This window comes from Streptosporangium sp. NPDC049248 (assembly GCF_040678965.1).
Lineage (GTDB): Bacteria > Actinomycetota > Actinomycetes > Streptosporangiales > Streptosporangiaceae > Streptosporangium > Streptosporangium fukuiense.
Genome location: NZ_JBFAQY010000001.1, coordinates 1 through 225,610, shown reverse-complemented (window position 1 = coordinate 225,610; position 225,610 = coordinate 1). Strand labels below are relative to the sequence as shown.

At 70.0% G+C, this 225,610-nt stretch carries 214 protein-coding genes, 3 tRNA genes and 1 pseudogene (1 of these 218 cut by a window edge); 91 read left to right on the top strand and 127 right to left on the bottom strand.

Features of this window, described 5'->3' with window-relative positions; all coding sequences use genetic code 11:
• The 6 genes from AB0K21_RS01090 to AB0K21_RS01065 form a co-directional block, all read right to left on the bottom strand.
• Window positions 1-71 carry the start of an LppX_LprAFG lipoprotein gene (locus AB0K21_RS01090; protein WP_343968366.1) on the bottom strand. It extends 760 nt beyond the left edge of the window, so only the first 71 of its 831 coding nucleotides appear in the window; it begins with the start codon at window positions 69-71; its stop codon lies off the left edge, out of view.
• A 143-nt stretch (window positions 72-214) separates the two neighbouring features.
• The gene (rplA, locus tag AB0K21_RS01085) at window positions 215-928 is read right to left on the bottom strand and encodes a 50S ribosomal protein L1 (RefSeq protein ID WP_030923988.1); all 714 of its coding nucleotides are present in this window, start codon (window positions 926-928) and stop codon (window positions 215-217) included.
• Window positions 929-1,104: 176 nt separating this feature from the next.
• Complete coding sequence (gene rplK, locus AB0K21_RS01080; RefSeq protein WP_343968369.1) at window positions 1,105-1,536, bottom strand: 50S ribosomal protein L11; 432 nt, start codon at window positions 1,534-1,536, stop codon at window positions 1,105-1,107.
• Between the two features lie 162 nt (window positions 1,537-1,698).
• A complete protein-coding gene (nusG, locus tag AB0K21_RS01075) occupies window positions 1,699-2,487 on the bottom strand; it encodes a transcription termination/antitermination protein NusG (RefSeq protein WP_343968371.1) in 789 nt (262 codons plus the stop codon).
• Between the two features lie 72 nt (window positions 2,488-2,559).
• Entirely contained in the window at window positions 2,560-2,808 is a 249-nt protein-coding gene (secE, locus tag AB0K21_RS01070; RefSeq protein ID WP_329089906.1) for a preprotein translocase subunit SecE, read from the bottom strand.
• Window positions 2,809-2,883: 75 nt separating this feature from the next.
• Window positions 2,884-2,956: transfer RNA gene (locus AB0K21_RS01065), tRNA-Trp, on the bottom strand.
• 246 nt (window positions 2,957-3,202) lie between these two features.
• On the opposite strand from AB0K21_RS01065, the gene AB0K21_RS01060 reads away from it, so the two are divergent.
• Complete coding sequence (locus AB0K21_RS01060; RefSeq protein WP_364146903.1) at window positions 3,203-4,408, top strand: pyridoxal phosphate-dependent aminotransferase; 1,206 nt, start codon at window positions 3,203-3,205, stop codon at window positions 4,406-4,408.
• A 98-nt stretch (window positions 4,409-4,506) separates the two neighbouring features.
• Here the strand turns inward: AB0K21_RS01060 and AB0K21_RS01055 are convergent, their stop codons facing one another.
• Together AB0K21_RS01055 and AB0K21_RS01050 are read right to left on the bottom strand one after the other, a co-directional pair.
• Window positions 4,507-6,546, bottom strand: coding sequence for an NB-ARC domain-containing protein (locus AB0K21_RS01055; RefSeq protein WP_343968377.1), 2,040 nt, complete (start codon window positions 6,544-6,546; stop codon window positions 4,507-4,509).
• Window positions 6,546-8,651, bottom strand: coding sequence for an AAA family ATPase (locus tag AB0K21_RS01050; protein WP_343968379.1), 2,106 nt, complete (start codon window positions 8,649-8,651; stop codon window positions 6,546-6,548). The genes AB0K21_RS01055 and AB0K21_RS01050 overlap by 1 nt, the downstream gene beginning before the upstream one ends.
• A gap of 265 nt (window positions 8,652-8,916) precedes the next feature.
• Between AB0K21_RS01050 and AB0K21_RS01045 the strand changes: the two genes are divergently transcribed.
• Window positions 8,917-9,936 (top strand): adenosine deaminase, encoded by a 1,020-nt coding sequence (locus AB0K21_RS01045; protein ID WP_343968382.1) that lies wholly within the window; start codon window positions 8,917-8,919, stop codon window positions 9,934-9,936.
• Here AB0K21_RS01045 and AB0K21_RS01040 read toward each other — a convergent pair.
• From AB0K21_RS01040 to AB0K21_RS01030, 3 genes are read right to left on the bottom strand one after another with little or no spacing between them, the layout of a single operon-like run.
• A complete protein-coding gene (locus AB0K21_RS01040) occupies window positions 9,925-10,698 on the bottom strand; it encodes a hypothetical protein (RefSeq protein WP_343968384.1) in 774 nt (257 codons plus the stop codon). The two genes, AB0K21_RS01045 and AB0K21_RS01040, sit on opposite strands and share 12 nt — an antisense overlap.
• Complete coding sequence (locus AB0K21_RS01035) at window positions 10,685-11,257, bottom strand: sigma-70 family RNA polymerase sigma factor (RefSeq protein WP_343968386.1); 573 nt, start codon at window positions 11,255-11,257, stop codon at window positions 10,685-10,687. Before AB0K21_RS01035 ends, AB0K21_RS01040 begins: the two co-directional genes overlap by 14 nt.
• Window positions 11,258-11,299: 42 nt before the next feature.
• Window positions 11,300-13,336: an NB-ARC domain-containing protein gene (locus tag AB0K21_RS01030; RefSeq protein ID WP_364146900.1), complete on the bottom strand. Its 2,037-nt coding sequence runs from the start codon at window positions 13,334-13,336 to the stop codon at window positions 11,300-11,302.
• A 362-nt stretch (window positions 13,337-13,698) separates the two neighbouring features.
• On the opposite strand from AB0K21_RS01030, the gene AB0K21_RS01025 reads away from it, so the two are divergent.
• A complete protein-coding gene (locus AB0K21_RS01025) occupies window positions 13,699-14,430 on the top strand; it encodes a methyltransferase (protein ID WP_364146897.1) in 732 nt (243 codons plus the stop codon).
• A gap of 282 nt (window positions 14,431-14,712) precedes the next feature.
• Complete coding sequence (locus tag AB0K21_RS01020) at window positions 14,713-14,892, top strand: hypothetical protein (protein WP_343968392.1); 180 nt, start codon at window positions 14,713-14,715, stop codon at window positions 14,890-14,892.
• Between the two features lie 82 nt (window positions 14,893-14,974).
• Here the strand turns inward: AB0K21_RS01020 and AB0K21_RS01015 are convergent, their stop codons facing one another.
• The 3 genes from AB0K21_RS01015 to AB0K21_RS01005 form a co-directional block, all read right to left on the bottom strand.
• The gene (locus AB0K21_RS01015) at window positions 14,975-16,120 is read right to left on the bottom strand and encodes an acetyl-CoA C-acetyltransferase (RefSeq protein WP_343968395.1); all 1,146 of its coding nucleotides are present in this window, start codon (window positions 16,118-16,120) and stop codon (window positions 14,975-14,977) included.
• A 174-nt stretch (window positions 16,121-16,294) separates the two neighbouring features.
• Window positions 16,295-17,143, bottom strand: a complete 849-nt coding sequence (locus tag AB0K21_RS01010; RefSeq protein WP_343968398.1) for a class F sortase — start codon at window positions 17,141-17,143, stop codon at window positions 16,295-16,297.
• Window positions 17,144-17,156: 13 nt separating this feature from the next.
• Window positions 17,157-18,080: a hypothetical protein gene (locus AB0K21_RS01005; RefSeq protein WP_343968400.1), complete on the bottom strand. Its 924-nt coding sequence runs from the start codon at window positions 18,078-18,080 to the stop codon at window positions 17,157-17,159.
• A 365-nt stretch (window positions 18,081-18,445) separates the two neighbouring features.
• On the opposite strand from AB0K21_RS01005, the gene AB0K21_RS01000 reads away from it, so the two are divergent.
• The 7 genes from AB0K21_RS01000 (at window position 18,446) to AB0K21_RS00970 (ending at window position 26,914) form a co-directional block, all read left to right on the top strand.
• Window positions 18,446-19,114: a DUF2291 family protein gene (locus AB0K21_RS01000; protein WP_364146892.1), complete on the top strand. Its 669-nt coding sequence runs from the start codon at window positions 18,446-18,448 to the stop codon at window positions 19,112-19,114.
• Window positions 19,111-20,676 (top strand): sugar ABC transporter ATP-binding protein, encoded by a 1,566-nt coding sequence (locus tag AB0K21_RS00995; RefSeq protein WP_343968404.1) that lies wholly within the window; start codon window positions 19,111-19,113, stop codon window positions 20,674-20,676. The genes AB0K21_RS01000 and AB0K21_RS00995 overlap by 4 nt, the downstream gene beginning before the upstream one ends.
• Before the next feature lie 26 nt (window positions 20,677-20,702).
• Window positions 20,703-21,785, top strand: a complete 1,083-nt coding sequence (locus AB0K21_RS00990; protein WP_343968406.1) for an ABC transporter permease — start codon at window positions 20,703-20,705, stop codon at window positions 21,783-21,785.
• A gap of 142 nt (window positions 21,786-21,927) precedes the next feature.
• Window positions 21,928-22,488 carry a 2Fe-2S iron-sulfur cluster-binding protein gene (locus AB0K21_RS00985; protein WP_343968409.1) on the top strand — a complete coding sequence of 187 codons (561 nt, stop codon included), beginning with the start codon at window positions 21,928-21,930 and terminating at the stop codon, window positions 22,486-22,488.
• Window positions 22,485-23,495, top strand: coding sequence for a xanthine dehydrogenase family protein subunit M (locus tag AB0K21_RS00980; protein WP_343968412.1), 1,011 nt, complete (start codon window positions 22,485-22,487; stop codon window positions 23,493-23,495). Before AB0K21_RS00985 ends, AB0K21_RS00980 begins: the two co-directional genes overlap by 4 nt.
• Window positions 23,492-25,594, top strand: coding sequence for a xanthine dehydrogenase family protein molybdopterin-binding subunit (locus AB0K21_RS00975; protein WP_343968416.1), 2,103 nt, complete (start codon window positions 23,492-23,494; stop codon window positions 25,592-25,594). Before AB0K21_RS00980 ends, AB0K21_RS00975 begins: the two co-directional genes overlap by 4 nt.
• Window positions 25,595-25,747: 153 nt before the next feature.
• Window positions 25,748-26,914 carry a PQQ-dependent sugar dehydrogenase gene (locus AB0K21_RS00970; protein ID WP_364146886.1) on the top strand — a complete coding sequence of 389 codons (1,167 nt, stop codon included), beginning with the start codon at window positions 25,748-25,750 and terminating at the stop codon, window positions 26,912-26,914.
• 53 nt (window positions 26,915-26,967) lie between these two features.
• Here AB0K21_RS00970 and AB0K21_RS00965 read toward each other — a convergent pair whose 3' ends face one another.
• The 3 genes from AB0K21_RS00965 to AB0K21_RS00955 form a co-directional block, all read right to left on the bottom strand.
• Entirely contained in the window at window positions 26,968-28,191 is a 1,224-nt protein-coding gene (locus AB0K21_RS00965) for a glycerophosphodiester phosphodiesterase family protein (RefSeq protein WP_364146883.1), read from the bottom strand.
• A gap of 1,432 nt (window positions 28,192-29,623) precedes the next feature.
• Window positions 29,624-30,472, bottom strand: coding sequence for a class F sortase (locus tag AB0K21_RS00960; protein WP_364146880.1), 849 nt, complete (start codon window positions 30,470-30,472; stop codon window positions 29,624-29,626).
• A 12-nt stretch (window positions 30,473-30,484) separates the two neighbouring features.
• Complete coding sequence (locus tag AB0K21_RS00955; RefSeq protein WP_364146877.1) at window positions 30,485-31,795, bottom strand: hypothetical protein; 1,311 nt, start codon at window positions 31,793-31,795, stop codon at window positions 30,485-30,487.
• Window positions 31,796-32,153: 358 nt separating this feature from the next.
• Here AB0K21_RS00955 and AB0K21_RS00950 point away from each other — a divergent pair, with 358 nt between their 5' ends.
• Window positions 32,154-33,299, top strand: a complete 1,146-nt coding sequence (locus tag AB0K21_RS00950; RefSeq protein WP_343968427.1) for an acyl-CoA dehydrogenase family protein — start codon at window positions 32,154-32,156, stop codon at window positions 33,297-33,299.
• 83 nt (window positions 33,300-33,382) lie between these two features.
• Here AB0K21_RS00950 and AB0K21_RS00945 read toward each other — a convergent pair whose 3' ends face one another.
• Complete coding sequence (locus tag AB0K21_RS00945; protein WP_364146874.1) at window positions 33,383-33,907, bottom strand: hypothetical protein; 525 nt, start codon at window positions 33,905-33,907, stop codon at window positions 33,383-33,385.
• Window positions 33,908-34,008: 101 nt separating this feature from the next.
• Here AB0K21_RS00945 and AB0K21_RS00940 point away from each other — a divergent pair, with 101 nt between their 5' ends.
• Window positions 34,009-34,170, top strand: a complete 162-nt coding sequence (locus AB0K21_RS00940) for a hypothetical protein (protein WP_343968431.1) — start codon at window positions 34,009-34,011, stop codon at window positions 34,168-34,170.
• On the opposite strand, the gene AB0K21_RS00935 is transcribed toward AB0K21_RS00940, so the two are convergent.
• From AB0K21_RS00935 to pdxH, 5 genes are all read right to left on the bottom strand, one after another.
• Window positions 34,167-34,949: an alpha/beta fold hydrolase gene (locus tag AB0K21_RS00935; protein ID WP_343968433.1), complete on the bottom strand. Its 783-nt coding sequence runs from the start codon at window positions 34,947-34,949 to the stop codon at window positions 34,167-34,169. The two genes, AB0K21_RS00940 and AB0K21_RS00935, sit on opposite strands and share 4 nt — an antisense overlap.
• 52 nt (window positions 34,950-35,001) lie before the next feature.
• Window positions 35,002-37,227, bottom strand: a complete 2,226-nt coding sequence (locus AB0K21_RS00930) for a SpoIIE family protein phosphatase (protein ID WP_343968435.1) — start codon at window positions 37,225-37,227, stop codon at window positions 35,002-35,004.
• 117 nt (window positions 37,228-37,344) lie between these two features.
• The gene (locus AB0K21_RS00925) at window positions 37,345-38,049 is read right to left on the bottom strand and encodes a metal-dependent transcriptional regulator (RefSeq protein WP_343968437.1); all 705 of its coding nucleotides are present in this window, start codon (window positions 38,047-38,049) and stop codon (window positions 37,345-37,347) included.
• 159 nt (window positions 38,050-38,208) lie between these two features.
• On the bottom strand, window positions 38,209-39,456 hold the full coding sequence (locus AB0K21_RS00920; protein WP_343968440.1) for an MFS transporter: 1,248 nt from the start codon (window positions 39,454-39,456) through the stop codon (window positions 38,209-38,211).
• A gap of 55 nt (window positions 39,457-39,511) precedes the next feature.
• On the bottom strand, window positions 39,512-40,165 hold the full coding sequence (pdxH, locus tag AB0K21_RS00915; protein WP_343968443.1) for a pyridoxamine 5'-phosphate oxidase: 654 nt from the start codon (window positions 40,163-40,165) through the stop codon (window positions 39,512-39,514).
• Window positions 40,166-40,334: 169 nt separating this feature from the next.
• Here pdxH and AB0K21_RS00910 point away from each other — a divergent pair, with 169 nt between their 5' ends.
• Window positions 40,335-41,441 carry a citrate synthase 2 gene (locus AB0K21_RS00910; RefSeq protein ID WP_343968445.1) on the top strand — a complete coding sequence of 369 codons (1,107 nt, stop codon included), beginning with the start codon at window positions 40,335-40,337 and terminating at the stop codon, window positions 41,439-41,441.
• Between the two features lie 222 nt (window positions 41,442-41,663).
• Window positions 41,664-42,773, top strand: coding sequence for a phosphoserine transaminase (gene serC / locus AB0K21_RS00905; protein WP_343968447.1), 1,110 nt, complete (start codon window positions 41,664-41,666; stop codon window positions 42,771-42,773).
• Window positions 42,774-42,853: 80 nt separating this feature from the next.
• Here the strand turns inward: serC and AB0K21_RS00900 are convergent, their stop codons facing one another.
• The 11 genes from AB0K21_RS00900 to AB0K21_RS00850 form a co-directional block, all read right to left on the bottom strand.
• Entirely contained in the window at window positions 42,854-43,261 is a 408-nt protein-coding gene (locus AB0K21_RS00900) for a BlaI/MecI/CopY family transcriptional regulator (RefSeq protein ID WP_343968449.1), read from the bottom strand.
• Between the two features lie 396 nt (window positions 43,262-43,657).
• The gene (locus AB0K21_RS00895; protein ID WP_364146866.1) at window positions 43,658-44,314 is read right to left on the bottom strand and encodes a rhomboid family intramembrane serine protease; all 657 of its coding nucleotides are present in this window, start codon (window positions 44,312-44,314) and stop codon (window positions 43,658-43,660) included.
• Between the two features lie 155 nt (window positions 44,315-44,469).
• Window positions 44,470-45,234 (bottom strand): crotonase/enoyl-CoA hydratase family protein, encoded by a 765-nt coding sequence (locus AB0K21_RS00890; RefSeq protein WP_343968453.1) that lies wholly within the window; start codon window positions 45,232-45,234, stop codon window positions 44,470-44,472.
• Between the two features lie 9 nt (window positions 45,235-45,243).
• Window positions 45,244-46,017 (bottom strand): SDR family oxidoreductase, encoded by a 774-nt coding sequence (locus tag AB0K21_RS00885; RefSeq protein WP_343968456.1) that lies wholly within the window; start codon window positions 46,015-46,017, stop codon window positions 45,244-45,246.
• 124 nt (window positions 46,018-46,141) lie between these two features.
• Window positions 46,142-46,480, bottom strand: a complete 339-nt coding sequence (locus AB0K21_RS00880; RefSeq protein WP_343968458.1) for an STAS domain-containing protein — start codon at window positions 46,478-46,480, stop codon at window positions 46,142-46,144.
• Window positions 46,481-46,583: 103 nt separating this feature from the next.
• Window positions 46,584-47,321 (bottom strand): ABC transporter ATP-binding protein, encoded by a 738-nt coding sequence (locus tag AB0K21_RS00875; protein WP_343968460.1) that lies wholly within the window; start codon window positions 47,319-47,321, stop codon window positions 46,584-46,586.
• Window positions 47,318-48,034, bottom strand: a complete 717-nt coding sequence (cbiQ, locus tag AB0K21_RS00870; RefSeq protein ID WP_343968462.1) for a cobalt ECF transporter T component CbiQ — start codon at window positions 48,032-48,034, stop codon at window positions 47,318-47,320. The genes AB0K21_RS00875 and cbiQ overlap by 4 nt, the downstream gene beginning before the upstream one ends.
• A gap of 47 nt (window positions 48,035-48,081) precedes the next feature.
• On the bottom strand, window positions 48,082-49,131 hold the full coding sequence (locus tag AB0K21_RS00865; protein ID WP_343968465.1) for an energy-coupling factor ABC transporter permease: 1,050 nt from the start codon (window positions 49,129-49,131) through the stop codon (window positions 48,082-48,084).
• Window positions 49,132-49,264: 133 nt separating this feature from the next.
• The gene (locus AB0K21_RS00860) at window positions 49,265-51,172 is read right to left on the bottom strand and encodes a glycosyltransferase family 2 protein (protein WP_343968467.1); all 1,908 of its coding nucleotides are present in this window, start codon (window positions 51,170-51,172) and stop codon (window positions 49,265-49,267) included.
• Window positions 51,173-51,377: 205 nt separating this feature from the next.
• A complete protein-coding gene (locus AB0K21_RS00855; protein ID WP_343968469.1) occupies window positions 51,378-52,301 on the bottom strand; it encodes a hypothetical protein in 924 nt (307 codons plus the stop codon).
• Window positions 52,302-53,060: 759 nt separating this feature from the next.
• A complete protein-coding gene (locus AB0K21_RS00850; RefSeq protein ID WP_343968471.1) occupies window positions 53,061-53,561 on the bottom strand; it encodes a hypothetical protein in 501 nt (166 codons plus the stop codon).
• Between the two features lie 426 nt (window positions 53,562-53,987).
• Between AB0K21_RS00850 and AB0K21_RS00845 the strand changes: the two genes are divergently transcribed.
• Window positions 53,988-54,374, top strand: a complete 387-nt coding sequence (locus tag AB0K21_RS00845; RefSeq protein WP_343968473.1) for a hypothetical protein — start codon at window positions 53,988-53,990, stop codon at window positions 54,372-54,374.
• Window positions 54,375-54,544: 170 nt separating this feature from the next.
• Here AB0K21_RS00845 and AB0K21_RS00840 read toward each other — a convergent pair whose 3' ends face one another.
• From AB0K21_RS00840 to cysS, 4 genes are all read right to left on the bottom strand, one after another.
• Window positions 54,545-54,964, bottom strand: a complete 420-nt coding sequence (locus AB0K21_RS00840; RefSeq protein WP_364146857.1) for an NUDIX hydrolase — start codon at window positions 54,962-54,964, stop codon at window positions 54,545-54,547.
• A gap of 139 nt (window positions 54,965-55,103) precedes the next feature.
• Window positions 55,104-55,176, bottom strand: a tRNA-Thr gene (locus tag AB0K21_RS00835).
• A 72-nt stretch (window positions 55,177-55,248) separates the two neighbouring features.
• Complete coding sequence (gene rlmB / locus AB0K21_RS00830) at window positions 55,249-56,217, bottom strand: 23S rRNA (guanosine(2251)-2'-O)-methyltransferase RlmB (protein WP_343968475.1); 969 nt, start codon at window positions 56,215-56,217, stop codon at window positions 55,249-55,251.
• 23 nt (window positions 56,218-56,240) lie between these two features.
• A complete protein-coding gene (gene cysS / locus AB0K21_RS00825) occupies window positions 56,241-57,638 on the bottom strand; it encodes a cysteine--tRNA ligase (protein WP_343968477.1) in 1,398 nt (465 codons plus the stop codon).
• A gap of 193 nt (window positions 57,639-57,831) precedes the next feature.
• Between cysS and AB0K21_RS00820 the strand changes: the two genes are divergently transcribed.
• Together AB0K21_RS00820 and AB0K21_RS00815 are read left to right on the top strand one after the other, a co-directional pair.
• Complete coding sequence (locus tag AB0K21_RS00820; RefSeq protein WP_343968479.1) at window positions 57,832-59,133, top strand: DUF2637 domain-containing protein; 1,302 nt, start codon at window positions 57,832-57,834, stop codon at window positions 59,131-59,133.
• A 61-nt stretch (window positions 59,134-59,194) separates the two neighbouring features.
• On the top strand, window positions 59,195-60,406 hold the full coding sequence (locus tag AB0K21_RS00815; RefSeq protein ID WP_343968481.1) for a fumarylacetoacetate hydrolase family protein: 1,212 nt from the start codon (window positions 59,195-59,197) through the stop codon (window positions 60,404-60,406).
• A gap of 11 nt (window positions 60,407-60,417) precedes the next feature.
• Here AB0K21_RS00815 and AB0K21_RS00810 read toward each other — a convergent pair whose 3' ends face one another.
• The 4 genes from AB0K21_RS00810 to AB0K21_RS00795 form a co-directional block, all read right to left on the bottom strand.
• On the bottom strand, window positions 60,418-60,684 hold the full coding sequence (locus tag AB0K21_RS00810; RefSeq protein ID WP_364146852.1) for a GlsB/YeaQ/YmgE family stress response membrane protein: 267 nt from the start codon (window positions 60,682-60,684) through the stop codon (window positions 60,418-60,420).
• Between the two features lie 92 nt (window positions 60,685-60,776).
• A complete protein-coding gene (locus AB0K21_RS00805) occupies window positions 60,777-61,043 on the bottom strand; it encodes a GlsB/YeaQ/YmgE family stress response membrane protein (RefSeq protein ID WP_343968485.1) in 267 nt (88 codons plus the stop codon).
• A 187-nt stretch (window positions 61,044-61,230) separates the two neighbouring features.
• Entirely contained in the window at window positions 61,231-61,689 is a 459-nt protein-coding gene (gene ispF, locus AB0K21_RS00800) for a 2-C-methyl-D-erythritol 2,4-cyclodiphosphate synthase (protein WP_343968487.1), read from the bottom strand.
• A gap of 17 nt (window positions 61,690-61,706) precedes the next feature.
• Complete coding sequence (locus AB0K21_RS00795) at window positions 61,707-62,189, bottom strand: CarD family transcriptional regulator (RefSeq protein ID WP_030924410.1); 483 nt, start codon at window positions 62,187-62,189, stop codon at window positions 61,707-61,709.
• Window positions 62,190-62,450: 261 nt separating this feature from the next.
• Between AB0K21_RS00795 and AB0K21_RS00790 the strand changes: the two genes are divergently transcribed.
• Window positions 62,451-63,026 carry a copper chaperone PCu(A)C gene (locus AB0K21_RS00790; RefSeq protein WP_343968492.1) on the top strand — a complete coding sequence of 192 codons (576 nt, stop codon included), beginning with the start codon at window positions 62,451-62,453 and terminating at the stop codon, window positions 63,024-63,026.
• 168 nt (window positions 63,027-63,194) lie between these two features.
• On the opposite strand, the gene AB0K21_RS00785 is transcribed toward AB0K21_RS00790, so the two are convergent.
• Both AB0K21_RS00785 and AB0K21_RS00780 read right to left on the bottom strand, forming a co-directional pair.
• Entirely contained in the window at window positions 63,195-63,884 is a 690-nt protein-coding gene (locus AB0K21_RS00785) for a response regulator transcription factor (RefSeq protein ID WP_343968494.1), read from the bottom strand.
• Complete coding sequence (locus tag AB0K21_RS00780) at window positions 63,881-65,065, bottom strand: ATP-binding protein (RefSeq protein ID WP_343968565.1); 1,185 nt, start codon at window positions 65,063-65,065, stop codon at window positions 63,881-63,883. The genes AB0K21_RS00785 and AB0K21_RS00780 overlap by 4 nt, the downstream gene beginning before the upstream one ends.
• A 158-nt stretch (window positions 65,066-65,223) precedes the next feature.
• On the opposite strand from AB0K21_RS00780, the gene phoU reads away from it, so the two are divergent.
• Window positions 65,224-65,883, top strand: a complete 660-nt coding sequence (phoU, locus tag AB0K21_RS00775) for a phosphate signaling complex protein PhoU (RefSeq protein ID WP_343968496.1) — start codon at window positions 65,224-65,226, stop codon at window positions 65,881-65,883.
• A gap of 89 nt (window positions 65,884-65,972) precedes the next feature.
• Here phoU and AB0K21_RS00770 read toward each other — a convergent pair whose 3' ends face one another.
• The 3 genes from AB0K21_RS00770 to mshA are packed head-to-tail and all read right to left on the bottom strand — an operon-like array spanning window position 65,973 to window position 68,536.
• Window positions 65,973-66,716: a phosphoglyceromutase gene (locus AB0K21_RS00770; protein WP_343968498.1), complete on the bottom strand. Its 744-nt coding sequence runs from the start codon at window positions 66,714-66,716 to the stop codon at window positions 65,973-65,975.
• A 34-nt stretch (window positions 66,717-66,750) separates the two neighbouring features.
• Entirely contained in the window at window positions 66,751-67,230 is a 480-nt protein-coding gene (locus AB0K21_RS00765; protein ID WP_343968500.1) for a YbjN domain-containing protein, read from the bottom strand.
• Window positions 67,231-67,252: 22 nt separating this feature from the next.
• Entirely contained in the window at window positions 67,253-68,536 is a 1,284-nt protein-coding gene (gene mshA / locus AB0K21_RS00760; RefSeq protein ID WP_343968502.1) for a D-inositol-3-phosphate glycosyltransferase, read from the bottom strand.
• 98 nt (window positions 68,537-68,634) lie between these two features.
• Here mshA and AB0K21_RS00755 point away from each other — a divergent pair, with 98 nt between their 5' ends.
• From AB0K21_RS00755 to AB0K21_RS00680, 16 genes are all read left to right on the top strand, one after another.
• Entirely contained in the window at window positions 68,635-69,372 is a 738-nt protein-coding gene (locus tag AB0K21_RS00755) for an SDR family oxidoreductase (protein ID WP_343968504.1), read from the top strand.
• A 3-nt stretch (window positions 69,373-69,375) separates the two neighbouring features.
• Window positions 69,376-70,167, top strand: a complete 792-nt coding sequence (locus AB0K21_RS00750) for a class I SAM-dependent methyltransferase (protein ID WP_343968506.1) — start codon at window positions 69,376-69,378, stop codon at window positions 70,165-70,167.
• Between the two features lie 118 nt (window positions 70,168-70,285).
• Complete coding sequence (locus tag AB0K21_RS00745; RefSeq protein WP_084195977.1) at window positions 70,286-70,654, top strand: BlaI/MecI/CopY family transcriptional regulator; 369 nt, start codon at window positions 70,286-70,288, stop codon at window positions 70,652-70,654.
• A complete protein-coding gene (locus tag AB0K21_RS00740) occupies window positions 70,655-71,590 on the top strand; it encodes a M56 family metallopeptidase (RefSeq protein ID WP_343968510.1) in 936 nt (311 codons plus the stop codon).
• Window positions 71,591-71,697: 107 nt separating this feature from the next.
• Window positions 71,698-72,225, top strand: a complete 528-nt coding sequence (locus AB0K21_RS00735; RefSeq protein WP_343968512.1) for a helix-turn-helix transcriptional regulator — start codon at window positions 71,698-71,700, stop codon at window positions 72,223-72,225.
• Between the two features lie 3 nt (window positions 72,226-72,228).
• The gene (locus AB0K21_RS00730; protein WP_343968514.1) at window positions 72,229-72,648 is read left to right on the top strand and encodes a hypothetical protein; all 420 of its coding nucleotides are present in this window, start codon (window positions 72,229-72,231) and stop codon (window positions 72,646-72,648) included.
• Window positions 72,649-72,877: 229 nt separating this feature from the next.
• Entirely contained in the window at window positions 72,878-73,204 is a 327-nt protein-coding gene (locus AB0K21_RS00725) for a DUF2516 family protein (protein ID WP_030924443.1), read from the top strand.
• Between the two features lie 79 nt (window positions 73,205-73,283).
• Entirely contained in the window at window positions 73,284-73,838 is a 555-nt protein-coding gene (locus AB0K21_RS00720) for a GNAT family protein (RefSeq protein WP_343968515.1), read from the top strand.
• 48 nt (window positions 73,839-73,886) lie between these two features.
• Window positions 73,887-74,948 (top strand): LacI family DNA-binding transcriptional regulator, encoded by a 1,062-nt coding sequence (locus tag AB0K21_RS00715; protein WP_364146839.1) that lies wholly within the window; start codon window positions 73,887-73,889, stop codon window positions 74,946-74,948.
• The gene (locus tag AB0K21_RS00710) at window positions 74,935-76,320 is read left to right on the top strand and encodes a serine/threonine-protein kinase (protein WP_343968519.1); all 1,386 of its coding nucleotides are present in this window, start codon (window positions 74,935-74,937) and stop codon (window positions 76,318-76,320) included. The genes AB0K21_RS00715 and AB0K21_RS00710 overlap by 14 nt, the downstream gene beginning before the upstream one ends.
• A gap of 346 nt (window positions 76,321-76,666) precedes the next feature.
• Window positions 76,667-76,846, top strand: coding sequence for a hypothetical protein (locus AB0K21_RS00705; RefSeq protein ID WP_364146835.1), 180 nt, complete (start codon window positions 76,667-76,669; stop codon window positions 76,844-76,846).
• Between the two features lie 289 nt (window positions 76,847-77,135).
• The gene (locus AB0K21_RS00700; protein WP_364146832.1) at window positions 77,136-78,698 is read left to right on the top strand and encodes a cellulase family glycosylhydrolase; all 1,563 of its coding nucleotides are present in this window, start codon (window positions 77,136-77,138) and stop codon (window positions 78,696-78,698) included.
• A 404-nt stretch (window positions 78,699-79,102) separates the two neighbouring features.
• On the top strand, window positions 79,103-82,042 hold the full coding sequence (locus AB0K21_RS00695; protein WP_364146829.1) for a glycoside hydrolase family 48 protein: 2,940 nt from the start codon (window positions 79,103-79,105) through the stop codon (window positions 82,040-82,042).
• A 168-nt stretch (window positions 82,043-82,210) separates the two neighbouring features.
• The gene (locus tag AB0K21_RS00690; protein WP_364146827.1) at window positions 82,211-84,727 is read left to right on the top strand and encodes a glycoside hydrolase family 9 protein; all 2,517 of its coding nucleotides are present in this window, start codon (window positions 82,211-82,213) and stop codon (window positions 84,725-84,727) included.
• A gap of 116 nt (window positions 84,728-84,843) precedes the next feature.
• The gene (locus AB0K21_RS00685) at window positions 84,844-86,406 is read left to right on the top strand and encodes a cellulase family glycosylhydrolase (protein WP_343968529.1); all 1,563 of its coding nucleotides are present in this window, start codon (window positions 84,844-84,846) and stop codon (window positions 86,404-86,406) included.
• Between the two features lie 262 nt (window positions 86,407-86,668).
• Window positions 86,669-88,309, top strand: a complete 1,641-nt coding sequence (locus AB0K21_RS00680) for an endo-1,4-beta-xylanase (RefSeq protein WP_364146825.1) — start codon at window positions 86,669-86,671, stop codon at window positions 88,307-88,309.
• A gap of 216 nt (window positions 88,310-88,525) precedes the next feature.
• Here the strand turns inward: AB0K21_RS00680 and AB0K21_RS00675 are convergent, their stop codons facing one another.
• The 4 genes from AB0K21_RS00675 to AB0K21_RS00660 all read right to left on the bottom strand — a co-directional run bounded on the left by AB0K21_RS00675 (window position 88,526) and on the right by AB0K21_RS00660 (window position 93,068).
• Window positions 88,526-89,938: a pentapeptide repeat-containing protein gene (locus AB0K21_RS00675; RefSeq protein ID WP_364146822.1), complete on the bottom strand. Its 1,413-nt coding sequence runs from the start codon at window positions 89,936-89,938 to the stop codon at window positions 88,526-88,528.
• A gap of 555 nt (window positions 89,939-90,493) precedes the next feature.
• Window positions 90,494-90,820: a hypothetical protein gene (locus AB0K21_RS00670; RefSeq protein WP_343968535.1), complete on the bottom strand. Its 327-nt coding sequence runs from the start codon at window positions 90,818-90,820 to the stop codon at window positions 90,494-90,496.
• A 341-nt stretch (window positions 90,821-91,161) separates the two neighbouring features.
• The gene (locus AB0K21_RS00665; protein ID WP_343968537.1) at window positions 91,162-91,800 is read right to left on the bottom strand and encodes an SGNH/GDSL hydrolase family protein; all 639 of its coding nucleotides are present in this window, start codon (window positions 91,798-91,800) and stop codon (window positions 91,162-91,164) included.
• Between the two features lie 239 nt (window positions 91,801-92,039).
• Complete coding sequence (locus tag AB0K21_RS00660; protein WP_343968539.1) at window positions 92,040-93,068, bottom strand: neutral zinc metallopeptidase; 1,029 nt, start codon at window positions 93,066-93,068, stop codon at window positions 92,040-92,042.
• A gap of 134 nt (window positions 93,069-93,202) precedes the next feature.
• Between AB0K21_RS00660 and AB0K21_RS00655 the strand changes: the two genes are divergently transcribed.
• Window positions 93,203-94,870, top strand: a complete 1,668-nt coding sequence (locus AB0K21_RS00655) for a DUF2207 domain-containing protein (RefSeq protein WP_343968541.1) — start codon at window positions 93,203-93,205, stop codon at window positions 94,868-94,870.
• 38 nt (window positions 94,871-94,908) lie between these two features.
• Here the strand turns inward: AB0K21_RS00655 and AB0K21_RS00650 are convergent, their stop codons facing one another.
• A complete protein-coding gene (locus AB0K21_RS00650) occupies window positions 94,909-95,850 on the bottom strand; it encodes an asparaginase (protein WP_343968543.1) in 942 nt (313 codons plus the stop codon).
• 58 nt (window positions 95,851-95,908) lie between these two features.
• Between AB0K21_RS00650 and dtd the strand changes: the two genes are divergently transcribed.
• The gene (gene dtd / locus AB0K21_RS00645) at window positions 95,909-96,334 is read left to right on the top strand and encodes a D-aminoacyl-tRNA deacylase (RefSeq protein ID WP_343968545.1); all 426 of its coding nucleotides are present in this window, start codon (window positions 95,909-95,911) and stop codon (window positions 96,332-96,334) included.
• An 89-nt stretch (window positions 96,335-96,423) separates the two neighbouring features.
• Here dtd and AB0K21_RS00640 read toward each other — a convergent pair whose 3' ends face one another.
• Complete coding sequence (locus AB0K21_RS00640; RefSeq protein WP_343968547.1) at window positions 96,424-97,407, bottom strand: glycine cleavage T C-terminal barrel domain-containing protein; 984 nt, start codon at window positions 97,405-97,407, stop codon at window positions 96,424-96,426.
• 309 nt (window positions 97,408-97,716) lie between these two features.
• On the opposite strand from AB0K21_RS00640, the gene AB0K21_RS00635 reads away from it, so the two are divergent.
• Together AB0K21_RS00635 and AB0K21_RS00630 are read left to right on the top strand one after the other, a co-directional pair.
• Window positions 97,717-99,549, top strand: a complete 1,833-nt coding sequence (locus AB0K21_RS00635; RefSeq protein WP_364146816.1) for an RNA ligase family protein — start codon at window positions 97,717-97,719, stop codon at window positions 99,547-99,549.
• 2 nt (window positions 99,550-99,551) lie between these two features.
• Window positions 99,552-102,491 carry a poly(A) polymerase gene (locus AB0K21_RS00630; RefSeq protein ID WP_364146812.1) on the top strand — a complete coding sequence of 980 codons (2,940 nt, stop codon included), beginning with the start codon at window positions 99,552-99,554 and terminating at the stop codon, window positions 102,489-102,491.
• Between the two features lie 26 nt (window positions 102,492-102,517).
• Here AB0K21_RS00630 and AB0K21_RS00625 read toward each other — a convergent pair whose 3' ends face one another.
• The 5 genes from AB0K21_RS00625 to AB0K21_RS00605 all read right to left on the bottom strand — a co-directional run bounded on the left by AB0K21_RS00625 (window position 102,518) and on the right by AB0K21_RS00605 (window position 106,645).
• Window positions 102,518-102,931 carry a Fur family transcriptional regulator gene (locus tag AB0K21_RS00625; protein WP_343982195.1) on the bottom strand — a complete coding sequence of 138 codons (414 nt, stop codon included), beginning with the start codon at window positions 102,929-102,931 and terminating at the stop codon, window positions 102,518-102,520.
• A 738-nt stretch (window positions 102,932-103,669) separates the two neighbouring features.
• Window positions 103,670-104,608: an NAD(P)-dependent oxidoreductase gene (locus AB0K21_RS00620; RefSeq protein WP_343981745.1), complete on the bottom strand. Its 939-nt coding sequence runs from the start codon at window positions 104,606-104,608 to the stop codon at window positions 103,670-103,672.
• A gap of 401 nt (window positions 104,609-105,009) precedes the next feature.
• Window positions 105,010-105,315, bottom strand: coding sequence for a DUF2470 domain-containing protein (locus AB0K21_RS00615; RefSeq protein WP_343981742.1), 306 nt, complete (start codon window positions 105,313-105,315; stop codon window positions 105,010-105,012).
• Window positions 105,316-105,402: 87 nt separating this feature from the next.
• The gene (locus AB0K21_RS00610) at window positions 105,403-105,912 is read right to left on the bottom strand and encodes an FABP family protein (protein WP_343981739.1); all 510 of its coding nucleotides are present in this window, start codon (window positions 105,910-105,912) and stop codon (window positions 105,403-105,405) included.
• 82 nt (window positions 105,913-105,994) lie between these two features.
• On the bottom strand, window positions 105,995-106,645 hold the full coding sequence (locus AB0K21_RS00605) for a LysE family translocator (protein ID WP_364146808.1): 651 nt from the start codon (window positions 106,643-106,645) through the stop codon (window positions 105,995-105,997).
• Window positions 106,646-107,017: 372 nt separating this feature from the next.
• On the opposite strand from AB0K21_RS00605, the gene AB0K21_RS00600 reads away from it, so the two are divergent.
• A complete protein-coding gene (locus tag AB0K21_RS00600) occupies window positions 107,018-107,380 on the top strand; it encodes a DsrE family protein (RefSeq protein ID WP_364146806.1) in 363 nt (120 codons plus the stop codon).
• A gap of 47 nt (window positions 107,381-107,427) precedes the next feature.
• On the opposite strand, the gene AB0K21_RS00595 is transcribed toward AB0K21_RS00600, so the two are convergent.
• The 5 genes from AB0K21_RS00595 to AB0K21_RS00575 all read right to left on the bottom strand — a co-directional run bounded on the left by AB0K21_RS00595 (window position 107,428) and on the right by AB0K21_RS00575 (window position 115,651).
• Complete coding sequence (locus AB0K21_RS00595) at window positions 107,428-108,144, bottom strand: glutamine amidotransferase (protein WP_364146803.1); 717 nt, start codon at window positions 108,142-108,144, stop codon at window positions 107,428-107,430.
• On the bottom strand, window positions 108,134-109,420 hold the full coding sequence (locus AB0K21_RS00590) for a MurT ligase domain-containing protein (RefSeq protein WP_343981725.1): 1,287 nt from the start codon (window positions 109,418-109,420) through the stop codon (window positions 108,134-108,136). Before AB0K21_RS00590 ends, AB0K21_RS00595 begins: the two co-directional genes overlap by 11 nt.
• Before the next feature lie 254 nt (window positions 109,421-109,674).
• On the bottom strand, window positions 109,675-112,647 hold the full coding sequence (locus AB0K21_RS00585) for an ATP-binding protein (RefSeq protein WP_343981722.1): 2,973 nt from the start codon (window positions 112,645-112,647) through the stop codon (window positions 109,675-109,677).
• Between the two features lie 277 nt (window positions 112,648-112,924).
• Window positions 112,925-114,874: a hypothetical protein gene (locus AB0K21_RS00580; RefSeq protein ID WP_343981719.1), complete on the bottom strand. Its 1,950-nt coding sequence runs from the start codon at window positions 114,872-114,874 to the stop codon at window positions 112,925-112,927.
• 225 nt (window positions 114,875-115,099) lie between these two features.
• Window positions 115,100-115,651 carry a TetR/AcrR family transcriptional regulator gene (locus tag AB0K21_RS00575; protein ID WP_343981717.1) on the bottom strand — a complete coding sequence of 184 codons (552 nt, stop codon included), beginning with the start codon at window positions 115,649-115,651 and terminating at the stop codon, window positions 115,100-115,102.
• A 60-nt stretch (window positions 115,652-115,711) separates the two neighbouring features.
• Between AB0K21_RS00575 and AB0K21_RS00570 the strand changes: the two genes are divergently transcribed.
• Window positions 115,712-116,740 (top strand): DsbA family protein, encoded by a 1,029-nt coding sequence (locus tag AB0K21_RS00570; protein WP_364146798.1) that lies wholly within the window; start codon window positions 115,712-115,714, stop codon window positions 116,738-116,740.
• Window positions 116,741-116,826: 86 nt separating this feature from the next.
• On the opposite strand, the gene AB0K21_RS00565 is transcribed toward AB0K21_RS00570, so the two are convergent.
• The 9 genes from AB0K21_RS00565 to AB0K21_RS00525 all read right to left on the bottom strand — a co-directional run bounded on the left by AB0K21_RS00565 (window position 116,827) and on the right by AB0K21_RS00525 (window position 121,600).
• The gene (locus AB0K21_RS00565) at window positions 116,827-117,123 is read right to left on the bottom strand and encodes a DUF1416 domain-containing protein (RefSeq protein ID WP_343981710.1); all 297 of its coding nucleotides are present in this window, start codon (window positions 117,121-117,123) and stop codon (window positions 116,827-116,829) included.
• Window positions 117,123-117,962 (bottom strand): sulfurtransferase, encoded by an 840-nt coding sequence (locus AB0K21_RS00560; RefSeq protein ID WP_364146794.1) that lies wholly within the window; start codon window positions 117,960-117,962, stop codon window positions 117,123-117,125. Before AB0K21_RS00560 ends, AB0K21_RS00565 begins: the two co-directional genes overlap by 1 nt.
• Before the next feature lie 15 nt (window positions 117,963-117,977).
• Window positions 117,978-118,376, bottom strand: coding sequence for a DUF4395 domain-containing protein (locus AB0K21_RS00555; RefSeq protein WP_343981704.1), 399 nt, complete (start codon window positions 118,374-118,376; stop codon window positions 117,978-117,980).
• Between the two features lie 63 nt (window positions 118,377-118,439).
• Window positions 118,440-118,523 carry a putative leader peptide gene (locus AB0K21_RS00550; RefSeq protein WP_350943563.1) on the bottom strand — a complete coding sequence of 28 codons (84 nt, stop codon included), beginning with the start codon at window positions 118,521-118,523 and terminating at the stop codon, window positions 118,440-118,442.
• 94 nt (window positions 118,524-118,617) lie between these two features.
• A complete protein-coding gene (locus AB0K21_RS00545; protein WP_343981700.1) occupies window positions 118,618-119,031 on the bottom strand; it encodes a thioredoxin family protein in 414 nt (137 codons plus the stop codon).
• Between the two features lie 164 nt (window positions 119,032-119,195).
• Entirely contained in the window at window positions 119,196-120,014 is an 819-nt protein-coding gene (locus AB0K21_RS00540; protein WP_343981697.1) for a zf-HC2 domain-containing protein, read from the bottom strand.
• The gene (locus tag AB0K21_RS00535; protein WP_030924537.1) at window positions 120,011-120,523 is read right to left on the bottom strand and encodes a sigma-70 family RNA polymerase sigma factor; all 513 of its coding nucleotides are present in this window, start codon (window positions 120,521-120,523) and stop codon (window positions 120,011-120,013) included. Before AB0K21_RS00535 ends, AB0K21_RS00540 begins: the two co-directional genes overlap by 4 nt.
• Window positions 120,524-120,571: 48 nt before the next feature.
• On the bottom strand, window positions 120,572-121,252 hold the full coding sequence (locus AB0K21_RS00530; protein WP_343981694.1) for a DUF2993 domain-containing protein: 681 nt from the start codon (window positions 121,250-121,252) through the stop codon (window positions 120,572-120,574).
• Between the two features lie 96 nt (window positions 121,253-121,348).
• A complete protein-coding gene (locus AB0K21_RS00525; protein WP_343981691.1) occupies window positions 121,349-121,600 on the bottom strand; it encodes a MoaD/ThiS family protein in 252 nt (83 codons plus the stop codon).
• 206 nt (window positions 121,601-121,806) lie between these two features.
• On the opposite strand from AB0K21_RS00525, the gene AB0K21_RS00520 reads away from it, so the two are divergent.
• Window positions 121,807-122,520, top strand: a complete 714-nt coding sequence (locus AB0K21_RS00520) for a response regulator transcription factor (RefSeq protein ID WP_343981688.1) — start codon at window positions 121,807-121,809, stop codon at window positions 122,518-122,520.
• A 183-nt stretch (window positions 122,521-122,703) separates the two neighbouring features.
• On the opposite strand, the gene AB0K21_RS00515 is transcribed toward AB0K21_RS00520, so the two are convergent.
• A complete protein-coding gene (locus AB0K21_RS00515) occupies window positions 122,704-124,500 on the bottom strand; it encodes a bifunctional metallophosphatase/5'-nucleotidase (protein ID WP_343981685.1) in 1,797 nt (598 codons plus the stop codon).
• 131 nt (window positions 124,501-124,631) lie between these two features.
• On the opposite strand from AB0K21_RS00515, the gene mshD reads away from it, so the two are divergent.
• On the top strand, window positions 124,632-125,564 hold the full coding sequence (gene mshD, locus AB0K21_RS00510; RefSeq protein WP_364146788.1) for a mycothiol synthase: 933 nt from the start codon (window positions 124,632-124,634) through the stop codon (window positions 125,562-125,564).
• A 52-nt stretch (window positions 125,565-125,616) separates the two neighbouring features.
• On the opposite strand, the gene AB0K21_RS00505 is transcribed toward mshD, so the two are convergent.
• The 3 genes from AB0K21_RS00505 to dcd all read right to left on the bottom strand — a co-directional run bounded on the left by AB0K21_RS00505 (window position 125,617) and on the right by dcd (window position 128,359).
• Window positions 125,617-126,621, bottom strand: a complete 1,005-nt coding sequence (locus tag AB0K21_RS00505) for an inorganic phosphate transporter (RefSeq protein WP_343981679.1) — start codon at window positions 126,619-126,621, stop codon at window positions 125,617-125,619.
• The gene (locus tag AB0K21_RS00500) at window positions 126,622-127,239 is read right to left on the bottom strand and encodes a DUF47 family protein (protein ID WP_030924556.1); all 618 of its coding nucleotides are present in this window, start codon (window positions 127,237-127,239) and stop codon (window positions 126,622-126,624) included.
• Window positions 127,240-127,783: 544 nt separating this feature from the next.
• Window positions 127,784-128,359 carry a dCTP deaminase gene (gene dcd / locus AB0K21_RS00495; RefSeq protein ID WP_030924559.1) on the bottom strand — a complete coding sequence of 192 codons (576 nt, stop codon included), beginning with the start codon at window positions 128,357-128,359 and terminating at the stop codon, window positions 127,784-127,786.
• Window positions 128,360-128,478: 119 nt separating this feature from the next.
• Here dcd and AB0K21_RS00490 point away from each other — a divergent pair.
• Window positions 128,479-128,552, top strand: a tRNA-Gly gene (locus AB0K21_RS00490).
• An 80-nt stretch (window positions 128,553-128,632) separates the two neighbouring features.
• On the opposite strand, the gene AB0K21_RS00485 is transcribed toward AB0K21_RS00490, so the two are convergent.
• The 7 genes from AB0K21_RS00485 to AB0K21_RS00455 form a co-directional block, all read right to left on the bottom strand.
• Window positions 128,633-129,805, bottom strand: coding sequence for a site-specific integrase (locus AB0K21_RS00485; protein WP_364146784.1), 1,173 nt, complete (start codon window positions 129,803-129,805; stop codon window positions 128,633-128,635).
• A complete protein-coding gene (locus tag AB0K21_RS00480; RefSeq protein ID WP_364146781.1) occupies window positions 129,805-130,059 on the bottom strand; it encodes an excisionase family DNA-binding protein in 255 nt (84 codons plus the stop codon). Before AB0K21_RS00480 ends, AB0K21_RS00485 begins: the two co-directional genes overlap by 1 nt.
• On the bottom strand, window positions 130,056-131,774 hold the full coding sequence (locus AB0K21_RS00475) for a replication initiator (RefSeq protein WP_364146779.1): 1,719 nt from the start codon (window positions 131,772-131,774) through the stop codon (window positions 130,056-130,058). Before AB0K21_RS00475 ends, AB0K21_RS00480 begins: the two co-directional genes overlap by 4 nt.
• Window positions 131,771-131,965, bottom strand: a complete 195-nt coding sequence (locus AB0K21_RS00470; protein WP_364146776.1) for a hypothetical protein — start codon at window positions 131,963-131,965, stop codon at window positions 131,771-131,773. Before AB0K21_RS00470 ends, AB0K21_RS00475 begins: the two co-directional genes overlap by 4 nt.
• Window positions 131,965-133,404, bottom strand: a complete 1,440-nt coding sequence (locus AB0K21_RS00465) for an FtsK/SpoIIIE domain-containing protein (protein ID WP_364146773.1) — start codon at window positions 133,402-133,404, stop codon at window positions 131,965-131,967. Before AB0K21_RS00465 ends, AB0K21_RS00470 begins: the two co-directional genes overlap by 1 nt.
• 81 nt (window positions 133,405-133,485) lie before the next feature.
• Window positions 133,486-133,764: a hypothetical protein gene (locus AB0K21_RS00460; protein ID WP_364146771.1), complete on the bottom strand. Its 279-nt coding sequence runs from the start codon at window positions 133,762-133,764 to the stop codon at window positions 133,486-133,488.
• Window positions 133,764-134,204, bottom strand: a complete 441-nt coding sequence (locus AB0K21_RS00455) for a plasmid replication, integration and excision activator (protein ID WP_364146768.1) — start codon at window positions 134,202-134,204, stop codon at window positions 133,764-133,766. Before AB0K21_RS00455 ends, AB0K21_RS00460 begins: the two co-directional genes overlap by 1 nt.
• Before the next feature lie 206 nt (window positions 134,205-134,410).
• Here AB0K21_RS00455 and AB0K21_RS00450 point away from each other — a divergent pair, with 206 nt between their 5' ends.
• A complete protein-coding gene (locus AB0K21_RS00450; RefSeq protein ID WP_364146766.1) occupies window positions 134,411-134,827 on the top strand; it encodes a hypothetical protein in 417 nt (138 codons plus the stop codon).
• Here AB0K21_RS00450 and AB0K21_RS00445 read toward each other — a convergent pair.
• Window positions 134,820-135,551, bottom strand: a complete 732-nt coding sequence (locus AB0K21_RS00445; RefSeq protein ID WP_364146764.1) for a GntR family transcriptional regulator — start codon at window positions 135,549-135,551, stop codon at window positions 134,820-134,822. The genes AB0K21_RS00450 and AB0K21_RS00445 overlap by 8 nt on opposite strands.
• A 264-nt stretch (window positions 135,552-135,815) precedes the next feature.
• Window positions 135,816-136,106: a hypothetical protein gene (locus AB0K21_RS00440; RefSeq protein WP_364146761.1), complete on the bottom strand. Its 291-nt coding sequence runs from the start codon at window positions 136,104-136,106 to the stop codon at window positions 135,816-135,818.
• A 346-nt stretch (window positions 136,107-136,452) separates the two neighbouring features.
• On the opposite strand from AB0K21_RS00440, the gene AB0K21_RS00435 reads away from it, so the two are divergent.
• Entirely contained in the window at window positions 136,453-137,745 is a 1,293-nt protein-coding gene (locus AB0K21_RS00435) for a hypothetical protein (RefSeq protein ID WP_364146759.1), read from the top strand.
• A gap of 20 nt (window positions 137,746-137,765) precedes the next feature.
• Here AB0K21_RS00435 and AB0K21_RS00430 read toward each other — a convergent pair whose 3' ends face one another.
• The 6 genes from AB0K21_RS00430 to AB0K21_RS00405 form a co-directional block, all read right to left on the bottom strand.
• Complete coding sequence (locus tag AB0K21_RS00430; protein ID WP_364146757.1) at window positions 137,766-138,611, bottom strand: hypothetical protein; 846 nt, start codon at window positions 138,609-138,611, stop codon at window positions 137,766-137,768.
• The gene (locus AB0K21_RS00425; protein ID WP_364146754.1) at window positions 138,608-139,774 is read right to left on the bottom strand and encodes an AAA family ATPase; all 1,167 of its coding nucleotides are present in this window, start codon (window positions 139,772-139,774) and stop codon (window positions 138,608-138,610) included. The genes AB0K21_RS00430 and AB0K21_RS00425 overlap by 4 nt, the downstream gene beginning before the upstream one ends.
• Before the next feature lie 1,429 nt (window positions 139,775-141,203).
• Window positions 141,204-141,503 (bottom strand): helix-turn-helix transcriptional regulator, encoded by a 300-nt coding sequence (locus tag AB0K21_RS00420; protein WP_343976147.1) that lies wholly within the window; start codon window positions 141,501-141,503, stop codon window positions 141,204-141,206.
• Between the two features lie 5 nt (window positions 141,504-141,508).
• A complete protein-coding gene (locus tag AB0K21_RS00415) occupies window positions 141,509-141,853 on the bottom strand; it encodes a type II toxin-antitoxin system RelE/ParE family toxin (RefSeq protein ID WP_343976144.1) in 345 nt (114 codons plus the stop codon).
• 453 nt (window positions 141,854-142,306) lie between these two features.
• Complete coding sequence (locus tag AB0K21_RS00410; RefSeq protein WP_343976141.1) at window positions 142,307-142,660, bottom strand: helix-turn-helix transcriptional regulator; 354 nt, start codon at window positions 142,658-142,660, stop codon at window positions 142,307-142,309.
• Window positions 142,660-143,103 carry a hypothetical protein gene (locus AB0K21_RS00405; RefSeq protein WP_364146752.1) on the bottom strand — a complete coding sequence of 148 codons (444 nt, stop codon included), beginning with the start codon at window positions 143,101-143,103 and terminating at the stop codon, window positions 142,660-142,662. Before AB0K21_RS00405 ends, AB0K21_RS00410 begins: the two co-directional genes overlap by 1 nt.
• A 407-nt stretch (window positions 143,104-143,510) precedes the next feature.
• On the opposite strand from AB0K21_RS00405, the gene AB0K21_RS00400 reads away from it, so the two are divergent.
• Together AB0K21_RS00400 and AB0K21_RS00395 are read left to right on the top strand one after the other, a co-directional pair.
• A complete protein-coding gene (locus AB0K21_RS00400) occupies window positions 143,511-144,083 on the top strand; it encodes a DUF6461 domain-containing protein (protein ID WP_364146749.1) in 573 nt (190 codons plus the stop codon).
• Window positions 144,084-144,257: 174 nt separating this feature from the next.
• A complete protein-coding gene (locus AB0K21_RS00395; RefSeq protein WP_364146747.1) occupies window positions 144,258-144,854 on the top strand; it encodes a hypothetical protein in 597 nt (198 codons plus the stop codon).
• 477 nt (window positions 144,855-145,331) lie between these two features.
• Here the strand turns inward: AB0K21_RS00395 and AB0K21_RS00390 are convergent, their stop codons facing one another.
• Window positions 145,332-145,913, bottom strand: coding sequence for a TetR/AcrR family transcriptional regulator (locus AB0K21_RS00390; RefSeq protein ID WP_343976131.1), 582 nt, complete (start codon window positions 145,911-145,913; stop codon window positions 145,332-145,334).
• A 68-nt stretch (window positions 145,914-145,981) separates the two neighbouring features.
• Here AB0K21_RS00390 and AB0K21_RS00385 point away from each other — a divergent pair, with 68 nt between their 5' ends.
• Window positions 145,982-146,770, top strand: coding sequence for an ABC transporter ATP-binding protein (locus AB0K21_RS00385; RefSeq protein WP_343976128.1), 789 nt, complete (start codon window positions 145,982-145,984; stop codon window positions 146,768-146,770).
• On the top strand, window positions 146,767-148,092 hold the full coding sequence (locus AB0K21_RS00380; protein ID WP_364146744.1) for an ABC transporter permease: 1,326 nt from the start codon (window positions 146,767-146,769) through the stop codon (window positions 148,090-148,092). Before AB0K21_RS00385 ends, AB0K21_RS00380 begins: the two co-directional genes overlap by 4 nt.
• A 128-nt stretch (window positions 148,093-148,220) precedes the next feature.
• On the opposite strand, the gene AB0K21_RS00375 is transcribed toward AB0K21_RS00380, so the two are convergent.
• Both AB0K21_RS00375 and AB0K21_RS00370 read right to left on the bottom strand, forming a co-directional pair.
• Window positions 148,221-148,439: a hypothetical protein gene (locus AB0K21_RS00375; RefSeq protein WP_364146741.1), complete on the bottom strand. Its 219-nt coding sequence runs from the start codon at window positions 148,437-148,439 to the stop codon at window positions 148,221-148,223.
• 483 nt (window positions 148,440-148,922) lie between these two features.
• Complete coding sequence (locus AB0K21_RS00370) at window positions 148,923-149,600, bottom strand: helix-turn-helix domain-containing protein (RefSeq protein WP_343976119.1); 678 nt, start codon at window positions 149,598-149,600, stop codon at window positions 148,923-148,925.
• A gap of 151 nt (window positions 149,601-149,751) precedes the next feature.
• Between AB0K21_RS00370 and AB0K21_RS00365 the strand changes: the two genes are divergently transcribed.
• Both AB0K21_RS00365 and AB0K21_RS00360 read left to right on the top strand, forming a co-directional pair.
• A complete protein-coding gene (locus tag AB0K21_RS00365) occupies window positions 149,752-150,591 on the top strand; it encodes a class I SAM-dependent methyltransferase (RefSeq protein WP_364146739.1) in 840 nt (279 codons plus the stop codon).
• A gap of 70 nt (window positions 150,592-150,661) precedes the next feature.
• Window positions 150,662-151,270 carry a hypothetical protein gene (locus AB0K21_RS00360; RefSeq protein WP_364146736.1) on the top strand — a complete coding sequence of 203 codons (609 nt, stop codon included), beginning with the start codon at window positions 150,662-150,664 and terminating at the stop codon, window positions 151,268-151,270.
• A gap of 263 nt (window positions 151,271-151,533) precedes the next feature.
• Here AB0K21_RS00360 and AB0K21_RS00355 read toward each other — a convergent pair whose 3' ends face one another.
• From AB0K21_RS00355 to AB0K21_RS00345, 3 genes are all read right to left on the bottom strand, one after another.
• Window positions 151,534-151,836 (bottom strand): hypothetical protein, encoded by a 303-nt coding sequence (locus AB0K21_RS00355; RefSeq protein ID WP_343976109.1) that lies wholly within the window; start codon window positions 151,834-151,836, stop codon window positions 151,534-151,536.
• Window positions 151,837-152,092: 256 nt separating this feature from the next.
• Window positions 152,093-153,121 carry a hypothetical protein gene (locus tag AB0K21_RS00350; RefSeq protein ID WP_343976106.1) on the bottom strand — a complete coding sequence of 343 codons (1,029 nt, stop codon included), beginning with the start codon at window positions 153,119-153,121 and terminating at the stop codon, window positions 152,093-152,095.
• A gap of 132 nt (window positions 153,122-153,253) precedes the next feature.
• Window positions 153,254-153,448 (bottom strand): hypothetical protein, encoded by a 195-nt coding sequence (locus AB0K21_RS00345; RefSeq protein WP_364146732.1) that lies wholly within the window; start codon window positions 153,446-153,448, stop codon window positions 153,254-153,256.
• Between the two features lie 186 nt (window positions 153,449-153,634).
• Here AB0K21_RS00345 and AB0K21_RS00340 point away from each other — a divergent pair, with 186 nt between their 5' ends.
• The 3 genes from AB0K21_RS00340 to AB0K21_RS00330 all read left to right on the top strand — a co-directional run bounded on the left by AB0K21_RS00340 (window position 153,635) and on the right by AB0K21_RS00330 (window position 156,835).
• On the top strand, window positions 153,635-154,204 hold the full coding sequence (locus tag AB0K21_RS00340) for a winged helix-turn-helix domain-containing protein (protein ID WP_343976099.1): 570 nt from the start codon (window positions 153,635-153,637) through the stop codon (window positions 154,202-154,204).
• Window positions 154,201-155,484: an MFS transporter gene (locus AB0K21_RS00335; RefSeq protein WP_343976096.1), complete on the top strand. Its 1,284-nt coding sequence runs from the start codon at window positions 154,201-154,203 to the stop codon at window positions 155,482-155,484. Before AB0K21_RS00340 ends, AB0K21_RS00335 begins: the two co-directional genes overlap by 4 nt.
• Before the next feature lie 445 nt (window positions 155,485-155,929).
• Window positions 155,930-156,835: an SDR family NAD(P)-dependent oxidoreductase gene (locus AB0K21_RS00330; RefSeq protein WP_343976093.1), complete on the top strand. Its 906-nt coding sequence runs from the start codon at window positions 155,930-155,932 to the stop codon at window positions 156,833-156,835.
• A gap of 64 nt (window positions 156,836-156,899) precedes the next feature.
• Here AB0K21_RS00330 and AB0K21_RS00325 read toward each other — a convergent pair whose 3' ends face one another.
• The 5 genes from AB0K21_RS00325 to AB0K21_RS00305 form a co-directional block, all read right to left on the bottom strand.
• Window positions 156,900-157,133: a hypothetical protein gene (locus AB0K21_RS00325; RefSeq protein WP_364146728.1), complete on the bottom strand. Its 234-nt coding sequence runs from the start codon at window positions 157,131-157,133 to the stop codon at window positions 156,900-156,902.
• The gene (locus AB0K21_RS00320; protein WP_343976087.1) at window positions 157,130-157,912 is read right to left on the bottom strand and encodes an enoyl-CoA hydratase/isomerase family protein; all 783 of its coding nucleotides are present in this window, start codon (window positions 157,910-157,912) and stop codon (window positions 157,130-157,132) included. Before AB0K21_RS00320 ends, AB0K21_RS00325 begins: the two co-directional genes overlap by 4 nt.
• Window positions 157,909-158,535 carry a carboxymuconolactone decarboxylase family protein gene (locus tag AB0K21_RS00315; RefSeq protein WP_343976084.1) on the bottom strand — a complete coding sequence of 209 codons (627 nt, stop codon included), beginning with the start codon at window positions 158,533-158,535 and terminating at the stop codon, window positions 157,909-157,911. The genes AB0K21_RS00320 and AB0K21_RS00315 overlap by 4 nt, the downstream gene beginning before the upstream one ends.
• Before the next feature lie 201 nt (window positions 158,536-158,736).
• On the bottom strand, window positions 158,737-160,464 hold the full coding sequence (locus tag AB0K21_RS00310; protein WP_364146725.1) for a CocE/NonD family hydrolase: 1,728 nt from the start codon (window positions 160,462-160,464) through the stop codon (window positions 158,737-158,739).
• Window positions 160,464-161,486, bottom strand: a complete 1,023-nt coding sequence (locus AB0K21_RS00305; protein ID WP_364146723.1) for a fumarylacetoacetate hydrolase family protein — start codon at window positions 161,484-161,486, stop codon at window positions 160,464-160,466. The genes AB0K21_RS00310 and AB0K21_RS00305 overlap by 1 nt, the downstream gene beginning before the upstream one ends.
• Window positions 161,487-161,652: 166 nt before the next feature.
• Between AB0K21_RS00305 and AB0K21_RS00300 the strand changes: the two genes are divergently transcribed.
• Both AB0K21_RS00300 and AB0K21_RS00295 read left to right on the top strand, forming a co-directional pair.
• Window positions 161,653-162,897, top strand: a complete 1,245-nt coding sequence (locus AB0K21_RS00300) for an LLM class flavin-dependent oxidoreductase (RefSeq protein ID WP_343976075.1) — start codon at window positions 161,653-161,655, stop codon at window positions 162,895-162,897.
• Between the two features lie 224 nt (window positions 162,898-163,121).
• Window positions 163,122-164,306 carry an alpha/beta fold hydrolase gene (locus AB0K21_RS00295; RefSeq protein ID WP_364146720.1) on the top strand — a complete coding sequence of 395 codons (1,185 nt, stop codon included), beginning with the start codon at window positions 163,122-163,124 and terminating at the stop codon, window positions 164,304-164,306.
• 90 nt (window positions 164,307-164,396) lie between these two features.
• Here the strand turns inward: AB0K21_RS00295 and AB0K21_RS00290 are convergent, their stop codons facing one another.
• Genes AB0K21_RS00290 through AB0K21_RS00270 form a run of 5 tightly spaced genes read right to left on the bottom strand, consistent with a single transcriptional unit; the run spans window position 164,397 to window position 169,748 of the window.
• A complete protein-coding gene (locus tag AB0K21_RS00290) occupies window positions 164,397-164,834 on the bottom strand; it encodes a Zn-ribbon domain-containing OB-fold protein (protein WP_343976069.1) in 438 nt (145 codons plus the stop codon).
• Window positions 164,831-166,000 (bottom strand): acetyl-CoA acetyltransferase, encoded by a 1,170-nt coding sequence (locus tag AB0K21_RS00285; RefSeq protein ID WP_343976065.1) that lies wholly within the window; start codon window positions 165,998-166,000, stop codon window positions 164,831-164,833. Before AB0K21_RS00285 ends, AB0K21_RS00290 begins: the two co-directional genes overlap by 4 nt.
• 34 nt (window positions 166,001-166,034) lie before the next feature.
• Complete coding sequence (locus AB0K21_RS00280; protein WP_343976062.1) at window positions 166,035-167,267, bottom strand: acyl-CoA dehydrogenase family protein; 1,233 nt, start codon at window positions 167,265-167,267, stop codon at window positions 166,035-166,037.
• The gene (locus AB0K21_RS00275) at window positions 167,264-168,853 is read right to left on the bottom strand and encodes an AMP-binding protein (protein WP_343976059.1); all 1,590 of its coding nucleotides are present in this window, start codon (window positions 168,851-168,853) and stop codon (window positions 167,264-167,266) included. The genes AB0K21_RS00280 and AB0K21_RS00275 overlap by 4 nt, the downstream gene beginning before the upstream one ends.
• Window position 168,854: 1 nt before the next feature.
• Complete coding sequence (locus tag AB0K21_RS00270; RefSeq protein WP_343976056.1) at window positions 168,855-169,748, bottom strand: SDR family NAD(P)-dependent oxidoreductase; 894 nt, start codon at window positions 169,746-169,748, stop codon at window positions 168,855-168,857.
• A gap of 159 nt (window positions 169,749-169,907) precedes the next feature.
• On the opposite strand from AB0K21_RS00270, the gene AB0K21_RS00265 reads away from it, so the two are divergent.
• The 4 genes from AB0K21_RS00265 to AB0K21_RS00250 all read left to right on the top strand — a co-directional run bounded on the left by AB0K21_RS00265 (window position 169,908) and on the right by AB0K21_RS00250 (window position 174,029).
• Window positions 169,908-171,059 (top strand): acyl-CoA dehydrogenase family protein, encoded by a 1,152-nt coding sequence (locus AB0K21_RS00265; protein WP_364146714.1) that lies wholly within the window; start codon window positions 169,908-169,910, stop codon window positions 171,057-171,059.
• Complete coding sequence (locus AB0K21_RS00260; protein WP_343976047.1) at window positions 171,056-171,535, top strand: flavin reductase family protein; 480 nt, start codon at window positions 171,056-171,058, stop codon at window positions 171,533-171,535. Before AB0K21_RS00265 ends, AB0K21_RS00260 begins: the two co-directional genes overlap by 4 nt.
• 39 nt (window positions 171,536-171,574) lie before the next feature.
• Complete coding sequence (locus AB0K21_RS00255) at window positions 171,575-172,756, top strand: alpha/beta hydrolase (RefSeq protein WP_343976044.1); 1,182 nt, start codon at window positions 171,575-171,577, stop codon at window positions 172,754-172,756.
• Between the two features lie 124 nt (window positions 172,757-172,880).
• Complete coding sequence (locus tag AB0K21_RS00250; protein WP_343976041.1) at window positions 172,881-174,029, top strand: amidohydrolase family protein; 1,149 nt, start codon at window positions 172,881-172,883, stop codon at window positions 174,027-174,029.
• Between the two features lie 162 nt (window positions 174,030-174,191).
• Here the strand turns inward: AB0K21_RS00250 and AB0K21_RS00245 are convergent, their stop codons facing one another.
• Complete coding sequence (locus tag AB0K21_RS00245) at window positions 174,192-177,188, bottom strand: BTAD domain-containing putative transcriptional regulator (RefSeq protein ID WP_343976038.1); 2,997 nt, start codon at window positions 177,186-177,188, stop codon at window positions 174,192-174,194.
• A gap of 376 nt (window positions 177,189-177,564) precedes the next feature.
• Here AB0K21_RS00245 and AB0K21_RS00240 point away from each other — a divergent pair, with 376 nt between their 5' ends.
• The 3 genes from AB0K21_RS00240 to AB0K21_RS00230 are packed head-to-tail and all read left to right on the top strand — an operon-like array spanning window position 177,565 to window position 181,685.
• Window positions 177,565-178,698, top strand: a complete 1,134-nt coding sequence (locus tag AB0K21_RS00240) for an alpha/beta fold hydrolase (protein ID WP_343976035.1) — start codon at window positions 177,565-177,567, stop codon at window positions 178,696-178,698.
• Window positions 178,699-178,752: 54 nt separating this feature from the next.
• A complete protein-coding gene (locus tag AB0K21_RS00235; RefSeq protein ID WP_343976032.1) occupies window positions 178,753-179,730 on the top strand; it encodes a cyclase family protein in 978 nt (325 codons plus the stop codon).
• Complete coding sequence (locus AB0K21_RS00230) at window positions 179,727-181,685, top strand: AMP-binding protein (protein WP_343976029.1); 1,959 nt, start codon at window positions 179,727-179,729, stop codon at window positions 181,683-181,685. The genes AB0K21_RS00235 and AB0K21_RS00230 overlap by 4 nt, the downstream gene beginning before the upstream one ends.
• A 71-nt stretch (window positions 181,686-181,756) precedes the next feature.
• Here the strand turns inward: AB0K21_RS00230 and AB0K21_RS00225 are convergent, their stop codons facing one another.
• The 3 genes from AB0K21_RS00225 to AB0K21_RS00215 are packed head-to-tail and all read right to left on the bottom strand — an operon-like array spanning window position 181,757 to window position 184,471.
• Complete coding sequence (locus tag AB0K21_RS00225) at window positions 181,757-182,695, bottom strand: NAD(P)-dependent oxidoreductase (RefSeq protein ID WP_343976025.1); 939 nt, start codon at window positions 182,693-182,695, stop codon at window positions 181,757-181,759.
• 49 nt (window positions 182,696-182,744) lie between these two features.
• On the bottom strand, window positions 182,745-183,533 hold the full coding sequence (locus AB0K21_RS00220) for an SDR family oxidoreductase (protein ID WP_364146707.1): 789 nt from the start codon (window positions 183,531-183,533) through the stop codon (window positions 182,745-182,747).
• Window positions 183,530-184,471 carry an alpha/beta fold hydrolase gene (locus tag AB0K21_RS00215; RefSeq protein ID WP_343970056.1) on the bottom strand — a complete coding sequence of 314 codons (942 nt, stop codon included), beginning with the start codon at window positions 184,469-184,471 and terminating at the stop codon, window positions 183,530-183,532. Before AB0K21_RS00215 ends, AB0K21_RS00220 begins: the two co-directional genes overlap by 4 nt.
• A 142-nt stretch (window positions 184,472-184,613) precedes the next feature.
• Between AB0K21_RS00215 and AB0K21_RS00210 the strand changes: the two genes are divergently transcribed.
• Window positions 184,614-185,066 carry a PPOX class F420-dependent oxidoreductase gene (locus AB0K21_RS00210; protein ID WP_343970059.1) on the top strand — a complete coding sequence of 151 codons (453 nt, stop codon included), beginning with the start codon at window positions 184,614-184,616 and terminating at the stop codon, window positions 185,064-185,066.
• A gap of 63 nt (window positions 185,067-185,129) precedes the next feature.
• On the opposite strand, the gene AB0K21_RS00205 is transcribed toward AB0K21_RS00210, so the two are convergent.
• A complete protein-coding gene (locus tag AB0K21_RS00205; protein WP_364146703.1) occupies window positions 185,130-186,074 on the bottom strand; it encodes an LLM class flavin-dependent oxidoreductase in 945 nt (314 codons plus the stop codon).
• A 154-nt stretch (window positions 186,075-186,228) separates the two neighbouring features.
• Between AB0K21_RS00205 and AB0K21_RS00200 the strand changes: the two genes are divergently transcribed.
• The 9 genes from AB0K21_RS00200 to AB0K21_RS00160 all read left to right on the top strand — a co-directional run bounded on the left by AB0K21_RS00200 (window position 186,229) and on the right by AB0K21_RS00160 (window position 193,610).
• Complete coding sequence (locus AB0K21_RS00200) at window positions 186,229-186,699, top strand: MaoC family dehydratase N-terminal domain-containing protein (protein ID WP_343970065.1); 471 nt, start codon at window positions 186,229-186,231, stop codon at window positions 186,697-186,699.
• Window positions 186,696-187,151: a MaoC/PaaZ C-terminal domain-containing protein gene (locus AB0K21_RS00195; RefSeq protein WP_343970068.1), complete on the top strand. Its 456-nt coding sequence runs from the start codon at window positions 186,696-186,698 to the stop codon at window positions 187,149-187,151. Before AB0K21_RS00200 ends, AB0K21_RS00195 begins: the two co-directional genes overlap by 4 nt.
• Before the next feature lie 41 nt (window positions 187,152-187,192).
• Entirely contained in the window at window positions 187,193-188,182 is a 990-nt protein-coding gene (locus AB0K21_RS00190; RefSeq protein WP_364146701.1) for an aldo/keto reductase, read from the top strand.
• A gap of 170 nt (window positions 188,183-188,352) precedes the next feature.
• On the top strand, window positions 188,353-189,537 hold the full coding sequence (locus AB0K21_RS00185) for an ABC transporter substrate-binding protein (protein WP_364146699.1): 1,185 nt from the start codon (window positions 188,353-188,355) through the stop codon (window positions 189,535-189,537).
• A gap of 112 nt (window positions 189,538-189,649) precedes the next feature.
• A complete protein-coding gene (locus tag AB0K21_RS00180) occupies window positions 189,650-190,168 on the top strand; it encodes a VOC family protein (protein WP_343970077.1) in 519 nt (172 codons plus the stop codon).
• A 192-nt stretch (window positions 190,169-190,360) separates the two neighbouring features.
• Window positions 190,361-191,233, top strand: a complete 873-nt coding sequence (locus tag AB0K21_RS00175) for a branched-chain amino acid ABC transporter permease (protein ID WP_343970080.1) — start codon at window positions 190,361-190,363, stop codon at window positions 191,231-191,233.
• Window positions 191,226-192,134, top strand: a complete 909-nt coding sequence (locus AB0K21_RS00170; protein WP_343970083.1) for a branched-chain amino acid ABC transporter permease — start codon at window positions 191,226-191,228, stop codon at window positions 192,132-192,134. Before AB0K21_RS00175 ends, AB0K21_RS00170 begins: the two co-directional genes overlap by 8 nt.
• On the top strand, window positions 192,131-192,928 hold the full coding sequence (locus tag AB0K21_RS00165) for an ABC transporter ATP-binding protein (RefSeq protein ID WP_364146694.1): 798 nt from the start codon (window positions 192,131-192,133) through the stop codon (window positions 192,926-192,928). Before AB0K21_RS00170 ends, AB0K21_RS00165 begins: the two co-directional genes overlap by 4 nt.
• On the top strand, window positions 192,915-193,610 hold the full coding sequence (locus tag AB0K21_RS00160; protein WP_343970089.1) for an ABC transporter ATP-binding protein: 696 nt from the start codon (window positions 192,915-192,917) through the stop codon (window positions 193,608-193,610). Before AB0K21_RS00165 ends, AB0K21_RS00160 begins: the two co-directional genes overlap by 14 nt.
• A 223-nt stretch (window positions 193,611-193,833) precedes the next feature.
• Here AB0K21_RS00160 and AB0K21_RS00155 read toward each other — a convergent pair whose 3' ends face one another.
• Complete coding sequence (locus AB0K21_RS00155; protein WP_343970092.1) at window positions 193,834-194,019, bottom strand: hypothetical protein; 186 nt, start codon at window positions 194,017-194,019, stop codon at window positions 193,834-193,836.
• Between the two features lie 31 nt (window positions 194,020-194,050).
• On the opposite strand from AB0K21_RS00155, the pseudogene AB0K21_RS00150 reads away from it, so the two are divergent.
• Window positions 194,051-195,292: pseudogene (locus AB0K21_RS00150) on the top strand (transposase).
• Between the two features lie 44 nt (window positions 195,293-195,336).
• On the opposite strand, the gene AB0K21_RS00145 reads toward AB0K21_RS00150, so the two are convergent.
• The 4 genes from AB0K21_RS00145 to AB0K21_RS00130 form a co-directional block, all read right to left on the bottom strand.
• Window positions 195,337-196,485 (bottom strand): acetyl-CoA C-acetyltransferase, encoded by a 1,149-nt coding sequence (locus tag AB0K21_RS00145; RefSeq protein ID WP_343970098.1) that lies wholly within the window; start codon window positions 196,483-196,485, stop codon window positions 195,337-195,339.
• Window positions 196,486-196,581: 96 nt separating this feature from the next.
• Window positions 196,582-197,742, bottom strand: a complete 1,161-nt coding sequence (locus AB0K21_RS00140; protein WP_343970101.1) for an acyl-CoA dehydrogenase family protein — start codon at window positions 197,740-197,742, stop codon at window positions 196,582-196,584.
• A 46-nt stretch (window positions 197,743-197,788) separates the two neighbouring features.
• Window positions 197,789-198,967, bottom strand: a complete 1,179-nt coding sequence (locus AB0K21_RS00135; protein WP_364146688.1) for a CaiB/BaiF CoA-transferase family protein — start codon at window positions 198,965-198,967, stop codon at window positions 197,789-197,791.
• Between the two features lie 240 nt (window positions 198,968-199,207).
• Entirely contained in the window at window positions 199,208-199,804 is a 597-nt protein-coding gene (locus tag AB0K21_RS00130; protein ID WP_364146685.1) for a TetR/AcrR family transcriptional regulator, read from the bottom strand.
• Window positions 199,805-199,963: 159 nt separating this feature from the next.
• Between AB0K21_RS00130 and AB0K21_RS00125 the strand changes: the two genes are divergently transcribed.
• Window positions 199,964-200,914 carry a chlorophyllase gene (locus AB0K21_RS00125; RefSeq protein WP_364146682.1) on the top strand — a complete coding sequence of 317 codons (951 nt, stop codon included), beginning with the start codon at window positions 199,964-199,966 and terminating at the stop codon, window positions 200,912-200,914.
• Between the two features lie 100 nt (window positions 200,915-201,014).
• Here the strand turns inward: AB0K21_RS00125 and AB0K21_RS00120 are convergent, their stop codons facing one another.
• A complete protein-coding gene (locus AB0K21_RS00120) occupies window positions 201,015-201,725 on the bottom strand; it encodes a GntR family transcriptional regulator (RefSeq protein WP_343970114.1) in 711 nt (236 codons plus the stop codon).
• Window positions 201,726-202,019: 294 nt separating this feature from the next.
• Window positions 202,020-203,045 carry a MaoC family dehydratase gene (locus AB0K21_RS00115; RefSeq protein ID WP_343970117.1) on the bottom strand — a complete coding sequence of 342 codons (1,026 nt, stop codon included), beginning with the start codon at window positions 203,043-203,045 and terminating at the stop codon, window positions 202,020-202,022.
• 220 nt (window positions 203,046-203,265) lie between these two features.
• Between AB0K21_RS00115 and AB0K21_RS00110 the strand changes: the two genes are divergently transcribed.
• The gene (locus AB0K21_RS00110; protein ID WP_343970122.1) at window positions 203,266-203,790 is read left to right on the top strand and encodes a hypothetical protein; all 525 of its coding nucleotides are present in this window, start codon (window positions 203,266-203,268) and stop codon (window positions 203,788-203,790) included.
• 444 nt (window positions 203,791-204,234) lie between these two features.
• Here AB0K21_RS00110 and AB0K21_RS00105 read toward each other — a convergent pair whose 3' ends face one another.
• A complete protein-coding gene (locus tag AB0K21_RS00105) occupies window positions 204,235-204,756 on the bottom strand; it encodes a phospholipase (RefSeq protein ID WP_364146677.1) in 522 nt (173 codons plus the stop codon).
• Between the two features lie 459 nt (window positions 204,757-205,215).
• On the opposite strand from AB0K21_RS00105, the gene AB0K21_RS00100 reads away from it, so the two are divergent.
• Entirely contained in the window at window positions 205,216-205,818 is a 603-nt protein-coding gene (locus AB0K21_RS00100) for an XRE family transcriptional regulator (RefSeq protein WP_343970128.1), read from the top strand.
• Complete coding sequence (locus AB0K21_RS00095; RefSeq protein WP_343970131.1) at window positions 205,811-207,229, top strand: pyridoxal-dependent decarboxylase; 1,419 nt, start codon at window positions 205,811-205,813, stop codon at window positions 207,227-207,229. The genes AB0K21_RS00100 and AB0K21_RS00095 overlap by 8 nt, the downstream gene beginning before the upstream one ends.
• Before the next feature lie 3 nt (window positions 207,230-207,232).
• Here AB0K21_RS00095 and AB0K21_RS00090 read toward each other — a convergent pair whose 3' ends face one another.
• Together AB0K21_RS00090 and AB0K21_RS00085 are read right to left on the bottom strand one after the other, a co-directional pair.
• Entirely contained in the window at window positions 207,233-207,598 is a 366-nt protein-coding gene (locus tag AB0K21_RS00090) for a DUF1801 domain-containing protein (RefSeq protein WP_343970133.1), read from the bottom strand.
• A 201-nt stretch (window positions 207,599-207,799) separates the two neighbouring features.
• Entirely contained in the window at window positions 207,800-208,906 is a 1,107-nt protein-coding gene (locus AB0K21_RS00085; RefSeq protein WP_343970135.1) for a hypothetical protein, read from the bottom strand.
• 372 nt (window positions 208,907-209,278) lie between these two features.
• Here AB0K21_RS00085 and AB0K21_RS00080 point away from each other — a divergent pair, with 372 nt between their 5' ends.
• Window positions 209,279-209,428, top strand: coding sequence for a hypothetical protein (locus AB0K21_RS00080; RefSeq protein ID WP_343970138.1), 150 nt, complete (start codon window positions 209,279-209,281; stop codon window positions 209,426-209,428).
• Here the strand turns inward: AB0K21_RS00080 and AB0K21_RS00075 are convergent.
• Entirely contained in the window at window positions 209,406-209,753 is a 348-nt protein-coding gene (locus AB0K21_RS00075) for a pyrophosphatase (RefSeq protein ID WP_364146672.1), read from the bottom strand. The genes AB0K21_RS00080 and AB0K21_RS00075 overlap by 23 nt on opposite strands.
• Window positions 209,754-210,244: 491 nt before the next feature.
• Between AB0K21_RS00075 and AB0K21_RS00070 the strand changes: the two genes are divergently transcribed.
• A complete protein-coding gene (locus tag AB0K21_RS00070) occupies window positions 210,245-211,084 on the top strand; it encodes a DMT family transporter (protein WP_364146669.1) in 840 nt (279 codons plus the stop codon).
• On the opposite strand, the gene AB0K21_RS00065 is transcribed toward AB0K21_RS00070, so the two are convergent.
• Window positions 211,067-212,158 (bottom strand): hypothetical protein, encoded by a 1,092-nt coding sequence (locus AB0K21_RS00065; protein ID WP_364146667.1) that lies wholly within the window; start codon window positions 212,156-212,158, stop codon window positions 211,067-211,069. The two genes, AB0K21_RS00070 and AB0K21_RS00065, sit on opposite strands and share 18 nt — an antisense overlap.
• 29 nt (window positions 212,159-212,187) lie before the next feature.
• Between AB0K21_RS00065 and AB0K21_RS00060 the strand changes: the two genes are divergently transcribed.
• The 8 genes from AB0K21_RS00060 (at window position 212,188) to hpnH (ending at window position 220,751) form a co-directional block, all read left to right on the top strand.
• Window positions 212,188-212,973, top strand: coding sequence for a polysaccharide deacetylase family protein (locus AB0K21_RS00060; RefSeq protein WP_364146665.1), 786 nt, complete (start codon window positions 212,188-212,190; stop codon window positions 212,971-212,973).
• A 200-nt stretch (window positions 212,974-213,173) separates the two neighbouring features.
• Complete coding sequence (gene hpnC, locus AB0K21_RS00055) at window positions 213,174-214,001, top strand: squalene synthase HpnC (protein ID WP_364146662.1); 828 nt, start codon at window positions 213,174-213,176, stop codon at window positions 213,999-214,001.
• Window positions 213,988-214,890, top strand: a complete 903-nt coding sequence (locus AB0K21_RS00050; protein WP_364146659.1) for a squalene/phytoene synthase family protein — start codon at window positions 213,988-213,990, stop codon at window positions 214,888-214,890. Before hpnC ends, AB0K21_RS00050 begins: the two co-directional genes overlap by 14 nt.
• Window positions 214,887-216,212, top strand: a complete 1,326-nt coding sequence (gene hpnE / locus AB0K21_RS00045) for a hydroxysqualene dehydroxylase HpnE (RefSeq protein WP_343970158.1) — start codon at window positions 214,887-214,889, stop codon at window positions 216,210-216,212. Before AB0K21_RS00050 ends, hpnE begins: the two co-directional genes overlap by 4 nt.
• Window positions 216,209-217,222: a polyprenyl synthetase family protein gene (locus AB0K21_RS00040; RefSeq protein ID WP_343970162.1), complete on the top strand. Its 1,014-nt coding sequence runs from the start codon at window positions 216,209-216,211 to the stop codon at window positions 217,220-217,222. The genes hpnE and AB0K21_RS00040 overlap by 4 nt, the downstream gene beginning before the upstream one ends.
• A 1-nt stretch (window position 217,223) precedes the next feature.
• Window positions 217,224-219,125: a squalene--hopene cyclase gene (gene shc, locus AB0K21_RS00035; RefSeq protein ID WP_364146656.1), complete on the top strand. Its 1,902-nt coding sequence runs from the start codon at window positions 217,224-217,226 to the stop codon at window positions 219,123-219,125.
• Complete coding sequence (locus tag AB0K21_RS00030) at window positions 219,122-219,844, top strand: hypothetical protein (protein WP_364146653.1); 723 nt, start codon at window positions 219,122-219,124, stop codon at window positions 219,842-219,844. The genes shc and AB0K21_RS00030 overlap by 4 nt, the downstream gene beginning before the upstream one ends.
• Complete coding sequence (hpnH, locus tag AB0K21_RS00025) at window positions 219,747-220,751, top strand: adenosyl-hopene transferase HpnH (RefSeq protein ID WP_343964770.1); 1,005 nt, start codon at window positions 219,747-219,749, stop codon at window positions 220,749-220,751. Before AB0K21_RS00030 ends, hpnH begins: the two co-directional genes overlap by 98 nt.
• Here hpnH and AB0K21_RS00020 read toward each other — a convergent pair.
• Window positions 220,717-221,490, bottom strand: coding sequence for an SDR family NAD(P)-dependent oxidoreductase (locus AB0K21_RS00020; protein ID WP_343964772.1), 774 nt, complete (start codon window positions 221,488-221,490; stop codon window positions 220,717-220,719). The genes hpnH and AB0K21_RS00020 overlap by 35 nt on opposite strands.
• 213 nt (window positions 221,491-221,703) lie before the next feature.
• The gene (locus AB0K21_RS00015) at window positions 221,704-222,123 is read right to left on the bottom strand and encodes a rhodanese-like domain-containing protein (RefSeq protein WP_343964774.1); all 420 of its coding nucleotides are present in this window, start codon (window positions 222,121-222,123) and stop codon (window positions 221,704-221,706) included.
• A 183-nt stretch (window positions 222,124-222,306) separates the two neighbouring features.
• Between AB0K21_RS00015 and AB0K21_RS00010 the strand changes: the two genes are divergently transcribed.
• Window positions 222,307-224,844 (top strand): LuxR C-terminal-related transcriptional regulator, encoded by a 2,538-nt coding sequence (locus tag AB0K21_RS00010; protein WP_364146649.1) that lies wholly within the window; start codon window positions 222,307-222,309, stop codon window positions 224,842-224,844.
• Between the two features lie 22 nt (window positions 224,845-224,866).
• Here AB0K21_RS00010 and AB0K21_RS00005 read toward each other — a convergent pair.
• On the bottom strand, window positions 224,867-225,610 hold a 744-nt coding region (locus AB0K21_RS00005; protein WP_364146647.1), incomplete at its 5' end, for a Dyp-type peroxidase.

The following is a 225,610-nucleotide window of genomic DNA, read 5'->3' as shown; positions in this document are numbered from 1 at the left end:
TGCGCACCGCATCCCGCGACCGCGACGAGCGCGGCCGCTCCCAGTGCCACTGCCGGAGCCAATCGGCGCATTTCGTCTTCATCCTTTCGTTCCCCCGATGATCCTGACTACGACAGTACGCGTCGGGAAAGCCGAGCGCGTCCTTCGGAAGAACGAAGAAGGGCCTCAACCGAATGGCCATTCGGTTGAGGCCCGCTGCGAAAGACGTCTGGTATCAGGCGTCGAGTTCGGCGGTCAGCGCCCGCGTCTGGTTGGGGTCGACCTGGATGCCGGGGCCCATGGACGTGGAGAAGACGACCTTCTTGACGTAGCGTCCCTTGGCCGCGGACGGCTTGAGACGGATCACCTCTTCGAGGGCGGCGGCGTAGTTCTCGATGAGCTGACGCTCGCCGAAGGACACCTTGCCGATGATGAAGTGCAGGTTCGCGTGCCGGTCGACACGGAACTCGATCTTGCCGCCCTTGATGTCGGTGACGGCCTTGCCGACGGCCGGGGTCACGGTGCCGGTCTTGGGGTTCGGCATCAGGCCACGGGGGCCGAGCACGCGGCCCAGGCGGCCGACCTTGCCCATGAGGTCCGGGGTGGCGACGACGGCGTCGAAGTCGAGGCGGCCCTTGGCGACCTCGTCGATCAGCTCGTCGGCACCGACGATGTCGGCACCCGCGGCGCGCGCCTCCTCGGCACGGTCACCGGTCGCGAAGACCAGGACCCGGGCGGTCTTGCCGGTGCCGTGCGGGAGGTTGACGGTGCCGCGGACCATCTGGTCGGCCTTGCGGGGGTCGACGCCCAGCCGCAGGGCCACCTCGACGGTGGCGTCGAACTTGGCGACGTTGGTCTCCTTGGCCAGCTTGGCCGCCTGGGCCGGGCTGTACAGGGTGTCGCGGTCGACCTGCGCCGCTGCGGCGCGGAATCCCTTGCTGCGCTTCACTTGCTCACTCCTGTGAATCCGAGTGTCCGTGGTGTGGGCCTGCGCCGGCCCCTCCACTTACTTCGACGTTTGGTGGTCTGACGCGATCGAGATCGCGTTCGCCGCCGTCCCCTGCTCGATCTCGCGGACGCGCTTCACGCCGCGAGGTCGCCGCCGGGTCCGTACGGCGGGTGTCGCTAGTCGGCGATCGTGATGCCCATCGACCGGGCGGTGCCGGCGATGATCTTCTCGGCCGCCTCGATGTCGTTGGCGTTGAGGTCCTGCATCTTGGTCTCGGCGATCTGGCGCAGCTGCTCCTTGGTGAGCTTGCCGACCTTGTCCTTCTGCGGGACGGCCGAACCCTTCGCGACACCGGCGGCCTTCTTGATCAGCTCAGGCGCCGGAGGCGTCTTCGTGACGAAGGTGAAGGTGCGGTCCTCGTAGATGGTGATCTCAACGGGGATGATGTTGCCGCGCTGGGCCTCGGTGGCAGCGTTGTACTGCTTCACGAAGTCCATGATGTTGACGCCGTGCGGACCGAGGGCGGTACCGACCGGCGGCGCGGGCGTGGCCTGGCCAGCGGGGAGCTGAACCTTGACCAGCGCGGCGAGCTTCTTCTTAGGAGGCATGCTTCTCTCCGGGTCCTTCTTCTCTGAACGGTGTTCCTACAGTCCCCGCGACCGCGGGGCCCACCACCGCTGGGCCCACGACGGCGACCGCAGCTTGGCCGGCACGGTGGACGGAACATCCCCGCGACCGCGGGGCAGACTGACGAAGTCTACGCGACCGGCCTAGATCTTCGAGACCTGGTTGAACGAGAGCTCGACCGGGGTCTCGCGGCCGAAGATCGACACGAGCACCTTGAGCTTCTGCGACTCGGCGCTGATCTCGCTGACCGTGGCGGGCAGCGTGGCGAACGGGCCGTCCATGACGGTGACGGACTCACCGACCTCGAAGTCGACGGTCGCGGCGGAGGCCTTCGCGGTCGACTTCTTGACCTCTTCCGACGGCTCGGGCGCGAGCAGCTTGGCGACCTCTTCGAGGCTCAGCGGGCTCGGCTTGTTGGAGAGGCCGACGAAGCCGGTCACGCCGGGCGTGTTACGCACCGCGGACCAGGACTCGTCGGTGAGCTCCATCCGGACCAGCACGTAGCCGGGCAGCACCCGCTCCTTGACCAGCTGGCGCTTGCCGCTCTTGATCTCGGTCACGTGGTGGGTGGGCACCTCGACCTGGAAGATGTAGTCCTCCATGTTGAGGGACTGCGTGCGGGTCTCGATGTTGGACTTCACGCGGTTCTCGTAACCGGCGTAGGAGTGGATGACGTACCACTCGCCGAACAGACCCCGCAGGTGCCGCTTGAACTCCTCGACCGGGTCGACGTCGGGAAGGACGTCACCGTCTTCGTCGACGGCGCCGGCCGGGGCCTGCTCGGCCTCGTTTTCGGCGTCGGCGTCGGTTTCGGCGTCGACATCCTGCCCGTCGAACTCGCCAGGCGAATCCTCGGTGACGTCTACGGCCTTCTCCAGCTCGTCCTCGCGCTCTTCGCGGGGCTCGCCGGCCGACTGTGCAGACTCGGACACGGTGCTCTTTCTCTTTTCGTCGATGGCTGATGGACTCGTCCGCAGGGCGGCCCGCCCGCCGGAGACCGCGGCTCAGGCTCCGCCGAAGATTCTCAGCACGCCCTCGGTGAACAGCGCGTCCAAAGCCGACACGATCCCGACCATGATCAGAACGAAGACCAGGACGATGATGGTGTACGAAATGAGGTCTTTGCGCGTGGGCCAGATGACCTTACGCAGCTCGGCGACAACCTGCCGATAGAAAAGGGCGGGAGAAGTGCGCTTCGTCTTCTTCTCACCGCTCGGCTTGTCTGCGGTTTCGCCGCGCGTGTCGATCGCCACAGTCCTCACCTGAATCCATCGAGTCCAACGCATATCAGCGGCGCGCTAGACGCCAGATGCGCGGACCGCTCCTCGCAGGGCACGAGGGACTCGAACCCCCAACCGCCGGTTTTGGAGACCGGTGCGCTACCAATTGCGCTAGTGCCCTAAGACATGAACCACCATACATCGGTTGGACCGAAGTTTGTCCGCGGCTCACGGTCTTGACCGCCGGTTCACGCATGCGGCGGAAAGAACATGCCGGAGTCTACGGGTGATTGCCCACTTCGTCGAACCGGCGGGCGATCGCCCAGCTCGGCGAATCTCTCCCGGGCCGCTCGGGCCTGCCGGAGCGGCCCGTCCGGATGGTGGATACCCGGCGGGAACAGCGGCACAGGTCTGTAACCATGGAGGTATGACCCGTCCCCGCATCTCAACACGCATCTCCGCGATCTCAGAGTCCGCCACGCTGGCCGTGGACGCCAAGGCCAAGGCGATGAAGGCGGCAGGCCGCCCGGTCATCGGCTTCGGCGCCGGCGAGCCGGACTTCGCCACTCCGGACTACATCGTCGAGGCGGCCGTCGAGGCGTGCCGGAACCCCAGGTTCCACAAGTACACGCCGGCCGGCGGCCTTCCCGAGCTGAAGCAGGCCATCGCCGACAAGACGCTCCGCGACTCCGGCTACCAGGTCGACGCGGCCCAGGTCCTGGTCACCAACGGCGGCAAGCAGGCCGTCTACGAGGCGTTCGCCACGCTGCTCGACCCGGGCGACGAGGTTCTGGTCGTCGCCCCCTACTGGACCACCTACCCCGAGGCGATCAAGCTGGCCGGCGGCGTCCAGGTCGACGTGGTGACCGACGAGACGACCGGCTACCTGGCGAGCGTGGAGCAGCTGGAGGCGGCGCGCACCGACCGGACCAAGGTCCTGCTGTTCGTCTCCCCGTCCAACCCGACCGGCGCGGTGTACTCCCCCGAGCAGGTCGCCCAGATCGGCCGCTGGGCCGCCGAGCACGACCTGTGGGTCGTCACGGACGAGATCTACGAGCACCTGACCTACGGCGACGCGACGTTCGCGAGCATCGCCACGGTGGCCCCCGAGCTGGGCGACAAGGTGATGATCCTCAACGGCGTCGCCAAGACCTACGCGATGACCGGCTGGCGGGTGGGCTGGCTGATCGGCCCCAAGGACGTCGTCAAGGCCGCGACCAACCTGCAGTCGCACGCCACCTCCAACGTCTCCAACGTCGCCCAGATCGCCGCGCTGGCCGCCGTCGGCGGCGACCTGTCGGCCGTGGCCCGGATGCGCGAGGCCTTCGACCGCCGCCGCCAGACCATGGTCCGGATGCTCAACGAGATCCCGGGCGTGTTCTGCCCCGAACCGAAGGGCGCCTTCTACGCCTACCCGTCGGTCAAGGAGCTGCTGGGCAAGGACTTCGGCGGCCGTCGCCCGGCGACCTCCGCCGAGCTGGCCGAGCTCGTCCTGGAGGAGGCCGAGGTGGCCGTCGTCCCCGGGGAGGCGTTCGGCACCCCGGGCTACTTCCGCCTGTCCTACGCGCTCGGCGACGACGACCTGGTCGAAGGCGTGGGCCGCATCGTCAAGTTCCTCGGCCAGGCCCGCTGAGCGCCTCTCCAGGGCCGGCCGCCCCCCTCCCCGCCCGGTCGGGCTCCGACCGGCGGGGTGGCGGCGGACGGCCTCGGTACGCGCCGGACGAGTCCGGTTCAGTCGCGCAGGGCGTAGGTCACCGCGGACTCGAAATGGGAGGCCGCCCCCTCGGCGAGGGCCCGCGCGTAGGCGGTCTCTCCGATCAGACCCTCGGCGCGGGCAGCGGCGGCCTCGCGGAGCCCGGTCATGGTGTCGGCCCCGAGGCCGGGCAGCCCGAAACCGCTCCAGATGCGCTGCGCGGCGCCGAGGAGCCAGGCGGCGCGGAAGCCGTCACCCACGGCCGCGGCGATCCGGGCGAGCTGGTCGATGGCGAGCACACCGCCGACCGCGTCTCGCAGCCCCCAGCTGACCTCCAGCGCCGCCTTGGCCGCCGCTGAGGCCTCGGCGGCCTCCCCCCGGCCCAGAAGGGCCAGAGAGCGGATGTAGTCGCTCAGAGCTCGCTGGGAGAGCTCTCCACGCGCCTCGCAGTGCCGGCGCGTCTCGCGCAGGATCTCCACCGCCTTGTCGAAGTCGCCGTCGAAGGTGGCGGCCATGGCCAGGAGGAGGGGAACGGAGAACAGGCCCGACGAGGTGGGCTCGGCCTGCCGTAACCCGGCGGCTCCGCGCAGCGCGTACCCCCGCGCGCCCTCCAGGTCGCCGACGAGCAGGCAGGCCCCGGCGAGGCGGAGGTGGGCGTGGGCCTCGGTCTCGCCGTCGCCGTGGCGCCGGGCGCTCTCGGCGCTCTCCGTGGCCCGCTCGCGCGCCAGAGGTATGTCGCCCGCGAGGAGCGCGAGGTGGGCGGCGACCCAGAGCGGTCTTGACCTGGCTCGGTCCGGGGCCGGTACGGCGGCCAGCGCGCGGTCGAGGTAGTGGCGGCCCTCGCGGACGAGGCCCAGGTGACACCAGAGAACCCACAGGGCTCCGGCCAGCTCCAGAGCGGCGCGGTGGTCGCCGTCCGCGAGGCAGCGGTCGAGTGCCGCGCGGATGTTGGACAGCTCCCCGCGCGCCCAGCGCGCCCATTCGAGCTGGCGGGGGCCGCACCACTGGGCGTCCATGCGGTGGGCGGCGGCCAGGTAGTGATCACGGTGGCGGCGGCGCATCAGGGCGCCCTCGCCCAGCTCGTCGAGCCAGTCGCGCCCGTAGTCCCTGATGGTGTCGAGCAGGCGGTAGCGATCGCCCACCCGGGCGACGACCGACTTGGCCACGAGCACGGCGAGCACGCCCGCCACGTCGGGCAGGCACTCGTCCGCGCAGACGCCGCGCGCCGACTCCTCGTCGAAGGTGCCCGCGAAGACCGACAGGCGGGCCCAGAGCAGGCGTTCGGCGGGCGTGCAGAGCTCGTGACTCCAGCCGGCCGCGGTGCGCAGCGTGTGGTGGCGTACGAGGACCCTCTCGCCGTCGGCCGGCAGCCTGAAGCGGTCTTCGAGCTGGTCGGCGAGCTGGATCGCCGACAGGCCCCGCGCGTGACTGGCCGCCAGCTCGATGGCGAGCGGGACGCCGTCGAGCCTCCGGCAGAGCCTGGCGACGGCCATCATGGCCCGCTCGTCCGTGCGCAGCCCTGGGGCGACGGCCGTCGCCCGGTCCAGGAAGAGGCTCATCACGTCGTACCCCGCGAGGTCGGCGGCCTCGGGCGGGGGGACGGGAAAGGGGTCGACGCCCATCACGACCTCGTACGGCAGGCAGAGCTCCTGGCGGCTGGTCACGATGATCCGGACGTCGGGCGCGCCGGTCAGGATGGCCGTGACCATGGCGGCACAGGGATCGACGAGGTGCTCGCAGGTGTCCAGGACGAGCAGGAGCCGCCGGTCGGCGAGGAACTCGACGAGGGACGCGAGTGCCGGGCGTCCGGCCCGCGCGCGCAGGCCGAACATCCCGGCGACGTGGCCGGCGAGCAGGTCGCCGTCCGTCTCCGAGGAGAGTTCGGCCACCCAGACGCCGTCGGGGTAGTCGTCGCGGACGCTCCGCGCCGCCTGGAGGGCGAGACGTGTCTTGCCGACGCCCCCGGCGCCGTGCAGGGTGAGCAGGCGCGTTCCGGTGAGGAGTTTCGTGATCTCGTCAAGCTCGGCGGCGCGTCCGAAGAAACTGTTCATCGCGACCGGCAGGTTGCCGCGCGGCATCAAGAAAGATCCCCCCGGATCGCGTGTTCCACGGCGTCGCGCAGGCTGATCGAACCTCCTCGCTCCTCCAGCCGGTCGAACTCCGCCCTGCCCAGACGCCCGCGCAGCCTCAGCTCGGACGTACGGATCAGGCTCGCGATCATGGGTGAGCGGCTGGGCGGGACCCCGGCGTCCTTCCAGGCGGCGCGGGAGGCCCCGAACATGGTGGCGGCGAAGATGTCGTCGGCGGATGATTCGGCGATCACGACGAACACCTCCAGCGCCTCCATCAGCGAGATGGTGTCGCCGAACAGGCGGCCGCCGCGCAGGGAGTCACGGGCGGACTCCGCGGCGGACGCGGTGTTGCCGAGGAGGTGCTTGGCCTGGCCCAGGAGGAGGTCGAGGCGGATGAGGGTCCAGTAGTCGCCGCAGGACTCGCAGAGCTCACGTCCCTCCCGCAGGATGGACACGGCCTGGTCGTGGTGGCCGGCGAGCATCATGGCGGTGGCGACCACCGTGTAGGTGGGCAGGAAGCCGGGGAAGACGTTGCCGGTGGAGCGGTGGCGCACCCGGGCGTGCTTGATGAGCCGCAGGGCCTCGCCCACGTCGCCCCTGACGACGGCCAGGTGGGCCTGGAACTGGCTGACGTAGGCCGTGGCGTAGCCGTTGGCGTCCTCGGCCGCGCACTCGGTGAGGATCCGCTCGGCGCGTTCGAGGTCGCCGCGCTGGATCGAGACCCACGCGTGCACCCAGAGCGCCTTGACCCGCTCGGGACTGACCGTGCGGTCGAGGTCGAGGCCGCGCTGGAGGAGGTCGTCGCCGGGTGCCTGCATGCCGCAGCACGCCCACAGGAACCACAGGTTGCCGACCAGGTCGAGACCGCGGCGGTACTCCTGCGGCCGGGAGTAGCAGTATTCGATGGCACCGCGCATGTTGCCGCATTCGAGGACCAGCCTGCGGTACCACTCGAGCTGGCGGCCCTGCCAGCTCATCTCGGCGCGGGCGGACAGGGCGAGGAAGTGGTCACGGTGGCGGCGCTGGATCTCCTCGGTCTCGCCGAGCCGGTCGAGCCAGACCAGGCCGAACTCGCGGACCGTGTTGAGCAGGCGGTAGCGGACCCCGTTCTCGCCCTCCTCGCGGACCAGCACGGACTTGTCGAGCAGACCCAGCAGGCCGTCGAGGATGTCCTTGGCGGCGAGGACGCCGCCGGCGCAGACCTCCTCGGCGGCCTCGATGTCGAAGGTGCCGGCGAAAACCGAGGCCCGTGCCCACAGCAGGCGTTCCGGCGGGGTGCAGAGTTCGTGGCTCCAGCCGAGGGCGACGCGCATGGAGCTGTGCCGCCGCGGAGCGGAGGGGAGCCGGTGCGGTTCCGCGTCGTGCCCTTCGCCGTGGGTTCCACGACCGGCCGAGGGGTCCGTACGGCTCTCGAAGGCCGCGGCGAGCTCGTCGGGCGAGGCCATGCGGCCGTCGAAGGCGGCGAGCCCGGCCGTGGAGAGCGGGCGGCCGTCGAGGGTGACGAGCCCGTCGAGGATCCCGGGGCCGCCTCCGGCCACGGCGAGCCGGATCGCCAGCGGCAGGTTGTCGAGGCGTCCGCAGAGCTCGGCCGCGTCGGGGCCGCCGAGCAGGCCGCCGGTGAGGGTGCCGATCAGGCTGACGGCGTCGGCGTCGGGCAGACCGCCGATCGGGTAGAGGTGCTCGCCGGGCAGGCCCAGCCGCTGCCTGCTGGTGGCCAGGACACGTAGTCCCTCGACCGAGCGCAGCAGCAGGCCGACCAGGATGCCCGTGACGCCGACGACGCGGTCGCAGGTGTCGAGGACGAGCAGGGTCCGGCGCGTGACGAGCTCGTCGACCAGTGCCCGCAGTGCGGGAACGCCCGGCCTCCGGCGGACGCCGATCGCGTCGGCGAACGTCTCGGCCAGGGAGTCGAGGTCGCCGGGCGCCTCCGAAAGCTCCACGATGTGGACGCCGTCCGGGAACCGGGGTTCGAGGGTGCGGGCCAGCCGCCGGGCGACGCAGGTCTTGCCGGCTCCGGCCGGACCGGTCAGCGTGACGTGCCGCACCCTTTCGAGCAGTGCGGAGACGTCGGCGAGTTCGGTCTCCCTGCCGACGAAGACGTCCGCTTTCATGGCAGCCCCAGCGTCCTGACAACGTGTGCGTCCACCGTCGCACGGAGACATGGTCCGCTGAAAGCCCGTTTCCTAGATTTCCTAGATATAACGGGGGATGCGGCAAGGACGGGCACTTCCGAAAACCGGCCACACCCGCCCCGAAATAACCTCCTCGTCGCCTTCTGCCATACAGGTCCCCTTTCGCCTCCGCAGCGCGCGAGCGGACCGTCAGGTCGGGACCAAAGAACACCGGGGAGTACCGGAGGTACGGCACTCTATTGAAATGCCACGTCCCCTCAGCGAACTGCCCAAGGCACACCTGCACCTGCACCTCACCGGCTCCATGCGGCACTCGACCCTTGTCGAGCTGGCCCGCGAACACGGCCTGCACCTTCCCGACGCGCTTGAGGAGGACTGGCCACCTCGGCTGCGCGCCACCGACGAGCGGGGCTGGTTCCGGTTCCAGCGGCTGTACGACATCGCGCGCTCCGTCCTGCAGCGGGAGAGCGACGTCTACCGGCTGCTGCGCGAGGCGGCCGAGGACGAGGCGGCCGAAGGATCGGCCTGGCTGGAGATCCAGATCGACCCGTCCGGGTACGCCTCGAGGTTCGGCGGGCTCACCTCGGCCATGGAGCTGATGCTCGACGCGACGCGCAGGGCCGCCGACCACGCGGGAATAGGAATCGCGGTCGTGGTGGCCGCCAACCGCACCCGCCACCCCCTCGACGCCAAGACCCTCGCCCGCCTCGCCACGCACTACATGGACCAGGGCGTGATCGGGTTCGGGCTCTCCAACGACGAGCGGCGCGGCCGGGCCCGTGACTTCGACGGGGCCTTCCGGCTGGCCAAGCGGGCGGGCCTGCTGGCCGTGCCGCACGGCGGGGAGCTGCTGGGCGCCGCCAGCGTGGCCGAGTGCGTCGACGTGCTGGACGCCGACCGGGTCGGGCACGGGGTGAGGGCGGCCGAGTCGCCACAGCTCATGGAACGCCTTGCCGCCCGGGGGATCACCTGCGAGGTCTGCCCGACCTCCAACGTCGGTCTCGGGGTGGCCGAGCGGGCCGAGGACGTACCGCTGCGGCGCCTGTTCGAGGCGGGGGTGCCGATCGCGCTGGGCGCCGACGACCCGCTGCTGTTCGGTGCCAGGCTGCTGCCCCAGTACGAGCTCGCCAGGCAGGTGTACGGCTTCTCCGATCCGGAACTGGCCGAGCTGGCCCGCCAGTCGATACGGGCGTCGGCGGCACCGGAGACGGTGCGCAAGAAGCTCCTCCAGGGGATCGACGACTGGCTGGCCTCAGCGGACTGAGCGGGCGATCTCCAGGGCGCGGCCGATGTCCCCGGGTCCCTCAAGGCGCAGGCCGACCTGCCCTCGCCGCCAGATGAGGGTGGGCCCGGCCGCGCGGGGGCGGGCCTCGGCCTCACCGCCGCCCCGGGGCAGGTAGGTCAGGCCGTGATGGGCCGGGATCCACTGTGCCTGCGCGTCACCCACGCGGGTCTCCTGCGGCCAGGGCGGCCCCAGCTCCTTCCGGTAGACGGGCAGGAGGCCACCGTCGTACTCGTCCAGCCTGAGGCCGGGCCAGAGCAGCGAGACCACCCGGCCGCCGTCGCTCACCCTGACCTCGGCGGGCTCGCCGAGCGCGGCGGGGACGGCGATCGGGAACGCCACCTGCCGTCCGGCCTGCTCCAGGGTGACCCGCCGCTCGCCCGGCAGCGGCCGGGGCGCCCAGGACGGCAGGGGCCCGGGGTCACCGATCCTGAGCTCGACGCCCGCGAAGCGCAGGATCTCCACCACCGCCGCTCTTCCCACGGGCGTCGCCCCCAGGAACAGCGCGACGAGGATCGCGACGGCGGCGACCACCGCCCGCCTCCGCGCCCGCCCGCCGACCCGCAGCGCCCCCCACCCTCGCCGGAGCGCTCCCCGGCCACCCGTGACCGCGGGCGCCTCGGGGACGGGCTCTTCCAGGCGGGCCCGTACGGCCCGCGCGACCTCGGCGGGGGGTGGGGAGGGGACGTCGAGGAACTCGCCGAGGTCGCGGAGCCTGGCCTCGAGGTCGTCAGATGAGGTCACGCGCCACCTCCTCGCGCAGACGGGCCAGGCCACGGGAGGTCCGTGACTTGACGGTGCCGACGGGAAGACCGAGCACCTGGGCGGTCTCGGCCTCCGACAGCTGAAGGAGATACCGACAGACGACGGTCTCGCGTTCCCGCTCGGGCAGCGTACGCACCGCGTCGAGGAGCCGCGCCCGCCGGTCGGTGGTGACGGCCGCCTCCTCCGGGGCCTCACCCACCGGCGGGACGGCCTCGGTGAGCCGCGCGGCCAGCCTGTCCCTGCGGCCCCGGGAGCGGGTCAGGTTGTGCGTCTCGTTCGCCACGATCCGCAGCAACCAGGGGCGGAACGGCGCGTCCCGGCGGAAGGACGCCAGGTTGCGGTACGCCTTGACGAACGCCTCCTGGACCACGTCCTCGGCCTCGTCGGCGGCCCCGAGCATGGCCGCGGTGCGGTGCGCGAGCACGCTGTAGCGGGCGACCAGGACCTCGTAGGCGTCCAGGTCGCCTGCCAGCGATCGGGCGATCGCCTCGTCGTCGTCCGTCGGGGGGCTCCTTCGCGGATGTCTGAGAGATTCCACCGCATGCGTGCCGTGTCGCGAAACCCCCTCGGGCGAGTGCGCTCAGTGGAGGGCGTAGGCGACCGCCGCGTCCGGGTCGGTCTCGTACCCCTCGGCGAAGATCGCGTCGTAGGTCTCGTCACCGAGCAGTTGCCTGGCCGTCCGCTCGGCGACGGTTCTCGGCTCGGACATGCCCGCCTGGCCGAGGCCCCGCAACCCGAAGGTGGCCCACAGCCGTACCACCGCCCCCTGGAGCCTGGCCGTGCGGCGGCCGTCGCCCTCGACCGCGGCGATCACCGCGAGCTGGTCGACGGCCAGTGCCACGCCGGTGGCGTCGCGCAGGCGCCACTTGACGTCGAGCGACTGCCGGGCGGCCTCCGCCGCCTCGCTCACCCTGCCGAGCCCCAGCTGGGCGATGGACAGGACGTAGTCGCCGCAGGCGCGGGCCCAGCGCTCGCCGTGCGCGTCACAGAGCCGCTGCACCTCCTTGAGCACCGAGACGGCCCTGTCGAACTCGCCGCGCCAGGTGACCGCCATCGCCATGGTCACCAGGGCGAGGGGTTCGCCGACCGTGTCGGCCTCCGCCCTGCGGAAGTACTCGCGCACGCGCTCGACGCACGGCTCGACCTCGTCGAGGGCGCCGGCGCACAGGGCACGGCCGGCCAGCCGGAGCTGGGCGTGCCCGGCCGCCGCGTAGTCGCCCCAGTCGAGGGCCGCGGACAGCGCCGCCTCGGCCCTGCGGCGCCCCCTCTCCAGCTCACCCCTGGCGATGGCCACGCAGCCGTCGGCCCACAGGAGTCTGGGCAGGTGCGGGTCGGTGACGGAGGCCGATTCGAGTACGCGTGCCATGTGGTGGCGGCCCTCGTTCGATCGGCCCAGGCAGAACCAGAGGATCCAGAGCGTGCCGGCGAGCTCGACGGAGACCGGGGAGGCGGGGTCGAGGGCGAGACGCAGGTCGGTCATGGCGAAGGCGAGGCGGGCGGCCCACTCCTCCTGCCCTGGGCCGTACCAGCCGGTCTCGGCCCTGCGCGCCAGGTCGAGGTAGTGGTGGCGATGCCGCCGCACCAGCCTGGCCTCGTCCCCGAGCAGGGCCAGCCGCTCCCTGCCGTACTCCCTGACCGTGACCGGCTGACGGTAGCCGCCGGGAACCCGGACCAGGAGGAACCTTCTCGCCAGGCTTTCCAGCAGGTCCGGTACGTCACCCAGGTGCTCGTCGCCGCACACCCGCTCGGCGTCGGCCGCGTCGAAGTTTCCCGCGAAGACCGAGAGCCTGGCCCAGAGCAGGCGTTCCCCTGGTCCGCAGAGCTCGTGGCTCCACCTGATCGCGGCCCGTACGGTCCGGTGGCGAGGCACCGGTGCCCGGCTGTCGGGCTGGGACTCGAACCGGCTCTCCAGGTGGTCGGCGAGCCGCTCCACCGGCATGTCCCCCAGCCATCCGGCGGCCAGTTCGACGGCGAGCGGGACGCCGTCCAGCCGCCGGCAGATCCTGGCCGCGGCCGCCAGGCCGGTCTCGGTCGCCTCCAGGCCGGGCGCCACGGCGGCGGCCCGGTCGAGGAGGAGGCGGAGCGCGTCGTCCCCCGCCATCCCCTCCTCCTGCGGCCACGGCGCGTCGAAGGGCCCGACGGGCAGCAGCGCCTCCTGCGGCAGCCCGAGCGGCCGGCGGGAGGTCGCGATGATCCGCACCCCCGGCGCCGCCGCCAGGATCTGGGCGACGAGGTCGCGGCAGGCGGGCAGGAGGTGCTCGCAGTTGTCGAGGAGCAGCAGGAGCCTCCTGCCCGCGAGGAACTCGACGAGCGTCTCGTCCGCTGTCCGCGCGGACCGCTCGGGGATGCCGAGGACCGCCGCGACCGTGTGGGCGAGCAGGTCGCCGTCGCGCTCGCCGGACAGCTCCACCAGCCAGGTGCCGTCCGGGTGGTGCTCGTGCCGCCGGCGTGCGGCCCTGATCGCGATCCGTGACTTGCCGATGCCGCCGACACCGGTGACCGTGGTCAGCGGTGTGTCGGCCAGCAGCTTCAGCAGCCGCCGCACCTCGCCTTCCCGGCCGATGAAGCCATCCGTCTCCGCGGGCAGGTTCCCCCGCCACCATTGGGCCTGTTCCATCGGTTCGCGCTCCTTCTCCACTTACCGGGAATAGCACTCCTCTCAAATCACGGACCGGCCGACCGGCGATTCCCCAGGGGGGTTTCCTTGTCCCCCGGTGCAAATCTCACCGCCGTATCGAGGTCGAACTTCCCCCGTACGGCGTGAAACGCGGAAATGCAGGTGCTTTATAACTGATTCGGTGGAGCCGGTAATCGGGGGGCGAGCTCATACGGAGGCCGATCCCCTCAGGAGCGGCTCCCGGGGGGCACCGCCCGTGGATCGTTTGAGGGGCCGTCCCGAGGGAAGCGCCATTAGACTCTGGCTGTCCCTGGCCGCGGCCTGTCGCCGCGGCCTTTCCTAACCGAGCTGGACGGAACCGCATGTCTGGGTATGACCGCGTAGTGCAACCCGCGGCCGGTGACGAGGCCCTGGAGAACCACCTTGGTGGGGACGAGGCCAGGAATTACCGGCAGTACGAGCTCGACATGGTCGCCCCACACGTGGGCCGGTCCATGCTGGAGATCGGTTCCGGGCTTGGCCACTTCGCCGAGCAGTTCCTGCCCCGCCTCGACCGGCTGGTGGTCAGCGACTTCGACCCCTACTGCGTGGAGCAGCTCCAGAAGCGCTTCGAGGGCCGCGACGACATCGACGTGCTCCAGTTCGGCCTGCCGACCGAGATCCCCATCGGCGAGAAGGTCGACACCGTCGTGATGATGAACGTCCTGGAGCACATCGAGGAGGACGTCGAGGCCCTGCGGTCGCTCGCCAAGGTCACCCTCCCCGGCGGCCGGATCGTCATCTGGGTCCCGGGCTACATGCAGCTTTACGGGGACTTCGACCGCAAGGTCGGCCACGTCACCCGCTACACCCCGGCCACCCTGCGCAGCACGGTCTCCCGTGCGGGCCTGGACATCGACGTGCTCAAGCCGATCAACTTCCTGGGCGGCATCGCCTGGTGGGCCGCGGTCCGCCGCGGCGGTGTCGGCTACCCCGACCCCCGGCTGGTCAAGATCTACGACCGCACCGTGGTACCCCTCACCCGCCTCATCGAGCGCTTCGTCCGCCCGCCGTTCGGACAGACAGTCTTCTGCGTCGCCCGCGTGCCGAAGTGATCTCCGCCCACGCCATCCCCTCCCCCACGGCCATCGCGATGCCCGGAGCGGCGTGACGGCCGGGGGCGGCCGGATGGCGGCCGGGGCGCGAACAAATCGGTTGCACGCCTCGACAGGGGCGTCGTAGGGTCGTTCACATGTGGATCAACTCCTAAGAGCCGGCGTCGATCAGCCTTCGCTGATCCGCCCGCACTCAGCGTTTCAGCCCCGTTCGTCTGACGCGGCAGCTGAGTCGTCCGACCCGGGATCTCGCCGCGTCGTCACTTTCCTCAAGGAGTCCATATGCGAATTCATGCCGCCCGCAAGCGCACCGGCAAATCCAAGTCCGCCAAGAGCACCGAGACCCACACCCCGCTGCCCGAGCACGTCGTGCCCGCGACGCCCCGGCGGATGCCGATGCCGCCCGCACCGATGAGGCCCACCCGGCAGCCGCGCCGGATTCCCGGCAAGGGCGGTCGCTGACCCACGGAAAAGCCCCGGTCCGCCGACCGGGGCTTTCCCATCTCTCACGGTGCCTCGCGGTTCGAGGCCGCGGGCACCGGCGTCACAGCCGCTCGATGATCGTGACGTTGGCCTGGCCGCCGCCCTCGCACATCGTCTGCAGCCCGTACCGGCCGCCGGTCCGCTCAAGCTCGTGCAGGAGCTTGGTCATCAGGATCGCGCCGGTGCCGCCCAGCGGGTGGCCCAGGGCGATCGCGCCGCCGTTCGGGTTGACCTTGGCCGGGTCGGCGCCGAGGTCGTTGATCCAGGCCAGCGGGACCGGGGCGAACGCCTCGTTGATCTCGGTGACGTCGATGTCCTCGATGGACAAACCCGCCCTCTTCAGCGCCTTCTGCGTCGCCGGGATCGGTGCGGTCAGCATGTAGACCGGGTCGTCGCCGGTGAGCGCCAGGGTGACGATGCGCGCCCTGGGGGTCAGGTTGTGGTCACGGACCGCCTGCTCGGAGGCGATCAGGATCGCTCCGGAGCCGTCGGAGATCTGCGAGGAGGTGGCCGCCGTGATCTGCCCGCCGTCCCGCAGCGTCTTGAGCGACGCCATCTTCTCCAGCGTGGTGTCCGGGCGCGGGCCCTCGTCGTCCTCGACACCGTTGAGTGGGGCGATCTGGTCCTTGAAGTAGCCGTTCGCGACGGCCTTGGCCGCCCGCTGGTGGCTCTCGTACGCGAACTGCTCCAACTGCTCGCGCTTGAGGTTCCACTTCTCGCACATCAGCTCCGCGCCGCGGAACTGGGAGATCTCCTGCTTGCCGTACCGCTCGACCCACTTTTCACCGAAGGGGAAGGGCATGCCCTTCTCCAGCGCCGCGCTGATACTCGACCCCATGGGCACGATGCTCATGGACTCCACCCCGGCGGCCACGACGAGGTCCTGGGTGCCGGAGAGCACGCCCTGGGCCGCGAAGTGGATCGACTGCTGGGAGGAGCCGCACTGGCGGTCGATGGTCACACCGGCGACGCTCTCCGGGAGACCTGCGGACAGCCACGCGTTGCGCGCGATGTCCATGCTCTGCGGGCCGAACTGCATGACACAGCCCATGATCACGTCTTCGACCGCCGACGGGTCGACACCCGTACGCTCGATGAGCGCTCCGAGGGTGTGCGCGGCCAGATCGGTGGGGTGGACGGTGGACAGACCGCCCTTCTTCTTGCCGACCGGGGTGCGGACCGCCCCGACGATGTACGCCTCTGCCACAGTGCCTCCTGCGTGTGAACCGAGCTGCCTGCGAAACCGAGCATCATTCGGTCAGTAGGAGGTTACAACAGAACTTTTGTCCACGCCCTACCCGGGGGTGCCCTCTCCCCCGACAGGACACCCCCGCCTTTTTACGAAATATCAGGAGCTCCGCGCTGACCTGGGCGGTGCCGCTCAGGCCATCCTGGTGCTCGTCATGGTCGCGTAGGCGATGACGTTGTCCGTGTAATGGCCGGTCGTGCGATCATAGGTGCCACCACAGGTGATCAGGTGCAGTTGCGGGTTCGGCGACTCGCCGTACACCCGCTGCGTCGGGAACACCGACTTGTCCGCCTGCTCCAGCCCGCCGACGGTGTAGACGGCGATGACGCCGTCCTTTCTGTGCACCTCGATGACGTCGCCGTTGCGGATCTCGTCGAGGCGGCTGAAGACCGCGCTTCCCGAGCGCGTGTCCTTGTGCCCGAGCATGATCGCGGGACCGGCCTCGCCGGGCGTGGGTCCCGAGCGGTACCAGCCGACCAGGTTCGGGTTGCCGACCGGCGGCACCTCGATCGCACCCTTGCCGTCGAGCCCGACGGATCTGACCGGCGCGTTGACGCCGAGCCGCGGGATGACCAGGCGGACCGGGCTGGAGGGCTGCATGGCCGGGGCCGCCGGCAGGCTGGGCTGGGGCGGCGGCACGGTCGGGGGCGCCTGGAAGTACGGGTTCACCGGCGCCGCCGCGGCCTGATTTCTGGGTGGCAGCGTGGTGCGCTCACCCATGCCGTACTCCTCCGGTGCGGCCAGTACGTAGAGCATGCCCACCAGCACCGTGACCACCCCGGCGATCCCGGCCAGGATGAGCACCGACCGCATCACCCGCCCACCGTCCAGATGCCCGTCGAGCTGCCCGCCTCGCGGCCACTCCTCGTAGGGCGGGCCGTGCTGCTGCTGGAACGGGTGCGGGTACTGCGGCGGGACCGGGACCGGCCGGTAGTGGGGCACGTGCCCGGGGTGTTGACCGCCCGGCGGAGGGGTGCTCATCCGGCCACCCCGATCAGCCTCGGCCCGCGGTGCGACGTCGCAGCACCATGCCGCCGATCCCGGCGAACGCCACCATCAGCACACCACTGAGCATGATCATCCGGGCGTCGGGGCCCGCGTCCCCGCCGCCACCCGTGGCGGCCCCTCCGTTGGGGGTCTCGTCGATCTGCCCGTCGGAGGAGGGCTTTTCCGGCTCGGAGGTCTTGGTCCGGGTGACGGTGACCGTCGGCTTGGGAGTGGCGGTCGTACTCGTGCTCGGGCTCGGACTCGGACTCGTGCTCGTGCTCGGGCTGGGACTCGTGCTCGTACTCGTGCTCGGGGAACCCGTCACCACGGTCACCCGCAGCGCGGCGGCGGCGGCCTCGGCCGAGTTGAGCGGAACACCGCAGTCGAGCAGCTCGGCCTCGTTTCCGGTCCCGGTACCGGGGTCCAGGTACAGGGTGAACGGGCCCGGCTGGAAGGCCACCACGCCGGTCGCGCTGGGGGTCACCGTGACGAGCAGGGGAGGTGCGGTGACCGGCTGCCCGGCGGACGGAGGAGCGGCGGTGGCCGCGAGCGAGCGGAGTTCGGAGGGAAGCGCCAGGACCGGCGAGGGGCTGGCGTCGATCTGCACCTCCGCGTCGATGACGACACGCGCGCCCGCCGGGACGGACGCGGTCGGGGTGAGGGTGGGCACCGTGGTGGGCTGGGCGATCTTCCAGGTCGCCACCAGGGGCGCGTTGGTCGCCGCCGCCGTCGGACCGCTGAGGTCCATCTGGAAGGTGTACGTCGCCGACGGTGACGTCACGCCGCCGAGCGTGCAGGCGTAGCTGACCGGGTTGGGGTCGGCGTACATGGAGGCGACCGCAGGGACCGCGCCGAAAAGAACGCCCGCGCCCACCGCGGCGATCGCGGCTGTCTTGACCGCGACGCGCCGCCGCGTCTTGGACTTCAGCACAGTCTCTCCCCATTCCAGATCCATCGACCGGCTCGCACCGGCTTTGAGGCTTACATGCCTTGGTCAAGGTTCGGCATAGATCCTACGAACAGAGACCAGGGTGCGCGAGCAAGTCGGCGAAACGGACACAAATTCCCATCTATCCCACAGCAAACGACACCGTACATCGGTGAAGTTTCGAACAACAGACGGGATGTGGCATGCGACGCTCACGGTGAGTGATCGGGCACCGCGCGGATCCGGACACCCACGGGACAGCACACGGGGCTTACGCAGCTCGGCCGGTTCCCGTTCAGGGAGGGTTCGGTGGAAACCGCGCGAGCGGGTATACGGGTCTTGACATCCTCCCACGCTGGAGGTTTGTGATGAGCACGCCAGCTGCGGTGCACGCGCACGGTGGGCAGGCACCCCGCCGACGGATCCCGGCGAGATGGGTGGCCGTCGCCCTGGCGGCGGTCCTCCTGGTCGCCATCGGGCTCAGCACCCATTACCGCTCCGCGGGGTCGGTCGCCGCGTCGGACAACCGGTTCGACCCGGCCGCGTTCGGGGCACGGACGTACGAGAGCGAGGTCGTGCCCGCGATCAGGAGGAAGGCCGTCCCGCTGCCCGAGCTGGTGAAGGCCATGACCACCGACCAGGGGGCGGCCAACAGGCGCTACGGCATCCGGCAGGGCAACGGCCCCTACAATTTCGCGGTCAGGGGCACCGGCAGGGCCGGAGTGGCGAAGTCCGGGCTGATGCCCGTGACCGTGCCGGACCTGCCACCGGGCACCCGGGTCTCGTTGCAGGTAGGTCCCGCCGTCAACGGCACGGCGCTGCGGGACGCGGCCGGCATCGGATCCAGGCGGTTCCGCGACCAGGCGGAGTACGCCGCCGCCGCCACCGCGCTGAACAACCAGCTGTGGGGGAGGCTGCTCAAGAACCTGGACCCGGCACGGCTGAACGGCAAGAAGATCTCCTTCGTCGGAGCCTTCGGCTTCCTCACCCCCTCCGTCGTGACCATCACCCCGGTCTCGATCAAGAAGGTTTCGTGAAGACGGCGGCGACCAGGGTGCTGAGTGCCCGCGCCGTCACCAAGGTGTACGGGGGCACGCACGCGCTCAGGGGTGTCGACCTCGACATCGCCGCCGGTCGGGTGACCGCGCTGTTCGGCAAGAACGGAGCCGGCACGTCGACCCTGCTGAAGATCCTCTCCGGGGTCGAGCGGCCCACCACCGGCCATGTCGAGCTCGACGGGAAACCCGTCCGGTTCCTGTCGCCCCGCGACGCCGTCGACCGGGGCATCTCTGTCATCCCCCAGAAGCCCAGCCTCTGTCCCAACCTGAGCATCCAGGACAACCTCTTCCTGGCCCGCGAGATCTGCGGGGGCCCCTGGGTGATCGACCGCTCCGCCCAGCGGGCCACCAGTGCGGCGACCCTCCACAGCCTGGGGGAGGATCTCGATCCCGATCGGCTGGTCGGTGACCTGAGCCCGGCCCGGCAGCAGATCGTCGAGATCGCGCGGGCGCTCATCCAGGAGGCCCGGGTGCTGCTCATGGACGAGCCCACCTCGATGCTCACCTCCCCGGAGATCGAGGCCCTGTTCCGGGTCATCGGAGGGCTGACCGCGAGCGGGGTCGCCGTCGCCTACGCCTCCCACCGACCGGACAGGGCGCTGAGGATCGCCGATGACGTCGCCATACTGCGTGACGGGCGGCTGGTCGCCGCGTCGAACGCCAAGGCCCTCGACATCCGGCGGATCATGGAGCAGATGGCCGGCCGCGCCCCGGACTCCCTGTCCCCGCACCACATCCCGCTCGCCGAGAAAGAGCCGCCGCCGCGCGAGGAGCTGCTGACCCTGCGCGGCCTCTCGGTGGCCGACCCGGCCAACCCCGGCCACCTCGCGATCGACGACCTCTCCCTGACCGTCAGGGAGGGCGAGATCGTGGGGATCTACGGCCTGATGGACTCGGGCCTGACCGAACTACTGGAGGCACTCGCCGGCCGGATCCCCTCGCAGTCGGGTGACGTCCTGCTCTCGGGCATCCCGTTGGAGAACGCGAGCATCCGCGACCGCGTCGGCCGGGGCCTGGTCCTGGTCCCCCGGGACCGCCGGCGCGACGGCCTCGTCCAGACGATGTCGCTCGGGGAGAACCTCTCCCTGGCCGGACTGGACAGGTTCGTCCGGCGGCTGTTCGTCTCCCGGAAGCGCGAACTGGACGCCGTCGATCGGATGATCTCCGGCATCACTCTCAGGACGGACGACGCCGGAACGCCCGTCGAATCGTTGAGCGGCGGCGACCAGCAGAAGGTGGTCATCGGCCGGGCGCTGCTGACCGATCCCCTGGTACTGCTGGTGGACGAGCCCTCGCGCGGCGTCGACACCGACGCCAAGGCCGACATCTTCCAACTGCTGGCGGCACGAGCACGACACGGCCTGGCCGTCCTCTTCACCACGTCGGACGTCGAGGAGGCCCTGCGCGTCCCCGACCGGCTGCTGGTGCTCACCCGCGGGGTCGTCACCGGTGACTTCCGGCGTGGTGCGACAACCCGGGAGGAACTGATGAGCGTGCTGGACGGCGCCACCATCGGCCATGCCGAGGGCGGTGCGAATTGACGCCTCAGGAGACGACCCCGGCACCGGTGCCGCCTGACCGCCCTCCGCCGGAGAGGATCGCGGCCCGGGCGCGCCGCCTGTCCCTGCTGAACGGCCTGTTCGAGTTCCGGGCGCTCATCGCGCTGGCGGTCCTGATCGTGCTCTTCGGCATGCTGACGGATTCGTTCCTCACGGTGCCGAACCTCATCAGGGCGGCCGAGCAGATCGCGGTCAACGGGGTGGTCGCGCTCGGCATGCTGCTGGTCATCCTCAGGGGCGGCATCGACCTGTCCGTCGGCTCGGTCATCGGGCTCTCCGGGGTCGTCGCCGGTGAGTTGCTCGCAGGTCTCGATCTCAGGTTCGTCGACATGATCGCCTACCCGCCCGTGTGGGGCGTGGTCGTGCTCTGCGTCGCGGTCGGCATGCTCGTCGGCCTGGTGAACGGCGTCCTCGTCACCCGGTTCGAGGTGGCGCCGTTCATCGCGACGTTCGGCATGCTGTACGTGGCGCGGGGACTCGCGATGCTGATCTCCGGCGGCTCGACCTACACCGACCTGGACGGCAGCCCCCAACTCGGCAACACCGGCTTCGGCCTCCTCGGCGACGCACGCCCACTCGGCATCCCGATCTCGATCTGGATCATGGTCGCCCTGGCCGTCGCCGTCATGCTGGCGCTCACCAGGACACCGTTCGGCCGGTGGTTGTACGCCGCGGGCGGCAACGAGCGGGCCGCGGAGCTCTCGGGGGTCCCGGTCAACCGCGTCAAGACGGTCGTCTACGTGATCTCCGGCGCCTGTGCCGCGCTCGCGGGCCTCCTCATCGCCTCGGAGCTGACCGTGGCGACGCCTCAGGCCGGTGAGACGTTCGAGCTCAACGCGATCGCCGCGGTCATCCTCGGCGGCGCCACGCTGAACGGGGGCCGCGGCACCGTACGGGGCACCCTCGTCGGAGTCCTCGTCGTCGCTCTCCTCGTCAACGGCCTGATGATCCTGGACGTGTCGCTGTTCTGGCAGATCCTCATCAAGGGAGCCCTGATCATCTTTGTGGTGATGCTGGACCAGGGGCGGCGGCGGCTCCAGCGGCACAGGTCCGCGCTCTCGGCGCTGGCCTCCGACGGGCGACCGGACTGACGGGCCGCCTCCCGACACCCGCCCATCCCGGCGTCTCCCCGATCCGCCGGTGATGTTCACGACGGTACGGTTGCCGCTTCTTTTGGATTTTCAGATTAATAGGTGATCCAACTCTCATTGGGCAATTGGCAGGATAAACGGCATGGCAGTCGAAGCGTTCAGCAGCGATGTCACGCTGCGCATCAACGGTGCCGACCACTCCGTCTCCCTGGACAACCGGGTGACCCTGCTGGACGCGTTGCGGGAGCATCTCGGCCTGACCGGGGCGAAGAAAGGGTGCGACCACGGGCAGTGCGGGACGTGCACGGTCCTGCTGGACGGCCGGCGGGTGAACAGCTGCCTGACGCTCGCGGTCACCGCCACCGAGCAGGAGATCATCACCATCGAGGGGGTCGCCGACCTGGTTCGCGCGAACGACCTGCACCCCGTTCAGCAGGCGTTCCTCGACCACGAGGGCTTCCAGTGCGGCTACTGCACACCGGGCCAGATCTGCTCGGCGATCGGCGCGCTCGCCGAGGCGGACGCGGGCTGGCCCAGCCATGTCACCGAGGACGTCGCGGCCGGTGTCGCCTCCCGCGCCGCGCTGGACGCCGAAGAGGTCCGCGAACGGATGAGCGGCAACCTCTGCCGCTGCGGGGCGTACGCCGGGGTCGTCGAGGCGGTCCTCGAAGTCGCCGGGGCGGGTCCCGGAGGCGGACGGTGAGACCTTTCGCCTACGAGCGCGCCGCCGACCCCGGTGCCGCCGCCACCGCCGTGGTGGACGGCACCGACGCGATGTTCCTGGCCGGCGGAACCAATCTGGTGGACCTGATGAAACTCGGTGTGGCCCGGCCGGCGAAGCTGGTGGACGTCACCCGGCTGCCGTACGACCGGATCGAACACCGGGCCGACGGAAGCGTGCTCATCGGCGCGACGGTGCGCAACAGCGACCTGGCCGGCGACCGGGGCATCAGGGAACGCTTCCCGATGCTCACCCGGGCCGTGCTGTCCGGAGCCTCCGGACAGCTCAGGTCGATGGCCACCACCGGCGGAAACCTGCTGCAGCGCACGCGCTGCCCGTACTTCCAGGACGTCACCAAGCCGTGCAACAAGCGTGACCCGGGCGCGGGCTGTTCCGCGATCGGCGGCGGTCACCGCGACCTGGGGGTGATCGGCACCTCCGGCAGCTGCGTGGCCACCCACCCGTCCGACATGGCGGTGGCGATGGCCGCTCTCGACGCCGTGGTGCACCTCAGGCTCGCGGGCGGAGAAGAGCGGGCGGTGCCGCTCCACGACCTCTACCTGCTGCCCGGCGACACCCCCGATCGCGAGACGGTACTGGAGCCGGGCGACCTGATCACCGGTGTCGAACTGCCGCCGCCGCCGGACGGCGCGGCCATGCGGTACCGCAAGGTCCGCGACCGCTGGTCCTACGCGTTCGCGGTGGTCTCGGTCGCGGCCCTGGTCACGACGGAGGGCGGCGGGTCGCTGCGGGAGATCCGGCTGGCACTGGGCGGCGTGGCCCCGCAGCCGTGGCGGGCACACCAGGCCGAGCGGATGCTGGCCGGTCACCGGCCGAACAGGGAACTGCTGCTGGCGGCGGCGGAGGCGGAGTTCGCGTCGGCACGCCCCCTGCCGGGGAACGAGTTCAAGATCGGGCTCGCCGCCGATCTGATCGCGGCGAGCGTACGCGATCTCATGGCGGACCTCGTGGCGGAGGAACGGCGATGACCACGCTGGACAAGGTGGTGGGCAGGGCACCGACCAGGATCGACGGGCGCGAGAAGGTCACCGGCGCGGCCCGCTACGCCTACGAGTACCCGGTGCCGAACGCCGTCTATGTCTGGCCCGTGCAGGCCACCATCGCCCGCGGCCGGGTGCGCGCCGTCCACGGCGGCGCCGCGCTGGCCCTGCCGGGGGTGATCGCCGTACTGAACAGCGGCAACGTCTCCCGGCTGCGCCCCGCCGACGACGCCGAGCTGGCCGTCCTGCAGTCGGCCGACGTCGCCTACCGCGGGCAGATCGTCGCGGCCGTGGTCGCGAGCACCCTGGAAGGCGCCCGCGAGGCGGCGTCGGCGGTACGGGTGGACTACGACGAGCAGGAACACGACGTCGTGCTGAGCCCGGACAACCCGCGGATCTTCTCACCCCGGAAGGCCAACGCGGGTTTCCCCGGGACCGTCCACTGGGGCGACGCCGAGAGCGCCCTGACCGCGGCACCGGCCGGCGTCGACGCCACCTACACGACCCCGGCAGAGCATGCCAGCCCGATGGAACCGCACGCCACGATCGCGTTCTGGGAGGGCGAGACCCTGACCCTCTACAACGCCGACCAGGCGCCCTGGATGTCGGCGACCGCGATCGCCGCGCTGTTCGGCCTCGCCGACGGCGCGGTGAGCATCGTCGCCGACCACACCGGCGGCGGTTTCGGGTCGAAGGCGGTACCGCGCCCGCCGACCGTGCTGGCGGCGCTGGCCGCCCGCGCCGTCGGGCGGCCGGTCAAGGTGGCGATGACCAGGCAGCAGATGTTCCCGCTCGTCAGCTACCGGACGCCCACCGTGCAACGGGTGCGTCTGGGGGCCGAGCTGGACGGCCGGCTGACCGCGGTGTGGCACGACGCGCTCCAGCAGAGCTCGAAGCGCGTCGAGTACACCGAGCAGACGGTCGCGGCCAGCCGCATGATGTACGCGACGCCCAACAGCCATACCGCCCACCGGTTGCTACAGCTGGACGTGCCGACCCCGTCGTGGATGCGCGCGCCCGGCGAGGCTCCGGGGATGTTCGCGCTCGAATCGGCGATGGACGAGCTGGCGTACGCCCTCGGGATGGACCCCGTCGAGCTGCGAGTCGTCAACGAGCCCGCGCTGGACCCCGAATCGGGCCTCCCGTTCAGCAGCCGCAACCTGATCGCCTGCCTGCGGGAGGGGGCGGCGCGCTTCGGCTGGGCCGGACGCGACCCCGCGCCGGGCCTCCGCAGACAGGGCCGGTGGCTCGTCGGCACCGGCGTCGCGTCCTCGACCTACCCGGTTCTCACCATGGCGTCCACCGCGACCGTCCGCGCCGAGCCGACGGGCAGGTTCGTGGTCGAGATCGCCGCGGCCGACATCGGGACCGGGGCTCGCACCGCGCTGGCCCAGGTCGCGGCCGACGAGCTCGGGGTGCCGATGGACCGGATCACCGTCCTGGTGGGCCGCAGCGTCTTCGGACCCGCGCCGTTCGCCGGCGGGTCCATGGGCACCGCCTCGTGGAGCTGGGCGGTGAGCAAGGCGTGCCGGGCACTGGTCAGGGAGCTCGACGAACGGGCCGGAGTGATCCCCCCCGAAGGACTGCAGGCGCGGGCGGACACCACCGAGGACCTCGCCGCCCAGGAGCGGTTCTCCCGCCACTCGTTCGGAGCGCAGTTCGCCGAGGTCAAGGTCGACGTCGACAGCGGGCAGGTCCGTATCGAGCGGCTGCTCGGGGTCTTCGCGGCCGGCCGGATCGTCAACGCCGGGACGGCGCGCTCGCAGTTCCTCGGCGGCATGACGATGGGGATCTCCATGGCCCTGCACGAGTCCCTGCAGCTGGACCCCCGCTTCGGTGACTTCACCAACCACGACCTGGCCACCTACCACATCGCGTCGAACGCCGACGTCCGCGGGATCGAGGCGCACTGGATCGACGAGCATGACGACCGGCTCAATCCTGTCGGTGTCAAGGGCATCGGCGAGGTGGGGATCGTCGGCACCGCCGCCGCGATCGCCAATGCCGTCTTCCACGCCACCGGCTCCCGGCAGCGCGACCTGCCGATCACCCTCGATCGGGTGCGGGCCGCCATGCACACCGGCTGACGGGATCTTCCCCGCCGAACCCGGGAAGATCACCGCGACAGGTGGGGTCGGGCGGGATTTACCGTGAGCATGGGGCAGAGTGGTCGAGTAGACCGGGACTGACCGGCCCAGGACCACCCGTCGCCGGCGCGCTCGGCCGCAGAAGAGGTGACCATGAGGAAGACCGCGAGCCGGATCGTGCCGACCGCCGGCCTGGTGGCCATGCTGATGGCGATGTCGGCCGGCTGCGCCGATGACCCGGCCGCCAAGGGGGTGGCTCCCCCGAGCGCGGCGCCGGCGACCTCGGGGAGCATGAGCGGCACCCCCGGCCCGGCTCCGAGCAGGGTGCCGGACGGGGCGCCGGACCTCCAGGCCGGGAAGGAGGTGGCCCGCGACATCCAGGTGCCCTGGGGTCTGGCGTTCCTGCCGAACGGCGACGCGCTCGTCTCCGAGCGCGACAGCGGCCGGGTGCTCCAGGTCCCGGGGCGCGGCGGGCGGCCACGCGAGGTCTACCGGGTGCCCGGCGTGGTCGCGAGCGGTGAGGGCGGCCTGCTCGGGCTGGCCGTGTCACCCGGCTATGCCAGGGACCGTTACGTGTACGCCTACCTCACCACCTCCTCCGACAACCGGATCGTGCGTTTCCGCCTCGGCGACGCCACACCCGAGGTGCTGTTCGACGGCATCGCCAAGGCCTCCTTCCACAACGGCGGCCGCATCGCGTTCGGACCGGACGGCATGCTGTACGCCGGCACCGGAGACGCGGGGCAGCGGAACTCGTCGCAGGATCCACGCCTGCCGAACGGGAAGATCCTCCGGCTGACACCGGAGGGCAGGCCCGCCCCCGGCAACCCGACGCCGGGCTCGCCGGTCTACAGCCTCGGCCATCGCAACGTCCAGGGACTGGCCTGGGATGAACAGGGGCGCCTTTTCGCCACCGAGTTCGGGCAGAGCGCGCTGGACGAGGTCAACCTGATCGAGCCCGGCCGCAACTACGGCTGGCCGGAGGTGGAGGGCAAGGGCGACACGCGCGGCGGTGAGTTCACCAACCCGCTGGTGACGTGGCCCACGAGCGAGGCGTCTCCCTCCGGTGCCGCCATCGCCGGGAACACGCTGTACGTGGCGGCGCTACGCGGGGAGCGGTTGTGGACGGTGCCCCTGCGCGACGGGAGAACCGGCGAACCCCGGGCCGAACTGGTCGGCCGGTACGGCCGCCTGCGCACGGTCGCCGTGGCACCGGACGGGGCGCTCTGGCTGACCACGTCCAACACCGACGGGCGCGGTGAGGTGCGCGAGGGCGACGACCGGATCCTGCGCTACCCGGCCAGGGCCGGGACGGGGTGACGTGCCCCTCGGCCGCGGCCGGCGCAGCGTCGGCACAGGGCCGGCGGGCGCGGTCAGCCCTCGGTACGGAACCGGTCCCGTACGGCACGCGCCATGCCGGGGTCGTCGGCGATCACCCCGTCCAGGTTGAGCCGGTACAGACGCCTCAGCCACTTCCGCACCTCCTCGTCGGCGCGGCCGCCCGAGCTGTCGCCCCTGAGGTCCGCCCGGAGCCGCACGGCGAGCTTGCGAACCGTCGTGGCGTGTACCAGGAGCCCTTCTCGCTGGGCGTTCCTGACGAGCGCGGCGGGTGACACCGGCCTGCTCTCGAAACCGCCGGGATCACGGGGGCCGATCCGCTTCGTGACCACGCCGATGCCGTCGGCGTACTTGGCGATCTCCCGTAGGCCCTCCGGAGTGACCATGTCGTCGTAGGTGGTCGGATCGCCGGCCCGCACATGGTCGTACGGGGCGCCGTTCGCTCCGATGAACTGGATGAGCCGGAGCCGGGTGAGGGGGTGCAACCGCTTGAGGTTCCCGGTCTCGAAGGACTGGATGAAGACCGGGTCCCGCTCGTCGTCCCAGCCGTACTTCCGGAAGGTCTCCAGCAGCGGTTCCTCCAGCGGCAGCCCGATCGAGGCGAAGTAGGTGGGGAACTTGGTCTCGGCGTAGACGCCCACGCCGTGATTCTGCGCGAGCTGGACTATCTCATCGAGTGTCGGGATTCTCTCCATCCCGTCGTAGGCGGTGTTGCCTCGACGCTGCGTGGGGAAGCGTTCCCTGGCACGGAGGGTGCGCAGCTCCGCGAGGGTGAAGTCCTCGGTGAACCAGCCCGTGTGCCGGATGCCGTTTATGGTCTTGGAAGTCCTGCGGTCGGCGAACTCCGGATGCCTCGCGACGTCGGTGGTCGCCGAGAGCTCGTTCTCGTGCCGGGCGACCAGCACGTGGTCCTTGGTCGAGACGAGATCGGGCTCGATGTAGTCGGCGCCCATCGAGATGGCGACCGTGTAGGCGAGAAGCGTGTGCTCGGGCCGGAAGGCACTGGCCCCGCGGTGCGCGATGATGATCGGCTCGCCCCCGCGGCGTCCGAGTCGCCCGACCTCCGGGCTCGTTCGGTGCTCGGCCGTGAAGTGCGCGAACCGTTCGACCGTGGAACCCGTGAGCTGTTTGGACGCCGAGTCACCGGACTGCCCGGTGAGACTCGCGGATCGCGTACCCGTCGATTCCTCGTGATGGAGGGCGCCGATCGCGGCCATTCCTATGAGTACGGCCAGCACACCGGCCCGCGCCTTGCTCACCTGCGTACACCCCTCACTCTGGGTCAGAGGGGGGACACATTCGCATAAACCCCTATACCCGGACCGGACAGGTGATTAACGATCAGAAGCGATCCACTCGGGAGCATGTTGCACGACCGTCTCCGGAAATAAACTGAAATGTCCCCCAGCGGCCGCGCCGATATCGCGGCAGCCGACATCATCGCCACAACCGGGCTACGACGGCCTCCACTGGACGTGCGCGGGTGGCGGTGCCCGCTGTGACGCGACCCCGCAGGTCCGTTGTTCGACGGAGAAAGAAGAAGTGGCCGACTGCCCGGTCCGCGTCTCGACGCCTCCTGGGACGTCACCGCCGGCGTGTCGATTCAGCGCGTGACCGCCCACCGCGTCGGCCTCGGACCCCGTACCGGCTCAGGCCCCTTGCCGATCCCGGGCGGCGGGCCGGCCGCGCACCACGGACGGTTGCCGCCCCGGTTTCAAACGGCAGGCCAGGCAGCTACCAACCCGCCCGGCCCGGCCGCTGACCGTGCCGGTGGTGCCCGCCGTGCCTCACCCGCCCATGCCGCCCGTACCAGCGATCCCTGTGTCGCCGTGCATCCGAACCGCGCCGCCCGAACCCGCGGTCACCGTATCGTCCCGCCTCGAAACCCCGCCGCCCGACCCCCCGGTCTCCGTACCCGGCCTCCGGGCCCCACCGCCCGAACCCCCGGTCCTCATACCGCTCGGGCCTCAGACCCCCCGGACGCCCGAACCCCCGGTCTCCGTACCCGGCCTCCGGGCCCCGCCGCCCGAACCCCCGGTCCTCATACCGCTCGGGCCTCAAATCCCCCGAGCGCCCGAATCCCCAACCCTCACCGCGCTCGGCATCTGAATCCAGCCGGCCAACCCCGTAGTCCCCATATCGCCCGGAATCCGAATCATCTGACCGCCCGAACCCCCGCCCCCCACCGCGCTCGCCGCCCCGGCCCCGCCACCCGAACCAGCGACCCCCGTGACGCCTCGCCTCATGGCCCCGCCGCCCGAACTCCCGCGCCCTGTGCCGTCCGGCATCCGAACGCCTCGGTCGCCCGAACCCCCAGTTCCCTCCACGTTCGATGCTCGACTCGGAGCGCGTGGCCGTGTGCCCGTTCCCCGAACGCAGCCGCTTGATCGTCCATCCTCCGGCGTGCTTGCCCCCCGAGCTCGCGGACTTGTGCGCGCCCCAACTCGTGGAGCGCTCGTGCGACGGCTTCGAATGCTGGGCGGCGCCGAGAGCGGCCACCCCTATGAGTACGGCCACGACACCGGCCCGCACGATGCTCACCTGGGCACACCCCCGCCTTCTGATCATTCGGGGGGCCACTTCGTACAAACGACTCCTTACCCGGATTGGCGGGGAGGCTAACGATCGGAGGCGGTCGCCGGAGCGGCCGCGCCCCGCCGATTCGGCGAGTACGGCGGCCGGGCCCGGCGGTCAGGTGCGACGGGTCTTCGACAGGGTCGCGTAGACGATGATGTTGTCGGTGTAGTGACCGGTCTTCCTGTTGTAGACACCGCCACAGGTGATCAGGCGCAGGGTCGCCTCACCGGTGTTGCCGTAGACCCGCTTCGACGGGAAGGCCGCCTTGCTGACCTGCTCCACACCGTCGACCGTGAACTCCGCGACGGTCCCGTCCGTCCGGGAGACCTTGATCTTGTCTCCGCGCTTGATCTCCTTCAGCCTGCTGAAGACGGCGGCCCCGTTCCGGGTGTTCACGTGCCCGAGAACCACCGAAGGTCCCTGCTGCCCGGGAGTAGGACCGTACTTGTACCAACCCGCCTGGTTGGGCTTGCTCAGCGGCGGAGTCTGGATCTCCCGCTTGGCGTCGACACCGAGCGCCATCAGCGGGGCCAGCACACCGATCTTCGGGATGGCCAGCCGCCGGGGCTTCACGCCGTCGCTCTTCAACGGCGCCGGAGGCTGGACCACCGGCAGCGGTGGCGGCGCCGTGGGCGCGGCGGCCGTCAGCGGGACGTCCAGCCCGCCCGGTCCCACCGCTGACGGCAACACCCCCGCGGGCTGCTCGGCGACCTGCTCCCCGGTGTCCGGCTGCGCGCCCGGCTGTTCCTGAAGGGTGCTGACCGCCGCCTGCGGCTCGGACAGCCCGTAGCCCGGATCCTCCGGCGCCGGTGAGAGGTACGCGAGCAGCCCCGCCATGATCGCGGCCACCCCGCCGAGCGACCCGGCCACGAGGAGCCCGGCCATCAGCATGTTCCCCTTGGGCTTGGCCGGGCCGCCGCCGGGATAGGGGCCGGGACCGCCCTGCACAGGTCCTTGGTACATCCGGCGCCTCCTTCAGCTGTCCCGCTGGCCGCGCGCGTGTGCCGCCCGCCGCCTCATCAAGGCCACACCGCCCAGTGCGCTACCTGTCACCATCGCCGTTCCAGCACCGAGCAGCCCCAGGCCGGAGCTCCCCTGCGGCGCCTCACCGGTCTGGGCCCCACCGCTGGGCGTGATGATCACCTGTGGCGCGGTCGGCGTGGGCCGGGTGGGGGTGACGGTGGCGGTCACGGTCAGGGTCGGCTTGGGCGTCGAGGTGCTCGTGCTGTTGACCCCGGTCACCGGAGGGGTCGTCGTGCCGGTGTGGGTGGGGGTCGGCGTGCCGGTGTGGGTGTTGCTGGGGGTGGCGGTCGGATTCGTCGGCGTGACCGTGGGGCTGACCGTGGGGCTCGGCGACCCGGTCCCCGTGCCCGTCGGGTCGGGCGACTGCGACCCGCCCGCCTCGGAGATCGTGACGTCCACCGAGACCGGCGCGCTGACGAGCGAGCACGTGGCCCGGTACTCGTTCGGCGGGTTCTGCAGTTCCCTAGTGATCACCCGGAAGGCGTCGAGCTGCGCCCACTTGCCGTCCTCCAGGTTCTTGACCTCGATGGTGTGCTCGCCGTACTTGAGGCCGTTGAACCTCCACAGCGTGAGCCCACCCTCGTGGGCGGCGTTCGTCGGCGTGCCGTCGGGATTCTTCGAGGCGTCAACGAAGGACGGTGTGGCGTCCTGGCCGTCGATCCTGAACCCGACCTTCCCTGCTTCGTTGCTGCGCCGGGCGACATACTCGATCCCGGTGCCGGTGAACGTGAAGGAGGCCCAGGAGTTCACCTTGTCCGTACGGTGGAGGTCGCGGCCGTAGTCGCCGATACTCAGAGGCTCGCTGCCCAGGTACGCCCAATCGGCCGCCGCATGGTAGCTCACCCGGGGGTCGTCGTCGTTGACCATGACCTCGCCGGCCGGCGGTATGAAGTCCACGAACAACTTCCTGGGGCTGACCTTGAGCGTCCCGGCCCTGTCGGTGTGGGCGGAATCGGAGATCCCCTCGGGAAGCCGCAGAATGCTGCCCGGCTGAAGCTGGTTGGGCTGGTCCAGGCTTCCCTTCGGCTGCAGGACGCCGACCCAGCTGCCGGAGAGCTGGGCGTTCCCGGTGACCAGGACCTTGGCGCCGGGGGCGAAGAAGTCGGGTGAGCCGAACCGGGTCGGGTCCTGCTTGTAGCCGAGCTTCCAGCCGATGTTGAGCGGCTCGCCGACCGTGAGCGTCGTGGGGATCGACACCTTCGTCCGGAGATTGACCGTGCTGCCGTTCAGCGCGACCCCTCCGGTGCACGCGTAGTCGACCACGAGTTCGGCGATGCCTGCATCGGCCGCTTCGGAGGGCAGCGCGACCAGCGCGCCACCGGCAAGGCACAGGGCCGAAACCGCGAGAGATCTACGGAGCCCAGATCGCCACCGAACCACTACATACTCCGATCACAAAGGCCGCCGTCAACGGGCATGGCCATAGCACACCGAGGGTAGATCGTACGGTTTACACCCTCTTCGGCGCAGCGAGATATCGGGTATGTACGGAGACCGTGGCGCACTTGTGATCTGGATGTAAACCCACAAACCACCGCAAGCCATACTTGCGATCCCCGGCCGGGTGTACCCCAAAGTAACAGAATCGTATTCTGTGTCACGGATCCCTAGGAGGCACACAATGCAGCGAGACCTCTTCGAAGAGGAGCACCGGCTCTTCCGAGAGACAGTACGTGAGTTCCTGGCCCGCGAGGTGACGCCCCATCATGCCCAGTGGGAGAAGGACGGCATCGTCCCCCGCGAGGTGTGGAAGAAGGCCGGAGAGGTCGGCATGTTCGGCTTCGGGGTACCCGAGGAGTTCGGCGGGGCGGGGATCACCGACTTCCGCTACAACGCCGTGATCTCCGAGGAGGTCATCTCGACGGGCGCGTCCGGTCTGGGGTTCTCGCTGCACAACGACGTCATGGCGCCGTACTTCGTGGACCTCGCCAACGACGAGCAGAAGGCGCGCTGGCTGCCCGGGTTCGCCGGCGGCGAGCTCATCACGGCGGTCGCGATGAGCGAGCCCGGCGCGGGCAGCGACCTGCAGGGCATCAGGACGACCGCCGTGCGCGAGGGCGACCACTACGTGGTCAACGGCCAGAAGACCTTCATCACCAACGGCATCAACTCCGACCTGGTCGTCGCGGTCACGAAGACCGACCCGGAGGCGGGCGCCCGGGGGATCTCGCTGCTGGTCGTCGAACGGGGCATGGAGGGCTTCACCCGGGGCCGCAACCTGGAGAAGATCGGCATGCACGCCCAGGACACGGCGGAGCTGTTCTTCGACAACGTCCGGGTCCCCGCGGCCAACCTGCTGGGCCCACAGGAGGGGCAGGGCTTCTTCCAGCTCATGGCCAACCTGCCGCAGGAGCGCCTGTCGATCGCGGTGATGGCGGTGGCGGCGGCGGAGACGGTCCTGCGGGCGACCATCGAGTACTGCAAGAGCCGCACGGCCTTCGGCCGCAACATCGGCAGCTTCCAGAACACCAGGTTCGTCCTGGCGGAGCTGGACACCGAGGTGGAGATCGCCCGCCACTACGTGGACAAGTGCATCCGGGCGCTCAACGCCGGGGAACTCACCGCGGTGGACGCCGCCAAGGCGAAATGGTGGACCACGGAGCTGCAGACCAAGGTCATCGACCGCTGCCTGCAGCTGCACGGCGGCTACGGCTACATGATGGAGTACCCCGTGGCCAAGGCCTGGATCGACAGCCGCGTCCAGACCATCTACGGCGGCACCACAGAGATCATGAAAGAGATCATCGGCCGCTCCTTCGGCTTCTGACCCGGCCCGGCCTCCACACGGGAGAACCGCCGCCCTCGTGACGGCAGGGCGCAGGTTCTCCCGTGATCGGCCGGCCGGTGCCGTCACCCCTTGGTGATCTCCTGGATCTGGACGGCCAACCCGTCCTTGATCGTCACTTTGGCGAGGAGGACGTCACCCTTGCCGAGAGCCTTCCGCAACTGCTCCACGGAGCAGCTGTGCGGGGCCTTCCCCTCCGTGCAGATCAGACCTTGTGCGTCGAGCACGACCGTGTAGGGCGACAGGAGGGCTTTCACTCCCTGGTCACTCGTGGAAGTCACCGTGATCGTGCCCGCTCCCCGCAGGGCGAGCTGCCCCCGTACCGTGTCGTCGATGCCTCGGCTTCCGGGCACGCTCGGCGACGACGACAACAACGGCTCGGGAGGCGGCTCGGGAAGCGCCGTCGGCGAGGCGGAGGAGGAGGGCGACGGAACCTCGGAGACCTCGGGAGACGGAGTGGCGGAGGCGGTCACGGTGACGGTCGCGGTCACCGACGCGCCGGACGTGCCACCCGAGCCCGAACAAGCGGAGAGACCTACGGCCAGGGCTGCCATCAGCAGGGCACGCGTTACCTTCGATGTCCTGTTCACGAAATGTAACGATCTCACGGGTTCCGGATCGCGGTTACCCGCCACGGAAACGGCTCCGTCGACGCATACTGGTCAACGGAGACTTCCCCGAGGGGGTGACGATGGACAGCGGGCTGATCCTGCTGATCTTCCTGGCGTTCCTGTTCGCCTGGGGCCTGAACCGGGTACGGCGCGCCTTCCGGCTCGGCCCTGTCGCGTACGCCGGTGTCATGGTGGTGTTCGTCATCGCGATGCTGGCCGTCTGGGGACAGTCGTTCCGCTAGCCGTCCTGGGCCGACCCCTCCAGCAGCACCCTCGCGACCAGCTCGGGATCGTCGGTCATCGGCACATGCCCGCACCCCTTGAGCAGTTTCACCCGCTGCCCCGACCATTTGGCGGCCCTTACCGCCTGCCGGCGCAAAAGCAGCCTGTCGTGCTCGCCCCAGGCGATCGTGACCGGCACCTTCGGCGGTGCGGGAGGCATCAGTCCCGCGAACGAGGCGAGCGTCTCGTCGAACCCCGAGGCGTCCTTGAGCGCCTGGAGAGCGGCGAGTTGCGCCTCAGGGGACAGCCTGGCGGGGTGCGCGACCAGGAGACTCAGGGAGAGGCCGCGGATCAGCGGGTCCTCCGCGTGGGCCAGTGCCCGTTCGGGGGAAAGAGAACGTGCGCCGGCCCTGTTGAACCGCAGGACGGCGCGCGCGTACGCGAGCTCGCTACGGTTCCAGAAACCGGCGGGAGAGAGCGCGGTGGCCGAGCGGACCGCGGCGCGCGCGGCCAGTTCGAGGGCGACGTAACCGCCCAGGGAGTTTCCCGCCACATGCGGTTCACGCAGGCCGAGCCGCCCGAAGAAGGACTCGATCGCGTCCGCCAGGCTCTCCGCCGTGTACGGCGTGCCGGACGGCAGCGGCGGTGAGACGCCGAAGCCGGGAAAGTCGACGGCGATCACGTCTCGCTCGGCGGCAAGCCGGTCGAGCACCGGCAACCATGCCTGCCAGTGATGCCCGATGCCGTGTAGCAGGACCAGGGGCGAGCCCGTCCCACGCCGTTCGAACGCCAGCTCCATGTCCCGAGTCAACCACCGATCGGATAGTTGTTCCAGCTCTGCCATGTATCGTTCAGCGCGACCTGGTGGGGATCTCGAACCAGACGGCCTTTCCTTCCTTGGTGGGGCGGGAGCCCCAGCGCTTGGCGAGCTGGTCGACGAGATAGAGACCCCGCCCGCCCTCGTCGTTCTCCCCCGCGCTGCGGATGCGCGGCAGCCGGAGGTCCTGGTCGAAGACCTCGACCCAGACGGACTCTCCGCCCCGGCGCAGCCGGAGGGTGAACTCCTTCTCGTTGATGATCTCGTCTTCGAAGCCGGGAATGTCCCAGGACTCGTCGAACGACAGCGGAGGACCGTCCATTGTCAGCTCCCTGCGCGGGACGCTGGCGCTGGCGGCGTGCAGCACGACGTTGGTGACGACCTCGGAGACCAGCAGGCAGGCGAGCTCGGCGCGCTCCTCGGGGACGTTCCAGCCGACGAACGCCTCCGAGGCCATCCGGCGCGCCTCACCGACCATGATCGGCTGGGCCGGGAAGGTGCGCTCCTCGACGGCCAGGTCCTCGGAGGCGGACCTGAGCACGAGAATGGCCATGTCATCGTCGATCTCGCCGGGCACCGCGACGGTGGCGGCGTCGGCGATGCGCTCGACGGAGGTGTCGCTGATCTCGATGAGCCTCTCGCAGAGCTGCCCCAGCGTCTCCTCGACGTTGGGCGGCCTGCCGCCCGTGTCACGGATGGGCCGACGGTCGACGAGTCCGTCGGTGTAGAGGAGCAGCGCGGCCCCGGGGGGCAGTGTCCGCGTCTCCTCCTTGTAGACCAGGTCCGCGTGCATGCCCTTGGCCCGGACTCCCAGCGGCTGGCCGACCTCGCGGATGTCGAGTTCGGTACAGGTGTCGCCGATGAGCAGCAGCGGGGGGGCGTGGCCGGCGTTGGCGAACGACAGCTGCCGCGACCAGGCGTCGTACACCAGATACTGGCAGGTGACGATGGGCGGGACGCTGATGTCGGCGCCGCTCTCGTCCTGCTCGGGGGTGGCGATGATGCGCGTCCACTCGTCGAGCCTGGCGAGGATCTCCGCCGGTGGTTTGTCGTCCTGGGCGAAGGCTCGCAGCGCCGCCCGCAGCTGTCCCATGACCGCCGCGGCCTTGGCGCCCCGGCCCTCGACGTCGCCGATGACGATGCCGACCCGGCCCGCCGAGAGCGGGATGACGTCGTACCAGTCGCCGCCGACCTGGGTCTGGATGCCCTGTCCGTGGCTGGCCAGGGGGGCGGCGGGAAAGTAGCGGACCGCGATCTCCAGCCCGTCGAGCTGCGGCAGCGCGCGGGGAAGAAGGTGCTTCTGGAAGGACTCCGCCGTGTGCCGTTCCTCCTCGAACAGCAACGCGTTGTCGACGGCGAGGGCGACCCTGGTGGCGATCGCCCCCACGAAGTCGCGGTCGAAGGCGTCGTAGTGCGGGCTACGCCGGTCGGTCAGGTTGGACAGTCCCAGGTACATCAGCCCGAGGGTCTCGCCTCGCACGCAGAGCGGCGCCACGATGGCCGAGGTCATGCCGATCTCGGCGGCCAGGCGGGTGTTGGCCTCGCCGGGGCTGGGGTAGTTGGTCTGGGAGAAGTCCTCGACCAGGATCGTCTCCTGGCGGCGCAGCGCGATGTCGGCGTAGTGTCCCGCCGGATAGCGGATCTCCGCCCCGATCGGTGCCCAGGTGTTGGGCGGCGGGCTCCACCCCTGGACGTGTGTGGAGACCCTGCGGGTCAGCCGCCCCTCCTCCATCAGTTCGATGAAGCAGTGGTCGGCGAACTGCGGGACGAGCATCTCGGCGACGCGCTTGAGCGTCTCCTCGACGTAGAGCGATCCGGCGAGACGCTCGCCGATCCGCTCCAGCAGGCCGAAGCGGTCCTTCTCCCGCTCGTTACTGCGCATCGCCTCACGGGCGGTGATGACGATGCCCGTCACCGCCCCCGAGGGATGGCGCAGCGGCACGGCCTGGGCCCGTACGTAGATGATCGTCCCGTCGCCGCGCCTGACGTCGAACGTGCCCTCCCAGACACCGCCCTTGAGGACGTGCTTGGAGAGCTCGACGGCCAGCGGGTGGTCCTTCTCCATGATGCCCAGGGAGAGGGACTGATCACGCGGCCCCGACGTGCCCGGGCGCCCGAAAAGCCTTTCCGCGAAAGGGTTCCAGTAGAGCAGGTTGCTGAACCTGTCGGTGACCACCACCGCCATCTCAGCATGATCTAGGACGGAACCAGCCGTAAGGTGATCAGCGGCATCTTGGGAAACATCCCCCCACCGCTTCATCCGGTGACCGCCCCTCGTGGGCGGGTGTGTGCAAAGCGAACCACGGTTGCTCCTGCAGTCTCGGCCTGGGAGCGGAGGGACTCCCGAACGGGATCCAACCGAGCTAAGGGGCCTCGGTCAGCGTGTGGAGACGAAAACGTGCGCGGCAATCTCTCGCGGGAGATCCGCAAGAAAGTTGTCCGCCTCGTCGTCACCTGTCACCCGCACACCGTCGTCGCTCACCGCGAGCGTTACCTCGCGTCCGGGTTGTATCCCAACTTGCTTGAGTTTAAGCATCACAGCCGGATCGCTTTGCACTTGTTCACTAATTCGCCGCACGACAACGGGTATATCTCTGGGTCCGGCCATCGCGGCCATCGACGGCAGCGACTCCGACCGCCCGTCGGGAAGGCCCGAGACGCCGAGTTCCTCCAGGCCGGGGATCGGATTGCCGTGCGGGTCCTCGGTGGGGTTGTTGAGCAGGCTGACCAGCCTCGCCTCCACCGATTCGGACATGACGTGCTCCCAGCGGCACGCCTCGATGTGCACGTCCTCCCAGGGCAGGCCGATGACCTGAGTGAGCAGGCACTCGGCGAGACGGTGCTTGCGCATGACGCGGGTCGCGAGAGTGCGCCCCAGCTCTGTCATGGTCAGGTGCCGGTCGCCCTCGACGCGAACCAGACCGTCGCGCTCCATCCTGGCGACCGTCTGGCTGACTGTGGGACCACTCTGCTGGAGCCGCTCCGCGATGCGCGCGCGGAGGGGGACGATGCCCTCCTCCTCCAGCTCGAAGATCGTACGAAGGTACATCTCCGTGGTGTCGATCAAGCCGTGTGCGGTCAAGGTTCCTCCCGTCCTCTCTCGATGCTACGTCCATCGCGCGGTGTTCCCGGGAGGGCGGCGCGGGACCTTGGAAGTTCGAAGACACGACCCTATTGGGAGAACGGCTCGTGATGGCAAAGGACAGCAACACCGGGGGCCGCCGAATCCTTCCCTAGCTGCTCAAACACTACTCGCCACCGGTTGATATTTTCTGAAGGCCGGGATGGCCAGCCCCACCGCGACCACGGCCACCGCGCAGGCGATCCCACCGCCCACCCAGGCCCCGGTGGCCCCGAACCACGAGGCGGTGGCCCCGGCCCGGAGGTCTCCCAGTCTGGGGCCTCCCGCGACCACCACCATGAAGACACCCTGCATCCTCCCGCGCATGTCGTCTGGCGCGTGGGTCTGCAGGATCGTCTGCCGCCACACCGCGGAGACCAGGTCGGCGGCCCCGCCGAACGCGAGCAGCGCGACCATCAGCCACAACTGGTCCGCGAGTCCGGCCGCGGCGACGGTGAGCCCCCAGGCGGCGATCACGTACGTCAGCGCCATTCCCTGACGCCGGACCCGTCCCACCCAGCCCGACAGCACCCCGCCGAGCACCGAGCCGATGGCGATGCTGGCCGACAGCCAGCCGAAGGCGACCAGCGACCCGCCGAACCTCTCGGCCACGACCTCCGGGAACAGCGCCCTGGGCAGTGCGAACGCCATGGCGATGAGATCGACGACGAACGACATCAGCACCACCGGGTGCCCGCAGACGTAACGCAGGCCGTCCACGACCGACCGCAGTCCTGGGCGCGTCACCTCGCCGACCGGTTCGAGTCTCGGCAGTCTCACCGCGGCGTAGAAGCCCGCGCCGAACAGCAGCGCGTCGATCAGGTAGGCGGCGGCGAAACCGCTCTGGGCGAGCACGACCCCGCCGATCAACGGCCCGATGACGGTGCCGAGGCCGCTCACCAGGAAGTTGAGGGTGTTGGCCGCCGGGATCAGGTCGGCCGGGACCAGCCTGGGGATGATGGCCCCCCTGGTCGGGCCCGTGATGGCGAAACCTGTGGCGTGCAGGGCCACGGTGGCCAGCAACAGCCCGACGCTCGTCGACCCGAGGACCGCCTGGACCAGGAGGGCGAGCGTCCCCGACCAGGCGATCAGCGCGCCGATGATGAGGAGCCTGCGCCGGTCGACGGCATCGGCGATCGCACCGCCCCAGAGCCCGAAGACGACCAGGGGGATCAGGTTGGCGGGGCCGAGCATGCCGACCCAGAAGGACGACTCCGTGATGTCGTAGATCTGGGCGCTGACGGCCACCGAGGTGAGCTGGAAGCCGATGAACGACACACCCTGACCGGCCCAGAGTCGCCGGTAGGCGGGGATGACGAGCGGGCGTGTGTCGGCCGCGTGCCTGCGGACGAAATTTCCGAACCCCACACCACTCCCTCTCTACCGGACATATGTGGATATATCAGCAAAGAGGGGCAGGGTGTCATGGAGCCAGGCGTTCGATGATCCAACCGGTGCCGGAACGCCGGTAACGGAGGCGGTCATGCATACGGTCTGTGCGGCCCTGCCAGAACTCCACCTCGGCCGGCACCACGCGCAGTCCACCCCAGAAGTCCGGGATCGGCGGATCCTCCGGCCAACGCTCCGACAGCTCCTCGTAGCGGGCGTCCAACTCGTCCCTGGAGCGCACGACCGCGGACTGCCGCGACGCCCAGGCGCCGATCTGCGACCCGTAGGGCCGGGACCTGAAGTAGGCGGCCGACTCCTCGCGCGACAGCCGTACCACCGCCCCCTCCACCCGTACCTGGCGGCGGATGGAGTGCCAGGGGAACAGCAGGGCGGCCCTCGGGTTCTCCGCCATGTCACGCCCCTTGCGCGACTCGTAGTTGGTGTAGAAGACGAACCCGTTCTCGTCGTAACCCTTGAGAAGTACGGTCCTGGCCGTCGGCCGGCCACCCGCCGAGGCGGTCGCCAGCACCGTCGCGTTCGGCTCGGGAAGCCCTGCGTCCACGGCGTCACCGAACCAGGCGGCGAACTGCGACACGGGGTCGGGTGCGAGGTCCTCCTCGAGGAGAGGCAGCCCCTGGTACGTGCGACGAAGTCCCGCCATCGAGGGCGGTCGCGATGCGGCATCCACGGGAAGGTATTCTCCCGTGCCGAGCCGGAAGTCCGCTCAGCGCCCCCCACCTGCGGCGATCCCGCTTTGGAGGGTCCGGCGGCAGGCTGCCCCGGCCCAGGGGGTTGAATATGACCCGCCGGTATCTCGACATCAAGGCTTTGACTTCAAGAAAGGGAGGCGGCCGAAAATGTCCGACTTCAAACCCGGGCTCGAAGGCGTAGTAGCTTTCGAGACTGAGATCGCGGAACCGGACAAAGAAGGGGGCGCCCTCCGCTATCGGGGCGTTGACATCGAAGAGCTGGTCGGTCGCGTCTCCTTCGGGAACGTGTGGGGCCTGCTCGTCGACAACGAGTTCCAGCCGGGTCTGTCCCCGGCCGAGCCCTACCCCATTCCTGTCCACTCCGGTGACATCCGCGTCGACGTGCAGAGCGCACTGGCCATGCTGGCCCCCGCGTACGGTTTCAAGCCGCTGCTCGACATCGACGACAAGGAGGCCCGCGCCAACCTGGCGCAGGCCAGCGTCACGGCCCTGAGCTTCGTCGCCCAGTCCTCGCGCGGCCTCGGGAAGCCGATGGTCCCCCAGAGCGAGGTCGACAAGGGCCAGAGCATCGTCGAGCGGTTCATGATCCGCTGGCAGGGCGACCCCGACCCCAGGCACGTCAAGGCCATCGACGCCTACTGGACGTCCGCCGCCGAGCACGGCATGAACGCCTCCACCTTCACCGCCCGGGTCATCGCCTCCACCGGAGCCGATGTCGCCGCGGCGCTGAGCGGTGCGGTCGGCGCCATGTCCGGCCCGCTCCACGGCGGTGCGCCCGCGCGCGTGCTGCACATGATCGAGGGTGTCGAGCAGGTCGGCGACGCCAAGAAGTACGTGCAGTCGGAGCTCGACAAGGGCCAGCGTCTCATGGGCTTCGGTCATCGCGTCTACCGTGCCGAGGACCCCCGGGCACGGGTGCTCCGCCGCACCGCCAAGGAACTCGACGCACCGCGTTACGAGGTCGCCGCGGCGCTGGAGAAGGCCGCGCTGGAGGAGTTGCACGCCCGCAAGCCCGACCGGGTGCTCGCCACCAACGTCGAGTACTGGGCGGCGGTCATCCTGGACTTCGCCCAGGTTCCGTCATCCATGTTCACCTCCATGTTCACCTGCGCCCGCACCGCGGGCTGGGCCGCGCACATCCTGGAGCAGAAGCGCACGGGCAGGCTTGTCCGCCCCAGCGCCGACTACGTAGGTCCCCCTCAGCGCTCGGTCCACGACGTCCCCGGCGCCGCCGAGGCCGTCGGCTCCTTCTGACCCTGCCGAACTCCCGTCCTGTACGGCTGTCGCGTGGACGTCTCACGCGACAGCCGTTGCCGTTCCCGGCTCTTCGAAGCCCCTCGCGCCCTGCTCTCCCACCGGCCGCCACCCGGTTTCCCGTCCCCGCGATCACCTCGCCCGGCCCAAAACCATCCCACGTCTCGTCTCAGAATCCGGACCTCGTCCTGGATCGATCCGCGGGCTCAGTAGGCTGGTCATGTGGCTGACATCGTGATTCCCTCTGACATCAAGCCCGCCGACGGCCGTTTCGGCTGCGGGCCCTCGAAGGTGCGCCCCGAGCAGCTCTCTGCTCTCGCCGCCTCCGGTTCCAGCCTCCTGGGCACCTCTCACCGTCAGAAGCCGGTGAAGTCGCTCGTCGGGCGCGTCCGCGCGGGACTGTCCGAGCTGTTCTCCCTCCCGGAGGGGTACGAGGTCGTCCTGGGCAACGGCGGCACCACCGCGTTCTGGGACATCGCCGCCTTCGGGCTGATCCGCGACAGGTCACAGCACCTGAACTTCGGCGAGTTCTCCTCCAAGTTCGCCTCCGTGGCGGCCAAGGCCCCGTGGCTGGGCGACCCGACCGTGATCAAGTCGGAGGTCGGCAGCCACCCCGAGGCCAGGCTGGAGGAGGGCGTCGACGTCTACGCGCTCACCCACAACGAGACCTCGACCGGCGTCGCGATGCCGATCAGGCGGGTGGGCGAGGAGGGCTCGCTCGTGCTCGTCGACGCCACCTCCGGCGCCGGCGGCCTGCCGGTCGAGGCGAGCGAGTTCGACGTCTACTACTTCGCCCCGCAGAAGAGCTTCGCCTCCGACGGCGGCCTCTGGATCGCCCTGATGTCCCCGGCCGCGCTGGCCAGGGTCGACGAGATCGCGTCGAGCGGGCGCTACGTCCCCGACTTCTTCAGCCTGCCGGTGGCCATCGACAACTCCTCCAAGGACCAGACGTACAACACCCCTGCGGTCGCCACGCTCTTCCTGCTCGCCGAGCAGATCGAGTGGATGAACGGCAACGGCGGCCTGGCCTGGACGACCGCTCGCACCGCCGAGTCGGCCCGGCGCCTCTACACCTGGGCGGAGAAGACCTCCTACACCACCCCGTTCGCGGGTCCGGAGTTCCGCTCCAACGTGGTCGGCACGATCGACTTCTCCGATGAGATCGACGCCTCCGCGATCGCCAAGGTCCTGCGCGCCAACGGCATCGTCGACACCGAGCCCTACCGCAAGCTCGGTCGTAACCAGTTGCGCGTCGCGATGTTCCCGGCCATCGACCCCGACGACATCGAGGCCCTGACCACCTGCGTCGACTACGTGGTCGAGCGCCTGTAGTCCCGCTCCCCGGCGGTGCCGAGCCCGATGGCGGCGGGCACCGCCGGGATTCGTCCGGTGAGACCTCCGTCCCCGCGCGGCTAGGGCAGGGCGCTCGAAGGCCCGCCCGTGCCCGGAGTGAACGCCTGCTCCCCCGCGCGCCGGGCCAGTTCGTGTAGCAGGCGCAGGGCGTCGTCCGGATCCACTCCCTCCGCGAACCGCGAGAGCACGGGGGCCCGGTCCGGGCTGCCCGCCAGGGCCGCGAGCATCAACCCCGCCACGTGCTCGTCCCGGGAGCGGCTGGCGGTGTAGCGGAAGGCGTTGCGCACGGGTGCCCTCTCCAGCAGGCCCTTTCTGACGAGACGCTCGGCGACGGTCTGCACCGTGGTGTAGGCCAGGCTCCGTTCCGCGTCCTGGTTCAGCATGTCCTGCACCTGGCGGACCAGCAGTGGTTGCTTGCAGCCCCACAGCACGTCCATGATCGCGCGTTCCAGGGATCCCAGGTTCACCCGCGGCCACCTTTCGAGGGTCGCGCCCGGCAGCGGATGGCCCTGGAGAACATGTACGGGCACGCAGCCAGGCAGGGTCACACATGAAATTTGGTCATATTGTTACTTAAATCCATCGATGCGGCCATAGCTGATGAATGTCGACCCTCTTAACCGGCCGCGCTCCAGATCGCCGCTATTCGCCCCTGGAGCGCGCACACCACTCATCCGACCCCCGAATATTCCCGTAGCGCTACAAAGGCCCTACGTGGCCCTTACAGCCCCGCACAGCGCCTATCCCTGGACGAAACTCCAAGAGCCAGCCGGATGCTCACAAACCCACGGCGCGAAGAATGACGTACGGCGGGACCTCGACGGGCAGAAGGGACGGCGACCGGGGCGAGGGAGTTCGGAGACTCAGTAGGCGGGAGAGACATCCCGCCGGCGCTTGCGGCGCAGCACCCAGGCCGCGATGACGCCACCGATCAGGCCGAACAGGTGCCCCTGCCAGGAGATGCCCTGCTCTCCGGGGAGCACCCCCCAGACGATCGAGTAATAGGTGATCGCCACGCCGATGCCGATCACGATGTCGAGGGCGCGGCGGTCGAACAGGCCCCGGGCGACGACGAAGCCGAAGTAACCGAAGACCAGGCCGCTGGCACCGACCGTGAGGACCCTCGGCTCGTTGACGAACCAGATGCCCAGGCCGCTGACCAGGACGATGATCAGACTGGCGGCCAGGAAGCGGCCGATCCCCCGCAGCGCGGCGAGGAAGCCGAGAATCAGCAGGGGCAACGAGTTGGCCATCAGGTGGCCGAAGCCGCCGTGCAGGAAGGGGGCGAGGAGGATGCCGCCCAGACTCTCCGGGACCCAGGACTGGATTCCGTAGACGTCGAGCGCCCCCTCACCGGGCAGCACGTAGTCGACGATCTCGACCACCCACATGACGCCGACCAGGAGGACGTTGATGATCGCGGCGCCCAGCGCACCCGCCGCCAGGTTTCCCGCCCTTCGCTTCAGGAGGTCGCCGGAGGATCGGCCGGTGGGGGTCATCCCGGTCGCGTAGTCGTTCATTCACTCTCCTGGCCTTGGAGCGGCGTCGTGGATGTCAAGTGCCCCCGCCGCACCTGCCCACACCTTTACCGTACGCACTCCCGGCCATGAACGCGCCGGGTGTGATCCATCGATCACACCCGGCCCGCGAATCCCCTCCGGAATCCGAAAGGGGCCTACTCACCCTTCCACTGGGGGGCGCGCTTCTCGGCGAAGGCCGCCGCGCCCTCCATGGCGTCCTTGGAACCGAACACCGGGTTGATGATCTCGCCCTGCTTCTTGAACATCTCGTCGAGGCTCCAGTCCGCGGACTCGACGATCACACGCTTGGTCGCGGCGAGCGCCATCGGGGCGTTGGCCGCGATCCTCCTGGCGAGCTCGACGGCCTTGGCCAGCGCCTCCCCAACCGGGGTGATGTGGTTGACCAGGCCGACCTCGTACAACCGGGAGGCCGGGAAGTGGTCGCCGGTCAAGGCGATCTCCATGGCGATGTGGTACGGAATGCGGCGCGGCAGCCGCATCACGCCCCCCGCCCCCGCGACCAGACCCCGCTTGGGTTCGGGCAGCCCGAACTTGGCCTCCTCGGAGGCGATGATGATGTCGCAGGCCAGCGCCAGCTCGCAGCCTCCGGCCAGGGCGTAACCCTCGACGGCGGCGATGAGCGGCTTCTTCGGCGGCGTCTCGGCCACCCCGCCGAATCCCCTGCCCTCCACGACCGGGAAGTCTCCGCTCAGGAAACCTTTCAGGTCCATACCCGAGCAGAACGTGCCACCGGCGCCGGTAAGGACGTAGGCGGCAACGTCCTTGCGCTCCTCCAACTCGTCCAGCGCGGCGGCGACGCCCCTGGCGACCGTGCCGTTGATGGCGTTCCTGGCCTTGGGCCGGTTGATCGTGATGACGGCTACGCCGTCGTTCACTTCGACCAGAACCTCGTCAGACACCGATGACTCCTACTTGGGCTGGAAGCGGATGCCGCCGTCGAAACGGATCGTCTCGGCGTTCATGTAGTCGTTCTCGATCAGCGAGCGGACCAGGTGCGCGAACTCCGAGGCCAGTCCCATGCGCTTGGGGAAGACCACCGGGGCCACGAGCTTGGCCTTGAACTCATCGGCGTTGGGCGAGAAGCCGTAGATCGGGGTGTCGATGATGCCCGGGCAGATGGTGTTGACACGCACGCCGATGGCGCCGAGGTCGCGCGCGGCCGGGAGGGTCATGCCGACGATGCCACCCTTGGACGCCGAGTAGGCGACCTGGCCGGTCTGCCCCTCCAACGCCGCCACCGAGGCGGTGTTGATCACCACTCCGCGCTGGCCGTCCGCGTCGACCGGCTCCGTCTTCGCGATCGCCGCGGCACCGATGCGCATGAGGTTGAAGGTGCCGATCAGGTTGACCTCGATGACCTTGCGGTAGGAGGCCAGGTCATGGGGCGAGCCGTCGCGACCCACGGTCCGGCTGGCCCAGCCGATGCCCGCGCTGTTCACCACGACACGCAGCGGCTTGCCGGTCGCCACGGCCGCGTCCACGGCCGCCTGCACCTGCGCCTCGTCCGACACGTCGGTCTTGACGAAGACGCCGCCGAGCTCGTCGGCAAGGGGCTTGCCGCGCTCCTCGTTGAGGTCGGCGATGACGACGGTGGCACCGTGCGCGGCGAGGTCGCGGGCCGTGGCCTCGCCGAGGCCGCTGGCACCGCCCGAGATGATTGCTGCTGCTCCGTTCAAGTCCATGAGCGGACTTTAACCCGCGGACCGAATGAAGTTCTACTCGGGGTGGGTTAAATCTCTCCGATGCCGGTGCTCGCCCCGGCCGGTCGGACGGCACCCCGCCACGGCACGGCACGCCGGATGGAGCCTAGATCTCTCCGACGGCGGTGCTCACGTCGGGATAGACCTTGATCCGCCGGTCGAGCCCCGTCGTACGGAGGATCCGGGCCACCGGCGCCTGGGGGGCGGCCAGGCAGACCCCGCCGCCACCGCTCGTGGCCAGCCGCCACGCCTCGATCAGCACCGACAACCCGCTGGAGTCCATGAAGGACAGGTCGGTGAGGTCGAGAACCAGTCGCGAACCGTCCAGCTTGATCGCGTCACGGACCTCGTCTCGCAGGAAGGGAGCGGTGAACAGGTCGAGTTCGCCCTCGACAGCCACCACCACGGCGTCGCCGACCGCGCGGCGAGCCAGCCGTAGCTTCATCAGTCCTCCTCGCGCCCAGGGCAGACCCACTTTACTTCGCCGCCGCAGCACACGAGGTCGTGCGCGATTCTTCACAGGGAATCGCAGCCTGGGGGCTCCGGAGTCACGAGGCCGCGAAACCGTAGGGCAGTTCGAGCCGATGGGCGGCGAGCAGGTCGGCATCGGCGAGGATCCTACGGGTCGGCCCGTCCGCGGCGATGACGCCCCCGGAGAGAATGAGCGAGCGCTCGCACAGCTCCAGCGCGTAGGGCAGGTCGTGGGTGACCATCAGGACCGTCACGTCGAGGCCCCTGAGGATCTCGGCGAGCTCTCGCCTGGAGGCCGGGTCCAGGTTGGACGACGGCTCGTCGAGCACCAGGATCTCCGGCTCCATGGCCAGCACCGTCGCCACCGCGACCCGGCGGCGCTGGCCGAAGGACAGGTGGTGCGGTGGCCGGTCGATCGTCTCCAGCATGCCCACGCGCTCCAGCGCGTCCTTGACCCGGTGCTCCAGCTCCTCGCCCGTGATGCCCAGATTGGCCGGGCCGAAGGCCACGTCCTCGCGGACGCTCGGCATGAAGAGCTGGTCGTCGGGGTCCTGGAAGACCAGCCCGACCCGCCTGCGGATCTCCTTGAGCGATCCCTTCCCGACCGGCAGCCCCGCCACGGCCACCGTGCCGTGGCCGGCGGTCAGGATGCCGTTGAGGTGCATCACCAGCGTGGTCTTGCCCGCACCGTTCGGCCCGAGCAGCGCGACCCGCTCACCGCGCTCCACGCGGAAGTCCACGCCGAACAGCGCCTGCGTACCGTCCGGGTACGCGTACGCCAGACGGCTCACCTCCAACGAAGGCGGCGCGGTCATGCGATCCCCCAGCTCCCGAGCAGCACGGCAAGCGCCGCACCTGGCAACATACCGGCGACGAGCCACTGCCGCGACGCGACGGACAGGTCCTGGATGACCGGCATCGAGCCGGTGTAGCCCCGGCTGAGCATGGCCAGGTGCACCCGCTCACCCCGCTCGTAGGAGCGGATGAACAGCGCCCCCGCCGATCTGGCGATCACCGGGATGTGCCGCACGTCCCTGGCCACGAACCCGCGTGACTCCCGTGCCACCCGCATCCGGCGCATCTCCCCCAGGATCACGTCCAGGTAGCGGAGCATGAACATGGCGATCTGCACCAGCATCGGCGGCAGCCTCAGACGCTGGGCGCCCAGCAGTATCAGCCGCGGCTCGGTGGTGGCCGCGAGCAGCACGCTCGCGACCACGCCCAGGGTCGCCTTGGCCAGGATGTTCCAGGCGGCCCACAGACCGGCGACGCTGAGCGAGAGTCCCATGAACGTCACCCGCTCGCCGAACCCGATGAACGGAATGGCCAGCGCGAACAGCACGAACGGCACCTCGACCACCATCCGCCGCAGCAGGAATCCCGCCGGGACGCGTGCGGCCGCCGCGACGGCGGCCAGGAGCACGGCGTACAGGCCGAAGGCCCAGAACCACTCGCGCGGGGTCGCGACCACCACCAGGGCGAACCCGGCCACCGCCACCAGCTTGCACTGGGGGGGCAGCCGGTGCACGAGCGTGTCGCCCGGCCGGTGAAGCCGATGGTGGTGCCCCGCCCCCACTAGACGGAGACCTTCCTGTCGCTGTCCTCGCCGCGCCCGGAGCCCTCGTCACGGCGGCGCACCGTGAAGAACAGCCCGCCGCCGACGGCGAGGGTCACCCCGACGCCGATCAGACCGGCCACCCCCACCGGGATGCCGCCCACGTCCCCGTAGTCGGCGAGCGGCTGCTCATCCAGCGAGTGGTCGGTCGCCTGCCCGCTGAAACCCTTGTCCTCGGCGACGCGCTCCAGACCGTCGGGCGAGGAGGAGGCGTAGAAGCTGACCACGCCCGCCAACAGCGCCGCCACCGCGATACCGGCGGGCAGGAACCAGCCGGGACGGCGCGCGGCGACCGGCGCCGAGGGCGCCGGAGACTCCGAGGTGACGGTCACGTCACCGCTCGCGCCGCGCAGGACCAGCGGCGCGGCGAGTTCCCTGGCGCCGTACACCAGGTCGGGCCGGATCGCCAGGACGGTGCTGACGGTGACCGCGGTGATCAGGCCCTCCCCGATGCCGATGAGCAGGTGCACGCCGCCCATGGCCGCGGCGACCGTGCCGATCTCGATGGGCGCGGTGCCGCCGATCCAGAACAGCAGGGTGAAAGCCAGCGCCGTGGCGGGCACCGAGACCAGCGCCGCGACGAACGAGGCCGCCACCACGGCTCCCCGGCCCCGCACGCTCCGGGTGATCAGGCGGAAGACGCCCCATCCGACCAGTACGGCGACGACGCCCATCAGCGTGATGTTGACGCCCAGCGCGGTCAAGCCGCCGTCGGCGAAGAAGAACCCCTGTACCAGGAGGACCACCGCCACGCACAACACCGCCGTGTACGGGCCGACGAGTATCGCGGCGAGCGCACCGCCAAGGAGGTGGCCGCTCGTGCCCGCGGCGACCGGGAAGTTGAGCATCTGGACGGCGAACACGAAGGCGGCGACCAGGCCCGCCATGGGGGCGGTGCGGTCGTCGAGTTCACGGCGGGCACCGCGCAGGCAGACGGCCACGCCCGCAGCCGCGACCACCCCCGCCGACAACGACACCGCCGCGTTGAAAAAGCCATCGGGTACGTGCACGACAAGCCTCCGAAGTGCGGATTTGACTCCACTTTAGGCCATGGGCTTGTAGTTGCAAGATACTGGCATTAACGCCCGACGAAGGTCTGGTGACTTCCGCATGCCACCGGGCTCGCGGCGGTCCCGGGTGCCGTCAACACACGATGCGTCTGACGAAGGTCCGGGGACCGAGGGTACGGACCACGGTACTGAGCCGCCCCTTGCCCGCCGTGGCGTAGGGCCTGACGCTCCACCGGGTCGCGCCGCGCCACCAGGTACGCGGCTGCTCGATCATCTCGGGCACCGCCTCGATCCTGAAGCGCGCGGGAGGCCCGCCCAGGTCCATCTCCAGGTAGGCGTCCCAGGTACCGGGCCCCAGCCGGCCCATCGCCTGCCAGGCCGTGAACGTGCCGTCCTCTCCGACCGTGACCGGCTCACGCCGCTCCCGGCTCGACTCACGCTCCCGCCAGACCAGGTAACGCACCGCGTCCGCCGCCGGAACGGCGGTGCCCACGGTGACCTCACCGTGCAGCACCAGCCGGTGTCCCGCCGCCCAGCGGGCGCGCACCAGCCTCGCGCTGCCCGGCACCGCGACCACGTGGCCGCCGATGTCAAGACTGAGGTTGCCGTAGGGGCGGGTGAAGTACGGCAGGGCGACGACGTCGCCGACCACTCGCGGCGCGGGCGGCACCGGAAGCGCGGTCAGTCCGTCCCGGTCGAAGCCCAGACGTGCGAGCCGGGGAACACCCTCGAAGGCGACGGCCACGTGAACGTCCCAGATGCCGGAGGACAGGGCGGTGACGTCGACGACCCCGGTGAACTCCGCGCAGTCGCCCGTCGCCGGGACCACGACCTCGTCGCAGGGGCCGGTGCCCGCGTGCCGGCGTCGCAGCACCAGGGCGAGGTCGCCGCCGACGATCTCCGGGCGGTCGTACCGCTCCAGCGTGCTCAGTGCCACCTTGCCGGAGATCGCCAGCCTTCCCTCCCGCTCCCAGCGGAGCGCGGTGAGCTCCCTGCGGACCGAGGCCGACTCGATGTGCGCCAGCCGCACCAGGCGGTCGATGTCCTCCAGCGCGGCGATCCTGCTCCGGTCGATCGCGGGGAGCCGGTCGCGGACCCCGTCGGTCAGCCACCGCTCGCACATGTCGGCCACCTCGGCGGCGATCTCCTTGCGCTCGACCTCCCCCGCGTCCAGGAAGGGCCTGCCGAGGTTGCCGAAGGCGTCCATCCGGAAGTGCCGCCGCAGGAGGTGGTCGCGAAGGTCTCCCGGCCGTACGTGAGCGAGCATCAACTCGATCGGCCGCCTGATCATCCGCAGCCAGGACACCGGGTCGCGGCTCCCCTGCCGCTGCATGATGCTGGTGCCGTCGGGCCGGGCGACCAGGTGGTAGCAGTCGTAGTCGGCGACCACCGAGATCACGTTCGCGTGGCAGTAGGCGTGGGTGGTGAAGACGACGTCCTCGCCGACCAGAAGCGTCTCGTCGAAGCGGATGGCGTGCCGCTCCAGCATCTCCCTGCGGAACAGCTTGAAGCAGCTCAGGCTGTTGTAGACCGCGCTGTCACCGAGCGGCACCCGCTCGGCGTTCTCCCTGAACATCGAGATCGGCACCTTGCGGTCATGACCGACGATCTTCCCGAGCACGATGTCCGAGCCGTTGCGGTCGGCCATCGCGAGCATCCGCTCCAGCGCCTGGGGGCCGAGGTAGTCGTCCGCGTCGCAGAAGAAGACGTACCTGCCGCGCGCGTGGGAGAGGCCGACGTTGCGCGGGCGCCCCGCGCCGCCGGACGCCTCCTGCCGGACGACGCGGATCACCCCGCGGTGACAGGAGGCGTACAGGTCGAGCAGCGCGGCACCGCCGTCGGTGGAACCGTCGTCGACGACCACCACCTCCAGGGCGACCCGCTGGATCAGCAGCGAGGTCAGGCACCTGTCGAGATAGGGCCGACAGTTGTGCAGGGGGACGATCACGGTGACGTCGACGTCGGACCGGATCGCCTCCTCCCTGGTGATATCGCAGCCGTCCCGCCCCGTGCGGACTCGCTGAAGAGTCGTTACCGCCACCGCCGCGCCCCTCGTCGGTTACTTTCCGCTTATCTAGCGTCTCAGTATGTGATGAAGGGCCGCCCGTGCGGAGCAAATCCACAGGGTTGCCTCCCCGACCTACTCCCGGCGAAGGCTGAATTCGGAGAGAAACCATTGGTTCGCCCACCATCGACAGGAAACCCGCCGCCCGACCGGCCCGTAACACCGGAGACGCACCGCACCCTCAAACCTCGCTCCCGGTCCGGTCGAGGTCGTCTCGATCACGGTCGGCACGCCCGCCCGGGGCCCGGTCCGCCCCGAGCGCCTGAACCCGACGGCGGCGCGGCAGCCAGGCGATGACGTACAGCGCGAGCGCCACCACGATCAGCGCCCCGAAGAGGCGCAGGGGGAGGATGACGAAGGTCGCGCTTCGCCGGGATGTCCCGCCGCTCCCGGAGACCGACACCGTCGCGCGGCAGAGGCACATGAACGGCGGATCCGCCCATCTGACGGCGACGTCCCTGCTGTCTCCCCTGAGCAGGGTGAAGTCGGGAAACGGCACCTCGTACCCGTTAACCTCCACCTTCAGCGCGCGGGGGCCGAGGAAGTCGCGGTGAACGGTCCCGAGATTGTCGACGGTGGCGGTGAAGTCGACGGGGCCGCCCGTCGAGAAGGCCCCGGAGGTGCGCAGGTCACCAACGCGCACGGACGTGTCGATCGGCCCCGGAACCGTGATGTAGATCGGTGTTCCGATCGCCCGGTTCAGCTTGATGTTGCCCCCACCGGCCTCTGCCGGGGCCACGAAGAGCAGGGCCACCTGGTGCTCGCCGTGCTCGGGCTCCGGCGGGGGGTCGATCAGTACGGTGACGCCCCGCTCCGCACCGGGGGCGAGACGGAAGCTCGCCGGCCTGACCTTGAGCCAGTCGGCGGCCGAGCGGGGTGCGTCACGCTCGAAGAGCACCTTCCCGGACTCGTCCATGGCGAAGCCCACCCTGTCGACGACCACGTCGACGGGCGCCCGTCCCCTGTTGGCCACCTGGAACGACTGAGGCTCGTCGATCTCCTCCGGGGCGACGACCAGTCGTGGCGGACTCACCGTCAGCGAGAAGTCCGACTCCGGGACCGCGTCCGGTGCCCCGAAAGCCCCCGACCCAACCGCCGCTGTCACGCCTCCTGCCGCCAGAAGCGCAATGATCACCTGCCGAAGCCGCCCAGCCACCGCGCAACCCCCAGTCAGCCTCGACGGTCACAGCCTGCCCGAAAGCTCCACCGGCAGGCACGCTCCGGCCCCATAGGCGCCGGCCCGACTCCAGCCGGCACACGGAGACATTCAAGATCTTTTTTACTTACAGTAGTAGCGTCGACACAGAAGGCGCAAGTTTCCGGCAGGACGTGTCGCCGCCCGGACGCCCCGCTCATCCACCAGGCCAGAACCCCCAGGCGCATGCGTCACGCGTGTTCTTTTTGCGACAAGGCCATCACCCAGGCTCCAGGACGGGCGTTCGAGAAGGCGCGAGCAGGCGGCCATTCGGGCACGCGAGGGCAGGAAGACCACGAATTTCGCCTGAGCCGTGAAAGGCCAGGTCACCGGAGATCGGTCGACCTGGCCTTTCACCTGCGAGCCGACGAGGAGAATCGAACTCCTGACCTACAGTTCACAAGATCTCAGCACGCAACCCTCTGATCTGCCGCGTTCCAGGTCAAGGGTGGTCTCGCTGTGTCCGTGAGTCTCCGTGATTTCCCCTTGTTCACCCTCCTGACGGGCACGCAACGGGCACGCAACGGGCACGGCATGACGCTCAACCCAAACCGCATTAGCAGCTCTGATCTTGCCCGTTCCGATCAGTTCAACCTGAGTCAACGCGGCTTGGTGGTCCATCTGGAACGGGAGTGAACGACGTTGGATTGCAACTAGGGGCCCTCCTGGTCAAGGTTCGACGAGGGCTATCTGCTCGGCGCAAGCGGCTCGGACGACGGCGATCAACTGCGGTTCAGTGCGTCCCCAGCCCGCTCCCCATTCGTCATCCAGCCCGTATAGAGCGCCAAGTGGTGGTGTGAGCATCTCATCGGGATAATTCCAAGTGATCATGAGTCGTTCGATCACCGAGACCAGCCAATGGTCACCACCGTCGCCTGCGAGGCACAACCGCGCCATGTCGGCATAAACAGTTTTCACAGCGTCGGACCTGGAAGGTATCGCGGTGTCCGTATCCGCGAGAGCCTCGACCAGCACATCGCGCACCTCGTGCGGATCACGTCCGTCAAGCCCCGCGAGAATGCGCAACGTCTCACCATCCATGTCCTGGACGAGCCAATGAGCGGCCCACATGGGGACACAATCGGTAGGCAAGATTTCCAGTTCATACCAGGCAGCGACCAACCGCGGAGACGGAATCAACTGTCCTGCATCGTACGGCCAGCCATGCACAGGAAGCATCGTGTCACAGCTGCCTCGGTGAAGTGTCGTCACCGTATCCCCCGGCAGCCAGGTTGGAAGATCTCGGTAAGCGCCCCTCTGACCTGCTGCGTTCCAGGTCAGAGGCGGTCTCGCCTTACCTGCGAGTCCCCGTGACTCCCCCTTGGTGACCCTCCTGACGGGCACGCAACGGGCACGGCCTGAGAACCCCGTGCGGACGCACACACCTCCCCCGCCGAATCTTCCCGTCGCCGTCGTCCCACCCTCCGGGGAGCGCCCTGGCCCCGGTCTGCTCGGCTTGCCCAGGGACGACGGCGACGGGAAAATCCGGCCCCCAACCACTTACGAACCCGGTTCTTGCTCCTGGCAATCATCCCGGAGCCGAAGCGCCCCCGCCGGAGGCATCCCCTTTGGACCTGGCCTATGGATACTTACGCCATGGCACCCTCGGAGATCCCGCGCACCGTTAAGGCTGTCAACACAACCCAGCTCATTCACCTGGACGAAGAGGCGACGGTGTGCGGGCTTAGCCGCCAACACGGAGGCGGGTGGTTGGCCGAGTATGCCGATCCAGAGGCCACTCACTACTTGTGGCCGGCCCTGGTTCACAGCTTGAACCACCGGCCGGAGCACTCACCGCATTGGCGCTGCATGCTGTTGCTCGCTCTGCGAGAGGGTCAGCAGGTTTTCTCGCTGCTGGACGTCCTGCCGGCCTCTTTCTACGCGCTTCCAGAGAACCTGGACCGTGCGACAAAGACACAGATCGCCCAAAGGCTGTTGGCGTCGATGCAGACGGTGGCCGAGTGGTCTGAGCATCACGGTTGAGACGTTGCCCGATGGCCTACGCCATGAACTGCTGTCCTATCTGGCCTCGCGGCCCGAGCTGCCAGCGGCCGGGACCGACCTCCAGGCCGCACGCCCGGCCGCCGAGCGAGCGTAGGGCCGCGAGGCGGCGCGCCGCGCCACCGCCTTGATAACCCGAACAATTCGGCAAGTCACCCGTGAAGCTTTGATGACCCGAGTAGATGAATGCCGTCGTGGTGGCGGATGGCCGGCGGTTGGTCGGGGTGCATGGCGTCGAGGACGCGGATGGCGAATGCCTCGGATGCGAGTGATGAGACCTCGTCCGTGGTGACCCAGCGGAAAGCGCGGGTTTCGTCGGTCTCGGTGAGCTGGCCGCCAATGACCTTGCAGCGGAAGACCAGGGCGACGATGCCGCGTGTCATGTTCTTGTAGACGCCGGTCAGGGTGACGGGCTCGACGTGCAGGCCGGTCTCCTCATGGATCTCTCGGAGGAGGCCGGTGGTGATGTCCTCGTCGCGTTCCAGGACTCCGCCGGGCGCTTCCCAGTGCTCGTTGTCTCGACGCTGGGTGAGGAGCGCGCGGCCCTGACCATCGATGATCACGCCTGCCACACTGACGAAGTGCCCCGTGTGGTGATCCACCGGATGTCCTCCAAGGCCGCCGATCGCTGTTCGCGGACTGCGGTACACGTGTGCACGAAAGACCAAAGGGCCAGGTCACCGGATACCGGTGACCTGGCCCTTCGCTGCGAGCCGACGAGGGGAATCGAACCCCTGACCTACAGTTTACAAGACTGTCGCTCTGCCGATTGAGCTACGTCGGCATGGTCGCCAGACGATTGTAGTCGGCTCGCGCCTCACACGTCACCGAGGTATGCCGCGACGAGTGCGAACCGTTAGGAACGACGCTTGCGGGCGACCTCGTAAAGGGCGATACCGGCGGCGACGCCCGCGTTGAGGGACTCGGCCGCGGCCTGCATCGGGATGCGGACGACCAGGTCGCAGGATTCGCGGACCAGGCGGGACAGGCCCTTGCCCTCCGAGCCCACGACGACGACCAGCGGGCCGTCGAGGAGGTTGGCCTCGCCGATGTCGACCTTGCCCTCGCCGTCCAGGCCGATCACGAACAGGCCCGCCTCACGGTACTCCCGCAGGGTGGCGGTGAGGTTGGCGGCGCGGGCGACCGTCAGGGTGGCCAGCGTGCCCGCCGAGGTCTTCCAGGCACCGCCGGTGACCCCGGCCGAACGGCGGGAGGGGACGACCAGGCCGTGGGCGCCGAAGGCGGTGGCCGAGCGGGCGATGGCCCCCAGGTTGCGAGGGTCGGTGACACCGTCGAGGGCGACGATCAGCGGCACCTCCGCGGCGTCCTGGGCGATGCGGACGAGATCGTCGGGGTGGGCGTAGTCGTACGCCGGGATCTGCAGGGCGATGCCCTGGTGGATCCCCCCCTCGGTGAGTCGGTCCAGCTTCTCCCGCCCGACCTCCAGCATCGCGATGCCACGGTCGGCGGCGATGCGGACCGCCTCCTTGACGCGGTCGTCGTTGTCGATGCGCAGGGCCACGTAGAGCGTGCTGGCCGGGACTCCGGCCCGCAGCGCCTCGACCACGGGGTTGCGCCCGCCGATGTGCTCGGGCGCGTCGTCGCTCCGTCTCGGACGAGCCGAGGTGCGCGGGGAGGCGGACCTGCCGGTCTTCTCCTCGCGCTCGATCCGCTCGGCGCGTGCCTTGTCCTTGTGCCAGTGCCGCATGTGCGCCGGCGGGGTGGCCCCCCTGCCCTCCAGGCCTCGGCGGACGTTGCCGCCGGTGCCCTTGGTCGGACTCTTCTTCTTCGCGGGTCGCCCGGACCCTTTACCCCCACCAGCCATGGTCTATAGCGTACGGCCTGGTTTTACCGCGAGAGTTCCCAGCGAGGGCCCTGGGGGGTGTCCTCGACATGGATCCCGGCGCGGGAAAGCTGGTCACGGATGCCGTCGGCCGCCGCGAAGTCCCTGCGTGCCCGCGCCGCCTGCCGCTGCTCCAGGGCGACGGCGACCAGCGCGTCGACGGTCGCCCGCATGCCGGTCTCGCCGCCCGTGGAGCGCCACTGCTCCGAGCGCGGGTCGAGGCCGAGGACGTCGAGCATGTTCTGCGTCTCGGCGAGCAGCCTGGCGACCTGCTCCTTGTTGCCCTGGGCCAGCGCGACGTTGCCCTCGCGGACCACCTCGTGCACCACGGCGAGCGCCTGGGGAGTGCCCAGGTCGTCGTCGAGAGCCTCGGAGAAGGCCACCGGGAGCGGCGCGTGCGCGTCGACGTCATGGATGACCTCGGCCGCGCGGGTGACGAAGCCCTCGATGCGCTGGTAGGCCGTGGCGGCCTCGAAGAGCGCCTCCTCGGAGTATTCGATCGAGGAACGGTAGTGCGGGGCCGCCAGGTAGTAGCGGAGCTCGACCGGGCGGACCTTCTTGGTGACCTCGGGGATCAGCAGGGAGTTACCGAGCGACTTGCTCATCTTCTCCGCGCCGATCTTGAGCATGCCGTTGTGCATCCAGTAGCGGGCGAAGCCGTCGCCGGCCGCCTGGGACTGGGTCAGCTCGTTCTCGTGGTGCGGGAAGATCAGGTCGACGCCACCACCGTGGATGTCGAAGGTCGAGCCGAGATACTTCGTCGCCATGGCCGAGCACTCCAGGTGCCAGCCGGGGCGGCCTCGGCCCCACGGGGTCGGCCAGGTCGGCTCGCCGGGCTTCTCGCCCTTCCAGAGCGCGAAGTCACGCGGGTCGCGCTTGCAGGAGTCGCTCTCGGTGTCACCCGCGGCCCGCATGTTCTGAAGCTTCTGGTTGGAGAGCGACCCGTACCGGTCGGCGTAGGACATGACGTCGAAGTAGACGTCGCCACCGGAGGCATAGGCGTGGCCGGCGGCGATCAGCCGGTCCATCAGCTCGATCATCTCGGGCACATGGCCGGTGGCCCGTGGCTCGACGGTCGGAGGCAGGCAGCCCAGCACCTCGTAGGCCCAGGTGAAGGCCCTCTGGTTACGCTCGGCGACGGCGAACCACGGTACGTTCTCCGCAGCCGCGACTCTGATGATCTTGTCATCGATGTCGGTGACGTTGCGGCAGAAGGTCACCTCGTAGCCCGACCTGATCATCCAGCGACGGAGCACGTCGAAGTTGACGCCCGAGCGGATGTGCCCGATGTGCGGGGGAGCCTGCACGGTGGCACCACACAGGTAGATCGAGGCCCGGCCGGGTTCGACCGGGACGAATTCGCGGACGGTGCGTACGCTGGTGTCGTATAGCTGCAGGCTCACGAGGGCAAGGCTAATGCCTCACCTCCCCTCACAAGCCAGGTTGCGGGACGTTGAAGACACCCACTAGAGGATTTTCTGACCATTAGTAGCGAATGTCCCCCAGCCGGTCCGTGAAAGAGCACCGGGTGGAAGACATACCCGGAAGCGATACGGACGATCATGCCGGGTGTCGATTCTGTAGGCTCGAAGAGCCATGGACGCCAAATCCCCCGCGGCGGCAGACTCGCTCTCCCGCCCGTCACCGCCCCTGACCACCGCAGAACCGAGCAGGACAGTCCTCGCCCTGCGCCGTACCGGGATCGCCGTCGCCGGAGTCGGCGTGGCCGCCCTCACCGCCGCGGCCTGCGTGCTCTCCTTCGAGGACCTGCGCGCCCTCGCCCTGGCGGGCAGGGCGCCCGCCGGTCTCGCGTATCTCTATCCCGCCGCCTTCGACGCGCTGCTCGTCGTCGCGATGATCGGCGTGCTGCTGCTGAGGGGCGGCCGGTGGCCGGTACGGCTGCAGGCGGGGGTGGTCCTGACGCTGCTGTTCGCCGGCGCGGCCGCCGCCGAGGTGGCCACCGCCATGCGGATGGCGGTGGACGAGCAACGGGCGGCCGTCGTGGTCGCCGTCGCCCCCTGGGTGATGCTGATCCTGGCCCTCTGGCTCTGGCTCCTGCTGATCAGGCACGCCGCCGCCAGGCGTACCGCGACCGACGCGACCCTGGCCGGTCGGATCGCCTCCGAGCACGACATCGTGCCGTTCCCCGAGGCGGGCCGGCCGCCCGCGGAGTACCCGGGCGCGCCGGACCGCGAGGAGCGCCGGCAGGGGCCCGGCCACCCCGGACAACTGGTGCACCACCCCGCGGCCGAGATCATGCTCGATCCGCACGCCGCCCCTCCGCTGGAGACGGTCCCGTACCACGACCTCCCGACGGGTGAGCCTGTGGTCGGTCCCACCGCGGCTCCGGAGACCCCCGAGGTCACCGACGTCCCGCAGGGTCCCCCGCCGCGGAAGGCCGCGGCCCCCCGGCAGGGAAAGCCGATGCGCTGGGGTGACCTGGTCCGGCCCCGCCAGGGCGATCTGCTCGTCCACCCGCCCCGTCCCGGCCCGCGGACGACCGAGGAGGAGCAGGGAGACGAGGGCAGGGTCAGCGAGCGGGTGGAGACCTGGGACACCGGCGCCGGCCTCCCCCCGGAGCGGGAGGCCCGGACCGGTGAAGCCGATACGGCCGAGGCCGACCCACCCGGCACGGCTCGGCGCGACACGGAGGAGGTGAGCGAGCGCGACGCCGACACCCAGCCGATCCTCGCCGTGCAGGGCCGGGCGGCGAACGTCACGCCCGGCGGGACGGCGAAGGCGGATGCCACGGGCAGGAGAGCGGGCGGCTCGCCCGACCCCGCGCACGGTGCCGAGGCCGCCGAGGCCGGGGAGGAGGCCCAGGCACGCCGGGAAGACGGCGGCGCGGCTCCTCCCTCCGGGCGGATGCGCAGCACACCCGTCCCGCCCGGCGAGTGAGGGGCGAAAGCTTGACCCCGCCCGCATGACCACCTGACCGGATCCGGGGAACGAAGCCGGCGTGACGAAGTGCTGGGTGAAGGCCTCCGATGACAGCGGCTTCCCGGTGCGGAACCTGCCCTTCGGGGTCTTCTCGCGCCGCGGCGAGTTCCCCCGTGTCGGCGTGGCGATCAGCGACCAGGTACTGGATCTGGGCCTGCTGGCGGAGACCGGGGTGCTGAAGGGCTCGCACTGGTTCGCCTCCGGCACCCTCAACGCGTTCCTGTCCGCGGGGCCGCGAATCTGGCAGGAGGTCAGGGAGCGGTTGATCCATCTGCTCACCGAGCCGTCATGCCGCCCGGCGGTGATGCCCGCGCTCGTCCCGATGGTCGAGGTGCTGATGCACCTGCCGTTCCACGTGGCGGACCTGATCCGTTTCCAGTCGTCCATCGAGCACGAGACGAACCTGGGCCGGATGTTCCGGCCGCCCGGCGACCCACTGCCGCGCAACTGGCCGCGGATGCCCATCGGGCAGTACGGCAGGGCGTCGAGCGTGGTGGTCTCCGGCACTCCGGTCGTGCGCCCGTCGGGTCAGCTCCGGGGCCTGGGAGGAGCCGACCCGGTATTCGGGCCGTCCACTCAGCTGGATCTCTCCGCTGAGATCGGCTACGTGGTCGGCGTCCCCTCGACCCCGCCGCACACGCTGGGAACCCAGGCGTTCGAGGACCACGTCTTCGGAGTGGTGGTGGTCAACGGCTGGCGGGCCCAGGACATCATCGCCTGGGAGAGCACACCGCTCGGGCCGTTTCTGGGACGGTTCGCCACCTCGATCTCTCCGTGGGTGGTCCCGCTCACGGCGCTGGAGTCGGCCCGGGTGGTGCCGCCCGCCCAGGACCCGCCTCCGCCGCCCTATCTGCTGGCCAGGCGGCAGTGGGGCCTGAACCTCACCCTGCGGGTCGAGTTGAACGGCCGGCTCCTGTCGGAACCGCCGTTCGCCACCCAGTATTGGACCGGTCCGCAGCTATTCGCTCACACAGGTGTGAGCGGCGCCCCGCTGCGGACCGGCGATCTGCTCACCTCCGGGCCGGTGTCAGGATCGGCCAGAAGCCAGTTCGGCACGCTGCTCGAACTGACCTGGAACGGCCGAGACCCGCTCGGTATGCCGGACGGAACCGAACGGGTCTTCCTGGAGGACGGCGACATCGTGCGCGTCACCGCGAGCACCTCCGGCCCGGAGGGGGGCCAGCTGAGCCTCGGCGAGGTCACCGGGGTGGTCCGCCCCGCTGTCCGCTAGAGGCTTGCTCGTCAGACCCTGGAGCGCTTGAGACCGGCGACCAGGCCGACACCGACGACGGCCAGGGCCACCTGCATGACGAGTTCGATCCAGTCGATCCCGTCCGTGGTGGCGACGCCGAGAACCTGGGCGATGGCGGTGCCGATGAGCGCCGCGACAATGCCGACGACGATGGTCAGGATCAATCCGATCGCCTGCCTACCGGGAAGCAGCAGACGACCGATGACACCGATGACAGCGCCGATGACGATTGCTCCAAGAATGGACTCAATAGTCATTTCAACCTCCCAGTGAGGGTGAGACCTTCACTCTCACAGGGAGGTGGCTACCCCCCGTGTCATGGATATTCCTGTGGACGGCAAAAATTCGGTCAGTGCGACTTCCTCGCCTGCATCTGAACGACGAGGAGCACTCCGATCACGGCGACCGCGAGTTGGATGAGGTGCTCCCACCAATTGATCCCCCGCGTGTTGGTCAGACCGACCGACGCGGCGATGGCGGTGCCGATAAGGGCCGCGACGATGCCGACGATAAGCGTCAGGCCGATGCTCAGGTTCTGGCGCCCCGGAAGGATGAGGCGTGCCAACGCGCCGATGATGGCGCCGATGATGATTGCGGAGATAATCGATCCGATCATGTCCGGCTCCCCCTGTCACGAGACACAGTCATCAGGGAGTTACCCAGCGCATTCATAGATCATCCCAAAAAGGGGTGGCCCGTACCGCGCCAGGAAACGGGCCACCGCCTCGATATGGATCGACGGGCATTCCGCGCCGCCCGCCGGAACGTTTCGACGTTCCGCATGAGAAGACGCCCGGCGACCGCTAGAGGTTCACCACGATCGCGGTCGCGATGGCCGCGACGCCCTCACCCCGGCCGGTGAGGCCCAGCCCGTCGGTCGTGGTGGCGCTGACGCTCACGGGGGCGCCCACGGCCGCTCCGAGGGCCTTCTCGGCCTCGACGCGGCGGGGTGCCATCTTGGGCCGGTTACCGATCACCTGGACGGCCACGTTGCCGATCTCGAAGCCTGCGGCTCGCACCTGGCGAGCGGTCTCCTCCAGCAGGGCGGCACCGGAGGCACCGGCCCAGCGAGGATCGGACGTGCCGAACAGGCCTCCGAGGTCGCCGAGACCGGCTGCCGACAGCAGGGCGTCACAGGCCGCGTGAGCCGCGGCGTCGCCGTCGGAGTGCCCGGCCAGGCCGGTCTCCCCGGGCCAGTGCAGGCCGGCGAGATGGAGCTCGCGACCAGAAGCGAACGGGTGGACGTCGACTCCGACGCCCACCCGTGGAAATGTCCTGTTCAGGAGTTGAGAACCTCGTCCAGTAGGGCCTCTGCCTTGTCCTCGTTGGTCTTTTCCGCGAGCGCGAGCTCGCTGACGAGGATCTGCCTGGCCTTGGCCAGCATTCGCTTCTCTCCCGCGGAAAGCCCGCGTTCCCTGTCTCGTCGCCACAGGTCGCGAACGACCTCGGCGACCTTGTTGACATCACCGGACGCCAACTTCTCAAGGTTCGCCTTGTAGCGGCGGGACCAGTTCGTGGGCTCTTCGGTGTGAGGCATTCGAAGCACGTCGAAAACGCGCTCAAGACCCTCTTGTCCGACTACGTCGCGAACACCCACGAGTTCGGCGTTGTCAGCCGGCACCTGGACGGTAAGGTCGCCCTTGTCGACCTTAAGAACCAGGTAGGTCCTTTCCTCACCTTTGATGGTCCGGGTCGTGATCGCCTCGATCCGAGCAGCCCCATGGTGGGGGTAGACGACAGTGTCGCCGACCTGGAAAGTCATGTGACAAGTACCCCTTCCGCTGTACTCAAGAGTACCACGTATCCACAGCCTCCCGGAACAGTGAAATCACCATAACTGCAGGTCAAAGCCGCGTCTTATGACTTGACAAGTGCTCAAGTGTGTGAATCAAGGGGGCAAAAAGCACTTATGACCTGCGTTCCCCGCCTCCGAATGATCAGGCGGGGCGAGGCGGAAGCCGGTAAACGTCGCCGATAGGGTTGACCTTGCCCTACCTCATGTGTGACAAGGAGAACTCGCACCGTGACCCGCAACAGCCGTCACCGGGCGATCGCCGCCGCCGCGTTCCTCGCAGCCGCCCTGACTCTGACCGGCTGTGGCGCCGGATCCGACGCGATCACCAACAAGCCCTACGCTCCGACCGAGGCCCTGTCGGTCAAGACCAAGGGCATCGACATCTCCCAGGCGTTCTTCCTCGGCCCCGACTCCGGCGGGACGCTACCGGTCGGGACGGCCACGCCGCTCTACCTGTCCCTGGTCAACACCAACGCCCCCGACCAGCTCGTCGGTCTCGGCGTCGACCCGGCCCTCGGCACGGCGAAGGTGAGCGCGCCTGTACCGCTCCCCCAGAACCAGCGGGTGAGCATCGGCAAGCCGACACCCACGATCCTGATCGAGGGGCTGAAGAAGCCGCTCAGGGGCGGCGAGTCCATCCCGGTGCAACTGCAGTTCGCCAACGCCGGGGTCGTGCAGATCACCGTCCCGGTCATCACCCGCAGCCGCGAGTTCACCGCCTACCCGCAGGTTCCCGGCGCCTCCGCGGCTCCCACGCCGACCCCCACCCCCTCCGCCTCCACCGAGGGCGGGCACGGGCACTGACCGCCCCCGGTGGCCTCACCGCGACGGGAGGCCACGGCTCCCGGGAGATCCGAACCCCGGGAGCCGGTCACATCGGACACGGTCCGGCCCCCCAGGGGGTCCGCCTCCGGACACGCCCGCGGGCACGCCGTACGACCTCTGGGACCCTCCGGAGGCGCGTGCGAAGGCTCAGGCCTCCGCGGGGTCGAACTTGTAGCCCAGGCCCCGGACCGTGAGGATGCAGCGAGGGTTGGACGGGTCGGACTCGACCTTGGCCCGCAGCCGCTTGACGTGCACGTCCAGCGTCTTGGTGTCGCCCACGTAGTCGGCGCCCCAGACCCGGTCGATGAGCTGGCCCCGGGTGAGCACCCGGCCGGCGTTGCGCAGCAGCACCTCCAGCAGCTCGAACTCCTTCAGGGGCAGCTGCACCGGCTCGCCCCGCACGGCGACGATGTGGCGGTCCACGTCCATCCGGACCGGACCGGCGGCCAGCACCGCCGACTCCAGCTCCTCCACATCGCCCTGGCGGCGCAGCACCGCGCGGATGCGGGCCACCAGCTCCCTGGAGGAGAAGGGCTTGGTGACGTAGTCGTCGGCGCCGAGCTCCAGCCCGACCACCTTGTCGATCTCGCTGTCCTTGGCGGTGAGCATGATGACGGGCACGTTGGAGCGCTGGCGGAGCGAGCGGCAGACCTCCGTTCCCGGCAGGCCGGGGAGCATCAGATCGAGCAGCACCAGGTCGGCGCCGTTCCGGTCGAAGGTCTCCAGCGCCTCCGGCCCTGTGGTGGCCACGGCCACCTCGAAGCCCTCCTTGCGCAGCATGTATGACAGAGCGTCGGAGAACGACTCTTCGTCCTCGACGACAAGCACGCGGGTCACTGCGCGGCCTCCAGGGGGATCGTGGTGGTAGCTGGTACTGCCACCGCCATGCCGCCGAAGGCGGGCAGGCGGAGGGTGAAGGTGGAGCCGGAGCCTTCCTTGCTCCACACCGTGACCGCCCCGTTGTGGGCGGCGGCCACGTGCTTGACGATGGCCAGGCCGAGGCCCGTGCCACCGGTCGCGCGCGAGCGGGCCGCGTCGACGCGGAAGAACCGCTCGAAAATTCGTTCCTGGGCGCTCTCGGGGATGCCGATGCCCTGGTCGCTCACGCTGATCTCGACGTATTCGGTGTTGGGGCCCGCGCCGCGGGCACTGACCACGACCCGGGTGTGCTCGGGGCTGTAGGCGACCGCGTTGTCGATGAGGTTGCGCAGGGCGGTGACGAGAAGCTCGTCGTCGCCCCATATCCGCAGGCCCTCGACGCCGCCGCAGACCAGGGTGATGTCCTTGGCCGCCGCGGTGGTGTTACAGCGGTCGACGGCCTCGTGCACCGCCTCGTCGATCAGCACCGGACCCGGAGTCGGGATGGGCTCGGCGCCCTGGATCCGGGAGAGGGTGATCAGGTCCTGGACGAGGTAGGTGAGCCGGGCCGCCTCGTGCTGCATACGCCCGGCGAAGCGGGTGACCGCCTCGGGGTCGTCGGCGGCGTCCTGGATGGTCTCGGCCAGTAGCGACATCGCGCCCACCGGCGTCTTGAGCTCGTGGCTCACGTTGGCCACGAAGTCGCGGCGGACCGCCTCGACGCGGCGGTGCTCGGTCTGGTCCTCGGCGAGGACCAGCACCTGGCCGTAGGAGCCGAGCGGGGCGACCCGCACCGCGAAGTTGGTCGACTCCTGGCCGAACTTGTGGCCGGCCACCTCGATCTCGCTCTCGCGGATCTCGCCGTCCCTGCGCACCTTCCTGGCCAGCGCGAGCAGCTCGGCCGCCATCAGGTGCTCTCCCTTGACCAGGCCGAACGCGCGCGCCGCCGAACTGGCGCGCAGCACCCGGTCCTCCTTGTCGAGCACGACCGCCGAGGACGGCAGCACGGCCAGCACCGAGGCGACCCCGTTCGGGAGCGCGCCGGGCTCGACACCGTCCACCGGTGTCATCCTGTCCCGCCGTCCGTGGCTCTGCTGGCGGACGACCATCACGGCCAGCGCTCCCACGACGAAGCCGGCCAGCGCGGCCAGGCTCGCCATCAGCTCACTCACGTGGTCCTCCCGTAGGCTTCACGTTTTCGATGGTAGGTGGGGGTTTCCGTGTTGGGGACGGCCCGGGGGCGGTGACAGCGGCCTTTCCCGCAAAGTTCACTTTGCGGTCGAGGTTCGTTCACCGACCCCCTCGTACGGTGAGTTCCATGCGCGACGCCTATCACGAAGACCTCGACGCCCTCACCGAACGGCTGGTCGAGATGACCCGGCTCGTGAGGTCGGCGATATCGCGGGCCACCACAGCCCTCCTGGACGCGGACCTTCATCTCGCCGAGAACGTCATCTCCCAGGACGAGGAGGTCGACCGGATCTTCGCGGAGATCGAGGCCACGATCTTCGACCTGATGGCCAGGCAGCAGCCGGTGGCCGTGGATCTCAGAATGATCATCGCGGCGCTGCGGATGGGCACCGACCTGGAGCGGATGGGCGACCTCGCCGAGCATGTGGCCAAGGTCGCCAGGCTGCGCCATCCCGACTCCGCGATCCCGCCGGAGATCCGTGCCACCATCCTGGAGATGGGCCAGATCGCCGAGCGCCTCATCACCAAGACCGGCAGCTGCATCGCCTCGCGCGACGTGGAGTCCGCCCTGGAGTTGGAGGCCGACGACGACGCGATGGACCGGCTGCACCGCAGGCTGTTCAAGGTCCTGATGGCCCCCGACTGGAAGTACGGCGTCGAGCCGGCCATCGACGTGACGCTGATCGGCCGCTACTACGAGCGCTATGCCGACCACGCGGTCCGTGTCGCGCACGACGTGGTCTATCTGGTGACGGGCTCCAGGCCGCAGGACACCGGCGCCCTCTGACTCCCGATCTCCCCTCGGTCCCTCGGAATGCCAGGAGGGCCCGCCGGATCCGGCGGGCCCTCCTGGCATTCCTGCGGATGAGGCCGGGACTACTTGCCCTGGTTGGCCACCGCCTCGATGGCGGCCTCGGCGGCGGCGGGGTCGAGGTACCGGCCGCCCCGGGTGACGGGGCGGAAGTCCGCGTCCAGCTCGTACTGGAGCGGGATGCCGGTGGGGATGTTGAGCCCGGCGATCTCGTCGTCGCCGATCCCGTCCAGGTGCTTGACCAGCGCCCGGAGCGAGTTGCCGTGCGCGACGACCAGCACGCTCCTACCGGCCGCGAGGTCGGGCACGATCTGGTCGTACCAGTAGGGCAGCATGCGCTCGACGACGTCCTTGAGGCACTCGGTCCTGGGCAGCAGCTCGCTCGGCAGCAGCGCGTAGCGGGGGTCGCCGGACTGGGAGAACTCGTCGTCGTCGGCGAGTACGGGCGGCGGGACGTCGTAGGAGCGGCGCCAGAGCATGAACTGCTCGTCTCCGAACTCGGCCCGCGTCTGCGCCTTGTCCTTGCCCTGCAGGGCGCCGTAGTGGCGCTCGTTGAGCCGCCAGGACCGGGAGACCGGCAGCCAGAGCAGGTCGGCGGCGCCCAGCGCGAGGTTGGCCGTCTGGATCGCCCTGGTCAGCAGCGAGGTGTGCACCACGTCGGGTCGCACCCCGGCGTCGAGAAGCAGCCTTCCGCCGCGCCGTGCCTCCTCCTCGCCCTTGGCCGAGAGTCCCGCGTCCACCCATCCGGTGAACAGACCCTTGGCGTTCCATTCACTCTCACCGTGCCGGAGCAGCACCAAAGTCGACATACCGACAAGCTTAGTGGGCGTCCTCCGGTGCCCCTCAGCGGTCGGGATCGGCGAAGCGGGCGAATGCCCGGAGGTTGGCGAGCGACTCTCCGCGCTTGGCGCGCCACTCCCACTCGCGCCGGATCGAGGTGGCGAAACCCAGCTCCAGGGCACGGTCGAACCCCTCGTCGGAGTAGGTGAGCACGCACCCGAGAAGGCGGTCGATCTCCTCCTCGGTGACCGCCCCCAACGGGACCCGGCCCACGAGGTAGACGTCACCGATCGGGTCGAGGGCGAAGCGCACCCCGTACATGGAGCCGTTCTTGGTGAGCAGCCAGCGGTAGAACTCGGCGTGGTTCTCGTCCGGCTGACGGCAGAAGAACGCCTCCACGTGCAGGGCCTGGTCTCCGACGATCAGCCAGGTCATGGTGGCGAGCTTGTGCTGGCCGGGGAGCTTCACCAGGAAGGCCCCCGGCCTGGGCTGCTCGTAGGAGACGTCCGCGCTCTTCAGCGCCGCCTCGATCACTTCGCGCATGGGCCCAGCCTACGAGCGGGTCTCACGAGCTGACCGCGATGGGGACCCGGTGCAGGTTCGCCATCGCCCCGGCGTAGACGTCCGCCAGCCTGGCCGCGGTGGCCGACCAGCCGAAGGCCGCCGCGTGGGCCACCGCGGCCGCGGACAGCGCCTCCCGCCAGGCGGGGGCGTACACGAACCGGCCGAGCACCCGCGCCCAGTCGTGGGGGTCGTGCCCCTCGACGAGCACCCCGGAGACGCCGTCGCGCACGGCGGTGCGCAGCCCGCCCACGGACGCGGCGGCGACGGGGGTGCCGCATGCCTGGGACTCCAGGGCCACCAGGCCGAACGACTCGTTGTGCGAGGGGACGACCGTCACATCGGCCGCGCGGTACCAGTCGGCCAGTTCGTGCTGGGGCGCCGGTGGAACGATCCTGACCACGTCGGAGATCCCCAGTGAGGCGGCCACGTCGGTGAGGTACGAGGGCCTGGCCAGGCCGTTGCCGCTGGGGCCGCCGACGCAGACGACGACCAGTCTCGACCTGAGCGAGGGATCTTCGAGGAGCATCCTGGCCGCGGCGCGCAGCAGCACGTCCGGGGCCTTCAGCGGCTGCACGCGGCCCACGAAGAGCAGCACGTGGGCGTCCTGCGGCAGCCCGAGCCGGTGCCGGGCCGCGCCTTTGGAGGCGGGCTGGAAGACCCTGAGGCTCACGCCGGGGTTGACCACCTCGACCCGGGCGGGGGCCGCCCCGTACAGCTCGACGAGATCACTGGCCTCGGCGGGGGTGTTGGCCACCAGGCGGTCGGCGACGTCCACGACCTGCTGCTCGCCCAGTACCCGGGCCGTCGGCTCGGGCTTGTCGTCCTCGGCCAGCAGGAGGTTCTTCACCTTGGCCATGGTGTGCATGGTGTGCACCAGCGGCAGGCCCCAGCGCTCCTTGGCCAGCCAGCCCACCTGGCCGGAGAGCCAGTAGTGGGAGTGGATGACGTCGTAGCGGCCCGGCTCGTACATGGCCTCGGCGCGCAGCACGCCCGACAGGAAGGCGCAGAGCTGGCCTGGCAGGTCGCCCTTGTCGAGCTCCTCGTACGGTCCGGCGGTGACGTGGCGGACCGAGACGCCCGGAACGATCTCCGCGACCGGTGGCAGGTCCCGGGATGTCTGCCGGGTGAAGATCTCCACCTCCACCCCGAGTTCGGCCAGGCGCTTGGCCACCTCGACGATATAGACGTTCATACCGCCCGCGTCCCCGGTTCCCGGCTGGTCCAGGGGGGACGTGTGCATGCTGATCGTCGCGACTCGGTTGACCCGCCGTCGCCTCACCGACACCACCTCCGAGTGGGCTAAACCATCTGATAATCCGCAACATTCCCGACACATCACCTCAGAAGGGTCCGCGCGGGGTGCTCCTGGCAGGATGGAGGGTCATGAAGAGGACAGCTGTGGTGACAGGGGCCAGCAGTGGGATCGGCGAGGCGACGGCCCGCAGGCTGGCCGCGGAGGGCTTCGACGTGGTGGCCGCGGCACGGCGCCGGGAGAGACTGGAGGCGCTGGCCGCCGAGGTGCCCGGCATCCGCGCGGTCACCCTGGACGTGACGTCGCAGGAGTCGGTGGACGAGCTGGCCTCCTCGCTCGACCGCTGTGACGTGCTGATCAACAACGCCGGTGGCGCGATCGGCCTGGAACCAGTGGCGAGCGGGAATGTCGCGGACTGGCAGCGGATGTACGACGTCAACGTGCTCGGCACGCTCCGCGTCACCCAGGCACTGCTGCCCCGGCTGATCGAGTCCGGCGACGGCGTGCTGCTGATGCTGACCTCGGTGGCCGGGCTCGTCTCGTACGAGGGCGGCGGCGGCTACAACGCGGCCAAGCACGCGCAGACCTCGATGACCGAGGTGCTCAGGCTGGAGCTGGTCGGCCTGCCGGTCAGGATCGTCGAGATCGCCCCCGGGCTGGTCCACACCGAGGAGTTCTCGCTGAACCGCTTCCGCGGCGACTCCGCCGCCGCCGACGAGGTCTACCGGGGCGTGCCCGACCCGCTCACCGCCCAGGACGTGGCCGACGCCATCGCCTGGTGCGTGACCCGACCGGCCCACGTGAACATCGACCGCCTCGTCATGCGCCCCCGGGCCCAGGCCGCCCAGCACAAACTCCACCGCGTCTGAACCATGTCCAAGCCGATAGGGGAGATCACCAGGGGGACCACCGGTCACAACCGCCTGCGGCGGGCCGACCGGTGGATCGTCGCCGCGCACGGCCGCCTGCTGCGCGCCGCCGACCGCCCGCTGGTGGTCGACCTCGGCTACGGGGCCTCGCACACCACGACCCTGGAGATGTTCCTGCGGCTGCGCCGGATCTGCCCCTCGGTCGAGGTCGTCGGCGTCGAGATCGACCCGGCCAGGGTCGCGGCGGCCAGACCCCACGAGCGTCCGGGGCTGTCCTTCGCGCTTGGCGGCTTCGAGTTGCCGGTGGACCGGCCGCCCCTGCTGGTCAGGGCGTTCAACGTGCTGCGGCAGTACGGCGAGGCGCAGGCGTGGGAGTACTGGGCGATGCTCCGCGAGCGGCTCGCGCCGGACGGGGTGATCGTCGAGGGTACCTGCTCGGAGGTGGGCCACCGCGCGGTCTGGGTCGGGCTCGACCGCTCGGGTCCCCGGACACTGACCCTCTCGGCCCGCTTCGACTCCTTCGAGCGCCCCTCGGACCTGGCCGACCGGCTGCCCAAGACGCTCATCCACCGCAACGTCCCCGGTGAGCCCGTCCATGCCTTCCTGCGTGACTTCGACCACGCCTGGGCGGTCAACGCGCCCTTCGGCTCCTATGGTTCCCGCCAGCGCTGGATCGCCTCCGCGGAGACACTCTCCGGGACCTGGCCGCTGGCCGGGCGCCCCCCGCTCGGCGGCCGATCGCGCTGGCGGCTCGGCGAGATCACCCTCCCCTGGGCCGCGGTCGCCCCGAGATGACCGGCCGGACTCCGCCGCGCCCCGAGCGAGAGCGCGAGGCGAGTGGCCACGCCGTGAAACGCATCACTCGACAACCCGTAGTACTACCCCTCGTGGTGCGGGGGTTAGTCTTGACGGTGTGAAGGGTCTCGGCGAGCTTGAACGCAGCATCATGGACATCATCTGGGCACAATCATCCCCCGTGACGGCACGGGAGGTCGGACGCCTGATATCCGACCGCGACCTGGCGCCGACCACCGTGATGACCGTGCTCGACCGGCTCACCCGCAAAGGCTTCCTGGTCCGCACCCGCGACGGGCGCGCGTGGCGGTACGCACCCGCGGAGAGCCGCGACGCCTACGTCGCGGAGCTTATGCTGGAGGCACTGGATCTGACCGGTGACCGGTCGGCGGCCCTCACCCGGTTCGCCCAGGCCGTCACCGGTACCGAAGCCGACATCCTGCGCAGGGCCCTGACCGGCCTTGAAGAGGAGCTGGAGGACGAGTAGATGACCGCGGCAGCCCTGGCGACGCTCGCCCTGGCCTGCGCGGTCGGCGCCTGGCGGCTCACCAGGGCGCGGTGGACCTACCGCGCTCCGCACGTGGCCATCGTGCTGTGGCAGGCGCTTGGGGTCACCTGGGGGCTGGCCGGGACGGGCGCTCTGCTCGGCTACGCGCTGGAGCCCTATGGCCGGGGTGTGCTGCACGGCCTGGCCGGCTTCGCCGCCTCCGCGTTCGGCGGCGGCGAAGCCGGCCAGGGGGCGCCCCTGCCGTACGACCTGCCGAGGATCGTCGCGCTCATCGCCGGACTGACGGCGCTCGCCGTGCTGATCATGGTGCTCCTCGCCGCGGGCCTGCAGACGTTCCGGGCCCGGCAGCGGCACCGCACCCTGCTCGCCCTGATCGCCAGGGAGGACCCGGTGGTCCCCGGCGTACGGGTGCTCGACCACCCGGGCGCCACCGCCTACTGCGTGCCCGGCCTCCGCTCCCAGGTGGTGGTCAGCGAGGGCGCGCTGAAGCTGCTCTCCGCCGACGAGCTGACCGCGGTGCTCGCCCACGAGACCGCCCATGTGCGCGAGCGACACGACCTGGTGCTGCTGCCCTTCGCCGCGCTGCGCAGGGCCCTGCCCTGGTCACGCGTGGTCAAGGACGCGCAGAGCGAGGTCGGCCTGCTGGTGGAGATGGCCGCCGACGACGTCGCCCGCCGCTACTGCTCCCCGCGCCGCCTGGCGACCGCCCTGCTGCGCTTCGGCACGGCGGGCGCCGTCCCCGCGCCGCGCGGCGCGCTGGGCGCCGCGACCTCCTCGTCCGCCGCCGTGATGGCCAGGGTCGAGCGCCTGGTGACGCCGGGGCCGATCCTGCCGCTCGGGGTCCGCTACGCCATCGTCGCCTTCTCCGTCACCCTGACGACCTCGGCCCCGCTGCTCTGGCTGATCCCGCACTGACCTCACCTCGGCGTACCGGCCGGTCCTGATACAACTTCACCCCAAAACGCTTGCAAGTGTTAGCCATGGCGTTTGCAATTGCAAGCATGGTGGGGCAGACTCAAGGCATGGCACTACCCAAGGTCGGCTCGATCGGTGAGTACATCCGCGAGCAGCGCACGCACGCGAAGATCTCCCTGCGTCAGCTCGCCGCGGCGGCGGGGGTCTCCAACCCCTACCTGAGCCAGATCGAGCGCGGGCTGCGCAAGCCCAGCGCCGAGATACTGAACCAGATCGCCAAGGGCCTGCACATCTCGTCGCAGGCGCTCTATGTCCAGGCCGGTCTCATCGAGGAGCGCGAGCCGGACAGCGACGTGCTGACCGCGATCAGAGCCGACCACCTCATCACCGAGCGCCAGCGCCAGGTGCTGATCGACATCTATGAGTCGTTTCGCAAGGAGAACCGGGCTGAGGCTCCGGGCGAGGACGCGCAGACCTCCCAGAAAGCGCATCCCGCACCGGAGCCCCGGCAGGGTGACGCGGGCTCCTCGCCTGACGACGAGGTACCGCTGCCCGGGGAATATCTCACCGCGTTGAAACCCTACGCGGCGCCCCCGAGCAACGGCCACATCACAAAGGAAACCAAGGAAGGTTAACCCATGCCCATCACCACCGAAGTCAAGAAGCTCGCCGAATCCAAGCCGTTCTACGCCGTCGCCGGGGCCGGCGACTTCGCCGTCGAGAAGCTCATGGAGCTTCCTGAGCGGATCCAGAAGCTGCAGAGCCGCCGCGAGGAGATCCGCGAGGCCGCGAAGGACCTCCCGGAGAAGGCCAGGGAGCTCGCCGGCAAGGCCGAGGGCTACGCCAAGGACTTCCCTGTGAAGGCACGCGACTACGCCGACCAGTTCGCGGGCAGGGCCACCGAGCTCTACGAGGAGTTCGCCAACCGCGGCCGCAAGGTCGTCTCCAAGACGAGCGGCGATGCCGCCCTGGAACTGGAGGAGCTCTCCGAGGCCGCCCGGCCCACGACCCCGAAGAGGGGCACCCGCACCTCGAAGTCCGGCACCTCCAAGGCCTGAGCCCGTCGAGGGCTCGTCACGCGAGGTCGCGGCCGGGCAGGACACCGGCTCCAGGACCCGTTCCGGCACCGCCGGGGCGGGTCCTGCGGCGTTCTAGGGCCGCTCCCCGGCCGGCGGGGTTCCCCCGCGTGTTCGACCGGAGCGGGCAGGTGAAGGCCGATGACGCCGCGAAGGGGACTTTCGGCATTAGGCTGAGGGAAACCGGTGAGGCGAGCGTTCTGGAGAGACGATGATCCAAATCCACGGTGCCCTGGACCTGGTCTTCTGGATCCTGGCCGTCGGGGTGTTCGCACTGTCGGGCTGGGCGCTCATCCACGCGGTGAAGACTCCCGCACGGGCGTTCGCGGTCACCGGCAAGCAGAGCAAGAACCTGTGGTTGGTCATCCTGGGGCTGGCGGCACTGTTCGGCTTCGCCGCCGCGGTGGGCTATCTCAACACGCTGAGCATCTTCACGATCGCCTCCGTCATCGCCTCGGGCATCTACCTCGCCGACGTGCGCCCCGCCGTGCGGGAGATCGGCAAGGGCGGCAACCAGGGGCCGTACGGCCCCTGGTGAGGCCCTCTCCCTTCGGCTGAGGCCCGGCGCCTCCGGCGATCCGGTTGCCCTGCGGGGTTTCGGCCGATAGACACACCGAATGATGTTCGCGCACAAACCCACGCTCTCCGGAGAGCACGTGACGCTCCGGCCCGTCGGTCCCGAGCATGTGGACGGTCTCTGGGAGCTGGTCAACGACCCCGAGACCGTCCGGCTGACCGGCTCGCACGGCAAGCCGGAGTTCCAGTCGCTCAAGAGCTGGTACGGCTCGCGGGGTGACCACGACGACCGGCTGGATCTGGCGATCTGCACCGCCGAGGACGACGCCTACGTAGGCGAGATCGTGCTCAACCAGCTCGACGCGGACAACCTCTCCTGCAATCTGCGCATCGCGCTGATCGGCCCGCGCGCCTACGGCAGGGGGTACGGCACCGAGGCGATCCGGCTGACCCTGGACCACGCCTTCACCTCCACGCCGCTGCACCGGGTGAGCCTGGAGGTCTACGCGTTCAACGAGCGGGCCGCCCACGTCTACCGCAAGATCGGCTTCACCCAGGAGGGGGTGTGCCGTGACGCACTGCGCATGAACGGTGAATGGTACGACTCCGTAATCATGGCGATACTTGCCTCTGACTGGGTTGTCAGGGAAATTTGACATACATATGGTGATTTTTCGGAAACATCTTTTGACACTTCCGAAACAATGCTAGGTTCACTGGGAGCGCTCCCACCTGTGCGGAATCTTGGTGTGGAGGAAGTTATGACGGATCTACCCACACTTGCCCAGGTCGCAGCAGAGGCAGGGGTCTCCCCCGCCACCGCGTCCCGGGTACTCACCGGTTCAGTCAGAGTCAGCACATCGACTCGTAGGCAGGTGCATGACGCAATCTCGCGTCTCGGTTACGTCAGGCATCGCGCTCCCCGTGGCGGCTCCGGCCGCCGATCCGACCAGGTCGTGGCCGTAGTGGTCTGCGAACCCGCGCACCGGCTGTTCACCGAGCCGTTCTACGCAAGAATGATCACCGCTGCGGAGGAGGTCCTCACCGGGCACGGCGTTCCGCTGGCCGTGATGACCGCCACCGCGGCCACCTCCACCATCGCCACGCCCCCGCTCGTCGCCGGAGGCATCGACGGCGTACTGCTGATCGGCGCGCGCGACAGGCACCCGCTCGTGGTGACCCTGGCCGCCTCGGGCATCCCGGTACGCAGCGCGGGCCGTCCCCCGGACGGCATCGACCTCCCCCATGTCGACATGGACAACCGCGACGGCGGCAGGCAGGCGGCGGAGCACCTGCTGCTCGGTGGCCGGCGGTCCATCGGCGTCATCGCGGGGCCGCCCGCCCTGCCGGCCGCCCGCGACCGGCTCGACGGATTCCTGCAGACTCTCGCCCTGGCCGGGATGACCGGCGTGCCGGTCGCGTACGGCGACTTCAGCCACGCGTCGGGGGTGCACGGCATGCAGTGGCTGTTACGCCGGATGCCGCACGTCGACGCGGTCTTCGCGGCCTCCGACGTGATGGCCGCGGCCGCGTTGCAGACCCTGCGCCGGGCCGGCCGCCGGGTGCCTGAGGACGTGGCGGTCATCGGCTTCGACGACGCCCCCGCGGCCCGGCGGACCTCCCCCACGCTCACCACGGTCCGTCAGCCGGTGGAGGAGTTCGCGGCGCTGGCCACCAGGCTGCTGCTGCTCTCGATGGGCTCGGCGGGCGCATCCCGTGACAACCCCGTACTCCCCACTGAGCTGGTGGTCCGTGAGTCCGCCTGACCCCGTCGGACTCCGTGCGGGAGACGTGCTCACCCGCAGGTACCTGCTGCTGGAGCGGATCGCCTGGGGCGGCATGAGCGTCATCTGGCGTGCCTTCGACCAGTCGCTGCAGCGGATGGTCGCGGTCAAGCTGCTGGACGGCGAGCTCGGCGTCGACCACGGGGAGCGCGAGCTCATCCGCAGGGAGGCGCGCGCCACCGCGCGCCTCATCCATCCCGACGCGATCGAGGTCTACGACTACGGGGAGACCGTGACCTCGCACGGCCGGCTGGCCGCCTACGTGGTGATGCGACTGCTGGAGGGGCGGCCGCTCTCCGACCGGATCATCGAGGGCCCGCTGCCCTGGGCGGAGGCGGCGCTGATCGCCGCCAGGCTGGCCACCGTGCTGGCCGCCGCCCACGAGCGGGGGATCGTCCACCGGGACGTCACCGCCGACAACGTGCTGCTGACCTCCACCGGCGCCAAGTTGCTCGACTTCGGCATCGCGGCGTTCATCGGAGAGGACGGCGACGACCGGGCCTCCGACTACGGCACGCCTCCCTACGTGGCGCCCGAGCGGCTGACCGGCACCGTCGCGGACCCGGCGAGCGACGTCTACGCGCTGGGCGTGCTGCTGTTCGAGATGCTCACCGGCAACCCCCCGTATCCGGAACGCACCTGGGAGGAGATCGAGAACGTCCGGCGGGAGGGGCCCCCACCGACCGCGGACGTGCCGGGGATGCCGGTACAGATCAGCGCACTCTGCCAGGTCTGCCTGTCACATCGGCCCGAGCTCCGGCCGAAGGCCCAGGAGGTGGCCGACGGCCTGGCAGAAGCCCTGACGCCGCCCCGTTCGACCGGAGGCGGCACCCTGACACGCTGGAGCATGGTCACCGCGACGGCGACGGCACTGCTGGTGGGAGGCCTGGCGTGGAGCCAGCTCACCGGTCACCCCGACGGCCAGGTGGCCGACCCCCAGGGGCGCGGAACGCTCCCGTCCGCCGCCCTCGACCTCGCCACCACGTTCCCCGAACCGGGCGCGACGCCGAGCCCCAGCTCCTCTCCTTCCGCTCCCGCCATCGGCAAGGGGGGCGGGCAGAAGGCGGAGCAGACGCCCTGGACGGAGGCCGTCCGCTCCTCCGTCCCGAACCTCAACCAGAGCCTGCGGAGCTTCAACGCCCTGCTGGCGAAGGGGGAGGACGAGGGCAGGATCCGCCCTGACGTGGCCCTGGACCTGCGGCAGGTGCTGGCCAACAGTGTCCGGGACTCCGGCGACCTCACCTCGATCTGGGGAAAGATCGCCGACCGGAACCGGGAGGGCTCCCTGCCCGACGATTTCCGCCGCGCGCTGGAGGCCCAGCTCCTGCTCGTGTCGGTCGCCCTGACCGGATAGGCGCCGAGCCCCCTCGGATTCGCTCGTTGGAGGGGGCTCAGGTCCCAGCCGCGGAGGCTGACATCGGGAAACCATCGCGTTCTATATGGTAAATAAACATGTCGCACTTTCTTGCCCTTGTTCTTGTCGACAAGGCGGACCCGGACCCGATCGCGCGGGCCGAGCAGCTGATGAAAACGTTCTGGGGTGTTGATTTCCTCGACGAGGAAACGGGGCTCGAACTTCCGAATGTCAAATGCGACGGCTTCACGGTCGGAGGCCGTTATGACGGCATAATCCGGGGCAAGGAGCAACACCACGATCTCCGGCCGGACGAGTACCGGCGCAGGTACGGGCTGAGGACAACGTGCGCCCCGTTTCGGAACTCGTCCCCGACATCCTCCGGTTCCCGTACGCGGTCATCACACCGGACGGCCGGTGGTTCGATCACGGCGACAAGCCGGAGCGGGACTGGCAGGACGCGCTGCGCTCCCTGCTCGATCGGCATCGTGACCGGACGGCCGTGGCGATGGACTGCCACTGCTGACCGGAGCCGGTGGAGGACCGATCGGCGGCGGGGCGGGGTAACCGCCGGACGACCGGTGCACAGGTCGTCGGATGGCGCGGCGGGTGAAACTTTCAGGGGGCGACCGGCGGGGCGGCAGTCGTACAGGGCGAGCTAGAGCGGGGTGCGGGCGCCGCGGGGGACGGGAACGGTCCTGCCGGTGGTTGACGGGAGCGGGGCGGGCGCCGAACCATGACGAGCGCGACCGGCCGCACCTTTCGATCGCGGGGCATTCTCCCCGCGTACAGATCCCGTCCCCGAAGGGCTCTTGATGAAAGTCCTGCGTGTACGCAGGTGGCCGGCGGCGCTCGCGGCGCTCGTGGTCACCTCGGCGCTGGCGGTCGCGCTCGGCTCCTCCCCCGCGGGTGCCGCGGGCGGAACCGGTACCGGCTACCTGCGCACCTCCGGTAACAAGATCGTCGACAGCACCGGTGCGACGGTCCGGCTGACCGGTATCAACTGGTTCGGCATGGAGACCGACAACAAGACCTTCCATGGGCTGTGGTCGAGCAACCCGTGGAAGGGCCAGATCGACAAGATGGCCTCGCTGGGCTACAACACCCTGCGCGTGCCCTTCTCCAACGACGCGCTCAAGCCCGGCGCGGTCGCCAGCGGCATCAACGACTTCGTCAACCCCGATCTGGTCGGCAACACCCCGCTGCAGATCCTCGACAAGGTCATCGCCTACGCGGGAAGCAAGGGGATGCGGATCATCCTCGACCGGCACCGGCCGACCGCCGCCGGGCAGTCCGCCCTGTGGTACGTCGCCTCGACGCCGGAGAGCACCTGGATCAACGACTGGAAGGCCCTCGCCCAGCGGTACGCGGGCAACACCACGGTCATCGGCGCCGACCTGCACAACGAACCGCATGCCGAGGGCACCAATCCGGCGGCCACCGGGGCATGCTGGGGGTGCGGCGACACCGCGCGCGACTGGCGACTGGCCGCCGAGCGGGCGGGCAACGCGGTGCTGTCGGTCAACCCCAACTGGCTGATCTTCGTCGAGGGGGTGAGCTGCCCGAGCGGTGGCCTGTCGAACGTCTGGGACAACGACCCGAGCAACGACGAGGACTGCGGCTGGTGGGGCGGCAACCTGTCCAAGGCCGGGGAATTCCCCGTGCGGCTGAACGTGGCGAACCGGCTGGTCTACTCGCCCCACGAATACGCCACCTCGGTCTATCACCAGGCGTGGTTCGACGCGCCGAACTATCCGGCGAACATGCCCGCGATCTGGGACAGGTACTGGGGCTATCTCTACAAGCAGAACATCGCCCCGATAATGATGGGCGAGTTCGGCACCACGCTCCAGGCGGCCGTGGACAAGGTCTGGCTCCAGGAATTAATGAAATACACCGGCACCGGGGTGAACGGAATGTCCTTCACCTACTGGTCGTGGAATCCCAACTCCGGTGACACCGGCGGCATCGCCAAGGACGACTGGATCTCAATTAACCAAGACAAGCAAGACATTCTTCAGCCGTACCTGATTCCGCCGGTCGGCGGCGGCACCTCCACACCCACGCCCACGCCCACGGCCACCACCTGCGGAACGACGTACGCGATCACGAACTCCTGGTCGGGCGGCTTCCAGGCGGAGCTGACCGTGAAGAACACCGGGACGTCGACCTGGAACAACTGGTCGGCGAGCTGGACCATGCCGTCCGGGGTGACGCTCGGCAGCGGCTGGAACGCCACGGTCACCCAGAGCGGGACCACCTTCACCGCGAAGGCCCCGAGCCACGCGGCCAGCCTCGGGGCGGGCCAGTCCGTCGTCGTCGGGTTCACCGCCACCGGGCCCTCCACCCCCGGCCCGTCCAACATCAGCTGTTCCTGATCGACATCTTCCCGACGGGTGCCCGCCCGTCGGCACCGTCGAGGGCGTGCCGCCGCGCGGCACGCCCTCGCGTGGCATCTCCCGGGTCCCGAAACGGATCCGGCACGCGCCCGGTGTCCGGCGGCCCCGGGGGCCGGATCCGACCTCGCAAGCAAGCGCTCGACCCTCAAGATCGGGAAGCCTGAAACTTTCACGATCTGCGAAAAAAGTGGCGCGGATCGTAGCAGCCAGGCGGCATGACCCGTGAAACATCGACGTAACCGAGGACACATGCCATTGACATCCCCGGGACTGTCCCCAGAATCCCTTATGGGAGCGCTCCCACCCCCTCTCTCCCTTGCTTGATCCTGCGCGAGGCCACTACCAGCAAATTCGTGCTGATCTCACCCCCGGAGGCCCACTTCATGCATCGATATCCCATCAAAGCGGGAGCGCTCCCACGCTTCCGGAGACGAGTCGCCGCGCTGGCGCTGCTCAGCCTGGCGGCCGGGACGACCACCGCGCTGGCAGCCTCGCCCGCGCTCGCCGCAGTCGCCTGCGACGTGACCTACACGACCAACGACTGGCAGGGCGGCTTCACCGCGAGCGTGACCGTCAAGAACCTCGGTGACCCGCTGAACGGCTGGACCCTCGGGTTCAACTTCCCGACGACCACCCAGAAGGTCACCCAGGGCTGGAGCGCCACCTGGGCGCAGAGCGGCCAGGCCGTCACCGCCAAGAACCTGGACTGGAACGGCAGCCTGGCCACCGGCGCCTCGACCAGCATCGGCTTCAACGGCAGCTGGTCCGGTACCAACCCCAAGCCGACCTCCTTCACGGTCAACGGCGTGGCCTGCGGCGGGACCACCCCCGTCAACCAGCCGCCCACGGTGAAGATCACCGCTCCGGCGGCCGGGGCCACCTTCGCCGCACCCGCGACGGTCCCGATCACCGCCGACGCGGCCGACAGCGACGGCACCGTCTCCAAGGTCGAGTTCCTCAACGGCAGCACGGTGCTGAGCACCGACACCACCGCGCCGTACGCCTTCAACTGGACGAACGTCGCCGCCGGAAGCTACTCGCTCACCGCGAGGGCGACCGACAACGCGGGGGCGGTCACCACCTCCACCCCGGTGGGGATCACCGTCACCGCCGACTCCGCCGCCGCGGTGCTCGCCACCCCGTCCACCATCGCCGTCCCGGAGGGCGGCACCGCCGACTTCTCGGTCAAGCTCTCCAAGGCCCCGACCTCGAACGTCACCGTGACGACCGCCAGGACGAGCGGTGACACCGACCTGACCGTCTCCTCCGGCGCGTCGCTGACCTTCACCACCGCCAACTGGAACACGGCCCAGACGGTGCGGATCGCGGCCGCCGAGGACGCCGACCAGACCTCCGGCAGCGCGGAGTTCACCTCGACCGCCTCCGGCCACACCTCGGCCAAGGTGACCGCCACCGAGGTGGACAACGACGTCACCGGCGGCGACAACGAGTACGTCAAGCGCTTCATCGCGATGTACAACAAGCTCAAGGACCCGGCGAACGGCTACTTCTCCCCGGAGGGTGTGCCCTATCACTCGGTCGAGACCTTCATGGTCGAGGCCCCGGACCACGGGCACGAGACCACCTCCGAGGCCTACAGCTACTACCTGTGGCTGGAGGCGGCCTACGGCAAGGTGAGCGGCGACTGGACCAGGTTCAACGCGGCCTGGGCCTCGATGGAGAAGTACATCATCCCGGCCACCGCCGACCAGCCGACCAACTCCTTCTACAACCCGTCCAAGCCCGCCACGTACGCCGGCGAGTGGGACGACATCAAGCAGTACCCGTCCAAGCTGGACAACAGCGTGAGCGTCGGCGTCGACCCGATCGCAGGCGAGCTGAAGACCGCCTACAACACCAGCGACGTCTACGGCATGCACTGGCTGCTGGACGTGGACAACACCTACGGCTTCGGCCGCTGCGGGGACGGCACCACCAGGCCCGCGTACATCAACACCTACCAGCGCGGTCCCGAGGAGTCGGTCTTCGAGACCATCCCGCAGCCGTCCTGCGACACCTTCAAGCACGGCGGTCCGAACGGCTTCCTGGACCTGTTCACCGGGGACAGCAGCTACGCCAAGCAGTGGAAGTACACCAACGCCCCCGACGCCGACGCCCGCGCCGTCCAGGTGGCCTACTGGGCGCACACCTGGGCCACCGAGCAGAACAAGGCGTCGCAGGTCTCGGCCACGGTCGCCAAGGCCGCGAAGATGGGCGACTACCTGCGCTACGCGATGTACGACAAGTACTTCAAGAAGCAGGGCTGCACCAGCACCGGGTGTCCGGCGGGCACCGGCAAGGACAGTGCCTCCTACCTGCTGAGCTGGTACTACGCCTGGGGCGGCGCCAACGACAGCTCCGCCGGCTGGGCCTGGCGGATCGGCTCCAGCCACAACCACTCCGGTTACCAGAACCCGATGGCCGCCTGGGCGCTGTCCAGCGTGGACGTGCTCAAGCCCAAGGGCACGACCGCCGTCGCGGACTGGACCATCAGCGCCAAGCGGCAGCTTGAGTTCTACCGCTGGCTCCAGTCGAGCGAGGGCGCGATCGCCGGTGGCGCCACCAACAGCTGGCAGGGTCACTACGCGGCCCCGCCGTCGACACTGCCCACCTTCTACGGCATGGCCTACGACTGGCAGCCGGTCTACCACGACCCGCCGTCCAACCAGTGGTTCGGCTTCCAGGCGTGGACGATGGAGCGGGTCGCGGAACTCTACTACGCGACCGGCAACGCCGACGCCAAGCTGATCCTCGACAAGTGGGTCAAGTGGGCCACCGACAACACCACCGTCAACGCCGACGGGACCTACCAGATCCCCTCGACGCTGGTGTGGACCGGCCAGCCCGACACCTGGAACGCGAACAACCCCGGCAGCAACAGCGGGCTGCACGTGAGCATCAGGGACTACACGACGGACGTGGGCGTGGCGGGCTCCTACGCCAAGGTGCTGATGTACTACGCGGCCAAGTCCGGCAACGCCACCGCCAAGAACGTCGCCAAGGGTCTGCTCGACGGCATGTGGAAGAACAACCAGGACGCCAAGGGTGTCTCGGTCCCCGAGACCAAGGCCGACTACAGCCGCCTCAACGACCCGGTCTACGTCCCCGCGGGCTGGAGCGGCAAGATGCCCAACGGCGACGTGATCAACTCCAGCTCGACCTTCCTGTCCATCCGGTCCTTCTACAAGAACGACCCGGACTGGCCGAAGGTGGACGCCTTCCTGAAGGGCACCGGGCCCGCCCCGTCCTTCAACTACCACCGGTTCTGGGCGCAGGTGGACGTCGCCGTCGCCCTGGCCGAGTACGGCCGGCTCTTCCCCTGATCCGGCACCTTCCCCGATCCCGATTCCGGCCTTGACCCCGGTCCCCGGTCCGGCTCTCGTCTGAGCCGGACCGGGGACCGGGATCCACCTCCCCCGAGACCTCGGGGCGTGACGGCACCCCTGACCTGCTGTCACGCCCCGAGCACCACCTCCGAGAGGCGATCCCCAATGAAGAAGACCCTGGCGGCGCTCGCGCTGCTGGCACTGGCGGCGGTGCCGGTGCCGGCCGCCGCCCAGGCGGCGGCGCCCGCCTTCGCCTACGGCGAGGCACTGCAGAAGTCCATCTGGTTCTACGAGGCCCAGCAGTCGGGGAAGCTGCCGAGCTGGAACCGCGTCAGCTGGCGCGGCGACTCCGGGCTCACCGACGGCCAGGACGTCGGGCTCGACCTGACAGGCGGCTGGTACGACGCGGGCGACCACGTCAAGTTCGGCCTGCCGATGGCGGCCAGCGCGACGATGCTGGCCTGGGGCGCGGTGGAGTACCGCGACGCGTACGTCTCCTCAGGGCAGCTCACCCACCTGCTGAACAACCTCAAGTTCGTCAACGACTACTTCATCAAGGCCCACCCGTCGGCGAACGTGCTGTACGGGCAGGTCGGCAACGGCGGCAAGGACCACGCCTGGTGGGGTCCCGCCGAGGCGATGCAGATGGAGCGGCCCGCTTACAGGATCGACGCCTCCTGCGGCGGAGCGGACCTGGCCGGGGAGACGGCGGCGGCGATGGCGGCGTCCTCCATCGTTTTCCGCCCAACAAATCCGACTTATGCTGACACGCTGGTGACGCACGCCAAGCAGCTCTACACCTTCGCCGACACCGTGCGGAAGAAGTACAGCGACTGCATCACCGACGCGTCGGGCTACTACCAGTCGTGGAGCGGCTACAACGACGAGCTGGTCTGGGGTGCGATCTGGCTGCACCGGGCCACCCAGGACGCCTCCTACCTGGCCAAGGCGGAGTCGTACTACGACAACCTCGGCACCGAGCCGCAGTCCACCACGAAGTCCTACAAGTGGACGATCGCCTGGGACGACAAGTCGTACGGCGCCTACGTGCTGCTGAGCAAGCTGACCGGCAAGCAGAAGTACCTCGACGACGCCAACCGCTGGCTCGACTACTGGACCGTCGGGGTCGACGGCCAGCGGGTGAAGTACTCACCGGGCGGCCAGGCGGTGCTCGACCGGTGGGGATCGCTGCGCTACGCGGCCAACACCTCGTTCGCGGCCCTGGTCCATTCGGACTCGATCTCCGACGCGACGCGTAAGGCGAGGTATCACGACTTCGCGGTCAGGCAGATCAACTACGCGCTCGGCGACAACCCGCGCAACTCCTCGTACGTGATCGGGTTCGGCGCGAACCCGCCGAAGAACCCGCACCACCGCACCGCGCACGGCTCGTGGACCGACCAGATGACCAACCCGGTCGAGACCCGGCACACCCTGTACGGCGCCCTCGTCGGCGGCCCGCCCGACCCCAACGACGCCTACACCGACAAGCGCGACGACTACGTGATGAACGAGGTCGCCACCGACTACAACGCCGGCTTCACCAGCGCCCTGGCCCGGCTCTACCGGGAGTACGGCGGGGCCCCCGCCGCGAACTTCCCGGTCGCCGAGACCCCGGACGGGCCGGAGATCTTCATCGAGGCCGGGGTGAACGCCTCGGGCTCGACGTTCACCGAGATCAAGGCCATCGTCAGGAACCAGTCGGCCTGGCCCGCGCGCCCGCTGACCAACGGCTCGTTCCGCTACTACTTCACCCTCGACGGCACCACGACCGCGAACCAGGTCACCGTGTCGTCGGCCTACAACCAGTGCAAGGCTCCGACCGGGCCGACCTTGCTGTCCGGTAAGACCTACTACGTCACCATCGACTGCTCCGGCACCTCCATCTCTCCCGCCGGCCAGTCACAGCACCGGCGCGAGGTGCAGTTCCGCCTCGCGAGCACCGGCACGTGGGACCCGTCCAACGACTGGTCGTACGTGGGCGTCGCCACCACCCCCGGCGCGACCCCGGTCCGGGTGCAGAACATGACGCTCTACTCCGGCACCACGAAGATCTGGGGCACTCCCCCCGGTGACGAGCCGCCGCCGCAGGAGGACCTCGTCGCCCCGTCCCGGCCCGGCAAGCCCGCCGTCTCCGCGATCACCGGCAGCGGCGCCACGCTGACCTGGACCGCGTCGACGGACAACGTCGGCGTCAGCGGCTACGACGTCTACCGGGGCACGACGAAGGTCGCCACCTCCGCGGCCGCCTCGTACACCCTCACCGGCCTGACCCCGGCGACGGCGTACACCGTGTCCGTGGTGGCCAGGGACGCGGCGGGCAACTCCTCCGAGGCGTCCGAGAGCACCGCGTTCACCACCACCCAGGCCCCGGCGGGCGGCTGCACCGCCACCTACACGGTGGGCAACAGCTGGCAGGGTGCCTTCCAGGGTGAGGTCACCGTCAAGAACGAGGGCGCCTCGGCGATCACCGGCTGGACCGTGACCTGGAAGTTCCCCAACGGCCAGACGATCAGCCAGCTCTGGAACGGCACGCTCACCCAGACCGGGGCGGACGTGTCGGTCAGGAACGTGGCCTGGAACGGCGGCCTCGCCCCGAACGCGTCGGCGTCCTTCGGCTTCACCGCGAGCCAGAGCGGCGTCAACGGCGTTCCTACTCCGGTGACCTGTACCGCGAGCTGACACCTCCCGTCCCTCCAATGTCCAGGCGCCCCGGGCCACTCGGCCGGCGCCCCCCTGCCCCGGCCGGGCGCGACGACCCCTCCGCCCGGCCGGGCACTCCCCAACCGAGGTAGGTCATGCGTTTCAGAAGCCTGGCGCTGCTCGCGGCGCTCCTTCTCTCGTTCTTCGTCTCGATCCCACCCGCCCACGCCGCCGTCGGCCTCCGGGTGAGCGGCACGAAGATCGTTGAGTCGAACGGCAACACGTTCGTCATGCGGGGCACCAGCCACGCGCACACCTGGTACCCGTCCCAGACCGCCTCGTTCGCGGGTATCAAGTCACTCGGCGCGAACACGGTCCGGGTGGTGCTCAGCGGCGGCCGGTGGACCGCCAACGGCGTCTCCGACGTGACGAACGTGGTCTCGCTCTGCAAGCAGAACAAGCTCATCTGCGTACTGGAGAACCACGACACCACCGGGTACGGCGAGCAGAGCGGCGCCTACACCCTCGACCAGGCCGTGGACTACTGGATCAGCGTCAAGAGCGCGATCGTCGGCCAGGAGGACTACGTGGTCCTCAACATCGGCAACGAGCCCATCGGCAACAACGCGACCACCCCCGGCTGGACCCAGGCCACCTCGTCCGCGATCTCCCGGCTGCGGAGCAACGGCTTCCAGCACCTGATCATGGTCGACGCGCCCAACTGGGGCCAGGACTGGAGCTTCACCATGCGCGACAACGCGGCCACCGTCTTCGCCGCCGACTCGCAGCGCAACACCGTGTTCTCCATCCACATGTACGGCGTGTTCGACACGGCCGCCGAGGTCACCGACTACATGCAGAGCTTCCAGACCGCCGGGCTGCCCCTGGTCGTCGGCGAGTTCGGCTTCGACCACTCGGACGGCAACCCCGACGAGGACACGATCATGGCCCAGGCCCAGGCCAGGGGCATCGGCTACCTCGGCTGGTCGTGGAGCGGCAACGGCGGCGGCGTCGAGTACCTCGACCAGGTGACCAACTTCAACGCAGCCAGCCTCACCAGCTGGGGCCAGCGGCTCTTCAACGGCGCGAACGGCATCGCGCAGACCTCCGTCGAGGCCAAGATCTACGGTGGGAGCACCACCCCCGACACCGAGGCGCCGACCAAGCCGGGCACGCCCACCGCCTCCGCGATCACCGGGAGTGGCGCCACGCTGACCTGGACCGCCTCCACCGACAACCGCGCCGTCACCGGCTACGACGTCTACCAGGGCACCACCAAGCTCGGCTCCTCGGCGACGAACTCGATCACCCTGACCGGGCTCAGCGCGCAGACCTCCTACACCGTCCACGTGGTGGCCAGGGACGCGGCCGGCAACACCTCCCCCGCTTCCAGCACCGTCACCTTCACCACCACCTCGGCCCCGCCGAGCGGCTGCACCTCCACCTACAAGACGGTCAACTCCTGGCAGGGCGGCTTCCAGGGCGAGGTCACCGTCAAGTGCACCGCCGCCGTCACCGGCTGGAAGACCGTTCTCACCTATCCCTCCGGTGTGAACATCACCCAGTCCTGGAGCTCCACCCTGTCCGCCGCTCCCCCGGCCTTCACCTTCACCAACGCCGCCTGGAACGGCTCCATCCCCGCCGGCGGATCCACCACCTTCGGCTTCATCGGCAGCTGGAACGGGAACGGCACCCCGCCCACCCCCACCATCTCCTAACTCACCACGGGTGCGACACATACGTCACCACCCCGCACGGTCACACCTCCCACCATCCCCTAGCTCACCCACAGGCCCCACTCACCCGGAGTTCTCCCGCGCGAGGACCCCTCCCGCGCGAGGACTCGGTGCGGCCGGGCAAGGGGGCACGGCTCACCTGCCGTGCCCCCTTCCCTCGGCCCGCTTCCGAAAGTTTCGGCAGTTTATCGCAAATTTTCTAATCACTAGGCCGGATCTTCCATCACCCTCAGAGAGGACCCCCATGTCCAGCCTCCGCAAAGCGATCTCGGCAGGGGCGATCGCCCTGCTCCCGCTCGTCACGGCAGCCGTCGCCATCCTGCCCGCCACCCCGGCCCACGCCTCCGCCTCCCTGCGCGAACACGCCGCCGCACGCGGCAAGTTCATCGGCGCCGCGGTCGCCACCTCCCCGCTGGCGAACGAGACCTCCTACCGCAACATCGCGGCGACCGAGTTCAACCAGATCACCGCCGAGAACGTCATGAAGTGGGATACCACCGAACCCAGCCAGAACCAGTTCAACTGGACCGGGGCGGACGCCGTCGTCGACTTCGCCACGCAGAACAACCAGCAGGTGCACGGGCACACGCTGGTCTGGCACAACCAGACGCCGAACTGGGTGCAGAATCTCAGCGCCACCGACATGCGCTCCGCGATACAGAACCACATCGCCAAGGTCGTCGGCCGCTACGCCGCCAACCCCACGGTGGTCTCCTGGGACGTCGTGAACGAGGTCTTCGACGACAACGGCAACATGCGTAACTCGTTCTGGTACCAGAAGCTCGGCGACACCTACATCGCCGATGCCTTCCGGGCCGCCCGGGCCGCCGACCCCGACGCCAGGCTCTGCATCAACGACTACAACGTCGAGGGCGTCAACGCCAAGAGCACCGCGATGTACAACCTGGTGCGGACGCTGCGGGCGCAGAACGTGCCGGTCGACTGCGTCGGATTCCAAGGGCACCTGGCCACCCAGTACGGCTTCCCCGGCCAGGTCCAGCAGAACCTCCAGCGCTTCGCCGACCTCGGCGTCCAGGTCAGGTTCACCGAGATCGACATCCGGATCCAGATGCCCCGCGACGCGGCCAAGGACGCCCAGCAGGCCACCTACTACCGCGACGTCGTCAACGCCTGCCTGGCGGTGACCCAGTGCGCGGGCATCACGCTCTGGGGCTTCACCGACAAGTACTCCTGGGTGCCCGACACCTTCCCCAGCGAGGGCGCGGCCCTGATCTACGACGCGAACTACGCCAAGAAGCCCGCCTACACGGCGGTGCACGACGCGCTGGCCGGTGGCACCACCACCCCGGACACCGAGGCCCCGACCAGGCCGGGCACCCCGACCGCCTCGGCCGTCACCTCCTCGGGAGCGACCCTCAACTGGACCGCCTCCACCGACAACCGCGCCGTCACCGGCTACGACGTCTACCAGGGCACCACCAGGCTCGGCTCGTCGACCACCAACTCCGTCACGCTGACCGGCCTCAGCCCGCAGACCGCCTACAGCGTCACCGTCGTCGCCCGTGACGCGGCGGGGAACACCTCGGCCGCCTCCGCGGCGGTGACCTTCACCACCCTCGCCGGGCAGCCCGGCGGCCCCTGCACCTCCACCTACAAGACGGTCAACTCCTGGCAGGGCGGCTTCCAGGGCGAGGTCACCGTCAAGTGCACCGCCGCCGTCACCGGCTGGAAGACCGTTCTCACCTATCCCTCCGGTGTGAACATCACCCAGTCCTGGAGCTCCACCCTGTCCGCCGCTCCCCCGGCCTTCACCTTCACCAACGCCGCCTGGAACGGCTCCATCCCCGCCGGCGGATCCACCACCTTCGGCTTCATCGGCAGCTGGAACGGGAACGGCACCCCGCCCACCCCCACCATCTCCTAACTCACCACGGGTGCGACACATATGTCACCACCCCGCACGGTCACACCTCCCACCATCTCCTAACTCACCACGGGGCGCGACACATATGTCACCGCCCCGCACGGTCACACCTCCCACCATCCCCTAGCCGTACCCGACCAGAAGGGACCTCCGGCCGCGGTGGAGACACCGTCCCCGCCCGGCCGGAGGCCCCGTCGCCGCTCCCCGCCCGGCGACTCAGACACCTGCCTGGTTCACGGGTGTACCGGTGAGCGACCTGCGCATGGACTGGATGGACCGTCCACGTACCTGAGCGAACTTGGCCAGTTTGGCGTCGGGATGCCTGTGCAACTCGTCAAAGATCGCGAAGACCGGATACACGTCTCCCCACGGTCGACGCTTCCACGACCTTTCCCTCGCGGCCTCGATACGCCGTTCGAGGCCCCGCAGGACGCCTTGCTGAACGCGCCGCCTGCCGGACGAGAGCAGCTCCTCGATCTCGGTCCACCGCTCTTCCAACGCGAGCCCCAGTGTCAACCCGGCGGCACACCGCTCCACCACGACCGCCTTGCCGTCGAGGCCCGCGCGCAGCGACGTCTCGGCGGGTGATCCGGTGTCCGGACGGCACATCAGGGAGCCGAGTGCGAACGCCGCCTCCAGGCCGGGGTTCATGGTGAACCGGGCCTCTCCGGGCCCGGGTGCGTGCACGGCGGTACCGCCGCCCAGCAGCGCGGACAGCGGCCCGACGATGTCGAGCACCACACCCTGCTGGATGAGGTACGCCGCGTTACGGCAGGTTCTGTGCAGCACGAGCAAGGAGTCCTCTCCGAGCAGATGCCGGACAAGCACCTCGGTCGCGGCCCTGTCCAGATGTTCGCAATGGTGGAGAGCGGAGGTGACCCAGCTTCCGGGACGGCTGCGGTAGAGCTCGACGGCTCGCTGTCCGTCTCCTTCACGCAGGCACTCCAGGACGGTCAGATGGTCGGCGACGAGCGGCCTCGGTTCGGTGGCGGGCGGGTCTCCGTCGAAGCGCGCCCGATCGATCGTGGCGCCGCCGAATTTCGCTCCCTCCAGAACCGCGCCGGTGAAATCGGCACCCGTCAGGTCCGCGAAGACGAAATCCGCCTCCCGCAGGTCGGCCCCGCGAAAGTCCGCGTCCGGCAACCTGGCGTTCCTGAACGACGCACGGGAGAGCCGGGCGTCGTGGAAGTCCACCTCCTCGCCGTGGGCCCGGTCGAACGTGGCGTCCTCAAGCCCGGCCGCCGCGAAGCGAGAGTGCGCGATGGACGCCGCCGAGAAGTCCGCGCGGGGAAGGTTCGCCCGGTCCCACCAGGTGATCGAGGCGTGCGCGTCGCCGAAGTCGGCACCCTCGCCGCTGGAATCCCCGAAATCACACTGAAAGAACGTGGCCCCGCCGAAGTCCGCCCGGTCACACCGGACGGCGACGAAGTCGCAGTCCATGAAATGAGCCCTCAAGAGGTCGGCCCCGGACAGGTTCGCCCGCGAGAGGTCCATGAAGTCCCCCGCGAGACGGGACAGACGGGCACCCGTGAGATCAAGGCCGGTCGCGGCGACATCTTCGAGCCGGGCATTCTTCCTGGCGGCCCTTTCGAGCTCCTCCCGGGTGAGCACACGACGCTCGGTCTTCATTCTTCCTCCACTCACACCCGGGCCGGCTGTTCCCGGTCATCCGGACACGGCGGCCGCCCTTTCACCACCACCCCGGAAGACGATCCTGGAGAAACCCGGTTGGAAAGCGCTTGAAAGCCACTGCGCCCCCCTGACCGGGCCCGATCAGAACGCGAAAGGGGGCGTGTGGGCGAGCTCCCCACCTGAGCCGTCGGCCGGGGAACGAAGACGGCGGGAGGGCGGACAGCGCGAGGCGGCGGCACCGCGGTTCGAAGACCACGGCGCCGCCGCCGGTAATCCTGTGAGAAACAACAACTCGCACTGTATTGAGAGTCAGGATCCCGAAGAGATCTCTCCCGGATTTCCGCGCCCTCAGTTCGGGGCGGCGTTTCTCTGTGGAAAAACACGGTCCCGGTGAATACGGGATCCCATCCCTTGGCAACGCTTCCGGAGCCGTGCGAAATCACGGATCCGGCCGCGAGTGGACTCACATCCCGGATGTCCTGGGCGTCCCGGACACCTCGGCCCGCATCGCGCCCCGATCAGAGCGCGACCACGGCTGGACGACCGGAAGATCTAGTCATCGTCGTCGTCGAAGCCGCGGAGGCCGGAACCACCGCTCCTGTTGTTCAGACGGTTGACGTTGTTGTTGTGGTTGTTGATGATCACCCTGACGCGGCTGTGGCCGTGCCGGCCCCAGCCTCGTCCCCAGCCGCCACAGCCGCCGCCGCAGCCGCAGCCGCGCCCGCAGCCACCGCCCCAGGTCGGGAAGGCGGCGGCGGTGACCGCGGTGGTCGCCGCGCCGGCGCTCGTGGCGGTGGTCGCCGCACCCATACCGACAGCCCCACCGGTCAGCGCCGCACTGATCGCGAGCCCTGCGATAACACTCTTGGACTTGGGCATTTTGTTTCCCCTCGAAAGGTTCAGTTACCCTAATTTCCGGCATTTCCTAGATCAGCCGAAAATCTCCCGAGATGGCCAGATATGCACCATCACTGATTGTCATAGTTTCCTGCCATGTCTGCCTACAAACAACGATTCAAGGCTTTTACGCTATTGTTGTCTAGTTATGGCGGACATTAAACTAATATGAGTCGCTTTGGGGTGGAATGTCCTTTATGCACCCCGAGGGGCCGCAATCCACGAGAACCAGGTGGGCCACCGAACCCGCGAATCCCGGTCCCGCGGCCGGGAACGGACGGACCGCTTCTCGTACCGTCGGCCAGGGCGGAGGGCGCTACGGGTCAGAGAGGACGGGGCTCGATGCCGTACTCGTGCAGCCTGGTGACCATCCAGCGGGAGAGGCGCAGATGGCCCACGAGGGTGGGGTGGACCCCGTCGGGCAGCACCGCCCCCCTGCCCCAGCCCCGGCCGTGCGGGCCGAGCGGTTCGAACGGGTCGAGGAAGGGCACCTCCAGCCGGTCGGCCGCGGTCGAGACGGCCTCCCTCACCCGGTAGGCCCACCGGGGAGCCCTCGTCATCCAGATCGGGCCGACCAGCACGATCCTGGTGTGCGGCCACCGCCGCCTGACCAGCTCCAGCAGGCGGACCGCCGCTCCCTCGATCCTGGCGGCCCCGACCCGGCGGTCGTTACGCCCGCCGGAGATGATCAGCAGGTCGGGCTCCGGACGCCAGGAGAGCTCCTTGACGAAGGACTGCTGGAAGGTCCGGCCCACCCTGCCCTGATTGACGAAGCCCGTTCCCGCGGCGCCCGCGGTGATCAGCTGCCAGCCCAGCTGCCGGGCGACCTGCGCCGCGTAGCCGTCCCATCCCCGTACCGGCCCCGACCCGACCGTGAAACTGTCACCGATGATCATGACGAGCGGTGCCCGGCTCGGGGGTGACGGAGTGGCCGAGGCGGGGAGTTCGGCACCCAGCGTCACCGGTACGGCCGTACCGCCCTCAGGGACACATCCCGAAATAAGACAGGAAATCGCTACGACAAACGCGACCGCGAACGCCCACGGTCGTCTACGTGCGGGCGTGCGCATGCCACCTCGGGGGACGTCGGACTGCCGACATGATTGTAGATGTCCGCCGGTGGCCGGACTCGGAAAGCGGAAAAGCCGGACCCGGCGGCATCACAGGTCCGGAAGCCTCCTGCCCGTTCGGCGGGAGCGGGTCAGCCGACCTGGGAGGGAGGGACGACCCAGGTGTTGCAGTAGCCGATCCGGGCGTACTTCCAGCCCTGGTGGAGCCAGGCGGCGTAGTGCTCGCCGGTGCCGTGGTCGCGCCGGGGGGCGCCGTTCTGGTCGTCGCCGCGTCCGTACTCCGCCCGCAGCACCTGCTGCCAGCGGGCGCCGGTGACGCCCAGTGGGACCCGCACGGTTCTGACGAAGGCCCCGGCGAGACACTGCGCCTGAAGCTCGTGGCGACGGGAGTGCGCGTCCTGTGCCTCCCTGGACCTGGTGGAGACCTCCCACCACCAGGCCCCGCCGATGCCCGCCATGGACTGCACGTGATGGGCGTACTCATGGGCGAGCACGGTCAGGTAGGGCACGTGGTTCCGGGCGGGGTCGACCTGACCGCTCTGCTGGATCACATGGCTCAGGCCGATGTACATGCCCCGGTTGGCCGGGCAGTAGTAGGCGGAGGCGTCGGGGTTGGGATAGACCCCGCAGGGCCCGCGCCCCGCACGGGACCAGTAGACCTTGCTCGGCTCCTGGAAGACCGCTCCGGCCTGGGAGAACTTCGCGCTCCACGCCCGGTCCAGGCAGCCGGTGACGGCGTTGAGGTAGGCGAGCATGTCGCCGGGCCGGGTCGAGGGCCGAGGAGCGCGGCAGGAGGTGGGGCGCATCAGGCCGGTGCCGTACAGCGGGTTGCGCTTGAGCCGGGCCGCGGTGTCGGAACGGCGCATGTGGCGGAGGTCGACGGCCGTGCTCCGCTCCGCGGCGGCCGGCACGATCTGGGTGTCGCCCAGCGAGCCGAGGTTCAGCTCCCGCGGCGGGGTGAAGGCCGGCGGGGTGATCTCGACCTCGCCGGTCTGCGTGGGAACGGCCTTCCCGGTCGCCACCGGGCCGGTCCCGGGACCGGCCGGACTCTCGGCCTCCTCGCCACCGGCCAGGCCCGCGATCACCACGACCCCGGCGAACACCAGGGCGAGAATGCCCAGGAAGCCAAAGGCCAGTGGGTTCGACCTCCGTGGGCGCATGCGACCGCCTCTCCAAAGAGTGGATCTCCGGGCGGCAATCTAGCGGATACATACACATATGGGTTTACGGGTGTGAAGAAATGGAGATGGGGCCGATCATCATGGCCCGGTGCTTCTCGATAGGCTCCCGACCCATGGCGGCATCTTTCTCGCACCGAGCAGCCGGAAGCCTGGCCGCGACGGCCATCCTCGCGCTGCTGGTCGGCGCCTCCCCTGCCCTCGCGACCGTTTCCGCGTCTCCCCAGGCCGCGCAGGACGGCAAGGTGACGAGTACGACGGTGCGGATGGAGCTCCGGCAGGACGGGGTGCTTCATGTCAAGGAAGAGGTCACCTTCGAAGGCGACGCGCCGTCGCGCGACCTGGTCGACCGGACCCGCTACGACAGTCGCAGCGACCGGCTCTACCAGGTCACCGACCTGAAGGGGGACGCCACCCTGACCGGCGGCACCATCACCCTGAAGGGCATGGGCAGCGCCGTCCTGGAGTACGACGTCAGGGGCAGCATCACTCCGCTCGCCGACGCCCAGGAACTGCGCTGGTACGCCGTGGGCGGCTGGTCCGTTCCGGTCGAGCAGGCCAGGGTCACCGTGAGCGGCCCGGCCGCGGTGCAGCACCTGTCGTGCTTCGCCGGCCCCCTGACCTCGGCGATCGCCTGCACCGAGGCGTCCATGGACCACACCGGTGTCGCCGCCGAGTTCGGGCAGCAGGGCCTGGGCGCCGGCGAGGTGCTCACCGTGGTCATCGGCTACCCCGCCACCGCCACCAAGGGCGCGCCGGTCCTGGCGCGCCGCTTCGAGCTGTCCAATGCCTTCACCCTCAACACCGTGACCGGCGGCGCGCTGGCCGCCCTGCTCCTCCTGATGCTCGGCGGCCTCGCCCTCCTCTACTGGACGCGAGGCCGGGACGCCCGCGTGGTCGGCCACGAGTCGGGGACGCTCAACGGTGTCGAGAACGGCCACTTCGCCCCGCCGGACGGCGTCCGCCCCGGTCAGATCGGCACCCTCATGGACGAGCAGGCCGACGTGATCGACGTGACCGCCACGATCGTCGACCTGGCCGTCCGGGGCTACCTCAGGATCGACGAGCAGCCCCGGCAGACGTACGAGACACCCGACTGGAGGCTCGTACGGCTGCCCACCGCCCCGGTCTCCGCGCTGATGGCCTACGAACTGGAGCTCTACGACGCCATCTTCGACGGCCGCGACACGGTGCTGCTCTCCGAACTCCAGGGATCGTTCGGCGCCAAGCTCGGCAAGGTCCGCGAGGCGCTCTACCGCGACGTGGTCAGGCAGGGCTGGTTCGCCCGCCGCCCCGACACCGTCCGCACCCGCTGGACGACCCTCGGCGTGCTCCTCACCGTGCTCGGCGTCCTCACCACCTTCGCGCTGGCCTGGCTCACCACGTACGGACTGCTCGGCCTGGCCCTGATCATCGCCGGTGCCGCCCTGGCGGTGGGCGGCCAGTACATGCCGGCCAAGACCGCCAAGGGCGCGGGAGCCCTCGCCCACACCCTGGGGTTCAGGGAGTACCTGTCCGGCGGCGACATCTCCGACGACGTGCCGGCGGCCCAGCGGGTGGAGCTGTTCTCCCGCTACCTGCCCTACGCCGTGATCTTCGACAGCGTCGACCGCTGGGCCCGCGTGGTCTCCTCGGTCACCGGCGACGGCCGGCAGGCCGACAACCTGTACTGGTACCACGGCCCGGCCGAGTGGGACCTGTCCAGGTTCGCCGACTCGATGCGGACCTTCACCATGACCACCTCCGGCGCGATCTCCACCACCCGCCAGTTCCGCTCCCTGTGACCTCGCCGGCGGGGTGCCGGGGAGAGCCGCGCGGGGCACTACCGCACGCGGATCTCCCCGACCGGGCGCCCGCCGCCGAGCAGCACCCCGGTGGCCAGCTCGTCGAGCTCGGGGCCCTCGAAGCCGAGCGCCCGCAGGGCCGCGACGGTGACCGGAACCCGGGCACGCTGGCCACCATCCTCGATCTTGACGGTCCCGGAACGCCCGTCGTCGAAGGCGAAGGCGTCGAACGCCTCCGCGCCGATCTTGACCATCAACCCGGGAATCGCCCGCATCAGCCGGGCCTCGGGGCGGGTGGTGCCCGACGTCCATTCGGGGTGGGCCCGGAAGTCGTCCGCGATCCGGCGCTCCGGGGTGCCCGGCTCGGCCAGGACCAGTGCGCGGAACGCCCGGGTCACACCCAGCATCGAGACGAAGAACAGCGGGGCGCCGCAGCCGTCCACCCCGCCGGCCGCGACACGCTCGCCGGTCAACTCCTCGACCGTGGCGCGGATCGCCCGCTGCAGCGGATGGGTCTGGTCGAGGTAGGTCTCCACCGGCCAGCCGTTGACCACGCAGGTGGCGAGCATCGCCGCGTGCTTGCCCGAGCAGTTCATGTAGACCCTGGCCCGGCTTCCTCCGGAGCGCAGCACCTCCTCCCGGGAGGCGACGTGCTCGGGCAGGTCCTCCGGGCAGCCCAGCGCGCTCTCGTCCAGCCCGGCCCCGGCCAGGATCTCGCGTACCCCGTCCACGTGGAACGGTTCACCCGCGTGGCTCGCGCACGCCAGCGCGAGCAGCTCCCCCTCCAGGGGGAGCCCGGCGCGGACCATGGCGAGCGCCTGCAGGGGCTTCATCGACGAGCGCGGCGAGGCCGGCGCGTCCACCACCCCGTGCACCCTCACCAGGGAGCCGTCGGCGGCGACGGCGAGCATCCGCGCCCGATGGGTGGACTCCACGAACCCCGAGCGGACGACCTCGACGAACAATGACTCAGCAGACACCTTTGTCTCCTTTCGCCCAGAGTCTAGGGAGGTCGGGAGGCACGGGATGATGGGAGGCATGCGTGCGGTCGTGCAGCGGGTGAGTTCCGCGTCAGTGGTGGTGGACGGCGTGACGGTCGGAGCGATCGACGAGCCGGGACTGCTGGTCCTGGTCGGCGTGACCCATACCGACACCCCCGAACAGGCGGCCAGGCTCGCCGCCAAGCTCTGGGGCCTGCGGATCCTCTCCGGTGAGAAGTCCTGCTCCGACATCGGCGCGCCCCTGCTGGTGGTCAGCCAGTTCACCCTGTACGGCGACACCCGCAAGGGGCGCCGCCCCACCTGGCAGGCCGCCGCGCCGGGCCCGGTCGCCGAGCCGCTGGTCGAGACGGTCTGCGCGGAGCTGCGCGGGCTGGGCGCCCACGTGGAGACCGGGGTCTTCGGCGCCGACATGAAGGTCGGGTTGACCAACGACGGCCCGATCACCCTGGTCCTGGACGTCTGACCCCGGGGCCGGCCGGACTCCCCGGCGAGACCGGAAGCCGGCGCCCGGGAAGACCGCCCGGGCCCCGATGAGCCGATGACGCCGTGCCGTCAGCGGATGCGGCGGCGCAGGGCAGGGTCGATCTGGACGTTGCGCCCGGCGTCCGGCGGCACGATGACCTCCTGGGACGCGGCCACCCCGCCGGCCTCCAGGGTGGCGTCCACCGGCACCGTCCGCTTGACCACGGCCAGCGCGATCGGGCCCAGCTCGTGGTGGCGCGCGGCGCTGCCGACGGAGCCGACCTCAGCGCCGTCGTACGTCACGGGGGCACCGTGCTTCGGCAGGGTGTCGACGCTGCCGTCCAGGTGCAGGAAGACCAGGCGGCGCGGAGGGTGGCCCAGGTTGTGGACGCGGGCCACGGTCTCCTGTCCCTTGTAGCAGCCCTTGCTGAGGTGCAGGGCCGTGCCGATCCAGCCCACCTCGTGCGGGATCGTCTTGTGGTCGGTCTCGAAACCCAGCCGGGGACGGTGCTCCTCGATCCGCAGCGCCTCGTACGCCCAGAGCCCGGCGAGCCTCAGCCCGAGCCCCCGCGCCAGTTCCGCGCGCGGGAGCAGGATGTCACGCCCCACCACGACGGCCCCCTCGGGCAGATCGGGCGGCGTCTCCCCCAGCACGGAGACCACGGCGTAGCGATCCGTCACGTCGGTGACCTCGACCCTCAGCATGAACCGCATCTTGTCGAGGAACCCGGCCAGCTCCGCACCGGTGCCCGGCTCGACATGCGCCCAGACGGCCGCGCCGTCGTCGACGAGGACGAGGTGGTGCTCCACCCTGCCCTGGGCGTCCAGCAGCAGCGTCTCGGTGGGCCGACCGGGTTTCAGGTCGTCGAGTTTCTGTGAGCTGAGGCTGTTGAGCCAGCTCAGACGGTCGGGCCCGGAGATCCGGACGACCTCGCGGTTGCTCCGGTCGACCATCGCCTCTCCGGCGAGCAGCGCGCGCTGCTCGGCGAACGGGTCGCCGTAGTGTCCGGCGACATCGGCGTCGGGGGCCTCGGCCGCGACCGCGCCGGGGGTGTCCAGCAGAGGGCTTCGCATGTACACAGCCTACGAGGCCGCACCGAGCGGGGCGGTGGCGGCTCCGCCACCGCCCCGGGGCGGAATTCCGGAGGCGTCCACGGAATCCGGGGGCCGCGGGATTCAGGAACGCCCGCGGATCGGGGCGGCCCAGGGGCGAAGCGCCTCCGGAGGATCAACGGGCGCGCCTACCCCGGCGGTGAGGCCGACTCATGCCGACCGGCACGATCCGGGCGCGGGCCAGGCCGGGCCACGCGGTTATCCTGTGGATCCGCTCCTCCCCCTCCCCGTACAGTCGCCGGAACGCGGCGTCGTCATCGGGAGCGGATCATGCGAGTGCACTATCCCCGCACCCCTCACCTGCCCTGGTCTCCCGGGGCCGCCTCGGACGACGTACACGCCGACGGCCTGTCGGGGCTGGCCGGCCGGGAGGTCGTCGTCACCGAGAAGCTCGACGGGGAGAACACCACCGTGTACTCCGACGGGGTGCACGCCCGTTCGCTGGACTCGGCGCACCATCCGTCCCGCGCGTGGGTCAAGGCCCTGCACGGCAGGATCGCCCGGTTCCTCCCACCGGGCCGACGGATATGCGGTGAGAACCTCTACGCCCGGCACTCGATCGAGTACCGGGACCTGGAGAGCTGGTTCTACGCCTTCTCCGTCTGGGACGGTGACCACTGCCTCGACTGGGACAGCACGGTGCGCCTGACCCGGCGGCTGGGGATCCCGGTTCCGCCGGTGCTGTGGCGCGGCACCTTCGACGAGCGGGCGCTACGGGCCCTGCGCCTGGACACGGCGCGGCGGGAAGGGTACGTCGTACGAACGACCGCCGGATTCCACCGGGAGGCATTCGCCCACCGCATCGCCAAATGGGTGCGTCCACGACATGTCCGGACGACCGGGCACTGGATGCTCGCGCCTGTCGTCGAGAACGGCCTGGGACCGGCCGCCGCACTGTGGGAGGTGCGCTCGGGGGCCGATCCGGACGTGCCGGCGCTCATCGCGGCGACGGGGATGAGCGCCGGTGACCCGGCGGGACCTGGGGCGGGCTCCCCGGAAGCGGCACGACGGTCGGCCACGGCGACCGGTGCCCCGGCGGGGCCCGTGATTCCGGCGGCCGCCGAGCCCGTCGAGGCGGCCGTGGCCGACGTCTCCGCCAGGCTCGACCTGCTCGGCCGGACGGGGGACGCCCGGCTGGCGGGCGTCCTGGCCACCCTGTTCCACGGCACGCGCCGGGCCTGGCTGGCGTCCGCCCTGGTGGCCCCCCTCGGCATGCCCCTGGCCCGGCGGGTCGCCGACCTGGCCGAGCTGAGCACCCGCCTGCACCGCCCCTTCCCCGACGAGGAGCGCAGGACAGGTCTGGTACGGCTGACGGCCGCGGCGGATCTTGGGGTCCTGCACGCGGTCGCCGCCGCGCCCCTGACCGGGCGCGCCGACGATGAGGCCGCCGAGGCGCGCGAGCAGGTCGGCTGGTCCGAGCTCCACGCCGACGAGGCCGGGCTGCTCGGCGAGGCGCCGCTGGAGCCGCTGCGCCTGGGCCTGCGTCAGGCGCTCGGCGGGTGCGATCCCGACGTGGCGGACCGGTGCTGGGCCGAGACGCGGGAGTCCTACGCGCTGGGCCGGATCACCACGGCCGAGGGGGGCCTGGCGGTGAGCGGGCGCTGGCGGTCCGGCCGGTTTCCCCGGCTCGTCGTGATGGTCGGCCCGTCGGGCAGCGGGAAGAGCACGTTCGCCCGCGGCCTCCCGGGCGCCGGGGCCGTCGTCGCGCTCGACGACCTGCGCCAGGCCCGGGGGTCCCGGTCCGACCAGCGGGCCAACCCGGCGATCCTCCGCGAGGGTCTGCACCGGCTCGACGCGCTCCTGGCCGGCGGCGGAACCGTCGTGTGGGACGCCACGGCCCTGAACCGGCACCAGCGCTCCCTGGTGCGCACCGTGGCCCGCGGGCGCGACGCGCTGACGACGCAGGCGGTCATGCTGGTCCCCGGCGACGTGCTGGCCCGGCGTAACGTGGGCAGGGCGCACCCGGTGCCGCCGGAGGTGCTCTCCGCCCAGCTTCACCGCTTCTCCCCGCCCTATCCGGGAGAGGCACACCGCACCTGGTACATCGGGCCGGAGGGGAACGTCCTCGACGTCGCCGGAGCCCTCGACGGCGATGAGGAATGACCATGCGTACGAGTGAGGAGATCTTCCACCGGATCCACTGGGATCCGCGGTTCGACCCGGCGCGGTTCGTCCTGGGCATCAGGGTGCGCGGGGCCTCGCCCAAGCGCGTGCCACTGCCCGCGTTCGTGCCGGGAGGCGACATCCCGTGGCACCGGATCCTGTTCGTCGAGGCCGACGGCGAGAGGGTCTGGGACCGGTCGGCGGGCCTGGACCGCATCGACTCGTCGCAGGCCGGCCGGGTACGGGATCCGCGCAGGCTCCGGGCGCCGTTCTTCGCGGCCAGGACGCCGTTCGGGTGGGATCCGGCCGCGGGCTGGCGTCCCGCGCCCCCCGTGCCGGCCGGGGCCGCGCCCACGACGGCGCACCTGCGCGTGCTGACCTGGAACACCCTGTGGGATCGCTACGACAGCGACCGGCTGGACACCGCGCGGCGCCGGCCGCTGCTGCTGGAGGAGCTGGGGCGGGCCGACGCGGACGTCATCGCGCTGCAGGAGGTCGAGGCGGAGCTGCTCGGCATGCTGCTGCGGACCCCGTGGATCCGCTCCGGTTACACGCTGAGCACCGACCCGGCCGGCCAGGACGTCGACGAGGCCGGCCTCCTCCTGCTGACCCGCCTGCCCGTTCGAGAGGTGGGCCTGCACGTCCTCGGCCCGCACAAGGCCGTCGTGGCCGTCACGGTGGAGTCCGCCGCCGGGCCGGTCGTGGTGGCCGCCACGCATCTGACCAGCGACCACACCGACGACGGCCCCGCCCGGCGCGAGGCCGAACTCGCCCGGCTCGCCGAGGCGCTGCTCGGTGTGGACGGGGATGTGATCCTGCTGGGCGATCTCAACGACGGCGGGGGCCGGCCCGCCGAGGTGCTGGGCCTGCGAGACGCCTGGACCGAGGTCCACGGCCCCGATGACGCGACCGCCACCTTCGATCCGCGGGTCAATCCGCTGGCGGCCCTCTCCTCGCTCTCCGGCCGCGCCTCCCGGCTCGACCGCGTCCTGCTGCGCGGTCACGACCTGCGCGTCACGACCGCGGCCGTACGGGGTGACGTTCCGACACCGGACGGCCTGTTCGCGTCGGACCACTACGCCGTCGCCGCCGACGTCGCCATCGGCGAGCACGATGCCCTCGGCGTCTCCGGCGTCCTCGACGCGCGCCCGACGGCACGGACCGCGCTGGCCTGGATCCCGCCGCGGGAACTCTGGCCGGCGATCCAGGAGATCCGCCGGAAGCACGATCCGCAGATCCACAGGTGGCCACCGCACGTCACGGTGATGTTCGGTTTCGTACCGGAGGCCGACTTCGAGGAGGCGGCCCCTCTCCTGGCCGCCGCCGCGGCCGCGATCCCCCCGTTCACCGCCCGGTTGGAGGGCGTGCACGCCTTCTCCCACCGTGACGGCTCCACGGTCTGGCTCGACCCGGCCGCGGGCGGAGCCGAACCGTGGGCCGCGCTGCGCGGCGCGCTGGAGCGCGGATTCCCCCGCTGCCGGGGCCGCTCGGAGGGCTACACCCCGCACCTGACCCTGGGAAGGGTCCGGGATCCCGAACGGCTCGTCGCCGACTGCGCGGCACGGCTGGGCGGCGGGTCGGTGCGGGTCGGCGAGCTGGTCCTGCTGTCACGCCGGGGTGCGGAGCCCATGCGGCCCCGGGCGACCGTCGCTCTCGGAACGGGCGAGGTGCGCTGGCTCGACCGTGAGACACCCGCGCCCGACGCCCCGCCGGCCCCGGCGCGCACCCCCGGGGACGCCCCGGGATCGGGGAAGGACAGCCCCCGCGCGCAGGACGGCTCCAAGATACGGGAGCGTCACGGCGACGCCGTGACGCGGGAGGTCGTGGCGCGGCTGCGGGTCTCGTTGGCCGAGGGGGTCGTGCACGTCACCGGGTCGCGACGCCTGGACTGCGCCCTGGCCGACGCGGACCTGGACCTGGTGGTGGCGCTGCCCGCGGCGGTCGCCCCCGCGGACGTCGAGGCACGGGTGCGGGCGGCACTGCCGGAGGCGACCGGGCTGCGGAGGGTGACCGGCGCCAGGGTGCCCGGCCTCCGGTTGCGGATCGACGGACTGGACGTCGATCTGGCCGTCGTGGCGGTGACGGGCGTCCTCCCCGCCGAGGCGGTGTCGCGCCGTACGGAGCTGGACGAGGCCTCGGCGATCGCGTTGAGCGCGGTCAGCGACGCCGACGCCGTGCTCGCCGCGGTCGGCGCGAACCGCGCCGCCTTCGCCGGGCTGGCCCGGGAGGTGAAGGCATGGGCGAGGGCGCGCGGGCTGGACTCGGCCCCGTTCGGCGGGTTGCCGGGCCTGGCCTGGACCATCCTCGCGGCGCGGACGGTGTGCGAATCCGGGGATCTTCCTCCCGGCGACCTGCTCCGGCACTTCTTCGGTACCTGGGCCGCGTGGGACTGGCGCCGGCCGGTCGGCCTGTGGCCGGAGGCACCGGGCGGGCCGCCGGGCGGAGGGTCCGGCGCGGCCGTGTCGGTCACGACCCCCACGCCCCCCGTCCGCCTGTGCAGTGAACAGGTCGGCGCCGGCGGGCGGGATCTGCTGGCACAGGAGCTCTACACCGCCTGGGAGATCGTGGAGGAGGCGGCGCGGACCGGCCGGAGCCCCCGGGAGGAGTTGCTGTCGGCGCCGCCGTCGCACCGGCGGCACGCCGCGTGGGCGGTGGTGACCGTGAGGGACGAGCGGGCCGAGAGGTTCGCCGTGACACTGGGCCGCGTCCGGGGCCGGGTGCGTGCGCTGCTCACCTCCCTGGAACGCGCGGGGGTACGGGACGCGCACGCCTGGCCCAGGCCGTTCGAGGCCGGGCCGGGAACGGCCCGGTTCGCGATCGGGCTCGGCCGCACGCCGCCGGACGCGGCCACGCTGGCCGAGACGACCGCTCCGTGGGCGGCGGGCCTGCGCGGAGTCGACGTCGAGTGGGTGGCGGGCGGCGAGGTGCCGACGCTCCGCTGATCACGCCCCGATCCGGGTTCCCGCCGCTAGCGGCAGTTCCGGCAGCGGCCGAAGACCGTCAGGTGGTGCACGTCGGTGACGAACCCGAGCTTCTGGTCGAGGTTGCCGACGAAGCTCTCCACCAGGTCCGGACTGACCTCGCTGATCTCCCCGCAGCCGCGGCAGACCAGGTGCACGTGATCGGCCTCGGAGGTCAGGTGGTAGGTGGGGGCACCGTGCCCGAGATGGGAGTGGGTGACCATGCCGAGCTCCTCAAGGAGCTCAAGGGTCCGGTAGACGGTCGAGATGTTCACTCCGCGAGCGGTCTCCCGCACCCGGTTGCAGATCTCCTCCGGGGTGGCGTGCTCGCAGGCCTTGACCGCCTCAAGCACCAGCTGGCGTTGCGGAGTGACCCGGTAACCACGGGCCCGCAGTTCCTCATGCCACGACGTCTCGGTCATGTCCAGAGTCTAAGAGCAGTCGTCATGCCGGTGAACGCCCTCCGCCACGGGACAGGTACGCCGGACGGCCCCGGAGGCCGGGACACCGTTTCGGCTTCCGAGAGGCTGGTCCAGGTCCTGGAGCCGCCGCGCGGCCTTCTCCACCCGCTCCGTCATCGACTGGTCGAAGGATTCCCGCAACCCCCGCAGCCCGTCCCAGAACCGCGCGCGATCGGTCAGGTCTCCCGGTGCCGGCGAGCCGAGCGCTTCACCGACCAGTTCTCGCTTGCCCGCCCCCCGCTCCCACCAGGCCGTGTCGGGCCTGGTCAGGGGATCGGCTTTGGGGCCGGAGCCTCAGCTCGGCGGGACGGAGAATATTCATTTGCCTCGGCGGCGTGAGATTTCATAACGTACAGGCACGCCGAAAGGAGGTGGTCCGAACAATGGTTGATCATAGTTGGGCTAGCGAGGTGGCTGTCCGCTAGGACGCCGCGACCGGACTCTGTCCGGGCGTCTGGCGACGTTCGGCGAATCCACGACAATCACCGGAACCCCGGGCCGCCGGGGGCGGGCAATCCCGCCTTTGGTCCACCGGCCCTCCTGCTCAGCCAGGAGGAAGTGGCCCGGGGTTTCCCCTTCCGGCACTCTTCTTTCCAGTCCCTCCCCCGGGCCGGGACGCGCCTTTTCTCGTACGCCCCCCGTCAGGCCGCGGCGCACGAACCCGGGACCGTGACACCCCCGGGGCGAAGGGGCCTGAGGTCACCGCCGAAAGCCGGGGTTGGCGCAGTGCAGCGGGCTTTCCCCGCCCAGGATCCTGACGATGTCCTCGCAGATCATCCGGGTGTGGTTGATCTCGGTGTCGTAGGTCCCCGAGCCCAGGTGCGGGGTGAGCACCACGTTGTCCATGTCGGCGAGCGGGTGGGACGGGTCGAGCCAGTCCCCGGCGAACCTGTCGAGGGCCGCGCCGCCCAGATGGCCCGCCCTCAACGCTCCGACGAGGGCGTCCATGTCGTGCAGGGCCGCGTCGGAGGTGTTGACGAAGATCGCACCGGCCCTCATCGCGGCGAACTCCACAGCGCCGATCAGCGGTCCCGCGGACGCGTGGGCGTGTACCGAGACGACGTCGGCCTGGGCCAGCAGGACGTCGAGACCGTACCGGTTCTCCGCCGCCTCGGGGTCGTAGACCATGACGCGCATGCCCAGCCCCCTCATCCGCCAGGCCACCGCGTGGCCGACCGCCCCGTAGCCGATCAGGCCGACGGTCCGGCCCGCGAGCTCCCACGCGCGGTGCCGCCGGTAGGAGACCGTGCCATGGCGGCGGATCTCCCGGTCGCCGACCGCCACCCGGCGGGTCACCGCGAGGATCAGGGCGAGGGTGAGCTCGGCCACCGCGTCGGCGTCGCGCCCCGGGGCGCAGACCACGGGAATCCCCCTGTCGGTGGCCGTGCCGAGGTCCACGTTCCCCGCGTCGCCGCGGGCACAGCCCACCACGAGCAGGGGAAGATCCAGCACCGGGCCCGCGACCTCGTCGGACTCGGTGATGAGGATGCGCGCCCCGGTGTCCACGAGCTGCCGGGCGAGATCGGCGGCCTGGTGCGGACTGTGCTCAGCCGGGTCGTAGTGGACGTCGATCAGCTTTCTCAGACGGTCCCACTCCGGACCTCGCATCGGCGCCAGCACAAGGGCTCGCGGTTTCACCGCGCCTCCTTATTTCAGGAAATTTCAGCATCTGGGAGCTTTCCACGAATACTGCGATCAGTCCTGACATTGACCCGACTGTCACCAACGCCCCATCAGCCTCTCCTGTTTTCGGACTCGCCCCTTTGCAAGCTCCTCCAGCTGGAAGTTCCGGGTGAAAATCCATTCAGGGCGAGAAAGACCAGGAAAATCCCGCGAATAAGGTCATCCGAATAAAACCCCTGGCCGACGCCGTAATCACCGGCCCCGGCTCCCGACCGGCGTCTCCGGGCGGTGCCCCGAGGCAGTGGAAAGCGAAGGTCCGCGACCGGGATCGGCTCGGGTGACCGGTCCGCCGCCGATCCGCACCATCGCCGCGCCCGGCGTCGGCCGACGGGGTCCCGGACCGAGGGAACTCCCGGTCAGTGCTCGCCGCGGGCGGGGACGCCAAGGGCCGCGCAGGCGTCCCGATAGAGGCGGACGACCTCCGTACGGACCTGCGCGCGTTCGGTCAGTGTGGTGCTCCACGGAACCCGGACCGGAATCTCACGTCCGCCGACCACGGCGGCGAACTCGATCGCCTCGGCGTCGACACCGGTCGTCGTCGCGCCGGTGGCCTCGGGCTGCCCGCCGAGGCCCCTGCAGATCAGTAGCGCGTCGTCAGCGTGGTCGTCGTTCATGTGGCGCTTGATGGCCTCGACCGCTTCGGGAGGGAAGGGAGTGCTCATTTCCCAGAGCCTAGTCAGCGCCCCGCCTCCGCCACCCCCGGGTACGGGCAGGAGCGCTCATCGGGCGCCCGGCTCGCCTTCGGGGATTCACCCGGCGTCGGGAGCGAAGTCACCGACCCGCTTGAGCTCGGCCGAGATGTGGGACTGGAGCGGCTGCCCCATGGCAGCCATGTCGTACGCCCACATCAGGTTGCCGTTGACCAGGCCGTAGAGGCGGTGGCCTCCGGTGTACTCCTTGGCGGTGGCGGTGCGGGCCACCACGTCGGTGTGCAGTTCGATCTTGTGAAAGACCACCTCGCCGACGTAGACCTCCACGATGCCCGTGGGATGTGACAGGCACACCTCCAGCTGGCGCCCGGGGAGCTGGCGCCAGAAACCGGTCTCGACGCCCAGCGGACGGACCTTCTCGCCCGCCTCGTCGAGCAGCCAGGTGCGGCTGCTGTAGGTCAGGAACGGCTTGCCGTTGTGGCCGAAGACGATTTCCTGGCCGAAGTTGAAACTCTCGATCGTCGGATATCCCCCGACTCCGGCGCCTTCCCACACGCCCACGAGGAAGGCGATCGGCTCAAGATCGGGATGCAGTTCGGGAACGTCCATGGGTCCGAGCCTAGGCCCTGCCGCGCGACGCTCGCCGTGGCGAGGGCCGGTCGGACGCTCGCCCGGCTCCGGCGCGGGCGCGTCAACGGCTCTCGACGGCCACCCGCAGGCCGAGGACGACGAGGACCGTACCGCTGACCGCGTCCAGCCGACGCCGGACCACCGGGCGGCGGAACCACGCGCCGGCCCGCCCGATCACGGCCGCCAGCGCCAGATACAGAAGGGTCTCGATGACCACCTGGAGCACGGCGAGCAGCGCGGTCGTGGCGAACAGCGGCCGGCCGGCCGGTACGAACTGCGGATAGAGCGCGATCATGAAGGCGGCGGCCTTCGGGTTGGCCAGCATCACCACCGATCCCTCGCCGAACGCCTTCCACCAGGTCAGCGCCGCCCCGGGCGCCGGGTCCGCGACCTCCTCGGCCGCCCCGCTCGTTCCCCGCCCGCGCCACGCTGAGCGCCAGGCCCTGATCCCGAGGTACAGCAGGAAGCCCGCGCCCACCACGCGCAGGACGAGGAAGGCCACCTCGGAGGCGGCCACCAGGGCGGCGAGCCCGGCGGCGGCGAGCAACGCCCACAGATACAGGCCGGCCTCCAGGCCCAGCACCGTGGGCACCGCGCCGGAGAAGCCGCGCAGGGCCGCACGGCGCAGGATCAGCGCCATCGCCGGGCCGGGCGAGGCGGAGATCAGCACCACGGCCAGCACGAAGGCGGGCAGAGAGGATACGAGGTCCATGAGGGTCATCGTGGTCGTTCGCCTGCCATCCGTTCAACGGGTTTCGCGGAACGCGGCGGCTGCGCGCCGCTGCGACCGAAACGATCACCGGACCGGGAGCCGCCAGGCTACGGGTGAGAGTGATCGGCCGCTCCGACGGCGCACGATCCACCGTGGCTTCCGCACCTCCTGGTGCCGATCGGGATGTCCACGGCTCCCCCGAACCCATTGGTCGTTCCCGGCCACGGCACCGGCAGGGCGGCGAAGGGAGCGGCGCCGTGCCGCGCCGACCGGTGGCAATGCAGGCGAGTGGGCGAGAAATCCGGGAAACACGGCCCGGAGCCGCCCTGATATGGTTCGCGCCCGCGAGGCGGACCCGCATAGGCTTCGGGCATGGCACGATCACTGGTGATCAAGGTTACCGCCGGCGAAGACTCACCCGAGCGCTGCAACCAGGCGTTCACGGTGGCCGCGGCGGCGTTGGCGAGCGGAGTCCCCGTCTCGCTCTGGCTGACCGGCGAGTCCTCGTGGTTCGCCCTCCCCGGACGGGCGAAGGAGTTCACCCTCCCGCACGCCGCCCAGCTCGGCGACCTGCTCGACGCGGTGCTCGCCGGCGGCAGGGTGACGCTGTGCACCCAGTGCGCGGCCCGGCGCGACATAACGGTCGACGACGTGATCCAGGGCATTCGCATCGCGGGCGCCCCCACGTTCGTCGAGGAGGTCCTGGGCGAAGGCGTCCAGGCTCTCGTCTACTGAACGCGCCCTCCGGCCGCCCGGCAATGCCGGACGGCCGGTTTCCGGCGTCAGCCGGGTAGCACCGCGGCCAGGCGCTCCTCGCGGAGGCGCTCGAACCAGGAGTCGTCGATCGGCGGCAACTGGGCACCCACCGCCCAGGTGAGCAGCAGGTCGGCGAGGCCGGGGTTACGGGCGAGCGCCGGACCGTGCAGGTAGGTGCCGACGATCTTGCCGGTGTAGCAGCCCTCGGTGCCGTCGCCGTTACCCGTGCCGACCGCCGTATGCGCCAGTGGCCGGACACCGGGTCCGAGCCGGGTGACGCCCATGTGGTTCTCGAAGCCGGTCAGCGTCGGGATGCCGAGCGCCGGGTCCGCCTCCCCGGCCAGTTCGCCGACGGCCCGGCCCGCGCCGCGGCCACTGGAGATGTCGATCAGGCCGATGCCGTCGACCGGCTGCCCCTCCTCGCCGCCGAAGGTGGTGCCCATGATCTGGTAGCCCGCGCACACGGCCAGCAGGGCCGCGCCCCGCTGGATGGCCCGGTGCAGGCCGCCGTCACGCCGAAGCCGCTCGGAGGCCAGGATCTGCGGCCGGTCCTCGCCGCCGCCGATCAGGTAGATGTCACCGCTCTCCGGGACCGGGTCGGCCGAGCGCACGTGCACGGTCTCGACCGGGATGCCGCGGCGCCGGGCGCGCTGCTCCAGGACCAGGACGTTGCCCTGGTCGCCGTACGTGCTCAACAGGTCCGGATAGATCCAGACAAGGCGTAGAGCGCTGTCAGACTGCACGACCGAACTCCGATCGAATCTGCTGGAAGGCGGTGTAATTGGCGATCACGTCGACCTTGCCCGGCGGTTGCGCGCCGAGCGCCTGCTCGAACGATCCGGCCAGCTGGAACGGCACGTCCGCCACATCCAGCCGGAGCGCGAGGTCGAGCCGCCGCTCGCCGGTCACGAAGACCGGCCGGCCGCGCAGCACGCGGTAGTCGACATCCCACAGCCATGAGGTGTCGCGGCCGTCGGGGCCCTGGGCGTTGACCGAGAGGATCACCGGCAGCGAGGAGTCGAGCACGTCGAAGGCCTCCAGCCAGCCGGCCGGGTTCTTGGCCAGCAGCAACCGGGCGTGCCGTCCGCCGCGCTCCACGGTGGTGTAACGGCCGGCGACCGACCTGACCTCGCGCAGCCGGGGCAGTGCCCGTTCGACCGGCAGCCCGAACGCCTCGGCGGTGGCCAGCGCTATCGCCGCGTTGGCCCGGTTGGCCCGCCCGGGGAGCTGGATGTCCAGCACCCAGCGCTGTCCGCGCGGGTCGATCACCGCGTCGTCGTCGAGCACCCAGGACGGCTCAGGCCGCCGGAAGGTGCACTCGCGGCAGGCCCAGTCGTTCTCCCCGGCCTGCGAGGAGGCACCGGAGCCGAGGCTGCCCGGCGGAACGTACTCCATGCCCTTGCGGTCGAGGGGGCCGCCGCACTCGGGGCAGCACCAGGAGTCCTCCTTCCACGGCTGCCCGGCCGACACCCAGGTGACCGAGGCCGCGGTGGAGGCGCCCCAGGTCACCAGCGGGTCGTCGGCATTGGCGATCACATGGGTGTTCTTGCCGGCCAGCGCCCGCCGCCACTTCTGGGCGAGCAGCCAGATCTCGCCCGCCCGGTCCATCTGGTCCCGGCTGAGGTTCATCAGGCAGATGACCCCGGCGCCGGTGGTGTCGATCACCTCGGGCAGGTACTTCTCGTCGACCTCAAGCACCCCGTACGGGGCGTGCTTGGCCGACGACAGCGCCGAGACGTGCCCGGCGGGCATGTTGGCGCCGAAGGCGTTGGTGGCGACGTCGCCGAGATCCGACAGTGCGGAGGTGATCAGGCGGGTCGTCGTGGTCTTGCCGTTGGTCGCGCTCACCAGCGCGAGCTTGCGGTCACGTGCCAGCTTGCGCAGCAGGTCGGGCTCCAGGAGCATGCTGACCCGGCCTCCGATCACCGACCCGTCTCCGCGTCCGGTGACCCGGGACAGGGTCGCGGCCGTCCGGCCGAGAGCGGTGGCGAGCTGCGCCCGCAGCGGAAGCTGAGTCATGCCGTCTCCTCGCGTGGCGACCGTTCGCGGGACGACCCGGCGGCCTGCCGGCCCGGCCGCGGAGCCGGAATCGCCGAATCGTTCATGCCGCAGATCTTAGCCGGGCTTCGGCACCCCAACCCCCGGGCGGCACGTCACACGCCCCGGCCGGTGCGGGGTGAAGGCCGCAGACCAGACCGTTCTCACCATACGGCGGGAACGAACTCCCCAGGCTCCACAGCGGGAAATGTGGCCGGATGTCCCCCGGCCACATCTCACTGCTCGGCGAAGACGAGTTCGACGGGTTCCTGCGAATCGGCGTCGAACGGCAGCACGAACCGGTGCGGCCAGGACAGCACGCTCTCCAGCCAGCCCGCCCCCATCGTCTGGGCCACGTGCCGGAGCCGCTCGGCCGGGTCGATGCCGATGGTGACCGTGAGGATGTCGCGCTCCACACTCTCGCGCTCGTCGTCGCCGAGGATCACCCGCCAGGCCAGTTCCCGGTTGCGGTCCACCTCCATGGAGAGCGGGTGGTGGCGGAGCGCCTTGGCCCGGTGGCCGAGCAGCTCGGGGCCGCCCGCGGGACGGTTGAACAGGGCGTACTCCATGACCGGCGCGGAGCCGCGCGGGTTGGGCGCGGGCTGACCGTGCGGGAAGAGCCGGTCCACCTCGTGCAGCCACCTGACCTGCGGAATGACCCAGGCGGGCCCGGGACGCTCGCCGGGGTCGCGGTCGGGACCGAGCAGCCTGGTCGCGATCGCGGCGACCTGCTCGGTCAGCGTGGCCGGGTCGTGGACGGTGCGCAGCGACCACGCGCGGCGGCCCACGCACCGTTCGGCGGTGGTGGCCAGCAGGCATTCGCGCCGTCGTGCCGGGAGCTCCGCCCAGAGGTCGGCCAGCGCCCGGGGCACCCCGGGCGCCGGCCTGTTGGTACAGAACGCCAGCACCAGCGTGTCCGTCCAGATCCGCAGCCAGGCCCACTCGGGCGCCTCGGCGAGCAGGTCCGCCTCGCGCAGCTCGACCAGCGTGCACGCCCGGCCGTTGCGGCACTCCTGCCCGCACGCCGCCGAGCGGCGGCCGCAGATGGGCGGCGTGTGGCCGGGGACCGGGCGCTCACGGTCCTCGCCCAGCGGCACCTGGATGCGGAGCGGCCGGTCCATGCCGTCGGCGAAGACCGCGGCGACGCCGGGCGGGAGCGAGACGACCTGCCGGGACTGTTCCTCGCTCAGGTTCGTCGCCGCCCCGACCAACCGGCGGTCGTCCTCGGCGGGGAGCCTGTGGATGACCTTCAGCGCGGTGTTCTTCACGACGTCGGAGACCAGTTTCGTGGGAATCTGCTCGGCGACCACGATGCCCTCGCCGTACGCGCGGATCTCGGCGAGCATGCCCGCCAGGAGCTCGACGGCGTGCGTGCTGGCCCGCCCCGCGCCCCGGTCGCGGAGCAGCCGGTGCGCCTCCTCGATCACGATGACGTGCTTCAGCCCGCTGCTCCGCTCCTTCCTGGCCCGCATCCGCAGGTGCTCCACGATCCGGATGATCAGCGTGCCCATCAGGAACGCCTTGTCCTCGTCGTTGGCGACGTCCTCGATCGCGAGCACCACGTTGCGCTGGAGCAGGTCGCCGATGTCGGCGGGGTGCCCGCCCTCGAAGAACCGGCCGGCGGAGCCGACCCGGAGCGACCGCAACCGCAGCGAGATGAAGCCCTCCACATCGGCCTGGACCTCCCGCCCGTAGCCGATCTCCTTGATCACCTCCATCGCGTGCCGCTGCAGCTGTTCGAGGGTCGGCACGGCGGGCCGCACGGCGGCGCCGGGAGCGGCCCAGCCGGTGACCACGTCCCACCCGTTGGCCTCGTACACCCGCTGCAGGGCGAGCGACATGATCTGCGGGAACGGCTCCTCGGCGTCGAAGGCCGCCATGAACAGCGCCCGGACCATGTCGATGTGGGCCTGGACCGGATAGCCGGGTTCGGGAGCGAGCGGGTTCACACTGAACGGCACGCTCTCCGGGGCGGACGGGTTGATCACGGTCACCGGGGCGAGGTGCTCGATCCGGCCGCCCATCGAGGCGTACTCGGACTTCGCCGGCTCGATGGCCAGCCACGGGACGCCGGCGCCGGTGAGCGCCTCCAGCAGGTGCCTGACGGTCTGGGACTTGCCGGAGCCGGTGGCGCCGGTGACGAACGCGTGCCGGTTGAGAGTGGCCAGCGGGACCCTGAACGAGCCGACCGGCCTGTCCTGGCCGTCGAGGATGGCCCCGAGCTCGACGGCCGACGCGCCGGGCGCGCTGTCGGCCTCGCTGGTCACGTCGAAGAAGCCTGCGTCGAGCACCCGTACCCCGGGCACCTCCCGGTGCGGCAGCCCGGCGAGAGCGGCGAGCGCCCCGGCGGTGGCCGCGAACGGGGCGGCGGCACCGTCCGCCGGATCCTGCAGGGTCACCGCCAGCGCCTCGGCGAAACCGTGTACGGGACCGGACAGCGCGCTGCGCAGGCGGTAGGGGTGGTGGCTCATCTCGGCGGAGCCGACGAGCACCGGGGCGATCTGGCGCAGTTCCTCGGGGCCGGCGGCCCCGGCCAGCAATCGGACGTTCCACAGCCCCGCCTCGCGGAAGGCGTCCAGTTCCTGCATGCGCCGCTCGGCCCGCTCCGCGTCGTAGCGGGAGCGTTCGGAGGCGTCGCCGTACTGCCGCAACACGTTGAGCTGGGTGCGCAGGTGCGCGACCTCGGCGTCCAGCAGGTCGGTCTGCTCGGCCACCACCAGCCAGGCGAACGGCCGGGACATGAGCGTGACCAGCGTCGACTCGAAAAGCGTGGGCCGCCTGATCTCGTCGGCGTCCGGCTCGCGACGGCCGCCGAGCGGCGGGGCCTGCCGGCCGGGGCAGACGGTCCACACCAGGTCGGACAGGTCGCGGAGCCACTCGTCGCCGATCCGGACGCCACGGGCGCCGCTGGGAAAGAGCAGCGGCTCGGGGCCCCCGGGGGCGTGCTCGACCTCGGTGGCGGCCCTGCGGGGCGGGCGCGGCGGAGTCAGCGGCCCCGCGTTGGTGATCAGCTCCAGCGGGGCGCCGGATCCCCGGGAGAGCCAGCCGACCACGAAGGGCCGGTTGCGCTGGGCCGTGGAGAGCACGGCGGGCAGGACCGTGACGAAGTCCCACTCGGCGGAGGAACTGCGCGAGGGCGCTGTGATCGCCTGGATTCTGTACCAGGGACCGGTCAGGGCGTTGGGCGGACGGGACACACTTGGCTGCATTTGGTCTCCACCCGGGGGACCCGGCTCCAGGCCGGAGGGTTGACGCTTCACGGATCACTCCGCCATACCGGCCGACGCGTAATCGGGGGTAGGTCACCCCCGTAACCACGGTCGAACCTGACTCGGGGCTCGCACCTCCACATTGACCATCCCATTACGACATACGGACGCCCCGTTGGCATGCCCGGCGATACCGTCCCCGACGGGATCATCGCTACCCGGATCCCCACCGGCCGAATCCCCGCCCGCCGACTCGTCGGCGGCGCGGGCCCGGATCTCATTGGCGGCGGCGCCAGTCGAGCCTCGCCGGGGGCGGGCCGAGGTTGGGCGGTGCGTCCTCGAACGGGCTCGGCTCGCGTGGCTCGGCCTTACTCTCCTGTACGCGCTCCAGCACGGCTTCCTTGATCTCGTCGAACTCGCCCAGCGTCGTCTTGGGGAAGGTCAGTATGGCCGGATTGGCATCGGCGAGACGGACCCTGCGCCCCTGGGCGGTGGCGTCGGTGACGATCACCGAGGTGGTGGGGAGCTGCTGGAGCTGGTGAGGCTCGACGAGGAACTCCCGGGAACGGTGCAGCACCCGCTCCGTCTCCCCCATCGCCTTGGTCGCGCGACGGCCCCACTCGGTGGAGAAGGTGATGTCCTCCTTGAGGTCCGCGCGGCTCACGTCGCGCTCGTCGTCGCCCTCCTCCGCCTGGCCGACCGTGGAGATGTAGCCGCCGTCCATGCCGGCCCCGGCGGCACTGATCGTCTCGGTGAGCTGGGCGAGCTCCAGGCGGTGCTCGGTGCCGACATGCTCGCTGGCGATCCGGGCGTCCTCGGCGTTGCCGAGCCGCATGAACGCGACCGCCGCGTGCCCGCGCCCGAGCCGTTCCCGCACGGTCGGGGTCAGCGAGCGATAGGTGAGCACCAGCCCGGTCCTGGAGGTCTCGCAGGCGTCCATGAGCCGGTCCAGCACGTCACCGCGGAGCTTGTCCGCGCCCGCGACGATGATCGTGTGATACCAGGGCCGCTCGGAGGCGGGCGACTGGCGCAGGATGTGGGTCAGCGCGGTGGCCACGTACGTGCCGAGGACACGGTTGCCGAACACGCCCGCCTGGCGGTCCATCGACACGACCCGCAGGCGGGCGGGCGGCAGGCGCACCGCCTCCGAGCCGAGGGTCTCCAGCTTGCGCAGCTGCGACTCCAGCGCCCAGGCCCGCTCGATCACCACGCGGTCGCTGACGCCGCGGCCGAAAAGCGTGCCGATCCGCTCCAGCTGGGTGGCGGTGATCAGTCCGCACCGCAGGTCCTCCCGGGGGTCGCCGACCTGGGCCAGGGCCCGCAGCGCGGCGGTGACCTGGTTGATCGTGGCACTCTCACCGAGGACTTCCAGCACCCGCTCCAGGATCGCGTTGTCGAACGACAGGTCCCTGGTCGTGCGGTGCTCCTCGCTGACGCTCACGACGTGGGCGAGGACGTCGGCGAACGCCTCGGGGGCCAGCGTGGCCCCCAGGTCGAGCTTGGCGAGGTCGACCGGCAGCACCCAGACCAGCGGGTCGTCACCGCCCCTGCGCGCCAGCTCGATCAGGTCCTTGGCGATCGCCCCCTCGGACAGGTCGAGCACGGTCAGGTGGCCACCGCTGTAGAGGCGGGTCGCGCCGAGCAGGGTGATCAGCGCCGACCAGCCGGGCAGCGTGCCGCCGGCCACGTCGATCCGGTCGATCTCGTCGGGCACGGCCACCGCGTACCAGGTCAGCTGGCGGTCGTGGCGCTCCTTCTTCTCGGCCCACTCCCGGTAGCGTGCGGCGTGCTCCTCCTGGGCGGCGAAGAGCTCCCTGTCCCGCTCCTCCCGTAGCCGGTCACCGGCCACCTCCCGCTCCCTGATGCGGTGGCGGACCGCCCGGTCGCCCTGGTGGACGGCGTAGCTGCAGAACACCGCGATGCCACCGGCGGCGATCACCCCGACGGCGGCGAACGACCAGCTCAGCATCTCGGTGAGGCCGAGGACGAGGATCAGCGTGGCGAGTGCGGCCATGAAAGCACGGACGATCTTGACCGGCCGGTTCAGCAGGTCCTCGTTGAGGCGCTCCCTGCGCACCCACTCGGGGTCGACGGGCTCCGCGGGACTCTCCACCGGCGAGGGTCGCTTGGGAGCCGGACCTGGATCCGGGTGCAACAGCGCATACTGCCAGCCCAGGTAGATCCGGTCCGCCTGGAGTTGCGCATGCTCGGGATGCACGTCCGCCACGGAACCCCTCCGCCATCGGGCTCATCGGAAGCCTCTGAGACAGCGTAAGAGTTCGACATCATATTCGGGCAGCGTTCCCGGCAATCCGCTGTATTTTCCCCGGCTTTACCACCACTTGAGGGATCGACGGGCCGGGTGGGACGGACGTCGTCGATCACCGTCGTCGCCCCCGTGCTCCCTCCCCGAGGGACCGGTCTCGTCCGCTCCCGGCCACCGGGGTCCGGATCAGCGGATCAGGTTCCACGCCATCGCCGCGATCTCCTCGGCCGGGCGGGGCGGCCGCTCTCCCAGCCAGTACGTGAAGAGCCCGACCAGCGCGCCCGCCACATGGTGGGCATGGATCTCCGGTGGCACCTCGTCGTGCCCGGGGGGCCGGGAGCCCGCCGCGAAGGGACCGCTCAGCTCCGCGGCCAACGCCTCGCGCAGCCGCGCGCAGAAGCGGGCGCTGCCCGAGGGCCCGAGCATCCGCCGGTAGAGCGGGGCTCGCTCACCGACGTGCTCGAACAGCGCGACCAGCGGCGCCGGCACCGGCCCCGGCTCCCGGTAGGGACACCGCGCGGCCTCGGCGGCCAGTTCCTTGATCGCGGCCTCCATGGCGTCGAGCACGAGATCGTCGCGGTCACGGTAGTGAACGTAGACCGTGGCCCGGTTCACCCCGGCCAGCTGGGCGATCTCGGCGACGGTGACCGAGTCGGGATCCCGTGCGGCGGCCAGCTCCAGGGCGGCGGAGCGCAGCAGGGCGCGGGTTCTGCGAATTCTGGGATCGTCTCCGGGCACACCGTCGACTCTAAACGACACCTGTCGAATAAACGACGCCTGTCGTTTGTTATGGCGGCCATGAAGCGCATCGAAGTCTGGGCCGACATGGTCTGCGCGTGGGCCTACATCGGCAAGCGACGTCTGGAGCAGGCCGACCTCGGCGAGGACGTGGAGATCGTCTGGCGTCCGTACCTCATCGACCCGATGGCTCCGGCGCGGTCCGAGCCGCTGCGGGACGCCCTTCGCGACCCGGTCGCCGAGGGGGCCCTGCGGGCCTGCCACCCCGTCCTGTCCCCGGCCGAGAACCGAGCCCGGGTCTCACGTGTCGCCGCCGCGGAGCGGATCGGCGAGCACGCCGGCGACGGCGGGCGGCGCTGGGGAGCCGTGTGGCGGGCGAACACCTTCGACGCCCACCGGGTCATCGCCCTCGCCTACGGCCGCGGCGGCGCGGCGCTCCAGGGCGCGGTCGTGGAGCGGATCCTGCGTGCCCACTTCATCGAGGGCTCCGACATCGGAGACCGCGACACGCTGGCGGCGCTCACCGCCGAGGCCGGACTCGGGGGCATGACCGAGGCGCTGGAGCGCGGCGAGGGGGCGGCGGAGGTCCGCTCCGAACTGCTGCGCGGCAAGGCCGCCGGCATCGCCACCTCGCCGACCTTCGTGGTGGGTGACACGGCGGTCGCGGGCGCGCAACCGCCCGAGGTCCTCGCCGACCTGGTGCGGCACGCCGCCCCCCGGCGGGAACTCCCCGACGAGGTCAGGTGGCTACGCCAGGCCGAGGCCCTGCTGGATGTCAGAGACCCCCTCGGTGCCCTGCGGACCCTGGAGCCGCTGATGGCCGAGCACGGCGACGATCCCGCCGTCCGCCTGCTGGCGGCCCGCGCCTACTTCGGTTCGGCCCAGCTCGGCCGGGCGAGCGAGACGCTGGAATCGCTGCTGGAGCGCACTCCCGGTGACCACTACGCCCGGTTCCTGCTGGGCAGGACCCTCGAACGCGCCAACCGCCACCCCGAGGCCCTGCCACACCTGCGGCTGGCCGCGGCCATGTCCCCCGAGCCCGAATACCTCGACACCCTCCGCCGCGTCGAGCACCGGCTGGCCGGCTGACCCGCCTTAACAGAAAGACCGGCACTCCCCTGGGGGAGTGCCGGTCCCTCTTGTCGAGCCGGCTCGGCGTGCGTCGGACCCGAGGGTCAGACGGACACGGCGAGCTGGGTGACCTCACCCAGGCGGGCCTGGGCCGGAATGTCCTTGGTGACGCCGCCGCCCGCGATGATGCGGACGGTCCAGTCACCGGGGGCGGCGAAGAAGCGGAAGATTCCCTCCTCGGACACCACGACCTCGCCGGTGAACTCACCGGAGTGGTCGAGCAGACGGGCGTAGGCCGTGCCCGCGCCCGTGACCACGCCCTGGATGACGGCCTGGCTCGCAAGATCGATCCCGGCCGGAAGGGCAACCGTCTGTTCCGGAGCAGCGCAACCCTGAGTCATTATCGAGCCTCTCCCAGTTCGATCGGCACGCCGATGAGCGAGCCGTACTCGGTCCATGAACCGTCGTAGTTCTTGACGCTGGCCTGGTCGAGGATCTCGTGCAGCACGAACCACGAGTGGGCCGAGCGCTCCCCGATGCGGCAGTAGGCGATGGTGTCCTTGGCGAAGTCGACACCGGCGCCCTCGTAGAGGGCCTTGAGGTCTTCGTCGGACTTGAAGGTCCCGTCGTCGTTGGCGGTCTTCGACCACGGGATGTTGCGCGCGGTGGGCACGTGGCCACCACGCTGCGCCGCCTCCTGCGGGAGGTGGGCGGGCGCGAGCAGCTTGCCGGTGAACTCGTCGGGCGAGCGCACGTCGACCAGGTTGAGCTTGCCGATCGCGGCGACGACCTCGTCGCGGAAGGCACGGATGGACAGGTCCTGCTCCGTGGCCTTGTAGGTGGTGGCGAAACGGCTGGGAACGTCCTTGACCAGCTCGCGGGAGTCAAGCTCCCACTTCTTGCGGCCACCGTCGAGGAGCTTGACGTTCTCGTGGCCGTACAGCTTGAAGTACCAGTACGCGTAGGCGGCGAACCAGTTGTTGTTGCCACCGTAGAGGACCACGGTGTCGTCGTTCGCGATGCCCCGGGCGGACAGCAGCGCCTCGAAGCCCTCGCGGTCGACGAAGTCACGGCGGACCGGGTCCTGCAGGTCCTGCTTCCAGTCGACCTTCACGGCGCCACGGATGTGGCCCTTGTCGTATGCGCTGGCATCCTCGTCCACTTCAACGAGAACGACACCGGGAGTGTCGAGATTGGCCTCGACCCAGTCAGCGTCGACCAGGACGGCGGAGCGGCTCATTTTGATCCTCCAGGATCATCGTGCGGCGGGTAGTAGGCGGCGAATGATCAAAAACATCTCGCAGCCGAGACAGAAGCCGAAGGCGGCGTTGAGAAATCCGGCGAAAAGTGCCGCCGCGGTGGCCCCGAGGGCCAGCGGCGTGATCTGTGCGACGTATCCGACCAGGCCCACCAGGGCGAAGGCGAGTCCGACTCCCTGCGCGAAGCGCGGCGGGCCGGCGTCCTCCAGCTCCTTCGGAGGGCTTTTCACTATCCCTTTGAAAACCATCCCGTACGGCGAGAGGCCGAGAACGCCCAGTGCGAACACCACGGCCTGTGCGGCCAACAGCCACGCGCTGCCCGTCACGAGGACGAGCGCGAGCACGACTGTCGTGACGGCCGCGGTGAAACGGAGAGCTCGGGGATCAGCTTGCATCGCTTGATGCTCCTGAAGGGTCGTGCAGATCGGTGCGGCTCGGCGGCCGCTTGAGATCGCCCTTTAGGAAATACGACAGAGCGCGGTGGTCACGCGGCAGAAATCAACCGCGCGCCGCTTTGTGAGCAGCTCTGTCGTGGAGTTCATGCCCACGACAGTACCCCGGTGTCCCGCCATCTGTCACATCCCTGTCCAATTTCTGAGACGTGATCGTTCGAGGAACGATAGGGTGCCCCGTTCATCACTCGATCACCAGACCGAGAGCGCCGATGACATCGGCCTTCCTGGGCTGGCCGGAGGCTCGCCGCACCACCCGCCCTGACGGGTCGAGGACGAGGACGGTGGGGGTGCGCAGAATGTTCAGCGACCGGACCAGGTCGAGATGGGACTCCGCGTCGATCTCCACGTGCGCGACGCCGGGCACCATCCCCGCCACCTCGTCGAGGATCCGCCGGGTCGCCCGGCACGGCTGGCAGAAGGAACTGGAGAACTGCACCAGCGTGGCCCGCTCCCCCAGCTCCGCGTGGATGTCGCCGGACGTGAGCCGCTCCACCTCGCCCCTCACCTCTCGCGCCACCCCGTTCCGCCGCCGTACCGCCACGCCCACGAGCGTGGCGAAGGCGAGGGTGACGACCACCACCGTCAATCCGGTCACGGAACACGACAACAGGCGGGCGCCCCGAGCCATTCCCGGGCCGTTCCCGCGCCGCTCACGTATCCGGCGCCGTTTCCGTGCCCCGCCGGAACGCCCCTCGCCCGGAGCGCTCCCGCACGGACCGCCCGCGCCCGCCGCGCGGCCCCCGGCGGCGCCGGACAGGCTCAGCGGGCGTCGACCGTGAGCAGCACCCGTCCCTCGGCGGTGGAGATCTCGAACGACGTGATGCGCTCCGGCGGGATCGTCGTGGTGCCCGTGAAGGCGCCCGACTCGTCATAGGCGGCCCGGTTGACGGTCCAGTTGCCCGCCGTCTCCCTGACACCGCCGTCCCCGATCACGTCCAGCCGGCAGCGCGTGCCCTTGGCCACACCGGTGAGCACGACCTTGACCGTGGTCGCCCCCTGCCCGGCGGAGGCGGTCACCACCGCGCGGACCGTGCCGTCCTCGTCCTTCCCCGTGACCCGCAGGTCGTTCGGGGCGAGCAGGAGCTGCGAGTCGGCGCTGGGGTGGGTGGGAGCGGCCTTGGCGTTGGGCGCAGAGGCCGAGGCCGAGAAGGGCTCGGCATGTTCCTGAACGCCCTGCTCCTGGGCGCTCCGGTCCGCCGCCGACGACTCGGGCGCGGCGGGCCCCGCGACCGTCGTGACGTCCTCCGGGGACTGGACGACGGCCCAGAAGGTCCCGCCGCCGAGCCCGACCACCAGGACCGAGGCCGCCAGGCCGAGCATCAGCCGGGTAATGCGACGCCGCTTGACCCTGGCGCTGAGCAGCCGCTCCAGCACCGCCGTGGGCGGGCTCGCCACCTGCGCCACATCGTCCTCGGACACCCTGCCGAGGAACGTCGCCACCCCGCTCAGCTCGGCGAGCTCCGCCGCGCACTCCGCGCACTCGGCGAGATGGGCCTCGACGAGCACACGCTCGTCCGGCTCCAGGGCTCCGAGCAGGTAGACCCCGAGCGACATCCGTACTTCGTCACAGGTCATCATGGCGCGAGCCCCCGCTCCTCCAGCGCCAGCTTGAGCGCCCGAAGCGCGTAATACGTGCGCGACTTGACCGTTCCGGCGGGAATGCCGAGCGACGCGGCCGCCTCCGCGACGGATTTCCCCTGGTAGTAGACCTCGGCCAACACCTCACGGTGCTCGGGCCGCAGTGCGGCCAGCGCCTCGGCGACCGCCCACGACTCCACCGCCCGCTCCAGCTCGTCATCGGCGGGCACCACGGCGAGCGCCTCGTCGCCCGTCTCCGGCGGGCGCGCCTTCCGAGCCCGATGCTGGTCGACGACGAGATTGCGGGCCACGGTGAACAGCCACGCGCGGATGGAGCGGCCGGCGAACGCGTTCGGATGGCGCCAGGCCCGCAACAGCGTCTCCTGCACGACATCCTCCGCTCTCCCCGAGTCGCCCGTCAGCCGCAGCGCGTAACCGTAGAGTGGCCCGCCGTGCTCGTCGAAGAGCGCTCTGACGAGCTGCTCGTCGGCGGTTCCGGCTTGACTCACATCCCCACGACGTACGGCGGGACGATCCGGTTCAGACACGGGGCACGTTCAGCCCCGCAGAGGCACGTCGGAGGCCTCACCCGAGATGCGCAGGCCCTCGGGCGTGACCTTGATGTCGGTCAGCTTGACGTCGTACGGCAGCTTTCCGATCGGGATCCGGAAGTTGATGAACCGCTCGGGATCGGGCACGGGGATGCCGCCGCCCAGGGTCACCTTCTCGGGGACGAGTTTCAGGCCGCCCTCGACGATCTCGACCTTCAGCGCCGCCTTCACCGGCACCTTCTGCCCCAGCACGGTGATCTCCCCGCTGACGTTGAGCGCGTCGCCCGCGACACCGACCTTGATCCCGCGGGGCGCCCGCCGGCTGAGCGTCTTCAGCGGGACGACCACCGATCCCACCACGCGCTCGGCGCGCATGTCGACCTGCTGGGGGCGGAGCACCAGATCCGCGAGCGGCGCGGTGACCCCGTAGAGGGTGAAGTCGACGCTCGACAGCGCGACACCCGAGACGGTCATCGCGCCCGCGGCGACCTTGACCTCCTCGTAGCGCCCGGCGACCGCCTGGGTCAGGAAGGGGATGCCCTCGATGGTGACCTCGGGCGGGGACTCCAGGTCGTACTTGGCCGTCGCCTGCGTGGCGATCTCACGCTGGACCCCGGCGACGGCGACCCTGTCCAGGATCGCGACGAGAACGAGCAGCAGGACCAGAAAAGCGATCAGCTTGCGCATCCGACTCCCTGTTCGTTCTCCGGCCCGAGGGGTGCCCATTCGCGTGCTCTCCCCCTGTCATCCTGTACGAAACTCCGTGCCGGCGACAGCACCCGATCAACCTCCCGCGAAGGGCGGGAGCACCTCCACCGTCGCCCCCTCGGCCAGGACTATCGCCTCGTGCGCCCGCCTGCCCACCGGGTCCCCGTTGACCAGGAACGACGACCGCCTCAGCACACGAGCCAGCTCTTCACGACCCGGTGTGATTTTCGTCATCAGCTCGGCAAGGGTCTCGGCCTCGAAAGGCTCCTCCGCGATGCCCGCCGCGTCCTTGGCCGCGGCCCAATATCTGACAGTGCCCGTCGCCACCTGTGAACCAACTCCTCGAACACACACAGGGTTACCATGCCATTACGGCGAATCCACTCGGAGAACCGGTGTTCACCAGGTGGACCTTCGCTGGACGCTTACTCCTCGTGGGTTATCCTCACGTACTACGGGACCTGGGCAACGTAGCCCCCGGGTCCTTACGTGTTTGTACGGCTATCGCCGACATGACGCGGGAAGGAGGCATTGTGAGCAATCTCCTACTGCTCACCAACGCCCTTGAGCCCTCGACTGAGGTGCTCCCGGCGCTGGGGCTGCTGTTGCACTCGGTACGTGTCGTGCCCGCGGAGGCGTCCGCCCTGCTCGACGCCCCGCCCGCCGACGCGATCCTGGTGGACGCGCGCCGCGAGCTCGTCCAGGCCAAGAGCCTGTGCAGGCTGCTCCGCACCACGGGCGTTTCCTGCCCTCTGATGGTAATCGTCACCGAGGGCGGTCTCGCCGGGCTGACCGCGGAGTGGGGTGCCGACGACGTCCTCCTCGACAGCGCCGGTCCCGCCGAGGTCGAGGCGCGGCTGCGGATGGCCGTGGGCAGGCTCAATCTGGCCGCCGCCGAGGAGGTGCCGGACGAGATCCGCAACGGTGACCTGTCGATCGACGAGGCCACCTACACCGCCCGGCTCCGCGGCCGCGCGCTGGATCTGACCTTCAAGGAGTTCGAGCTCCTGAAATACCTGGCGCAGCACCCGGGCCGGGTCTTCACCCGCGCCCAGCTCCTCCAGGAGGTCTGGGGATACGACTACTTCGGCGGCACCCGTACCGTGGACGTCCACGTCCGGCGGCTCCGCGCCAAGCTCGGCGCCGAGTACGAGGCACTGATCGGAACGGTCCGCAACGTCGGCTACCGGTTCGTCCCCGAGCGCGGCAACGAGGCCGCCGAGGAGCGCGAGCCCGCCCGCCAGTAGGGCAGGCGGACCCTCCCGCCGCGATCGGCACCGGCCTGTCAGGTCGGCCGCCGACCGGTGAGTCCGCGCGTCCGCGGCCGTACAGGGGCCCGCGCGACCCGTGGGCACGGGCTCCCGGCGTCACGCCAGACCCACCGGAGTCGTCCGGCAGGTCTGACGCGCGCGTCGTGCCTTTCGCCCCTGTTACGGAGCGACCGTGATGTGGTTGGGAACCGGGGGCGTGATCAACGGGTTCGCCGCGAAGTGGGCGGCGAAGGCGTCGATGTCGAGCGGGCCGCTCCACAGGTCGGTGCCGCCGGTGAAGGCGGCGAACGCGTCACCGCCGCCGACGAGGAAGTTGTTGGCGGCGACCCTGATCGTCTGGGTGTCCGTCACGTCGACGCCGTCGATCTTCATCGCGGAGATCTTCGAACCCCACGGCGCGCTCGTGCTGTAGGTGTAGGTGAAGTTCGACGAGGGCTGCAGGATCTTGGTGAACGCCTGGGCGTTGGGGCCGCCGGTGAACTGCTGCTCCAGAACGGTCTTGAGCTGCGCACCGGTGAGCGTGACCACCTGCATGAGGTTGTTGAACGGCTGGACCGTGAACGCCTCGCCGTACGTCACCACCCCGTCGCCCTCACCGGCGGGTGAGCCCGCGTAGGTGAGGCCGGCCCGCACGCCGCCCGGGTTCATCAGGGCGATCTGGGCGTTGCCGCCGGTCCTGGTCGCGGCGAGCTGGCCGTCGGCGATCAGGTTGCCCAGGGAGGACTCGCCGGACGCGGACGCGGCGTTGGTGATGTCCGCGGTGATCTTGCCGATCGGCCGGTTGGCCACCGGCGCGACCCGGTCCTTCCACGTCTGGACGAACGCGCTGATCTCCGGGTCGGGGGTGACGGTCCTGGTCACGACCTGGTTGTCGGCCACCACCGAGGAGCGCACGACGTCGCGGGTCTTGACGTCCACCTGGAAGTCGACCTTGGTGATGACCCGGCCGAAGGAACCGCCCTGGCTGTAGAGCCGCCCGGCGCCCTTGGGGTCGGTCACCGTGCACAGGTAGGCCTGGTGGGAGTGGCCGCTGAGGATCATGTCGACCTCGGCGTCGACCTGCGTGGCGATCCGGTTGCCCGCGCCCGGCTGGGCGCTGCAGCTGTCGGGCGACTGGCCCGCGGTCACCTGGTCACCCTCGTGGACGAGCACGACCTGGGCCTTGACACCAACGATCTTGAGGAGCTTGGAGGCGACGTTCGCGGCCTTCACCTCGTCGATGAAGTCGAGGTCCTTGATGCCCTCGGAGGTGACGATGCTCGGGGTACTACCGGTGACCAGGCCGATGAAGCCGATCGGCACACCGTTCATCCAGCGGATCGCGACCGGGGGCAGGGCCGGGATGCCGTAGTCCTTGAGCAGGGCGCGCAGCGAGGCGGTGTTCGTCCCGCCCAGGGCGTCCAGCGCCTGCTTCTCCGCGCCCTGCGCCGGCCGCTTGAAGACGACGTTGGCGCCGAGGTAGCTGTAGCCCGCGCCCTTCCACCTGCCCGCGGGCGAGCAGCCGTCCACCGGGTGGCAGCCACCGTTCATGATCCGCTTGAGCTCGGCGTACCCCTCGTCGAACTCGTGGTTGCCCACGGCGGAGGCGGTGACGCCGACCTTGCCGAGGAACTCCACCGACGGCTCGTCGTGGTAGGCCGCGGAGATCAGGGGGGTCGCGCCGATCAGGTCGCCCTGGGCGACCTTCAGCGTGTTCTTGTCGGACAGCTGCTTGAGGTGGGTGGCCACGTAGACGGCACCACCCGCTTCGACCGTGGCGCCGGTCTCGTCGACCATGCGGCCGGAGGAGCCGGTCGGCGGTTCGAGGTTGCCGTGGAAGTCGTTGAGGGAGAGCAGGCGGACCGGCACCGTCTTGGCGGGCTTGTTGCCCGCCTCGGCCGGCCCCGTCGCAAGCGTGACACCGGCCCCGGCGAGCACGCACGCCATGGCCAGCCGCAGGAAGGAACGAGACATCATGGTCCACGACACTAAGGGGACTATCTGTGCAAGGAATGTCCGAGAGATAACGATTAACCCGACCGGTAGCTGGCGGCTTTTGCCAGTCCCCGGTGCTCTCACGAGACGTGCCCCCGCCTAGAGTCCAGAACATGAACGCGCGTGTTGAACACCGGGGAGCACTCGGCGAACAAGAGGTGTCCGAGGTCCTCACGGTGGTGGATGCGGCCACGAAGGCCGACGGGGTCCGGCCACTCAACGAACATGTCATGCTGCACCTGCGCTACGGCGGCGACGAGCGGGCCGGAGCCGTGCTCCTGTACGCCGGGGACGACCTCGCGGGCTACGCCCACCTGGACCCGACAGACCCCGTCGAGGGGCCCAGCGGGGAGCTGGTCGTCCACCCGGCGTTCCGCGGGCGGGGATACGGACGGCGGCTGCTGCGGGCCGTGCTCGACCGCGCCGGCGGGCACCTGCGTCTGTGGGCGCACGGCGGACACCCGGCGGCCGACGCCCTCGCCCTGTCGGAGGGGTTCGAAAGGGCGAGGTCGCTGTGGCAGATGCGCCGCCCGCTCTCCGCCGACATCGGTGCCTTCGACCTCCCCGAAGGCGTACGGCTCCGCACCTTCGAGCCCGGCACCTCGGACCAGGAGGCCTGGCTCGCCCTCAACGCCAAGGCCTTCGCCGACCACCCGGAGCAGGGCGCGTGGACGCTTGACGACCTCAGGCTGCGCGAGCGGGAGCCCTGGTTCGACCCGGCCGGGTTCTTCCTCGCCGTACGGCCCGGCGGCCCCGAGGGCCGCGACCGGCTGGTGGGTTTCCACTGGACCAAGGTGCACGGCGACGGCGACCACGCGCACGAGCCGATCGGCGAGGTCTACGTCGTCGGCGTCGACCCCGCCGAGCAGGGCGGCGGCCTGGGCAGGTCGCTGACCCTGGCGGGCCTGGCCCACCTGCGCTCGCGAGGCCTGACCCACGTGATGCTGTACGTCGACGAGAGCAACTCGGCGGCGATCCGCCTGTACCAGGGACTGGGCTTCACCCGGTGGGACGTCGACGTGATGTACCGGAAGGACACCGCCTGACGAACCTGAGGTGGACCAGGTCCCCCCCGAGGGATCTGGTCCACCTGGAGTACTACTCGATCATCCAGTGCAGCGCGAAGTAGGACAGCGCGGCGACGAACGCGGCGGCCGGGATCGTGAGAACCCAGGCGGTCACGATGTTGCCCGCGACGCCCCAGCGCACGGCGGAGAGACGCTTGGTGGCGCCGACGCCCATGATCGCGCTGGTGATCGTGTGGGTGGTCGAGATGGGGGCACCGAAGCCGATGGCCGCGGTGTAGAGCACCGTCGCGGCGGCCGCCTCCGCGGCGAACCCCTGCGGGGGGTCGAGCGCGATGATCCGGCGGCCGAGCGTCCGCATGATCCGCCAGCCTCCCGCGTACGTGCCGAGCGAGATGGCCGTGGCGGCGGCGAGGATGACCCACTGCGGGATCGGATCCCCGTCATGCTGGTAGCCGCCGACCACGAGGGCCAGGAAGATGACGCCCATGGTCTTCTGCGCGTCCTGGAGGCCGTGGCCCAGCGCCATCGCCGCCGCGGAGATGGTCTGCGCGTGCCGGAAGCCCCGGTTGGTCTTCGACGGCTGGGAGCGCCGGAACCCCCACAGAATGCCGATCATGATGAGCCCGGCGAGGGTGAAGCCGATCACCGGAGACAGGATCATCGGGATGACGACCTTCTCCACCACCCCGTCCCAGTGGACGTTGCTCGCCGAGGCGAGCGCGGCGCCGACCAGGCCGCCGATCAGCGCGTGACTGCTTGAGGAGGGGAGGCCGAAGTACCAGGTGACGAGGTTCCAGGTGATCGCGCCGACCAGACCCGAGCCGACGATGACGAGGCCGTGGCTTCCCTGTGGAGCGTCGATGATGCCTTTGCCGACGGTCGCGGCCACCTGCGTACCGAGGTGCGCTCCCAGGAAGTTCATGGCCGCGGCCATGAAGAGCGCGGCCCTCGGCGTCAGTGCGCGCGTTGAGACGGAGGTCGCGATCGCGTTCGCGGCGTCGTGGAAGCCGTTGGTGTAGTCGAACACCAACGCTACGACCACCACGCCGATGACGAGTGCGAGCGTGAGATCCACTTAGCTTTCCTTGACCGCGATCGACTCGATCGTGTTGGCCACGTGCTCGAAGGCGTCGGCGGCCATCTCGAGCTGATCGATGACCTCCTTCATCTTGAGGACGGTCAACGCGTCGTACTCCCCGCCGAAGAGCTTGGCGAGAAGGCGGCGGTAGACCTGGTCGGCCTGGTTCTCAAGCCGGTTGATCTCGATCCAGTACTCGTTGAGGTTCTTCATCGAGCGCAGCCGCGGCATCGCCTCGGCGGTCAGCTCGGCTGCACGTTCCAGCACCTCGACCTGCCGGACCACCTCTTTGGGAAGGTGATCGATCTGGTAGAGGACGATGAGGTCGGCGGCCGCCTCCATGTAGTCCATCACGTCGTCGAGGTTCGAGGCGAGACGGTAGATGTCCTCGCGGTCGAAGGGGGTGATGAAGCTCTCGTTGAGCCGGTTCATGATCGCGTGAGTACGCTCGTCGCCGGCGTGCTCACATGCGCGCATCTTCTCGGCCAGAGCTTCCCTGTCCGATCCGTCACTGATGATCTCTACCAGCAGACGGGACGCTGTGACGAGGTTGTTCGCCGAGTCTGCGAACAAGTCGTAGTAGCTGTCCTCACTTGGTGTGAGACGGAGGCGCACGTCGTTCTCCAGATGTGCGGGGATGGTCCGCAGAGAAGGGTACGGGTTACCAGCGGAAATACGAACTTCACCCGCTAGACATGCACTCTTCCCGATGTCGCTACCCGGCGACACACAGCTTGAGGCAGCCTTGAGGGCATCTTTCCGATGACCGTTTTGCTGGTTTTCGGCCACAGTATGACTAAGACAGGCCAAGTATGGGACTTCTCCACCCCTGAACGCCATCCGGCACCTTCCCCGTACTCCCCTCGGAAACCCCCGCTTCCGGGGCGCTTCCCGCACGGTTCACCAAGGTCGCCAGGGTCCGCGGGCCTCCGCGAGGAATCAGGGTGATTTCCATCACGGTCGCCCGCTGAACCGCGTTTTGGCTGCTCACAGCAGCCCCCCTTGCTACGGCCTCCCGCCCCTCGGAGTCCCCGGGCGCCCCCTTCCTCAAGGGGGTTCACCCCGCCACGACAGCCCACTCCGGCGTGAAAGTTCACTTTGAATTCACCGTTAGTTCACCTTGAGCGGAGAATCCGTCTCCGGGACCTGATCCCGGGCCTCAGATCGGCGTCCGGTGGAAGTTGAGGTACGAACGGCTCGGCGTCGGCCCCCGCTGCCCCTGGTAGCGGGATCCGTACTTCTCCGAACCGTAGGGATACTCGGCCGGCGAGCTGAGCCTGAACATGCAGAGCTGGCCGATCTTCATCCCGGGCCAGAGCTTGATCGGCAACGTGGCGACGTTGGAGAGCTCAAGTGTGACGTGCCCGCTGAAGCCCGGGTCGATGAACCCGGCCGTGGAGTGGGTCAGCAGGCCGAGCCTGCCCAGCGAACTCTTCCCCTCCAGCCGCGAGGCGATGTCGTCCGGCAGCGTGACGACCTCGTACGTGCTCGCCAGCACGAACTCCCCCGGGTGCAGGATGAACGGCTCGTCCTTCTCCGGCTCCACCATCCGCGTCAGATCGGGCTGCTCGACCGCCGGATCGATGTGCGGGTACCGGTGGTTCTCGAAGACCCTGAAGTAGCGGTCCAGGCGTACGTCGACACTGGACGGCTGGATCATCTCCGGCTGGAAGGGATCGATCCTCACCCTCCCCGTCTCGATCTCGGCAACGATGTCACGATCGGAAAGCAGCACGTGAGGCAACCTACCAACGCCGCCCCCTCCCGGGAGCGCCGGTACAACCCACGATCCCGCTTTCCACAGTGGACGAGAGCCTCCCAACTTCCGCTACAGTGGTGGGGCGGCACACCGCTGCGGGTGTAGTTCAATGGCAGAACATCAGCTTCCCAAGCTGACAGCGCGGGTTCGATTCCCGTCACCCGCTCCACTTATGAAGGCCCAGGTCACGGATAGTTTCCGGACCCGGGCCTTAGTTGTTTTCCGAGCCTCTTCGATCTTCCGTGCCCGTTACGTGCCCGATGCCGGTGAATCTTCTTTCTTGAGGGCCGCTTCGGCGAGCTTCCCCATACCGTCGGCGATCATCTGATCCCGCCCGTTCTCGGTGTGCAGATAGATCAGCGCCGCCCGCGTGGTCGAGTGCCCCATCCGGTTCATCAACTCCCGCAGCGTCGCACCCGACTGCGAGGCGAACGTGTTGCCCGTATGGCGAAGATCGTGGAAGTGAACGCCGGAGAGGTTCGCCCCCTTCAGAGCCTTGGCCCAGATCCGGCTGAAGGCCGACCGACGCAGCATCGCACCCTTCGCACCGAGGAAGACGAACGCCTCGTCATGCTCTTCGGTGTACTTGTCGAGGTGCGCGCGAAGCTCCGAGACCACCACCTCGGGAAGGGCGACCGTCCGCGTACCGGCCACGGACTTGGGCAGGCCGACGGTCACCGATCCGTCCTTGAGTTCGGTGGTGGAGGCCACGACCCGGACCGTCCGGGCATCCAGGTTGAGGCTCTTGCGCCGGAGCGCCGCCAGCTCACCCCACCGCAGACTGCCGAACGTCGCCAGGAGCACCAGCGCCCGGAAACGCGGTTCGATCGCACCGGCCAGCGTGAAGACCTGTTCCATGGTTAGCGTCGGACGCTCGGGCGACTCTTCCTTACCGCCGCTCTTGATCTGGCACGGGTTGGACTTGATCATCTTGTCCTCCACCGCCGTGTTCATGATCGCTTTGAGCAACCGGTACGCCTTGGCGACGGTGACCGGCCCGACTCCCCCGTCCAGGAGCGTCTTGCGCCACTTGCGTACGTGAGCCGCCTTGATCTCACTCACGGCCAGGTTGCCGAACGTCGGGACCAGGTGCAGGCGGAGCAGGCCCTCGTAGAGCTGGAGCGTCTTGGGCCGCAGGCCGGGACGCTCGTTCACCCAGTCGGAGCCGTACTCCTTGAAGGACACCTTCCCGAGGTCCGGATTGCTCCAGTCCTCCGCGAGGATCTCGGCCTCTTTCTTGGTCAGCCAGACCTCAGCGTCGCGCTTGGTCGCGAAGGTCTCCGGGGCCGACCTGTCGATGTCATCCGGTCCCCGGTAACGAGCCTGGAACCGGCCGGAGGGCAGTTGCCGAACGCGTCCGAAACGCCTCTTGGTCGGCTTGCCCTTGGCGGAGTGTCGAGGCCCTTCCTCAGCCTTGGCCATTACGCGGCCCTCCTACGTCGTGTGGTGGTGATCGGTTCGACCAGCCCGGCGGCGATGAACGCCTCAAGGGCCGCTTCGGGGATGCGTACATTGCGTCCGACGTGAATGAAGGCGATCCGTCGTTCCTCGATCAGGCGACGGGGGAAGCGGACCGAGGTGTTCAGCCGCTCGGCCGCCTCTTCGACGGTGAGCAACCGACCTTGAGCGAGTTCCGGGAGAGGCGAGGCGGGCTCTTGCTTGGTCTTCCTGGTCATGCCGCCACCTCCAGTCCCGGAGTTGCTGAAAGATCTGGAACAGGGAGGCCGTCCGCTCTGGCCTGAAGTTCGATCAGGCGTGCGCGGGTGCGCTGGCGGTTGGCGACCTCGCGCAGCAGTCGTTTGGCCAGTGGGGTGCGGTTGGGGTCTTTGGAGGAGACCGGCCGCCAGACGTAGCGGTGCGGGTCGGTCACCGTCTCGTCGGGAAGGCCGAGCATGTCGAGCACCCAGGCCCGCCGATCGGCCTTGTGCTCCCGCAGGGTCTTGTTGGACCACTTGCGCGAGACCAGGACGCGACGGCCCGCGTAGCCGAGGTGTTCGGCCTTGTGTGCCTTGCCCTTGCACCGGCCCGGCAGCATGCCCGCCTTGGCCCCCTTGGGCTGCACGCCGTACCGCAGCCAGTTCGGACAGGTCGGCGAGCACGGTTCGTAGCGCAGTGCCTCGACCATCCGGGTCGCGTGGTCACGGCGAGCGTGGTTATCCGGGTCCTCAGGGTCGAGAGTGTCGCCGAGGCTTTTGGTCAGGTACTTCGACAGGTAGCCGATGCACTGGTCAGCATCCGGTGATCCGGCGAGCACGCCCTGAACATCGACTTGAGCGCCGAAGCGCACCACATGCAGCGGTTCGGCCGCCTCGTCGGTGCCGAGCTGGTCGAGCGCCTCGTCCCAAGTGAGCAACAGTTCCCCGGTGGCCGGGTCGAGGTAGTCGCCGACCTGCCCGTCCGGGTAGGGCTCAGCGCGTTCGGCCCGCTCGCTCCAGATCGGCAGGTGGTCACCGTCGAAGCGGACCTCATCAACAGAAGGCCACCACACTTGGTGATAGGTCGCAGCGGCAATCGCCTTGACCTCCGCACGAGGCATGGTCCCGCGGATTGCCATGTGCAGATGCGGCGCGAACCTCTTCTGTGGTTCGACGGAGGCGAAGTACTGCACGTCATAGCCGGCCACCCGCCGCAGGTTCTGCACGAACCGATCGACGAGCTTGGAGAAGTGCAGGGCATCGCGAGCCGCCGCCGTGTAGTCATACGTGCTCGGATTGATCGGGACGCCGTTGCGAACGCGCCCGTACGAGGGAAGCGTCAGCGTGACGAACAGGGATGGCCGGTAGACCTTGCCATCGGAGGCGATGAAGGTCCGCCCGAGGGTCGTGTTCTGCTTGGCCCGCTTGGGCAGGTCCGGCGCGTCCTGGCGCCGCCTCGTGGAGCGTGAGCGCTTGGGAGTCGATCGGCCACCCAGTACGTTGCCCCGCATCCCAGCGGCGTTGATCTCCTCATCGATCCCGGCTATCGCCTCGTCCCAGTCGGCGACCTCTTCCCCGTTGTGTTCGGCCTCGTCGCGCTTGGCCTGCACGTCAGCCCGAAACTCGATCAGCCACCGCTGATCTTCGGTGGAGGGGTTGGGTTCGGCGACCGGTTCGTGGTCGAGGTGCCAGCCTTCCCGGCACTGCGCCCGGCGGAGCTGGCGGTTGCGGTTGGCGCACGGCGGACACTTGGCTTCCTGCGTGGCGCCGCAGGGGATGTTGAACGACTCGACCGAGCCGGTGTGGGTGTCCAGCCGCCGCAGTTCGATAGGGCGGATGCACACCCCGTTGTTCTTGGCGACTTCCACCGCGACGTCCAGGGCGAACGGCAGGGTGTCACGGACGAGCCGGGGCAAGGTGCGATCGGAGCCGTCCGGCGAGGGGATGGACTGGGGAGCGGGGTGGGTGTCGGTCACATGGCCTCCTCTCGGCTGACCATGTCAGCGAAGATCCGACAGACATCGCTGTAGGGGTGTTTGCGGAGCCGCGCAGTGTCGAGATCGACGATCACCGTCACTTCGGCGAGGTCGGAGCCGTCGGACGTCCGCAGCCGCCGGAAGGGCAAGCCCTCGATCTCGGCCGGGGTGCCGTGCAGGATGACTCTCATCAGGCCCCCTCAACCGTCAGCGGCAGCGTGTCAGCGATGAACACGGCGACCATGTCGCGGATATCGGCATCGGAGACGTAGCCGGCACGGGCACGCATCGGTTCGGGTGAGGTCTCCAGGCGGGTGTAGGCGATGCCCGCACCGAGGTCCGGCTGAGGTGAGATCAGGTCGGCCAGCGCGCCCCGGTCCCGAGCGCCGTCACCGAGGACCATGTCCACTTGTTCGGACTCGTCCAGCCGCAGCGCGATCTTGTCGGGGAACAGGTTGCGGATGCTCAGCACGTCCTTGCGCGGGTCCTGCAAGGCCGCCAGCACGCCGACCCCCACCGCACGGCCCTGCGTGGTCAGGGTCGCCAGCGCGGCCGAAATACGGAGCTTGAGACCCTTGTCGGACTGATAGGCGGTCAGGAAGGCCACCTCGTCGACCACGACCAGGACGAACGGGTCATCGACGGTAGGGACATGGTTGCGCTGGACTCCGGCGAACCGGCCCGCACGCTCCTGCATGATCTCCACGGCCTTTTCCAGGAGATCGGCGCACTCGGCCGGATCAGCGGCGTAGCAGTCGAACAGGTCGCGGCCGAAGGACAGTTCCATCAGCTTGGGGTCCAGCGCCCAGATCTGCACCAGGCCCGAACGGACAGCAGGCAGCAGACCCCGGATCGTGGACCAGATGATCGAGCCCTTGCCCGACCCGGTGGCGCCCGCGACCAGGACGTGAGTGCCATGAACCTTGAGCCGCCACGGGGTGCCGTCCTCCTGCTTGCCGATCTCGACCGGCCCCACCGACGCCACGGCGGGAATCGGTAGAGCGGGTAAGGGGACGGCCAGCGGGTCGCGCCGAGGGAAGGCCAGCAGCAGACGACCCGACCGGGCGACGGTCACCCGGCACGAGGTGGCGCCGAATCCATGGGCGAGGTGCTCGATGCGGTCGGACCAGTCCTTGACCGACTGTCCGGCGAGCATCTTCACCGTGACCAGGTCCGCCCACGAGGTGCAGGTGACGCGTACGAGGTGTGGCAGGTAGTCACGGCCCCGCAGGTGACGGCCGAGACCGGAGACGATCATCACCGGTTGCCAGTGCCGCCGGTAGATCCACACCCGTCGCCACCAGGCCAGCAGTCGCCAGCCCACCAGACGCAGGAACGAGGCCCGATCGACCAGCCGCCATGCGGTAAGAGCGACGGGCACCAGGACGAGAAGCGCGACGCCCCATTGCCAGCCGTACAGCCAGCTCAGCACGCCGGGAGTGACCGCGACGAGTGAGGCGATCGGGTAGCGCCACAGCAGCCGCGCGGCACCGGCCAGCAGTCGCCAGGTGAAGATGACGATGGTGATGATGGCAGGGGTCTTGAGGACGGCCGGGCGGAACACCACAGCCGTGTCGGGGGTCGTGGAGACGAGGTGTTGCGCCTCGTCGCCGGGCAGTTTTTTGAACATAGGCTTGAGCCCTCTCTTGATTCGCTGTCTGGGGAGACGAGGGGCCGCCGGAATGCCAGTTCCAGCGGCCCCGCTTCCGTGTCAGGCCGCTTTGCCCTGGTCGGACTCGTTGGCCGGGACGGTGAACTTGCTCTCGACCGAGCGGGCGAACTGGTCGGCCTCGTGGGCGAGCTGGCGAGCGAACTCGACATCGGAGGCCGTCACGAGGTCACCGGCCGAGGTGGTGACCAGGAGCGAGACGGCACCGAAGTCGAGCGCCAGGACCGGAGTCCGAGCCGGATAGGGGTGGTTGGTGGCGCGAGCGCCACGACCCGTGTTGAGAGTGATGGTGCTGATGCGGTGAGTCTTGCGACGCGTCATCAGGCGACGTCCTTTCCAGTGGTGGAGGTGTGCTTGGCAGGTGCGGGAGCGGAGGCGCCGGGACCGGTGCGCGGGGCACGCATCTCGCGGACCTTGATGGAGTAGGCGAGACGTCCGGCGCCGTTGACGTACGGGGTGGCGGTGACGTGGTCGAACTCGACCGGGGTGAAGGGCAGATCCGGCATGGGGGCCGGCGGAACGGGCTGGACCGGAGAGAGGATCTTGACGGCCACGGTCTTCTGTCCGGGCTTGACGGTCGGGTCGGCGTCCATGACCGCGACCTGCCACACCAGTTCTCCGGTGGACTTGTCGCGGGACTGGACGAAGCGACCGTTGGTTGAGGCGTCGAAGTCCTTGACCGCCTCGACCTCTCCGACGACGTAGCAGCCGTGCGGGAAGACCTGGGCGAAGGTGACGGGGATGGGTCCTTGCAGGGCCATGATGGCACTCCTCTTATCGACTGACAGGCACTTAACCTATCAAGTGCTTTGAGAATAAGAGAGCCCGCTTGGTAGGTCAAGTACCTAAGCGGGCTCGCAGGGTGAGACTCGGCTAACCGATCGGATAGACATATGCCTTTGCGGCAGAGCCGCCGTCGAGCATTTGCGGTACAGCCGTCCCATCATGGAAGCCAACTGGAGAGACCGTGACAGACGAAGCGCTCTACCTGAGATTTCAAGGCACCACCCGTGACCGGCAGGGGCGTCTTCCTGGAGTCTTCGGCCTGGTCAACAGCCTGGCATCCAGAGGAAAGCTGACAGCGGAGCAAGAACGTTTCCGGCGGACGAACAACGACTGGTACGACGCAAACTTCACCAACCCCTCAGATATCGACCCCACGGTCTATGACCATGCCCTGAACCCCGGAGCCGCAGCTTGGTTCAAATCGTCAGCGCACCTGCTCATCGAGCGGGTCTCCGGCTACATGGAGATCCTTGCCGCACACGGCGTCGGCTGCGAAGTGGTCTACTCATCGGATCCAGGAAAGATCGTCTACGAGGACGACCACCAAATCGTCGTAGTCCCGCACTTGAACGACGTAACAGCATCGCAGGTTACGTGATCGGGTAGGCGTCTTCCAGTTCATGGCGATCGGCCGGGAGAAGCACTTCAGCCACGACCAGGGCGTGACCGGCCGCATCGCGCACCGCCGCGTACACGCACAGCAGCGGGACGTTCTTTGGCATGCCGAGTCGCTTGGCCTCCTCGGTCGTGGGCATGCGCGCGACGATCTGTTCAACGATGTGGTCGAAGCGCACCCCCTTTCGCGACCGGAGATGCTCGCGAAGCCCTTCGGGCAGTGGGTCAGCGCTGGTCAGGTCGGTACCCTCGGACAGTTCCAGCGGCAGCCACACTGAGACGATCTCGGTCGGTTCGCCGGCCCGGCTGACCAGGCGACGCCGCAGGAACGCCTTGCTCTTCGGGGTGATGTCCAGCAGGGCGGCGACCCGGTTGGGCACGGCCAGCGCCGCCGCTTCCAGCACCTCGCCATCGGAGGCACTCTCGGGACCGGTCAGGTATGCCTGTCCGGGGCGGGGCTGTTCCATTGAGGTCATCGCCGGACGACCGCGTACGAAGCGTCCCTTGCCCTGCTGGGAGTCGATCCAGCCCTGTTCGCGCAGTACGCGCAGTGCGGCGACCACGGTGGGCCGGGAGACACCGAACTCGTTGATGAGCTGGTTCTCACTGGGCAGGAGTGAGCCCGGAGGATAGTCCCCCGACTCGATACGCCGTTGAAGTGCCTGCACAAGCTGGGCGTACTTCGGAGGCACGGACTCTAGTGACATTACGACCGTCCATCACCCGACAGGTTGTTTTACCAAGTCAGAGCGTAACCTGGCTTTCCCTCGCCTGTCACGTCACCGGCAGACAAAGGGAACAAGGGCAAAGAAGATCCCGGCAGGCAGAGAGAGGGAAGAAGGACGCTGCGGCTGCATGGGGTGGGCCGCGCGCCGCTCTACTGCCTGCCGGGATGTTGAAGAGCGCGACGGAGCAGCGGTAACGCTCTCCAGCACCCTCCGCGCTGGAGGACACCGCCCCGCCGCGCCCGCCTATCGACCGGCGTAGTCGGCCAGTATCTGGGCCGCGCCCGCCACGTCGTTGATCGAGTGGCGCTTCTCGGCGGACTGCCAGGAGTAGTAGGCGCCGCCGTAGCCGACGAACACCCACACCGGCAGTCCCACCTGTGGACGGGGGATCATCAGCGCGCTGTCGTTGTCGCGCAGTTCGGCCCGTACGCCGAGCCGCAGCAACGCGTTCCGCAGCCGAGTGAGGGCAAGCGCCTCGTTCTGCTGGCGTTCCTGCTGTAGGCAGGCCGCAGCGGTCTGCATGATCGGATTCATCTCACGTTCCTTTCGACCCGGCCGGTTGCGAGGCAGTCGAGACATTCCTGTTCTCCCTGCGTCTGAAGATCACCGCTGCTCTCGCCGACGAGAAGGGCACGGCGCGAGCTGCGCAGCTTGGTTCCACGTCCCCGGCACGCGGGGCAGGGGCGTGTCTCGCTGGTCTCGTCTGGCCGGGTCACCGTCGCCATCTCCTCGGATTGATCCGCGCTCCCTGCGGCGGAAGGCGGGCTGACGTACCGTGTTGCTTGATGGCAAGTCCACCGGCAATCCAAGATCGTCAGGACCCCCAAACGGCCCCCCTGAATTCCCCCTCTTGAGCCCCCAGCCGGGAGGAAGGCCCTAGATGCCCGACAACATCCCCAACGTCCAGCTCCGCGCGTGGCGTAATGAGCACCGTCTGACGCGCGTTGAATTGGCCAACCGGATCAACGCGACGCCGATCGGCATCAAGGAGTCCCTGGCGTGCGATGAGGAGCGCATTCGGCGCTGGGAGGCCGGAGAGGTCAGGTGGCCCCATTCTCCGTACCGGATCGCCATCACCCAGTTGACCGGACTTCAACCCGAAGACCTGGGATTCCGGCCGAACAGACGCGGAGCCGGCCAGCTCATTGAAGCCACCAGCATCATTCCCATGGACGCGCTGCGAGCCGAGGCCGACCTGTACGGCACCATGGAACTCGCCCAGCAGCTCCAGGCGTCCGACGTCGGAACCGGCACCCTCGAAGCCCTCGCCGAGGCCGTCGATCTGCTCTGTCGCGCCTACCCCGTCGTTTCGGCCGCCACGTTGCGCGACCGGACCCAGAAGCGGCTCGCTCAGGTGAACGGCCTACTCGGCGGACGGATCACCCTCGCCCAGCACCGGGAACTCCTCGTCATCACCGGATGGCTGACGGCCTTGCTCGGGTGCGTTCACTACGACCTGGGAGAGCGTGAGGAGGCCGAGACCGCCCGCCGCGCCGCCTACGAGATGGGCCGCCAGGTCGGGCACGGTGAACTCATGGGATGGGCACACGAGATGTCCGCGTGGTTCGCCCTGGTCGAGGGCCGCTATGAGGATGTCGTGACTTCTGCCCGCATGGGCCAGGCCGTCGCCGGCCAATCCAGCGCTCAAGTCCAACTCACCCTGCAAGAAGCCCGCGGACTAGCCCGAATCGGCGACCGCCGCGAAGCAGACAAGGCCCTCACCCGAGGAGCCGACGCCCTCGCCAAGCTTCCGCTTCCGGGGAATCCGGATCATCACTTCGTGTTCGATCACGCCAAGTGGGTCTTCTACGCCGCTACCGCCTACACCTGGCTTGAAGACAACGACCGCGCCGAAGAACACGCTCGGGAAACCATCCAGATGCACACCCGCCCTGATGGCACGCCCATCGCCCCGATGCGGGTTGCCGACGCCCGCATAGACCTTGGCATCGTTCATGCCCGACGCGGCAACCTGGACGCCGCCGTCGAACAGGGCATGGCCGCGTTCGACATCGACCGCCGGTCTCTTATTGATCTTGTACAACGAGCTGGAGACCTAGACCGTCTTCTACGCCAACGATATAGCCGTGAAATCCTGTTTGAAGAGTTCCATGAACGTTACGTAATCGCCCAAAAGGCTTTAAGTATCGGACGCCCGGAGCTGCTGGATTAATCCCCGCTCAGCCTACAGGTTTATCTAGATAGATTTTCAATAAGTTCTCTTCCCCAAGAGCTGTCGGCTATTACTCCCGACCCAGCAAGCCTGAGTGATCTTGACAAGTAATCTGCAGCAGTTACTTCTTTCTTGTGAGAGCCGATAGCACTTCGCAGAGCAACACCAGTGATGCATAAAAAGTCTTTGCCTCGAAAGTAAGGCGTCGATCCTCGAGGACATATTGGTTCCTGAACGAGTTCTCTAGACCCGTTTGCATACTCTAAAAGAGTCGCCTGGTTTGGGGAATTTCCTACGGTTCCACTTAGAGCATCACAGTAAGGCTGCACCTTCAGCTTTAAGTTGCGATTATCGATTTTTGACGACAAGTCAATATCGTCGAATTTTAATCCCCAGGAATTTTCAACATTTGCGCGTCTTAGAATAGTAATCGGAGCTACTGCATCGTGCACCGCTCTCATAACGGCCGACGCGCCTCCCCATTTTTCGAGTTTTTCCGCGCTTGCAAATTCAGACAAAAAGTTAGTATACGCGTCAGTGACCGAAAGCATCGCCTCAAGGTCTGCGTTCTCATACGGGTGCAAAGGAATGCCGAGGCGCTCTAGACCTGCAACTTCATCATCGAAATCTCGGTCTACCACGCAGGCCCATCGGGCAAAACGCCACTCGTGCAAAGTTTTAGCAGCATCTAGAGCGATCGATCTTGTGCTAGCCGGAAAGTACTGCCACTTTTGACGGAAAGCATTCGAAAGCAAACGCACGTCAGAAGGCCCTTCCGTTATTATCACCGGACTCTTATCAACCTGACGATGCTGCCTAATACGATCAGCTAGACGATCATATTCTCGCAGAGATTTTGTCTTCACTCAGCGACGCCTATTTCCTGAACCAGCTCCCATCTGCCGTTAATAATCCCCGAAGAATGCGTAGCCAACACAATCTGCAAGTCGTTAATTTCCGCCACCTGTGCGATATCATTCAAAAATGCATGCTTCCACGCTGCATGCATTGATATTTCCGGCTCATCAATTAATACCAGAGATCCGCTATCTGCAGAAAATAGAAGAAGGGTAAAAACAGCTAGAAGGTGCTGCTCGCCGGAGGAGAGCAGCTTAACCCTCAGTGGCTGATCATTTGGAATTGAAGTGAACCCAATTCCACCTTTTTGATCAATAATCAATTCTTTATCTTTGAACTTATTATTGACAATTTGCCGCAGAGTCTTTATCTTCTCGTTCACCGGCAGCAGGGGTTTAAGCTTCTTCTCCCAGTCATCCAGAAAAACACTCAATATCCTGCGTTCAGTAGGATTGGTTCTACTATTCGGGAACTGTACGTCCACTAGTCGGGCACTGAGGCCGTTGCTATAAAGTTCGGCCTGCTGCTCGGCGATTCTCTGATACCTTTCCTTAAGCTCTTTCTCTTTAACTGTTGTGCGCGCTTTTTCAAGAACCCTGACAGCAAAGCTCTGATCTGCTATCTGAGATTCTCCAAGGGACGCCCGTCGGGCATCAGTAATTTGGACGCGCACTTGCTCCATATAACGATTAATCCGAGAAGAAACCGGCTCACCTAGCCGACGAAAAGGATCTTCAGTTGAATAAACCTCCCTCAAGGGGGGAGTGCTATCCAACCGCTTAGTATCGATTAATATCGCGGATGTCCCAGAGAAAAAGTTGTTAATCCAGAAGTACTCTTTGGGAAACTTGTACGTGACCATTTCGCCAGTTATTCCATAGCGCCTCCTAACAAAATCGGCACTAACAACTTTAGAATTACGAGCGTCGAACCATGTACCATCAGGTGTCTGGTGAAGCCAGGCCGGTTTTCCCTCCTCCTCTGAAAGTTCGGAATAATTAAGCGAATACGCATTATATGATCGTCCATATGCATCATTTCCAGAAAGATCAAAGATCACCCCATCATCCGTCGCGGCAGATTTATCAATTCTGATCTTTTTTCTATTTGAAAGCTTTATCTCTAATGCCTTAAATGGCACAACCGATAGAGATTTAAAGTCATAGTTCACTGCAGCATAAATCATTCGAAGGAGGTGGGTCTTCCCGGATCCGTTGGGTCCCGAAATTATAGTTACCGGACTATCGTTCGAGAAGCTAATGATATGATCCGAAAAGCCAAATAGACCTTCGACGGAGGCAGATGCGATTTTTTTCATGTCCACCAGGACCTTTGTGATAGTAGAGAGTGAGACTCAACTATACTCGACGATACCAAGAATTCGAAATAGAAACGATTGCACATTTAATCTCATATGACCTGTATCTCTTATCCGTACGACCTACCCATGTTCGCACCAACTTGTCCCTACTGTTTCGCCAGCATGGTAGGCGAGGCGAAAGATCTCACACGCAAGTGTTGCCGAATTGTTCTTATGGGTATCAAGCGGCGGCGCGCCGCGCCGCCGTACGCCCCGCGCCGGCGTCCCCGCGCCGCGCATGCGGCCTGGGGGCCGGTCACGGCGCGAGCGCCGCGCGGGGCATCGCCGTAGGCACACCGCGCCGTACCAGGCCAACGCGCCGATCACCGGCACGCCGCCGCCAGGTCGCTCCGACGGCTGGCCTGACTACTACGCGGCGCCTTTGACATCCTTCGGATCCCGCTGGCCACTCCGCTCCCGCCAGACGTGCACGACCACGGCCACGATCTGGAGCAGTATCCCGAGCGACCCGAACACGAACATGCCCAACAACCACCCGGCAGGCATCGGACCGCGAAATCCGGAGAGCCCAAAAACCGCGCCGGCACCAGTCCACCCATAGAAGACGAACCAGAAAGCAGCCCCAAGCCTGAACCAGATAGATCGCTGCCATTGCATGCTGCGAACTCTCCCATCAAAGAGCCGTTGCTAAAAGAGCGCCTCCGGCGGGGGTACTCGGCTCCGGGATGATCGACGTTCCAGTGCGAAGGCCGTAAGTGGTTGAGGTGGAAGCCGGATCTTCCCGTCTGCCACGTCCCAGGCAAGCCCAACATCTCGACTCCTCCGGATCAAGGCCGTCTGTGACCGTTGGCATCCCATGGCCGAGGAACGTCTACCGGCCGGCGTACACGCGAAGACGGCCTTGATCCTCCGTCCCCGAGCTGTTGCCCCTTCGGGGTGGGACGAGGCAGACGGGAAGATCCGGTGGAGGAGGCGTGTGCGTCCGCACGGGGTTTCCAGGCCGTGCCCGTTGCGTGCCCGTCAGCAGAGGGAGCAAGGGGAACTCACGGGGAATCACGGGCAACCGAAGCACTCCCCCGCAGGTCAGCGCTTCCCCAGTTCAGAGGCCAAGTGCGTTAGAGACTTCCCAAGCTGACAGCGCGGGTTCGATTCCCGTCACCCGCTCCAAGTCTGAAGGCCCAGCTCAGGGATGATTCCCGATTTAGGCCCTGTTTTCAGCGTCGTTCGGCTCGGCTGTTCCCACTTCGGTGATCTGCGACTCCGGAAATACCTCGGAAGATCAGCTCGCCTCACGCAGGGGTTGGAACTGAACGCTCAGCCGCATCTCCAAAGCCTCCGCGAGCCGCTCCAGCATCGGGATGGTCGGCATCGTCCCGCCTGCCTCGAACCGCGCCACTGCAGGTTGCTTCAACCCCGCGCGCTCGGCCAGCTCACTCTGGGTCAGGCCGAGCTGCTCACGACGCAGCCGTACCGCCTCGCCCAGCTCGAACCGGATCCTGGCGGCCTCGTACGCCGCTCCGGCCCCCGGACGGCTCATGATCTCAGCCCGCTTGGCACCCCAGCTCTTGCGCTCACCCATACCACTCACTCCTCATCCGCCGTGTGAGCCTCGGCAATACACCGCTGCATGGCCCGCCACGCCCGCTCGATCTCAGCGGACTCGCGCATCCGCTGCTTGCGGAACACCGTCAGCATGATGATCCGCCGGCCCGGTGCGATCCAGTAGGTGATCCGTACCGCCTCCCGGTCGAGGTGGAAACGCAGCTCACGTAGCTTGCCGCGGAGCTGACGAGTGTAGGGCTCATCCAGCAGGACACCACGCTCGGCCAGCAGGTCGACATAGAACGCCGCCGTCTCCTGCCCCTCCTGATCAAGCGTGTCGAACCACTCATCGACCTCTGGCTCCAGTTCCACCTCTCCCCAATTCATAACACGGACGTTATAGCGACGGCAAGTATCATGTACTGGAAACGCTCCTGTTCTTCCTGTCGAGAAAGGTCCGCAGCGGGAGGCTCCCCAGCACACTCCGCCCCGAGGGCAGTCGTCCGGCTTCCCGTGCAACGTTGATCACGTGCCAGATCCGTGCCAGAACAGGCGGGGAACCGCGGTCACTCACGGGGACTCACGGTCACTCGACTGCCTTGACCTGCACCCCTGTCCTCCCAGCTCAAGGCGGCAAGGTCAGTAGATGATTCCCAAGCTGACAGCGCGGGTTCGATTCCCGTCACCCGCTCCACGCCCGAAGGCCCGGCTCAAGAATGTGATCTAGAGCTGGGCCCTTCCTCGTTCCCCTGGCGCTGGCGACTCCCGAGCGGGCCTCTAACGGCTGAAGACCGCTACCGCGGAAGCCTACGGCCTGAGCCTCGAAGTTGCGCCTGCGACTTATGCGTTCGTGAGCTGTCGGTGATGCACCGTTAGGGGCTCGATTTCAGTGGTGTCGTCGTCGACGACGAGCTCGACGCGGAACCGAACCCCCATTGCCGCACCAAGGCGCAGCAGTGTCGCTATATCCGGAATGCCACCACCGCCCTCGATGCGAGACAGGGCGGGCTGGGACATCCCGGAGCGCTCCGCTACGACCTTCTGAGACAAGCCTCGGCGCTTACGGATTTCACGCAACTGGTCTCCAAGCTCCAGGTCACGGCCCGCCTGCTCGTACTCGGAGTGGGACTGCGCATCCGCCTCCATCTCGCGCAGACGCTTCGCCTTGTAGGTCTCCCAACGGCTGTGACCCATCATGCGCTCCTCTCGAACACGTGCGTGGTGGTTAGGTCGTGCTCTACCTCACACCGCTTCTTAGCAGCGATCGCTCGGTCGACGTCGGCGGCCTGCGTCCCATCCTGTGTCTTACGGAAAACCGTCAGGACCACGATCACCTTGTTGAGCGCCTCCTCCAGCGACACCAGCAGGCCCGGTTCCAGAGCGAAGCTCGGCATGAAGCCGATCCCGTCGAGAAGGGCCTCGCCCAGCCGGGCTCGGTCGGCGGCCGTCAACTCGGTGACGGGGCGTTCGAGGAGCTCCCGCGTGATGGGAGTGGACGCGCCCCACTCCTCCGTCAGGCAGGCCAGCTCGACGAGGGGTTCGGCGTCGAGACCACCGTCGCGCAACGCCGTGTAGATGCGGACGCCCAACTCGTCGACGGCCTGACGGAGCTCATCGACCTGCTCGTAGGGACGCATGCCGCAGTGTCTCCCGCCTCGCGGATCCCGGCAAGCGAGATTTCACATGTCACCAGCCGTTCAGGGATTCGCGGATCATGAGGTGCCTGAGCTGAGGATTACCGCCGCGGCCAGGCACAATCAGATCGTGGAACCTTTTCATCCTGAAGTCGCAGCTCAGAGCGGCTTAGCCGGTAGAGGTGAACACCCAGGCCGCCAAGCAGGTCGTCGGGCGATCCTGTCCGGTCCAAGCAACTTCACATCACTAGCTCCCGAGCTGTCCGGCTGGGAAGATGGAAAAGCTCACTGATCACTAAAATCCTGAGTTCACGCTGGCCAAGGTGCGTCACGCCGCATTGTGCCCCACCCCCATCATCCTGTGACGACCGGGTTCTGTGCCTGTCGGTGGCGGCTGGCAGCATGACGACATGACTATGCAGCCCCTCGATGTCTCTTGGCTCCGCGGCGAATACTCCGAGGAGTGCTACAGCTTCATCTACATCCGTGCCACGCCTGAGCAGGTGGTTGCCCGCCTCGGCGGTCGATGGGAGGACTTCACTCCGGGTCCCTTCCCGGACGACCCGGATCACTACCCATGTTCTGGGGAGCCTCTCGGCGTCACCTCCATCGGCGATTGGACGTTCGTTTTCGACCCTGACTGGCTCGGCACCCGCGAAGACGTGATCACTGAACTCTCCGAGGGCACCCGCCTCGTCTCCCAAGCCGCGCTTGCCATCAAGGGCATGGACTACTTCTACTGGTGTGAGAACGGCGAGATCCGATTCTGCTCCGGAGTCGATGACGAATACGCGACGGAGACCCCGGACGAACTCGTGGACACGATGGCGGAGATCGACAGGCTTCACCCATCGTTTTTCCCGTTCTACGAAGGGCCGGCTTTCCTACTCGTCGAGCACCTGACCGGGATCAGGGTGACGGAGCAACTACTGAAGGGCTCCACGTTCATGTGGGGCGTCGTACCAGAGCCGACCAAGTCGTAACGTTGGCCGATAGTGAGTCTTTTTCCTCCTGAAGTCGCAGCTCAGAGCGGGTGAACCGGTAGAGGTGAGCATTCAGGTCGCCGCCGGGCAGGTCGTCGGGCGATCCTGCCCGGTCCAAGCAACTCCACATCACCCGCTTCCGAGCTGTCCGGCTGAGAGGATGAAAAGGGCTCCGTGGACCTCCAGGATTCCCCGCTTCTGAAAGCTGCCCGGCTCTGTCCCGTCGACATCCGGACCGAGGAAACCGGCATCAGCGTGGCCGACGTGCTGGAGTACCTGGAACATGACGAATGGGAGACGGCCCTCCTCCTTCTCGAAGAGCTCGGCGACGCGCATCCTCAGTTGCCCGAGTTCTGGAACCTGCTGGCCGATGCCGCTCGCCTGATGTGGCTTCAGGAGGACGCCGACTGGTGCGAATGGCGATGTGGTGAGGCCCGCAACGGTGCCGTTCGCGCCGACCTCTGCCTCACGAGCGCCGAGGACGGAGGCCGCATGAGCCCCATACCTCTCCGCGGAGTGCTCCGGCCCGTGTGGGACATCGGCCTTCGCACGCCCGAGGATGAACCCTTGCTCGGCATCGCCCGACTCTGGGTCGAAGGTCGTGATCCGCTGGAGCCGGGTGCGTGCGGGTCGGTGAGATTGCTTCCCCTGACCTTCGAACACTGGCAGCACCTCAAGCCAGGCGATGTGATCACCATGCACGAGATCCGAACCCCTATCGGGACCGCGCGCATCACCGAGATCAGCCTGCCCGTGACAGCCGGTTCCTAGTTGCAGTTCCAGTTGCAATCCAGCCCCGTTCAGGAGAGACCGGCCGCGCCCGTTGGTCAAAGTGGAACTGATTTGAACGGGCAAGATCAGAGCTGCTACTGAGAATGAAAGCTCGGCGTGACGCGCGATCATGCCGCTGACCTGCAGTGATAGATACCCTTCGGGTAACGTCCACCTTTGATCGTCAGTAATGCGGTTTATGTTTCCCTTGCGCCTCCACTCGATCGGTTCGCAGCGTGCGGCGAAGACCTCCTGTTACCGGCGGATCGGTCCTGCCAGGTCGTCGCAGGCGGGACCAGCGTGGTCGACGGCTCCATGGGAGGCGTTCACGAACGCACCCGGCCTGGAGCGGAGGAGAGGCGAGGAAGATCGCTTCCCGGGAGAGGAACGATCGTTTCCCGCGCTCACCGGCGCATAAACGCTTGCGACTGCCTCCAGGCCCGATGGCGATGCGGTCGCACTTGCGAAGAGATAGCGTCAGCGGCGATGGCCGGAGCTGAAGTCGGCGGCGACGAACTGCTCTGCCGTCGGCGCACGTTCAGGGTCGGTGAGCCATTGCGAGGCAAGCCCGACGAGCAGGGCGAGGTAGTGTGATCCGATTGCGTGGACCTCGCCCGGATCGCTATCCGGCCCGAGGCCGGCGAACGCCCGCGCCAGCGAGGCCCTGGCAAGCTCCTGACCGCCGACGATCATCCCCCGGATCTCATCGTCCTGTCGTACGGACGCGACAGATTCGAAGTTGACGAACCACAGCGACCGGTTGGCCTGGATCGAGTCGATGATCCGACCCCACAGGCCTTCCTGATCGCCGAGCCCGGACCGCGTCCCGTCGGCGACGTCGTCGGGTTCCTCGAGCACCGCGAACAGCAGCTCACCCCACTCCGTGTTGAGATCGCGCAGGGCCAATGTGAGCAGCTGCTCCTTGGACCCGAAGTGGTAGTTGATCGACGCCTGGTTCGCCCCCGACGCCGCGACCAGGTCCCGCACGGTCGTGTGCGCGTACCCCTTGGTCAGCAGACAGTCACGCGCCGCCAGCAACAGCTTGTCCTTGGCACTCATATGCTCTACCGTATCAAATAAACATTCGTATGAAACGATCGTTTAAAACGCTCTTTTAGAGAGGTGTCATGACCCGGTATGCCACTGCCATGCCCACGCCACCCGTACTGCGCATCCGCGCTCTCCGCTGCGAATATCCAGGAGAGGCCGGACCCATCCATGCCCTGCGCAACATCGACCTCGATGTCGCCCGGTCGTCCTTCTTAGCGATCATGGGACCGTCGGGGTCCGGCAAGACCACCCTCCTGCACTGCGCCGCCGGGCTACAGAATCCGACGTCAGGCTCCGTCGAGCTCGACGGGCAAGACCTTCGCGGGCTCGATCAGACACAGCTCGCGCAGTTGCGCCGACGCCGCGTCGGATTCGTCTTCCAGTCGTTCAACCTCCTGCCCGCGCTCTCGACCATCGACAACGTCGAGCTCCCCCTGCGCCTGGACTCCCGGAAGACCGAACCCGCGCGCACAACCGAACTGCTCACCCGCGTGGGGCTCGGCAACCGGGGCAGCCACCGCCCTCATCAGCTATCAGGCGGCCAGAAGCAACGCGTCGCCGTCGCGCGAGCATTGATCACCGACCCCGACATCGTCTTCGCCGATGAGCCCACAGGCGCCCTCGACATTCGCAGCGCCAGGGAAGTCCTGCGATTGATGCGTGAACTCGCGGACCACGGTCAAACGATCATCATGGTCACCCACGATCCGGTCGCCGCCTCCTATTCCGACGCCGTCCTCTTCCTCGCCGACGGCCGGATCGTCGATCACCTCCCTCACCCCACCGCGCAGCAGGTCGCCGGCAGAATGGCCGTCCTGGTCGAATCGGCGGAACAGGCCGCCCACGATACGGCGGCGAACCGATGATCAAGATCGCCATGCGCTCTTTCGCGCATCACCGCGCCGCCGCGATCGCCACCGGCCTGGTCACGCTCGTCGGCACCATCCTGGTGACGGGCATGATGAGCCTGCTCGGCACCGGGCTGGCCGAGAGTACGGTCGCCGCCGACCGCGCGTTCCTGGTGCAGTTCCCGCTCATCATGGGCGGCTGGGCGGTCGCGATCGTCCTGTTCGCCATGGTCTCGACGATCAGCGTCGCTCTCACCGGCCGCGCCGGGGAGATCGCGGGCATCCGTCTCATCGGCGCGAGCCCCCGACAAGTGCAGCAGATGCTCGCCATCGAGACAGCGGCCATCTCGGCCATCACGGCGCTCCCGGGCCTGGCCACCGGCTACATCGTCGGCTGGATCGTCACACAGAGCATCCATTCCGCCGGGCTCACCGACGCGGCCTCGGTCTTCGCGCCCGGCTTGCTCCTCCCGATCCTCGGCGTGCTCATCGTGCTGGCCACGAGCGTACTCGCCGCCTGGATAGGCAGCCGCTCCCTGGCTCACCGCAGCCCTGTAGCCGATGCGCCTCCGCCCCCACGCCGTCGCACGGGACGGCATCCGGGACGGCGGCGCCGAATCACCGCGGCGATCATGATCGCCGCCGGCTTGGCCTCATCGGCCGCGGTACTCGCCATGGACCCGACCGACGTGCTCACCACCGCGATGACCGGGCCCGGCTGCGTACTCGTCGCCGTCGGCATGTGCGTCCTCGCCCCGGAACTCGTCGCCGCGGCGAACACCACGCTCAATGCCTTCCGCCCAGCACACACCACCGCTCCCTCCCACCTGGCCGCGATCAACCTCTCCGCGGCCCCGGACCGGGTACGACCGACCGTGACCTTCCTGACCCTCTTCGTCAGCGTCGCCGCGGGCACGCTCAGCATGCAAGGCATCGAGAACAGCGTCGGCACGGCGAACAGCACAGCTCAGGTCCTCGCCTCGATCAACTACTTCGTCGTCGCCCTGATCGCGGCATTCATGGCCATCGCCCTCACCAACAATCTCGTCGCCTCCATCACCCAACGCCGCGCGGAGTTCGCGGTCATGTCCCTCATCGGCTCGACCGGTGCCCAAACACAGCGAATGCTCGTACGCGAGATCGGTGCGGCCACCGCCATCAGCACCATCGCCGGAAGCATAGGAGCGTTCGTCACCGTCCTGCCCTTCGCCATCGTCAAAACCGGCAATCCCCTACAGGCAGCGGCCCCCCTGCCCTACGCGGTCACCATCGTGATCGGGATCGGCGTCACCCTCGGCGTCACGTCTCTCGTCGGAAGGCGCGCCATCCGCACGGCGTGAGGTCACGGCAGGCAAGGGAGGACGCCGCTGCGCACCGGCGTCCTCCCCCGCCCCCAACCTGCCACCCACCGGCCGCACGCCTCGGATCTGAAGTAACTCTCTGGGTCAAGAGGCCTTCGGGCGCTTGCTCATTCGGGCCGGCGCAGCCTGGTGCGATAGTGATCGGCACGCTCCGCTGCCATACGTTCCCGTCGCTCCTGAGTCAGGATCTCTTGGGGACTCGGCACCCGCCGCTTCTCATGTCTGATCGCCAGGCGGATCGCCCAGTAGAGAAAGAAGAACACCAGCACCGCCGGAACGGCCCATATCACCAGCAAGAGCAGAATCTCGGTGAACCCGATCGCCATCTGATCCTCCGTACAGGGGAAACCAGCATGCCTGATCTTGCAGACTGCGTCCATCGAGGACTTCGCCCAGCCGTCGACCTGAGATCGGCTTTCACGTGCCATCGACACCGTTCCATGCTCGCCATCCGCAGGGATCAAGCTTGATCGCATGCCGGATCAGTTGGTCTCGGCCCCGCCAAGGGACGGATCGTCGCCGCCTTGGTGCTGGAGCGGCCCATCCGCGCCATCGGTTTCTTGAGCGAGGCACCGGTCATCGCCGCCAGGGTGTTGCGTCGTCAACAGATCCACGGAAGCCCGGCACCCTTGAGTGCTTTCGCCCAGACCTTCGTGAAGTCGCCGCACCGGAGTTGTGCGCCTTTCTCTCCCACGAAGTCCGGCCTGATTTGGTCGCCGCGGACGGGCCGATGATGTGACCCTGACGAGGGCTCTCGCGGCAGAAGCCCGACGACAGGAAAGCGGCCTGACAGGGCGGACGTCCGCGTGCTAGGCAGGCCGGGGTACGGAGGCCCATTCGGGGAGTGTGAACCATCGGGGCACGGCACGGCGTAGCGCTTCGGGGCCCTGCACCTCGACCGCGTGCAGGCGCAGCGCATCCGACCAGCTCAGGTTGCCGCGCCAGACCTCGACCATGCTGCGCACACCGGCGGTCACCGTCACGGTCACGGCGTGGCCAGGGTCTGTGTCGCAGACGTCGACCTCGTCAGATGTGATCACGAGCCACCAACGGCGACTGTTGGGTGGCACGTCCGGGAACTGGAACTCGATGACCGTCCGCCCGTCCGGAACGGCGGTCCGGTCGACGTTGCGGTGCATATCCCACAGCAGCAGCTTCGGGTCCAGGTCCTCGTCGCCCAGCTCTCCGATCCAGCGAATGCCCCAGGCTGCGAGTGCCTCGACCACCGGTCGCAGCTCGTGGCCGGCCTGGGTCAGGACGTATCGCACATCGTTGTCCTTGACGTGCCTCTCCACGATGCCGGCATGTGTGAGCTGGTGCAGCCGTCGGGACAGCAGCGTGGGGGACATGCGTGGCAGGCCGCGACGCAGCTCGTTGAAACGCTCGGTCCCGCACACCAGTTCCCGGATGACGAGCAGGGTCCAGCGTTCGTCGAGCAGTTCAACGGCCTTGGCTACGGGACAGAACTGGTGGTACGAGGAGCCCATGTCCCGCAGTCTAGATTCAGCCGCCACGAATGCCAGCCACCCCGATCGGGACTCGGCCGGATGCCGGTACAGATCGTGTACTGGATAGCGAATTCGTCCTTCCTTACCGTCGATTCCAGTCCACCGCAGATCACGATGAGGGAGCAGTACGATGACCGTCCAGAGCGACCCGCTAGAAGCCGACCGTGCCCTGAAGGCCAAGCATCGCGACATGTGGGCGCTGGGTGACTATCCCGCGGTCGCCGCCGAGATCATCCCCGATCTGGGCGCGATCCTGGTCGAGGCCTGCGGGGTGGGACGCGGAGACAGGGTGTTGGACGTGGCCGCCGGGTCCGGGAATGCCGCCATTCCCGCCGCGCTGGCCGGGGCGAGCGTGGTGGCCGGCGACCTGACCCCGGAACTGCTGGAGGCCGGGCGGACCTTGGCCACGCGGCGCGGCGCAGAGGTCGAGTGGCGGCAGGCCGACGCGGAGGCCCTGCCGTACGCCGACGGCGAGTTCGACACGGTCCTGTCCTGTGTCGGGGTCATGTTCGTTCCCAACCACCAGGCCGGCGCCAACGAGCTGATCCGGGTCTGCCGTCCGGGCGGCACGATCGGACTGCTCAGCTGGACGCCGGAGGGGTTCATCGGTCAGATGTTCGCGACGATGAAACCGTATGTGCCCCCACCTCCGCCCGGCGCGCAACCCCCTCCGCTATGGGGCAGCGAGGGTCACGTCCGTGCACTGCTCGGGGACGCGGTCACCGACGTCGAAGCGCGCCGGCAGACGGTCACGATCGACCGGTTCGCTCACCCCGGCGCGTTCCTTGACTACTTCAAGGCCAACTACGGCCCGACCGTCGCCGCCTACCGAGGGATAGCCGGGGACCCCGACCGGGTCGCCGCGCTGGACCAGGCCCTCACCGAACTGGCCCGCGCCCATCTACACGGTGAGGAGAAAACGGTGATGGAATGGGAATACCTTCTCCTCACAGCGCGCAAGCACGACTGACGACGAGAATCGTCGGCGGAAGCCCGGTTGCGTCGACGGCAATCCTCGTGCTGCAGCTGCGGGAAGCCGGGTGAAGATCCTCACTGGTCCGCCATGGCGGCCCGATGTCGGCACGCCTCGATACGGTACGGCCGTGGCCGACATTCACGAACTCATGGTCGCGATGGACCTGCGTGGCGACCTGCCCGAGACCGAACTCGCCGAGTTGCGCTGGCACTTGGGCCTCGGCTCGCGGCCCGAGCACATCACCGAGGAGACGATCGTCGTCAATGAGGTCCTCGATCTGCTGCCCGACGAGCAGGAGCCGGTGCAGGATGAGAACGGCGACTGGGTGATCAAGGAGTTTCCGCAGCCGGCGTGGGAGGACGGGTCGCCGTACGCGGCCTCGAAGATTCCCGGCGCCGGCTGCTCGATCCTGGTGCGCGCGGATGACCACGCCGACGAACGCTGGGCGCTGACCTGCCGTTGGGAGGTCCACCCCGACGGGCATGCCGAGGTGGCCGAGCGGATCGGCTGGTTGGCCGCCCGGCTCCACAAGAACGAGTCCTTTTTCGGCTACCAGCGCTGGTATGAGGACAATGAGCCGGAACTGCTCAGCGTCCGCGATGGGAAGGTTGTGGCGTGTCGCAACGGCGCATTCGTCCCGCCGTTCTGGGATGAACCTGACGCGGACTGCTGATCTTTAATTCGTGATGTTCGGCGAGCAGGTGAATGCATCGGATTACTGCGGTACGCGCAAGGAAGGCCGGTACTCATCGTTGATCTCCAACTGGAGGACGGCCCGGGACCACGGCGCGGCCGAGGCACTGCCGGTCTGGGCGCAGGCCGGCAGTGCCTCGGCCACCGTGCCCGGCCGCATCCGCGTGTGCTCCAGCGCGATCACCTCCGGCGCTGAGTGGGGCCGGCCCTTCCGAACTCGGAGCCGATCGAAGCCCTTATCGTTCAGGGCGAGGTGGACTCGTTCAGAGGGTTCACCAGGTCGCGTGCCGCGATGGCCAAGGCGATGAAATCACGGAACCGTGCGAACTCCTCCTGGTTCATCTTCAGTCTCGTCCCCCCTGTGACCTGGTCGTCGCCCCGCCTGGCACCGAGCCGAACCTTGAACCCATCGCTGTACGGCTGGACGTCCACCCCAAGAAACGCCACGTGGTAACGACTGCTCTCGGACAGACCCCGGTGAAAGATCTCAAGGGTCCTGCCGTCCTGCACCAGGATGTAATCGCCGAGCTGAAACTCCGCCGCCATGGCTCCCGCTTCGAAAGCGTATAGATAACAGTGCCTCCGACTGTCCCATACGATCGATGGCTGCACGCCGAAGCCTGTGCCTACGTATTCGGCGATCTGGAGGCTCAGACTCCACGCCGTTCTCATCGAGGGCGGTGTAGATCGCCACCCGGTCCTCCGGGAGAAGGAAGCCGGAAACCACCGTCCCCGTCAAGATCCCAGACCGACGTCTCCGTGGTGATCCGTGATCAGGCCGGCATCACTCCGACCTGTGTGATCAGACGGGCAGGGTCGCGGCCAGCGGTGCGCCGATCTGGATGTCGAGATACGCCGCGAAACTGTCTCCGCCGACAGTGCTCTGGCGCGCGTCGATGATCACGACCGTTCCCGCCACAATGCCGGCGAAGCCGGTGCCGGACCGTCGGGACTGTTCGATGCGCTCGGTGACCGGGCGGCGAACCGCCTCGGTGAGAAAGGTGAGGCCGCGTGGGAACTCCTGGCTGAGCGGCTGCCGTTGCCGCCCCGACTCGATCCGGCTGCCGATGCCGAACCAAGCCGAGACGATCTGATCACCGCGGAGGGAGACACGGAAGTAGCCGTTCGACTGGGGGCGATTGCAGCTCTGCTGGGGCGGGTAGGCGCAGTCGTAACCACCGGCCCGAAGATCAGCCACGGCCGAACTCATCATGGTCGCGTAGTGCTCGGCGCCGAACGGCCAGCGTCGCACGGAGCTTTCCCGGGCGGTGACGACCAGCCCGTCGATCACGGAATAGCGGTAATCCGCGTGCGTGTCCCGCCATACGGTCCGGGGGATCTCGTCGCTCCGCTGCGCCATCCGGCCCCGGAGGTCACGATCGAAGTCGTTGATCTCCTGCCGCACCCGATCACCGGCGCCGGACCAGATCGCGGCCAGTGCCGGTGCCGCAGCAGCGGCGACCTGATCGTCTTCCGCCGACTGCCCGGCGGGCGGGAACCACGCCCAGGCGAGCCGGTCGTCATGGTCGAGCAGGAACTGCGCCACCTGCGGGTGAACCGTGTCCGCCTGGTCACGGTGACCGATCCGGCACCACAGGGCACGGCCGTCCGTATTGGCCCGGACCTGCGCACAGAACCAGCCGGCCGCCGCCAACGGCCGAGTGACGGACCCGGCCGTACCGCCGGCCGGGACGGGGTCGGCCCGCGAGTTCTCACCCGCCGCGTCGTGGTCGTAGACGCCATCGGGTGGCAGCGACGGTGGCTCGGCCGATCGGGTGCAGCCGGTCAGCGCGAGCGGGCCGAGGATCATGACCATCGAGATGATCATCATCTTGTGAATGGCCGGCCAAGGTCGGCGTGCGCGTATGGAGAGCGGAGGGGACACGGGTTCATCGAAGCCTCCGGTCCACCGATTCGACAACTTCGATCATCAGACGCGGGTTCGCGGCGCCGTGTCTCACGGTCACTCGCCCGCCCCCCGCCCTGGCCGGGGAGGGGCGGGCACGACCACGTCCGCCTGCGGGGGCACAGGCATCCGGATGCTCGCCCGCATCACGATGGCGAGCTCCACGCCGGCGACCGTCTGCGCGAAACGCACGTCGGTCCCGGCGACTCCGCCGTGCGCGGCCGCCGGGGACGCCCAGGCGAGCAGGGCCACGAGGGGCGAGCAAGAACCGGGACCAGACGTTGGTCACGGCCGTGAGCCTTGGAATCGGCCCGGGACCGCCACATCCCCCGCGGGCGCTGACGCGCCCTGTGCCGCAGGACTACCGGCAGGCGGAAAGGCACGGAGGATCCACAAGAGTCATTGCACAATGATTCTTGTTTATATAGAGTGCCCGCCATGCCTGATCATTCGTCGATCACCGACTCGCGGGTGCTTGCCGCCATGGCACACCCCCTGCGCCGCCGCTTACTCGACCTGCTGAAAGTGAACGGACCTGCCACCGCGAGCGCGTTGTCCCAGCGCACCGGGGAAGCGGTGGGCAACATCAGCCATCACCTGCGCGCGCTGGCCGGGGCCGGCCTCATCGAGGAGGCACCGGAGCTGGCTCAGGACAGGCGCGAGCGATGGTGGCGCCGCACCTCGCAGACGCTGTGCTGGTCATCCAACGACTTCACCCACGACGCCGCCGGCGAGGTGATCGCCCGGGCCCTCGAATCGATGAACCTGGAGCGGCAGACCGGCCACGTCCGCCGCTGGGCGGACCAGCCGCAGTCCATTCAGGAACGCTGGCCGCACGGTCCCTTCTCCAGCGAGACCTGGCTCCACGTGACCGACGACGAGCTGGCCGAGTTCGCCGCCGAGATCGCCGCGGTGATGAACCGATGGGCCGAACGCGACCTGCCCGACGACGGCAGAGACCGCGAGACCGTGTTCGCCTTCGCCCGGGCGGTGCCGGCGCAGCTATGACCCCGGCCACTGCCACCCCCGTCGCCCGGCCGCCCCGGTTCGGCCTGCTCCGCGGGCGTGACTTCCGGCTGCTCTGGATCGGCGAGAGCGCCAGCAGCCTGGGCAGCTCGGTCACCAGCGTCGCCCTCCCGCTGGTCGCGGTGACCACATTGCACACCTCGGCGTTCGCGGTCAGTGTGCTCGCGGCGGCCACGTGGCTGCCGTGGCTGGTCATCGGCTTGCCCGCGGGTGCCTGGGTGGACCGGCTCCCACGGCGCACGGTGATGCTGGTGGCCGACTACGTGTCGATGGCCGCTTTTCTCAGCGTGCCGGTCACGGCCGCCCTCGGCATGCTGACCACCGCCCAACTCGTCGTGGTCGCCCTGGTCGCGGGCACGGCCAAGGTGTTCTTCGCGACCGCCTACCGCGCGTACCTGCCCTCCCTGGTCCAGGGCGAGGACCTGCTGGAGGCCAACGCCAAGCTGCAGGGCAGCGAGCAGGTGGCCAACCTGGCAGGACCGGGCGTGGCCGGGTTGGTTGCACAGTTGTTCTCGGCTGTCGGCGGGCTCCTGGTGGACGCCGCGAGTTTCGCCGTCTCCGCCCTCTGCCTCCAGGGCATCGGGCACCGGGAGGTCGTCGAGAGGGGCCCACGGCGACGGCTGCGCAGCGAGATCCGGGAGGGACTGCGGACGGTCGTGGCCGACCCGCTGCTGCGCGGCAACATGCTCTACGGGTGCGTCGCCAACCTGGCGTTGACCGGCTACACGTCCCTTCTGGTCGTCTTCCTGGTTGACGACGTCGGGCTGAGCGCGGCGACGACCGGTGCGCTGATCGCCGTGACCAGCCTGGGAGGCGTCATCGGCGCCTTCGCGGCGCGGCCGCTGGCGGCGCGTCTGGGCAGTGCCCGTGCCTTCCTGATCGGCAAGGCCGCGCTGCCCCCGGCCGGCCTGTTCATCGCGTGCGCCGATCAAGGGGTGATGCTGGTGCCGTTCGTCGTCGCCAGCATCGTGATCATCGCCGGTGTCGTCGCGGGTAACGTGATCTTCTCGGGTTTCACCCAGGGCTACGTACCCACGACACTCATGGGAAGGGTGAGCACCAGCAGCCAGGTGGTCAACTTCGGCGCGATGCCGCTGGGCGCCCTGCTGGCAGGAACGCTGGCCGTCGCGTTCAGCGTCAGGGCCGCACTGTGGATCATGCTGAGCATCTTCGCCCTCAGCGGGCTGATCCTGCTGGCCTCGCCCCTGCGCCGGCTGCGGGATCTGCCGTCAGGACGCATGGAGCCGCCCACCGAGCACTGACGGCCGAGACGGAGTGATCTTCCACCCCGGCCGCGGCGGCGAATAACCGCCGCCCGCTTCCGGACCGCCTGCCGGCATTGGGGCATCGTCCAGTCGGCAGCCGGGCCGGCCGCGTGCTCGACAGCAGCGCAGCCGAACCGTTCTCAGATGTTGCCGTACAGCAATAGCGGCAACGCCTTCACCGCATGTCACTGTCACGGCAATTTTCGACAATTCCTCAGCCGCAGGCACCGCACCTGGATTCAATTCCATATTTCGCCGTTTCAAAAAGAAAACAGCCGATGGCGGCCCGGCGGACATATCTCGCCGACCGATAAATAATATCCGATACGCATTGATATCGAGGCTTGAATTCATTTACAATCGGGAAAGACTTTCCGTTCGTCCTGGCGGAGTTTTCCGCGGGGGCTCGGCGGAGTTCGATTTCCAAGGCATGGAGAGTGGCATGACGGCTTCATCCGGTATCCGCGGCGGGCTCGACCTGAGCGGGCGGGCCTGCATCGTCACCGGGGCCGCGCAGGGCATCGGGGCGGCCGAGGCTCGGCTGCTGGCGCGGCGCGGGGCGGCGGTGCTGTGCGCGGACCTGGCGGACAGCGGGCCGCTGGCCGAGGAGATCCGGGACGCGGGCGGCACCGCCGTGGCCTGGCGGGGGGACCTCGCCGAGAAGGGCGCGGCCGAGGACGTGCTGGACGCGGCCGAGGGGTTCGGGGTGCCGGTGTCGGTGCTGGTGAACAACGCCGGGATCGTCCGGGACCGGATGGTCTTCAATCTGGACGACGAGGACTGGGACGCGGTGCTCGCGGTCAACCTGACCGCGCCCTTCCGGCTGTGCCGGGCGCTGGCCCGGTACTGGCGGGCGCGACCGGGGGGCGGGCGCCGGATCGTGAACACGAGCAGCGAGTCGGGCCTGTACGGCAACGCGGGACAGGGCAACTACGCGGCGGCCAAGGCCGGTCTGGCCTCGCTGACCCTGACCATGGCGGCCGAGCTGGGCCGGTACGGGGTGTGCGTCAACGCGATCGCGCCGCGGGCGCGGACCCCGATGAGCGAGGCGGCGTTCGGCGGGCTGCCCGACGGCACGCTGCCCGCCGAGCGAATCGCGACCGTGGTGGCCTGGCTGGCCGGCCCGGCGGGCGAGGACATCACCGGGCAGGTCCTCGTCGTCGCCGGGGACACCGTGCGGCGGATGCGCACCTGGTCGCCGGTGCGCACGGCCCGGCAACCGGCGGACTGGTCGGCGGAGTCCGCCGCACGGTTCCGGGACGGGTTGTTCGCCGGGGACGGCAGCCGGTACGAGCCCGCCCCGATCGGGGCCCTGTTCACCGAGGGGTCCGGCGAGGGGCCGGGCTGAGCGGGCGTCCCGGCCCGACGTGCCCGCCCCCGCCGGGCAGACCGGCAGGGGCGGGCAGGGGGAGTCAGGCGCCATGCCGGTCGGCGCCGGCGGTGCCGGGGATCAGGGAACTGCGGACCTCGTCCTCGATCAGCTTCCACTCGCCGTCCCGCGCGGTGAGGCCGACGCCTTCCAGGACCGGCGTGTACTCGCCGGCCCGCTCGTAGCCGACCGACAGCCCGTCGATCTCCAGCAGCGGGGAGGCGGTCGGGGGGTCGGCGGCGCGGGTACCGGAACATGAGGTCTTCCTCTCGGTCACGGCCGCCCTGGGGCCGGCGGGGGCGAGGGCGGGAAGGAACGGGCGTCGACCGCGGCCAGCGACTCCAGGGCGAGCCCGTGCGCCAGGCCGAATCGCAGCTCTCGCCGGATCAGCATGGTCAGGCAGGCGCGGGTGTAGCGCAGGGTGAGGGTGGTGTTGCCGGCGAGCTGCCGGGCGAGCTCCCAGGCGCGCTCCAGCAGCCGCTCCGGCGGCAGCACCTCGGCGACCAGGCCGAGCTCCAGCGCCTCGCGGGCGCCGATGGTCCGGCCGGTGAGCAGGAAGTGCCGGGCCCGGTTCATCCCGAGCAGCCAGGGCCAGACGATGTGCACGCCGTCGCCCGGCACCACCCCGGCGACCACGTGCTGGTGGTCGGCGAAGGCGGCCGTCTCGGAGGCGAGCACGATGTCGGAGAGCAGCGCCAGCTCGGCGTGCTCGGTGGCCGGGCCGTTCACCGCGGCGATCACCGGGACCTCGATGTCGAGCAGGTCGAAGAGCAGGTTCCGCCCCTCGTGCGCGATCCGGTCCCAGCCCAGCGGGGTGGTGTTGCGCCGCTCGAACGCCATCTCGGTCAGGAAGTCGGGGCCGGTGCCGGTCAGGATGACCACCCGGTTGTCCGGGTCTGTGGCGATCTGCCGGAACGCCTCGGGCAGCTCGCGGTGCGCCCGCTCGCTCCACTTCAGCGACCCGCCGTCGGTGTGCAGCGAGACCTGCAGGATGCCGTCGTGCCGCTCCATCGCGACGTCGGCGAACCGGTCGCGGTACTCCTCGAAGCTGCTCACCGGCCCGGCGCCCCCGCCTTGTGGTTCTCCGGGCGGCGGCCGTCGGGTGCCCAGGCCCGGTAGCCCGGCTCCAGCGGCACCTCGAAGGTGGCCATCAGGGTGGTGAGGGCGCGCCAGATCGCGATCACGTAGCAGATCTCGACCACCTCGCCGTCGTTCGCCAGCTCCGACCTCAGGTCGTCCAGGGTCTCCGGGGAGATCCGGTCGTCGCGCACCATCTCGTCCACCGCGCGCATCACGGCGCGCTCGGCGGGCCCGAACCCCGGGTGGTCCGCGCCCTCGCGGACGGCGAGCACGTCGGCGGGGCGCTTGCCGGGCAGGTCGACGTCGACCGTCGGCGCGTAGTGGTGGGCCCACAGGTACTCGGAGCCGGTGGCCCAGGCCACCCGCATGATCGCGAGTTCGCGCAGCCGGGTGGCCTCCGGGCGGACGGTCAGCCGCCCCTCCCACAGGATCCGGTCGTTGATCTCGTTCTCCACCCGGGCGGACTGCGGGGAGTTCATCAGCAGGCGGTAGAAGTGGATCCGCGACATCTCCTCGCGCATCCCCACCTCGACCGCGATCCGCGCGGCCTCCTCCACCGGGAGCATCGGAATCAGGCCCTGGGGTTCGTCGGTCGGCATGGCCGCCCCTTTCTGACAGGCGTGGATCACGGGCGGCCCGCCTTCCACGGCGCGGCACGCTGTTCGAGCCGTTCGAAGAGCTTCACGAGCAGCACGCCCGTGACGGCGAAGATGAGCACCCCGGCGAGCAGGGCGTCGGTTTGCCAGGATTCGGGATGCTGCGGTGCCCTGACCTCACCCCGGGTGCCGTTATCCCCGCCGTTACCGGGCGGGAGTCACGGGGAGCACGAGCGCCGAGGGGTGCTCGGCGTCGTGCAGGACCGTCTGTAGCGCGACCCGCAGGTCCTCCGGCGAGGACGCCGTGCCGTCCGCGGTGTTGGGGTGCCGGTCGTACTTGGGGAACGAGCCGCTGGAGACCTCCAGCCGGATCCGGTGCCCGGGCAGGAACACGTTCCCGGTGGCGATCAGGTCCACCTCGACCCGGATCGGCCCGTCCCCCGCGGCCGCGACCTCCGCCGCGGTGATCCGCCGGATGCCGTCGCAGAGCAGGTACGCCCGGCCGTCGGGGTGGACGTCCACCAGCTTGGCGGTCACATCGGTGGCCGGGGCGGTGGTGCGCAGGTGCAGCACGGCGTGCACCGGGCCGATCACCTCGACCGGCTCGGTCAGCGGGTCGCCGCTGTAGACCAGGACGTCGTCGCGGTCCTCGACCGCGCTCTGGTCCATCGGGCCGGAGTTGGCTGCCGGGTTGGGCAGGTAGACGGCGCCGCCGCGGGTGGGCACCGGGTGGCGCGGGTCGTACCGGAAGGCGTCGTACGGTTCGCCGCCGCACGGCGGCTCGGTGCTCAGCCGGCCGTCCCCGTGCCGGGAGTTGGCCGTTCCGCCGCCGCGCAGGTACCACTTCGTGGGGCGGGCGCGGGCGGGCGGCCACTCCTGCTCGTCGCGCCACTCGTCGGCGCCCATCACGAACACCCGCACCGGCGGCAGGTCGGGTTCCGGACCGTCGGCCAGGTGCCGCCCGAACCAGGCGAGCTGGATCCCCTCCAGGTCCATCCCGACCGGGAACCGCCGCTCCGGGCCGCAGGAGTCGCCGAACAGCGCGGGCGCCCACTGGGTCCACGGGCCGATGACCAGGCGCTGCGCCTCGGCGGCCGGCCCGCCCGCGTCCTTGATCGCCTGGTACGCGGCGAGGTTGCCGTCCAGGTGCACGTTGTACCAGCCGGCCACGTGCAGCACGGGGACGTCGGTCCCGGCCAGCGCCTCGCGGGCGCTGAGCCGGTCCCAGTACGGGTCGCCGGGCGGGTGGGCGAGCCACTCCCGGTAGTGCGGGGCGACCCCGTCCAGGGCGGGCACGTCCGGGAGCGGGAGGGCGCGGAAGGCGGCGTCCGGGTCACGCAGGGCGCGCGCCAGGGCGCCGGAGGCCGTCCGGTGGACGTCCGCGCCGTCGCGGGCGACGGCGCGGCCGAGCTGGTCGGGGGCGAGGTTGGCCAGACTCCACCAGAGGTTGAAGCCGAGCTGGAACGCGCCACCGCGCCAGACCCAGCCGCCGTCGAACTCGGACGCGGTGAAGTGCGGCACGATCGTGCGCAACCCGGGCGGCCGGTGCCGCAGCGCCTGCCACTGCGGGACGCCGTTGTTCGACGCCCCGTACATGCCGACCTTGCCGTCGGACCACGGCTGCGCGGCGGCCCACTCCACGCAGGCGGCGGCGTCCGCGCCGGAGCCCTCGAACGGGCGGAACGGCTCGTCGCCGCCGGAGCGGAACCGACCGCGCGCGTCCACCACCACGACGGCGAACCCGTGGTCCACCGCGCGCTCGGGGTTGATCACACCGTAGACCGAGGCCCAGTTCGCCTTGTCGTAGGCGGTGTACTGGAGCAGCACCGGCCGCCGGCCGGGAGCCGGGTCGCGGTAGACGTCGGCGCGCAGCACCACGCCGTCCGGCAGCGGGATCCGCACGTCCCGCTCGCGCAGGACCGGGGGCCGCATCAGTCCTCGCCCGCGGCGGCCCGCACCACGCGGGTCTCCAGCGCGCCGAGCCCGTCGATCTCCAGCCGGACCACGTCGCCCGGCTTGATCCAGCGGTCGATCTCGATCCCGGCGCCGGTGCCGACCGTGCCGGAGCCGAGCAGGTCGCCCGGCAGCAGGGTCTCCCCGGCCGACGCGTGCGCGACGATCTGCTCGATCGACCAGTGGATCGTCGCGGCGGAGCCCTCCGACCACAGCTCGCCGTTGACGAAGGCCCGCATCCCGGCGCCGAACGGCCGGGGGATCTCGTCGGCGGTGACCAGGTACGGCCCGGTGGCGCAGCCGCGGTCGAAGCCCTTGGTCTTGGCCGGGCCGACCCGGGTGCCCATCTCGCGGCCCTGCACGTCGCGGCAGGACAGGTCGTTGAAGATGGTGAGCCCGGCGATGTGCTCCCAGGCCCGCTCGGGCGGGATGTCCCGGCCGCGGCGGCCGATCACGATCGCGAACTCCAGCTCGTAGTCGAGCTTCTCGGTGTAGGCGGGCCACTGGCCCGGCTCGTCGGGGCCGAACACCGAGGCGCTGCGCGTCACGTAGTGCGACGGGGCCTCGTACCACTCCTGCGGGACCTCGCGGCCCAGGTTGCGCAGGGCGTTGACCATGTGGTCCTCGAAGGCGAAGAAGTCGCGCACGGTCGGCGGCCGGTCGACCGGGGCCAGCAGGCGGACCGCGTCGCGCCGGTAGGCGTGCGCGCCGAGCGGACCGGACCGCTCCAGCGCGGCCTCGGCGTCGCCCAGCGCGTCGAGCAGCCGCCGCGCCTCACTTTCGGCGCGCCCGCCCGACCCCAGCAGGGCGACGGTGCTCCCGGGGAAGACCGCGCGGGCGAGGTCGGCGGCGCGGCCGGCCTCTCCGCCGTCGGCGAGGATCTCCGAGGCGAGGAGCGCGGCGAGGTCGACGACGACCGGCGCGTCGAGCGCTCCGACCGCGGCTCCCGTCCGCACCTCGGCGTCCGGCCAGCCATGCGGTGTGAAGCGGCAAATCCTCATGGGAACCCTCCGTCGATCGCGACCGAATGGCCGTTCTGTTATGAAGTGCGGTTTATTGCGGGAGCCGTTACTCCGTCGTTACGGATCACGGGGAACGGCCCGGTAACTGGCCGCCCCGTTCGATATCGGCAGTGAATTCGGTCTGTGACTGCTGAGGAGTGAGACAGTGGGCGTCAAGGCGATCGTGCAGCTGTACCCGGTCATCCCGGTCGAGGGCGGGGCCGCCGGCCGCGCGGCCCGGCGACCGCTCGGGCGCGACCGCGACGAGTTCCAGAAGGTCATGCGGGACTGGGCGAGGATCGCCAAGGCCGCCGAGGACCTGGGGTACTGGGGCATCGCCGGTATCGAGCACCATTTCCACTCCGAGGGGTACGAGATCTCCCCGTCCCCGGGAGTGGTCAACGCCTGGCTGGGCGCGCACACCAGCCGGATCAACATCGGCACCAACGGCTATGTGCTGGGCACCCAGGACGCCATCCGGGTGGCCGAGGAGTGCGCCATGCTCGACCACATGCTCCAGGGCCGCTTCTGGGCCGGGGTCAGCCGCGGCTACCAGTCGCGCTGGACCGACGTGCTCGGCCAGCATCTGGGCACCCAGGCCACGCTGTCGGACGGCGGCGCGGCAGACAAGGCCAATCGCGGGATCTTCGAGGAGCAGGTCGAGCTGATGCTCAAGGCCTGGACCCGGGACTCCTTCGACTTCAACGGCTCCAGGGTCCAGGTGCCGTTCCCCTACGACACCGGCATCACCGGCTACCCGGCCGCCGACACCGCGTCGCTGATGGGCGCGACGGACGAGGTCGACGGGGACGGGGTGATCCGGAAGATCTCCGTCACTCCGGCGCCGTACCAGCGGCCGCATCCGCCGGTGTTCGTGGCGTCCTCCAGCTCGGAGGAGTCGGTCCGCTACTGCGCGCGCAACGGCTTCGTGCTGACCAGCTTCTCGCCCGCCTCCCGCACCGAGGAGTTCGCCCGGGTGTACGCCGAGGAGGCGGCCGCGGTCGGCCATCCGCTGCCGTTGGGCGCCAACCAGGCCCCGGTGCGGTGGCCGCACATCACCGACTCCCCCGCGGCGTTCGACAAGGCCCTGCTGGACTACGACGCCGACATCTTCGAGCACTTCTACTCGAAGTTCTTCAAGAAGAAGATGGCGATGGGCGACGACGTGGTGCAGGCCGTCAAGGACTCCGGCCTGTTCCTGGGCGGCACCGTCGACCAGGCGCGAGCCCAGTTCGCGGCGGAGTGGGAGCGGGTCCCCTACGAGTACTCGGTGCTGATCTGGCACTGGGCGCAGCAGCCGGCCGACGACGTGATCCGCGAGATGGAGCTGATGGCCACCAAGGTCTACCCGGAGATCGGCGGCATGGCCGGTCCCCAGGAGCGTCCGCTGGCGCAGTGGGCCACGACCTGACCCGGCGCCCGCGTACGGCCGCCGCCCTCGACCCGGGGCGGCGGCCCGGTGCGCCCGCCGTCCGACAACGGCGGGCGCACCGGGTAACGCCACCTGTAATGCGGCGGCGGTATCAATATGAGCCGCAAGTACCAGTCCCAGATGACCGCAGATGCCAACGGACGAGGGCACGCTCGCACGCGTGCGCGTCCGCCGCCCGTCTCGCCGTCCCGCGAGGAGTCGTCGTGTTCGAGTTCTTCCCAGGCGACCGCGCCTGGTCGTCAACGGTGAACCTGGCCCTGATGGCCGGTGGCTCGCTCGGCGACATGGAGCGCTGGCTGGGCCCGCTCCGCGACCTGCCCGCGGCGGACCCCTCCGCGGCGGACCCGCCGCCGGCGAGGCTGGAGGCCTGGGCCGCGGCCTGGGCGGGGATGGCGCACCGGCAGGAGGAGCTCGCCGCCCTGGACCTGAAGGCCGGGTACCCACTGACGGCGGGGGCGCGCTACCTGCGCGCCTCGGTGTACCACGCGAGCGGGCAGCGGCAGATCCCGCTGGGGCCGGCGAAGTCGGAGAGCTACGCCGCGGCCCTGCAGGCGTTCGGGAACGCGGTGGAGTGCGCGTCCCTGCCGCTGGAGCGCATCCACATCGACTCCCCCGACGGCATGATGCCCGGCTACCTGATCGCGCCGGACGCCACCGACCCGCGGCCGGTGGTCATCGTCTACGGCGGTCTGGACCTGACCAAGGAGCTGGTGTACGCCGTGGTGGGCACCGCGTTCGCCCGCCGGGGCGTCACCTGCCTGGTCGTCGACACCCCCGGCACCGGGGAGCTGATCCGGCTGCGCGGCGTGCCCTCGCGCCCGGACTACGAGGTGCCCACCGCGGCGATCATCGACTACCTGGAGACCCGGCGTGACGTGGACGCCCGGCACGTGGCCGTGCTCGGCATCAGCTTCGGCGGGTACTACGCGGCCCGCGCGGCGGCGTTCGAGCCGCGGGTCTCGGCCTGCGTCTCGTGGGCCGGCAGCTGGGACTGCGGCGCGGTCTGGAGACGGCGCTGGGACGGCCGCTCCGGGTACGAGCCGGCGTCGTGGTTCCTGCCCTGGGTGCTCGGCACGCCGACCGTGGAGCAGGCCCTGGAACGGCTGGAGGAGTGGACGCTGGCCGACGTGTGGCCGCGGGTGACCCAGCCCCTGCTGATCGTGCACGGGGAGGACGACCGGGAGATCCCGGTCGCCGACGCGCACCGCGCCTTCGAGGCGGCCGGATCGGAGGACAGGACGCTGCGCGTGTTCACCGCCGGGGAGGGCGGCACCGAGCACATGCAGACCGACGACCCGGGCCCGGCCCTGCAGCTGATCGCAGAGTGGCTGTCGCTGCGGATGCCGGTGGAGGCGCACCTGCCGGTGCCCTCGCCGCGCGCGGTCTGACCCCCGGCTCCAAAGCGCCGACCGACACCGAAGCACCCCGCGGCCCTGAGGCCGCGGGGTGCTTCTCGGTCTGCGCCGGCCCGGTCCGGGTCAGGCGGCGGGGCGCCAGAACGGCAGGGACGCCTCATCGTTCAGCGGGACGAAGTCGACCTCGACCCGCATCCCGATCCGGACCTCGTCCACCTCGCAGCCGATCACGTTGCCCATGATCCGCGGCCCCTCGTCGAGCTCGACCACGGCGACCGCGTACGGGGTCCACTGGCTGAACGGGAACGCCCCGTTCTGCCGCACCACCGAGAAGGTGTGCACGACGCCCCTGCCCGCGGTGGTCAGCCAGCCGGGTACGGCGCCGCACTCGACGCAGATCTGCCGGGGGTAGAACTGCCGGTGGCGGCACTCGGGACACTCCTGCACCAGCAGCTCGCCGCGCAGCGTGGCCTCCCAGTACGGCCGGGTGGAGGCGTCCAGCAGCGGTACCGGGCGGCCCTCCATCGGGGGTGCGTCAGTGGGTGTGGTGGCGTTCGTCATGCCTTGTCCTTTCCGAGGATCACGGTGCCCATCGCCGACAGCCAGCCGCCGGAGCCGCACGCCAGGGCGACCTCGGCGCCCTCGACCTGCGCCGCGCCGCCCTGGCCGCGCAGCTGCCGGGTGGCCTCGATGAGCAGGAAGATGCCGCGCATGCCGGGGTGGCAGGAGCTGAGCGCGCCGCCGTCGGTGTTCAGCGGCAGGGCGCCGCCGAGCTGCAGGGCGCCGGAGGCCGCGAACGGGCCGCCCTCGCCCTTCTTGCAGAACCCGAGGTCCTCCAGCATGAGCAGCGCGGTGATGGTGAAGCTGTCGTAGAGCTGCACCGTGTCGACGTCGTCGGGGGTGAGGCCCGCCTGGGCGAAGGCCTCCTTCCCGCTGCGCTCGGCGGCGGTGCGGGTGTAGTCGGGCATCTGGCTGATGTTCCAGTGCGTCTGCGCCGACGCGGCGCCCAGCACGTACACCGGCGGCTGGCGCAGGTCGCGGGCCCGCTCGGCGGTGGTGACGATCACCGCGCCGCCGCCGTCGGAGACCACGCAGCAGTCCAGCAGGTGCAGCGGGTCGGCGATCATACGGGAGTTGACCACGTCCTCGACCGTCATCGGCTTGCGGTACTGCGCGTTCGGGTTGAGCGCGGCGTGCGTGCGGCAGGCCACCGCGATCGCGGCCAGCTGCTCGGAGGTGGTGCCGTACTCGTGCATGTGCCGCTGCGCGGCCATGGCGTAGGCGCCGATCAGCGAGTTGCCCCAGGGCGCCTCGAACTGCAGGACGCCCGGGACCGCCTCGCCCGGCCTCTTGGCGCCGAAGCCGGGGTTGGTGCCCGACTTGGTGTACAGGTCGGAGCCGTAGACGATCAGCACGTTGTCGCACAGGCCGGCCCGGATCGCGGCCGCCGCGTGCTGGACGTGCAGCTCGAAACTGGAGCCGCCGACGGCGGTGCCGTCGAAGTACCGTGGGTTGATGCCCAGGATCTCGGCCATGGTGCCGGCGTTGTCGGGCTGCGCGAAGTCTCCCTGGGCGCACATGAACCCGTCGATCTCGCTCTTGGCGAGGCCGCAGTCGGCGAGCGCCCGCTGCACGGCGAGTACGTGGTGCCCGACCGCGTCGAGATGCGGGGCCTTGGGGTAGTCGCTCAGGCCGATCCCGGCGACGACTGGCGTGCGGTCAACCATGGGTGTGGTCTCTCCTCGTGAGGGTGGGCTGCGGTCAGCGGTTGGGAGCGGGCTCGCGGGGGAGGCCGAGGATGCGCTCGGCCATGATGTTGCGCATGATCTCGTCGGTGCCGCCGGCGAGGCGCAGGGACGGCGCGCTCAGCGCGAGTTCGGCCCAGACGTAGGTGCCCCACTCGCCGGTGTCGGCGGTCATGCGGGCTCCGAGGACACGGCCGGCGAGCGCGCCGATGGCGCGCACGTTCTCCGAGTCCATCAGCTTGATGATCGAGGCCTCGGCCCCGGGCTCGCCCCCGGCGGCGCGGGCGGCGGCCCGCGCGGCGGTCCACCGGATGATGTCGCGCCGGATCGCGATCCGGGCGAACTCCGCCCGGATGCCGGTGTCGCCGTCGAGGCCGAAGTGCCTGATCAGGCCGAGCAGCCGCTCGACCGGGTCGGAGGCGGGCGGGGAGGTCCGGTAGCCCATGGACGCCCGCTCGTTGCCGAGCGTGGTCATGGCCACCTTCCAGCCGTCGCCGGGCCTGCCGAGCACGTGGCTGTCGGGGACGAACACGTCGTCCACGAACACCTCGTTGAACGCCTCGCCGCCGGTCATCTGGCGCAGCGGACGGACCTCGACGCCGGGGTCGTGCATGTCGATCATCAGCATGGTCAGGCCGCCGTGTTTGGAGGCCTCCGGGTCGGTGCGGACCAGCATCTCGCCGATGTCGCTGTAGTGGGCGCCGGAGGTCCACACCTTCTGCCCGCTCACCCGCCAGCCGTCGCCGTCGCGGACCCCGCGGCTGCGGACCCCGGCCAGGTCCGAGCCGGCCTCGGGCTCGGAGAAGAGCTGGCAGGCGAGCAGGTCGGCCCGGTACAGCGCGCGGAGGTACCTCTCCTTGACCTCCGGGGTGCCCCAGGCGAGCAGGGTCGGCGCGACGATGTGGTGGCCGACGACGAAGCAGGCCTCCGAGGGCAGCTCGTAGTCGGCGGCCACCTCGTCGAACAGTTCCTGGAAGCGCGCGTCCCGGCCGCCGCCGCCGTACTCGGCCGGGCCGGTGAGCCAGCCGAACCCGGCGTCGAAGAGCTCGCGGCGGAAGGCCGTCGCGGCCTCCACCATCCGCAGTTCCTCCTCGCGGGTCGGCTCGGCGCCGGAGCTCAGCTCGTCCGAGCCGACACCCCAGCCCTCCTGTGCCTCGGGGAGCGGCTTGGCGTGCGCGTCGAGGAACGCCCGGACGGCGTCCCGGAACGCGGCCTCGCCGGTCGGGGGGTGTTCGGTCTGGTCACTCACGCTTGCTCCCGCAGCAGACGGTGGAGCACCTTGCCACTGGCGTTCTTGGGCAGGGTGCCGGTGTGGATTCGGATCTCGTCGGGCACCTTGTACTTCGCGAGGCGGTCCCGGCAGAACCCGCGGATGTCCTCGGGCGTGGTCTCGGCGGCGGCCGCCCCGGCGAGTACGACGTGGGCCCGCACGGTCTGGCCCCAGTGCGGGTCCGGGACGCCGACGACGGCGCACTCGACCACGCCGGGGAAGGCGGACAGGACCGTCTCGATCTCGATCGGGTAGACGTTCTCGCCGCCACGGATGATCATGTCGTCCCTGCGGCCGGCCAGGTACAGGTAGCCCTCCTCGTCGAGGTGGCCGAGGTCGCCGCCCTTGAACCAGCCGTTCACCACCACCTGGGCGGTCTTCTCCGGCTGGCCGTGGTAGCCGCTCATCACCATGTCGCTGCGGGTGACGATCTGGCCGACCTCGCCGGTCGGCACCTCCCGGTCGTCGGCGTCCCAGATCTGCAGGTCGATGTTGTAGCCGGGGCGCCCCACCGACTTCAGCAGGTGCGGGTGCCCGTTCAGCGCGCGCAGGTGGTCCTCGGGGGTCAGCACGCTCTGCATGCCCGCCTCGGTGCCGGCGCCGAAGCCGTTGTAGAAGTCGCAGTCCATCACCGCCATCGCCCGGGTCAGCAGGTCGGGCGACATCGGCGCGGCACCGTAGAAGACCGAGCGCAGCGTGGCGAAGTCGGCCGGGTCCACGTCCGGCTGCCGCAGCAGCGCACTGATCATGGTCGGCACCAGGAACACGTCGGTGAGGCCCTTGCGGCACCACCTCAGCAGCTCCGCCGGGTCCCACTGCGGGATGATCAGCGACGTCGAGCCGCGGTGGATCGCGTTGAGCACCAGGCCGAGCCCGGCGACGTGGTACAGCGGGGAGGCCGAGTAGCGGAACTCGTCCCGCAGGAAGCGGTACTCCAGGACCGCGTTGGAGACCATGGTCTTCCACATGCGGTGCGACTGCATGACGCCCTTGGGCAGGCCGGTCGTGCCGCTGGTGAAGGCGAGCGCGATCACGTCCTCGTCCTCGACCGCCGCCGGCACCGGGGCGCCGGCCGCGCCGAACGCGAGGACCTCCTCCAGCGGGACGGTCCCCTCGGAGGCCGTACCGCAGCCGACCACGTGCGCCAGGTGCGGCAGCTCCGGCCGGGCCCGCAGCACGTCCGGCGCGTACCGGTCGCCGACGAAGATCCAGGACGCCTCGGCGGTGCGCAGCAGGGTCGTGATCTCGGCGGGCGACAGCCGGTAGTTCAGCGGCACCGCCACCGCGCCGAGCTTGAACAGGGCGAGCAGGATCTCCACGTACTCCGGCGAGTCGGTGTCCAGGATCGCGACCCGGTCGCCCTGCCGCAGGCCCGTCTCCTGCATGCCGCGGGCCAGCCGGTCCACCCGGTCGCGGACCTCTGCGAAGGTGCGCGAGCCGTCGGCGGTGACGAAGCACTCCCGGTTCGGGGAGCGCCGCGCGGCCATGTCGATCCACTCCCCGATCCGGATCCCCGACAGGCGCTGCCCGGTCAGCGGGGCCGGGCGGAGGTGCTGCGCGGCCATCTCACTTCCCCAGCATCTCGGCGAGGAGCTCCATCTCGGCCAGACTGTTGCCCGGCACCTGGTAGCCGGTGTCGTCGAAGACCTCGGCCAGGTGGTCGCGGACGTCCTCGGCGCTGAGGGAGCCGTTGACATAACCGCGGGTCATGCCGACGAACACCCGGGCCACCCGCCCGGCGCCCGCGCTGAGCACCTCGCCGGACAGCTCGCACGAGTCGTGGCACAGGTACGCGACCACGGACGAGACCAGCGCGGGGTCCAGCCGGTCGGCGAGCGGGTTCTCGAAGCCCTCGGTCATCCGGGTGAGCGCCACCGGGCCGACCGCGTTCGCCCTGATGTCGTACTTGCGGCCCTCGATGGCCAGCACCTTGATCAGCCCGACCAGCCCCATCTTGGCCGAGGCGTACGAGGCCTGGCCGAAGTTGCCGAAGAAGCCGGCCGAGGACGAGGTCACCACGACCCGCCCGAAGCCCTGCTCACGGAAGATCCGCCAGGCCGGGCGGGTGACGTTGAAGGCGCCCTTCAGATGCACGTCCAGCACCGGGTCCACGTCGTCGGGGCCGGTGTTCTGGAAGGTCTTGTCGCGCAGGATGCCCGCGTTGTTCACCACGACGTCCACCCGGCCGAACGCGGAGACCGCGGTCCGGATCAGGGCCTCGCCGCCCTCGGTGGTGGCGACGGAGTTGACGTCGGCCACCGCGGTGCCGCCGAGCGCCTCGATCTCCTTGACCACGATCGCCGCCCGGCCGCTCTCGACGCCGTCACCGGACAGGGACGTGCCCATGTCGTTGACGACGACCTTCGCGCCGCGGCGTCCCAGTTCGAGGGCGTGGGCCCGGCCGAGCCCCCCGCCCGCTCCGGTGACCACGGCGACCCGACCGTCGAAGCTAAGATCCACGGTGACTTCCTCCTTTGGCGGCGGCCCCGCACCGGCGGCGGCGCGGCATCAGCTCGATAATCGGCATCGACACGAACGATCGCTCAAGGGGAGTTACTGCGGGCGTTACGGCTCCGGCCGCTCATGCCGGGTGCACACGCCCCTTCTAACGTCCTGGCCATGAGCGGACTTCAACAACTGGCCGACGCGACCGCGGCGTTCACCGGCCTCGCCGAGGAGCACGAGGAGTTCCGGGACAGCGTGCGGTCGTTCGTGGAGCGGGTCTCCCCGGAGTCGCAGGTACGCCGCCTGATGGACACCGAGTCGGGTTACGACCCGCAGGTGTGGCGACAGATGGCCGAGCAGCTCGGTCTGCAGGGGATCGCGATCCCCGAGCGGTTCGGCGGCTCGGGGGCGTCCTTTCTCGAACTGGGCGTGGTACTGGAGGAGACGGGCCGGGCCCTGCTGGGCGGGCCGTTCTTCGCCACCGTGGTGCTCGCCGCCAACGCCCTGCTCCTGTCCGGCGACGAGCAGGCGCAGCAGGACTTCCTGCCCGGGATCGCCGCCGGTGACACGGTCGCCTCGGTGGCGATCACCGAGCCGTCCGGGTCCTGGCGGCCCGGCGACGTCGCGCTGCGGGCGTCACCCGAGGACGGCGTCTGGCGGCTGTCCGGGACCAAGTCGTTCGTGCTGGACGGGCATGTGGCCGACCTGCTGCTGGTCTTCGCCAGGACCGGCGCCGGGCTCTCGCTGTTCGCGGTCTTCGGAGAGGCCGCCCGGCTGACCCGGACGCAGCTGCCGACGATGGACCGGACGCGCCGGCAGGCGGTGCTGGAGTTCGACCGGACCCCGGCGCGGCTGGTCGGCGCGGAGGGCGCCGCGGGCCCCGTGCTGGAGCGCCTGCTGGACCTGGCGGCGGTCGGCCTGGCCGCCGAGCAGGTCGGCGGCGCCCAGCGCTGCCTGGAGATGTCGGTCGAGTACGCCAAGGTGCGCAGCCAGTTCGGACGGCTGATCGGCTCGTTCCAGGCGATCAAGCACAAGTGCGCGGACATGCTGATGGCGGTCGAGTCGGCCCGGTCGGCGGCGCACTACGCGATGTACACGGCCGGGGAGGACCTGCCGGAGCTCCCGGTGGTCGCCGGCCTGGCCAAGTCCTACTGCTCGGAGGCCTACACCATGGTGGCGGGCGAGAACATCCACGTACACGGGGGCATCGGGTTCACCTGGGAGCATCCGGCGCACCTGTACTTCAAGCGGGCGGCGTCCTCGGCGCTGCTGTTCGGCGACCCCGACCACCACCGGGCCCGGTACGCCGACGGGGTGGGACTGTGAGCGCGCAGCCGGTCATCGCGGGCGACGACCTGCGCGGCGTGATGGCCTGCTTCGCCACCGGGGTGGTCGTGGTGACCGCCTCCGGGACGGACGGCCCGGTGGGGATGGCGGTCAACTCGTTCGTCTCGGTGTCGCTGGACCCGCCGCTGGTGCTGTTCTGCGCGGCGCACACCTCGACCACCTGGCCGGCGATCCAGGCCGCCGGGCACTTCTGCGCCAACGTGCTGTCGGCCGACCAGGAGGAGCTGGCCCGGCAGTTCGCCCGCCGGGGCGACCGGTTCGCGGGCGTGCCGCACACCTCCGGGACGACCGGCGCCCCCGTGCTGGGCGACGTGCACGCGCACGTGGAGTGCACGATCGTCGACACCTACGAGGCCGGCGACCACACCCTGGTGCTCGGCCGGGTGCTGGAGCTCGCCGCCGACGCCGAGGCGGCGCCGCTGCTCTTCTACCGCAGCGCCTACCGACTGTTCTGAGCAAGATCCCGACTGGTCGACATGACGAAGGAGTGACAAGTGGTAGCCGCGATCCGCAACGCCGAGTGGTGCGCCTGGTTCCCGGAGGACTACCGGTGGGCGTACAACGTGATGCTGGTGCTCGCCGTGGTGCCGACCGGCGGCGCCGAGGTCGGCGAGATCGACCGGGTCTGCCGGCGGCTGGCCGGCCACGTGGGCGACGACGAGCGCTGGTTCCGCGAGTGGGGCGCCATGGGCGACCACGTCCGGGGCCTCGCCGAGAAGGCCGAGGCGCGGGGCGACCGCCGCGCCGCCCTGGCGCACTACCGCCGGGCCACCAGCTACTACTTCGCCGCCGAGCGGTTCCGTTTCCCCAAGGACGCGGAGGCGCTGGCCTCCTACCGGGCGATGACGGACTGCTTCCGGCGCGCCGCCGAGCTGGACGACCGGTACCGGATCGAGCACGTGGAGATCCCGTACGAGGACACCGCGCTGCCCGCGATCTTCATCTCCGCCGCCTCCTCGCCCGATGACCGGCGGCCCGCGGTGCTGTTCATGAGCGGGTTCGACGGCAACAAGGAGCACAACTGGTTCCTCGGCGCCGAGGACCTGATCGCCCGCGGCGTCTCGGTGCTGTCGCTGGACAGCCCCGGTGTCGGCGAGGCCGTCCGCTTCCGCGGCGTTCCGCTGCGGCACGACTACGAGGCGGCCGGCAGCGCCGCGATCGACTGGCTGGAGGGCCGCTCGGACGTGGACGCCGACCGGATCGGCGTGATGGCGCTGAGCCTGGGCGGCTACTACGCCTCGCGCTGCGCCAGCATGGAGCCCCGGTTCAAGGCCTGCGTCGCCTGGGGCGCGATCTGGGACTACCACCGGATCTGGCGCGAGCGGATCGAGGCCGCGTACGCCAAGCAGCTGCCGGTCCCCGGCGAGCACCTGGTCTGGTCCACCGGGACCTCCTCCAACACCGAGGCGCTGCGGCTGCTGGAGGGTTTCCGGCTGGCCGACGTGGTGCCCCGGATGGACTGCCCGTTCCTGCTGGTGCACGGCGAGGACGACCAGCAGGTGCCGGTGTCCGACGCCCACCTGCTGTACGAGGCCTGCGGATCGGCGGACAAGACGCTGCGGATCTTCACCAACGAGGAGGGGGCCGCGCAGCACTGCCACATGGACAACCTGTCGATCGCGGTGCCCGAGATCAACGCCTGGCTGGCCGACCGGCTCGGCGCCTCCGCCGGATAACGACCGGTTCAGATAACGACCGGCTTAACGGCGGGCGGCCTAGCGTGCTCCCGCCGGAAGGCGGTCGCTCCACCCACGATCCACCACGGCCGCCGTGCCCGGCACGACCCATCTGGAGATTGCGATGACCACTGGTAAGCCCCGCCCGCTCATCTCGGTCGACTCCCACGTCGTGGAGCCGAAGGACCTCTGGCTCAAGCGGCTGCCGCAGCGCTTCCAGCACCAGGCCCCCCAGGTCCAGTCCACCGACAAGGGCGACTTCTTCGTCGTGCCCAACACCGGGATGTCGCCCAAGCCGGTCGGCACCGAGGGCGCCATGATCAACACGAAGATCAACAGTGTGATCACCAAGCCCACCGGCTACCGCTTCGAGGACCAGCGGCCCGGTGCGTACGACCCGGCCGCCCGGCTGGAGGACCAGGACAGCCAGGGCATCCTGGCCGAGGTCGTCTACCCGGGCTGGCTGATCGTGCACAGCATCCCCGACTTCGAGCTCAAGGTCGCCTGCGTGCGCGCGTACAACGACTGGCTGTTCGAGGAGTTCTGCTCCTACAACCCCGACCGGCTGATCGGCGCGGTCGCGCTCCCGGTCGGCCCGGGCCCGATCGAGCCCGCGATCGAGGAGGCCAGGCGCTGGGCCGAGCGCGGCGCCAAGACCTTCCTGCTTCCGCAGGCGGTCCCCGGCATGGCCTGGGGCGACGACCACTGGGAGCCGCTGTGGGCGGTCCTGGAGGAGATCGGGCTGCCCGTCGGGTTCCACCAGGCCGCCGGCCAGGTGGCCATGTTCAACGACAAGACCACCCCGGGCGTGTTCTGGACCACCGCCGTCGGCAACAAGATCAGCCTGGGCTGGGTGTTCATGCAGCTGGTCTACGGCGCGGTCCCCGAGCGCCACCCGAACCTGCGGTTCATCCTGGTCGAGGGCGGCATCGGCTGGATCGCCTTCCAGCTCAACACCATGGACCACCTGTTCACCGACCACCACCGCTGGACGATCCCCGAGCTGGCGATGAAGCCCAGCGACTACTTCAACCGCAACTTCTGGGCCACCTTCGAGGACGACCGGCCCGGCATCCTCACCCTGCCCATGCTGGACGAGAAGCGGCTGATGTGGGCCGGGGACTACCCGCACACCGAGGGCAACTTCCCCTACTCCCAGGAGCAGGTCGCGCACGACTTCCAGGGCATCGACGAGTCGGTGATCTCCGCGATCACCCACGACAACGCGATCGACCTGTTCGGCCTGTCGGTGCCCCGGCTCGTCAAGGCCTGACGGGCGCACCCGGATCCGGCGGCGGTCGTCACGACCGCCGCCGGACCGCGTTCGCGGCACCCGCGGACGAGTCGGGGCGGCGCGTTCCGATGGCACGTTCCAATGATGTGTCCGGAGGGGCGTGTCCGGAGGGGCGTGTCCGGAGGGCGGAGGCGGCGGAGGTCAGATCCCGCGCAGCTCGCTGACCAGTTGCCGGGTCGTCGGCGTCGGCCCCACGCCGAGCTCGGCCAGGGCCTTGGTCAGCCGCTGGAACTCGGCCAGCACGGCGTGCGGCGCGCCCAGCGCCCCCTCCACCTGCATCCGCACGCAGTAGGCGGACTCGCAGAACGGATCCCGGTTGATCGCGAACGAGGCCGCCTGCCTGGCACGCTCCAGATGACCGAGCGACAGCGCCACCTCGGCGGCGTCGACCGCCGCGTTGACGATCATCACCTCCAGCTCGTGCCGGCGCTCCTCGGCCCACTCCAGCTCGCTCTCGGGCAGGTAGGGCCCCTCGACCAGCTCCAGCGTCGACTCGATCCGCTCCAGCCGCTCCGCGCCGCGCAGCCCGTACGCTTCCTTGATCATCCGCTCGAAGCGCAGGTCGGTGCTGTCCACGTACAGGCCGTCGGCCCAGCGGACGTGGCTCTGCGAGGTCCGGGCCAGGTTCACCCCGGTCGCCTGCCGCAGCTTGTGCACCACCTGGCGGAAGTAGTTGCCGCCGCGGCGCGGGTCGGCGTCGGGGAACAGCCGCTCCTGCAGCCGGTGCCGCTCCACCCCCTCGGGGTGCAGCGTGAGGTAGGCGGCCAGCTCCAGCACCTTGGTCCGGCGCGAGCAGCGCGGCACGCCGTCCACGATCAGGTCGAGTACCGGGCCGTGCGTGTGCACGTCGATGACGATCACCCGCTCGGAGGCCACGGCCGGCTGGCGCTTGCGCGCCTCCGGCGGCTGGTGGCCGACCAGCTGACGCCAGCGGGTGCCGCCGACGTCGTTCTCGATCTGGCGGCGCAGCACCCCGGGCACGTCGTTCAGCGCGTTCTTCAGGATGAACAGGCAGCCGATCGCGTTCGCGGTCTCGTAGGCGAGCTCGACCGCGGCCGACGCCGCCTCGGCGTGGCCCAGCCGGGCCTCTGCCTCGGCCAGGTAGGTGGCGGCGAAGGGCAGCATCAGGGTGCGGCCGGCCGCCCGCATCGCCTCGGTCGCGGTGCGCAGCACCCGCGCGGCGTCCTCGGGCCGGTCGATCCGCAGGTAGGCCAGGCCCTGGAAGGTCTGGCCCCACTCGGCGTAGCAGCGGTTGCCGCTCGCGGCCGAGCGGCTGATCGCGTCGGCCAGGGTCATCCGGGCGTCGTCCACCCGGCCCAGGGTGAGCTGCAGGACGCCGACCACGACCTCGAAGCAGGGCTCCCAGCCGAACCGGGTCCTGCGGCTGTGCTCGACCGCCGACTCGGCGGCCCACAGTGCCTTCTCGGTCTGCCCCTCGGCCCACAGCAGCCACGCCTCGTGGAAGAACCACAGGTCGGTGTGCGCGCCGAACTTGATCGCCTCGGGGACCTCGTCCAGCAGCTCGCGGGCCAGGGCCAGCTCGCCGCGCCAGACCAGGGCGAGCAGCGGGTGCGGGGTGCGGAAGAACGAGCGCGGCGGCCAGTCGTCCTCGTCGGGCAGCATCCGCAGCAGCTGGTCCAGCCGCCCCTGCACCAGCAGGCCCCAGGAGTACACGCGCTCGCTGTCCACCCAGTCCCGGCCGGGTGGGGAGGCGACCGGCTCGCGGCCCGCCACCGCCTCCAGTTCGTAGCGGACCGCCTCGGCCCGGAAGTCGCCCTCGTAGTTGCGGATCAGCTCCAGCGCCTCGGCCGGGCGCCACTGCATGGCGTACCCGACGAACGCGACCGCGCCGGGGTCGGACTTGGCCACGTCGCCGAGCACGCCCTCCTGGTGCAGCCGGCCGATCAGCGCCTGCGCCTCGGGGATGCGCCGCACTCCGTACAGCGCGCGCAGCAGAGCGCCGAGCAGGACCGGGCGGGACTCGACCACCTGGTTGCCGAACGCCTCCAGCCAGCGCAGCAGGACCAGCCAGTCGGCGCGGGCGGACAGCGCGGCGACGGCGCGCTCGGCCACGTCGGCGGCCTTCTCCAGCTCCCCCGCCTCCAGGTAGGTCTCGACCGCGTCCTCGTGCATCCCGATCTCCTCCAGGAGCCGGGCGTACCGGCTCTGCAGGCCGGGCAGCTCGCCGGGCAGCCGCGCCTGCAGCTGCTCGCGCAGGTATTGGCGGAATCGGGGGTGGTAGACCAGCGCGCGGTCGGCCTTGGTCGCCGGCAGGTGCCGCGAGCCGAGCGACTGCCACAGCCGGTAGCCCTTCTCGCCGCAGAGGGCGACCGCGGCCCGCGCGGTGACGATGGCCGGGATCGAGGTGCGCAGCAGGAAGTCCTGCTCCTCCTCGGGGAGGCGGGCCAGGATCTCCCGGGAGACGAAGCCGGCCAGCGCGTCCGGCCCGTTCTCGGACTGGAGCCCGGGGACGATGTCGAAGGCGACGGCGGCGATCCAGCCCTTGGTGGCCTCCATCAGCGGCGCCGGGTCCCGCCCGTCCTGGCCGTGCGCGGCGAGCAGCGTGCGGGCCTCGTCCATGTTGAGGGCCAGGTCCTCGCCGCTCATCCGGGCGATCCGGCCCTGCATCATCATCCGGCCGATCGGGCCGCTCAGGTCCTCGCGGCTCAGGATGACCGTCCGGACGCCCGGCGGCAGGTAGTCCAGGAAGACGCCGAGCACGGCGAGCGTCTCGTCCGCGTCCACCAGCCACTCGCAGTCGTCCAGGACGAGCAGCAGGGACGCGTCGGCGACGCTCTCGGCGAGCATCGCGGCCACCTCGGTCGCCGGGAAGCCTTCCGCCAGGGCGGTCTCCACCGTCCGGGGCGCCTCGGGATCCAGGCCGGACAGTGCCTCGGCCAGGTAGACCATCAGCCGGGACGGGCTGCGGTCGCCGGCGTCGAGCGTCAGCCAGGCCAGCGGCCAGCCGAACCGCGTGGCGAACATCCGGGTCTGCACGGTCTTGCCGGATCCGGCCGCGGCGAAGATCACGATCGTTTCGTGGGATTCGAGGAGGGCGGCGAACTGCTCGTCCAGCCGGTCCCTGGTGATCGTCCCGCGCGGCAGTCCAGGGGGTTGGACTTTGTGACTCAAGATCATGCCAGCCTCAGTTCACCAGAACGTAGCGTCACAGCGACTCCACCGAAACACCCCCGGTCCGGCGAAGCCGCGCTTCAATCAAGTGCTATGGCAATACTTATGTCAAGACTATTGCCGCTTTTAATGTCTTTTTCGTCACATTGGGGGCTTTATTGATCATTGCTACATAAGTAACCGACAGGGAGGATCGTCCCTGGCTCCGGGCGGCCCCGCCCGCCGATACTGCGCCGCCGGGCGTCACCCCGGCCATCACCCGGGCCGTCGCCGCGGCGGCCCCCGATCCGGCCCCGGGCCCATAACGGCAGGGGTAACGCCGGGTGGGGTGAGGTGGCCGCGGAGCCCCCCGTACCCTTCCCGCACGCGAACGGAGCCCTCGGTGTTCTACTACTTCCCGGACAACTACATGTGGTCGTCGGCCTTCAATCTGGCCCTGATGGCGGGCGGCTCGCTCGGCGAGATGAACCGCTGGCTGTCGCCGCTGCGCGAGGGCGAGCCCGACGGCGAGGCCTGGGGCAAGGCGTGGGCCGGGATGGCCGAGCAGCAGGAGGCCCAGGCCGCCGAGGACCTGGCCACCGGGCTGCGCCGCAGTGCCGGTCTCCGCTACCTGCGCGCCTCGGTGTACCACGCCAGCGGCGAGCGGCAGATCCCGCCGGGCCCGGAGAAGAGCGCGAGCTACCGGGCCTCGCTGGACGCCTTCGAGAAGGCGATCGAGCTGGCACCGCTGAACGTGGAGCGGATCGAGGTGGACTCGCCCGACGGCGTCCTGCCCGGGTACCTCATCCCGGCCCGGACCGCCGAGCCCGCCCCGGTCGTGATCTTCTACGGCGGCTTCGACGTCACCAAGGAGATCCTCTACGGCTTCGTCGAGGAGGAGTTCGTCCGAAGGGGCATCAGCTGCCTGGTGATGGACAGCCCCGGCGTGGGCGAACCGCTGCGGCTGCGCGGCGTGCCCTCGCGTCCCGACTACGAGGTGCCGACCGGCGCCGTGATCGACTACCTGGAGACCCGCGCCGACGTGGACGCGAGCCGGATCGGCGTGATGGGCATCAGCCTCGGCGGCTACTACGCGCCGCGGTCGGCCGCGTTCGAGCCGCGGATCAAGGCGTGCGCCGCCTGGGGCGGCATCTGGGACTGGGGCGCCACCTGGGAGAAGCGCTGGGCGACCCGGTCCAAGACCGTGTCCGTGCCGTGGTTCCAGCTGCCCTGGGTGATGGGCACCGACACCATGGAGGCCGGCCTGGAGCGGGTCAGGCAGTGGACGCTGGTGGACGTGCTGCCCAAGCTCACCCAGCCGCTGCTGATCGTGCACGGCGAGAACGACCGCCAGGTCGCGGTCGAGGACGCGCACAAGGCCTTCGAGGCGGCCGGCTCGGCGGACAAGACGCTGCGGATCTTCACGGTCGCCGAGGGCGGCGCCGAGCATTGCCAGACCGACGAGCCCGACCCGGCCCGCCAGCTGATCGCCGACTGGTTCGGCCGGCGCTTCGGCACCCTGCCCGAGCGGGGCTGACCCGCTGCCGTCCACGAGTTCGACAGGATTTCGTGAGGATGAGGAGACATCGGCATGAGCACTGACACCGACGGGGCGCCAGTCCGCAAGGTGACGCTCGACGACGTGCACGCGCTGTGCGACCGATACCGGAACTGGGGCAGGTGGGGCCCGGACGACCAGCTCGGCACGCTCAACCACATCGAGCCGGAGATGATCGTCGCCGCGGCGGGGCTGGTCCGGCAGGGCAAGGTCATCTCCTGCGCGCTGCCCTACGACGGCAACGGCCCGCAGAACGGCTGGGGCGGGCGGGTCAACCCGCTGCACTTCATGCTGCAGGACGGCGGCGACGCGGCCATCGGCGCCCAGGACCACATGGCCCGGCTGCGGTACGCCGACGACGCGATCTACATGCCGCTGCAGTCCGGTACCCAGTGGGACGCACTGTCGCACGTGTTCTACGACGGCAAGATGTACAACGGCTACGGGCAGGAACACGTCTCCAGCACCGGGGCCGAGAAGAACGCGATCCACCTGATGACCGAGAAGGTCGTCGGGCGCGGCGTACTGCTGGACATCCCCCGCCACCGCGGCGTGCCCTGGCTGGAGCCGGGGCAGGGCATCGACAGCGCCGAACTGGCCGCGTGCGCCGAGTCCCAGGGCGTCACCGTCGGTCGCGGCGACTTCGTGCTGGTCCGGACCGGCCACATGGCCATGTGCCGGGAGCAGGGCGCCTGGGGCGGGTACGCCGCGGGCGACGCCCCCGGGCTCACCCTGGACTCGGCGCACTGGATCTGCGGGAACGAGATCGCCGGGGTCGCGACCGACACCTGGGGCATGGAGGTGCGGCCGAACGAGCTGGAGGAGATCTTCCAGCCGGTGCACATCGTGCTGCTGGTCAGCGCCGGCCTGCTGATCGGCGAGATCTTCGACCTGGAGAAGCTGGCCGAGGACTGCGCCGGCGACGGCGTGTACGAGTTCATGTTCGCCGCCGGACCGCTGCCGTTCACCAAGGCGGTCGGCTCGCCGCTGAACCCGATGGCGATCAAATGAACGTCGACGAGCTCAACCGGCTGCCGGTCGCCTGGGAACCGGACCCCGCCGACTTCCCCGGCACCCCGCTGGGACGGATGGCGGCCCGGCACGGAATCGCCACCTTCGAGGAGGTGGCCGCCCGCGCCGCCGCCGACCCCGAGTGGTTCTGGGGCGCGGCCGCCGACGACGTGCTGCGCTGGCTGCGGCCGTACGACAAGGTGCTCGACCTGTCGGACGGCCCGCAGTTCCCGCACTTCTTCAAGGGCGGCGGGCTCAACTGGGCCGACTACGCGGTGGACCGGTGGGTCGAGGAGGGCCGCGGCGACGACGAGGCGGTCGTCTGGGAGGGCGACGACGGCTCGGTCCGCACCGTCACCTACGGCGAGCTGAAGGAGCAGATCGACCGGGCCGCGGGCGCGTTCGCCGCGCGCGGCGTCGGCATGGGCGACGTGGTCGCGCTGTACCTGCCGATGGTGCCCGAGGCCGTGGTGGTCGTGCTGGCCGCCGCCAAGATCGGCGCCGTCGTGGCGCCGTTCTTCAGCGGCTTCGGGCCCACCCCGGTGCGCGAGCGGCTGCTGGACTCCGGCGCCCGGCTGATGGTCACCGCGGACGGTTTCGAGCGCCGCGGCAGGCTCGTCCCGATGAAGGAGACCTTCGACGAGGCCGCCGAGGACCTCCCGGGGCTGCGCAACGTGCTGGTGCTGCGGCGGCTGGGCCGGGACGCCCCGATGACGGCGGGCCGCGACGAGTGGTGGGACGAGGCGCTGGCCGCGGCCGAGCCCGTCACCGAGACCCCGGTCCTGGACGCCGAGACCCCGTGCATCCTGCTGTACTCCTCCGGCAGCACCGGCCGCCCCAAGGGCTGCCTGCACACCCACTCCGGCCTGCCGTTCAAGTTCGCGCAGGAGGCCCGGCACGGGTACGGCCTGGACTCCGGCGACCGGCTGCTGTGGCTCACCGACATGGGCTGGGTGATGGGCGTCTACACGGTGACCGCCGCCCTCTCCAACGGCGCCACCGCCGTACTGTACGAGGGCACCGCCGACCACCCCACACCCGACCGGCTGTGGTCGCTGGTCGAGCGGCACCGGGTGACGGTGCTGGGGGTCTCCCCCACCCTGGTCCGGATCCTGGCGGGCCTGGGCGACCGGTGGCCCGACGCGCACGAACTGCCCGACCTGCGGGCGATCTGCAGCACCGGCGAGCCGTGGAACCTGGAGCCGTGGTGGTGGTGCTTCCGCCACGTGGGCAAGGGGCGGCTGCCGATCGTCAACATGAGCGGCGGCACCGAGTGCGGCGCGTCCATCGTGAGCGGCTCGGTGCACCGGCCGATCAAGCCCGCCGGGTTCTCCGGCCCCACCCTGGGCATGGCCGCCGACGTGTTCGACCCCGACGGCCGCTCGATCCGGGGCGCGGTGGGCGAGCTGGTCGTGCGGGGTCCGTGGCCGGGCATCACCAAGGGGTTGTGGGACGGCCCGGAGCGGTACCTGCAGACGTACTGGAGCCGGTACCCGGGCAACTGGCAGCAGGGCGACTTCGCCTACGTGGACGCCGACGGGCACTGGTTCCTGCTGGGCCGGTCCGACGACACGATCATGCTGGCCGGCAAGCGGGTCGGCCCGGCCGAGATCGAGTCGCTGCTGGTCGACGACCCGGAGGTGATCGAGGCGGCGGCGGTCGGCGTCCCGGACGAGCTCAAGGGCGAGGCGCTGGTCTGCTTCGTCGTGCTCGCCGACGGCGCCGACCCGGCCGAGGTGCTGCCCCGGCTGGAGGCATCGGTGGTGGCCCGGGAGGGCAAGGCGACCCGGCCCAAGGCGGTGCACGCGGTGCCGGCGCTGCCGAAGACACGCAACGGGAAGGTGCTGCGACGGGTGGCGCGGGCGGTGTACATCGGGGCGGACCCGGGCGACGTGACCGCGCTGGAGAGCCCGGAGCCGCTGGCCTCGCTGCCGCGGCAGGCGAATACCGCGTGACCCACGGACGAAGGCGCCCTGAGCGAGCTCGCTCAGGGCGCCTTCGTCCGTGGTCAGGACATACCGAACCATCAGCCCGCCGGGACATGGAGGGCGCGCTTCTCGGCCACGATCTCGGCCAGGGCCTCCTCCAGCGGCCAGCGCATCTCGTACCCGTAGTCCCGCCGGAAGTACGAGTCGTCGAAGTTCATCGGCCAGCGGTGGTCGGCGTCCACGGGCTCGATCCGGGCGCCCGGGATCAACCGGCGCGCGATCTCCGCCATGTCCCCGACGCTGCGGTAGTCGCCGCGCACGTGGTACGCGGCGTGCCGCGGCTCGGGGCCCTGGCTCGCCCGGACGAACGCGTCGGCCGTGTCGTGGATGTACACCATGTTCATCATCGACCCGGAGCGGAACGCGGGCCGCCCCGTCTCGCCGGCCAGCGGCTTGGTGACCAGCTCGTCGACCAGCCGGCGGGCGGTGCCGATCAGGCAGGCGGCGCCGTAGGCCAGGCCGATCCGGATCGAGGTGTTCAGCACGCCCAGCGAGCTCCGGTAGTACTCGCCCATGGTCTCGCCGAAGACCTTGCTGCCCTCGTACACGTCACCGGCGTGGATCCGGGCGTCCTCGGTGATCGGCTCCCCGGCGCCGTACTCGGCCGGGTCGAACAGGGCCGCGCTGCTCGCCAGCACCGTGCGCTCCACGCCGAGCAGCCGGGCCGCCTCCAGCACGTTGTAGGTACCGACGACGTTCGACTGGATGCACTGCCCGCGCTGCGCCGCGGACCGGTCGTGCAGCTCGGCGGCCAGGTGGATGACCCGGTCCACCCGGTACGCGCTGACCAGGTCGGCGACCAGCGCGAAGTCGGTGACGTCCCCCTCGACGAAGGTGAGCGCGGCCGGATCGCCGGACGGCTCGGCCGCCCACTCGGGCCGCCGGTCGAGCGCGACGACCGGGTGGCCGTCGCGCAGCAGCCGGTCGACGACGTACGAGCCGATGAACCCGGTCGCGCCGGTGACCAGATAGGTCATCGTGATACTCCTGACTCTCAAGGCGTTACGGAAGTGCGGGGTGGGGGCGTCACGCGGTGCTCGGCCGGTACCCGGCGTCGACCTGGAGCGCGGCGCCGGTGACCGAGCGGGCGTCGTCCGAGGCCAGGTAGGCGAAGGCCGCCGCGACCTCCTCCGGGTCGATCATCCGGCCGAGCGCCGTCTTGGCCGCGTACCGGGCCTCCAGGCCGTCGTCGGCCGTGCCCGCCGCCGCGAAGATCGCGGTCCTGGCCGGACCGGGCACGACCGCGTTGACCCGCACCCCGTCCGGCCCGTACGCGAGGGCGAGCGAGCGGGTCAGGTGCACCACGGCGGCCTTGGCCAGCCCGTACGCCGGGGCGCCGGGGGTGGGCCACAGCGCCGCCGACGACGCCGTGTTCAGGATGACGCCGCCGCCGCGCGGCCGCATGTGCGAAAGGGCCGCGCGGCAGCCGTACCAGACCCCGGCCACGCAGATCTGCCACAGCCGCTCGAAGTCCTCGTCCGCGCCGTCGGCGTGGATCGGGCCGCCGGCGATGACGCCGGCGTTGTTCACCGCGATGTCGCACCGGCCGAAGCGGTCCACGGCCGCCGCGAACGCGGCCTCCACCTGCTCGGCGCTGCCGACGTCGGTGCGCTGGAACACCACCCGCTCCCCGGAGGGGTCGATCTCGGCGGCGACGGCGGCGGCCGCCTCGGCGAGGTCGGCGAGCAGCACCGAGGCGCCCTCGGCGACGAAGCGCTCGACCGTGGCGCGGCCGATGCCCGAGCCGCCGCCGGTGACCACGGCCGTGCGGCCGTCCAGCCGCCCGCTCACGGCGCCGGTCATGATGCCGGTCACGACGCCCCGCCGGACGGGCGCAGGTGCTTGTCCAGGAAGGCCCCGGCGATCTCGGCGGTGGTGTCCACCAGCGACCCCATCGGCCCGCCGTGGCCGCCCTCCGGCGGCAGGTGCAGCTCCTTCGGCTCGCCGGCCCGCGCGTACACGGCCCGGGAGTGGTCGGCCGGGATCACCGTGTCGTCGACCGGGGTGACCAGGCACAGCGCGCGCGGCGCGATGGCGGCCGCGAGGTTCTCCGGGGAGAAGTCCAGCGCCAGCCGGCCGTTCTCCAGCGGGTACCCCGCGGGGTAAACCGACCGGATGAACGCGGCCTCGGCGTCGAGGGCCGGGCTCGGCGGCAGCGGCATCAGCACCGACAGCGGCACCCGCTCCCCGGACCCGGTGCGCGCCCGCTCCGCGTCGTCGCGCTCCAGCCGCGCCAGCAGGGCGGGCCAGCCCGCCCCGTGCAGCTCCTCCAGCCAGCGCCGCCCGTCGGCGAGCGGGACCAGCGAGAGGCACGCCTTCAGCCGCTCGTCGGCGGCCGCGGCGGCGACCGCGATCGCCCCGCCGAAGCTGGCGCCCATCACGCCCAGCGCCGAGCCGTCGACCTCCGGCCGCCCGGTCAGGTAGGTCGCGGCGTTGGAGACATCGCGCACCTGCTCGTCCGGGTCGCAGCGCAGCCGGACGCCCTCGCTGCCACCGAAACCGCGGTGGTCGACGGCGAGGACGGCGTACCCGCGCTGGGCCAGCCGCCCGGCGAACGGCAGCACGCGGAAGTTCACCGCGCCGCTCCAGCCGTGGCTCGCGACCAGGGCCGGTACCGCCCCGGCCCGCTCCCGCGGCGTCACCAGAACGCCGCGCAGCCGCAGGCCGTCGCTCTGGAAGTACACGATCTCGGCGTCGACCTCAGGACCGCCGGAGAGGTTGAGCTGAATGCCGCCGTCTGCCGACACGATCATCGTGGCAGGACCCCCGTTCGGATGGTTCCGGTACTCGGCGCCACGTAACGCGACCCCCCATTACCCGCCGCGTTACGCGGTGCGCGGGTGCGGCCGGGTGCTCCCGGCCCGGTGTAGTGGGCACGGGAGAAAGGAGCCCTGCATGGGCAAGGGACCGCTGCCGATCGAGGCGGACGAACTGTACGACTACCTGCTGACGCGCAAGAGCCTGCACCTGGCCACGCTGAACCCCGACGGCTCGCCGCACCTGGCCACGATGTGGTTCGGCCTGATCGGCCGTGACCTCGTGATGTGGACCCAGCGGAGCTCGGTGAAGGCGCGCAACCTGCGGCACGACCCCCGGATCACCTGCCTGGTGGAGTCCGGCGACGACTACTCGGAGCTGAAGGGCCTGACCGTGTCCGGCCGGGTGGAACTCTTCGAGGACGACGAGTCCATGCTGCGCATCGGCGAGGCGATCATCTCGCGCAACTACACCGACGCCAACAGGCCCGACTACCGGAAGATGGCACTGTCGGGCCTGCGGGTCGGCATCGTGGTCCGCGCCGAGCACTGGGCGAGCTGGGACTTCGCCCGGACGGTGAAGCGCCGCTAGGACCACCGCGGCGCCGCCGACCGGGTCGCTCAGCCGACCGGGCCGCTCAGCCGGCCGGGCCGCTCAGCCGGCCGGGTCCGGGGCCGTCGCGAGGGCGGGCAGCAACTCGCCGAGCACGGCGGCCCCGTGCCGGTCCGACTCGTCCAGCGGGTGCAGGATCAGGTCGGTGACGCCGTGCCGGACCAGCTCGGCCAGCTGCTCGGCGCAGGACTCGGCGTCCCCGTAGACGGTGGCCTCCCGGCCGTACTCGGGGCTTCCGTAGAAGGCGGAGAACCAGGCGTCGACCGCCTGCTCGGCCCGGGAGCGCCGCGGCTCGACCAGCAGGTACACCCGCTTGGCCACGGCCAGCGTGTCCCGGGCGCGCCCCTCCTGGGCGAGGACCTCGTCCAACCGGGCGGCCAGTTCGGCGAACCGCGCGGTGGGCTGCCGTCCGGCGGCGACCCAGCCCGACCCGAGCCGCACCGCCCGGCGCAGCGCCGGGACGGACCCGCCGCCGACCCAGAGCGGGGGCGGCGCGATCGGGCGCGGACTGATCCCGACCCCGCTGAAGGGCCAGATCGGGCCGTCGTGGTCGACCTCGTCCTCGGTCCAGAGCCGGCGCACCGCGGTGAGGAACTCGTCCAGCACCGCCCCGGGACCCCAGTCGCCCAGCCGCAGCGAGGAGAACAGCCGACGGTCGCCGCTGCCGACCCCGACGACCAGCCGGCCGCCGCCACCGAGCCGGTCGAGACCGGCCAGCTCCTTGGCCGCGGTGATCGGGTTGCGCCCCGTGGCGACCAACACCGCGATCCCCAGCCGCACCCGGGAGGTGTGCGCCGCGGCGAAGCCGAGCATGCCGACCGGCTCCGGCGTCGGCAGCCGGCCGGCGAGCTGGTCCAGGGTCCACAACGCGTCGACCGGCGAGGCGTCGGCCTCGCGCAGCCAGGCCGCGATCTCCTTCGGGGCGGTGCCGGCGGCGAAGCGCAGCGGCAGGTTGAGCCCGATCCGCGGTCGTGCAACGGCGGACACTCGTGCCTCCTCGGCGACGGCGTCTCGCCGTCGCGAAACGGTGGCGGCCAGCGTGCCCGTGCGCGCGTTACCCGTGACGTTACGAACCTCGTCCGTAACCCCGGGGTGAACGGCGGCACGCGAAGATCACGATCACCGAGCAGGAGGGACAGGCATGGCAGTCGAGCGGTTCCCGGTCGAGGGGGGCCACATCATGATGTTCGCGCGGGCCATAGGCGACCTCGACCCCGCCTACCACGGCGCGTTGACCGGCGCTCCGGCGGTCGCCCCGCCGACCTTCGCCTGGGCGGCCGAGCACTACGACCCGGACAGCGCGGTCCGCCCGAAGCCGGGCGAGCCGTGGGTCGGGTCGGGGAGCACGCCGTCGGGGACCGGCGGCCCGGACCCGGCCGGCGTCGGCCTGCACGCCGAGCAGCGGTTCGAGTACCACCGGCCGGTGCGCGAGGGCGACGTGCTGAGCGCGGTGGACCGCCCCGGCCGCACCTGGACCAAGGAGGGCCGCCGCGGCGGTGTGCTCACCTTCACCGAGCGGATCACCGAGTACCGCGACCAGGACGGCGAGCCGGTCGTCACCTCGACCATGGTGATGGTGCAGACCGCCCGCCCGGTCGGAGCGGGCGGATGACCGCCGTCTCCCCCGCCGCGGCGACGGCCGTCGCGGTCGGCCAGAGCAGGGAGCTGGTGCTGGTCCGGGACCTGACCCGGACCCGGATCGTCCAGTACGCGGGCGCGTCGGGCGACTTCAACCCGGTGCACACCGACGAGCGGTTCGCGGTGGAGGCCGCCGGTTACCCGTCGGTGTTCGCGCACGGCATGCTCACGATGGGGATGGCCGGCCGGGTGATCACCGAGTGGTTCGGCCCCGAGTCGCCGCTCCGGTACGAGGCGCGGTTCCGCACCCCGGTGTTCCCGGGCGCGACGCTGACCGCGCGGGCCGAGGTCGAGTCGGTGGACGGCTCCGCCGGGACGGCCGCGGTCGCGCTGACCGTGACCGACCGGCACGGCGCGGTCGTGATGACGGGCACCGCCGTGGTGCGCACGCCCGCCGCCGGTGGCGCCGGCGCCGAGGACAAGTGACGACCGCCGCCCCGCGCGCGGGCGAAGGAGAGGGAACCGCCATGCCGGATGGGAACGAGCTGATCGGCCGCGTCGGCTTCGGAAGCGGCACGATGATCGCGCAGGGGTACGGCGCGGTGGACGAGGAGTCCGCCCGGGGCGCCGTCGACGCCGCGTACCGCGCCGGGGTGCGGTTCTTCGACACCGCGCACTTCTACGGCTCGGGCCGCTCTGAGGCGATCGTCGGCGAGGTGCTGGAGGGGCGGCGCGACGAGGTCCGGCTGTGCACCAAGGGGGGCGTGCGCTACAGCGACCCGACGAACCTGCTGACCCTGGTCTGCGACTCCTCCTACGACGCGCTGCGCCGGTTCATGGACGAGTCGCTGACCCGGCTGCGCACCGACCACGTCGACGTGTACCTGCTGCACCAGTTCGACCCGGCGCTCACCCCCGAGCGGCAGATGGAGAACCTGCAGCGGCTCAAGGACGAGGGCCTGGTCCGCGACGTCGGCTTCTGCAACTTCGGCGCCGAGGCGAGCCGGCGGGCGCTGGCCACCGGCATCCCGTCCGCGGTCGAGTACAGCTTCAGCCTGCTCGACCATCGCTACCTGACCGAGCTGTCGGACGCCGGGGCGCGCGGCGGGCTGCGCGTCACCTACGGCTCGTACGTGCACGGGCTGCTGTCGGAGGACTTCCGCCCGGACCACGAGTTCGAGCCGGACGACTGGCGCGGCCGCAGCCGGCGCGAGGGCCGCTCCGGGACGTCGGGCAACGTGTTCTTCGCCGGCGACGCCTTCGCCGCCAACGTGGCGATCGCCGGACGGCTGCGGGAGCTGGCCGGCTCGCTGGGCCTCTCGCTGGCCGCGTTCACGCTGGCCCTGACCGTGCGGGAGCCGTACTCGGACGTCGCGCTGTTCGGCTGCCGCAACGCGGCCGAGGTGGCGGACGGGCTGAGCGGCCTGGCGGTGGAGCTCGACGACGAGGTGCTCGCCCGGGTGGCGGAAATCCTGTCGGCCGCCGACCGGCCCACCGAGAACCTGCTGGGCCGGTGAATCGGCAGGGGCTGCCCTGATTCGACCGTTGCCGTCTGTGACCCCGCGACTCCACCCCCCAACGTAACGCGCACGTTAACGAGACCTTCGCAGTATCTGGTCCTGCCGGCGCTTCGCCGTCACGTTCCAGGTGGCTCCCCGCTGCGGAGCCGGCGACATGAGAGGTTCAAATGCGAAAGAGCAGACTCGGAACAGTTGTTCTGGGAGTGGCCCTGCTGGCGACGGCGTGCGGCTCCGGCGGCGACGAGGGAGGCAGCGCGCAGTCCGGCGGCCTGCCCGCCACTGTCAAGATCGGTGTCCCGCTGGACGTCAGCGGCGCCGCGGGCATCGCCGGTGTGGGGACCAGCGAGCGCGACGGCGTGCGGCTGGCGGCCAAGGAGATCAACGACACCGGCTTCCTGGGCGGCTCGAAGATCGAGCTGGTGGAGATCGACACCAAGGCGGACAAGCAGGAGGCCGTGCAGGCGGTGCTCAAGCTCGCCTCGGACCAGGTCGACGCGGTCGTGGGCTTCACCCTCACCCCGTCGTTCCTGGCCGCCGGGCCGCAGCTCCAGCAGAACGGCATCCCGACCGTGGCGGTCGGACTCTCCTCGGGCGGCGTCACCGAGGTCGGCGACTACATGTTCCGCCTCTATCCCGACATGGCCAACGTGATGCCCCAGGCCGACAAGGAGTTCGCCACCGCGTTCAGCGGTCTCAAGTCCGCGGCGTACCTGTACCAGAGCGACTCCGAGGCGGCCAAGAACGTCATCGGCAAACGCCAGCAGGCACTGGAGGGCGCCGGCATCCAGACCCTGGGCGTGGAGACCTTCGTCGGCACCGACACCGACGTGCGGGCCCAGCTGACCAAGCTCAAGCAGCTGAACCCCGACGTGCTGGTCACCATGCCGCTGCCCGGCATGATGAGCACGATCTACCTGCAGCTCGACGAGATCGGCTTCGACAAGCCGGTGTTCATGGCGCCGGATGTCAGCGACGCCACCATGGAGCAGTCCGGCAAGGCCATGCAGTGCTTCGTGTACGTGACGGCCTGGAACGGCCAGAGCAGCGAGGGCAACAACACCCACTTCCTGGACTACTGGCGGCAGAACGGCGCGCAGCGCTCCGCCACCGTCTTCGAGGCGGCGGGCTACGCGTCGCTGTGGTCGATGGCGCACGCCTTCAAGAACGCCGGCAGCAACGACAAGAAGGCCGTCCGGGACGCGCTGGCGGCCCTGAACGGCGTCGACACCCCGTTCGGCAAGATCGGCTTCACCCAGAACCGGGCCGCCGACGTCAAGGGCACCAAGCTCCAGATCGTGGACAGCAAGATCACCCTGTTCGATGCCCAGACGGCCCCCGGCTGCAAGCGCTGACCCGCGAACCTCCGGCCCCGACCGACCCGCCGCCCCGGCACGCCGCACCACGGCGCGCCGGGGCGGCTCCGTTGGCGGGTCCCCCGCCGTCCGCCCCAGAGGAGACCCCGCGATGACCCTCACCATCGACCACCTCGTCCACGCCAACGTGGTCTGCAGCGACTTCGACCGGTCGCTCGACTTCTACACCCGCCTGCTCGGCGCCCGGATCCTCGGGCAGCCGTTCGAGTTCGACGCCGGAGACGACTTCCGGGCGATCCTGGACGTCACCGGCCCGGTCCGCTGCAGGGCGGCCCTGCTCAGCTGGAGCTCCCAGGACACCGACACCTACCTGGACCTGCTGCACTTCACCGACGACGGCGGCGCCCCGGCGCCGCGCACGGCCAAGGACGCCGGGCTGGCCCGCCTGGGGCTGCGGGTCGGGGACATGGACACCGCGATGGCCTGGATCGCCGAGCACGGCATCCCCGTGGTCGGCGGCCCGGTCACGCTCGTCCCCATGCCGGGCCGCCGGCGGCGCGTGGTCACCATCCTCGACCCGGACGGGACGCTGCTGAACCTGATGGAGTTCTCAGAGCTCTCGGCGCTCTCGGCGCCCCAGGCGCACCCGGTCGAGAACGGGCGCGGATGACCGGCGGCGCCGCCCCGAAAGCAGCCGCCCCGGAACCACCGGCAAGGGGCACCGATAACGGCCGCGGCCGTCCCCGGTAGGGCTCTCCGACGCAGGTAACGCCGGTGTTAACGAGGAAACGCAACGCTGGCCCCGATCTCGTCACACCGCGGACAGCCCGGCCCGGGGCTACGAGAGGAAGCGGAGGATGGTGTGCAGCAGACCATTAACGGTTTGGCCTTGGGGAGTACGTACGCTCTGTTGGGCGTGGGCGTCACCCTGGTCTGGGGTGTCCTCAACCTCCTCAACTTCGCCCATGCGCAGATCCTGACCTGGGGCAGCTTCGCCGCCCTGGCCGCGCTGCGCCTGGGCGTCCCGGTGCCGGTCGCGATCCTGGTGGGCATGGTGACGGCCGGTGCGCTGTCGGTGCTGATCGACCTGGTCGTCCTCGCGCCACTGCGCGGCCGCAAGGCCCCGGAGTTCTCCTTCGTGGTCGCGACGATCGGCGTCTCGCTGGTGCTCACCACGGTGCTGCGCACCTACACCGACGCGCAGACCGAGGCGTTCCCCCGCCAGGGCTTCCCGGTCGGCGCCTTCGAGTTCGCCGGCCAGAACGTGCCCCGGCTCCAGGTGGTCATGCTGGTGATCGCCGTGGTGGCGATGGCGGGCCTCGGGTACTGGCTGAACCGGACCAAGTCCGGCCGGGCCGTCCGCGCGGTGGCCTACAACCGAGAGACCGCCGAGCTGCTCGGCGTGAACAGCCAGCTCGTGTTCTCGATCTGCTTCTTCGTGGCCGGCGCGCTGGCCGCCGTGGCGGGCATCTTCGTCGCCGCGTCGGCGGCGCAGGTGTCGTACTCGTCCGGCGACGGGCTGCTGCTGATCGCCTTCGCAGTGATCATCCTCGGCGGCATGGGCTCGGTGAAGGGCGCGATCATCGGCGGCCTCGTCCTCGGCGTGATCGAGGTCTACGCCACCACCTACGTCTCCAGTGTGTTCCGGGAGATCATCGCGTTCGCCGTCATCCTCGCGGTGCTGGTCGCGCGGCCGTCCGGGTTCTTCGGCAAGAAGGAGGCCGCCCGTGTTTGAGTGGCTCGAACCGCTCCAGCTGTTCCGGCTGGACACCGCGCTCATCCTGACCCTGCTCGTGATCAGCGTGCACGTCACGTTCCGGGTCGGCATCATGTCGCTGGCCCCGATGGGGTTCGCCGCGGTCGGCGGCTACACCGCAGCCCTGATCGCGACCAAGTCCGAGCTGCCGTTCGCGATCGGCCTGCTCGCCGCCACGGTGCTGGCGGGCGCGATCGGCGCGCTGTTCGCCCCGCCCGTGCTGCGGCTGCGCGGCATCTACATGGCGCTGGGCAGCCTGGCCCTCGCCCAGGCCATCGTGGTGCTGATCCGGATCAGCGACTACACCAACGGCCCGAACGGCATCGCCGGCATCCCGATCGAGGTCAGGACCGAGCACCTGGTCGTCACGCTGCTGGTGGCGTTCGTACTGCTGGAGCTCAGCCACCGCTCCCACTTCGGCCGGGCCGCCAAGGCGGTGCGGCTGGACGAGCGCACCGCCGAGGGCATGGGCGTCAACGTGTTCCGGGTCCGGTTCATGAGCTTCACCGCGGCCGCCGCCATCGCCGGGTGCGCCGGCGCCCTGGAGGCGCACCGCACCACGGTGATCAGCCCCGACCAGTACGGCTTCGCCACCCTGGTCATCGTGTTCACCTACGTGCTGGTAGGCGGCAACGGACACTGGGCCGGGCCGATCCTGGTCACCTGGGGGCTCACGGTCCTGCGCGACTCGCTGCACTTCGCGGGCTCCAACTGGGAAGACGTGATCTACGGCGTGCTGCTCGTCGTGATCCTGCTGGTCGCGCCGAACGGCCTGTCCGACCGCTCGCTCTACCGGGGTCTGCGGCGCCGCCTGCGCGGCAGACAGGACCGGCCCGCACCCGACGTCCAAGACCCTGCCGAGAAGGTGGCGAGCCGATGACCGCGATGCTGGAACTGTCCGGAGTCAGCAAGCACTTCGGCGGGATGAAGGCCGTGAACGACGTCTCGTTCTCCGTACGGGAGGGCACCATCTGCGGCCTGATCGGCCCCAACGGCGCGGGCAAGACCACGGTGGTCAACCTGATCAGCGGCTACCTGCAGCCCACCGCCGGCCGGATCACCCTGGCCGGGTCCGACGTCGCCGATCTGCGCCCGCACCGGCTGGCCGCCGCGGGCGTCGCCCGCACGTACCAGAACCTGAAGCTCTTCGACGAGAGCACCGTGCTGGAGAACGTGCTGATCGGCCGGCACCTGTCCTTCAAGGGCCGCCGCTGGCAGCTCGGCCGGGTGCGCAGGCGCGAGGAGGCCGAGCAGCACGAGGTGGCGCGGCGGCTGATCGACCGGGTCGGCCTCACCTCGGTGACCGACGTGGACGTGGCCGAGCTCTCCTACGGCATGCGGCGGCGGGTCGAGATCGCCCGGGCGATGGCCACCGAGCCGCGGCTGCTGCTGCTCGACGAGCCGACCGCCGGGATGAACCGGGCCGAGTCCGACGACATCGGCCGGCTCATCCAGATGATCAACGCCGAGGGCGTGACCGTGCTGCTGGTCGACCACAACGTGCGGCTGGTCACCGAGGTCTGCCACCGGGTCGTCGTCCTGGACTGGGGCAGCGTGCTCACCGAGGCCGGCCCGCACGAGGTGTGGCAGGACGAGCGGGTCAAGACGGCCTACCTCGGCACCAAGGAGCGTCGCACAGCGGACACCGTGGAGGCACCCGATGCTGGTCGTTGATTCCCTGGTCACCCGCTACGGCGCCGTCGAGGCGCTGCACGGGGTGAGCCTGGAGGTCGGTGCGGGCGAGGCCGTGGCCCTGGTCGGGCCGAACGGCGCGGGCAAGACGACCCTGCTGCGCACGATCTCCGGTCTGGTGCGGCCGGCGGCCGGGACCGTGACGATCGACGGCCGGGCGACCGGGCGCACCGCCGCCTACCGGGTCGCCCGGCTGGGCGTCAGCCACGTGCCCGAGGGCCGGGCGATCCTGTCCCCCCTCACCGTGAGGGACAACCTGCTGATGGGCGGCAACCGGCTGCCCGGCTCCGAGGTCGGCGACCGGATGGACGAGATGATCGAGCTGTTCCCGGTGCTGGGGCGGCGGATCGACTCGCTCGGCGGCGTGCTGTCCGGCGGCGAGCAGCAGATGCTGGCGATCGCGCGCGGGCTGATGGCCCGCCCGCGACTGCTCATGATCGACGAGCCGTCGATGGGGCTGGCCCCGCGCATCGTGGGCGACGTGCTGGACGCGCTGCACCGCGTGGTCGCCACCGGCACCGCGGTGCTGGTGGCGGAGCAGAACGTGGGCCTGGCGCTGGAGGTCGCCGACCGGGCGTACGTGATGGTGGTCGGGGACATCGTGGCGTCCGGCCGCAGCGCGGACATGGACGAGAACAGCCTGCTGGAGACCTACCTGGCCTGAGGGCTTCCCCTCTTACCGGCGTCCCGGTGATCCGGCTCCCCCGGCCCGGACCGCCGGGATGTACGAGGGCGGCGCCCTTTCCCGTGATCCGGCTCCCCCGGCCCGGACCGCGGAAACACGCGAGGACGCGCCCCGTACCCCAAGGGAGGCGGCCGGGTCGGCGGATTATCCGCCGACCCGGCCGCTTCGCTTCGTACCTCCCCTCCGACCTGTACTCTCCGGGTCAGCTCGTCCCCCGGGCGCTACCGAAGTGCGTGCCCTGACCTGCCTGGTCATGCCGCTCGGCCCACCAGGTGTAGGACACCAGGACGGTGCGGGGTTCTCCGTGCCGCTCCACGATGGTGGGTTCGCCGGTGAAAGGGGGCGACGTCGATCCGGGGCCCCAACTGGTCACGGAGTTCTCGAACATTCACGCGTTCCGTCATGGAACCATCGGTGCCGTGCAGCTTCGTTACCGGTACCGGCTCTACCCGGACGCCGCTCAGCGCCAGGCGCTGGCGCGGGCGTTCGGGTGCGCGCGGGTGGTGTTCAACGATGGGCTGCGCGCCCGCCAAGACGCCCACCGGGCGGGCCTGGCCTACGTCTGCGACGCGGAGTTGTCCAAGCGTCTGACCGTCGCGAAGGCGACACCGGAGCGCGCCTGGCTGAGCGAGGTGTCGGCGGTGGTGTTGCAGCAGGCTTTGGCCGACCTGAACACCGCCTACCGCAACTTCTTCGCCTCGATCACCGGTAAGCGCCAGGGGCCGAAGGTCGGCCCGCCCCGGTTCCGGTCGCGCAAGGACAACCGTCAGGCGATCCGCTTCACCCGCAACGCCGCGTTCAAGGTCACGGCGAGTGGGAGGTTGCGCCTGCCGAAGATCGGGGAGGTGGTGGTGCGCTAGTCGCGCTCGCTGCCCTCAGAGCCCTCGTCGGTGACGGTGATCAAGGACGCGGCCGGGCGGTACTTCGCCTCGTTCGCGGTCGAGACCACTGAGGAGCCGCTGCCCGAGGTCGCCGACGAGGTTGGCGTCGACCTGGGGCTCACTCATTTCGCGGTGCTGTCGGACGGCCGGAAGATCGACAACCCTCGATTCCTGCGCCGGGCGGCGAAGAAGCTCCGCAAGGCGCAGAAAGCCCTCGGCCGCACGGTGAAGGGGTCGAACAACCGCAGCAAGGCCGTCGTCAAGGTCGCCCGTGCGCACGCCCGGGTGGCCGATGCGCGCCGGGACTTCGCCCACAAGCTCTCCACCCAGTTGATCGGTGACAACCAAGCCGTCTACGTGGAGGATCTGTCGGTGAAGGGCCTGGCCCGCACCCGGCTGGCCAAGAGCGTCCATGACGCGGGCTGGTCGGCCTTCGTCGGGATGCTGGAGTACAAGGCCGCCCGGTACGGGCGGACCTTCGCCAAGATCGACCGGTGGTTCCCCTCCTCCAAGCGGTGCTCACAGTGCGAGACTGTGGCCACCGCCCTGCCGCTGAACGTGCGGGAATGGGCTTGTCCCTGCGGCGCGGTCCATGACCGTGACGTCAACGCCGCACGCAACATCCTGGCCGAAGGCCGTCGAACCGTCGCCGCTGGACGGAAACCCGCCGCCGGGAGGCGGCGGGAGGCGGAGACGTTAAACGCCTGTGGAGGTGACGTAAGACCACCGCTCGCGGTGGCCGACGCCGATGAAGCAGGAAGCCACAGAGGTGCCGCATGACGCGGCACGGGCTGAATCCCCGGCCCTTCGGGCCGGGGAGCGCGTCAAAGCCGCTCGATGATGGTGACGTTCGCCTGGCCGCCGCCCTCGCACATCGTCTGCAGCCCGTACCGGCCGCCGGTCCGCTCCAGCTGGTTGAGCATCGTCGTCATCAGCCGCGCGCCGGTCGCGCCGAGCGGGTGACCGAGCGCGATCGCCCCGCCGTTCGGGTTGACCTTGGCCGGGTCGAACCCGGTCTCCTTCAGCCAGGCCAGCACCACCGGCGCGAAGGCCTCGTTGATCTCCACGGTGTCGATGTCGTCAGGGGTCAGTCCGGTCCGCTCCAGTGCCCGCCTGGTCGCCGGGATCGGCGCCGAGAGCATCATCAGCGGGTCGTCGCCCATCACGGTCATATGGTGGACGCGCGCCCGCGGCGTCAGCCCCAGGTGCTTCACCGCGCGCTCCCCGGCGATCAGCAGGGCGGCCGAGCCGTCGCTGATCTGGCTGGCGCAGGCGGCGGTGATCCGGCCGTCGGGCAGCAGGGTCGGCAGCGACCTGATCTTGTCCCAGTCGGGCTCACGCGGGCCGTTGTCGGCGGTCAGGCCGCCCAGCGGCGCGATCTCCGGCTCGAACAGCCTCTCGGCGTTCGCGCGCAGGGCCCGGGTGTGCGACTCGACCGCGAACCGCTCCATTTCGTCGCGTGAGATGTCCCAGTGCGTCGCCATCATCTCGGCGCCCCGGAACTGGCTCACCTCCCCCTTCCCGAACCGGCTCGTCCACCCCTCCGAGGTGGAGAACGGGTCCTCGAAACCGAGCGCTTTGCCGGAGTCGGCCGCCGACATCAGCGGCACCATGCTCATGTTCTGCACGCCGCCGGCCACGACCATGTCCATCGTGCCGCTCATCACGGCCTGGGCGGCGAAGTGCACGGCCTGCTGTGCCGAGCCGCACTGCCGGTCGATGGTGACCCCCGGCACGTGGGCCGGGAAGCCGGCCGCCAGCCAGCAGGTGCGGGCGACGTCGAAGGACTGCGGGCCGACCGAGTCCACGTTGCCGAACACCACGTCGTCGACCAGCCCGGGGTCCACCCCGGCCCGCTCGATCAGCGCGCGGATGGCGTGCGCGCCCAGGTCGGCCGGGTGGATCGTGCTCAGCGGCCCGCCGCGCCTGCTCACCGGAGTGCGGACGGCGTCGATGATGAATGCTTCAGCCATGCCGCCGACCGTACGGACGGGGCGTTAACCGGCCGTGCACCGCCGGACAGGGGCGGCGTTACCCGGCCCCTGTCCCGTTCCTGCCGGTACGCGCCCTCAGTAGGCGAGGCCGCCGCGTTCGACGAGCTGGCGGGCGATCACGTTGCGCTGGATCTCGTTGGTGCCCTCGCCCACGATCATCAGCGGGGCGTCCCGGAAGTACCGCTCGACGTCGAACTCGGTGGAGTAGCCGTACCCGCCGTGCACCCGGATCGCGTTGAGCGCGATCTCCATCGCCGCCTCCGAGCAGAACAGCTTGGCCATCCCCGCCTCCAGGTCGCTGCGCGCGCCCGAGTCGTACCGCTCGGCGGCGTGCAGCAGCAGCTGCCGGGCGGCGGTCAGCTTCGCGGCCATGTCGGCCAGGTGGTTGCCGACGGACTGATGCTGCCAGATCGGCCGGCCGAACGTCTCGCGCTGCCGCGCGTACGCGAGCGCGTCGTCGAACGCGGCCCTGGCCACGCCGGTCGCCCGCGCCGCGACCTGGATCCGGCCGATCTCCAGGCCGCGCATCATCTGGGCGAACCCGGCGCCCTCCCGCCCACCGAGCACCGCGTCCGCCGGCACCCGGGCGCCCTCGAAGACCACCTCGCAGCTCTCCACGCCCTTGTAGCCGAGCTTGGGCAGGTCGGTGGTCACCGTGACCCCCGGCACCTTCTCGACCAGCAGGACGGAGATGCCGCGGTGCCGGGGCACCGCCTCGGGGTCGGTCTTGCACAGCAGCGCGATCAGCCCGGACGTCCGGGCGTTGCTGATCCAGGTCTTGGTGCCGTCGACCACGTACCCGTCGCCGTCGGCCTCGCGCCGGGCGACGGTGCGCATGCCCTGCAGGTCCGAGCCGCCGCCGGGCTCGGTGAGCGCCATCGTGGCGCGCAGCTCGCCGGTCGCCATCCGGGGCAGGTACCGCTCCTTCTGCTCCGGGGTGCCGTAGGTGAGGATGAGCTTGGCCACCACGGTGTGCCCGCCCATCGCCCCGGCCAGGCTCATCCAGCCGCGCGCCAGCTCCTCGGTGATCAGGGCGTAGCAGGGCGTCGACACCCGCACGTCCCCGTACGGTTCGGGGATGGCCAGGCCGTAGACGCCCATCCGCTTCATCTGGTCGATCAGGTCGGCCGGGTAGGTGTTGGCGTGCTCCAGGTCGCGCGCGACCGGGCGCACCTCGCGGTCGACGAAGTCGCGGACGGCCTCGACCATGGCCGTCTCCTCGGGGTTCAGCGTCATGGGCGGGTCCTCACTCTGGTGCGGCCTGGCTGGGTAGGGGTGGGGGTCAGATGACGGACCGGGCCGAGAGGTCGGCGATCTCCTCCGGCGAGCGGCCCAGCTCGGCCAGCACGTCGGCCGTGTGCCGGCCCAGCTCGGGCACCGGGTCCATTCGCGGCTCGACCCCGTCCAGGGAGATCGGCGGCAGCAGCGCCCGGACGGGGCCGCCGGGTGTGCCGACGTCCCGCCACCGGCCGCGCTCGCGCAGCACCGGGTGGTCCAGGAAGTCGGCCACCGTGTTGACCCCGGCGTTGGCGACCCCGGCCTGGTCGAGCAGCTCGGCGGCGTCGGCGCCGTCCAGCTCGGTGAAGCGCGCGTCGACGATGGCCTCCAGCGCGTCCCGATCGGCCACCCGCAGTGTGTTGGTGGCGAAGCGCGGGTCGGCCGCCAGCTCGGGGTCCTTGAGGAACACCGCGCAGAACCGGGTCCACTCGGCCTCGTTCTGGATCGAGAGCAGCACGGTCCGCCCGTCCCGGGCGGTGAACGGCCCGTACGGGGCGATGGTGGCGTGCCGGGCGCCCGCGCGCGGCTGCTGGCGTCCGCTGCCCGCGGTGTAGTTGGCCGGCTGCCCCATCCACTCGGCCAGCGCCTCGAACAGCGACACCTCCAGCGTGGCCCCCAGCCCGGTGACCTGCCGCTGGTACAGGGCCGTCAGCACCGCGCTGAAGCCGTACATCCCGGCGGCGATGTCGGCCACCGAGACGCCGACCCGGGCGGGCTCGTCCGCCGACCCGGTCAGCGACACCAGCCCGGTCTCGCACTGGACCAGCAGGTCGTACGCCTTGCGCCCGGCCCACGGGCCGTCGCCGCCCCAGCCGGTGATGCCGAGCACGATCTTGCGCGGGTCCCGCCCCCGGACGGCGGCGGCGGCCAGCCCGAGCCGGTCGGCGGCACCGGGGCCGAGGTTCTGGACGAGCACGTCGGCCCGGTCCACCAGCTCGTGCAGGATCTCCCGGCCGTGCGGGGACTTCACGTCCAGGGTGACCGACTCCTTCGAGCGGTTCAGCCAGACGAAGTAGCTGGACTGGCCGTGCACCGACTCGTCGTAGCGGCGGGCGAAGTCACCGGAGCCGGGCCGCTCGATCTTGATCACGCGGGCGCCGAGGTCGGCGAGCTGGCGGGTCGCGAACGGCGCGGCGACCGCGTGTTCCAGCGTCACGACGGTGATCCCGGTCAGTGGCAGCACGACTCCCCCTCGGTTGGTTCGTATAAAATATAGAGTTTTACCTTAGAGCGCTAGAGGCGATCGAGATTTATATCTGTATGCCTGCTGAGCAGGCAATTTATGACCCGAGAGTGACGGGCGGAGAGAAAATATCCTATGGAGTCTGCCGCCACATCGGGCGGCGCTCGCCCTGTTGACGACCTCGCGCACTCGCTCCGCCGCCCGGGCGGTCCCTCGCCGCGTTCGGGCCCACCGTCGATGTCAGGACGGCCGCGGTCGCCGTAGTCCCCGAAGGAGCAGCTCGACCAGCCGGCGGGGGTCATAGCGGGGGTCGCCGTCACGTCCGGCGCAGAGGTTACCGATGCCGCGCATCAGTTCGTAGGCCTGCGTACCGGGCCCGATCTCGCCGGCGTCGACCGCGGCGTCGAGCAACCGGGCGCAGACGGGCACCAGGCGGTCGAGGAAGTAGGCGTGCAGCGCGTCGAAGCCGCCGCTGTCCGATTGCAGCGCGTTGGCGAGTCCGTGCTTCGTGACCAGGAAGTCGACGAAGAGGTCGACCCAGTCGCGGAGTGCCGCGAACGGAGAGTCGGCGTTGGCCAGCAGGGTCGGGCCGGCCTCGGCGCAGGCCTCGACCTGGTGGCGGTAGACGGCGACGACGAGATCCGCCCGGGTCGGGAAGTGGCGGTAGATCGTCCCGATCCCGACGCCGGCCCTGGCCGCGATCTCACGGATCGGCGCGTCGACGCCGGAGGTGACGAACACCGCGGCGGCGGCGGCGAGCAGCGTCTGCTGGTTGCGCAGCGCGTCGGCCCGCCTGCTTCGGGGCGGCACCTCCCCTGACCGGCCTGCAGTCGACACCACGCTCTCCTTCCGAATGGCCTTTGACAAAGCGGAACACGGTTCCGTATTGTTCCGGAACGACGATCCGTTTAGAGCGTAGCCGAACCGGGACGCTCCCGTCCGCCTCGCCCACCGGCCGAACGAGACCGGCGAGGCCATCGAATGGGAACACACATCATGAGTGAATCGACGTACACAGCCGGCTCGCCCACTCCCGTCCTCTCGGTCAGTCCGGTGGTGCTGCCGGCCCCCGGCCGCGCCGTGGACCTGGAGGTGCGGGTCTCCGCGCCCGTGACCGGGAGCGACCTGCCGGTCATCCTCCTCTCGCACGGTCAGGGCTACTCGAACCACCTCTCCTCGCTGAACGGCTACGCCCCACTGGCCGGCTTCTGGGCGGCGCACGGCTTCGTCGTGATCCAGCCCACCCATCTGAGCTCAAGGACGCTGAGCCTGGATCCCGACCACCCCGAGGCGCCGCTGTACTGGCGCTCGCGGGCCGAGGACATGAAGCACATCCTCGACCGGCTCGACGCGATCGAGGCCGCGGTCCCACAGCTCCTCGGGCGCCTGGACCCGAGCAGGGTCGCGGTGGCGGGGCACTCGATGGGCGGGCACACCGCGAGCCTGCTGCTGGGCGCCCGGCTCACCGATCCGCACGACGGAACGGAGGTGAACCTGGCCGAACCCCGGATCAAGGCGGGGGTGCTGCTCGCCGCGCCCGGCAGAGGGGGCGACGCCCTCACCGCGTTCACGGCCGAGAACTACTCCTTCTTCTCGACCACGGACTTCTCCGGGATGACGACGCCCACGCTCGTGGTCGCCGGCGACAAGGACACCTCCGCCCACCTGACGGTTCGGGGCGCGGAGTGGCACACCGACCCGTACTTCCTCTCCCCGAGCCCCAAGTCCCTGCTCACCCTGTTCGACGCGGAGCACGGGCTCGGCGGGATCTCCGGATACGACGTCGCCGAGACCACGGACGAGAACCCCGAGCGGGTCTCCGCGGTCCAGTGGCTCACCTGGGCCTACCTTCGCAGCGAGCTCTATCCCGGGGATTCCGCCTGGCAGGCGGCGTGTGACGCGCTGACGGCCGGACCCGGCCCGCTCGGACGGGTCGAATCCAGGTAGGCCTCCGTGGCGGACCGGCGGCACGGGACGGTCGCCCTCGACGACGAGCCGGATCGGCGGCTCCGCCGTGGCCCGGCCGCGGCCTCGCCCGGGACCTGGGTCAGGAAGAGGACTCGTCGTCCGCGGCCTGCCGGTCGAACTGCCTGGCCAGCAGGTCGCCGGAGTTCGCGATGTGATCGTGCATCGCCCTGCGCGCGGCCTCCGCGTCCCCGGCCCGCAGCCCGGCCAGGATCCCGGTGTGGTCGTGCAGGGTGGCCTCGGGCCAGCCCTCGATCGCGGAGTAGAAGCGGGTGGGAATGTACCGGCCGGTCAGGCCGAGCACCCAGGTGATCTTGCGGGCATCCGCCACCAGGTTGATGTGCCGGTGGAAGGCGTGGTTCTTCTCCTCCAGCAGAGCCAGGTCCTTGCGGTGCGCCGCGGCCAGCAGCTCGTGGTGCAGCGCCTCCAACTCGGCCAGGTCCTCCGGCGTCACCCGGACGGCGGCGCGGGCCGCCAGCTCGCCCGAGATCAGCGCGTGCGCCTCGAACAGGTCGCGGACGTCCTGGCCGGTCAGCGGCGCGACCTGGAAGCCGCGCCGGGGCAGCAGCTGCAGGAAGCCCTCCACCCGGAGCACGTGCAGCGCCTCACGGGCCGGCGTCGCGGAGATGCCCAGCGCCTGGCCCACCACCTCCGGCCGGACCGAGTCGCCCGGGCGCCACCGGCCCGACATGATCATGCTGCGGATGTACGCGGCGGCGGCGTCGCTGAGCTGGGGGCGCTCCGCCTCGGGGGTTCGGGCCGTCCCGGTGGCCTCGGTCATCCTGCCGCTCATCGCACGACCTCTCGCCTCGATCGGGGCTTCTCCCGGCGTCCCATCTGCGCCGACGATCCTAGGTGGATACCGGGGGCCGCGACACTCGGACCGGCGAGGCAGTGGAAAATAGAATCTTGAGAAGGTGATATTCGCAGTTCAGCGGGCAACCTTCCGGATTTTACGTTCTAGAATCCAGAGAGGATCACTAGAGAATATATGAAATATGGCTATCGTGGGACCATGCCGGTCCGCCGGGTCCGCAGCCCGCCCCCCCGCCCGAACCTCCCCGATGAGGAAGCAGCCATCGCCCCGTCACCCCGTCGCGCCGCCACCGGCGAACACGGCCACGAAGCGCCAGTCGAGGACGTCCACGGGCGGCAGGCCGGGCCGGTGCGCGTGCACCCGGGACCTCAGGTGGACCAGGCCGCCGTCCGCCAGCCGCTCGGTCCGCTCCACCTCGATGACGCTGGTCAGCGTGTCGCCCTCCGCCACCGGGCCGAGGTGGTCGCAGCCGTGCCAGCCGGCCACGGTCACCGTCTCCGGCAGTGCCCGCACCGCCTGGTGCAGGGCGATCCCGACGGTGTGGCCGCCGTAGACCAGCCGGCCCGCGGCCCCCGCCGAGGCGTCGTGGTGCACCCGGGCCGAGTTGAGCGTGAGCCGGGCCAGCTCGGGCGCCGACGAGACGACGTCGCCCCCCGCCACCCGGAACACCTGCCCCGGAGCCAGGTCGCCGAGCCGCCGCCCGCGCACCCGAGCCCGGTAGGCGCCCAGGTCCCAGCCCGCGGCGACCTGCGACAGCTCGGCCGTGGTGGGAGCCGTGCCGACAGCGGACAGATCGTCGGCGTGCCCGGTCTCGGCCTCCTGGTCGCGCAGCGGGATCATGGCGCAGCGCCAGAAGTCCAGGACCGGACGGTCGTGCTGGTCGCGGGTGCCGATCCGCAGCGCGGCCAGGCCGGTGGCGGGGCGACCGGGGCGGCGGGAGTTCTGCCGCAGGCCGACGACCTCGGTCACCGTGCGCAGGGTGTCGCCGATCAGGGGGGCGCGGCGGAAGACCACGCCGCGGTAGAAGAGGTTCGCCTTCACCGCGTGGGTGACGATCGTGGACTGGCCGATCGCGACGTCCCAGACCAGGTTGGGGGCGGCCAGGACGGCGCCCTCACCGACCACCCGCCCCGCCAGCGTGTGGTCCACGACCAGCGGCAGCCGCCCGCCGACGATCGCCTGGTGGGCCGCGGCCAGGCCCTCGGTGAGGGTGAGGGCGGGCACGTCCTCGAACCGCAGGCCGTGATGCAGGTCCTCGAAGTAGGGACCGTCGATCAGGGTCTCCGTGGGGTTCATCGGGGCCTCCTCCATGCCGCAGCCTAGGGCCAGATACTACACATATATCAACATTTATCAACAAATATCCCCATCGTTTGTTCGCGGGCCGGGCGGGCCGGCCACCGGTTCGGCATCATCCACGACGCCCTCGGGGATCCCCCTCCCGCCCGCCTGGTGGTGGCCGCTCCTCGCTTCGTCCCCGGTGTGCGCTCTTCCGCGAAGCGGGTTTAATGATCCGGTGTACAGAGTGCTGATCGCGGGCATCTCCGGCTCCGGGAAGACCACGATGGCCAGGACGTTGGCGCTGCGGCTCGAACTCCCCCACTACGAGCTGGACGCGCTCCATCACGGACCAGGCTGGGTCAAACGGCCGGAGTTCGAATCCGACGTGGACGCCTTCTCCTCCGGGCGGTGCTGGGTGACGGAGGATCAGTACCATTCGGTGCTGGACGACCTGCTGTGGGAGCGGGCCGACACCGTCGTCTGGCTCGACCTGCCACGCCGTACGGTGATGCAGCGAGTCATACGGCGCTCGATCGCCCGCGCGACGACGCGCCGGGAGCTGTGGAACGGCAACCGGGAGAGCTTCCGAGACTGGCTGGATCCGGAGCATCCGATGCGCTGGGCGTGGTCGCAGTACGAGCGGAAGCAGCGGGCCGGCCTGGAGCGTATCGCCCGGCACTCGCAGATCACCGTCGTCCATCTGCGCTCCGCCGGCGAGGCGCACCGCTGGGTGGCCGCCGTCACCGCGCGTTCGTCCTGAGGGCACTGGCGAAGATCCCGGCAGTCGGAGAGGGGGAAGCAGAGCGCCGCGATCGCCTGGGCGACATCTGCCCCGGTCAAGGACCGGGCGGCGGGATCTTCGGCCAGGCAGGCGGCCGGCAGCGGGCGCGGCCGGTCGGGCACGCCCGCCAGGTCCGGTTCGCGGTTCACGGTCGCGTTGATCACCACTACCGGGAGCGCACCGGGGAAGGCCGGCCGCCATCACCGCCGTGATCGACCGTACGCGCGGTGCCGCGCCGGACCGGCGGCGACCTGGCCGATGCCGAGGTCGCCGCCCGCGTCCAGGTGCTCTCGTGCCTCCTTCGATCGAGCCCGGCCGGCGCGAACGTTGGAATTCGGGCCGGCCGCCGTCAACCGTGCGGCCGGACTCCGCGATACCGGCCCGGCGAAGGTCGGCGGGTGGGGCTGATCCCGCGGGGGCGGGTCACATCTCGGCGGGCTGAGCGGCCTGTTCGGCGGCCTGGCGGATTCGTTCGATCTGCGCCTCGGTGACGTTGAGGGTGCCGAATTCCCTGACCGCCTGGTAGTAGGTCCAGGCGAGGCCGTTGCAGGTGTTTCTGGGAATGCTGGAATATCCCGCGCAAACCTGCTTCATATCGAAGTAGAAAGAGTCGTCGATGCGTGCCTTGTTCGCCGGGAACTGGCTCACCGCCTTGTAGTTGCGGTAACCGAAGTCGTGACGTCGGCACGGCATTCTGAAGTCGAAGCCGAGCGGCTGGTCGGGGCTGCTCGAGCAGAGGTCGGTCGACCAGTCGAAGGCGTAGTCCGCCCAGCCCGCCTGGTTCTGCCACGCGGAGCGCCAACTGGCGGCGCTGGACGCCGTGGGCTGGCTGAACCCGGAAAGCGCGGCGAGCTTCTGCTCCAGTGTCACCGCGTAGGCGGGCAGTGTTAATCCAATTAATGTGACGAGGGAGAGGGCGACGGCTGCGAGGGCTCGTTTGACCATGGGGCTCTGCCTTTGTCTGGGGGATGCCTCTCATGGCAGGTTTCTGCCACCGCCTAACAATGAAACGAAATAACCCGATATGCCGGAACGGATCTTCGTCAAGATCGGCTTGGGTGTTCGTAAACCATCGCTCTTTACAGGGATTACAACATCATGTAATGGCTCGTTTCGAAAGACCGAATCATGAGCGCGGCGGCCCGGGAGTGGCCGATGACCCGCTTCCCCGGATCACCGAGACTCGGCACCGGGGCGGACGGCCGTCACGGCCGCCGACGCCTCCCGGGCACCGGTTGGCGCGAAGCCGGGCCACGCGCCGACCGACCGGCCGGCGACGGCTCCGCGCCGATGGGCGACCTGACGCCGGCCCGGTTCGCACGGCCCTCTCCTCACCCCTGCGCCCCTGGCGGGCGACAGAGACCATTCCTCTATAGAGAGGATATATGTCGCTATAGTGGAAACATGAGTAATGGCACCGTCCTGTCCAGCGGCCTGTCGATGGCCGAGCTGGGAGTCAGACTCCGCGCCGAGCGCCGGGCACGCGGCCTGGCCCTGGAGCGGCTGGCCGAGCTGAGCGGGGTGAGCCGGAGCATGGTGTCCGCGGTGGAGCGGGGCGCGAAGACACCGACGGTGCTGGTCCTGGACCGTTTGGCGACCGCTCTGGGCACCTCGATCGCCCGGCTGCTGGACGAACCCTCCGGTGCCGAGGTGGTGATCCTGCCGCATGACCGGCAGCGGCTGGTGCGCGACCCCTCCGGCTGGGAGCGGCGTATCCTCTCCCCCGTGCTGCCGGGTGTGGAGTTCGAACTGATGCGCACCACCCTGGAACCGGATGTCGACGCCGGGGAGTTCTCGCCGCACCCGCCGGGCTCGCGCGAGTACGTGGCCGTGGAATCCGGCTGTCTCCGCCTGACCGTCGACGACACGCCCTACCTCCTGAACGCCGGGGACTCCGCCTACTTTCCCGGCGATCGCCGGCACGCCTTCGCCAACGGAGCGGATGACGTGTGCGTGTACTACCTGGCCATGGAGCTGGGCCGGCAGGCCGGCGGAAACGGTGGATGACCTCCGCCGAGCCGGTCGGTCGGCCGCCGACCTGGTCGCCGACCACCTGGCCGCGGTACCCGGCGGACCCGTGTGGCGACCGGTGCCCGACGCGGACCGTTCATGGCTCTCCCACCGGCCCCTTCCCGCTACGGGCCGCCCCCTGGAGAGCCTGCTCCACGACATACGCGACCACGTGTTGCCCTACCCGATGGGCAACGGGCACCCGCGGTTCTTCGGCTGGGTCAATTCCCCGCCGTCGCCCGCCGGCGTCCTGGTCGCCCCCCTGGCCGCCGCCCTGAACCCGAGCTGCGCCGGAGGCGATCACGCGGGCGTCCTGCTGGAGCGCACCGCCGTACGGTGGCTGGCGGAGCTGGTGGGTTACCCACACCCTCCGGGCGCCGGGCTGCTGACCAGTGGCGCCTCCATGGCCACCATTGTCGCGCTGGCCACGGCCCGGCAGCGGGCAGGCCGCCGCGAGGGGTGGGACGTCCGCGAGAGTGGCCTCTACCGGCATCGCCCGCTGGCGATGTACCTGTCGGCCGAGGCGCACAGCTGCCTGCGCAAGGCGGCCGAACTTCTCGGCCTGGGCAGCCGGTACCTCCGCACCGTCCCGGTCGACGGGGCCTTCCGGATGGACACCGACGCGCTGCGCCGTCTGATCGCCGCGGACGTGGACGCGGGAGTACGGCCGTTCTTCGTCACGGCCAGCGCGGGAACGGTGAACACCGGTGCCGTCGACCCGCTGGCGGACATCGCCGAGGTCGCGCGCGAGCATGACCTGTGGTTCCACGTCGACGGCGCCTACGGCGCCCTCGGCGTCCTCGCCGAAGAGGCCGACTCCGGCTATGCGGGACTGGGGCTGGCGGACTCCCTCGCCCTTGACCCGCACAAGTGGCTCGGTGTCCCCGTCGACTGTGGCTGCGTCCTCTTCCGCGACCCGGCCGGGCCGCGCGACACCTTCAGTCTCGTGCCGCCCTACCTGCGCGACGACGACGCCGACGAGCTGGGCTGGTTCTCCGAGTACGGCCCCGAGCAGACCCGCTCCTTTCGCGCGTTGCGGGTGTGGGCCACGATCGCGCACCTCGGGCGCGACGGGATCGCCCGGCTGGTCCGGCGCACCACCCGGCTCGCGCGCACGCTCGCGGCCATGGTGGAGGCCTCCGGCGACTTCGACCTGCTCGCCCCGGTCGCCACCTCGATCACCGCCTTCCGCCACCGGCCCGCGGCGATGGCCCCCGGCGAGGTCGAGGCTCTGAACCAGGCCCTCCCGGCCGCCGTCCAACGCCGCGGACGCGCCTTCCTGACCGGCACCCGGCTTTCCGGTACGGCGGCACTGCGCGCCTGCGTCCTCCATCCGGCCACCACCGAGGACGATCTCGTGGTCCTGCTGGACGAGATCCGCGCCGCCGCGAAGGAGCTCACCGCGTGAGGATCAGCGGCTCTCGCCCGGCCCGGCCGAGGTGGCCGCCAGCAGCTCCCGTACGAGATCGAGGTCGATTCTCTCCGGCCCGCGGAAGCGCAGGCAGCCCTTGCCCATGTCCTGCCCGGCCAGACGCTCCTCGAAGGCCGTGCGGATGTCGTCGCGCATGAGGTAGAGGGAGATGTGCCGCCGCTGGCTCGCGAAGGCGATCTCAACATTGCCGTCCCGCTGGTAGGCGGGCATCCCGTACGCCATGACCTCCACGAAACCCTTCAGTTCCGTACGGCACAGCTCACGCAGGCCGGTCAGGGCCTCCCTGTGCTCGTCGGGGACCTCGCTGAGGTAACCGTCCACGCTTTCCGCGTTGCTCCGAACCATGCGCGGAGCGTACGAGAAGCCGAGCGGGCCGGGCCACCCGCGATCTCGTCGCGGGTGGGATCGGTCGTCCGCCCCCGCGGTGACGTGCATGGAGTCCGGCCTGAGGACCAGGCCGTCGGTCCAGGTCACCGGCCCGCGCTGCGGCGCGGCCTGGGGGCGGCCGCACGCGACCGGCCGGAGGTCTCGCGGTACCGCCCCCCCCTAGGCGGCCGACGCGAGCACGCGCCCCTTGCGCGGACGGCTCCGCCGGAGGGCGAAGTAGGCACCCAGCAGCACATGGACGGAGATGGTGACGAGCACCAGCTGGGTCGCCGCCGACCCGATGGACGCGGTCTGCGGGAAGATGAAGAACATCTGGCCGCCGAAGGTCAGGAACAGGTTGGCGTGGCCGAACCAGACGTGGAACCTGCGCAACGCGCCGCCTCGGCGGCCCAGGCCGTAGACCAGGATGCTGAAGTGCGCGTGCACCGTCAGCAGGACCAGCCAGATTCCCTGCGTGGTGCTGCCGAGGGTGTACTGCTCGGGGCTCACCGGCAGGCCGGAGGCCGGATCCAGCTCACCGAACATCGGCACGTACGTGATGACGCCTCCGATCACGAAGAGCGGCCAGGTGATCCAGCCCATCCGGCGTGCCCAGCGCGACACGTCGCCCATGGACATGCGGGTCGTGGAGCGTTCCTGCCGCATCGCCGAGAGAACACCCGCCATCAGCACCAGCTCGCCGACGTTGCCCAGGATGGGCAGGTAACCGGCGAGCCCGGCCACGCTCGCCATCACCATGGCGGCGATCAGCAGCCGGTTGGACCGCGTCTCGACCAGCATCTGACCGCCGGCGACCAGCAGTCCGAGACCGGTCAGGATCGCGGCCAGCGGGGGGCCGTCCGGCGCCCCGACGTTGACGTAGCGCAGGGTGTCCGCCCACCGCTCGGGTTCCAGGACGACCCCGAAGACGTCAAAGGACGCGTCGTAGACGATCAGCAACAGCACCGTCGCGCAGACCGTGACGACGGTGCCCCTCCGCATCGCCCAGCCCGTGGAGAAGCGGCGGAGCAACGCCAGTCCCCACAGCAGCAGCATCGGGGTGAGCAGGGCGTGCCCGAAGAACCTCGGCAGGTTCAGCCCGCTCAGCAGCGCGCCCTCGCCGACCCAGCCGCCTATGCCGATCACCAGGTTCTCGTAGGCGAGCACCACCGTCAGGCCCGCCGGGATCAGGTCGGCCGGCCGGCGTCGCGCGGACAGTTGTCGTAGGAACCCGGTCAGCAGGAGAAGCTGGGCCAACGCTACGACGAGGAAGAGCACTGAGAACATTGAGTCTCCACGGGGGGGTGGGCACGTCGACAGGTACAGCATGACGACTTGTCTCTTCCATTGAAACTCTGTTTCTTTAGAAGAAACGGACTTATGCTGACAGGTAGCTCACGCCGCAGGGGCGGCCCATCTCCGTCACGGGTGGCGGGACACTCGGGACGTGCGGGTCACGTCTCCGGCGGACACCCGAAGGACCTCCGCGTGCCGACGGCCGGCCACATGACCGGCGGCCGGTGTGCCACCCGCACCGATTTCGACCGACAGCACAGGCGGCAGGCCGGCCGCCGAACCGGGCCCGAAGCTGAGACCCTTCTCATACCGGACCGGTTTTTCGCCCGGTGACAACAGCCCCCCGGCCGACCAGGAGCCGCCGTGCCGACCTACGCGGGAAGCACCCCTTTTCTCCCCGAAACATGGGAGCTCATAGTGATCGGTGTCGTCGCCTTCGGCGTTCTCTTCGCCGCCGTGGCCGTCGCCACTCTGATCATCGTCTTGCTGATCAAACTGCTCCGCGACTCCTGACGCCCTCGTCGGGAAGCCGGTCGGGGTGCCAGGGCATCCACTTCCGCTCGACCTCCGCCTCCAGGTCGACCCCGTGATGCCGTGCCATGACCAGGAGCTGTGCCAGAACGTCCGCGAGCTCGGACCGGAAGCCCAGCTCCAGTTCGTCGGCGGAGTGCCCCTTGTCCCTGGCCTGGCCGGAACGCATCAGGAACGCCTGCGTCAGCTCGCCCACCTCCTCCTGGAGCTTCAGCAGGAACCAGGTGTCGTCCCGGGTGATCCCGTTCCTGTGGGCATAGGTGCTCGACACCGCTTCGACCTCGTCCGTGAGCCGCCTCAGATCCATGCCGCGAGTGTAGGGAGCGGGTCCGACAACCGCTTTCCGGCGGACCCGGGCCATCGGCTTTCCAGGAAGGCGACCCCCACCATCCCGCAAATCCACAAATATCATCTAAATACCGTAGAAACCTCAACACCATTATCCCGCCAGAGCCCCGGAGAATTCTTCGTGGCGGACCGCCGCCCGCGTGGCGCACGGTATTTCCCGCCCGGTCCTCCGCCGCTGAATTAAGGTGACATCGCCCGCATCACGTGATCAGCCCGTGACAGGGGGCGTTCTTCCCCTCAGGCCCTGAAAACCGAGGTCGAGGAGGGATTCATGTCCCGCGGACACGCCGTCGTCACGGGATGCGTCCTGCCGGTCGACACGCCATAGCCCGCCCACGTCCCTGTCGCCGGAACGGCGCCGAGGCACCATGACATCGCGGAAAAGGTGACGCGCTCGATGATCCCCATTGCCGGACGGCACACCATCGGGAGCCGGAAAGCCGTGCGCCGATGATCGCGGCGATCCTGGCCGTGCTCACCGCCGCCTGCAACGCCCTCTCGTCGGTACTGCAGCGGCAGGCGGCGCGAACCGCACCGCAGAGCCGGGTGTTCAAACTGGCGCTGATCGGCTACCTGATCCGGCAACCCTCATGGCTGGGCGGCATGGCCGCGCTCATCGGGGGCTTCCTGCTGCAGGCGGCAGCGCTGAACTTCGGCGCCCTCGCCCTCGTGCAGCCCATTCTCGTCACCGAGCTGCCCTTCACGATGATCCTCCTCTCGCTCATCCTGCACGTCCACCTGGACCGGGGGTCATGGCTGGCCATCGGCATCCTGACCGTCGGGCTGGCGCTCTTCCTCGTCTCCGCCGATCCGGGGCAGAGCGGAACCCGAGCCCCGACCGCGGACATCTGGCTGATCGCCGTGATCGTCACGGTCGTCGTCGCCGCCGCCCTGGTCGCGATGGCGAAGGCCCGCATCGGCCCGCACCGGGGCGCCCTGCTCGGGATCGCGTCCGCCGTGGGATTCGCCTTCACCGCCGCGTTGATCAAGGAGAACACCGAGCTCTTCACCGCGGAGAACGTCGCCGTACTGACCAGCTGGTCGCTGTACGCCATGATCGTGGCCGGTCTGTTCAGCGTGTTCGTGCTGCAGAGCGCGCTGAGCAGCGCGTCCCTGGTGGTCGTGCAGCCGACGCTCAACATCGCCGACCCCGTCGTCAGCATCATGTACGGCGTCGCGCTGTTCGGTGAGAACATCCGGCTCGGCTGGTGGATCGGCCCGGAACTGATCGGAGTGGGATTGATCTTCTACGGCAGTGTCCTGCTGAGCCGGTCACCGCTCGTCCGCTAGGTGCCGCACGGAGACGAGGAAGGACTCCGCGGGCGCGGCGTCGAACAGGGCGGCCCCCCTGGCGATCCGCCGCGTCCGTTCCGCCCCGCACCCGAGACGGTCCAGCGCGGCGAGCAGTTCCCCGGCGTCACCCGCGTACACGCTCAGCCCGGCCCGCGCCATGGCCAGCGCGCCGTCCCTGCCGTGGCCGGGAATCGGCCGGTAGGAGATGACCGGCACCCCGGCGGCCATCGCCTCCCGGCAGGTCAGGCCCGCCGCGTTGTCCACCAGCGCGTACGCGGCGGCCATCAGGTCCGGCATGTCGTCGCACCAGCCGAGGGCGACACCGGTGTGCCGCAGCAGGTGGCGCAGCTCGCGGTTGTGCCCGCAGAGGACGACGGGCAGGTACCGCCCCGAGCGCGCCAGAACGCGGGCCGTCTCCTCGACTCCGCCCACCCCCCACGCGCCGGCCGAGACGAGGACCAGCCGCTCCCCGGCGCGGGCACCGATCCGGGAACGCACCGGCGTCACGTCGCCCCCTGACCGCCGGAACTCCGGGCGTACCAGGGGAGCGTGACAGAACGCCGGGCGGCCGGTCGCGGCGTGAACGGCGCGAGCGGTCGCCTGATCCGAGCACAGGTACCGGTCGTTGCCCGGGTGCAACCAGAGCCGATGCGCCGCGAAGTCGGTCAGCAGGACGGTGCTGGGGACCGGCAGGCGGCCGCGTAGCCTCAGGTGACCGACCGCCTGCGCGGCCAGGTGGAAGGTCGAGACGACCTCGGCCGGCATCCGGCGGCGGATGAGCCCGCGCAGCCGTGCCGCGGCCATCACCGTCAGCGGCGAGGTCGGCGGCGCCCGGTCCGACACGAAGAAGACCCGGTAGATCAGCGCGTACAGCCAGGGCGCGGAGCGCATCATCCAGCCGTACCAACCGCGCAGCGCCACTCCCAGCCGGAACGGCAGCAGCCTCAGGACATCGACGATCTCCGCTTCGACGCCCTCGGCGGCGAGCCGCCTGGCCAGCTCCACCGCGACCGCGTCGTGCCCGGCTCCCATACCGGCACTGACGATCAGCACAGTGCGTCGCGTTGGCATCACGGCTCCCGTGACACAGACTTGACACGGTGAACCGTGCCGCGTTGACCCTCACCGGTCTGGCCATTCTGCACGCGGGGCCCGCGGCGACCTGGCTGCCCTCCGTGCGCCGGCTGCTGCCCGGCCTCGCCGGGGTGGGCCTCGCCGACCATGTCGCGCTGACCTTCGACGACGGGCCCGACCCGCGATCCACCCCGCGTTTCCTCGCGGAGCTGGAACGGCTCGGGTGCCTGGCCACCTTCTTCGTCCTCGGCGAGATGCTCGAACGTCACCCCGCGCTGGGCCGCCGCATCGTCGCGGAGGGCCACGAGATCGCGGTGCACGGCTGGTCGCACGAGAACGCCCTGGCGACCCGTCCCGGCCGGATGGCGGCCGAGACGCACCGGGCGGCCGATCTGGTCGCCGCCGTCACCGGCGTCGACCCCACCTGGTACCGGCCGCCCTACGGCGTCCTCAGCGCCGAGACACTGCTCGCCGCCCGTCTGCGGGGACTGCGTCCCGTCCTGTGGACCGCGTGGGGCAGGGACTGGACACGCTCGGCGAGCCCGGCCTCGGTGCTGGCCACCCTGGCATCCGGTCTGCGGGGCAGGGCGACACTCCTGCTGCACGACTCCGACCACACCTCGGCCCCCGGCTCCTGGCGGTCGGGACTCGGCGCCCTGCCCGAACTGGTGAACCGCTGCCGCTCCGCGGGTCTGCGGATCGGACCGCTCCGGGACCACGGCGTCTCCGGCGACCGCGCGGCCCTTCATGACGTTCGTGAGATCACAGCTCCTCGAAAAAGCACGCCGCAAAAGCCGCACCACTTTTTGTGAAGGCTTTTACCCGGACCCGATCCAACCCACCCCCCGGCAAAAGAATCATCATTTTTCCAAAGACAGAGATATAACGCGATACTAAATATTTTCCCAGCTCTCACCGATAAAAACCAGCAGATCGTTCATCCGCGTTTATAACAGCCCGCCGGGGACAACCTCAATTTATGAATTGGAGGGGAGCCGATACGCGGAACGTCATGCTCAAAGCGCGCCGGGAGAACTTCCCGGTCGCCTCATGTGTACTGCCGCGTACCCACCGCCGCCACCTCCTCGCGGTGTACGGCTTCGCACGGACCGTCGACGACATCGGGGACGAGCCGCAGGCCGGGGATCCGCTCCGGCTGCTCGACACCGTCGACGACGACCTCGCCCGCCTGTACGCCGGCCGGCCTCCCCGCCTGCCGGTCATCCGCGCGCTCGCGGGCACCGTCGAGACCTGCTCCGTCCCGGCCGAGCCCTTTCACCGGTTGATCGAGGCCAACCGGCGCGACCAGACGGTCAGCCGGTACGACACCTTCGACGACCTGCTCTCCTACTGCGAGCTGTCCGCCAACCCCGTCGGGCACATCGTGCTGCACGTGTTCGACATGGTCACCCCCTCCCGCCTGGCCCTGTCCGACCGCGTGTGCACGGCGCTGCAGATCATCGAGCACTGCCAGGACGTCGGGGAGGACTACGCCCGGGGCCGCGTCTACCTGCCGGGCGAGGATCTGCGCCGGTTCGGCTGCGACGAGGACGATCTCGCCGCGGCCACCGCCTCGGCGCGGCTGCGCGATGTCGTCGCGCTCCAGGCGCGGCGGGCCGACCGGCTGCTCGACGAGGGAGGCCGGCTCGCCCGATCGGCGACGGGGTTCGCCCGCCTCGCCATCGCGGGCTACATCGCGGGCGGCCGGGCCACCACCGCGGCACTGTCCCGGGCCGACCACGACGTTCTCGGACGCGCGGTACGCCCGCGCGGCGCGCGCTTCCTGACGGCCTGGCTGCGGATCCTCACGAGCAGGGGGTACGACCGTGGACACCGTTGACGCCTACCGGCACTGCGAACAGATCGTCCGCGGGAAGGCCCGGAACTTCTCCTACGGTCTCCGGCTGCTGCCGACTCCCAAGCGCCGCGCGCTCAGCGCGGTCTACGCGTTCGCCCGCCGGATCGACGACATCGCCGACGGAAACGGCCCCGACGGGCAGCGCCTGACCGACCTGGCCGCCGCGCGCGCCGCACTCGGCACGGCACGGCCCGACCCCGAGGACCCGGTGCTGGTCGCGCTGCACGACACCGTCCTCCGCTACCCGCTGCCGCTGTCGGCGTTCGAGGAGCTGATCGACGGGTGCGCCGCGGACGTACTCGGGGAGACCTACGAACACTTCGACGAACTGCTCTCCTACTGCCGATGCGTCGCCGGGTCGATCGGGCGGCTCTCCCTCGGCGTCTTCGGCACCGCGGGCACCGCGGGCACCGAAGACGGCGGGGGCGGCGGGGGCGGCGGGGACGCGGCGGGGGTGGCGCACCTGGCGGACGCGCTGGGAGTGGCCCTGCAGATCACGAACATCCTGCGGGACGTGCGCGAGGACCGGCTGGCCGGGCGGACCTACCTCCCCGCCGAGGACCTCAGGCGATTCGGCTGCACCCTGAACATCGACTCCTCCGGCAGGTTCACCGACCCTCCCGACCGGCTCGCCGCGCTGATGCGGTTCGAGGCCGACCGGGCGCGCGACTGGTTCGACGACGGCATGCGCCTGCTGACCGCACTCGACGTGCGCAGCGCGGCGTGCACCGCGGCGATGGCCGGCATCTACCGGTGCCTGCTCGGCCGCATCGCCGCGGATCCCGCCGCGGCACTGGCCTCGCGGCTGTCACTGCCTCCGTGGCAGAAGGCGATGGTGGCGGCGCGCGCCCTGGCGGGGGCCGCCCGATGAGCGGCGCTCCGGTCGCGATCGTCGGCGGCGGGCTGGCGGGCATCGCCGCCGCCGTCGCGCTCGGGGAGGCCGGTCACCGCGTGACCCTGTACGAGGCCCGGCCGAGGCTGGGCGGCGCCACCCACTCCTTCGTCAGGAACGGGCTGAGCGTCGACAACGGCCAGCACGTGTTCCTCCGCTGCTGCACGGCCTATCGCGGCCTGCTCGACCGGCTCGGCGTCGCCGGACGCGTACGCCTGCAGGACCGGTTCGACGTACGGGTGCTCACCCCCGCGGGGCGGTGCGGGCGCCTCCGACGCGGGGTGCTGCCCGGCCCGTTCCACCTGCTGCCGGCGCTGGCCGGATACCGGCTGCTCAAGCCCGCCGACCGGCTGCGCGCGATGCGGGTCTCACTCGCCCTTCGCCGGCTCGACCCGGCCGACCCCGCGCTGGACCTGACCGATCTCGGGAGCTGGCTGACCGCCCACGGGCAGCGCGAGCGCGCGCGGCACGCCCTCTGGGAGCTGTTCGCGATGGCGGCCCTGAACGTCGGGGTCGAGGGCGCGGCCCTGGGGCCCGCGGCGATGGTCTTCAAGACCGCGCTGCTCGGCCGGGCGGGAGCCGCCGACATCGGCGTTCCCACCGTGCCCCTCGGCGAGCTGCACGGCGACGCGGCACGGACCGCCATCGAACGGCGCGGCGGTGCCGTACACCTGTCGGCGAAGGTCACCGCCATCGAGCGGGACTCCGTGGTCGTGGACGGCGGCCGGGTCGAGGCGTCCGCCGTCATCGTCGCCACGGCGCACGAGCAGGCCGCGGCCCTGGTCCCCGAACAGGCCGCTCCCGGCAGGGAGCGCTGGCGCGGCCTGGACGCGAGCCCGATCGTCAACGTGCACGTCGTCTACGACCGGCGGGTCACCCGGGTGCCGTTCGCGGCGGTCGTGGACTCGCCCGTGCAGTGGGTGTTCGACAAGACCGGCGCCGCGGGGCTGCGCGAAGGCCAGTACCTCGCGGTCTCGGTCTCCGCGGCGGACCAGTGGATCGACACACCCACCGCGCGGGTGCGCGCCACGTTCGTACCCGCGCTTGAGCAGATCTTCCCAGGAGCGCGGCAGGCACGGATCATCGATTTCTTCGTCACGAGGGAACGTCGCGCCACCTTCCGCCAGTGCCCAGGCAGTGGCGCGCTCCGCCCCGAGGCCGCCACCCGGTGGCCCGGACTGTTTCTCGCCGGCGCGTGGACCGACACGGGCTGGCCCGACACGATGGAGGCTGCCGTGCGTAGCGGACTCAACGCGACCTGCCTGGTCAGGCGTCATCTGAAGAGGGAACGTCCCCGGTGACGGCGGTCATCCCGCCCTCGGTCGCGGCCGCCCGCGGGCTCGTGGAGCCCGTACTCCGGGACGCCGTGGCCAGGCTCGACCCACTGACCTCGCGCGTCGCCGCCTACCACCTCGGCTGGGCCGATCCGGCGGGTCTGCCCGCCGCCTCCGGCGGCAAGGCGCTACGCCCGGCGCTGGCCATCCTGTCGGCGAGAGCCGCGGGGGGAGGCCAGGAGCAGGGCCTGCCGGTCGCCGCCGCGGTGGAACTCGTGCACGCGTTCTCGCTGCTGCACGACGACATCATGGACGGCGACCGGATGCGGCGGCACCGGCCGGCGGCGTGGACCGTCTTCGGCTGTTCCGCGGCCATCCTCGCCGGCGACGCCCTGCTCTCGCTCGCGGGGGAGCTGCTGCTTGAGGAGGGCGGCCTCCCCGGCCTGCGGGCCGCCCGGCACCTGGCCGTCGCCACCCGGGAGCTGATCGCCGGCCAGGCGCTCGACCTGGAGTTCGAACAGCTCGCGGAGGTGAGCCTGGCGGAGTGCCGGCGGATGTCCACGCAGAAGACCGGCTCCCTGCTGGCCTGTGCCTGCTCGATCGGTGCGACCGTGGTGAACGGCCCCGCTCCGCTGGTCGCCGCCCTGACGGCCTTCGGAACCGAGGCCGGCCTGGCCTTCCAGCTCGTCGACGACCTGCTGGGCATCTGGGGCAGCCCCGAGACGACCGGCAAACCGGTCCTTTCCGACCTGCGCGCCCGCAAGAAGTCGCTGCCGATCGTCGCCGCGCTCACCAGCGACACACCGGCCGGTGAGCGGCTCGCCCGCCTGCTGGCCGATCCCCTGCCGCTGTCCGAATCCGACCTGCGCGACGCCGCCCGGCTCGTCGAGGAGGCCGGCGGCCGGGCATGGGCCGAGACCGAGGCCAAGCACCGGCTCGACGCCGCCGAACACCATCTCGCCGGCGCGGACATGCCCCCGGACGTCCGCGCCGAATTCCTGGACATCGTCCGCTTCCTCACATCCAGGGGCCACTGACATGACCGCCGTCGCCGCTTCCACTTCCGCCGAACTCACCCTCGACGCGGCATGCGACCACCTGCTCGGCCTCCAGTCGCCCGAGGGGTGGTGGAAGGGCGAACTGCAGACGAACGTGACCATGGACGCCGAGGACCTGCTGCTCAGGGAGTTCCTCGGTATCCGCACCGAGCAGGACACCGCCCAGGCGGCCCGTTGGATCCGCTCCGAGCAGCGCGACGACGGGACCTGGGCCAACTTCCACGGCGGTCCCGGCGACCTGTCCACCACGATCGAGGCGTACGCCGCACTACGGCTCGCCGGTGACCGGACCGACGCCCCTCACCTGCGAGCCGCGGCCCGGTTCGTACGGGAATCCGGTGGGATCGAGGCCAGCCGGGTGTTCACCCGGATCTGGCTGGCGCTGTTCGGGCAGTGGCGATGGGAGGACCTCCCGGTGCTGCCCCCCGAGATGATGTTCCTGCCGCGCTGGTTCCCGCTCAACGTCTACGACTGGGCCTGCTGGGCCAGGCAGACGATCGTCCCGCTCACCATCGTGAGCGCGCACCGCCCGGTCCGGCCGCTCCCGTTCGACCTGGCCGAACTGCGTACCGGACGCCCCGTGCCGCCGCACCCCCACGGGCCGTTCACCGCGCTCGACCGCGTCCTGCACCGCTACCAGCGACGTCCCGTCCCCGGCCTGCGGCGGGCCGCGCTGAGGCGGGCCGCCGGGTGGATCGTGGCCAGGCAGGAGGCGGACGGGTCCTGGGGCGGCATCCAGCCGCCGTGGGTGTACTCGCTGATCGCGCTGAGCCTGCACGGCTACCCTCTCGACCATCCGGTGATGCGGAAGGGCATCGAGGGATTCGACAGGTTCACCATCCGGGACGAGAAGGGGCGCAGGCTGGAGGCCTGCCAGTCCCCCGTGTGGGACACGGTGCTCGCGATCAACGGCCTTCTCGACGCGGGCCTGCCCGCCGACCATCCCGCCCTCCTCGCCTCCTCCGGCTGGGTGCTCACCGAGGAGATCCGGAGCCGGGGCGACTGGTCCGTACGGCGCCCTTCGCTGGCACCCGGCGGCTGGGCCTTCGAGTTCGACAACGACGGCTACCCGGACATCGACGACACGGCGGAGGCGATTCTCGCCCTGCGCCGGGTGCGTCACCCGGACGCCAGGCCGGCCATCGACCGCGGGGTGCGCTGGATCACGGGCATGGCGTCCCGCGACGGCGGCTTCGGGGCCTTCGACGCCGACAACACCCGCGAGATGTGCAAGAAGCTGCCGTTCTGCGATTTCGGCGCGGTCATCGACCCGCCGTCCGCCGACGTCACCGCCCACGTCGTCGAGGCGCTGGCGCAGGAGCGGCCGGACTCCCCCGTCCTGCGACGCGCCGTCGTCTGGCTGCTGAAGGCACAGGAGGCGGACGGGTCGTGGTTCGGCCGCTGGGGGGCCAACCACGTCTACGGCACCGGCGCCGTGCTCCCCGCGCTCATCGCGGCCGGCGTACGGCCCGGCAAGCCGTGCATAAGGCGTGCCGTCGCCTGGCTGGAGAGGCACCAGAACGACGACGGCGGCTGGGGGGAGGACCTGCGCTCCTACACCGATCCCCGCTGGATCGGGTGCGGCCACTCCACTCCCTCGCAGACGGCATGGGCCCTGATGGCGCTGCTCGCCGCCGGGGAGCGGTCACCGGCGGTGGAGCGCGGCGTGGAGTGGCTGGTCGGCCACCAGCGCCCGGACGGCGGCTGGGACGAGCCGTACTTCACCGGGACCGGCTTTCCCGGCGCCTTCTACATCAACTACCACCTCTACCGGCTCGTCTTCCCGATCAGCGCGCTGGGCCGTTACGTGCGCTCCCAAGAGGTGCCCGCGCATCCCAGGCCCGCGCTGAGGGACGAGGCGGTCACCGTGGACGCCGGGTGACCGGCCTGCTGATCTGCACCGCCCTGGCCGTCGAGGCGCGGGCCGTACGGAGCGGCCTGCCGGCCGAGGAGGTGCGGGTGATCCGGACCGGGATGGGCCCGCGCCGCGCCGCGAGCGCGGCGGCGCGGCTCCCGCCGGCGGGCGCGCTGGCGGTGACCGGTTTCTGCGGGGCGCTCGACGAGGGCCTGCGCCCGGGAGACGTGCTGGTGGCGAGCGAGATCCGCTTCGCGGGCCGGGCGGTGCCCTGTCCCTCGGCGTGGCCGCTGGCCGAGGAGCTGGCCCGGGCCGGCCTGTCCGCGCGGACCGGACCGCTGGTCACCTCCGATCACATCGTGACAGGGGCCGAACGCTGCAGGCTCGCCGCCGAGGGGGCCGCGGCCGTCGACATGGAGACCGGGCCGCTGGCGGGCGCGGTGCCCGGCCTGCCGTTCGCCGCGCTGCGCGTCGTCGCCGACATCGCCGGTGCCGCGCTGTTGCGCCCGGCCACGATACGCGGCGGCGCCGTGGCGTACCGCGTGCTGCGCCGGCTCGGCCCGGTCCTGGCCCGCTGGGCCGCCGCGATCTCCCCCTCTCTCCCCGAGGAGTCCGTCCCGTTCCATTACCCGAGGAGATGCAACCCAGATGCCGACACCGATCCGCCAGAGTCTTCGCATCGGCGGCTACATCCTTCGCCAGAAGCTGCGCGGGCGGGCGAAGTTCCCCCTTCTGGTGGAACTTGAGCCTCTGTTCGCCTGCAACCTGCACTGTGCGGGCTGCGGAAAGATCCAGCACCCCGCCGACGTGCTGAAACAGCGCATGCCGGTCGAGCAGGCCCTGGCCGCCATCGAGGAGTGCGGCGCGCCCATGGTCTCGATCGCGGGCGGGGAACCGCTCATGCACCCGCAGATAGGGGAGCTGGTCCGGGAACTGGTCGCCAGGAGGAAGTACGTGTTCCTGTGCACCAACGCGCTGCTGATCCCCAAGAAGATCGACCAGTTCGAGCCCTCGCGATACTTCGCGTGGACGATCCACCTGGACGGCATGCGCGAGCGCCACGACGAGTCGGTGTGCAAGGAGGGCGTGTTCGACGAGGCCGTCGCCGCGGTCCGGGAATGCCGGCGCCGTGGTTTCCGGGTCACCACGAACACGACGTTCTTCAACACCGACAGCCCTCAGACGGTCGTCGACGTGCTCAACTACCTCAACGACGATCTTCGCGTCGACGAGATGATGATCTCTCCCGGGTACGCGTACGAGAAGGCGCCCGACCAGGAGCACTTCCTCGGCGTGCGGGAGACCCGGGAGCTGTTCCGCAAGGCGTTCGCCGGCGGGAACCGGCGGCGGTGGAGGTTCAACCACACCCCGCTCTTCCTCGACTTCCTCGAAGGGAGGATCGACTTCCCGTGCACGGCGTGGGCCATCCCCTCGTACTCGCTCTTCGGCTGGCAGCGCCCCTGCTACCTCATGTCCGACGGCTACGCGGCCACCTATCGGGAGCTGGTCACCGAGACCGACTGGGACGCCTACGGCCGGGGGCGCGACGACCGGTGCGCCAACTGCATGGCCCACTGCGGATACGAGCCGACCGCCGTCTTCGCCACGCTCACCTCGGTCAGGGAGTCGATCCGGGCTCTGCGCGGCGGCTGAGCTCCGGCTGCCCGCCGAACATCCCGGCGAGGGCGCGGAAGGGGCCGGGCGCCGCGCCCTTCAGCATGGCCGGCAGCCGCAGCCAGCCCGGCACGTACGACTCGGGCCTGCCGTCCTCGACGGCGGACACGATCGCCTGGGCGACCCGTTCCGCGGGGATCGGCACGGGCCATCGCCGCGTGTAGGGGGCGCCGCGCCGCTCGAAGAACGGGGTCTCCACCACGCCGGGCAGCACGACGGACACGCCGATCCCGCGCGACTCGTACCGCAGGCTCTCGGCGAAGCCGAGGAGGCCCGCCTTGGTGGCGGCGTACACCGCCTCGTCCCGCACCCCGATCGCCCCGGCGATCGAGGCCACGAAGACGAGGTGTCCCCGGCCGCGCTCGATCATCGCGGGCAGCAGGAGGCGGGTCAGCAGGATGGGAGCGGTCAGGTTCCCCGCGACCAGGCGCTCGACGGTACCGTCCGGCATCGCCGGGAACGGCCCTGCCCACCCGCACCCGGCGTTGCCGACCAGCACGTCGACCGGTCCCGCGCGCTCGGCGAGGTCCGCGAGGTCCGTCGTGAGGTCGCCGACGAGCGCCCGGCCGCCGGTCTCCGAGGCGACGGCCGCGAGCCTGTCCCGGTCGCGCCCCGACAGGACGAGGCGGGCCCCCGTGGCGGCCATCGCCCGCGCGGTCGCGGCCCCTATGCCGGACGACGCACCGGTGATCAGCACACGAGCGTCCGCGAGTCTCATCTCGATCCCTCCGGTGAGGATGTCGGGGGCCCTGCGGGCTCCGCGTCGTTTCCGGCGGGGTCTCCCATGATGCCCCTCCCTCCCGGAGATGTCGCGGAGACCCGGCCGACGTCCCGCTTCACGGGGAGGGCATCGTCCGGTCATGTTCGAGGGCCGGTGTGAGTGTGCGACGACACGCGAAGGGACGTCGGCCCCGCGTTCACCTGGGACCGGTCACGGGTCCTCCCGGTCGCCGGGCGGCGAGGGCGGTGTCTGGAAGGTCACCGGGCGGCCCTGGTCCTTCCACGCCGCCAGGCCACCGTCGAGATGCGACACGTCGGTGTACCCGAGTTCCTGCAGGGTCTGCGCGGCGAGCGCGGACCGGCCGCCTGAGGCGCAGTAGAGGATGGTCCGCACCAGGGGGTCGAACTCGGCCCGGTGGTACGGGCCGGCCGGGTCCGCCCAGAACTCCAGCATCCCGCGAGGTGCCTGAACCGCGTCCGGGATGGCGCCCTCGCGCTGGACCTCGTCGGGCTCCCGGAGATCGACCAGCGTCACCGCACCGGTTTCGAGTGCCTCGGCGACCTCCGCCACCGACATGTTGCGGATCCGGTCTCTGGCGTTCGCCACCAGGTGCCGGCTGGAAGTGCTCATCGTCGTCTCCGCCTTTCTTCGAGCGTTCCCTCATTCGACAGCGGGCCCGCGCGCCGCGCATCCGTGCCCGGTACGGAAAAAGCGTCCGTGCTCCGTACCGAGGGCGGCGCGGAGACGGCGCGGAGACGGCTCGTGGCGGATTCGCCGGGGACCGTCCGGGCGGCCGGCGAGGATACTCGCCTCATGAGATCCGACACCTTCCCCGATCCACTGCGGGCGGCCGGAGTGACCCGGCGGGAACTCGAGGTCTTCTGGCTGGTGGGGGATCGCCTGCCCAATCGGGAGATCGCCGCCGGCCTGCGGGTGTCGGAACGGACGGTGGAGAGCCACGTGTCGTCCCTGCTGCGCAAGCTCGGCGGGTCGAACCGCCTGGCCCTGATCGACGCGGCGGCACGGCTACGGGCCCGCCGGGACCCCGGTGGCAGGCTGCCCAGACCGCTGTCGTCGTTCGTGGGACGGATCCAGGAGACCGAGGACCTCCTGCGGCTGGCCGGCACCCACCGGCTGCTGACGTTGACCGGTCCCGCCGGCACCGGCAAGACCCGGCTGGCGCTGCACCTGGCCCACTCGGCGACCACCCTGCCGCCCGCCGTCCTGGTCGACCTCGCGTCCGTACCCCCCGCCGATCCTGGGGAGCGGGCCTTCGCCGACATCCTCGGCGACCCCGTGGAGCGGGCGTTCGCGGACGCCCTCGGCGTCACCGGGGACGGGCGGCGGCTGCGCGCCCTGATACGCGGTGCGCTCGCCGAGGGCGGGCACTGGCTCGTGGTGGACAACTGCGAACACGTGTCCGCCACCGCGGCGGCACTCCTCGCCGACCTGTTGACCACCACGGACCGGCTGCGCGTGCTGGCCACCAGCCACGGACCGCTGGGGGTGGCGGGAGAGGTCGTCTACGAGATTCCGCCCCTGCCGCTTCCCGGGGAACTCGACGATCCGGCGGCCGTGCTGGGTGCGGCCTCCGGACTGCTGTTCGCCGACCGCGCGGCCGCGGTCTCTCCCGGTTTCGAGGTCACCTCCGGCAATGCCAGGCACGTCGCGATGATCTGCCGCCGGCTGGACGGGCTGCCGCTGGCCATCGAGCTCGCGGCGGCGCGAATCCGGGTCTTCTCACCGGCCGAGCTGCTGGAGCGCCTGGACAACCGGTTCGCGCTGCTGACCGGTGGGCCGCACGGCGTCCCGAGCCGGCACCGCACCCTGGAGGAGGCCCTGAGGTGGAGTTACGAGCTGCTGGGCGACGACGAACGGCTGCTGTTCGAACGATGTTCGGTGTTTCCCGGCGAGTTCGACTACGACACCGCGACGCGGATTCTCGCCTATCCGCCGCTGGACTCCGCCGACCTCGTCCGGCTCTTCCCGCGCCTGCTCGACCGGTCCCTGCTCTCCCGCCGCCGCCGGGACCAGACCACCGAATACCGCCTGCTCGACAGCGTCCGCCAGTTCGCGCACCGGCGACTGCTGGCGCGTGGCGCCACCGGCACGGCACGTGAGCAGCACGCCCTGCACCATCTACGCCACGGCGTGGCCGCCCTGCCCGACCTGCGAGGGCGGGATCAGGCCGCCGCGCTGCGCTGGTTCGACCGCCGCTGGGCGGACGTGCGGGCCGGGATGCGCTGGGCCCTCGAACAGCGGGAGACGGCACCCGCCTGGGAGTTCCTCGCCGGAGTCGGTACGGGGTGGGAGGTCCTCGGCGCGCGCGGCGAACTGTTCGGCTGGCTGGACAGGCTGCTCGAACGGCCCCCGCCGGGGGGCGTCCTGGACATCCGGGCCGCGGTCACCTGCTCCTTCCTGCTGGCCTACCAGGACACCGGGCGGGCGCGGGCCTTCGCCGAGCAGGCGCGCGAGCGCGCCGAGCACGGCACCGAGGAGGACCGGGCTCTCGCCCTTCTCGCCCTCGGCTGGGCGATGATGTACGGCGAGCACCGCGCGTCCGCGATCGAGCACCTGGAGCAGGCGGCGTCGCGTTTCGAGCGGCTGGGCGACGACTGGCACCGCGCCCTGGCGCTGTCCGGCCTGGGCACGGCCACCCCGGACACCTCGACCTCCCTGACCCGGCTGACCCACGCCGCCGAGCTGTTCGGCCGGCTCCACGACCATGTCAAACGCGCCAACTGCCTCAACCAGATGGCCATCCGCGCGGTCGAGGGCCGGATCCGGCTCGATGACGTGGCGGGCTGGCTGGACGAGGCGAGGCGGCTGGCCGACGCCGTCGGCAACGACCACGAGCGGCTGCACGCCGAGGTCTTTCTGGCCTGCTTCGACCAGCACCGGGGGGACCACGCGATGGCCGCGACCCGGTTCGGCGGCGTACTCGCCGAGGTCCGCCGTATCGGCGATCTTCGCTGCACGGCCCGCTGCCTGTTCGGGCTCGGCCGGGCCGCGGCCCTCCGCGGTGACCACGAGCGGGCACGGCACCTCCTCGCCGAGGGCGCCGGGCTCGCCGTCGGCCTTGGTGACCCGCGCCGCTTGCTGAGCGACCTGCTCCTGCTCGCCGGATCCGAGCACGCGACCGGTCACCTCGTCCGCGCCGCGGTCCTGCTCGGCGCCGCCGAACGCCTCGATCCCGCGCGGGGCGAGGACCTCGTCCCCGCCCTGCGAGCGGCACTGCTCGACCGGCTCGGGCCCGCGGCCTTCGCCTCCGCCCTGGCCACCGGGCACCGGACGCCCCTCACCGGCCTGCTCTCCGAACGATCGTCCTTTCCGCGGGAAGGTCATCCGTAAGGCCGGCAGGGGCGGGGTCCCCTCAGGTGAGGAGGGTGTCTCCGATCCAGCCGCCTGGGGAGCAGCCCGGCGGGATGGCGAAGACCGCCGAGCCGATCGGGGTCGTCCACTCGTTGAGCAGATCGGCCTCGTCCAGCCTGCGCTGGACGGGGATGAACTGCCGGGCGATGTCGGCCTGGTAGGAGGCGAACAGCAGCCCGGAGTCGGCGCGCCCGTCCGGGGTGAGCCCCTCGTCGTAGTTGTAGACCCGGCGCAGGATCCGCATTCCCGGATCGGCGACGTGGGCCCGGCGGATGTGAGCCTGCTCGGAGATGACCGGGAAGCCGATCGCGTTGAGCTTGGTGAAGTCGGCCTCGTCGTGCTCGTCGCGCCCGGTGAGCGGGGCGCCGTTGTCCAGGCGGCGGCCCACGGTGAACTCCTTGGCGACCCGGTCGACGGCGTCCCAGGTCTCCATCTCCGCCCGGATGCGCCGCAGCACCAGCGTGGTGCCGCCGCGCAGCCAGGACGGTCCCTCGCGCACCCACACGGCCCGGTCGAACTCGGGGGTGCCGGGTGAGAGGTTGACGGTCCCGTCGAGCTGGCCCATGACGTTGCGCTGGGTCTGCTCCGCGGCGTGGGTGCCGGCGGCACGCCGGAAGCCCCGCTGAATCCAGCGCACCCTGGCGAAGGAACGGGCGTCCTTGACGACCATGCGCAGGGCGTGGGCGAGGGTGAGGGCGTCGTCGGCGCAGATCTGCAGCAGCAGGTCCCCGCCGCTCCACTCCTT

What these genes read in the sequence shown, in the direction of transcription:
- AB0K21_RS00740 (WP_343968510.1), top strand. Translation starts at nt 70,655, where the DNA reads ATGACCGCGGCAGCCCTGGCGACGCTCGCCCTGGCCTGCGCGGTCGGC.
- AB0K21_RS01050 (WP_343968379.1), bottom strand. Translation starts at nt 8,651, where the DNA reads ATGAAAGCGGACGTCTTCGTCGGCAGGGAGACCGAACTCGCCGACGTC.
- hpnE (WP_343970158.1), top strand. Translation starts at nt 214,887, where the DNA reads ATGAGCGGCGCTCCGGTCGCGATCGTCGGCGGCGGGCTGGCGGGCATC.
- AB0K21_RS00880 (WP_343968458.1), bottom strand. Translation starts at nt 46,480, where the DNA reads ATGAAGCTACGGCTGGCTCGCCGCGCGGTCGGCGACGCCGTGGTGGTG.
- AB0K21_RS01025 (WP_364146897.1), top strand. Translation starts at nt 13,699, where the DNA reads ATGTCTGGGTATGACCGCGTAGTGCAACCCGCGGCCGGTGACGAGGCC.
- AB0K21_RS00070 (WP_364146669.1), top strand. Translation starts at nt 210,245, where the DNA reads ATGATCGCGGCGATCCTGGCCGTGCTCACCGCCGCCTGCAACGCCCTC.
- AB0K21_RS00530 (WP_343981694.1), bottom strand. Translation starts at nt 121,252, where the DNA reads ATGCGCAAGCTGATCGCTTTTCTGGTCCTGCTGCTCGTTCTCGTCGCG.
- AB0K21_RS00455 (WP_364146768.1), bottom strand. Translation starts at nt 134,204, where the DNA reads ATGGCCCTGCAAGGACCCATCCCCGTCACCTTCGCCCAGGTCTTCCCG.
- AB0K21_RS00715 (WP_364146839.1), top strand. Translation starts at nt 73,887, where the DNA reads ATGCTAGGTTCACTGGGAGCGCTCCCACCTGTGCGGAATCTTGGTGTG.
- AB0K21_RS00180 (WP_343970077.1), top strand. Translation starts at nt 189,650, where the DNA reads ATGACCCTCACCATCGACCACCTCGTCCACGCCAACGTGGTCTGCAGC.
- AB0K21_RS00540 (WP_343981697.1), bottom strand. Translation starts at nt 120,014, where the DNA reads ATGATGACCTGTGACGAAGTACGGATGTCGCTCGGGGTCTACCTGCTC.
- AB0K21_RS00435 (WP_364146759.1), top strand. Translation starts at nt 136,453, where the DNA reads ATGCCCGACAACATCCCCAACGTCCAGCTCCGCGCGTGGCGTAATGAG.
- AB0K21_RS00590 (WP_343981725.1), bottom strand. Translation starts at nt 109,420, where the DNA reads ATGACTCAGCTTCCGCTGCGGGCGCAGCTCGCCACCGCTCTCGGCCGG.
- AB0K21_RS00555 (WP_343981704.1), bottom strand. Translation starts at nt 118,376, where the DNA reads ATGCAAGCTGATCCCCGAGCTCTCCGTTTCACCGCGGCCGTCACGACA.
- AB0K21_RS00160 (WP_343970089.1), top strand. Translation starts at nt 192,915, where the DNA reads ATGCTGGTCGTTGATTCCCTGGTCACCCGCTACGGCGCCGTCGAGGCG.
- shc (WP_364146656.1), top strand. Translation starts at nt 217,224, where the DNA reads ATGACCGCCGTCGCCGCTTCCACTTCCGCCGAACTCACCCTCGACGCG.
- AB0K21_RS00725 (WP_030924443.1), top strand. Translation starts at nt 72,878, where the DNA reads ATGATCCAAATCCACGGTGCCCTGGACCTGGTCTTCTGGATCCTGGCC.
- AB0K21_RS00380 (WP_364146744.1), top strand. Translation starts at nt 146,767, where the DNA reads ATGATCAAGATCGCCATGCGCTCTTTCGCGCATCACCGCGCCGCCGCG.
- AB0K21_RS00190 (WP_364146701.1), top strand. Translation starts at nt 187,193, where the DNA reads ATGCCGGATGGGAACGAGCTGATCGGCCGCGTCGGCTTCGGAAGCGGC.
- AB0K21_RS00185 (WP_364146699.1), top strand. Translation starts at nt 188,353, where the DNA reads ATGCGAAAGAGCAGACTCGGAACAGTTGTTCTGGGAGTGGCCCTGCTG.
- AB0K21_RS00015 (WP_343964774.1), bottom strand. Translation starts at nt 222,123, where the DNA reads ATGAGCACTTCCAGCCGGCACCTGGTGGCGAACGCCAGAGACCGGATC.
- AB0K21_RS00515 (WP_343981685.1), bottom strand. Translation starts at nt 124,500, where the DNA reads ATGATGTCTCGTTCCTTCCTGCGGCTGGCCATGGCGTGCGTGCTCGCC.
- AB0K21_RS00975 (WP_343968416.1), top strand. Translation starts at nt 23,492, where the DNA reads ATGACCACGCTGGACAAGGTGGTGGGCAGGGCACCGACCAGGATCGAC.
- AB0K21_RS00200 (WP_343970065.1), top strand. Translation starts at nt 186,229, where the DNA reads ATGGCAGTCGAGCGGTTCCCGGTCGAGGGGGGCCACATCATGATGTTC.
- AB0K21_RS00685 (WP_343968529.1), top strand. Translation starts at nt 84,844, where the DNA reads ATGCGTTTCAGAAGCCTGGCGCTGCTCGCGGCGCTCCTTCTCTCGTTC.
- AB0K21_RS00930 (WP_343968435.1), bottom strand. Translation starts at nt 37,227, where the DNA reads ATGAAGCGGTGGGGGGATGTTTCCCAAGATGCCGCTGATCACCTTACG.
- AB0K21_RS00750 (WP_343968506.1), top strand. Translation starts at nt 69,376, where the DNA reads ATGTCCAAGCCGATAGGGGAGATCACCAGGGGGACCACCGGTCACAAC.
- AB0K21_RS00355 (WP_343976109.1), bottom strand. Translation starts at nt 151,836, where the DNA reads ATGGCGGCGGAGTTTCAGCTCGGCGATTACATCCTGGTGCAGGACGGC.
- rlmB (WP_343968475.1), bottom strand. Translation starts at nt 56,217, where the DNA reads ATGGCTGGTGGGGGTAAAGGGTCCGGGCGACCCGCGAAGAAGAAGAGT.
- AB0K21_RS00780 (WP_343968565.1), bottom strand. Translation starts at nt 65,065, where the DNA reads ATGGCGAGCCTGGCCGCGCTGGCCGGCTTCGTCGTGGGAGCGCTGGCC.
- AB0K21_RS00940 (WP_343968431.1), top strand. Translation starts at nt 34,009, where the DNA reads ATGGACAGCGGGCTGATCCTGCTGATCTTCCTGGCGTTCCTGTTCGCC.
- AB0K21_RS00720 (WP_343968515.1), top strand. Translation starts at nt 73,284, where the DNA reads ATGATGTTCGCGCACAAACCCACGCTCTCCGGAGAGCACGTGACGCTC.
- AB0K21_RS00010 (WP_364146649.1), top strand. Translation starts at nt 222,307, where the DNA reads ATGAGATCCGACACCTTCCCCGATCCACTGCGGGCGGCCGGAGTGACC.
- AB0K21_RS00375 (WP_364146741.1), bottom strand. Translation starts at nt 148,439, where the DNA reads ATGGCGATCGGGTTCACCGAGATTCTGCTCTTGCTGGTGATATGGGCC.
- AB0K21_RS00910 (WP_343968445.1), top strand. Translation starts at nt 40,335, where the DNA reads ATGTCCGACTTCAAACCCGGGCTCGAAGGCGTAGTAGCTTTCGAGACT.
- AB0K21_RS00570 (WP_364146798.1), top strand. Translation starts at nt 115,712, where the DNA reads ATGAAGCGCATCGAAGTCTGGGCCGACATGGTCTGCGCGTGGGCCTAC.
- AB0K21_RS00155 (WP_343970092.1), bottom strand. Translation starts at nt 194,019, where the DNA reads ATGTTCGAGAACTCCGTGACCAGTTGGGGCCCCGGATCGACGTCGCCC.
- AB0K21_RS00400 (WP_364146749.1), top strand. Translation starts at nt 143,511, where the DNA reads ATGACTATGCAGCCCCTCGATGTCTCTTGGCTCCGCGGCGAATACTCC.
- AB0K21_RS00670 (WP_343968535.1), bottom strand. Translation starts at nt 90,820, where the DNA reads ATGCCCAAGTCCAAGAGTGTTATCGCAGGGCTCGCGATCAGTGCGGCG.
- AB0K21_RS00560 (WP_364146794.1), bottom strand. Translation starts at nt 117,962, where the DNA reads ATGAGCCGCTCCGCCGTCCTGGTCGACGCTGACTGGGTCGAGGCCAAT.
- AB0K21_RS00145 (WP_343970098.1), bottom strand. Translation starts at nt 196,485, where the DNA reads ATGGCTGAAGCATTCATCATCGACGCCGTCCGCACTCCGGTGAGCAGG.
- AB0K21_RS01020 (WP_343968392.1), top strand. Translation starts at nt 14,713, where the DNA reads ATGCGAATTCATGCCGCCCGCAAGCGCACCGGCAAATCCAAGTCCGCC.
- AB0K21_RS00970 (WP_364146886.1), top strand. Translation starts at nt 25,748, where the DNA reads ATGAGGAAGACCGCGAGCCGGATCGTGCCGACCGCCGGCCTGGTGGCC.
- AB0K21_RS00895 (WP_364146866.1), bottom strand. Translation starts at nt 44,314, where the DNA reads ATGAACGACTACGCGACCGGGATGACCCCCACCGGCCGATCCTCCGGC.
- AB0K21_RS00310 (WP_364146725.1), bottom strand. Translation starts at nt 160,464, where the DNA reads ATGCGGCCCCCGGTCCTGCGCGAGCGGGACGTGCGGATCCCGCTGCCG.
- AB0K21_RS00290 (WP_343976069.1), bottom strand. Translation starts at nt 164,834, where the DNA reads ATGACGAACGCCACCACACCCACTGACGCACCCCCGATGGAGGGCCGC.
- AB0K21_RS00285 (WP_343976065.1), bottom strand. Translation starts at nt 166,000, where the DNA reads ATGGTTGACCGCACGCCAGTCGTCGCCGGGATCGGCCTGAGCGACTAC.
- AB0K21_RS00215 (WP_343970056.1), bottom strand. Translation starts at nt 184,471, where the DNA reads ATGATCGTGTCGGCAGACGGCGGCATTCAGCTCAACCTCTCCGGCGGT.
- AB0K21_RS00875 (WP_343968460.1), bottom strand. Translation starts at nt 47,321, where the DNA reads ATGACCGCGCCGCCTTCGTTGGAGGTGAGCCGTCTGGCGTACGCGTAC.
- AB0K21_RS00465 (WP_364146773.1), bottom strand. Translation starts at nt 133,404, where the DNA reads ATGTTCAAAAAACTGCCCGGCGACGAGGCGCAACACCTCGTCTCCACG.
- AB0K21_RS00230 (WP_343976029.1), top strand. Translation starts at nt 179,727, where the DNA reads ATGAACGTCGACGAGCTCAACCGGCTGCCGGTCGCCTGGGAACCGGAC.
- AB0K21_RS00330 (WP_343976093.1), top strand. Translation starts at nt 155,930, where the DNA reads ATGACGGCTTCATCCGGTATCCGCGGCGGGCTCGACCTGAGCGGGCGG.
- AB0K21_RS00305 (WP_364146723.1), bottom strand. Translation starts at nt 161,486, where the DNA reads ATGAGGATTTGCCGCTTCACACCGCATGGCTGGCCGGACGCCGAGGTG.
- AB0K21_RS00885 (WP_343968456.1), bottom strand. Translation starts at nt 46,017, where the DNA reads ATGGACTTGAACGGAGCAGCAGCAATCATCTCGGGCGGTGCCAGCGGC.
- AB0K21_RS00365 (WP_364146739.1), top strand. Translation starts at nt 149,752, where the DNA reads ATGACCGTCCAGAGCGACCCGCTAGAAGCCGACCGTGCCCTGAAGGCC.
- AB0K21_RS00415 (WP_343976144.1), bottom strand. Translation starts at nt 141,853, where the DNA reads ATGAATTGGGGAGAGGTGGAACTGGAGCCAGAGGTCGATGAGTGGTTC.
- AB0K21_RS00625 (WP_343982195.1), bottom strand. Translation starts at nt 102,931, where the DNA reads ATGACCGAGACGTCGTGGCATGAGGAACTGCGGGCCCGTGGTTACCGG.
- AB0K21_RS00755 (WP_343968504.1), top strand. Translation starts at nt 68,635, where the DNA reads ATGAAGAGGACAGCTGTGGTGACAGGGGCCAGCAGTGGGATCGGCGAG.
- phoU (WP_343968496.1), top strand. Translation starts at nt 65,224, where the DNA reads ATGCGCGACGCCTATCACGAAGACCTCGACGCCCTCACCGAACGGCTG.
- AB0K21_RS00250 (WP_343976041.1), top strand. Translation starts at nt 172,881, where the DNA reads ATGACCACTGGTAAGCCCCGCCCGCTCATCTCGGTCGACTCCCACGTC.
- AB0K21_RS00245 (WP_343976038.1), bottom strand. Translation starts at nt 177,188, where the DNA reads ATGATCTTGAGTCACAAAGTCCAACCCCCTGGACTGCCGCGCGGGACG.
- AB0K21_RS00635 (WP_364146816.1), top strand. Translation starts at nt 97,717, where the DNA reads ATGCGAGTGCACTATCCCCGCACCCCTCACCTGCCCTGGTCTCCCGGG.
- AB0K21_RS00195 (WP_343970068.1), top strand. Translation starts at nt 186,696, where the DNA reads ATGACCGCCGTCTCCCCCGCCGCGGCGACGGCCGTCGCGGTCGGCCAG.
- AB0K21_RS00480 (WP_364146781.1), bottom strand. Translation starts at nt 130,059, where the DNA reads ATGACCAGGAAGACCAAGCAAGAGCCCGCCTCGCCTCTCCCGGAACTC.
- AB0K21_RS00315 (WP_343976084.1), bottom strand. Translation starts at nt 158,535, where the DNA reads ATGCCGACCGACGAACCCCAGGGCCTGATTCCGATGCTCCCGGTGGAG.
- AB0K21_RS00935 (WP_343968433.1), bottom strand. Translation starts at nt 34,949, where the DNA reads ATGGAGCTGGCGTTCGAACGGCGTGGGACGGGCTCGCCCCTGGTCCTG.
- AB0K21_RS00385 (WP_343976128.1), top strand. Translation starts at nt 145,982, where the DNA reads ATGACCCGGTATGCCACTGCCATGCCCACGCCACCCGTACTGCGCATC.
- AB0K21_RS01000 (WP_364146892.1), top strand. Translation starts at nt 18,446, where the DNA reads ATGAGCACGCCAGCTGCGGTGCACGCGCACGGTGGGCAGGCACCCCGC.
- AB0K21_RS01045 (WP_343968382.1), top strand. Translation starts at nt 8,917, where the DNA reads ATGCCACGTCCCCTCAGCGAACTGCCCAAGGCACACCTGCACCTGCAC.
- AB0K21_RS00125 (WP_364146682.1), top strand. Translation starts at nt 199,964, where the DNA reads ATGAGTGAATCGACGTACACAGCCGGCTCGCCCACTCCCGTCCTCTCG.
- AB0K21_RS00410 (WP_343976141.1), bottom strand. Translation starts at nt 142,660, where the DNA reads ATGGGTCACAGCCGTTGGGAGACCTACAAGGCGAAGCGTCTGCGCGAG.
- hpnH (WP_343964770.1), top strand. Translation starts at nt 219,747, where the DNA reads ATGCCGACACCGATCCGCCAGAGTCTTCGCATCGGCGGCTACATCCTT.
- AB0K21_RS00165 (WP_364146694.1), top strand. Translation starts at nt 192,131, where the DNA reads ATGACCGCGATGCTGGAACTGTCCGGAGTCAGCAAGCACTTCGGCGGG.
- AB0K21_RS00600 (WP_364146806.1), top strand. Translation starts at nt 107,018, where the DNA reads ATGGCACGATCACTGGTGATCAAGGTTACCGCCGGCGAAGACTCACCC.
- AB0K21_RS00370 (WP_343976119.1), bottom strand. Translation starts at nt 149,600, where the DNA reads ATGGGCTCCTCGTACCACCAGTTCTGTCCCGTAGCCAAGGCCGTTGAA.
- AB0K21_RS00460 (WP_364146771.1), bottom strand. Translation starts at nt 133,764, where the DNA reads ATGACGCGTCGCAAGACTCACCGCATCAGCACCATCACTCTCAACACG.
- AB0K21_RS00075 (WP_364146672.1), bottom strand. Translation starts at nt 209,753, where the DNA reads ATGGATCTGAGGCGGCTCACGGACGAGGTCGAAGCGGTGTCGAGCACC.
- AB0K21_RS00085 (WP_343970135.1), bottom strand. Translation starts at nt 208,906, where the DNA reads ATGTTCTCAGTGCTCTTCCTCGTCGTAGCGTTGGCCCAGCTTCTCCTG.
- dtd (WP_343968545.1), top strand. Translation starts at nt 95,909, where the DNA reads ATGCGTGCGGTCGTGCAGCGGGTGAGTTCCGCGTCAGTGGTGGTGGAC.
- AB0K21_RS00585 (WP_343981722.1), bottom strand. Translation starts at nt 112,647, where the DNA reads ATGCAGCCAAGTGTGTCCCGTCCGCCCAACGCCCTGACCGGTCCCTGG.
- AB0K21_RS00210 (WP_343970059.1), top strand. Translation starts at nt 184,614, where the DNA reads ATGGGCAAGGGACCGCTGCCGATCGAGGCGGACGAACTGTACGACTAC.
- AB0K21_RS00405 (WP_364146752.1), bottom strand. Translation starts at nt 143,103, where the DNA reads ATGCGTCCCTACGAGCAGGTCGATGAGCTCCGTCAGGCCGTCGACGAG.
- AB0K21_RS00120 (WP_343970114.1), bottom strand. Translation starts at nt 201,725, where the DNA reads ATGAGCGGCAGGATGACCGAGGCCACCGGGACGGCCCGAACCCCCGAG.
- AB0K21_RS00235 (WP_343976032.1), top strand. Translation starts at nt 178,753, where the DNA reads ATGAGCACTGACACCGACGGGGCGCCAGTCCGCAAGGTGACGCTCGAC.
- AB0K21_RS00565 (WP_343981710.1), bottom strand. Translation starts at nt 117,123, where the DNA reads ATGACTCAGGGTTGCGCTGCTCCGGAACAGACGGTTGCCCTTCCGGCC.
- AB0K21_RS00440 (WP_364146761.1), bottom strand. Translation starts at nt 136,106, where the DNA reads ATGAATCCGATCATGCAGACCGCTGCGGCCTGCCTACAGCAGGAACGC.
- AB0K21_RS01060 (WP_364146903.1), top strand. Translation starts at nt 3,203, where the DNA reads ATGACCCGTCCCCGCATCTCAACACGCATCTCCGCGATCTCAGAGTCC.
- AB0K21_RS00485 (WP_364146784.1), bottom strand. Translation starts at nt 129,805, where the DNA reads ATGGCCAAGGCTGAGGAAGGGCCTCGACACTCCGCCAAGGGCAAGCCG.
- AB0K21_RS00100 (WP_343970128.1), top strand. Translation starts at nt 205,216, where the DNA reads ATGAGTAATGGCACCGTCCTGTCCAGCGGCCTGTCGATGGCCGAGCTG.
- AB0K21_RS00680 (WP_364146825.1), top strand. Translation starts at nt 86,669, where the DNA reads ATGTCCAGCCTCCGCAAAGCGATCTCGGCAGGGGCGATCGCCCTGCTC.
- AB0K21_RS00020 (WP_343964772.1), bottom strand. Translation starts at nt 221,490, where the DNA reads ATGAGACTCGCGGACGCTCGTGTGCTGATCACCGGTGCGTCGTCCGGC.
- AB0K21_RS00695 (WP_364146829.1), top strand. Translation starts at nt 79,103, where the DNA reads ATGCATCGATATCCCATCAAAGCGGGAGCGCTCCCACGCTTCCGGAGA.
- AB0K21_RS00390 (WP_343976131.1), bottom strand. Translation starts at nt 145,913, where the DNA reads ATGAGTGCCAAGGACAAGCTGTTGCTGGCGGCGCGTGACTGTCTGCTG.
- AB0K21_RS00820 (WP_343968479.1), top strand. Translation starts at nt 57,832, where the DNA reads ATGGACGCCAAATCCCCCGCGGCGGCAGACTCGCTCTCCCGCCCGTCA.
- mshD (WP_364146788.1), top strand. Translation starts at nt 124,632, where the DNA reads ATGAACGCGCGTGTTGAACACCGGGGAGCACTCGGCGAACAAGAGGTG.
- AB0K21_RS00810 (WP_364146852.1), bottom strand. Translation starts at nt 60,684, where the DNA reads ATGACTATTGAGTCCATTCTTGGAGCAATCGTCATCGGCGCTGTCATC.
- AB0K21_RS00335 (WP_343976096.1), top strand. Translation starts at nt 154,201, where the DNA reads ATGACCCCGGCCACTGCCACCCCCGTCGCCCGGCCGCCCCGGTTCGGC.
- AB0K21_RS00350 (WP_343976106.1), bottom strand. Translation starts at nt 153,121, where the DNA reads ATGATGATCATCTCGATGGTCATGATCCTCGGCCCGCTCGCGCTGACC.
- AB0K21_RS00610 (WP_343981739.1), bottom strand. Translation starts at nt 105,912, where the DNA reads ATGGACGTTCCCGAACTGCATCCCGATCTTGAGCCGATCGCCTTCCTC.
- AB0K21_RS00225 (WP_343976025.1), bottom strand. Translation starts at nt 182,695, where the DNA reads ATGACCTATCTGGTCACCGGCGCGACCGGGTTCATCGGCTCGTACGTC.
- AB0K21_RS00275 (WP_343976059.1), bottom strand. Translation starts at nt 168,853, where the DNA reads ATGGCCGCGCAGCACCTCCGCCCGGCCCCGCTGACCGGGCAGCGCCTG.
- rplK (WP_343968369.1), bottom strand. Translation starts at nt 1,536, where the DNA reads ATGCCTCCTAAGAAGAAGCTCGCCGCGCTGGTCAAGGTTCAGCTCCCC.
- AB0K21_RS00445 (WP_364146764.1), bottom strand. Translation starts at nt 135,551, where the DNA reads ATGTCACTAGAGTCCGTGCCTCCGAAGTACGCCCAGCTTGTGCAGGCA.
- AB0K21_RS01010 (WP_343968398.1), bottom strand. Translation starts at nt 17,143, where the DNA reads ATGAGCACCCCTCCGCCGGGCGGTCAACACCCCGGGCACGTGCCCCAC.
- AB0K21_RS00470 (WP_364146776.1), bottom strand. Translation starts at nt 131,965, where the DNA reads ATGAGAGTCATCCTGCACGGCACCCCGGCCGAGATCGAGGGCTTGCCC.
- AB0K21_RS00735 (WP_343968512.1), top strand. Translation starts at nt 71,698, where the DNA reads ATGGCACTACCCAAGGTCGGCTCGATCGGTGAGTACATCCGCGAGCAG.
- AB0K21_RS01030 (WP_364146900.1), bottom strand. Translation starts at nt 13,336, where the DNA reads ATGGAACAGGCCCAATGGTGGCGGGGGAACCTGCCCGCGGAGACGGAT.
- AB0K21_RS00700 (WP_364146832.1), top strand. Translation starts at nt 77,136, where the DNA reads ATGAAAGTCCTGCGTGTACGCAGGTGGCCGGCGGCGCTCGCGGCGCTC.
- AB0K21_RS00690 (WP_364146827.1), top strand. Translation starts at nt 82,211, where the DNA reads ATGAAGAAGACCCTGGCGGCGCTCGCGCTGCTGGCACTGGCGGCGGTG.
- AB0K21_RS00950 (WP_343968427.1), top strand. Translation starts at nt 32,154, where the DNA reads ATGCAGCGAGACCTCTTCGAAGAGGAGCACCGGCTCTTCCGAGAGACA.
- AB0K21_RS00420 (WP_343976147.1), bottom strand. Translation starts at nt 141,503, where the DNA reads ATGGGTGAGCGCAAGAGCTGGGGTGCCAAGCGGGCTGAGATCATGAGC.
- AB0K21_RS00105 (WP_364146677.1), bottom strand. Translation starts at nt 204,756, where the DNA reads ATGGTCAAACGAGCCCTCGCAGCCGTCGCCCTCTCCCTCGTCACATTA.
- AB0K21_RS00550 (WP_350943563.1), bottom strand. Translation starts at nt 118,523, where the DNA reads ATGAACTCCACGACAGAGCTGCTCACAAAGCGGCGCGCGGTTGATTTC.
- AB0K21_RS00730 (WP_343968514.1), top strand. Translation starts at nt 72,229, where the DNA reads ATGCCCATCACCACCGAAGTCAAGAAGCTCGCCGAATCCAAGCCGTTC.
- AB0K21_RS00960 (WP_364146880.1), bottom strand. Translation starts at nt 30,472, where the DNA reads ATGTACCAAGGACCTGTGCAGGGCGGTCCCGGCCCCTATCCCGGCGGC.
- AB0K21_RS00655 (WP_343968541.1), top strand. Translation starts at nt 93,203, where the DNA reads ATGGCGGCATCTTTCTCGCACCGAGCAGCCGGAAGCCTGGCCGCGACG.
- AB0K21_RS00640 (WP_343968547.1), bottom strand. Translation starts at nt 97,407, where the DNA reads ATGCGAAGCCCTCTGCTGGACACCCCCGGCGCGGTCGCGGCCGAGGCC.
- AB0K21_RS00605 (WP_364146808.1), bottom strand. Translation starts at nt 106,645, where the DNA reads ATGGACCTCGTATCCTCTCTGCCCGCCTTCGTGCTGGCCGTGGTGCTG.
- AB0K21_RS00615 (WP_343981742.1), bottom strand. Translation starts at nt 105,315, where the DNA reads ATGAGCACTCCCTTCCCTCCCGAAGCGGTCGAGGCCATCAAGCGCCAC.
- AB0K21_RS00630 (WP_364146812.1), top strand. Translation starts at nt 99,552, where the DNA reads ATGCGTACGAGTGAGGAGATCTTCCACCGGATCCACTGGGATCCGCGG.
- AB0K21_RS00115 (WP_343970117.1), bottom strand. Translation starts at nt 203,045, where the DNA reads ATGAACCCCACGGAGACCCTGATCGACGGTCCCTACTTCGAGGACCTG.
- AB0K21_RS00265 (WP_364146714.1), top strand. Translation starts at nt 169,908, where the DNA reads ATGAGCGGACTTCAACAACTGGCCGACGCGACCGCGGCGTTCACCGGC.
- AB0K21_RS01055 (WP_343968377.1), bottom strand. Translation starts at nt 6,546, where the DNA reads ATGCCGCGCGGCAACCTGCCGGTCGCGATGAACAGTTTCTTCGGACGC.
- AB0K21_RS00090 (WP_343970133.1), bottom strand. Translation starts at nt 207,598, where the DNA reads ATGGTTCGGAGCAACGCGGAAAGCGTGGACGGTTACCTCAGCGAGGTC.
- AB0K21_RS00770 (WP_343968498.1), bottom strand. Translation starts at nt 66,716, where the DNA reads ATGTCGACTTTGGTGCTGCTCCGGCACGGTGAGAGTGAATGGAACGCC.
- AB0K21_RS00765 (WP_343968500.1), bottom strand. Translation starts at nt 67,230, where the DNA reads ATGCGCGAAGTGATCGAGGCGGCGCTGAAGAGCGCGGACGTCTCCTAC.
- AB0K21_RS00340 (WP_343976099.1), top strand. Translation starts at nt 153,635, where the DNA reads ATGCCTGATCATTCGTCGATCACCGACTCGCGGGTGCTTGCCGCCATG.
- AB0K21_RS00065 (WP_364146667.1), bottom strand. Translation starts at nt 212,158, where the DNA reads ATGCCAACGCGACGCACTGTGCTGATCGTCAGTGCCGGTATGGGAGCC.
- AB0K21_RS00675 (WP_364146822.1), bottom strand. Translation starts at nt 89,938, where the DNA reads ATGAAGACCGAGCGTCGTGTGCTCACCCGGGAGGAGCTCGAAAGGGCC.
- AB0K21_RS00845 (WP_343968473.1), top strand. Translation starts at nt 53,988, where the DNA reads ATGGCACCCTCGGAGATCCCGCGCACCGTTAAGGCTGTCAACACAACC.
- AB0K21_RS00140 (WP_343970101.1), bottom strand. Translation starts at nt 197,742, where the DNA reads ATGACGCTGAACCCCGAGGAGACGGCCATGGTCGAGGCCGTCCGCGAC.
- hpnC (WP_364146662.1), top strand. Translation starts at nt 213,174, where the DNA reads ATGCTCAAAGCGCGCCGGGAGAACTTCCCGGTCGCCTCATGTGTACTG.
- AB0K21_RS00795 (WP_030924410.1), bottom strand. Translation starts at nt 62,189, where the DNA reads ATGACTTTCCAGGTCGGCGACACTGTCGTCTACCCCCACCATGGGGCT.
- AB0K21_RS00660 (WP_343968539.1), bottom strand. Translation starts at nt 93,068, where the DNA reads ATGCGCCCACGGAGGTCGAACCCACTGGCCTTTGGCTTCCTGGGCATT.
- AB0K21_RS00805 (WP_343968485.1), bottom strand. Translation starts at nt 61,043, where the DNA reads ATGATCGGATCGATTATCTCCGCAATCATCATCGGCGCCATCATCGGC.
- AB0K21_RS00985 (WP_343968409.1), top strand. Translation starts at nt 21,928, where the DNA reads ATGGCAGTCGAAGCGTTCAGCAGCGATGTCACGCTGCGCATCAACGGT.